This window comes from Pseudomonas sp. No.117, assembly GCF_054558395.1.
Genome location: NZ_BAAJNP010000008.1, coordinates 170,184 through 397,250, shown reverse-complemented (window position 1 = coordinate 397,250; position 227,067 = coordinate 170,184). Strand labels below are relative to the sequence as shown.

Sequence of the window (227,067 nt, the reverse complement as noted above, 5' to 3'; positions counted from 1 at the left end):
ATAGGAGACCAGCAACGAGGTATTGGCCACGCGTGGCAAAAGTTGGGTCTCGGCCCGGGTCGCCTGGGCGGCCGCCAGTGCGAAATCGGCCAGCACCGGTCGTTCGAAGAGTGCTCTCAGCGGCAACTCCAGGCCCAAGCCCGAGCGCACGCGAGCGATCACCTGGGTGACCAGTAAGGAGTGTCCGCCCAGCTCGAAGAAGTTGTCGTTCCGACCAATCCGCTCCACGTCCAGTACCTCGACCCAGACATCAGCCAGGGCCTGTTCCAGTGCAGAGTCCGGCGCTTCGTAGGCTCTGCGCGCCTGGTTGAAGTCCAATCGCGGCAAGGCCTTGCGATCCACTTTGCCATTGGCATTCAGGGGCAAGGCGTCCAATGACAGCCAGGCGCTCGGCACCATGTACTCCGGCAACTGCTGATGCAGCAGTACGCGGCATTGGTCGTGCAGGGCTGGAGCCTCGCGTTCCGAGTCGGCAGGTACCACGTAGGCGACCAGATGACTACCACCCACATTCTCCTGCACCGCCACCACCGCCGCGGCGACCGCCTCTATCTCGCGCAGGCGTGCCTCGATTTCGCCCAGTTCGATCCGAAATCCGCGGATCTTTACCTGTTGATCGATACGGCCGACGTATTCCAGGATGCCATCGGCCCGGTAACGGGCCAGATCGCCGCTGCGATAGCAGCGCTCGCCCGGCACCAGGGCGAAAGGGTCCGGTAGATAGGCCTGGGCCGTGCGTTTGGGATCGCCCAGATAGCCACGCCCCACCCCGGTACCGGCGATGTAGAGTTCGCCGATGGCGCCGGGCGGGACAGGCAACAGGTCATCGTCCAGGGCCAGGACGCCGTTGTTGTCGGTGGCGCGGCCGATGGGCAGACAGGCGCCCCGCGTCGCCGCCTCGTCCACCTGGCACAGCGCGACGTCATCCGAGCACTCTGCCGGTCCATAGGCGTTGACCAGAGCGATCTGTGGATAGCGCTGGAGCCAGCGCCGCGCTAGTTCCGGGGGCATGGCTTCGCCGGTGGGCAACAGCCAGCGCAGTCGCCCAAGATCGGCGAGGTCTTCGGCGACCAGGCCCTGGATCAGCGAAGGCACGCTTTCCAGCACCGTCACCCCCCGGGCCGCGACGGCTTGGAGCAGTGCCCGAGGATCGTGGGCGATGACGTTGGGCAGGATTTCGGTGCAGCCACCGAATAGGGGGGCGGCCAGAAATTGCCAGACGGAGATGTCGAAGCTTTGGGAAGCGGTCTGGGCGATGGCGTCATCCGTGCCCAGGTTCAGGTAGGGCACCTTGCTCAACTGGTTGTTGAGCATACCGGCCTGCTCGACCATCACCCCCTTGGGCGTCCCGGTGGAACCGGAGGTGTAGATCACGTAGGCCAGGTGGTGCGGCCCGCTGGCGACGACGGGTCGGACATTGCCGTCATCGCGGGAAGCCAAGGTCGTCCAGTCCAGCAGCTGCGGACGGTGATCGCTCGGCAGCGCTGCCAGCAGTTGGCGAGCCCGCTCACGACAATCGTCGGTGCAGATCAGCACGGGGACCCGTGCCAGTCGCAGCAGATCGGTCAACCGCGCCTCCGGCAGGTGTGGATCCAACGGCACGTAGCCGGCGCCGGCCTTGAAGGTGCCAATCATCAGGGCGAGCAGTTCGAGATCGCGCTCAGCGAGCAAGGCGACGCCAGTGTCAGGTGTGACGTCCACCGCCAACAAGCCATGGGCCACCCGATTGGCCTGAACATCCAGTTCTCGATAGCTCCAGGCCCGCGTGCCACAGCGCGCGGCAAGGCGCTCGCCCATGACGTCTACCTGCGCCTCGAACAGCGCTGCGTAGCCCTGATTCAACGGATAGTCGCGCAGGCTGTCGCGGCGCTCCGCCTGCAACTGCCGCAGGTATTCAGGCGCTGCCAGGGGCAGGTCGGCGACATCGCCGTAGAAGCCCTCGCCCAGCGCCACCAGCAACCGGGCGAAATCGGCCAGCAGCCGCTCGACGGTGGTCGCCTCCAGGAAGCGACGGTCATAGGACAGGTGCAGACCCAAGGCATCGCCTGGATAGACCACCACGGTCAGCGGGTAGTTGGTATGGGTGCGGGCGGTATCGGCGCGGGCACTGAGCGCCTGGGCTCCCTGGGTGACCGTACGCTCCAAAGGGGCGTTTTCGTAAACGAACAGGCTGTCGAACAGCGGCTGACCGCGCTCCAGTTCGCTGCAGGCCTGGATATCGACCAGTGCCAGGTGCTCGTGCTCACGTAACGCGAGGTTCTGGGCGAGCAAGGCGCGCAGCCAGTCACTGACCGACATGGCGTGACCGGCGACCGGGAGGCGGACCCGCAGCGGAATGCTGTTGATGAACAGTCCTACCGTATCCTGCATCTCCGGACGGCTCACCGGACGACCGGCCACGGTGACGCCGAACAGCACGTCATGGCGACCGCTGTAGCAGCGCAGTACCAGCGCCCAGGCCGCCTGAGCGAGCGTATTGACCGTAAGGCCATGGCGTTGCGCGAGTTGCTGCAGGGCCCGCCCCTGCGCGGGCGTCAGATCGCGGTAGCGGTCGTCGATGTCGGACAAGCCACCCTGGCGAGTGATAGGGCGGTCGAAGGGCAAGGGCGTTGGCTCCTCGAAGCCCTGCAGCTCCGCTGTCCAGGCTGAGATGGCGGCCGTCTTGCCCTGCTCCTGCAGCCAGACGAGGAAATCCCGGTAGCGCGCTGCCGGCGGCAGCGCCTCAGTACCACGGTAGAGCTGGAAGAAATCCTGCAGCAGCAGGGAGCGACACCAAGCATCGATGAGGATGTGGTGATTGCTAAGGATGAACCAGTATTGCGCCGGCCCACGGCGGATCAGGCGCAAGGCGAAGGGTGGACGTTGTAGCAGGTCGAAGCCCTGCTGCCGGTCGGTAGCCAGCAAGACCTGCAAGTCTTTTTCATGATGCTCCGCCGGTCGCTCACTCCAGTCGTGATAGCTGAGTCGGACTGGCGCCTGGCGGTGGATTATCTGGTAGGCGCTACCCTGATCGTCCAATGCGAAGGACGCTCGCAAGGCATCGTGGCGCTGGATCACCGCGTTCCAGGCCGCCTCGAAGCGGTCGACCTCGACGTCGCTATCGATGACATAGCGGTCCTGCATGAAGTAAATCCCCGAATGAGGCTCCATGAGGGTATGGACCAGCAGGCCCTCCTGCATGGGCGACAACGGGTAGAGATCCTCGATCTCACGGAACGGCAAGGGCAAGGCGTCCAGCTGTGCCTGGCGCAACGTCAGCAAAGGAAAGTCTGAAGGCGTCACCCCGCCTTGGCGCGGATCGCTGCAATGCTCGATCACCGCCTCCAGCTCCATACGGAAAGCCTCCACCAAGTCCTGGATGTCCGCCTCGGCGAACATGGCGCGGCTGAAGCCCCACTGCAGGCTGAGCTGCCCGCCATAGACCTGGCCTTCCACGGTCAGCCAGTTAGCCAGGGGGGCGCCAGGATCCTGGGCCGCACCGGTGCCTTCCGTGGCGGGTACCAACAGGGCGTCTTCGCCGAATTGGCCATCAAAGCGGCCCAGATAGTTGAAGGTGATGCGTGGCTGCGGCAGCGCGCCCAGGCGGTCGGCGACCTCGGCGCCGGCGAGATGGCGCAACTGGCCGTAGCCGATGCCCTTGTCCGGTACCGCACGCAGCTGTTCCTTGATCGCCTTGATCGAGGCGCCCAGCTCCTCGGCTGCCGTCAGGCGCACCGGATACAGGCTGGTGAACCAGCCTACGGTACGGCTGAGGTCGAGACCGCCGGTTTCCTCGCGACCATGGCCTTCAAGTTCCACCAGCAGGCTGTCCGTGCCGCCCCAGCGGCAGGCCGCCCGGGTCAGGGCGGTAAGCAGCAGGTCGTTGACCTGGGTGCGATAGGCCGCGGGGGCTTCCTGCAGCAGGCGGCGGGTGCGCTCGGCGTCGAGGGTCAGCTCCAGCTTGATTTGTTGCCGGTATTCCAGAGTGCCCTGGGGATCGGCGCCCGGCAGCGTGGTCGCCGCCCCTTCCAGCTGGGACTGCCAGTAAGGTAGCTCCTCCAGGCGCTGTATCGCCTGGGCGTGCTGTGCGGCGGTCCAGGCCTGGTAGGCGCTGGTGCGCGGCCCCAGGTCGACAGTGGCATCGACGTAGAGGCGCTGCAGGTCTTCCAGCAGGATGCGCCAGGAGACGCCATCCACGACCAGGTGGTGGATGGCCAGCAGCAGCCGTTGACTTCCATCGGCCAGCTCCACCAGCAGGGCGCGAAGCAGCGGCCCTTGGGTCAGGTCGAGACTGCGCTGGGCCTCTTCGCACAGGGCTAGTAGAGCTTCGGGCGAATCCACGCGACGCTGCCAGAGCACCTCGCCTGCCGCCTCGGCATAGGCCTGGCGCCACTGGCCATCCGCTTCGTGGAATCTCAGGCGCAAGGCATCGTGATGGCCCAGCAGCCGCGCCAAGGCCGCGGTCAGCCGTGAGGCATCCAGAGGCTCGCGCGCTTGCAACAGCAGGGACTGGTTCCAGTGCGTGCGATTCGGAATAGATCGCGCGAAGAAGGCCGCCTGTACCGGGGCCAAAGCCACTTTGCCCCGCGCCGGGCCCTGTGCCGACTCACTAACCAGAGGTTTGGCCACCTGGGCAAGGGCACGCAAGGTTTGGTATTGGAAGAGATCGCGGGGGCTCAACTGCAGGCCCAGGCGGCGTGCCCGGCTGACCACCTGGATGGCGACGATGGAATCGCCACCCAGGGCGAAGAAATTATCGTCCAGCCCTACTTGAATCACCCCCAACAGGTCTTGCCAGATAGCGGCGAGGGTTATCTCGGCGGGCGTCGCGGGTGCCTGGTAGGTCAGCTTCGGCGTGGCGTCCGGTCGGGGTAAGGCCCGGCGTTCCAGCTTCCCGTTGGGGCTCAACGGCATCTGCTCCAGCGCCAGCCACAGCGTCGGTACCATGAACTCCGGCAAGCTCTGCGCCAGGTGTGTCGCCAGAGCCTGCTGCCAACTCTCAGTTTCTCGGTGCAGCACCACGTAGCCCACCAGTTGGCGACCGTCCAGCGCCAGCACCGCCGCCTCGCGCACCGTTTCATGCTCCAGCAGACGTGCCTCGATCTCGCCCAGCTCGATGCGCAGGCCACGCAGCTTGACCTGATGGTCGACCCGCCCGGCGTACTCGATCACGCCATCCGGCCGCTGCCGCGCCAAGTCGCCCGTGCGGTACAGCCGTTCATCCGTACCAAAGGGATTGGCCACGAAACGCTCAGCGGTCAACCCCGCGCAACGCTGGTAGCCACGCCCCAGGCCGACGCCACTCAGGTACAGCTCGCCCAGAGCGCCGACCGGTACCGGTTCCAGGTTGGTATTCAGGACCAGGCAACCCAGGTTGGCGATGGGACGCCCGATGGGCACGGTATCGCGCCCTTCCGCCACACAGGTCCAGTGAGTGACGTCGATAGCCGCCTCGGTCGGACCGTAGAGGTTGTAGAGACGGGTCATGGGCAACTTAGCGAATACCTGCTGCTGGGTGTCCACTGGCAAGGCTTCGCCGCTGCAGACCAGACGCGCAAGGCTGGTGCAGGCGCTGACGCCCGGGTCCTGCAGGAAAGCCTGTAGCATCGAGGGAACGAAGTGCAGCGTCGTGATGCCCTCGCGACCGATCAGCTCGATCAGCCGGGCGGGGTCGCGGTGGTCGCCGGGGGCGGCCACCACCAGCCGGGCGCCGGTCATCAGCGGCCAGAAGAACTCCCAGACCGAGACATCGAAGCTGAAGGGGGTCTTCTGCAGCACGGCATCCTCCGCGCCCAACTCATAGGCCTCCTGCATCCAGCACAGACGATTGGTCAGGGCGCGATGGCGATTGCCGGCGCCCTTGGGCTGGCCGGTGGAGCCAGAGGTGTAGAGCACATAGGCCAGGTTGTCGCCATCCAGCGCAACCTCGGGATCCGTCTCGGGCTGGTGCTCCAACCAGTCGCCATCCTGATCCAGATCCAGGCGCTGCACGCCCTCGATCGCGGGCAACTCCAGGTGAGACTGGGCCAGCAGCAGCCTTATCCCGCTATCCGCCAACAGAAAATCCAGGCGCCGCCGCGGGTAGTCCGGGTCCAGCGGCACATAGGCACCACCGGCCTTGAGCACCGCCAACAGGCCTACTACCAGCTCCACCGAGCGCTCCAGGGCGACGCCCACCAGCACCTCGGGACCAACGCCGCGCTCGATCAGGGCATGGGCCAGGCGATTGGCTCGGCGATTCAGCTCGGCATAGCTCAGCCGTTGCGCCCCAAAGACCAGCGCAGGCGCCTCGGGCACATGGCGGACCTGGGCTTCGAACAGCCGGTGTACCGGCTGCTCCAGCGGATAGTCACGCTGGGTGGCGTTCCAGTCGTGCAGCTGCTGGGTCCGCTCGATGGGCGTCAGCAGCGGCAAGGCATCGAGCATCTGCCGCGGATCGGCGGCCATGGCTGCCAGGAGCGTTAGCCAATGGCGAGCCATACGCTCAATGCGTGAACGCTCGAAGAGATCGCTGGCGTAAGTCAGGGCCGCACGTAGCTGGCCGCCTTGTTCGTAGGTATCCAGCGCCAGGTCGAACTGGGTGGTGCGGCCCTGCCCCTCCAGGGGCGCGAAGCTGAGGCCATCGACGCTGGGCAGCGTCCGCAGATCCGCCACCTGGGGCTGGTGGTTGTAGAGCGCCTGGAACAGCGGGCCGTGGCTGAGCGAGCGCTCCACTCCCAAGGCCTCCACCAACTGCTCGAACGGCAGGTCCTGATGGTCCTGGGCGCCTAGTACGGTCTGGCGCACCTCGACTAGAAAGTCGGCCACGCTGAGCCCGGCACGGGGCCGCCCGCAAAGCACCTGGGTGTTGACGAACAGGCCGATCAGCCCTTCCACCTCCTGACGGTTGCGGTTGGCGACCGGCGAGCCGACGCGGATCTCGGCCGCGCCGCTGTAGCGGTACAGCAGGATCTGGAAACTGGCCAGCAGCCACATGAACAGACTCTGCTCGCCCTCCTGCGCCCGGGCGCGCAAGGCGGCGGCAAGCTCCACAGGAACGTCCAGCTCCAGACGCTCGCCTCGATAGCTGGGCAGCGGCGGCCGTGGCCGGTCGCTGGGCAGTGCCAGTACCGGATGGCTGTCGCCGAGTTGCGCGCGCCAATAGTCCAGCTGGCGTTCGCCCTCCCCCGCCTCCAGCCAGCGGCGCTGCCAGAGGGCGTAGTCCACATAGGCCACCGGCAGGACAGCGAGGTCCGGCTGCCGGCCGTGATGCAGGGCCGCGTAGGCGTGCAGCAGTTCGTCTATGAGCAGGTTCATCGACCAGCCATCGGCGACGATGTGGTGCAGGGTCAGCAATAGCACATGGCGTTCGGCCTCCAGGCGCAACAGGCGCCAACGCAGCAACGGCCCGACTTCCAGGTCGAAGGGTGCCCGCGCCTCGGCAGCGGCGCGGGCACGCACCTCGCCTTCACGCTCGGCAGCCGGCACCTCTTCCAGGCTCTCCTGTTGCAATTCGGGCAGGCTGTCGCTGATGACCTGACGGGGTTCGCCGTCGGCCTCGCAGATGAATAGGGTACGCAAGGTCGGATGGCGCTCCACCAGCAGGGTGCAGGCAGCCTCGAGGGATTGGTGATCCAAGGGGCCATTCAGACGCACCGCTCCAGGCAGGTTGTAGGCAGCGCTCTCCGGTTCCAATTGCCAGAGCAGCCACATGCGCCGCTGGGCATAGGAGAGGACGTCTCGATCTGCCGTCTCAACCCCTGCCGGGATAGGGAAGAGGCGAAAGTCCACGCCCTCCTCGTGCAGGGAGGCGAGGAACAGACGGCGTTTCTCCAAAGGGAGCTGGATGAAGCGGCGGGCCAGGGCGAGGGAGTGTTCGGCGTTCATCTATCTCTGTTTCCGTGCGCGTGGGCAGCGGGCACCTGGGTGCCCGGTCGTCTCAAGAGAACGGATGGGTGGAGATGAAAATTAATTGCATCGGCGTATCGATAACACCGGGGCGGAAATACCCTTAGGCGAATGCGTCCTGGGCTTGCAACTGGCTAAGCACATCCGCCAGACGCGCCAACACCGCAGCCTGTTCGCTATGGATGAAGAAATGCCCGCCAGCGAACCAGTCCAGCTGGAAAAGGCCACGGGTCTGCTTGGCCCAGGCCTGCAACTGTGCGGGAGTGGCCTGGTCCTCGCGTCCACCCCAGACCCACAAGGGACAGTCCAGCACCGGTCGAGATCGCGGGCGATGACTGCCGCAGAGCAGAAAGTCCGCGCGCAGGACCGGTAGCGTCAGCGCCATGAGTTCGGGATTGGCCAGCACTTCCTCCGGCGTGCCGCCACGGTGACGCAGGTCGGCGATCAACTCCTCATCGCTCTTGGGCCGACTCAGGTCACGGTCGTAGTCGTCACGGTCGGTGGGCGCCGCAGTGCCCGAGGCGATCAGCCCGCAAGGTGGAGCCCCCCGCTCGGTCAACAGCTGCGCAACTTCGTTGGCCAGCAAAGAGCCCAGACTATGGCCGAGCAATACATAGGGCTGCCGAGCCCGCGGCAGGAGTTCCTGAGCCAGTTGGGTGGTCAGGCGCGCGAAATCGGTCTGCAGGGGCTCACCCAGGCGGCTGCCGCGTCCGGGCAGTTCCACGGGGCAGAGCTCCAGCTCGGGCGGCAGCTGCCGGCGCCAGCGCAGATAGGCCAAGGCGCTGGCACCGGAGTACGGCAGGCAGAATAGCCGCACCTAGGAGGCCTGTTTGTCCATGTGCTGGCGCAGGCTCAGCGGACGCATGTCGGTCCAGACTTCTTCGATGTAGGCCAGGCACTCAGCCTTGAAGCCACGCTTGCCGGCGTCACGCCAACCATTGGGAATGGTCTTGTAGCTCGGCCAGATGGAGTATTGCTCTTCGTGGTTCACCACCACGGTGAATTCGATGTCGTCGCGGTCGAAGACGGAGGTCATGACGGTTTCCTTGGTTGGAGAGTGAAGTTAGTGCGCAGCCCGCACCGCGGCGGCGAAACGCTCGGCCACGGTGTCGATTTGCGCAGGGGTGATGATGAGCGGCGGCAGGAAGCGCACTACGGCACCGTGGCGGCCGCCGAGTTCGAGGATCAGCCCACGGCGCAGGCATTCGCGCTGGATGCGCGCAGCCCGAGCGCCATCGGCCGGCGGATGCCCTTGGGCGTCAGGAGTGCCGGTCGGATCGACGATCTCCACACCGAGCATCAAGCCGCGGCCACGAATATCGCCCAGCTGCGGCTGATCGCGCTGCAAGGCGGTCAGGTGACCGGCCAGGCGTTCACCCATCGCCGCGACGTGGTTGGGGATGTCATGGTCCTGCAGGTAGCGGATCACTGCGGAGCCAGCCGCCATGGCCATCTGGTTGCCGCGGAAGGTGCCGGCATGGGCGCCGGGCTTCCAGGTGTCCAGCGCCTCACGGTAGACCATCACCGCCAGCGGCAGGCTGCCACCGATGGCCTTGGACAGCACCACCACATCCGGGGTGATACCGGCGTGCTCGAAGGCGAACATCCGTCCGGTACGGGCGAAGCCGCTCTGGATCTCGTCGACGATCAAGGCGACCCCGGCCGCGGCGGTGATGCGGCGCAGGCCGCGCAGCCAGTCGAGATCGGCGGGAATCACCCCGCCCTCGCCCTGCACCACCTCGACGATCACCGCCGCCGGACGCTGCACGCCGGCCTCGGGATCGTTCAGCAGGTTCTCCAGGTAGTGCAGATGGGTGCGCACGGCGGCGCTGCCGCCCTGACCGAAGGGGCAGCGATAGTCGTAGGGATAGGGCAGGAACTGCACCCCCTGGCTGACCAGGCTGCCCAGCGGCTGCTTGGGCGCCAGGCTGCCCATGAGGCTCAGGGCGCCCTGGCTCATGCCGTGGTAGCCACCCTGGAAGGCCAGCACCGTGCTGCGCCCGCTGGCGGTGCGCACCAGCTTGAGCGCTGCTTCCACGGCGTCGGTGCCGGTGGGGCCACAGAATTGAATACGCGCATCCCGGGCGAAGTCGGCCGGTAGCAGCGCGAAGAGATCCTGGACGAAGCGATCCTTGACCGGAGTGGTCAGGTCGAGGGTGTGCAAGGGCAACTCGTCATCAAGCACCGTTCGGATGGCGTCGATCACTACCGGATGGTTGTGGCCCAGCGCCAGGGTGCCGGCCCCGGCCAGGCAATCGATGAACAGTCGCCCCTCGACGTCCTCCACCTCGATCCCGCGGGCGCGCTTGAGCGCCAGGGGCAATCGCCGTGGATAGCTGCGCGCGTTGGATTCCTGAGCGCTTTGCCGCGCCAGCAAGGGATGATCGGCGAAGCTGTACAGCGCCTCGGCAGCGGAAGCGACGATGGGATCGGCAGCGGACATCGGGATGGCCCTCGAAGATAAGGTTATAGAGCAAACGGTTGGCGGGCCGGCGGATTTAGCGATGAGCCGGCCTAGCCTTCACAGCAATTCCAGGCGCGACATCAGGTCGCCGAGCCGCTCGGCCTGCTCGGCGCCCAGCGCCGCCTGACCCTCGCGCTCCAGGTATTCGGCCAGGGCGCGCACCGTGCTGCACTCGAACATCGCCCGCAGCGGCAGCGTGCGCCTGAGGCTCTGCTGCACCCGCGAGGCGATTTGCGTCGCCAGCAGCGAGTGACCGCCCAACTCGAAGAAGTTGTCCGTCACCCCTACCCGTTCGAGCTTGAGCACCTCGGCCCAGATGGCGGCCAGATCACGCTCCAGCTCAGTGGCGGGCTCGACCTGGACACGCCGGGCGGCGCCTGCTGCACTGGGCGTGGGCAATGCCCGCCGGTCGAGCTTGCCGTTGGCATTGCGTGGCAGCCGCTCCAGAAGCAGCCACTGCATCGGGACCATGTAGTCGGGTAATACCCGGCGCAACGCGTCGCGCAACTGGCCAAACCAGTCTTGCCCGCTGTACCCGGGCTCAGCCGCCACCAGATAGCCCTGGAGATAGGGGCCATAGGGTCCCTGGCAGACCGCCACGGCCGCCTCGCGCACCGAAGGCTGGCTATGCAACTGGGCCTCGATCTCCCCCAGCTCGATACGCAAGCCACGCAACTTGACCTGATGATCGCGGCGGCCCACGTACTCCAGTAGGCCATCGGCCCGCCGCCGTGCCAGGTCACCGGTGCGATAAAGCCGCTCGCCTGGCGTACCCCAGGGGTGCGGTACGAAGGTCAAGGCCGTGCGCTGTGGGTCGCCCAGGTAACCCCGCCCTACCCCGATGCCCGCCACGCACAATTCACCGGTGGCACCCAGAGGCACCAGACCCTGGGCGCCGAGCAGGTACAGCCGGTTGTTATCGGTGGGTGCGCCGATGGGCAGGTAACTACCGGTGGTATCGGCAGCTTTCACCTGGTGGAAGGCGACATCATCGGCGCACTCGGCCGGACCGTAGGCATTCACCAAGCCGCATTGCGGATAGCGCTCCAGCCACTGTCGTGCCAGCACCGGCGGCATGGCTTCACCGGTGGGCAACAACCAGCGCAGGCCGCTGGGCAGCGGTCTTCCGGTCTCCAACAGGCCCTGAATCAGCGCCGGGACGCTTTCCAGCACGGTGATGCCCTGCATCGCCACCTGGTCCAGCAGCGCGGCGGGATCATGGGCCTGGGCGTTGGGCACGATCACCGTACGCCCGCCGAACAGCGGTGCGGCGAGGAATTGCCAGACCGAGATGTCGAAGCTCTGGGAAGCGGTCTGGGCGATGGCGTCCCGCGCATCCAGACCCAGATAGGGCACCTTGCTCAGCTGGTTGTTGAGCATGCCCGCCTGCTCCACCATCACCCCCTTGGGCGTGCCGGTGGAGCCTGAGGTGTAGATGATGTAGGCCAGGTGTTGCGGACCGCTGTAGATCCCCAGATCGTCGACCGGACCGTTCGCGGCCTGGATCTCCTCCCACACCAGCAGCCGCGGCCGCCCGACGCAGGCCAGTTGCTCAAGCAGGCCCTCGGCCTGGTCGCGACAGCCAGCGCTGCAAACCAATACCCTGGCCCGACTGAGCGCCAGGATATGAGCGAGCCGCTCATTGGGATGCGCCGGGTCCAGGGGCAGATAGCCGGCGCCGGCCTTGAAGCTGCCGATCAGCATGCCCAGCAGGGGCAGGTCACGCTCGGCCAGTAGCGCCACGGAGTCGTCGAACCCGACACCTAGTACCCGCAGCCGGTGGCCGAGGCGATTGGCCTGGAGGTTCAGCTCGGCATAGCTCAGGGCATGCGGCCCGCATTGGGCGGCGATGCGCTGCGGATGGGCCGCGACCTGCGCCTCGAACAGCCGGACATAACCCTGGTCGAGGGGATAGTCGCGGGCACTGGCATTACAGTGCTCCAAGAGGAAAGCGTGCTCGGCAGGATCTTCGAGCGCCAGCTCGGCGAAGCGCCCTTCGATACCCGCCGCCACAGCCAGCAGCAGCCGGCGGAAGTCGGCCAGCAGGCGCTCGATAGTCCGGGCATCGAAGTAGCGCCGGTCGTAGGACAGGTGCAGACCCAGGTCATCGCCGGGATAGCAGACCACCGTCAACGGGAAGTTGGTGTGGGTACGCCCGGAGTCCGAAGTGGCCCTGAGCCCCTGGGCGCGGTCCAGCACCGCGGCGTCCACAGGGGCATTCTCGAAGACGAAGAGACTGTCGAACAGCGGTTGCCCCTTGGGCACCTCGCTCGCCTCCTGGATCTCCACCAATGGCAGGTACTCATGCTCGCGCAGCGCCAGGTTGGCTTCCAGCAAGGCGCGCAGCCAGGCCAGTACCGAGGTATCGGGCGCGACGCCCGGCAACCGTACCCGCAGCGGTACGCTGTTGATGAACAGACCAACGGTACGCTGCATCTCCGGCTGGTCCAGGGGGCGACCGGCGACGGTCACGCCGAACAGCAGGTCGTCGTCGCCACTGTAACGATGCAGGACCAGGGCCCAGGCGGCCTGGGCCAGGGTATTGACGGTGAGACCATGGCGTTGCGCCAACTCACGCAGGCGCGCGCCCTCGGTCGGCGCCAGGCGTAGTTGACGATCCCCTACCTGCATACCGCCATCCGCTCCGGCGTGCTCGCGCAGCGGCGGCCGGTCGCAGGGCAGCTCGGTGGGTCGCTCCAAGCCCGCCAGGTTGGCACGCCACCACGCGCGGGAGCGCTCGTGATCCTGGCGTTGCAGCCAGGCGATGTAATCGCGGTAACGCGGCGCAGGTGCCAGCGCTGGTGCCCGTCCCTCGCCCAGGGCAGTGTAGATGTCCAGGAAGTCACTCATCAGCAGGCCGCGGCACCAGGCATCGATGAGGATGTGATGGTTGCTCATGATGAACCAGTAACGTGCCTCGGCTATGCGGATCAGCCGGAGGTGGAACGGCGGTCGTTCGAGCAGGGCAAAACCGGCCAGCCGTTCCCGCTCCAGCAACTCGTGCAGACTCAGCTCCTGGGTCTCTGCGTTACGTCCGCGCCAGTCGAGTACCTCCACGTCCAAGGCTTCAGGTCGCTGGATGACCTGCAGCATGGTCTCCCCCGAATTCCAGACGAAGGACGCCCGCAGCGCTTCATGGCGCGCCACCACTGCCGACCAGGCCTGAGCGAAACGCTCGTGGTCCAGGGCGCTGTCGATGCGGTAGCGGTCCTGCATGAAATAGAGCCCCTGGCCAGGCTCGAGCAGGGTGTGCAGCAGCAGCCCTTCCTGCATGGGCGTCAGCGGATAGATATCCTCGATGCGCCGGGCCGGTACGGCCAGGGCATCCAGCTGCGCCTGGCTGAGACGCGCCAGTGGGAAGTCGGTCGGGCTGCAGCCGCCCGAGCGACCGTCCAGGCAGTGCTCCACCAGCAACGCCAGCTCGGCATTAAAGGCGTCGGCCAAGGCCGCCACGCTGTCTTGGTCGAACTGCTCGCGACTGTAGGTCCAGCGTATGCCCAGGCGCCCTTCCTGCACCTGGCAATCGATGGCGAGAGGGGTGGGCAGAGGCGCGTCGGGATCATGCAAGGCGCCCAGGGGACCGGCCGCTGGGGTGAACAGGCTGTCTTCGGTAAAGCTCTGGTCGAACTGGCCCAGGTAGTTGAAGGAGATGGCCGCTTCGGGCAACGCCGCACAGGCCGCCCGCAGGCCAGGCTCCGCCAGGTAGCGCAGGACGCCATAGCCGAGACCCTTGTGGGGTACCGCACGCAGTTGGGTCTTGATCGCCTGGATGGTCGCGCCGAGGCCCTCCGCCGGCATCAGCCGTACTGGATAGGCTGCGGTGAACCAGCCGACGCTACGCGTCAGATCCAGGTCATCGAACAAGGCCTCACGGCCATGGCCCTCCAGCTGTACCGGCACGGTCGGCGCCTCCAGCCACCGGCACAGCACTCGCGCCAGGGCACTGAGCAATAGATCGTTGACCTGAGTGCGATAGGCCGCCGGCGCTTCCTGCAGCAATTGCCGGGTCAAGTCAGTGTCCAGCGTCTGGCTGACCTGGGCGGCATCCGCTGCTCGGGCACTACCCGTAGGCCGGTCGTACTTGAGCGATGGCGTGGTCGTACCCAGTTGCTCGCGCCACAGCGCCAGCTCCTCGCGCAGGGACTCACTCTGGGCATAGTCGTGGAGCCGCGCCGCCCAGTCGCTCGGCGGGCTGGTGCGCGCCGGCAGCGTCTGGCCGCGGTAGGCCCGCTGCAGATCCTCCAGCAGGATGCGCCAGGACACACCATCCACCACCAGGTGATGACAGGCCAGCAAAAGGCGTTGGCGGGTGCCGGGACCCTCCACCAACACCGCCCGCAGCAGCGGTCCCGCAGCCAGATCGAGGCTCCTCTGGGCGCTTTCACACAGTGCCAGGCACTCTTCCTCGCTGGCGACTTGGCGCTGCCAGAGCAACTCATCGCTTACCGAGGCCGCGTAGGCGGCGTGCCAAACAGCTCCTTCCCGCACATATCTCAGGCGCAGGGCGTCATGATGCGCCGCCAGCGTCTGCAGGGCTTCAGCCAGGCGCGCAGCATCCAGCACCTCACGAGGGATGAGCAGCACCGCCTGGTTCCAGTGGTCCGGCTTGGTTAGGGATTGCTCCAGGAACCACTGCTGGATCGGCGTCGGCAGGCTCGTCCCTTGTGCAGGCCCGCTGACAGCTACCGTCTTGGGCTGCTGGCGGGTGACGGCGGCGAGACGCCGCACCGTCTGGTGTTGGAAGACATCGCGGGGGGTGAAATGCAGATCGCGCTCGCGTGCCCGGCTGACCAGTTGAATGGACAGGATCGAATCGCCGCCACGCTCGAAGAAGTTGTCCTCTACGCCCACTGAAGGCACCTGCAGCACCTGGGCCCATACCTCGGCCAGGGTCGCCTCCAGAACCGAGGCTGGCGAGACCTCGGCCGTCTGCGCGACCGGCGCTGGCAGCGACTGGCGATCCAGCTTGCCATTGGCGGTCAGCGGCAAGGCCGGCAAGACTACCCACAGCGCTGGGATCATATAGTCGGGTAGCGACTCGGCAAGGCGACTGCGCAGGCGGGCGACCCAGTCCGACTCGGCACCGGCAGTCGCTGCCGAGCTCCCAAGATAGGCCACCAGTTGCTTGCCCGCCGGCCCATCCAGCGCCAGTACCACGGCCTCGTCGACCCCGGGTTGCTCACGCAAGCGCGCCTCGATCTCGCCCAGCTCGATGCGGAAGCCTCGTATCTTTACCTGATGATCCAGGCGCCCGACGTATTCCAGCTGCCCATCGGCGAGCAGGCGTACCCGGTCGCCGCTGCGGTACAGTCGGCCACCATCGGCAGCGAAGGGATCGGGCACGAAGCGCTCGGCGGTGAGACCGGGGCGCTGGTGATAGCCCTGCGCCAGGCAGGCTCCGCCCAGATAGAGCTCACCCAGGGCACCTTCCGGCAGCAGCGCTAGGTGGGCATCCAGCACCGCCGCACGGCGAGCGCCTAGCAAACGGCCGATGGGTACGCTGGCAACGTCGGTCGGCAAGGCGTCCGGTGCCACGGCGGCCAGTGGCATGACCACGGTTTCCGTCGGCCCATAGGCATTGAAGAAGACTGCTGGCACGAAGCCGCGACGGATGCGCTGCAGGTGCTCGCCGGTCAGGGCCTCACCGCCGGTGATGCACAGCCGCACCGGCAGGTGCCGCCCTTGCCCCGCCAGCCACTGGCCGAGTCCGGCGCCATAGCTGGGGGTGAAGCCCAGGATGGTCACCTGCTCCTCTTCGATCAGCGCGCAGATACTTTCCGGGTCCCACTGCCCCTGAACCCGCAGCACCACCCGGGCGCCACAGAACAAGGGGGTGAGCAGCCGCTCGCTGGCGGCGTCGAAGTTGATCGAGTAGAAGTGCAGCTCGCAATCGTCCTCGCGCAAGCCGAAGCGCGCGATCACCGCCTGGCAGTGATCGGCGATCTCGCCATGAGCCACCACCACGCCCTTGGGCTGGCCGGTGGAGCCGGAGGTGTAGATCACATAGGCGGGCAGCGCTGGATGACTGAGGCCCACGACCGGGGTCGCCACGAAGTTATCCAACTCGACGGAGGCAGGATCCAGCCAGCCCTCGATCAGGCTGGCGGGTAAGGGCTCCAGGCGTTCGCGCAAGGCTGCGTTGCCCAGTACCAGCCGCACGCCGCTGTCCGCCAGTAGATAGCTCAGGCGCTCCACCGGATACTCCGGGTCCAGCGGGACATAGGCGGCGCCGGCCTTGAGAATGGCCAGTAGGCCGTACACCAGGTCCAGCGAGCGCGGCAGACCCAAGCCAATGCGCATCCCAGGTCGCACGCCCCGGTCGATCAGGGCCCGGGCCAGACGATTGGCTCGGGCATCCAGCTCGGCATAGGTCAGGGTCTCGCCAGCGAAGGTCAAGGCCGCCGCCTCTGGCGTGGCGACCACCTGGCGAGCGAACAGCGCATCCAGGGTAGTGGCCGGACGAGACACTTCGCCGGACAGCTGGGCCAACTGGGCTGCACGCTCCTGGGCGCTGAGCAATGGCAGATCGCATAGGCGCTGCTGAGGATCGCCCTGCAGGGCTTCCAGCAATGCCTGCCAATGGTCGGCCATCGCCGAGATTCGCGGCTCGTCGAAGAGATCCTGGCTGTAGGTCAGGCAGCAGCCCAGGCGCTCGTCGAAGTCGGTCACCTCCAGGTTGAGATCGAATTTGGTCGCGCGGGCATCGTTGAGCCGGTATTCCACAGTCAGCCCACCCAGGGTGCGGGTCTGCTGGAACGCCCAGCGCTGGACGTTGCACATCACCTGGAACAGCGGGTTGTAGGCCGGGCTGCGCAGCGGCTGCAGGGCCTCCACCAACTGATCGAACGGCAGGTCTTGATGGGCCTGGGCCTCGATCACGGTCTCGCGCACCTGGCTCAGCAACTCGCGGACGGTCATCTGGCCATCGAGGCGGCAACGGAGCACCTGGGTGTTGAGGAAGGCGCCGATCAGCCCCTCGCTTTCCGGGCGGATCCGGTTAGCCACCGGCATGCCGATACGCAGATCGGTCTGACCGCTATAGCGATGCAGCAGCGCGGCCAAGGCAGCGGTGCAGGTCATGAACAGCGTCAGTCCCTGGCGGGCGTTGAAGGCCCTTACCCGTTGCGCGACCTCGGGCGGCAGGCTGAAGCGATGGAGTGCGCCACGATGGCTCTGCACCGGTGGCCGCGGCCGGTCGCTGGGCAGCTCCAGCAGCGGATGCTCGTAGCCCAGTTGCTCGCGCCAGTAATCGAGCTGGCGCACCCGCTCGCCGCCGTCGAGCCACTGGCGCTGCCATTCGCTGTAGTCCAGATACTGCACTGGTAGCGGCACCAAGGGTGACTCACGCTCGTCGAGAAAGGCCTCATACAGCTCGCCCAGCTCCCGGGCGAAGATGTCCATGGCCCAGCCCTCGGTGACGATGTGATGCAGTGTCAGCACCAGGTGATGCTCGCGCTCGGCCTGTTTCACCAATAGCGCGCGCAGCAACGGCCCTCGCTCCAGATCGAAGGGTCGGTGGGCCTCTTCATCGGCCAGCCGCAGCAGCGCTGCCTCGGACTCAGCGGCGGGCAGCCGCGAGTGATCGTGCCACTCCAGAGGCACCAGCAATTCGGCCTGCACCTGCTGGATTGGGGTACCGTCAGGGCTCGGGAACAGGGTTCTCAGAGCCTCGTGGCGTTGGATCAGCGCCTGGAGCGCCGCCTCGAAGCGGGCGATGTCCAGCACCCCGACCAGTCGAGCCATGCCGCCGACGTTGTAGGCCGGGCTACTGGGATCCAGTTGCCAGAGGAACCACATGCGCTGCTGCGAGGGCGACAGCGCCACCGGTCTACGGCGATCGACGGGCAGGATGGGGCCCAGTCGGTCCAGGGCCCCGTTCGCCCGCAGCCTTTCCACCTCGGCGGCGAAACCCGCCAGGGTCGGCTGGGCGAACAGGGTGCGCAGGGACAGATCGACATCGCAGGCCAGCCGGACCCGGGACACGATCTGAGTCGCCAGCAGCGAATGCCCGCCGAGAGCGAAGAAATCGTCTTCAAGGCCGATGGCAGCGATACCCAGCACCTCGCTCCAGATCGCCGCGATCTGCCGTTGCAGGTGCGTCTGAGGTGGAGTGGTCGTGGCGGTCGCGCGGTCCGGCAGCGGCAGCGCCTGGGTATCGAGCTTACCGTTGGGTGTCAGCGGCATGGCATCCAGCACCAGCACCTGGGCCGGTACCAGGTAGTCGGGTAGCTCGGTAGCCAGCGCCTGGCGCAGCTGAGTCGGTTCGAGCGGAGCAACGCCGGCCTGGCAGGTGACGTAGCCGAGCAGCTGCGGGCCACCAGCGGTCTCGCGCAGCGCCACCGCGGCCTGGGCGACGCCCGGCCTAGCCAGCAGGCGTTGGCGAATCTCCCCGGGTTCGATCCGGAAGCCGCGCAGCTTGAGCTGGTCATCGAGACGGCCCAGATAATCCAGGCGACCCTCGGCGTCCCAGCATACTCGGTCGCCGGTGCGGTACAGGCGACCGCCTTCGCCGAACGGATCGGGTACGAAGCGCTCGGCAGTCAGCGCGGGGCGCCCCAGGTAGCCCCGCGCCAGCCCGGCGCCGGCGACGCACAGCTCGCCGGCCACGCGGATCGGCAACAGGTTCAGGTCGCCGTCCAGTACCCGGCAGCGCACGTTGCCCAGCGGCGTGCCGATGGGCACGCGCGGACCGTCATCCACCCGGCAACGCCAATGAGTGGCGTTGATGGTGGTTTCCGTCGGTCCGTAGCGATTGTGCAGGGCCACTGCCGGCAGACGCTTCAGGACCCGGTCGCGCAAAGCCGCCGGCAGAGCTTCTCCGCCGCTGAACAGGCGGCGAAGCGAGGTGCATTCAGCGACGCCTGGCTGGTCGAGGAAGAGTTGCAACAGTGGCGGCACGAAATGCAGCGTGGTGACACCGTGGGCCCGCACCCGTTGCAGCAAGGCCGCCGGGTCGCGTTGCTCACCCGGCGCCGCCAGGACCAGACGAGCACCCGCCAGCAGCGGCCAGAAGGTTTCCCATACCGAGACGTCGAAACCCAGCGGCGCCTTCTGCAAGAGCACGTCGCTGGCATCGAGGGCGTAGGTCGCCTGCATCCAGGTCAGGCGCTGCGCCAGAGCGCCGTGGCTGATGCCGACGCCCTTGGGTCGGCCGGTGGACCCTGAGGTGTAGAGAATATAGGCGAGATGCTCGGGATGCAGGGCCGGTGGCGGCAGAGCGACGTCGTCGCCGGCCACCAGGGCGTCATCCAGGCGCAAGACCTGCACGCCGGTGGGCAGCGTCAGGTGCTGCGCTGGATCGCCCTGGCACAGCAGCAGGGGGGCCGCGCTATCGGTCAGCATGAAGTCCAGCCGATCACGGGGATAGTCGGGATCGAGCGGCACGTAGGCGCTGCCCACCAGGACGATGGCCAGCAACCCTACGACCCGTTCCGGCGAACGCTCCGCGCAGATCGCCACCGGTACGTCGGGACCGGCACCTGCTGCCAACAGCCGCGTCGCCAGGCGTCGCGCGGCGGCGTGCAGGTGCCGATGATCGAGCTGTCCGCCATCCCACTCCAGCGCCTGCCTGTCAGGATGGGCCTGCAAGGCTCGCTCCAGGCCAGCGGGCAAGAGTTCCTCCGGCATCGCGCAGGGCGCTTCGCCCCACAGCAGCACACGCTGACCTTCCGCCTCGGACAACGACGGCAGTTCGCCCACCGGCCGCTCGGGCTCGGCTACCGTCGCCGCCAGGAGCTGCAGATAGGCGTCTGCCAGGCGCTCTATGGCGTCTCTGTCCCAGGCATCGCGGGCGAAATCGAAGTGCAGGCTCAATCGCCCGCGCTCGTCTTCCTCCGTTTGCAGCTGCAATTCGAACTTGGCCTGGCGACTGTGCCATGCAAGGGGTTCAGCCAGCAGCCCGGGCAGGCGCCGCAGGGCGCCGAGTTCGCGCTGCTGATGGTTGAACAGCACCCGGAACAGCTCACGCCCGCCATAGCTTGCGGCCAGGTCGTCATAGGGCAGTGCCTGGTGCGCCTGGGCGTCGAGGGTGAAGTCGCGCACGCGCGCAAGCTGGGCTACGAAGGACTCAGCGGGCTCCAGGCGCAGCGGGAACACCAGGGTATTGATGAAGCAGCCCACCTGGCCGAAGGTGTCGGCCTGGAGCCGATTGGCACTAGGCACGCCCAGGCAGCCAAGGCGCGCGCCTCCATGCCGGTGCAGCAGCAAGCCAAAGGTCGCCAGCAGCCACATGAAGGGGCTGGCACCGCGCGCCTGGGCCGCCTGCCGCAGGCGCTCGGCCAGCTCGACCTCTACTCTTCGGCTCAGACGCTCCGCTGGTGAGACCCGCCGCGCATCCCAGTTGCCGTCGCTCGGCAAACCCAGGGATTCGGGCATCTCCCCTAGCGCCTGGCGCCACCAGGCCAGGTGGCTAGCCTGCCATTCGGCCTGGCGGCTCTCCTGGTCGAGCACGGCCTGTACCGACCGGCACGGCAAGGAGGCCAGCTGCGCGGGTTGGCCGCCACAGGCCTCCGCATACAGCCGGGCGAACTCGTCCATTAACAGATTGAGCGACCACCCGTCAGCCACGATATGGTGCACCGTCAGCCATAACTGCCAGGCATCGTCATCCAGGCGGACCAGGCTGACGCGCAGCAGCGGCCCTTGAACCAGATCGAAGGGCTCGCGGGCCTCGGCATCGCGCCGCTGGCCTAAAGCCCGCTCACGGCCTGCCTCGGGTAGGCTGCGCAAGTCCAGTACCTGCCAGCCATAGGTCGCGCCCGCGTCGATACGCTGCCAGGCTTGGCCGTCCGCCTCGAAAAAGCGGCTACGCAGACTGTCGTGCCGTGCTACCAGGCGGTCCAGAGTGATCTGCAGCGCCTGGGCATCCACTTCCCCACGCAGGCTCAGCCCACCCGGGATGCTATAGGCCGCACCGGCCGGATCGAGCTGCCAGGCCAGCCACAGCCGCCGCTGCGCCGCCGACAGCGGCAAGTGCTCACCGCTCGCGAGCTCTGTAGCGCGCTCGCGGCGCTGCGGACTCGCCGCCACCTGTGCGGCGAAATCGGTGAGCCGGGGCGCCTCGAACAGGGTGCGCAATTCCACGGCCCGTCCCAGGCGACGCTGGGTCTCACCGATCACCTGAGTGGCACTGATGGAGTTGCCGCCCAGCAGGAAGAAGTCCGCCTCCGGCCCCACTGCGACCCCGCCTAGGCAGCTCCGCCAGATATCGGCCAGGACAGTGGTCAATTCCCCTACCTCTCCCGTTGCCGACCTGGCAGCCGTCTCGCCATTCGGGAAGCACGCATAGGGCTGCAGGTCCCCTGACCGCAACTGCGGCCAGCACGCCGAGCGTTGCAGCTTGCCACTGGAGGTCTTGGGCAGGCCGCCCGGCTCCAGCAAGGCGACGAACGCCGGAGCCTGTTGGCAGACCCCGGCAACGGCGCAGCGGATGGCCTCGATCAGTCCCTCGGCCGCCAGGCGTTTGCGCGTGCCGCGACCGATCTCGCAGGCGATGCCGATTCCCTCCTCGTCACCGTCCGGTACCGCGAAGGCGGCGACCCGACCCTCCCGTATCCCTTCCACCGCTGCCTCGATCACCTGTTCCAGATCCTGGGGGTAGAGATTCTGGCCGCGCACGATCAACAGATCCTTGAGTCGACCGGTGACATAGAGCTCATCGCCCTGCAGGGCACCGAGATCCCCCGTGCGCAACCAGCGGATGCCGTCACGCTCGACGAAGGTCGTTGCACTGGCCTCGAGATTACGCCAGTAGCCGACCGCGATGCTCGGCCCACAGGCCCAGATCTCGCCTACCGTACCTCCGGGCAACTCCTCCAGGGTCAAGGGCGCGACGATGCGAACGCCATGGCCCGGCTGAGCCCGGCCACAGCTGATCGCCAGGGCATCGTCACCGGCGGCCAGCGTCCCGGTACTCAACGCGGAGGCCGCGACGGGCAGTACGCCTATGCCTTCCCCACGGCGCCCCCCGGTGACGAACAGCGTCGCCTCGGCCAAGCCGTAGCAGGCAAAGAAGCTGCCAGGTGCGAAGCCGGTGGCGGCGACATGGCCAGCAAAACCCTCGAGGCTGGCCTGGCGAATCGGCTCCGACCCGGAATAGGCCACCCGCCAGCGGGACAGGTCGAGCCCGGCGAGGGCCGAGGAGCTGATCCGTTCGCGACATAGGCGATAGGCGAAGTCCGGGCCGCCGCTGATGGTCCCGCCGTAGGTGCTGATGGCCTCCAACCAGCGCACCGGCCGCTCAAGGAAATAGCGAGGCGACATCAACACGCAGGGAATGCCGCTGTAGATGGGTTGCAGCAGGCCGCCGATCAGGCCCATGTCGTGATACAGCGGCAGCCAGCTGACGATGACGTCGTCAGGACCTATCCCGAAGCCGGCGCGGATCAGCGCTTCGTTGGCCACCAGATTGGCGTGGCTGACCATCACCCCCTTGGGCAGGGACGTGGAGCCCGAGGTGTATTGCAGGAAGGCGATGTCGGTCGCCTCGGGCAAGCTGGCAGTCCAGGCCTCTTCCGCCGAAGGTCCTAGGGTGTCTACCGCCAGCCACGGCACTCCGGCCGGCAGTTCGGCGAGCAGCGCGGTACTGGTCAGCAGCAGTCCCGGCTCGGAATCCTCGATGATGGACAGCAGGCGTCGCTGGTGCTGGGCGTTACCCGAGGTGGGTGGATAGGCCGGCACAGCGATGACTCCGGCGTAGAGACAGCCGAAGAAGGCTGCGACGTAGTCCGGACCACTGTGGAAGACCAGCACGGCACGTTCGCCCGGCACCAGTCGTTCCCTCAGGGCAACGGCAATGGCACGTGCACGGGAATCGAGTTCGCCGTAACTCAGCGTCGTCCCGCCATCGGCCTCCAGAAACCGCAGGGCAAGACCCTCGGCATTGTGTACGGCGCGCTGGCGCAGCGCATGGGACAGGGTGGGAAAGATTTCGGGAGACGGGGACATGCGGAAATCCTGCAGGGTTCGCTACCGGGCTTAGCCACGGTCGGTACAGAACAAACGCATTGCCCTTAGAAAAATTAAGTGGCGCTCGACAAAGCGCGACAAACAGGCCGGCTAGAGCCAAAAGGCATTTGACAATCATTTTCATTTGGAAATAATTTGCACCATCAAAAGGGCACCCGCTGCCAGGCCCACAAGGAACGCGCATGTCAGAGCCTCAGGTTTCCCTCCCTTGCAATACGCCGCTGCTGAAGACCTTCGTCTCCCAGCGCCCGGTACTGGTGAAAGCGGCGACCCGGATCGTCGGCTGTCCGTCCCGCGCCGAGGACGTCGTGCAGGACGCCTATTTCCGCCTCGAGACGGCGCCGCAGATCACCTCCTCGCTCAAGGCCCAGATCGGCTATCTGTTCCAGGTCGTCCGTAATCTGGCCATCGACCACTATCGCAAGAGATCCGTCGAGTCCAAGTACACCAGCCCGCAGGACGATCACGAAGAGGTCGCCACAGTGGCATCCCCTGGTCCGGAAAATACCTACATCGGCCAGCGCACCCTGAATCATCTGGACGCGGCACTCGCCGAGCTACCACAGCGCACTCGGTACGCCTTCGAGATGTATCGCATCCATGGCGTCGCGCAAAAGGACATCGCCAAGGAACTGGGCGTCTCCCCCACCCTGGTCAATTTCATGATTCGCGATGCCCTGGCGCATTGCCACCAGTCGCTGAAGGAGTTTGCATGAGCACTTCGGATCGTCTGCTGATACTTCCGATCTCCTAACTAGATTCGCTTATCGAATGCCATGTTCGATCTCAAAGGCGTCACCTTCGCCATAGCCGAGCGCGTCCTCCTGCATCCCCTTGACCTACGTCTGGAGCCAGGCCGACTTATTGGCCTTATTGGACCGAACGGTTCGGGCAAGTCCACGCTGATCAAATTGTTGGCACGCCAGTACCGACCTACAAGTGGCCAGGTGAGCTTCGATGGCCGCCCGCTCCCGAGGTGGAACACGCGTGAATTCGCACGCAACGTTGCCTACTTGCCCCAAGATCCACCTGCCACAGACGACCTCAGCGTACGTGAGCTGGTCGCCTTCGGACGTTACCCCTGGCACAGAACGCTAAGCCGTTTTAATCGTGAAGATGCTCGCCAAGTTGATCGCGCACTCGACCTAACCGGTACCGAACGCTTCGCCACGCAGCCTTTGGCAACCCTTTCAGGTGGGGAGCGCCAACGCGTGTGGCTGGCCATGCTACTAGCCCAGAACACTCGTTTCCTCCTGCTAGACGAGCCCACTTCCGCCTTGGATATAGCACACCAAATTGAGATGTTGGCTCTGGTTCGGGAGCTTTGCGTGACGCTGCGGTTGGGCGTAGTGGTGGTGTTGCACGAGATCAACATGGCTGCCCGTTATTGCCAGGACCTTATTGCCCTGCGCAACGGTCGGCTTTTGACCCGTGGCACTCCTGAACAACTAATAAAGCCGAAATCGCTAAGCGCCATATATGGCATTGACATGGGCGTTTTGCCGCACCCAGTGGACGGTAGTCCGCTGAGCTACTCACTTTGATGAAACGCCCCTTCGCTACGTGATTGCCCTTTCCCATCTAAGGAAGTCGTCGATGTCACCGCCAGCTCTTGGCTCACGAGAAGTCGCGTTACCGCTGACCAGAAGGCTCCGCCTGGCTATGGCGATTTCCACCACCCAAATCCTTCTTATTAATGTTGGCTTCGCAGCCAAAACCGACAACGACTATCTTCAGCTATTTACCACTAGCTTTGCAGAGCATCCCCTTCCCGAAGATCCGAGACAGCGAGCATTCGGTCATAAAGCGCACCCGCAGGATAATAGTTACTCCACAAGCGACCTACTACCCTCCCTGGCACTCCTACAGGCCTGGACCGAGGGCCACCCCGTGCTGGTATTCGACGAGTGGGCCGCCGACCAGGATCCGACCTTCCGCCGGATCTTTTACGCCGAGCTGCTGCCGAGTCTCAAGGCGCTGGGCAAGACGATCATCGTGATCTCTCACGATGATCGCTATTTCGACTGCGCGGACCAACTGGTACGCCTGAGCGCCGGCCAACGGGTCATGGAACAGCAGCCGGCATGACGCTGTTGAGCCGCCGCGAATGCCTGCTTGGGCTGGCCTGCGCCTGGGCGCTGCCTGCCCTGGCCGCCAGCGCGCCCCTGCAACGGCTGGTAGCCCTGGACTGGGGCCTGGTGCAGACCCTGCTGGCACTGGGAATGGTGCCAGTGGCCAGTGCCGAGAACGGACTGTACCGCAGCAGCGTTCGTGAACCGGCGTTGCCGCCACAGGTACTCGAACTGGGCCTGCGCTCGGAACCCAATCTGGAACTGTTGGCACAACTGCGCCCACAGCTGATCCTGCTCGGCGGCGACCAACGCCCCCTGCAAGCGCGTCTGGCCGGGCTCGCGCCCTGCGAGGTGTACGAAACCAGCGACCAGGGCAGCCCCTGTGAGCAGGCGGCGGCGCTGACCCTGGCGATAGGCCAGCGCCTCGGCTGCGATGCCCGCGCCGAAGCCTACGTCGCCCGTGCCTGGGCGACGCTGGCGCAGGCTCGCACGCGGCTCGCCGAGCAGGACCGCGAGACGCTGCAGGTGATCAGCGTCATCGACGAACGCCGGGCCATGGTCTTTGGCCATGGCAGCCTGTTCGACGACGTCCTGACGCGCCTTGGCCAACACAATGCCTGGTCGGGTGCCACCAATGGCTGGGGCTATGCCACCGTCGGCTTCGAGCAGTTGGCGAGCGCACCCCAGGCGCGCCTGGTGTACTTCAATGCGACACCTGGGCTGGAGCAACGCTTGGCCGGCAATGCGCTGTGGCGCAACCTGCCCAGCGTGCGCCAGGGCCGGGCCATCCTGCTGCCGGAAGTGCTGTTCTACGGCACCCTCCCCTCGGCGGTGACCTTCGCTGAATTGCTCAGCAGGCGCCTGGGCGGGGAGCAGACCCATGGCTGATCAGAGCACGGGCGAACTGGCCACCCTCCTGTCACCCTCCCGACGGCTACCGCCGGTGGCCTGGGTGACCGCGCTGCTGGCCCTGCTGGCCCTGGGGCTGAGCGTGCAGGCGGTACAGCAACAGCTGGCCGGTGCGCCCTTCTGGGCCACGCTGATCGCTCCCGATACCCAGGATATGCGCCAGCTCATCGTGCATTACAGCCAGCTACCGCGGCTGGTGGTAGCCGTGCTGTGTGGTATCGCCCTGAGTCTGGTGGGCTGCGTACTGCAACAGGTGTTGCGCAATCCGCTGGCCGAGCCGACCACGCTGGGAATCAGCGCCGGCGCGCAGCTCGCCGTAATAGCAGCTACCCTGTTCGCCCCCGCTCTGCTGGTACACGGCCCCCTATGGCCGGCACTGGGCGGTGCACTGGTCGCCGCCGGCCTGGTGTTCGGCCTGGCCGCGGGACGCGGCTTCTCGCCTTTGGCGCTGATTCTCGCCGGCCTGGTCGTGAGCCTGACCTGCGACGCCTTCGCCAGCGTGATGATCCTCTTCGATCACAGCTTCCTGCGCGGAATGTTCATGTGGAGCAGCGGCAATCTGGGCCAGAACGACTGGTCGGCCGTCTACCTGCTGCTGCCAGCACTGTTGCTGTTCATAACTGCGCTCACGCCGCTGTTGCGCCCCCTGTCCCTGTTCAGCCTGGATGATCGCAGCGTCCGCGCGGTGGGAGAGTCCCCGAGCCGCCTGCGCCTGTTCATGCTGATTCTCTGCGTGATGCTGGCGGCGCTCACCGTCGCCTGCGTCGGGGTCATCGGCTTCATCGGCCTCGCCGCCCCCAATCTCGCCCGGCTGCTGGGTGCGCGACAGTTCTTGGCGCGCTTGGGCTGGTCCGGACTGCTCGGCGGCGCTCTGCTCTGGCTCGCCGATGCCCTGGTGGTGCGCATCCCGGCGGGCTACCACGAGATCCCTACCGGCACCGCTACCGCCCTGCTGGGGGTACCGCTGCTTGTCTGGCTGCTGCCGCGCCTGCGACCAGGCCTGGCCAGCAGCGCACCAACCCAACGCCAGCCGGTGCTGGGGCCACTGCAGAGCCAGCGTCTACTGGTCTGCACCCTGATGCTGCTACTCCCGATGTTGGCTGTCGCCGTGACGCTGGGTCAGGGCCCCCAGGGCTGGCAGTGGCTGCTCGATCACGAGCTCTGGACGCTGCGCGCGCCGCGGGTCGGTGCGGCCCTGGCCGCGGGCGCCATGCTGGCTGCGGCCGGTTGCCTGGTGCAGCGGTTGACACACAATCCCATGGCCAGCCCGGAGCTCATTGGGGTCAGTTCGGGTGCGGCCTTCGGTGTCCTGCTGCTGGCCTTCAGCGCAAGCGATGTCAGCCGTGGCGGCCAATTGCTGGCCGGCAGTCTGGGTGCCATCGCCGTGCTTGGCGGTCTGTTGGCGCTGGAGCGACGCTCGACCTCGCCCGAACGACTGGTCCTGGCCGGCATCGCCCTGACCACCCTGTTCGGCGTACTGGTGGCGGTCTTGCTCGCCGTGGGCGATCCGCGCATGGGTGCGCTGTTGGTCTGGCTAGCCGGCTCCACCTACCTGGTCAGTAGCGATGAAGCCTGGTTCGCCCTGGCGACCGCCACGCTGCTGCTCGCTACCCTGCCCCTGTCGATGCGCGCCCTGGCACTCCTGCAATTAGGTGCCCACCAAGCGCGGGCGCTCGGGCTGAACGTGCCCCGCGCGCGCGCCACCCTGCTGCTGCTGGTCGCCCTACTCAGCGCGGCCGCCACCCTGGTGGTTGGGCCTTTGAGTTTCGTTGGCCTGATGGCGCCCCATATAGCCCGTCTGCTCGGTTTCAGCCAGCCTGGCAGGCATCTCGCGGCGGCGGCAGTGCTGGGCGCTCTGCTGATGGTGCTGGCCGACTGGCTGGGGCGCAACGTGATCTATCCCTTCCAGATTCCGGCCGGCCTGGTCGCCACCGCCATTGGCTGCCCTTACTTCATGTGGCTGCTACGCAAGGCGCCGCTGTGAAGGAATTGCTCGCCGAACTCGACCAGCGCTTCGCAACACTTGGCATGGGTCATCTCCAGACATTCACCGATGATCCAGGCCTGGCGCCGCTGGAAGGCGAAGCCCTCTGGAGCGCCGCCACCCTTGAGCGCATCGTGACGCTGTACCGGTATGAGTATCCTGGCGCTGACCGGCGGGCGCTGCTGTCGCACTGGTCCAAGAGTTATCTGGAAGCGCTGCTTCCCAGTGCCCTGGTCGCCGCCCTGGTGCTCTATCGCCCGCTACCGCTGACGTTGGAGCGACTCGGTGTGGTGCTGGATGCCGAAGGCAGCGTTGCGCAGCTGGTCGTCCACGGCGAAGCCTTATCGCGACCCCACAACACTCCCCTTTACGACGGCTATCAGGCACTACTGCACGACAATCTGACGCCTTTCGTTGAACATCTTGCGCAGCACGCACGGCTGTCTTCTCGCGCGCTGTGGGGCAACGTGGCGGGCTATCTGGCGTGGGCTTTGCGGTTGTTGGCGGAGCACGGATTGCTACCTCCCGAGCATCTGCAGGAGGCACTGCGGCTGTTCAGCGAGCCGTACTTTCCCGATGGACAACGCAACCCGATTCAACGTGCCTATCTCTTTCCCGAGCAGCTCACCGGCCTGGGTTGGCGCCGCGTGTGCTGCCTTCGCTACTGCCTGCCACCACTGCCCTACTGCGCGGGCTGCCCGCTGTTGAAGCGCGAAGCACCGAATAAAGCGACAGGCTCCTAAATTTTCGCGGTCACGTTCGTCTACTTAGCGATATAACCCAAACGCTACTGATAATTAGTATTATTACATCTAAAGGATCAGCTTGTCATGGTAGATTCGCTAAGATCTTCGGGCCCAACCCTCCTCGGCCGCCGCTTCTCACAGCATTTGCCTCTTGCAGGGATGAGTTTGGCACTCGCTGCATCGCCAGCGCTGGCATTGGCCGACGGTAAAAACGACAGCGTGCAGCTCGCGCCCACCCTTATTAACGCCACCCAGCCTGAGACGGGCGATGGTCCGGCACCAGGCTACGTAGCCAAGCGCACCCTTACAGGCTCGAAGACCGACACTCCGATAAACGAGATTCCTCAGGCCATCTCCGTCGTGACCCGCGATGAAATGGACCAGCGGGGCGTGCAAGACTTCAACGCAGCAGTAGCTTACACACCCGGCATTCGTGCCCTTGACTACGCGGGAGGTCAGGGTGCACCGGACATCTTCATGCGTGGTTTTCGTTCCTTCAACCTGTTCGGTATCTACCAAGACGGACTTCGCACTGGTTTCAATCAATACGACACCAGCTTCGAAACCTTCGGCCTGGAGCGCGTCGACGTAGTGAAGGGTCCCGCCTCCGTGCTTTATGGCCAGATGGCACCAGGCGGCATTGTCAACATGACCAGTAAGCGCCCGCAAGACGAAGCAATCCGCCATATCGAGTACCAGACTGGCAGCTATGACCGACAGCAGTTCGGAATCGACCTGAACAGTCGCCTGACCGGTGACGGTAGCCTGTTGGGGCGGATCGTCATGCTGCAGCGTGACAGCGGGACCCAGGTAGACCACTCCCCCAATGATCGTACCTACGTTGCGCCTTCGCTGACTTGGCGACCTACAGATGAGGACACCTTCACGCTGCTGGCGGCCTACGACAAGAGTAAGACCGGCGGTTCCGAGCAGAGCTACCCTTATATCGGTACCGTGAAATCAAGCCCCTTCGGTCATATCTCTTCGCGCACCAACCTTGGCTGGCTGGGCAGCTACTACCGCTCGGAAACCACCTCTCTCGGCTACCTGTACGAGCATGACTTCGCCAATGGGTGGAAATTCTCCCAGAGCGCTCGATTTATGCATTCCAACGTGGGCTACCTCTCTAGCGGACCGGATGTAGTGCTCAATGACGATCTGCAGACGCAGGACATCGGCCTACAGTATCGGCCCAAGAGCAGCAATACTCTGCTGACCGACCAGAATCTCCAGGGGACCTTTAGTACTGGTTCGGTTCAGCACACCCTGCTGACTGGTGTGGACTACTCCCACTACAGCGGCAAGGAGAGCCGTCTGAACGGTGACCCGGAAGACGCCTTCAACAACATCGACCTCTACGATCCGATCTATGGCGGAGAGGCGGTCTGGTTCGATAGCCTGCAGCGCGACACCCGCTCGCGAATGCAGCAGGTAGGTGTCTATGTGCAGGATCAGATGCGTCTGGATCGCTGGGCTTTGACCATCGGCGGGCGCAAGGACTACGCAAGGGACTACGAGTCCGACAAGATCAGTCCCTACCGCTATACCCAAAAGGACGACAAGTTCACCGGGCGTATCGGCCTCGCCTACCTGTTCGACAACGGCGTCACGCCCTATGCGAGCTACAGCACCTCCTTCCAGCCCAATCCCAATACCGACGTAGACGGCAACCTGTTCAAACCAACTACCGGCAAGCAGGCTGAGATCGGCGTGAAGTACGAGCCCAAGGGCTACAACGCCTCGCTTACCCTGGCCGCCTACGACCTGACCCAACGCAATGTGACGACCGCCGATCCAAACAACCCCGGCTTTTCGATCCAGACCGGCGAAGTACGCTCCCGTGGCCTGGAAGTGGAAGGCAAGGCAGGGCTCACCGAGAACGTCAATCTAATTGCCTCCTACGCCTACACCGACGCGGAGATTACTAAGGACACCCTATACCAGGGCAACACGCCTCGTGCCATTCCGCGCCATACAGCCGCCATGTGGGTCGACTACACCCTACGTGGAGGCCTGCTCGATGGGCTCGGGATCGGGATCGGCGAGCGCTATGTGGGCTCTTCGGACAACATCCAGAACACCCGGAAGACGCCACAATACTTCCTCACCGACATGACGGTGCGCTACGACTTGGCAAGGGTCGGCCTCAAGGGCGCCAAATTCTCGGTGACCGCGCAGAATCTGTTCGATAAGCACTACTTCGAACCCGGTTTCTACGAGGACTCGGTTCTCTACGGCAATCGCCGCAACGTGATCGCGACGCTGGGTTACGACTTCTAACAATTGAGCTCAGGGCGCCAGCGCGGGAATTTCCTAAGCCTGGCCCCGTTTAGCGTGGCGGGCTAAATCGACTGGCAGCACAAGGCCCAGGTCACGTGAATAGACTTAAGTCAAGGACCTATCACAGGGTATTAGGCTTTCGACAAGCACAAAAAAAGCCGCCCTAAGGCAGCTTCTCTTGTCTCGTCCGGGCAGTTCAGAGGACCCAGGACCTATGTATGGCGCGGCGGACGGGACTCGAACCCGCGACCCCCGGCGTGACAGGCCGGTATTCTAACCGACTGAACTACCGCCGCGCATTGCGTGTACCTTGCGGAACACTCCCCGAAGAGTTTGGTGGCTGATGACGGGATCGAACCGCCGACCCCCTGCGTGTGATGCAGGTGCTCTCCCAGCTGAGCTAATCAGCCATCCCCTTCGGGTGACGCGCATTCTCCTCGTAGCCCCTTGATCCGTCAAGGATTTTTCCAATTTTATTTTCTTCGAGCGCTATTCCAGGTAGATCATCTTGCGGGTCATGCCACCGTCCAGGGTGATGGCTTCCCCGGAAATGAAACCGGCGTTGCCACCCAGCAGCCAGGCCACGCAGGCCGCCACGTCTTCCACCGTCCCTACCCGGCCGACCGGATGCTGCTCGTGGTCGGCGGCGGACAGCGGTTCGGCCTCGCGGACATGGGGATCTCGTGCATCGATCCAGCCAGGACAGAGGGCATTCACCCGTACTTCCGGGCCCAGGCTGATGGCCAGGGCGTGGGTCAGGGCGAGCAATCCGCCCTTGCTCGCGGCATAGGCTTCGCTGTGCGGCTCGGATTGCTGGGCGCGGGTCGAAGCAATGTTGACGATGGCGCCCCGCTGCTCGCGCAGATAGGGCGCGCAGTGCTTGGCCATGAGCATGGGACCTTCGAGATTCACCCCGAGCACTCGTCGCCACTCACTCAGCGCCAAGCTTTCCAAGGGCTGCCCCTGGGCACTGGCCAAGCCGGCGTTATTGACCAGAGCGTCCAGACGGCCGAACTGGCCGACGACCTGGGCCACCGCGGACTCGACCTGGGTCTCGTCCGCCACGTCGAGGGCCACGAACCATGCTCGTTCACCCAAGGCGGCGGCAACCTTGGCACCGCGCTCGTGTTCGATGTCAGCCACCACCACGCGCCACCCCTCGGCGATCAGCCAGGCGGCGATACCGAGGCCAAGGCCACGGGCCGCGCCGGTGACCAGGGCGACCCGCGGTTCTACAGGTGCGAACGTCAGGCTCATAGCGCCGCCAGTCCACGGGCCAGATCCTGCTGGAGGTCACCCAAGTCTTCGAGGCCCACGGCCACCCGGATCAGGCTGTCGCGGATACCGGCATTGGCCCGCTCCGCCGGTGACAAACGACCATGCGAGGTGGTCGCCGGGTGGGCGATGGTGGTCTTGGTATCGCCCAGGTTGGTGGTGATGGAGATCATCCGGGTGGCATCGATGAAGCGCCAGGCGGCGTCGCGTCCGCCCGCCACCTCGAAGCTCACCACGGCGCCAAAGGCCGACTGCTGGCGGCGGGCCAGGTCGTGCTGAGGATGGCTTTCCAGCCCAGCGTAGTGGACCCTCTCGATACCGGGCTGCGCTTCCAGCCAGCGGGCCAGCTCCAGCGCGGTCTGGCTGTGCGCCTGCATGCGGATCTTCAGCGTCTCCAGGCCCTTGAGGAACAGCCAGGCATTGAAGGGACTGAGGGTCGGCCCTGCGGTACGCAGGAAGCCCACGACTTCCTTCATCTGCTCGGCACGACCCGCGACCACGCCGCCCATGCCACGGCCCTGGCCATCGATGTACTTTGTGGCCGAATGGATGACGATGTCGGCGCCCAGCGCCAGCGGCTTTTGCAGCGCCGGGGTGCAGAAGCAGTTATCGACCGCCAGCAGCGCGCCCTGGGCATGGGCGATCTCGGCCAGGGCGGCGATGTCTACCAGCTCGGCCAGGGGATTGGACGGCGACTCGACGAAGAACAGCCGGGTATTGGGCTTGCAGGCGGCCCGCCAGGCGTCCAGATCGGCCAGCGGCGGATAGTCCACCTCGATGCCGAAGCGCTTGAAGTACTTTTCGAACAGGCTGATGGTGGAGCCGAACACACTGCGCGAGACCAGCACGTGGTCACCGGCGCTGCACAGGCTCATCACCATGGCCAGGATGGCCGACATGCCCGAGGCAGTGGCCACCGCCTGCTCCGCCCCTTCCAGCGCCGCGATACGGGTCTCGAAGGTACGCACCGTGGGGTTGGTGTAGCGCGAATAGACGTTGCCCGGCACCTCGCCGGCGAAGCGCGCCGCGGCATCCGCAGCGGTCCGGAACACGTAGCTGCTGGTCAGGAACAGGGCTTCGCCATGCTCGCCTTCCGGCGAGCGCTGCTGCCCTGCCCGCACCGCCAAGGTCTCGAAGGCCGCGCCTTCGAGATCACTATCCAGGCGTCCGGCATCCCAGTCTTGGCTCATGTGCAGCTCCTTAATCGTTGTAGAGGTCGATGATGGCGCTGACGGCCTGGTGCTTGACCTTGGCCGCGTCGTTGCGCGCTTGCTCGATCCGATTCAGATAGGCGGCATCGACGTCGCCGGTGATGTACTCGCCATCGAACACCGCGCAGTCGAACTGCTCGACCTTGGGCGCCTTGCGCGTGCGCACGGCTTCCTTGAGATCCTGCAGGTCCTGGTAGATCAGCCAGTCGGCGCCGATCAGCTCGCCGACCTCCTCGGTGGTACGACCGTGGGCGATGAGCTCGTGCACGCTGGGCATGTCGATGCCGTAGACGTTGGGGAAGCGCACCGCCGGCGCCGCCGAGCAGAAATAGACCTTCTTGGCACCGGCCTCGCGAGCCATCTGGATGATCTGCTTGCAGGTGGTACCACGGACGATGGAGTCGTCCACCAGCATCACGTTCTTGCCACGGAATTCCAGCTCGATGGCGTTGAGCTTCTGGCGCACCGACTTCTTGCGCGCGGCCTGGCCGGGCATGATGAAGGTACGACCGATGTAGCGGTTCTTGACGAAGCCTTCGCGGAACTTCACACCCAGATGGTTGGCCAGCTCCAACGCCGCGGTACGGCTGGTATCCGGAATCGGGATGACTACGTCGATGTCATGCTCGGGACGCTCACGCTGGATCTTCTCGGCGAGCTTCTCGCCCATGCGCAGGCGGGCCTTGTAGACCGAGATGCCATCGATGATGGAATCCGGACGGGCCAGGTAGACATGTTCGAAGATGCAGGGTGCGTACTGCGGATTCTGTGCGCACTGGCGGGTGTAGAGGCGGCCGTCTTCGGTGATGTACACCGCTTCGCCCGGTTCCAGGTCGCGAATCAGGGTGAAGCCGAGCACGTCGAGGGCGACGCTCTCGGAGGCGATCATGTATTCGACGCCGTATTCGGTATGACGCTGGCCAAAGACGATGGGACGAATGGCGTTTGGATCGCGGAAGCCGACGATGCCATAGCCGGTGATCATGGCCACCACGGCGTAGCCACCGCGGCAACGCTCGTGCACTTCGGAAACCGCAGCGAAGACGTCATCCTCGGTCGGTTGCAGCTTGTTGCGCACCGCCAGCTCGTGGGCGAAGACGTTGAGCAGCACCTCGGAGTCGGAGGTGGTGTTCACGTGGCGCAGGTCGGACTCGTAGATCTCGCGCGAGAGCTGCTCGACGTTGGTCAGGTTGCCGTTGTGCGCCAGGGTGATGCCATAGGGCGAATTCACATAGAACGGCTGGGCCTCGGCGGAGCTCGAACTGCCAGCCGTGGGATAGCGCACGTGAGCGATGCCCATGTGGCCGATCAGGTGCTGCATGTGCCGTTGCTGGAAGACGTCGCGCACCAGACCGTTGTCCTTGCGCAGGTAGAGTTTACCGTCCCGGCTGGTGACGATACCGGCGGCATCCTGACCGCGATGTTGAAGGACGGTGAGCGCGTCGTACAACGACTGGTTGACGTTAGTCTTGCCCACGATACCTACGATGCCACACATGTGACGCGACCCCACTGTTTCAAGTGATGCGACGGCGAACCATCGCAGGATGACCCCGGCGGAGCGGAGCCTGGAAAAAACGTCAGGGAGCCTTCGGCCCCCACTGCGGCAACAATTGCAGACTCGGCATAGGGGTAGCCCCCAGCCATTGGCCCGCAAAGCCCAGCAGCAGATTCTTCGACCAATCGGCCACCAAGAGAAAATGCGGCACCAGTACCGACTGCTGCCACCAGCCGTCCTGCTGGACCGGCCCGAGACTCAGGAGCCCTACCGCCACGGTCACCAACAGAGCGCCACGGGCCGCCCCGAAGGCCATGCCCAGAAAACGATCGGTGCCCGACAAGCCGGTGACGCGGATCAATTCGCCAAGCAAGAAACTCACCAGAGCACCAACCAGCAAGGTCAGTACGAAGAGAATGACACAGGCGGCGATCACACGCCCGGAAGGCACCTGGATGTAATCCACCAGATAGGTAGAGAGCGCCCCGCCGAATACCCAGGCCACGCCGCCGGCAACGATCCAGGTGGCCAGTGACAACGCTTCCTTGACGAAGCCGCGCCTGAGGCTGATCAGGCTGGAAACGATGACAATGGCGACGATCGCCCAGTCCACCCAGGTGAAGCCCACGGCAAGGTCCACTAACAAAAAGGCCCTGCATTCTAGCAGAGCCTTGTGACCGGGTTAACCGCGCTCGGGCTGAAAGCGTACGACGAAGCCCTTGACGCCGTTCTGCTTATTGAGCTGGTCGCGCAGGCGATCTGCCTCGGCACGCTCTATGACGGGCCCGACGAACACCCGATTCATGCCATCGGCACTGCGTACGTAGGCATTGTAGCCCTGGCTACGCAGCTTGGCTTGCAGCGCATCGGCGCTCGGCCGGGACGACAGGCTGGCCAGCTGGACCGACCAGCTGTTCGGCAGGTTGGCGGCGCCGAGTCGCGAATCGGGCTTGGCAGCGGGCGTCGCAGGCGTGGCCGGGGCCGGCGCTGCTACCGGCGCGCTGGCCGGCGGCGCCTTGGCGACCGGCGCGGCCTGGGGCTGGGGCGCCTGAGCCACGGCCGGTGCATTCTGTACGGGCGCCTGGCCCGAGGTACCGGCGATAGGGGTCTGCGGCTTGCCCAGCGGTTTGCCTGGATCGTCGGGAACCACGACCACCGGCGGCGCCTCGGGCGTCTGTACCGGCTGCACCTCGGTGCTGGGCACGGCAGGTGCGGCCGGCTGCGGCGGTGCTTCGACCACGACCTTGCGGGCATCGTCCTGGCGATTGAAGAGCATGGGCACGAAAATGATGATCAGCGCCAGCAGCACCAGCGCTCCGATGACTCTTTGCTTGAGCATGGGTTATGCCTCCGCGGATTCGGATGGAGAAGAGAGCTGCGCGAGGACCTCGGCGACGCTGTAGAAGGAGCCGAACACGACTACCTCGTCGTCAGCCGCACTGGCGGCCAGTTGCGCCTCGAAAGCATCCAGCAGGGAGGCATGGGCCTCGGCCTGGGCACCACGCGCGGCCAGGTGGGCGACCACCTCGGCACCGTCGCGACTGCGCGGGGTGGGCAGGGTCGCTACCGCCCAGCTGGCGAACTGGCTGGCGAGCGGGGCCAGAATGCCGTCCAGGTCCTTGTCCGCCAACACGCCGAACACCGCGCGACGCACCCCAGAGACGGGCTTCATGGCCAACCGCCGCGCCAGGTACTCGGCGGCATGGGGATTGTGGGCCACGTCCAGCAGGACGTGGCGCGTCTCCCCTGCCCAGGCGACCTGACGGCGGTCCAATCGACCTGTCATGCGGGTCGCCAGCAGGGCAGCAGCGATCTGCTCGGGCAACCACGGCTGGTCCAGCAAGGCGTAGGCCTGCAGCGCCAGGGCCGCATTTTCCATGGGCAGGTCCAGCAGCGGCAGGCCGGCCAGCGTCAACTCGGCGCCGTGGGCGTCTCGACCGCGCCAGAACCAGCTGGCGGTCTCGATTCGCAGATCGAAGGCCTCACCCCGCTGCAGGAAGGGGGCGCCTAGCCGTTCCGCTGCCTGGGCGAGTTCGGCGGGCGGCTGCAGGTCTCCGCACAGCGCCGGCTTACCGGCGCGAAAGATGCCCGCCTTCTCCACCGCTACGCTTTCGCGGGTGTCACCCAGCCATTCAGCGTGATCCAGGCCAATGCTGGTCACCACCGCCAGGTCGGCATCGATCAGATTGACCGCATCCAGGCGGCCACCAAGACCGACTTCGAGGACGGCCACATCCAGGTGGGCACGCTCGAACAGCCAGAAGGCCGCCAAGGTACCCATCTCGAAATAGGTCAGACTGATCTCGCCCCGCGCGGCCTCTACGGCGGTGAAGGCCGAACAGAGGTCGTCATCGCTGGCCAACGTACCTTCGACGTCGACACGCTCGTTGTAACGCACCAGGTGAGGCGAGGCGTAGACCCCTACTCGCTGCCCGCTGGCGCGCAGCAGGCTGGCGAGAAAGGCACAGGTCGAGCCCTTGCCATTGGTCCCGGTCACGGTCACCACGTGGGGCGCGGGACGCGTCAGTCCAAGTCGCTGCGCGACCTCGCGCACCCGGTCCAGGCCCATGTCGATCGCCGACGGATGCAGCTGCTCAAGATAGGCCAGCCACTGCGCGAGGCTGCGCGAAGCCATCAGGCTGCCGGAGCCGGCTGGTGCTGGAAGGTCGCCAGCAGACGCGCCAGACGGTCACGCAGTTCCTTGCGCGGCACGATGATGTCGACGGCACCGTGGTCCAGCAGGAACTCGCTGCGCTGGAAACCTTCCGGCAGCTTCTCGCGGACGGTCTGTTCGATGACGCGCGGACCGGCGAAGCCGATCAGGGCCTTCGGCTCGGCGACGATGACGTCGCCCAGCATCGCCAGGCTGGCGGAGACCCCACCATAGACCGGGTCGGTCAAGACGGAGATGAAGGGGATGCCCTCTTCGCGCAAGCGGGCCAGCACGGCGGAGGTCTTGGCCATCTGCATGAGGGAAATCAGGGCTTCCTGCATCCGGGCACCGCCCGAGGCGGAGAAGCAGATCAGCGGGCAGCGCTCTTCCAGCGCCACGTTCGCGGCGCGCACGAAACGCTCACCGACCACGGCACCCATGGAACCGCCCATGAAGGAGAATTCGAAGGCGCAGACCGCTATCGGCATGCCCTTGAGGGTGCCGCGCATGGAGATCAGGGCGTCTTTTTCGCCGGTTTCCTTTTGCGCCGCGGTGAAACGGTCCTTGTACTTCTTGCTATCGCGGAACTTCAGCCGGTCCACCGGCTCCAGCTCGGTCCCCAGCTCTTCACGACCTTCTGCGTCGAGAAAGATGTCCAGGCGACGACGCGCGTTGATGCGCATGTGGTGACCACACTTCAGGCACACGTCCAGGTTCTTTTCCAGCTCCGGACGGTAGAGGACCGCTTCGCAGGCCGGACACTTGTGCCAAAGACCTTCCGGCACCGAACTGCGCTTCACCTCGGACCGCATGATGGAAGGAATCAGTTTGTCGACCAGCCAATTGCTCATGCATCTCTCTCCACTTGCATGGGCTCCCAGCGCGGCCTGAGCCACGCCTTCCTTGAGCATCTGTAATGAATTCGGCAACGCCCGCTGTTTCCCGGGCCGCTACCCTGTTGTCTCATGCCGGCTCACCGGAAGCCGGACGGCAGGCCCGCCAGGGCAGGCCTGCTTGAATACGTCGCAGGAGTGGACGGCAACCACGTGGCGAGGGTCACATCAGGCGACCGGCGCACCTCGCACCGCCGCCACGAAACGCGCGATCTCGGCGGCATCCTTGATGCCCTTGGCCTGCTCTACGCCGCCGCTCACGTCCACCCCGTAGGGTCGGGACGCAGCGATAGCAGTGGCGACGTTATCCGCCGCCAATCCGCCCGCCACGATCAGTGGCAACGACAGGTCCCGGGGCACCCGCGTCCAGTCGAAGGCCTGACCGGTCCCACCGGGTACGCCGGCGACATAGGTGTCGAGCAGCAACCCGCGGGCGCCGGCATAGTCGCGGGCGATGGCGGCAAGGTCGATGTCTTCACGCATGCGCAGCGCCTTGATATAGGGCCGGCGATAACGGGCGCACTGCGCTGGCGACTCGTCGCCATGGAATTGCAGGAGATCCAGCGGCACGGCGTCCAGCGTCTCCTCGATCTCGCAGGGCGCGGCATCGACGAACAGCCCGACGCTGGTGACGAAGGGCGGCAGCGCGGCCACGATCTGGCGCGCCTGGGCGGCGCTCACCGCCCGCGGGCTGCGCGCATAGAACACCAGGCCGATGGCATCGGCGCCAGCCGCCGCAGCCGCCAAGGCATCCTCGACCCGGGTGACCCCGCAGATCTTCACTCGAACGTTAGCCAAACCGGAATGACCTCGGTCCAAATCGATGGATGTTAGCAGACCACCCGCGCAGCGTCAGCCTTGCAGGTCATCCAGCTCGGGGATATGCCCCAGGAACAGCGGTCCCAGCGGCCGCTTGGGCACGGGCGTGCTCTCGGGATATTCGGCGTCCACCAGGTAGAGGCCGTAGGGATGGGCGGTCACGCCTCCCAGCCGCCGCTCGCGCGCCGCCAATACCTCGGCAACCCATTCCGCGGGCCGGTCGCCAGAACCCACCGCCATCAGCACCCCGGCGATGTTGCGCACCATGTGATGCAGGAAGGCATTGGCGCGGATGTCCAGGACGATCAGCCGCCCGCTCTGCCAGAGGCGCAGGTGGTGGATGGTCTTGATGGCCGATTTGGCCTGGCAGGCCTTGGCCCGGAAGGAGGTGAAATCATGGGTACCGAGCAGCACCTGGGCTGCCTCGCGCATGGGCTCGATGCGCAGCGGACGGTGATTCCAGGTGACCTCCTCCGCCAGGTGCGCAGGCCGGATCGGATCGTTGTAGATCACATAGCGGTAGCGCCGCGCCATGGCGCTGAAACGGGCATGGAATTCGTTGCTGACCGGCTTGACCCAGGTGACGCTGATGTCGGACGGCAGATTGGCGTTGGTGCCCATCACCCAGGCCTTGAGCGGCCGCGCCACCGGCGACTCGAAGTGCACCACCTGGCCGGTGGCGTGCACGCCACAGTCGGTACGGCCTGCGCAGTGCAGCGCGATGGGTGCCGCTGCGACCTCGGACAGGGCGTCTTCCAGGGTCTCCTGAACGGAGCGCACCCCGGGTTGCTGGCGCTGCCAGCCGCGATAGCGGGCGCCCTTGTACTCGACGCCGAGCGCGATACGCTGCGGCGGGACGATGATGGTGGGGTCTAGGAAATCCAAGGCGACGGCCAGGCGAAAAAAAGGGGAGGCAGCTTATAGCGCCTCCCCTCCTCTGCCAAGTCCGGCCAGCCTTAGCTGAGCTGGGCGATGATCTCGCGCGCTTCCTGTTGTTGCCCTGCATTACCCTCCGCGAGTACCTCATCGAGGATGTCCCGGGCACCTTCCGGATCGCCCATGTCGATGTAGGCGCGGGCCAGGTCGAGCTTGGTGGCGGTCTCGTCTTCGCCGGACAGGAAGTCGAAGTCGTCCAGGCCGTCGCCACCGGTGGCGCCGCTGGTGGTCTCCGCATCGAACTGGCGGGAGGCCTCCTGCAGGCGGGCGGCGAATTCCTCGTCGCTTTCACGCTTGGGCGCCGGCTGTTCGTCGTCGAAGTCGGACAGATCGAAGCTCGCGGGCAATTCGGTATCGGCTGTCGGCGTCGCGGGCGGATCCAGCGGGTCGTCGAAGGCCGAGCCCTTATCGGAACCGGCCAGCGGTTCATCGTGCGCCAGGTCACCCTGCCGCTCGAACTCGCTGAAGTCCAGGGCGAAGTCATCGTCCTTGGCTGCCGGGGTCGCTGCCGGAACGGCAGCGGGCTCGGCATCGAAGTTGAGGTCGAAATCGAAATCGTCACGGGAATCGGCGCTGTTGGCCTTGGCATCGGCAAAGGCCTCGCCGAACAACGGTTCTTCCGCCGGGCCTGCCGGCTGCTTGTCATGGAGGTCGTCGCTGCCGAAGTCATCCAGCGACAGGTCGAAGTCCTGACTGTCCTCGGTGGCCGAGAAGCCCTGGTTGCGCGACTCTTCCTGGCTGAGTTCGTGCGCGGCTGCCAGCGCAGCCGCCCCAATCGCCGCGGAAGCCACGGCCACCGTAGCCATGGCGGGATAACGCGACTTCAGGTGATCGACGGCAGGCTGGGCACCGCCAATTTCCTTCAGCTCGCGCTCTTCGCGCTGGAAGCCATCCTTGTCGCCCATTTCGGCATAGACCTCCATGAGCTTCAAACGCACATCGGCGCGATGCGGCTCCTGGTCGCTCGCCTTCTTGAGCACTTCGGCTGCCTGACTGAAGCGGCCGTACGCCATGTAGATGTCCGCCTGGCCCAGCGCGTCGTCCTGGGCATCGGCATCGCGCGCTGCGTCAGGCGAGCCCTGACCCAGCTCGAGCCCGGCAAGACCGTGATGATCACCGAGTTCCGGGTCCGTATCGAAAACGCTATCGGTTCGTGCGGCTTCGGCCTCGCGCTCACGCTCGGCTTCCTTCACCGCATTGCGCCGCGAATTGATCATCAGCAGTACCAGCAGCGCCAGCAGCGCGCTGCCGCCAATGATCCCCAGCCACAATGGGTTGCTGAGAATTTCGTCGAGGAAGCTGTTGGTTGCCTCGGTCGGTTCGGTTGCCGGACTGCTCGGGGTAACCGGAATCACCTTGGGTTCGCTGGGACTGGCCGCAGGCGGCGCGGCACCGGTACCGCCTTCGCTGGCGGGCGGTGTGGCCGCAGGAGCCTGGTTGGCCTCTGCCGGAGGCACAGCCGGGGCGGTCGTTGCGGGATCCTGGGAGGCTGGCGCCGTACCATTACCAGCTGGCTGCGCTGGCACCGTAGCCTCCGGCGCGGCCGGCGCCTGAACGGGCTGGCCGGCTGCCTGCGGATTGGCCATGTTGGCTTGCATGCGAGCCAGCTGGGCATCCTTCAGCTGCATGATCTTCTGCAGCTTGTCGAGTTGCGACTGGAGATCGCCCAGCCGACTCTTGAGTTCTTCATTCTCGCGACGCGTGGTATCCAGGCTTTCCTGGGTCACCGCGAGACGATCGGCGAGTGACTGATCACTTCCTTTGCCGCCGCTCGCTTCGCCCGTGCGACCGGCTGGTTGACCAGACAGCAGCTTAAGGTTGTCCTTGGGTGCCGGCGTGGCAGGCGCCTCGTTGGCGCTCGGTTGCGCGGAGGCGTCTACCTGGCGCCGTGGGGTGCCGGCAGGCGCACTGTCGCCACCCTGTTTCCAGCTCCGGGTCTGCCGCGCGATTTCCGCCACCGCCTCACGCTGGGAGCGGGTACGGGCCTGGGTCTGGTCGGGCAGGCGTAGCACCTGCCCGCTCTTCATGAGATTGATATTGCGATCGATGAAGGCATCCGGATTCAGGTCCTGGATCGCCAGCATGGTCTGGTCGACGCTGACGCCCGAGGTGGGACGATTGCGCGCCGCGACCTCCCACAGCGTGTCGCGCGGCTCGGTGGTGTAGGTCCCCGGCGCCTGAGCCGCAGCGGGCTCCTGGGCAACGGGCGCGGCGGCCGGCCGGGGTGCTGCCGGCGCCGTGGTCCGAGCGCGCGGAGTCGCCGGCACCTGAGGCGCAAAAGGCGCCGCCGCGGCCTGCGGGGTATACAGCGGCGGATCCAGCAGTACCGTGTACTCACGCAGGATGCGGCCACTGGGCCAGTTCACTTCGAGCAGAAAATTGAGATAGGGCTCGCGCACCGGGCGCGCGGACGTCACGCGGATGACCGTGCGCCCATTGCGCACCTCGGGGGTGAACTTGAGGTCGTTCAGAAAGAACGCGCGGTCGACGCCCGCCTTGCCGAACTCCTCGGCGGACGCCAAATTGGGTCTCAGCTCGGCGGTGCCGAGGTCGCGCAGGTCCGATAGATCGATGGTGGCATCGAAAGGCTGGTTGAGGGCGGAGTTGAGATGGATCTCGCCTAGGCTGAGCGCCTGGGCGGCGCCAGACATCAAGGCGCTAGCCGCTGCAATTGCCCGCACCAGTTTCTGAACTCGAACCATGACCGTCCCTTTTTAGAAGCTGTCGACCGCGGCACCGAAGTGGCACCTGCGTCCATCGCTACGTGCTACATCCCCTGCCCCCTGGGTCAGCCAAAGGGCGAAGCGTTTCACGAAGTATCTTTTAGGCCGACTGTTTAAGCAACAATTCGGCCAGCTGAACGGCCGTGAGCGCCGACAACCTGATGTTGTCCGCCACCAGCCAACATTCCAATCGCCGAGCATCCCGCGGATGCCGACGCACTCGCCCAACCAATACCTCTTCGCGGCCCAACGCATCACCGACCGCAGAGGGGCAATCCACGTCGTCGTCCAAGGACAGCCCAGGCTCATCACCTAGGGCTTCCCGTACCTGCTCGAGCCCCCAAGGCTCCTTGCCCCGGACACTCAGCGAAAGGCTATCGCCGAAGAACACCGGCGCCTGCAGCGCGGTGACATCCAGCACCGGCAGCGTCTCACCCAGCACCTGCTGACATTCGTCCAGCAGCCGATGTTCCTGGGGAGTATAGCCATCCGCGGCCGGGGCACCGGTCCGACCGAGCAGATTGAAGGCGAGCTGCCCCTCGAACAGCCGGGATTCGACAGGACGACCGTTGAGCAATTCGGTCGCTTGGCGCGCCAGTTCCTCGACACCACCACGACCGGCACCGGAAGCCGCCAGGCAGGCGGCCAGGGACGCATCGCCGAGAGTATTCAGGCGCGCCAGCACGGCCGCGACGCTGGCGGCGGCCTGGGTAGCTGCCAGGGGTACCCCGAGCCAGGGGGCAGCGGAGAGATGGTCCAGGCATTGGCCATTGATACGCGGCAGTACGGAAACCGGGGCGGAGGCACCACTGAGATCCAGCACGGCGCAGCCGGCAGCGGCCAGTTGCGACCTGAGGCTTTCCACCACGGCAGCCGGTACGGCGAGGATGGCGATGCCGACCTGGGCGAAATCGAAGCCGTCGAGGCTGCTGACCCGCAGGTTGCTGCCTCGGAAGGGCAGATTCTGACCCGCCGACTCACCGCTGGCGAGCAGGTGCAGCCGCCCGAGGGGCACGTCGCGCTCGTCGAGGAGTTCACGAATGGCTTCGCCGTAGGCACTGGTGGCGCCGACGAGGGCGATATCTCTGGCAGTCATGATGGGACGTCCGCAACGAAAGAGGGCCGCACTTTACTGGCGGCCCTCCTCTATAGGCAAACGTTTAGCTACGGCTTCACTGCTCCAGCAGGATCCGCAGCATGCGCCGCAGCGGCTCCGCGGCGCCCCATAGGAGTTGGTCGCCGACGGTGAAGGCGCCCAGGTACTGGGAACCCATGTTCAGTTTGCGCAGGCGTCCGACGGGTACGCTCAGGGTACCGGTGACGGCGGCCGGGGTCAGTTCACGCATGCTGACGTCGCGGTTGTTCGGCACCAGCTTGACCCAGGGATTGTGCTGGCTGATCAGGCCGTGGATGTCGGACAGCGGCACATCCTTGTTCAGCTTGATGGTCAGCGCCTGGCTGTGGCAACGCATGGCGCCGATGCGTACGCAGATGCCATCCACCGGGATGGGATTCTTGAAGCGGCCGAGAATCTTGTTGGTTTCGGCCTGGGCCTTCCACTCTTCGCGGCTCTGGCCGTTGGGCAGTTCCTTGTCGATCCAGGGGATCAGGCTGCCGGCCAGGGGAACGCCGAACTGCTCGGTGGGGAAGGCTTCGCTGCGCAGGGTCTCGGCGACCTGGCGATCGATGTCGAGGATGGCGCTGGCCGGATCGACCAGGCTGTCGGCGACGGCGGCGTGGGTCGCGCCCATCTGGCGGATCAGCTCGCGCATGTTCTGGGCACCGGCGCCGGAGGCGGCCTGGTAGGTCATGGCGCTCATCCAGTCCACCAGACCCGCTTCGAACAGCCCGCCGAGGGCCATCAGCATCAGGCTGACGGTGCAGTTGCCGCCGATGAAGTCCTTGCGGCCATCGGCCAGGGCCTGATCGATGACACGGCGGTTGACCGGGTCCAGCACGATGACGGCGTCATCCTGCATGCGCAGGCTGGAAGCCGCGTCGATCCAGTAGCCTTTCCAACCAGCCTGGCGCAGCTTGGGGAACACCTCACTGGTGTAGTCGCCACCCTGGCAGGTGAGGATGACGTCGAGGGTCTTGAGCTCGTCGATGCTGTAGGCATCCTTGAGCGGCGCCACGCCCTTGCCAATGGCCGGGCCTTCGCCGCCGACGTTGGAGGTGGTGAAGAACACGGGCTCGATCAAGTCGAAATCCCGCTCTTCGAGCATGCGCTGCATGAGCACGGAGCCCACCATGCCACGCCAACCGATCAGACCTACACGTTTCATCGCTACTGCACCTTTGTTGTCTTGAGGACGGCCGCCTCCCCTGGCGGCCGATCAGATTAACGCCTAACGAGCGCCGCTACTACTGCTTCGCCCATCGCGCGGGTACCGACCCGCTGCTTGCCTTCCGACCAGATGTCGCCGGTCCGCAGGCCCTGGTCCAGCACCTGGCCCACCGCCGCCTCGATGGCCTCGGCCGCCGCCGCGGCGCCAAAGGTGTATCTGAGCATCATGGCGACCGAGAGGATGGTCGCCAGCGGATTGGCCACGCCCTGGCCGGCGATGTCCGGCGCCGAGCCGTGGCAGGGTTCGTACATGCCCTTGTTGTGGGCATCCAGGGAGGCCGAGGGCAGCATGCCGATGGAGCCGGTGAGCATCGAGGCTTCGTCGGAAAGGATGTCGCCGAACATGTTGTCGGTGACGATGACGTCGAACTGCTTGGGTGCGCGGACCAGCTGCATGGCGGCGTTGTCGACGTACATGTGGCTGAGTTCGACGTCCGGGTAGTCCTTGGCCACCTCCTCCACGACTTCGCGCCACAGGCGGCTGGATTCGAGCACGTTGGCCTTGTCCACCGAGCAGAGCTTCTTGCCACGCAGGCGGGCCATGTCGAAGCCGACGCGGGCGATGCGACGGATCTCGCCTTCGCTGTACGGCAGGGTATCGAAGGCCTGGCGTTCGCCATTCTCCAACACCCGGGTCTCGCGCGGCGAGCCGAAGTAGATGCCACCGGTCAGCTCACGGACGATGAGGATGTCCAGACCCGACACCACCTCGGGCTTCAGGGTGGAGGCCTCGGCCAGTTGCGGATAGAGGATGGCCGGGCGCAGGTTGCCGAACAGGCCCAGGGCGGAGCGGATCTTCAGCAGGCCGCGCTCGGGACGGATGTCACGCTCGAGCTTGTCCCACTTGGGGCCGCCGACGGCGCCCAGCAGTACGGCATCGGCAGTACGGGCACGGGCCAGGGTCTCGTCGGCCAGGGGCACGCCGTAGCGGTCGATGGCGGCGCCGCCCAGGTCGTCGTGGACCAGCTCGAAGCCCAGGTCGTAGTCATGATTGACCTTCTCCAGCACCTTGACCGCTTCGGCCATGATTTCCGGACCGATGCCGTCGCCCGGCAGGATGAGGATCTGCTTGCTCATTGTGTTTTCCTGTTCCAAATCAGATGGGCTGGGCCCAGAGAACCATGACGTCGACGGTGAAGGAGCCGTCGTGGTCGATTTCGAAATACTGGCGGACTTCCTGGCCGATCTTCTTCTGCAAGCTGCGAATGGCCTGGCACTGAGGCTCGGGCGTGCGCATGCGTTCGGTCCAGCTGGCGAAGTCGAGACGCAGGCGCTGCCGGCGGCAATGGGTCACCCCCAGGCGCGCCATGTCCAGCAAGCGGTGCCATTCGGCAAGGGAGTAGTTTCGCACGTGGCTGATATCCCGCAGGATTTCCACCGTCTGCAGATAGGTATCCAGCCGCGGATTGGCTGGCGACACGACGTCGATGATGGCCATCTCGCCACCGTGACGCAGCACCCGGCGCACTTCCCGCAGGGCCGCGCCGACATCGCGCCAGTGGTGGGCCGAATAGCGGCTGAGCACGAAGTCGAAGCTGGCATCGCCGAAGGGTAGGTGCTCGGCCATACCGGGCTGGACACTGATGTTCTCCAGACCCTGCTCGGCGGCGTTGCGCTTGACCACCGAAAGCATCTCTTCGGCCAGGTCCAGGGCCACCACCTGCCCGGCCACGGGCGCCACGTTGTAGCTGACGTGCCCGCCGCCGCAGCCGAGATCCAGGACCTTGGCGTTCTCGCGCCGGGCGACGGCTTCGCGCAGCTCGACCAGTTCGGCCCCCTGGGCATGGACGGCACTGGTCAGATAGGCCTCGGCCGTGGCGCCGAATTGCTGCTGTACGTGTTGCTCGTGTTCACCGCTCATGGAGCCTCCGGGAAGGACGCCGGTCCGAGAGAACCGGCGGCTGGGTTCAGGCGTTGGGGAACATCCAGGGACTGCTCTGGCGATAGCGGCCTTCGAAGCTGGCGATGGCATCGGCATCCTGCAGGGTCAGGCCGATGTCGTCCAGGCCGTTGAGCAGGCAGTGCTTGCGGAAGGCATCGATCTCGAAGGGCAGCGCCACGCCGTCGGGACGGCGCACGGTCTGGCTTTCGAGGTCGACCACCAGTTGGTAGCCCTCGTTGGCTTCGACCTGGCGGAACAGCTCGTCAACGTCCGCATCGCTGAGGATGATCGGCAGCAGGCCATTCTTGAAGCTGTTGTTGAAGAAGATATCCGCGAAGCTGGGCGCGATCACCGAGCGGAACCCGTAGCCATCCAGCGCCCAGGGCGCATGCTCACGACTGGAACCGCAGCCGAAATTCTCGCGGGCCAGCAGGATGCTGGCGCCGGCATAGCGCGGCTGGTTGAGCACGAAATCAGGGTTGAGCGGACGCTTGCTGTTGTCCTGGCCGGGCTGGCCGACATCCAGGTAGCGCCACTCGTCGAACAGGTTGGGACCGAAACCGGTCCGCTTGATCGACTTGAGGAATTGCTTGGGAATGATCTGATCGGTATCGACGTTGGCACGATCCAGAGGCGCGACCAAACCGGTGTGCTGGGTAAAGGCTTGCATGGTCAGGCTCCTCAGGCGTTAGCGAAGTCACGGACGTCGACGAAACGACCGGCGATGGCAGCGGCGGCGGCCATCGCCGGACTCACCAGGTGGGTACGGCCACCGGCGCCCTGACGGCCTTCGAAGTTGCGGTTGGAGGTGGAGGCGCAATGCTCGCCACTCTCCAGGCGGTCGGCGTTCATCGCCAGGCACATGGAGCAGCCCGGTTCGCGCCATTCGAAGCCGGCTTCGATGAAGACCTTGTCCAGGCCCTCACGCTCGGCCTGGGCCTTGACCAGGCCGGAACCCGGTACCACGAGGGCCTGCTTGAGGGTCGCAGCGACCTTGCGGCCCTTGGCCACGGCGGCAGCGGCGCGCAGGTCTTCGATACGGGAGTTGGTGCAGGAGCCGATGAAGACGCGGTCGAGCACGATGTCGGTGATCGGCTGGTTGGCCTTGAGGCCCATGTACTTGAGGGCGCGCTCGATGGAGCCACGCTTGACCGGATCGGCTTCGCGGGTCGGATCCGGCACCTGCTGGTCGACGGCCAGGACCATCTCGGGCGAGGTGCCCCAGCTGACCTGCGGCTTGATCAGGGCAGCGTCCAGTTCGACGACGGTATCGAAGTGGGCGTCGGCGTCGGACACCAGGCCACGCCATTCGGCCACCGCGGCTTCCCAGACGGCACCGGTGGGCGCGAAGGGACGACCCTCGACATAGTCGATGGTGGTCTGGTCGACCGCGACCATGCCGACCCGGGCACCGGCCTCGATGGACATGTTGCAGATGGTCATACGGCCTTCCATGGACAGGGCACGGATGGCGCTGCCGGCGAATTCGATGGCATGGCCATTACCGCCGGCGGTGCCGATCTTGCCGATGATGGCGAGGACGATGTCCTTGGCGGTGACGCCGAAGGGCAATTCGCCCTCGACCTTCACCAGCATGTTCTTCATCTTCTTGGCCACCAGGCACTGGGTGGCGAGCACGTGCTCGACCTCGGAGGTGCCGATGCCATGGGCCAGGGCGGCGAAGGCACCATTGGTGGAGGTGTGGGAGTCGCCACAGACCACGGTCATGCCGGGCAGCACGGCGCCCTGCTCCGGGCCGATCACGTGGACGATGCCCTGGCGCACGTCGTTCATCTTGAACTGGGTGATGCCGAAGTCATCGCAGTTCTCGTCCAGGGTGCGGACCTGAATACGCGAGGTCTCGTCCTTGATGGAGTCAAGGCCTTCCTTGCGGTCCGGCGTGGTGGGCACGTTGTGGTCGAGGGTCGCGAGGTTGGCGTCCAGGCGCCAGGGCTTGCGGCCGGCCAGACGCAGGCCTTCGAAGGCCTGGGGCGAGGTCACTTCGTGGATGATGTGGCGGTCGATGTAGAGCAGTGCGGAACCATCGTCGCGCTGCTTGACCAGGTGCATATCCCAGAGTTTGTCGTAGAGCGTCTTGCCAGCCATGGATCGATTCCTCATCAGGCGTGGAGCGGCACGGGCCTTTGGCATGCCCTTGGTGCTTGTGGGGTCAAAGATACCGCGCTAGGCTCGCATGAAACAAATTCATCTTTTTCATGAAGCTCATAACCAACAGGAATTCGAAGGCTTGGACCTTGCCAACCTGAACGCCTTTGTCGCCGTGGCCGAAACGGGCGGCTTTTCCGATGCAGGGGAGCGCCTGCATCTCACCCAGCCTGCGGTCAGCAAACGCATTGCGGCTTTGGAACAGCAACTGGGGCTGCGCCTGTTCGACCGCATAGGCCGCGAAGTCAGCCTTACCGAGGCCGGACGTGCCCTGCTTCCCCGCGCCTACCAGATTCTAGGCGTGATAGATGACACTCGGCGCGCGCTCACCAATCTCAATGGTGCCATCGGCGGGCGGCTGACACTGGCGACCAGTCATCATATCGGCCTGCATCGGCTACCACCGATCCTGCGGCGCTTTACCCGCGAATATCCGGACGTCGCGCTGGACATTCGCTTTCTCGATTCGGAAGCCGCCTACGATGAAATCCTGCATGGGCGCGTGGAGCTCGCCATCATTACCCTCGCCCCGCAGACCACTGCGCCCATCCGCGCAGTGCCGATATGGCGCGACCCGCTGGATTTCGTGGCAGCACCGGAACATGCGCTGGCGACCCAGGAGAGCGTCAGCCTGGCTGATGTAGCACGACACCCGGCCGTGTTTCCCGGTGGTAATACCTTCACGCGACTCATCGTCCATGGCCTGTTCGATGCCCAGGGACTGACCCCGAACATAGCCATGAGCACCAACTACCTGGAGACCATCAAGATGCTGGTGTCCATCGGCCTCGCCTGGAGCGTGCTGCCGCGGACGCTGCTCGACGACCAGGTGTGCCGGTTACCCTTGCCCGGTATCCAGTTGGAAAGGCGGCTGGGGTACATCCTGCATACCGAGCGTACCCATTCGAATGCGGCCCAAGCGTTCATGGGGTTGTTGGACGAGGTGGAGCGGGAGTAGCGAAGCGTGCTGATCGCCTGGCCAGGGGTGGGATGCCCGTATCGTAGAGTCGTGATCGCGGCCATGGGCCGCTCCTACAGGAGCTGCATGCCTCATAGGAGCGGCCCATGGCCGCGATGAAATCAGTGCTATAGCGTGGAAAATGACGCGGCCGTTGCACCGGGGCGTTAAGTGGCGGGGGTGCCCTCACCCCAACCCTCTCCCGCGGGGAGAGGGGGCTATCCGAGCCAGCGCTCGAACCCACAGACGTAGGTTGGGTTGAGACGGCTTTATCGTCGAAGCCCAACAGTGGGGAGCTGGCTCTCCACCGGGGCGTTTGATGGCGAGGGGCGCCCTTACCCCAACCCTCTCCCCCGGGGAGAGGGGGCTATCCGTGCCAGCGCTCGAACCCACAGGCATAGGTTGGGTTGAAACGGCTTTATCGTCGAAGCCCAACAGCACGGGGCGCGGCCTGGGCAACGTTGGGCTTCGCTGCGCTCAGCCCAACCTACGGTGCTGACAGGAAGGCATCAGCCCTTCTTGAGCTTCTTCAGGCGCTTCTTCGACTTGTCGATGACTTCCTTGCGCGCCTTGTCTTTCATCTCCTTCCATCCCTTGATCTCTGAGCGTTTGCGGCCACATCCCTGGCAGACTTCGTCTTTGATCTTGCATTGGCTGATACAGGGACTTTCGACCTTACCCACGGCAACCTCGAAAATGAAAAAGGCCCTGCAGTATAACGACTGCAGGGCCTTGGCCAGCGCCATCCGGCCGGATGGCGGGCTATGAAGGCGATTTAGAAAACCGCTTGAACCTTCAGGCCGCCGACCACGGCATTGTCGACCTCACGCACACCACCCGGGCTCTTGATGTACTGGATGTTGGGGCGAACGGTCAGCCAGTTGGTCACGTGCACACCGTAATAGAGTTCGGCGTCGTACTCGTTGTGCTGCAGCGGCGTGTAGGCCGGATCGTCATAGTCGGTGGCACCGGCAGCCTGGTTGAGGGCGCGCTGGTTATCGCGGAAGTCGCTGTTGGTGCTGATGCGCGCGACACCGAAGCCGATGTCATCCTTGGGACGACCGTCGAAGGGGCCCTTATACACCAGGCCGGCCTGGACGTAGTTGCTGACCTTGTTGACGTCCTTGGCGTGGGCGGTGAAGTTGGCGAAGACCGACAGGCCGCGGCTCGGGTCATCGTTGTGCGCGGTGATCTGCTGACGCGCCACGACCCAGTAGCCGTGCTTGCTGGAGTGCTCCTTGTAATCCAGCCCGGTGAGGGCGGCGGAGTTGCCGTTGACGTCCTCGTAGACATCGTTGGCATCGGCGGTGCTGTAGTAGTAGCCGACGCGGTATTCGCCCGGCAGGCCATTGACCTTGGGCGACCAGACCATCTCGACCGGCAGGACCGCACCCTTGGTGCCACTGCCGTTGAGCTTGAAGCCATTGCCGGTTTCCAGCAGCGACGGGTTCTGCTCATAGGCGCCGACCTGGACGAACAGCTCGGGGGTCAGGCTGTACTTGACGCGCAGGGCCCACTGGCTGACCGGCCAGTTGTACCAGACACCTTCCCAGTTGCCGACCTGGGAGCCGCAGAAGGCCAGGTTCTGGAAGTCGCACTCGAAGGAGTTGAAGTCCTCGCCCTCGCCGAAACGACCGGCCTTGATGTCCAGACGGCCATCGAAGAAGCCCTTGGACAGCCACAGCTGGGTCAGACGCCAGGTCTGGCCGCGGCCATAGACTTCCTGCACGGAGGAGTAGCCGCCGACACGGGGATCAGTGATGCGGTCATCGGTCAGGTTGCGGCCATCACGGGAGGTGATGGCGAGCTTGAATACCGAATTCTCCCAACCCGCGATCTTGTTCATGTCGCCCCAGAGACCGAACATGTACTGGGAGCTCCAACGACCGGTGCGATCATCGTCATAGCCGCCGCGCAGGTTGGTGGCGCCCTCCCCCACGTACTCCAGCTTGATGTCCCAACCCTTGTCGCGCAGGTCCTTGCGCACGCCGCCCCAGTCACCGGTCATGGTGTTGCCCAGGGGCTCGAAGGCGGCTTCGGTGTTGTTCACCCCGCTGAAATTGCCACCCGGGTTGGCCTGAGGTGCCGCCTGGGCGCCTGCGGCTACCGCCAGGGCGAGCAGCGATACCAGGGGCAGTGCGTTACCCCGACGATTCTTGTGATTCTGACTGTTCATTACTGAGATCCCTTTTTATAGAAGTGATGACACCCAGGGCCCGAAACCCGCGTCTCTAATACTTACGGCAGGACGTTGAGGACTTCGTAACAGGCACCCATGGTGTGGTAGTCGACCTTGCCGGCCGGACTCTTGTCGTCGGAGTACTTGTGGTTCCGACGGTCGAGCAGGCGCCACCACGCGCCGTGCTCGTGATCGATGAAATGCTCCCAGCTGTAGCGCCAGAGCGCTTCATAGTGTTGCCAGTAACGGTCGTCGCCACTGCGGTCGGCCAGCAGCGCCGCGGCGGCCAGGGCCTCCGCCTGGACCCAGAAATACTTGTCCGGATCGCAGGGCGAGCCGTCCGGCGCGAAGCCGTAGTAGAGCCCGCCGTGTTCGCCATCCCAGCTCAGCCGCCAGGAGGCATCGAACAGCGCCTGGGCCCTTGGCAGCAGCCAGGGCTGGGGACGGTGGCGCTCGAGGATGAGCAGCAGCTTGGCCCATTCGATCTGGTGCCCGGGCTGGAATCCCCAGGGGCGGAACAGGTTGGCCGGATCGTCGCGGTTGTAGTCCCAGTCGATCGACCAGTCGCTGTGGTAGTGCTCCCAGATCAGGCCACCGGGGACCTGGTCGGCCGCGGCACCATGCCCCCTGGTCAGCGCTGCCTGGCGCTGGGTCATGTTGCGCGCCAGGGTCTCGGCGCGATCCAGGTAGCGCACCTCGCCACTGGCTTCGTAGGCGGCCAGCAGGGCTTCGCAGGCGTGCATGTTGGCGTTCTGGCCGCGGTACGGCGAGACGGCTTGCCAGTCGGCACTGATCTCGTCGACATAGAGGCCATCGGCTTCACGCCAGAAATGGGTTTCCAGGGATTCCCAGGCTTCGCTCAGCCAGCCGCGCGCCTCTTCGATACCCGCCTGCAGACCGTGGGCATAGGCCAACACCACGAAGGCCAGGCCGTAGCAGTGATTGGTGCCATCCACCACGGTGTCGCCATCGAGCAGCCAGGCATAGCCGCCGTTAGCCTGGCGATGCCGCTCGCGCAGGTATCTCAGGCCGTGGCGGGTCGCTTCCAGAAACGCCGGATCGCCAAAATGCCGGTAGGCCATGGCGAAATCGAAGACGAAGCGGGTACTGGAGACCAGATGACGGGTCTGGCGGTCGTAGATCGTCCCGTCATCCTTGAAGAAGTGATAGAAGCCGCCCTGCGGGTCCAGGCATCTTGGATGGTAGAACGCCAGGGTCTGGCGCACATGCTCCAACAGGGTCTCGCGACGACGAAAATCGGGGAAGTCCATCGGGTTTCCTTGGCGGCTATTGTTGTTGTGGGAAAGCGTTCTAGTGGGGACTCACCTGCAGCAGGGCCTCCACGTCGGCCCGGGTCGGTGCGTAGGCGCCGGCGTGCCGGCAGGACACGGAGGCGCTGGCGGCGGCAAATCTCAGGCGCTGCTGGGGATCGGTCAGGCCCAAGAGGCCCGAAGCCAGCCAGCCGGCCATGCAGGCGTCGCCAGCGCCCACGGTATCGGCGACGTCCACGGCGATGGCGGCTTGCTGCCACTCGCCTCGCGGGGTGTAGAGCACCAGGCCGTGCTCGCCGCGGGTGAAGAGGATGCGGGCCTGGGGATTGAGGGCGCGCAGCTCGTCCAGCGCGGCGCGCTCGTCCAGGCCCGGATAGATCTGGCGGATGTCCTCGTCGGACAGCTTGATGTCGTCGGCCAGGCGCACCAGCTCGGGAAAGGTCTGCTGGCGATAGCGGTCGTCCATCAGGTTGCGCCAGTTAGGATCGTAGCTCAGCCGCTTGCCGGCGGCCTTCGCCTGACGCGCCAGGTCCAGCAGGGTATCGGCCAGTGGATAGCGGGCCAGACTGATGCAGCTGAAATGGCAGACTTCGGCGGCGTCCAGCCAGCCTTGGGGCAGCAGCGCCGGATCGAATTTCAGGTCGGCTTCACCGGCGAAGAAATAGCGCGGCGGACGACTCGACGGGACGATGGCCACCAGCGGATCGGCGGATACGCGCTGCAGGAAGCGGGTATCCAGGCCAGCGGTTTCCGATTGCCAGGCGATCTCGTCGCCCAGACCGTCCTGGCTGATGGCGCCACCGAAGGCGCTCTCCACACCGAGCCGGGCCAGGCCACGGGCCACGTTCCAGGGGGCACCGCCCGGGTAACCGCGCCATTCGCCAGGATTACCCTGGACGATGTCGGTAAGGGCTTCGCCAAAGACCACGACGCGGGGTAGTGCCATTCTTGTTCTCCTGTCTGTCACGGCGACCAAGGCTACCCCTGGTCTCTGGTAGGGCCGCGACCCGACGTCAGGCGCGGCGGCGGGCGGACCTTACCATTGCTGTAACGTTTCAGCCATGAGCTCCGTTCAAGAAAGTCGGCGACCGCTCGCCGGATCGAACAATACCGCCCGTCGCGCATCGATACGCCACAGCACCTGGTCACCGGGACGCGGGGCTTCTCCCGGTGCCACGCGGCAGCATACCTTGGTGCCATTCCACTCGGCGTAAAGCAAGGTGTCCGGCCCGGTCGGCTCGACCACCTGCACTCGGGTCAGGATACCGGGGACCGCGCTGTCGGCCGGATGCGCGGACTGAATCTGCTCCGGCCGCACACCCAGGATAGCCTCTCTGCCAGCCAACGCCGGGTCGAGTTCCGGCAATTCCACCAGGCTGTCACCGGTGTCGCCGGTCACCCGGGCGACCACCCTGCCCTCGCGCGCGTCCAGGCGGACGGGTACGAAGTTCATCGGCGGCGAGCCGATGAAGCTGGCGACGAAGAGATTGGCGGGATCGTTGTAGATCTCCTCGGGAGTGCCGAATTGCTGTACCTCGCCGTCCTTCATCACCGCCACCCGGTCGCCCAGGGTCATGGCTTCGATCTGATCGTGGGTGACGTAGACGGTGGTGGTTTGCAACCGCTGGTGCATCAGCTTGATCTCGGTGCGCATCTCCACCCGCAGCTTGGCGTCGAGGTTGGAGAGCGGCTCGTCGAACAGATAGAGCTTGGGCCGCCGGGCCAGGGCGCGGCCCATGGCGACGCGCTGCTGCTGGCCGCCGGAGAGCTGCGCCGGCTTGCGCTCGAGCAGGTGCTCGATCTGCAGGAGCTTGGCGACGCGAGCCACTTCGGCGTCGATCTGCTCCTTGGGCGTCTTGCGGATCTTCAGGCCGAAGGCGATGTTGTCGCGCACGGTCATGGTCGGGTAGAGGGCGTAGGACTGGAACACCATGGCGATGTCCCGATCCTTGGGCTCGACCTGGGTGACGTCCTCGCCATCCAGGCAAATGGCGCCGCTGCTGATGTCTTCCAGCCCGGCGATGGCGTTCATGAGGGTGGACTTGCCGCAGCCGGAGGGCCCGACCAGGATGAGGAACTGGCCGGCGTCGATGCGGATGTCGATGCCCTTGAGGGCTTCCTGGGCGGCGTTGCCGTAGGTCTTGCGTACGCTTTTGAGTTCGAGAGCTGCCATGGTGACCGTCCTTATCCTTTGACCACGCCCGAGGTCAGGCCCCGGACGAAATATTTACCCGCGAAGATGTAGACCAGCAGGGTCGGCAGTGCGGCGATCATGGCGGCGGCCATGTCGACGTTGTATTCCTTGGCACCGGTGCTGGTGTTGACCAGGTTGTTGAGGGCCACGGTGATGGGCTGCGACGAACCGCTGGCGAACACCACACCGAACAGGAAGTCGTTCCACACCTGGGTGAACTGCCAGATCAGGCTGACCATGACGATGGGCGTGGACAGCGGCAGCAGGATCTTGAAGAAGATGGTGAAGAAACCCGCGCCGTCCAGCCGCGCCGCCTTGATCAGGGCATCGGGGATACCGACGTAGTAGTTGCGGAAGAACAGTGTGGTGAAGGCCAGGCCGTAGATCACGTGCACCAGTACCAGGCCGGCGGTGGTGTTGGCCAGGCCCAGTTGGCCAAGGGTGAAGGACATCGGCAGCAGGATCACCTGGAAGGGAATGAAGCAGCCGAACAGCAACAGGCTGAACAGCAGATTCGAGCCGCGGAACTGCCACTTCGACAGGGCGTAGCCGTTGAGCGCGCCGATAAAAGTGGAGATCAGCACCGCCGGGACGGTGATCAGGAAGGAGTTCCAGAAGTAGCTGTGCACCACGTCCCAGGCCTTGAGCCAACCGATCACCGTCCAGTCCAGCGGCAGGCTGAGCAGGTTGCCGGTACGGACATCGTCCGGGGTCTTGAAGCTGGTCAGCAGCATCACCACCAGGGGCACCAGATAGACCGCGCAGGCGACGATCAGGGTGGCGTGGATGGCCACGCGATTGACGTTCAGAGCCTTAGCCATGGCGTTTGCTCCGCAATTCCGAGTAGAGGTAGGGCACCAGCACCGCCAGTACCGCGCCGAGCATCAGCACGGCGCTGGCCGAGCCCAGGCCCATCTGGCCACGGGTGAAGGTGTGCTGGTACATGAACACCGCCGGCAGGTCCGAGGCGTAGCCGGGACCGCCCGCGGTCATGGCCATGACCAGGTCGAAGCTCTTGATGGCGATGTGGGCGAGGATCATCACCGCACTGAAGAACACCGGGCGCAGGCTGGGCAGGACGATGCGCAGGTAGATGGTCGGCAGCCCTGCCCCGTCGACCTGGGCGGCACGCAGGATCGAGGAGTCCACCCCGCGCAGTCCGGCGAGGAACATGGCCATGACGAAGCCCGACGCCTGCCAGAGGGCGGCGATCAGCAGGCAGTAGATGACCCGGTCGGGGTCCACCAGCCAGTCGAAACGGAAGCCCTCCCAACCCCAGTCGCGCAGCAGCTTGTCCAGGCCCAGGCCGGGGTTGAGGAGCCACTTCCAGGCGGTGCCAGTGACGATCATCGACAGCGCCATGGGGTACAGGTAGATGGTGCGGATGAAGCCTTCCCGACGAATCCGCTGGTCCAGCAGGATGGCGAAGAAGACGCCGATGGCCAGACTCAGCAGGATGAACAGCCCGCCGAAGATCGCCAGGTTCTTGCAGGCCACCAGCCAGCGATCGTTCTCCAGCAGCCGGGCGTACTGAGCGAAGCCGGCGAAGTTGTAGCTGGGCAGGAAGCGCGAGTTGGTGAAGGAGATCACCGCCGTCCACAGCATGTAGCCATAGAGGCAAACGACCATGGCGATGGCCGTGGGCGCCAGCACCAGCTTGGGCAGCAGGCGCTGCAGCCGGTCCGGGCGTCGACTGACAGTCGCGACGGGAAGGGTTTCGGTAAGAGCCATGGGGCGCTCCCAGGGGTGGTATTATTTTAAGTGCAGGTATCTTGTAGATCGCGGCGATGGCGGGCCGTCGTAGGTTGGGTTGAGCGCAGCGAAGCCCAACATCGCCTCGGGCCGGCAAGGTTGGGCGTCGACGATGGAGCCGTCTCAACCCACCCTAGGATCTAGCCGCGAACGGTCCTACTTCGCAGCCTGAATGGCGGCTACCAGTTGCTCAGTGGCCTTCTTCGGGTCGGCGTTGGCGTCGTTGAAGAAGTTGGTCACCACATCGAAGATCGCGCCCTGCACGTAGCTGGTGTTGGCCATGCTGTGGGCCATGCTCGGCTCGGCCTTGCCGTCGGCGTTGGCCGCCTGGAAGTCCTTGGCCGATTGCTGGGCGCAGCTGTCGAACTTGCTCAGGTCGATGTCGTTACGCACCGGAATGGAGCCCTTGTTGAGGTTGAATACCTCCTGGAAGGGCTTGTCGATGACGGTGCGTACCAGGTCGTCCTGGGCCTTCTGGTTGTCCTTATTCTTGATCTTGAACATGGCCAGGGAGTCGATGTTGTAGATGAAGTCGCCCTGGGTACCCGGCATCACCACGCATTCGTAGTCGACGCCCGGCTTCTTGCCGGCAGCGGCGAACTCGGCCTTGGCCCAGTCGCCCATGATCTGCATGCCCGCCTTGCCCTCGATGACCATGGCGGTGGCCAGGTTCCAGTCACGCCCCGCGGCGTTGGGATCGACGTAGCCCTTGATGCGCTTGAAGGTCTTGAACACCTCGACCATCTTGTCGCTGCGGATGGTGTCGGCATCGGTCTGCACGAAGACCTTGTCGTAGCCTTCCGGGCCCATGATGGCCATGACCAGGGATTCGAAGATGGTGCCGTCCTGCCAGTTCTGGCCGCCATGGGCCAGGGGCACGACGCCGGCAGCCTTGAGCTTGTCGGCGGCTTCGAAGAATTCATCCAGGGTGGTGGGGACCTTGGCGCCAGCCTTCTTGAAGACGGCAGGGTTGATCCAAAGCCAGTTGATGCGGTGGATGCCGGCCGGTACGGCGACGTACTCGCCGTCGTGCTGCATGGTCTGGGCGACGCGCTTGGGCAGGATGCCGTCCCAGTTGCCCTGCTTGGCGATGTCGCTGATATTGGCCAGGAAGCCCATGTTGGCCCATTCCTGGATATCGGGACCCTTGAGTTGCGCAGCAGACGGCGGATTGCCCGATACCGCACGGGTCTTGAGTACCGTCATGGCGGCTTCACCGGCGCCACCGGCCACGGCGAAGTCCTTCCAGGTGTCGCCTTGCTTCTGCATCAGCTGCTTGAGCACATCGACGGCGCGAGCCTCGCCACCGGAGGTCCACCAGTGCAGCACCTCGACCTCACCGGCATGGGCGGTCAGGGGGGCAGCAATCGCGGCGCAGGAAAGGGAAACGGCGAGAGCGAGACGATTCAACGCATTCATGGGGTCGTTCCTTGTTGTTTTTATCGGAGCGGTTTTACAGGAGCTGCGCCGAGTCTAGTGAGACGATTGCGGCCGTGGGTAACGAAGGGAAAGAGATTTGTCACCGCTTGGTGACATGACGTCTTACCAGTGCTCAGGCGCGCGGCAGGGTCAGGGTGACCCTCAAACCCCCTTCCCGTCGGTTGCGCAGCTCCACCTCACCGCCGTGGGCATGGGCCAGGTTACGGGCGATGCCCAGGCCCAGCCCGTACCCATGGCGGTCGGTAGCGAGGCGGACATGGGGCTGGAAGACCTGCTCCAGCTCCTGTTCCGGCACCCCCGGGCCTTCGTCGTCGACATGCAGGACGAAGGTATGGCCGTCGTCTTCCACCTGCAGGTGGGCGCGATAGCCATACTTGAGGGCGTTATCCAGCAGGTTGCCGATGCAGCGCTTGAGCGCCAGCGGCTTGCCCAGCAGGCTGCTTCGAGCCTCTCCGGTAAGACGCACGCGCGGTGGCTGCTCCTGGGTGAAGGGCTCCACCAGTTGCAGGAGCAGCGTCTGCAAGTCGACCGGCTCCAGGTTCTCGTGGATATCGGTGTCCTTGACGCACTGCAGGGCGCCCTTCACCAACAGGTCGAGTTCGTCCAGATCGCGCACCAGCTTGGCCTGCATCACCTCGTCGTCCACCAGTTCGGCACGCAGGCGCAACCGGGTAATGGGGGTACGCAGGTCGTGGGAAATGGCGCTGAACAGCTGGGCCCGCTCGTCCAGGTAGCGGGCGATGCGCTCGCGCATGGAATTGAAGGCGCGGGTGACCTCACGGATTTCCCGGGCGCCCTCCTCCCGTACGGGTGGGGTATGCACTTCCAGCGACAGCTCCCGTGCGGCCCGCGACAGACGCTTGAGCGGCCGGCTCTGCCAGCGGATCAGCAGCCCGATGAAGAGCAGCAGGAAGGCGCTGCTGAAGATCATGAACAGCAGCTGCTGCAGCGGCAGCCAGGATTCATCCAGGCTGTAGTAAGGCGCCGGCATGAGCGTCGCCAGGTAGACCCACTCCCCTTCGCCGATGCGAATCTGGGTCACCAGTACCGGCGGCTCCAGGGGTTCCAGACTCAGGGCGTAGTGCGCCCAGGAACGCGGCAACTCGTCGAGCGCCACGGCGCCATTGAACAGCCGCAGCTGCTGCGGCGCTACGAACTCGACGTACATGGGCATGGCCGCACCCAGCCGCTCGCGCAGCACCGCCTCTACCCCCTGCAGCACCGCGCGGCGTCCCGGGGTGTCCGGTAGCGACTGCATGGTCAGGGGCTTTTCGTTGAGCGACACGAAGAAACGCGTGCCGCCCATGTTGCGCAGCTGCTCCAGCACCAGCGGCCGATAGGCCGGTGGCAACAGGCTGAAGTAGCGCACGCTGGCGGCGATGGAATAGCCCAGGCTGCGTGCAGCGGTCTGCAGACCCTGGTCACGATCGCTACGCATGGATGCCGACCAGAACAGCGCCGAGGCGCCCTGGGCCAGGAGTACCGCCAGCAGGGTCAGCAGGAGCATCCGGGCAAGCAGCGAACGCGGCACCAGGCGTCCGAGCAGACCGCTACACCGCATCGGCGACCAGGCCGCTGACCTCGGCGGCGAGCAGATAGCCGGAACCGCGCACGGTACGGATCAGCCGCGGAGACTTGCCGGTGTCTCTCAGGCGCTGGCGCAGGCGACTGACCGCCATGTCGACGATGCGCTCCAGCGGCAGGACCTCGCGCCCGCGGGTGGCGTTGGCGATGGTGTCGCGATCGAGGATCTGCTGCGGGTGATCCAGAAACAGCTTCAGCAAGGTGAAGTCGGCACCGGAGAGGATCACCTCCTCCCCATCGCGATGGAACAGCCGGTGACTGACTGGATCCAGGCGCCAGTCGTCGAAGGTCAGCAGGCCCGCAACGGCCGGGCGCGCCTCGCCGAAGCCGGCGCGGCGCAGCAATGCCTTGATGCGCGCCAGGAGCTCCCGCGGACTGAACGGCTTGCCGAGATAGTCGTCAGCACCGAGCTCGAGACCTATGACGCGATCGGCCTCGTCGGAGCTGGCGGTGAGCATGATGATGGGCACCTGGCGGCAGCTCGACTGCTCGCGCATCCAGCGGCAGAGGGCGAAGCCATCTTCACCCGGCAGCATGACATCGAGGATCAGCAGGTCGGGCACGAAATCGCCGAGCGCCCGGCGCAGCTCGCGGCCGTCACCGACGGCGCGCACCAGGTAGCCGGCACGGGTGAGATAGGTGTCGAGAAGCTCACGGATTTCCCCATCGTCATCGACGATGAGAAGGGATTTGCCCAGGGTGGACATGGCGATGTTCGCTCTTGTTGTTCTGGCCAGGCGCCAGCTACCGGTAGTGCCGGCAGCATACCGGGGCTGGGCGACCTTGAGTAGTCGCCTGCCCCGGACCGATCAGCCCTTGCGTGCTTCGGCGATGGTCTGGTCCAGCGCGACCCCGGCGCCGAACAGGCCCGGGTACTCGGCCGTCACCAGCCAGGCCGGAATGTCCTTCAGGTAGGCGCTGCTGGTCTTGCCCTTGTCGGCGAAGGCATGGGCGAAGGCCCCGCTCTGGAAGCGCTCGACGAAGCGCGGCAGGATACCGCCCGCGATGTAGACGCCACCGAGGGCGCCCAGCGTCAGGGCGGCGTTGCCGGCGACCCGGGCCAGCCAGATGAAGAACTGCTCCAGCACGGCATCGGCATAGGCATCGCCCTTGAGTGCCAGCTCGCAGATGTCTGCGGCGCTGTGCAGGGCAGCGGTCCGGCCATCCAACTCGCAGCTCGCGTGATAGAGGTTGACCAGGCCACTGCCGGACACCACGCGCTCAGCGGACACGTGATTGCCGAACTGGCGCTTGAGGATCTTCCAGATATCGAATTCCCGCTGGGTATTGATCGGCAGGTCGACGTGGCCTCCTTCGCTCGGCAGCACGATCCAGCGATCCTTGCCGCTCGGCACCAGACTGGCGAGACCCAGGCCGGTACCGGGACCTATCACCAAGCGGGGACGGGTCGGCAAGGCGATACCGTCGCGCACCTGAACGCAGTCCGCCGGATCCAGACGGGCGATGGCCCACGCCATGGAGGTGAAGTCGTTGATCAGCAGCAGATGGGTCAGGCCCAGCTCGCGGCAGAACTGCTCGCGCTTGATCACCCAGTGATTGTTGGTGAAGCGGAAGTCATCCTCGCCCACCGGGCCCGCACAGGCCAGGCACACGGCGGTGATATCGTCCAGCGCCACGCCGGTCTGCCCCAGATACTTGCGTACGGCGTCTTCCGGACAGGCGTAATCCGCACAGGCGAAGACCTCGATGGCCTCCAGGCGACCGTCGCGCCACAGGGCGAAGCGGGCATTCGTGCCGCCGATGTCGCCAACCAAAGCCAAACTCATTTCAGCGCCTCCAGGCTGGAAGTAAATGCACTGGCACCGGATTCAGCCGTGCTCATGGCGCCGCGCATGAAGGCGAACAACTCACGACCACAGCCCACCCCGGTGCCCTGGGGCGCTTCGACCGCCTGACGGGCCATCCATTCGTCCGCCGGCACCAGAATCTTCAGGTCACCGGTACGGCCATCGACGCGGATGAGATCGCCGTCACAGACCTTAGCCAGCGGACCACCGTCGATGGCTTCCGGACAGACGTGAATCGCCGCCGGCACCTTGCCCGACGCGCCGGACATGCGGCCGTCGGTGACCAGCGCCACCTTGAAGCCCCGGTCCTGCAGCACGCCAAGATAGGGGGTGAGCTTGTGCAGCTCGGGCATGCCCAGAGCCTTGGGCCCCTGGAAGCGTACCACCGCAACGAAATCGCGCTCCAGCTCCCCGGCCTTGAAGGCAGCGGCCAATTCGCTCTGGTCATGGAAGACCCGCGCCGGCGCCTCCACCACCTGGTGCTTGGGCGCCACGGCCGACACCTTCATCACGCCACGGCCGAGGTTGCCCTGCATGACGCGCAGACCGCCCTCTTCGTTGAACGGCCGGCTGGCCGGACGCAGGATGTCCTCGTCCAGGCTCTCCGCACGTCCGGTGCGCCACTCCAGCTTGCCGTCGACCAGGAAGGGCTCCTGCAGATAGCGCGACAGGCCACGCCCCATGATGGTGTTGACGTCTTCGTGCAGCAGCCCGGCCTCGAGCAGGGTGTGCACCATGAAGTTGACGCCACCGGCGGCGTGGAAGTGGTTCACGTCGGCCTTGCCGTTGGGATAGACCTGGGCCAGGGTCGGGGTGACCGCCGAGATCTCGGCCATGTCGTCCCAGGTCAGCTGGATGCCGGCGGCCTGGGCGATGGCGGGGATGTGCAGGGTGTGGTTGGTCGAACCACCGGTGGCGCTCAGGGCGACTACGGAGTTGACGATGGCCTTCTCGTCGACGATCTCGCCCAGCGGCATGAAGTTGCCGCCCTGGTGGGTGATGCGGGTCACCTGGCGCGCCGCCTCGCGGGTGAGTTCGTCACGCAGCGGGGTGTAGGGGTTGACGAAGGAGGAGCCCGGCAGGTGCAGGCCCATCACTTCCATCACCACCTGGTTGGTGTTGGCGGTGCCATAGAAGGTGCAGGTGCCGGGGCTGTGATAGGACTTCATCTCCGATTCCAGCAACTCTTCGCGGGTCGCCTTGCCTTCGGCGAAGGCCTGGCGCACCCGCGCCTTCTCCTTGTTGGAGATGCCGGAGGGCATGGGGCCGCCGGGGACGAAGATCATCGGCAGATGGCCAAAGCGCAGCGCGCCGATCATCAGGCCAGGAATGATCTTGTCGCAGATGCCGAGCAGCAGGGCCGCGTCGAACATGTTGTGCGACAGGGCCACCGCCGTGGACATGGCGATGACTTCGCGACTCGCCAGGCTCAGCTCCATGCCGGCCTCGCCCTGGGTCACGCCGTCACACATGGCGGGCACGCCACCGGCGAACTGACCGACGGAGCCGATCTCGCGCAGCGCCTGCTTGATGATCTCGGGATAGTGCTCGTAGGGCTGGTGAGCCGACAACATGTCGTTGTAGCTGGAAACGATGGCGACGTTGGCCTGGTCCATCAAACGGAGGCGCTGCTTATCCGTCGAGGAACCACACCCGGCGACGCCATGGGCGAAATTGGCGCATTGCAGCTTGCCGCGCTGGGGGCCGTCGCTGGCGGCGGCCCGGATCATGGCGAGGTAACGCTCACGGGTCGGACGGCTGCGTTCCACCAACCGCTGTGTGACTTCGAGGACGCGAGGATGCATGGTTTCGATTCTCCACCGGGCTAAATTTGTTGTTATTTAAAACATTCACAGCCAAATTGGCGCTATTATTCCGCTTAGCACGCGTCATGTGTAATGTTTTTTACAACAAAACCCAGCTATCGCGAGGTTTCTCTCAATGAGTATTCGTATTGCCATCAATGGTTTTGGACGCATCGGCCGCAACGTGCTGCGGGCGCTGTACACCGAGGGCTATCGCCAGGACCTGGAGGTCGTCGCGATCAACGACCTGGGCGACGCCGCCATCAATGCGCATCTCCTACAGTATGACAGCGTTCATGACCGCTTCCCTGCCGAGGTGTCCGTCGAGGGCGACAAGCTGGTGGTCAATGGCGACCGCATCGCCGTGACGGCCATCCGCAACCCGGCCGAACTGCCGTGGAAGGAGATGAAGGTCGACGTGGTGTTCGAGTGCACCGGCCTCTTCACCAACCGCGACAAGGCCGCTGCCCATCTGGAAGCGGGCGCCTCCAAGGTGATCATCTCGGCACCGGGCAAGGACGTGGACGCCACCATCGTCTACGGCGTCAACGACAACATCCTGCGCCAGTCGCACCAGATCATTTCCAACGCTTCCTGCACCACCAACTGCCTGGCGCCCGTCGCCCAGGTGCTGCAGCGCGAGCTGGGCATCGAGAACGGTCTGATGACCACCATCCATGCCTACACCAACGACCAGAACCTGTCGGACGTCTATCACTCCGACCCCTTCCGGGCGCGCTCGGCCACCCAGTCGATGATCCCGACCAAGACCGGTGCCGCCGAGGCCGTCGGCCTGGTTCTGCCGGAGCTGCAGGGCAAGTTTAGCGGCATGGCGGTGCGGGTGCCGACCATCAACGTGTCACTGGTCGATCTGACCATCCTGACCGCCAAGGAAACCGACGCCAAGACCATCAACGCCTTCATGAAGGCCGCGGCCGAGGCCTCGCCGGTACTGGGCTACAACGACAAGCCGCTGGTGTCCATCGACTTCAACCACAACCGCCTGTCGTCGATCTTCGACGCCAACCACACCAAGGTGAGCGGCAAGCTGGTAAAGATCATGGCCTGGTACGACAACGAGTGGGGTTTCTCCAATCGCATGCTCGATACCTGCAAGGCGCTGGTCAACGCCCCGGCCTGAGGTCTGTAGGTCGTGCAGAAAAAGCGCCTTCGGGCGCTTTTTTCGTTCTGGGCGGGAATGTTGGGCTTCGCTGCGCTCAGCGCCAACCTACGCGATACGCATCAGAAACGTAAAAACACCGTAGCGTGGAAAACGGCCCAGCCTTCTCCACTCGGCATTCATCGTGAAGCGTGCCCTCACCCCAGCCCTCTCCCACAGGAGAGGGGTTATTCGAGCGAGGGATCGTCTCCCGACGTCAGAGGTCGCCATGGCTGCGAGGGGAGCTGTAGGTTGGGTTGAGCAGCAAACCGTAGCGTGGAAAACGGCGCACCCTCTTCCACTTGGGCATTCATCGTGAAGCGCGCCCTCACCCCCGCCCTCTCCCCGAGGGAGAGGGGGCTTTTCGAGCGAGGGCGGTATTTCGGCGGGAAAGGGGCGGTTCAGCGTGTAGGTTGGGTTGAGCAGCGCGAAGCCCAACGGGCCCGGCTCAACCCTCGTCTTCTTCGTCCACCGCCTGGCGCAGATCATCGAAATCGGTCTTGAGGCCGGTCTCCATGGCGTCCAGCTCGGTGAGCAGGGTGCGGAAGCTGGTGCGCTCGGGAATGACCAGCGTGCCCTCCTCCTCGACGTCACCCACCGCCAAGGCCGCCAGACTCAGCTCGGGATCCTCCAGCACCGAGGCCGGCTCGGGCTCCAGCTGACGAACCTCCGCAAGCGGCGGCAGCTGATCGAGACTGCGCAGGTCGAAGTAGTCGAGAAAGGTCTTGGTGGTGGCGAACATGGCCGGACGTCCTGGAACGTCGCGATAGCCCACCACACGGATCCAGTCACGCTCCAACAGCGTCTTGACGATCTGGCTGTTGACGGCGACGCCGCGCACCTCCTCGATTTCGCCCCGAGTAATGGGTTGGCGATAGGCGATCAACGCCAGCGTTTCCAGCATGGCGCGAGAATACCGTGGCGGGCGCTCCTCCCACAGGCGGCCCACCCAGGGGGCGAACTTCTCCCGCACCTGCAGGCGATAGCCGGAGGCCACTTCCTTGAGTTCGAAGCCACGCTTGCGACAGGATCCGCCGAGGAGGGCCAGGCCGGCGCGCAGATGGGCAGGCTCCGGACGTTCGTACTCCTCGAAGAGTTCGGCCAGCCGTTCGAGGGTCAGCGGGCGACCGGCGGCCAACAGGATGGCTTCCAGCAAGGGAGCAAGTTGCTTCGGGTCGGTGTAGTTCATGGACGGCGATGATACGGCCAGACGCGGGACACGCCAAATTCAAGCTGCGGTGAAATGGCCGGATCCGTGGGATGTTTGACCTTGTGGCCACCGTGCTGCGCGGGCATGCTCGCCGCAAAGCGACGGAGAGCCCGCATGGCCCTGATCACCAGCCTCCTCTATCCCGACGTCATGAGCCTGGACGTCACCGGCCCGCTGCAGGTGTTCGCCTCCGCGAACCTGGAGCGTGAACGCCAGGGCCTGCCTGCCCATTACCAGCTGCGCCTGCTGGCCGCCAACGAAGGTTTGGTCCGGACATCCGCTGGCATCGGCATCTACGCCGAGCAGGGCTGGTACGATCTCGACGTGGCCGAGGTGGACACCCTGCTGATTCCCGGCGGCCTGGGCATCGGCGCCCTGCGCGATGACCTCCGCCTGCAGACCTGGCTACGCGAGCTGGAGCCGCGGGTACGGCGGCTGGGTTCGGTGTGTTCCGGCGCCCTGCTCCTCGCCAGTGCCGGTCTGCTGGATGGTCGGCGTGCCACCACCCACTGGGCCTATGTCGACGAGCTCGACGCCTTTCCCGCCATCGAGGTGCAGGGTGACCGCCTGCATACCTACGACCCCCTGGGTCGCGATGGCGATCCCCATGTCTTCACTTCGGCCGGCGTCACCGCCGGCATCGACCTGGCCCTCGCGCTGGTGGAAGCGGATCTGGGCCGGCCGCTGGCGCTGGCGGTAGCGCGTCGCTTGGTGATGTTCCTGCGCCGGCCAGGGGGCCAGGCGCAGTTCAGCGCCTGCCTCGCACCCGACCCCGGCCGCACGCCGCGGTTGGCCGCCCTGCTCGACTGGATTCCTGGCCATCTGGGCGAAGACCTCGGCCTCGAGCGTCTGGCCGAGCGCGCCCATATGGCGCCGCGCACCCTGTCGCGGCTGTTCAGTCGCGAGGTGGGCATGGGGCCGGGTCGCTATGTCGAACAGGTTCGCCTGGAGACCGCGAGGGTATTGTTGCAGGACGGCCAGGCCTCGATTGCCACGGTCTCTCGTCTGTGCGGCTTCGGCCATCCGGAGAATCTGCGGCGCACCTTCCACAAACACCTGGCGGTGAGCCCTCAGGACTATGCGGCGCGCTTCGGCGCTTGATTCGGGAGGTGATAACCATGCTGGAGATGCGTACGTCCTGTGAGCACTGCACCTCTGCCTTACCCCTTGGAGAGCGCGGACGCGCTGATCTGTTCCTATGAGTGCACCTTTTGCAGGGACTGCGCCCAGGGGCCTCTGCAAGGGAATTGTCCGAATTGCCGGGGCGAGTTGGTAAGACGGCCGCGGCGGGAGCGAAAAGACAAGGCGGATTGAATCGCGGCCATGGCGATCCACCGATACGCCCCCCATAGCCTCACCCGCCTCTGCGGGCGTCGCGATAGCCGTAACGTGGAAAACGGCGCAGCCTTTTCCACTGGGCGTCCGCTGTGAGGCCTACCCTCACCCCAACCCTCTCCCACGGGGAGAGGGGGCTATCCGAGCAGGTGCTCGGCCGGATCTCCCGGGCAGTTCCTGATCGATCATCACGACCCCATCTTGGGCCAACTGAAGCGTCAAGAGCCGCGCCGATCTGGTTCCGCTTTTATCTCAACAACCCCGCCTCCGCCTTGATCGGCTCCGGCGTCGGTTCGCCCAGCAGGTCCAGCACGGCGATCTCCAGGCCACGGCTCAGGGCATCCAGCGGCAGGTGGTTGGGCTGGGTACCAAAGGGATCGGCGATCTGATCACCCAGGGCATCCAGGCCGAAGAAGGTATAGGCCAGCACCAGCACCGCCAGCGGGGTGAACCAGCCGAGGCTATCCACCAGGCAGAACGGCAGCAGGAAGCAATAGACGTGCACCACCCGGTGCAGCATCAGCAGATAGGGATAGGGAATGGGCGTCTGGCGTATACGTTCGCAACCACTGAGCACGGCGGTCAGCCGGTCCAGCTGGTTATCGACGTTGGCGATCAAGGGATCGCCCAGACCTTCCTGCCGTGCCCGAGCCACCAGTCGGGTGCCGAGCCGACGGATCAGCGCGCTCGGGCGATGGGGGGCCGTGAGCAACGCCTCTTCGCCATGCAGGAGCCGTTGCAGGTCGGCGGACGGCGCCTCGCGACGCAAGTGATCCCGCAGGGCATAGCCGAACGCCAGCAGCGGCACCAGCAGCTGACGACGTTCGGCCGAGCTCAGGGCGGGCAGCAGGGTCTCGACCTGGCGTGCCAGATTGCGCCCGGCGATCAGCAACTCACCCCACAGACCCCGCGCTTCCCAGAAGCGTTGGTAGGCGGTGGTATTGCGAAAGCCGAGGAAGATCGCGAGGGTCAAGCCCCACAGCGTCAGCGGGGTGGTGGTCAGACCGAAGTCGAAGTTCAGGACGATACCATGGCTCAGCGTCACCGCCAGGCTCAGCAGCACGACGTAGAGCAGCTTGCGCCAGATGGCCGGGACGATGGAGCCACGTACCGTGAACAGGAGCTCCGTTAACGATGGATTCTGGGGGCGGGTGATCATGGCGGGCCTGACGCAGAGGTTGGGTCGTCATGCTGCCCGCCGGGTCGGGCTCCCTGCAAGGCTGGCCGTCAGCCGCAGGCGGCAGGTCGCCTCGGCGCCCCGTCATCCGTCCTTGTCAAGCACCCGACCTCTCGCCTAACCTGCTCCCGCGCGTGCGCCCCTGGATCAGCAGACAGGGCCTAACTGAGCTGGCTTCCCCTTCATCCACCGAGAGGAGCCGCCATGTCGCGCCTGTGGATCCAGAACCCCCTTGCCGTTTTCACCGCCAATGACCAGGACGCCCGCGGCGGTCTGGTCATCGATCAGGGCCTCATCACCGAGCTCGTGCCGGCCGGCGGTCAGCCTCGTCAGCCGGTGGTGGACACCTTCGATGCGGGCGAACTCGTGCTGCTGCCCGGGTTGATCAACACCCACCACCACTTCTATCAAACCCTCACCCGCGCCTGGGCGCCGGTCGTCAATCAGCCGCTGTTTCCCTGGCTGCAGCGGCTTTATCCCATCTGGGCGCGGCTGACCGCCGACCAGCTCCACCTGGCCACCCAGGTGGCGCTGGCGGAGCTGCTGCTATCGGGGTGTACCACCGCGGCGGATCATCACTATCTCTTTCCCGATGGCCTGGAGCAGGCCATCGACATCCAGGTCGCAGCGGCGGCCGAACTCGGGCTGCGGGTCCATTTGACCCGTGGCTCCATGAGCCTGGGTGAGGCCGACGGTGGCTTGCCACCCCAGTCGACGGTGCAACGGCCGGAACTCATCCTCGCCGACAGCGAGCGCCTGGTGGCGCGTTATCACCAGCGTGGCGCCGGAGCCCGGGTACAGATCGCCCTGGCGCCTTGTTCGCCCTTCTCCGTCACGCCGGCGATCATGCGCGAGAGCGCCGAGCTGGCCGCGCGCCTGGACGTGCGCCTGCATACCCATCTGGCCGAGACCCTGGACGAGGAAGCCTTCTGCCAACAGCGCTTCGGGATGCGCACGGTCGATTACCTGGAAAGCGTCGGCTGGCTCGGCCCCCGCACCTGGCTGGCCCACGGCATCCACTTCGATGCGACGGAGATTGCTCGCCTGGGCGCTGCAGGTACCGGGATCTGCCATTGCCCCCATTCGAACATGCGTCTGGCCTCCGGCATCTGCCCGACCCTCGACCTTGAAGCGGCAGGTGTCGCCATTGGCTTGGGTGTGGATGGCTCGGCCTCGGGCGATGCCTCCAATCTGCTGCTCGAAGCCCGCCAGGCGCTCTATCTGCAACGCCTGCGCTATGGCGCCGAGCGCATCACGCCGGCTCTCGCCTTGAACTGGGCCACCCGTGGCTCGGCCCGATTGCTCGGACGCGATGACCTGGGCGAGTTGGCCGTTGGCAAGCAGGCCGATCTGGCGCTGTTCCGGCTGGACGACCTGCGCTTCTCGGGTAGCCACGATCCGCTGGCCGCGCTGCTACTCTGTGGCGCCGATCGGGCGGACCGGGTCATGATCGGCGGCCGCTGGCGGGTCATCGATGGCGGCATCGTCGACCTGGAGCTGCCCAGCCTGATCGCGCGCCATCGAGCAGCGGCCCGCCGACTCCTCGCCTAGCCGAACAGGACTCCGACCAGGGCACCACCCGCCAGCAGCCAGAGCGGATGCCAGCGGGTGAAGAGCGAGGCCAAGGAAACCACCGCCAGTACACCCACCCAGAGCGGCGCAGTGGCCACGCTGCCACCCAGGAGCCAGGCACTCGCGGATACCAAGCCGACCGTCACGGGCACCAGTCCGGCTTGCAGATGGCGACGCCAGGGCCGGTCGGCAAAGCGCTGCCAGAGGTGCAATACGCCCAGCGTCAGGAGCGAAGACGGTACGAACTTGGCGAAGGAGGTCACCAGCAGTCCCGGCCAGCCGGCGACGTGGTAACCGATCAGCGGCACGATCATCAGGTTCGGCCCGGGCGCGGCCTGGGCCAGGGCGAACAAGGCGGCGAAGTCGGCGGCGCTCATCCAACCGTGCACCATGACGACCTGGCGCTGCATCTCCGGCAGCACCGAGTTGCCACCCCCAAAGGCCAGCAGCGAGAGCTGGGTGAAGATCAGCGCCAGCGCCAGCAACGTCGTGCTCATAGACCCTGCCGATAGCTGAGCAGCACGCTGAAGGGGGTCAGCACCAACATGGTCCAGAGCAACGGGAGCTGGAACAGTGCCAAGGCGGCGAAGGCCAGGCTGGCGACGCCGAGCGCCAGCCAGCGGCCACGCAGGGGCTGCAGGAGCTTGATGGCCATGGCGACCAACAGGCCGGCGGCGGCGGCTGCCAGGCCGGCGAAGGCGCGACCGACCAGGGGATCGTCGTGGTAACGGTCGTAGAGCACGCCCAGGCCGACCACGACCAGCGTCGGCCCGATCAGCAAACCGGCTGCCGCCGCCAGGGCACCACTCCAGCCGGCGAATCTCATGCCCACCGCCACCGACAGATTGATGATATTGCCGCCCGGCAGGAACTGACACAGGCCGAGCAGTTCGGTGAATTCCTCGGCCGATAGCCAGCGCCGCTTCTCCACCAGATACCGCCGCGCCAGGGGTAGTACCCCGCCGAAGGCGGTGATGCCCAGGCCGAAGAAGCCCAGGAACAGATCGCGGCGCCGCGGTCGGCTTGAAGGAGAGACGGTATCCATGGGTGGGCCTGCGTTATAGCCAGAGCGACAACAATAGCGTACCCGCGAGGCCAGTGACGGAAACCAACGTCTGGAGTATCGACCAGACCCATAGGGTCTGCTTGAGCTCCAGCGCGAACTACTCGAGCACCATCCAGAAGCCTGCGTCGTTGACGTGGCAGAAGAACACCGAGTCCGCGCCAATGGCCAGCGCGATCAAGGCTGCCTGGGGGCCGGCCAGACCTGTCACGACCAGCGCCAGGATACCCGCGGTGGTGGTGGTCGCGACCGTTGCCGAACCGGTCGCCTGGCGCAGGGCCACAGCGATCAGCCACGCCAGCAGGATGTAGGGCAGGTGAGCGCCCTCCGCCAATTTCGCCACGGTGTGGCTCACACTGGCATCCAACAGCGTCTGCTTGAGTCCGCCCCCGGCACCGATGGTGAGCAGCAGGGCAGCGATGGGGGCCAGACGCTTACGCAGCACCCCGCCGACCCGCTCGCGCTGCATGGCGCTGCCCCAGCCGAGCAGCACGGTCGCGGCGAGCACCGCGAGCCCAAGGGCGATCAGCGGCTCGCCAAGAAACTTCAGGCCCTCCGCCAGACCGCTATGGGGATTCAGCGCGACCTTGGCGAAGGTGCTGCCCAGCATCAGCAGCACGGGCAACAGGATCACCTGCAGGGACAGGCCGAAACCCGGCTGGCGAGCACCCCGGTCACGGGCGCCGAACAGCTCGCCCAGTTCGGCCGGCGGCTCGATCGCCATGCGCCGCGACAGCCAGCCAGCCACCATATAGGGGGCCGGCGAGGATGACCGCCGGTACGGCGATGGCAAAGCCCAGCACCCTGGTGAGGCCGAGGTCGGCATGCAGGGCCCCCCACCGCGATCAGGGGGCCGGGGTGAGGTGGCAGCAGCGCGTGCAAGGTCGTCATACCCGCCAGTGCCGGGATGGCGATGCGCAGCAGCGGCTAGCCGGAACGCTGGGCCATCACGAAGATGATGGGCACCATCAGCACCAGCCCGATCTCGAAGAACAAGGGCAGGCCGATCACCATGGCCACCAACGCCATCACCCAGGGCAGGCTACGTCCCTTGCCCAGCCCCAGGAGGGTGCTGGCGATGCGGTCGGCAGCGCCCGATTCGGCCATCAAGGTCCCCAGCATCGAACCCAGGGCAATGATGATCCCAGCCTCACCGAGGATGCTGCCCGCGCCTTTGCTGAAGGCCTTGGCCACCGCCTCGGCAGGCAGTCCGGCGCCCAGCCCGGCGATGCAGGTGCCGATGAGAATGGCCAGGAACGGCGGCAGCCGGGTGATACCGATCAGGACGACGATGGCCAGGATGGCGGCCAGACAGCAAAGGATGACTCGGGTGTCATGGGCGACCCAGGCGAGCGCAGCGCGATCCACGGCTGACTCCTTGTAACTTATTGTTTCAGGATCACCATCACTGAAACGCCGCTCCCAGTACGACGCAAATCGAAATGATCCGGCGACAACCCCTGTCCCTTATTGCACTTAGCCAGCGAACCTCAGCCGTTTCGTACGATCCTAATAGCGGTCGGTCGTGACCGATCCCCTTCCCTCTTTGCTTGCAGGCGGTTGGCATGAACGAAACCTCTACCCTTTGGCAGCAGACCCTCGCTCAGTTCCGCGATGGCACCGGCTCCACCCTGCCGACTCCTGGCAGTGGCGCCGCAGCTACCGTGGCGGCTGCGCTGGGCGTCGCGCTGATCCTCAAGGGTCTCAAGCTCAGCCAGCAGCGCCAGCCGGTGACGCGACATGCCGAGCTGATCGCCGTAGGTGAACGCCTGCAGGAAGCCTTGAGCACCTGTGCCGACGCCGATGTGCAAGCCTTCGCCAACTACCTGGAGGCGGACCGCCAGGCCAGCGGCGCCACCCAGGAAGGGGAGCGCCGCCAGCAGGCGCTCAACCTGGCCGCCGCCAACGCGGTGCAGATTCCGATCGCCACCGCGCAGCTGTGCCTGGAAGCGCTCGACCTGGCGGTCACCGCCACGCCCCTGACCATCGAGCCGCTGCGCAGCGATACCCTGGCCGGCGGTCGCCTGGTGCATGGCGCCCTCGGCGCCGTGCTCACCACCGTCGATGCCGATCGCAACGGGCTGAAGTCCGGAGACGCCCGCGAAGCCGCCCGGCAGATGCGCGACAAGCTCCAACAGCAGGCCGACCAGCGCCTGGCCCAGCTGCGTGCCACCCCCGTCCCTCCCGCCATGGGCTAAGGGAGCATGCTGGGACGCCTAGGCTGGATCCTGCGCGGCTGTCAGCGGCGGCTGTGGTTTCGCGCCACCCTGTTCTCGCTCGCCGGGGTAGCGACCGCGCTGCTCGCCCTGCTGTTGCGCGACCATATCCCGGCCACGCTGCCGGCCAAGGTCGGTGCCGACGCCGTCGACAAGATCCTCACCATCATCGCCAGCAGCATGCTGGCGGTGACCACCTTTTCCCTCAGCACCATGGTGACGGCCTATAACGCCGCCGCCAGCAGCGTGACGCCCCGCGCCTACCCGCTGCTGCTGGAGGACAGCACCACCCAGAACGCCCTGGCCACCTTCCTGGGCTCCTTTCTCTTCAGCCTGGTCGGCATCATCGCCCTGAGCACTGGTCTTTACGGAGACAATGGCCGCGTGGTGCTGTTTGCCGTCACCCTGGTGGTGATCCTGCTGATCGTCTTCACCTTGCTGCGCTGGATCGATCATCTGTCGCGCCTCGGTCAGTTGGACGCCACCAGCGACAGCATCGAGGCGGCCGCCCAGCGCAGCCTGGAGCGCTGGCTGTCCATCCCGCACCTGGGTGGCGTGGCCGCACCGCGCGACCAGGCACCCGCCGGCCGGCCGGTACTGGCCGACCGTACCGGCTACCTGCAACGGGTCGACATGCCCTTGCTCGCCGACCTCTGCGGCGAGCAAGGTCGTCTGCGCCTGGCCGTGCTGCCGGGCGCCTTCGTCGACCCAGCGCAGCCACTGCTCTGGGTCGAAGGCCTGGCACCGGAACGCGACGAGCGATTGCGCGCAGCCTTCATCCTGGATGCCCGCCGGCTTCACGACCAGGATCCGCGCTTCGGCCTCACCGTTCTGGGTGAAATCGCCACCGGGGCGCTGGTGCCATCCCGCAGCGACTCGGGTACCGCCATCGCTATTCTCGGCCGGGCGCAACGACTGCTGACCTCGCTCACCGAGGTACGCGAGCCAGTCGAGCCCCACTACCCGCGGATCGAGGTCCCGGAGTTGTCGCTGGATGATCTGTTCGACGACTTCTTCCTGCCGGTGGGCCGCGACGCCGCACCCCTGGTGGAAGTGGGCATGCGCCTGCAGAAATCCCTGGCGCGCCTGGCGGTACAGGGCGACGTGCGGATGAAGCGTGAATGCCTGAGGCACTCGCGCCTGGCCCTGGCCCGCGCCGAAGCGGCCCTTGGCCAGGCCGAGGACCGGGCCATCCTCCAGCAACTCGCCGCGGACGTCGAACGCCTCTGCGTGCCGGAGACGGCCGGCACGGTCTAGTCGGGCGCAACCGTCGCACGCGCATCCGGCGCGCTCGTGCCTGGCCGCCCGAGCCAGCTATCATGACGCGCTAGAGAAATTCCGAAACGGCGACAGATCATGATCGAAGTAACCGAACGCTCCATCGCCGAGCTGCGTCTCGCACTCGAAACCGGCCAGACCACCGCGGTGCAACTGGTCTCCGCCTACCTTGCGCGTATCGACGCCTATGACGCGCCCGGCACGCCGACGGCGCTCAACGCGGTGGTCGTCCGCAACCCCGACGCCCTGGCCGAAGCCGCCGAATCCGATCGCCGGCGCGCCCGCGGCGAGACACTGGGCCCGCTGGATGGCATCCCCTACACCGCCAAGGACAGCTATCTGGTCAAGGGTCTCACGGCCGCCTCCGGCAGCCCGGCATTCAAGGACCTGGTCGCGCAGCGCGACGCCTTTACCGTCGAGCGCCTGCGCGCCGCCGGCGCCATCTGCCTGGGCAAGACCAACATGCCGCCCATGGCCAACGGCGGCATGCAGCGCGGCGTGTACGGGCGTGCCGAAAGCCCCTATAACGCCCGCTATCTCACCGCGCCCTTCGCTTCCGGGTCGTCCAACGGGGCCGGCACCGCGACGGCAGCCAGCTTCGCTGCCTTCGGCCTGGCCGAGGAAACCTGGTCGAGCGGGCGTGGCCCGGCCTCCAACAACGGACTCTGCGCCTATACCCCCTCGCGCGGAGTCATCTCGGTGCGGGGTAACTGGCCGCTGACCCCGACCATGGACGTGGTGGTGCCCTATGCCCGCACCATGGCCGACCTGCTGGAGGTGCTGGACGTCGTGGTGGCCGATGATCCCGATCCCTCGGGCGACCTCTGGCGGCTACAGCCCTGGGTGCCGCTACCCCAGGCCTCGGCGGTGCGCCCGCCGCGCTACCAGGCCTTGGCCGCCGGCCCCGACGCCTTGGCCGGCAAGCGCCTCGGCGTACCGCGCATGTTCATCAACCAGGACCCGGACGCCGGCACCAGCCAAAGCCCCGGCATCGGCGGCCCCACCGGCCAGCGCATCCACACCCGGGAGTCGGTCATCGCCCTCTGGGAAGAGGCCCGCGCCGCCCTGGAAGCCGCCGGCGCTACCGTGGTCGAGGTGGACTTCCCGCTGGTGTCGAACTGCGAAGGCGATCGCCCCGGCGCGCCCACGGTATTCAACCGCGGCCTGGTCTCCAAGAAATTCCTCCACGACGAACTCTGGGACCTGTCCGCCTGGGGCTTCGATACCTTCCTGCGCGACAACGGTGATCCCGCGCTCAATCGCCTGGCCGACGTGCAAGGCGACCTGATCTTTCCCCACGAGCCGGGCACCCTGCCCAACCGCGAAGGCGACCTGGCCGCCGGTATGGCCGAATACGTGCGCATGGCCGAGCGCGGCCTGAGGTCCTGGCAGGAGATCGCCACGCTGCCCGACGGCCTGCGCGGCCTCGAGCACACCCGCAAGATCGATCTGGAGGACTGGCTGCACGCCCAGGGCCTGGACGCGGTGATTTTCCCGACGGTGGCCGACGTGGCACCCGCCGACGCCGAGATCAATCCCGCCTCTGCGGACATCGCCTGGAGCAACGGCGTCTGGGTCGCTAACGGTAACCTCGCGATTCGCCACCTGGGCGTGCCGACCGTCACCGTGCCCATGGGCGTGATGGCCGACATCGGCATGCCCGTTGGCCTGACTTTCGCCGGACGGGCCTATGACGATTCGAACCTGCTCAGGCTCGCCGCCGCCTATGAGGCTACCGGGTCGAAGCGCAGGGTGCCGCCGCGTACCCCACCGCTCGGCATGCGCTGAAAAGCGTCGCCGCGGTCCCCTGGCCGAAGACCGCGGCGATGCTCGACGGCGAGCCGTCACCCGCTAGAGTGCGGTTAGTCGTTCAGCGGTCCACCTACTCGGAAAACCAGCCTAGGACGCTTTGCGCGAGGCAGCGAAGCGCTGGCAGGCGTCTCTGAAGGCGTCCAGAAGCCGCAGGGATTCGGGGGTATCGCGGAAATTCCACTCCGGGTGCCACTGCACACCTATGACGAACCCGGGCGCGTTGCGCAACGACACCCCTTCGACCAACCCATCCGGCGCCAGCGCTTCGATACGCAGTCCACTGGCCAGACGGTCGATGCCCTGACTGTGCAGGGAATTCACCTCGAACGTCGGCGGCAAGCCAAGCTGCTCGAACACCCCGCCCGGCGGTACCTGCACCGGATGCCTGGGCGCGTACTGCTCGCCCAGCACCTCGCTCTGGGGCTCGCGATGGTCACCGTAGCCGGGCAGCTCCTGGACGCGTTGGTGCAGGCTGCCACCGAGGGCCACGTTGAGCTCCTGGAAGCCGCGACAGATGCAGAACACCGGGACGCCCCGGTCGATCGCCAGGCGCAACAGCGGCAGCGTGTAGGCATCGCGCTGGGCATCGTGATGGGTGCCGGCCAGGCTGTCCGGCCCCTGGTAGTGACGAGGCTCGACGTTGGACGGCGAGCCGGTGAACAGCAGTCCGTCCAGCCGGTCCAGCAGCGCCAGCGGATCGCTCGGCACGCTGCGCGCCGGCAGCAGCACCGGCAATCCGGCATGGCCAGCCGCCTCGACGTACTTGTCGCCAACGGTATGGGAATCGTATTTGCCAAGCGTCTGCCGGCAGGCCGTCACGCCGATCAGGGGCATAGGTGACATGGCTATCCTCCAGAGAGGCCCGCCCTTGCAGCGCGGGCGGACGAATTCAAATGCCCAGGCGATCGCGCAACTGGTAGTAGGTCGCACCGAGGGCGGTGAAGGGCACCCGGAGCAGCTGGCCACCCGGAAACGGATAATGCGGCAGGCCGGCGAAGGCATCGAAGCGCTCCGCCTGGCCGCGCAAGGCTTCGGCCAGCACATTGCCCGCCAGATGGGTATAGGTGACGCCGTGGCCGCTGCAGCCCTGGGAGTAATAGACGTTGTCGCCGAGCCGGCCAACCTGGGGCAGCCGCGACAGCGTCAGCAGAAAATTACCGGTCCAGGTGAAGTCGATCTTCACGTTCTTGAGCTGCGGAAAGGTCTGCAGCATCTTCGGCCGGATGATGGCCGCGATGTCCGCCGGGTCGCGCGCCCCATAGACCACGCCACCCCCGTAGATCAGCCGGCGATCGGCGCTGAGCCGGAAGTAATCGAGCAGGTAGTTGCAGTCTTCCACGCAGTAGTCCTGCGGCAGCAGACTGCGTGCTAGTTCCTCCGACAGGGGTTCAGTGGTGAGCACCTGGGTCCCGCAGGGCATGGACTTGGCCGCCAGCTCCGGCACCAGTCCGCCCAGGTAGGCGTTGCCGGCCACCACGACGAAGCGCGCCCTCACCTGCCCCTTCGCCGTGTGCACCACGGGGTTCGCACCGCGGTCGATGCGGATCGCGGCGCTTTGTTCATAGAGCCTGCCGCCCAGCGAGGCCACGGCCGCCGCCTCGCCCAAGGCCAGATTGAGCGGATGGATATGGCCACCGCTGCGGTCCAACATGCCACCGAGATAACGCTCGGTACCGACGACGTCCCGAATGCCCCGCTCGTCGAGCAATTCCAACTGGGTATGGCCGTAGCGCTCCCAGAGTTTCTTTTGCGCCTGCAGATGGCCCAGCTGCTTGCTGGTCAGGGCGGCGAAGACGCCGCCGTCTTTCAGGTCGCACTGGATGTTGTAGCGCGCGATCCGCTCACGAATGATGCGCCCGCCCTCGAAGGCCATCTCGCCGAGCAGCTGCGCCTGCCTGGCCGGTAGCTGTCGCTCGATGACATCGATGTCGCGGCTGTAGCTGTTGACGATCTGCCCGCCATTGCGCCCGGAAGCGCCGAAGCCGACGCGAGCCGCTTCCAGCACCGTCACACTGAAACCGTGCTCCAGCAGGAACAGCGCGGTGGACAGCCCCGTGTAGCCGGCACCGATGATGCACACGTCGCTCTCGACGTTGTCTGCGAGCTGCGGATACTCCGTGTGCAGATTGCGGGAGGCCGCATAGTAACTGCCGACATGGTGTTGCATGGTGTGATTCCTCTGCCTACGGATCCGACGCCGAGGTCGGGATCGCCGCGCCTGTCCAGCCTCGGCTGCAGGTCGCCTTGAGTTCGCGGTATGGGAGCGCGCAGGACGTCTTGCGCGCTCCGGTGAGCAAATTAACTGAAGTCGTCGAAGGACACTGAGATGCCGATAGCGGCGGACGGTCTGCTGCGACCACCGTCGGCGGACGCGCCGTCCTGTCGCCCTGCCCGGTTATCGCCGCTCCCGCTGTGCCAACCGCTCCATGATGACGCTCCTTACACGGTATGCAGATACCAGTTGTATTCGAGATCGGAGATGGTGGTTTCGAACTCCTCCAACTCGGCCTCCTTGCAGGCCACGAAGATGTCGATGTACTCCGGGCTGATGTACTGGTTCATCACCGCGCTGTCATCCAGCCGCCGCAGCGCATCGCGCAGATTGTTCGGCAGACTCTGCTCGAGCTGCTCATAGGAGTTGCCACTGACCGGGGCGCAGGGCTCCAGTCGCTGGGTCAGGCCGTGGTGGATGCCGGCAAGGATGGACGCCATCATGAGATAGGGATTGGCATCGGCGCCAGCCACCCGGTGTTCGATACGAATCGCGTCGCTGCTCCCGGTCGGCACCCGTACCGCCACGGTCCGGTTGTCGAGCCCCCAGCTCGGTGCGTTCGGCACATAGAACTGGGCACCGAAACGGCGGTAGGAATTGACGTTCGGGCAGAGGAAGGCCATCGACGCCGGCAGGGTTTCGAGGATGCCCGCGATGGCCTGGCGCAGCGGCGTGTGGTGCTCCGGATCGTCGGTCGCGAAGATGTTCTGCCCGGTCTGCTTATCCAGCAGCGAGATGTGTACGTGCAAGCCATTGCCCGCCTGGCCGGGATAGGGCTTGGCCATGAAGGTGGAATCCATCTCATGGTCGTAGGCGATGTTCTTGATCAGCCGCATGAGGAGCACCGCGTAGTCGCAGGCCTTGATGGCGTCTTCGACATGATGGAGGTTGACCTCGAACTGCGCCGGCGCACTCTCCTTGACGATGGCGTCGGCGGGAATTCCCTGCTCCTTGGCGCCTTCGAGCATGTCCTGCAGGCAATCCACGTACTCGTCCAGGTCGTCGATCAGATAGACCTGGGTGGAGACTGGCCGCTTGCCGGAGATCGGCGAGCGCGGCGGCTGCGGCCGGCCGTTCACGTTCTCTTGGTCGATGAGATAGAACTCCAGCTCGAAGGCCGCGCAGATGGTCAGGCCGAGGTCGTCGAACTGCTTGACCACCCGGCGCAGCACCTCGCGCGGATCGGCGAAGAACGGCGCGCCGTCCAGCTCGTGCATGGTCATCAGCAGCTGAGCGGTTGGCCGCTTCTGCCAGGGCTCGTAGCTCAGGGTACCGGGAATGGGGAAACAGGTGCGGTCGGCGTCGCCGATATGGAGCCCCAGTCCGGTGCTCTCCACGGTTGAGCCGTTTATGTCCAGGGCGAACAGCGAGGCCGGCAGGCTGATACCGCGCTCATACACCTTGGACAGGCTGGCCCGCTCGACCCGCTTGCCCCGGATGACGCCGTTCATGTCGGTGATCAACAGATCGACATACTGGATCTCGGGATGGTCGCGGAGAAAGCCGTTGGCTTCCGTCAACTGGACGACGCGGGGGGCTATCGAATTCATGGAAAGGCATCCTTGGCTGGCCCGCTTCGTAGTGGTCGCTCGTGTCGATCTGGCAGCGCGGCTGTGAGGGGCGAGTCCCAGCGGGCAGCGACGTCCCAGGCGGAATCCGTCTTTTCAGCGGATTGCCCTGGACGGGCATGACCAGTATAAATTGGCACTAGCGCAACCCACATTGGCGAATTGGCAAAGGAAGAATGCACGGATGCAATATCAGATCAGTCATGCCGACCTGAAGCTCGTGCTGGCGCTGGTTCGCGGCCGTACGCTGGCGCGCGCGGCCGAGCAGTTGCAGGTCGACGTCTCCACGGTCTTCCGGGCCATTCGTAAGCTCGAGGCCAATCTGCACCTGGCCCTGTTCGACAAGACCCGCCGTGGCTATACCCCTACCCAGAGTGCCAAGGCGCTGGCCGAACAGGCCGAGCGTGCCGAGCAGGCCCTCGACGCGGCCCGGATCGCCCTCACCCAGGGTGAGAACGTGATCAGTGGCACGGTGCGCCTGACCTGCACCGACGCGGTCTTGCGCAGCCTACTCCTGCCCGGCCTCGCCGAGCTGATGCCGCGTTATCCCGCCGTCGCCCTGGAAGTGGCCACCTCGAACACCTTTGCCAGCCTGAGCCGGCGGGATGCCGATATCGCCATCCGCCTGTCGAACGCCCCACCCGAGCACCTGGTCGGCCGCTGTCTTGGGCGCAGTTCCTATTTCGTCTGTGGGCATGCCCGCTATCGTGAAGGCTACGGGCAGGCCGCTACCGAACTGCCCTGGATCGCGCCCGACGACTCCCTGGCGGAACATGTTTCGGTCACCTGGCTGCGCCAGGCCTATCCCAGCCTCACCGCCCGCTATCGCTGCAGCAGCATGTCCGCGGTCGGGGGCCTGGTGGGTGCTGGCCTCGGCGTGGCTGCCCTGCCCGACTTCATGATCGGCAGCCTCGATGGTGTCGAGCGCCTCAGCCCGGCACTGGACGGCTGCGACACCGACCTCTGGCTGCTGACGCGCCCGGACAACCTATCGTTGCGCTCGGTACAGATCCTCTTCGATCAGTTGGCCGAGTTGGTCAGGGTGCGGCTAGCGACTGTCTGCAGGACCTGAGCTGAACGCCGGACCTCCGGCCTTCCAACGCGCTACCTGCTCGGAGGCTTCTGACCCGCCCTGGTGACGAAGGAGAATCAACCTGGCCTTTGGCGTTGTGGCAGCCTCGGCCGCTGGCCGCTGTCTCCCGTCAGCCGGGGCCAGCTGATCGACAGGCATGCTGGGCAAACAAGATCAGCAGCCCCGCGGCCAGGATCATCAGCATCCCACCCCAGGTGAAGAGGTTCGGAACCTCCTGGAACAACAGGTAGCCCCACAGGCAGGCGAAAGGCAGATAGGCGTAGTCGAAGGTGCCGACCAGCGCCGCGGGAGCGACCTGATAAGCCTTGGCGGTCGCGGTGTTGATGAAGACCAAGGCGACGGCGTACAGCGCGATGAAGGCCAGCGCTGCCCAATCGAGCGGCTGCCAGGCCGCCAGCAGGAAACCCGCACGGGCGGCTAGGCGGGTATCGATCAGCAGCGACGCCACGCCGCCGACACAGGCAGCGATCAGAAAGGCGACGTTCAAGCCCAATGCCAGGACCAGGGGATGTTCGTTCCGACAATGGCGGCGGGTCACCACCATGGCGAGCGCATAGAAGACGGCGCCCACGACGGGCAACAGGGCGGCAAAGGAGAACGTATCCGCGCCAGGCCGCAACACCAGCACCACCCCGGCAAAGCCTATCCCTACCGCCCACCAACCGATGCCCGATAGGGATTCCCCACCATAGCGGGTCGAAAAGAGGGCAATGAACAGAGGAGTCGTATAGATGGCGACGGCAGCGACCGATAACGGGATGAAGGGCAAGGCGGCGTAGTAGCTCACCCACATCAGTAGGAGCAGGAGGCTTCGCAGCGCCACCCAGCGCACGGCGGCGATACGCAGACGGCCGAGGCGAATACGACGGACTGCCCAGCTCCCGAGCGCCGGAACGGAGAGGCAGGAAACCACGAGGAACAGCTGCCATAGCGGCAGGCGTGAACTGAAGTATTTAACCGCGGCATCGGCCAGGGAGAGGATAAAGACCGCTAGTACGATCAGGCTGATGCCCTTGCCAAGGCTATCCCTACGACCCTCTTCCCGGCTCATGGGCAAGGCCTCCTCTGCCGCTCGGATCCGACATTGCTTCTGGACCTCACACCGCCCTCCCGGCTCACGCACAAGACCGCAGTCATGATCAACGCCTCGGACCATCAGGCCAAGGTTTGCCTTTTGAGGGTACTCCCTGCACGTTAGCTCGCTCAGTCCAAAACGATAGGCAGACAGTGACGCGGACTCTTCACATAGCCGCAGCGATTCTGTTGAACGAACGTCAGCAGATGCTGCTCGTGCGCAAGCGGGGCACCACGGCGTACATGCAACCCGGCGGCAAGGTGGACAGCGGCGAGCAACCCCTCGAAGCCCTGATACGGGAGCTGGAAGAAGAACTTGGCCTGGTCGTCGCGCCCGCCGATGCCACCTTCCTTGGCCAGTACCAAGCGCCGGCGGCCAATGAGCCTGGCTTCACCGTCGACTGCGCGCTCTATCAGGTAGCCTTACCAGCGACCGGCCAGGCCACTGCCGCCGCCGAGATCGAAGAAGCCCTTTGGGTCTCGGTGTTGGAGCCCAGCGACCTGGAGCTGGCCCCGCTCACTCGCGATCTGATCTTTCCCTTGCTAGCGCAGCGGATCTGCCCCAGTAGCGCCCCTCGCTAGGCAGACGACCGGCGACCTCCAACCGCTCGTCGGTCGACGCACCGGGGCGGCATTCGCCTGCGTCGACCCAAGATACTCAACCACCCAGCACCGCAAGGGTGCCCTCCTCCCCTGCGCCCGCTACAATGCGCGCCTTGCCGTGCCACGCCTGATCGAGAAGAATCGCTATGTCCCTGCCCAAGCATCATCTGGAATTGCTCAGCCCTGCCCGCGACGTGGGTATCGCGCGCGAAGCCATCCTGCACGGGGCCGACGCCGTCTACATCGGTGGGCCGAGCTTCGGGGCACGGCATAACGCCTGTAACGAGGTGAGCGAGATCGCCGGGTTGGTGGAATTCGCCCGGCGTTATCATGCGCGGGTGTTCACCACCATCAACACCATCCTGCATGACGATGAGCTGGAGCCCGCGCGTAAGCTGATCCACCAGCTGTACGATGCCGGTGTCGATGCGCTGATCGTGCAGGACCTGGGCGTACTGGAACTGGACATCCCGCCGATCGAGCTGCACGCCAGTACCCAGACCGACATCCGCACCCTGGGGCGGGCCAAGTTTCTCGACCAGGCCGGCTTTTCCCAGCTGGTGCTGGCCCGTGAGCTGAACCTCAAGGAAATCGCGGCCATCGCCGCCGAGACCGAGGCGGCCATCGAGTTCTTCATCCATGGCGCCCTGTGCGTGGCCTTCTCCGGCCAGTGCAACATCTCCCATGCCCAGACCGGCCGCAGCGCCAACCGCGGCGACTGCTCCCAGGCCTGTCGGCTGCCCTACACCCTCAAGGACGAAAAAGGCGGCGTGATCGCCTACGAGAAACACCTGTTGTCGATGAAGGACAACAACCAGAGCGCCAACCTGCGCGCCCTGGTCGAGGCGGGCGTGCGTTCCTTCAAGATCGAAGGACGCTACAAGGACGTGGGCTACGTGAAGAACATCACCGCCTACTACCGCCAGTTGCTCGACGACATCCTCGAAGACCGCAGCGACCTCGCCCGCGCCTCCAGCGGTCGCACCGCGCACTTCTTCGTGCCCGATCCGGACAAGACCTTCCACCGCGGCAGCACCGACTACTTCGTCACCGACCGCAAGATCGATATCGGCGCCTTCGATTCGCCGACCTTCACCGGTCTGCCGGTCGGCCAGGTGGAAAAGGTCAACAAGCGCGACTTCATTGCCGTCACCCAGGAGCCGCTGTCCAATGGCGATGGGCTCAACGTGCTGGTCAAACGCGAGGTGGTGGGCTTTCGCGCCAACGTCGCGGAGCTCAAAGCCGAGTTCGAAGAAGACGGCGCGAAGCGCTACCGCTATCGCGTCGAGCCCAATGAAATGCCCGAGGGGCTGTTCCGGCTGCGGCCGAATCACCCGCTCTCGCGCAACCTGGACCACAATTGGCAGCAGGCACTGCTCAAGACCAGCGCCGAGCGGCGCATCGGCGTGCGCTGGCAGGCCGAGTTGCGTGAGGAACGCCTGACGCTGACCGCCACCAGCGAGGAAGGCGTGAGCGTCACCGTCACTCTGGACGGCCCCTTCGGCGCAGCGAACAAGCCGGCACAGGCGCTGGACGGCCTCCGCGATCTCCTGACCCAGCTCGGCACCACCGAGTACCATGCCCTGGACGTGGCCCTGGATGCGCCCCAGGCCTTCTTCGTGCCCAATTCGCAACTCAAGGCGCTGCGTCGCGAGGCCATCGAACGGCTGACCGCCGCCCGCGTCGCCGTCCACCCGCGCGGCCGCCGCAAGGCCGAGACCAATCCGCCGCCGGTGTACCCCGAGTCGCACCTGTCGTTCCTCTACAACGTCTACAACCAAAAGGCCCGCGATTTCTACCATCGCCATGGGGTGCAACTGATCGACGCCGCCTACGAGGCCCACGAAGAGCCCGGTGAGGTGCCGGTGATGATTACCAAGCACTGCCTGCGCTTCTCCTTCAACCTCTGCCCCAAGCAGGCCAAGGGCGTCACCGGCGTGCGTACCAAGGTCGCGCCCATGCAGCTGGTCCACGGCGACGAGGTCCTGACCCTGAAGTTCGACTGCAAGCCCTGCGAGATGCACGTGGTGGGCAAGATGAAGGGCCATATCCTCGACCTGCCGCTGCCCGGCAGCCAGGCCGCCGCCAAGGCGCTGGCCAGCATCAGCCCGGAGGATCTGCTCAAGACCATCCGCAACAAGCCGACCGGGTATAGCCACTGAGGTAGGGGCAGCAACTGCGAACCTCTGAGCGGATACCCAGGCGCTAGACGGCCAGCCTTGATTTGAAGGCTGGCCCTGCCAACGCTCCCGGAACCCTAGGGCGCCTGGTGCAGGCGGATACGGACTCAGCTATTCGCCGCGGCGCTTTCCAGGCCCTGACTGTCGCCCCCCAGGGCAGCAGTGGCACGGGCGGCAGCCTGCAGGAGCAGCTTGCTCGCGCTGGCGACCTGGGATTCACCGAGACGATCGGCTGGACCCGACAGGGTCAAGGCGCCCTGCAGCAGCTGTCCTGGACCGAAAACGGGAGCCGATACGGAGGCGATTTCCGGATCGCGCTCACCTGCCGAAGATGCCCAGTAGCGAGCGGCGACGTCCGGTAGACGGCTATCTGCCATACGGCCGAAGACCCGGAGCACCTTGCCGGAAGCGCCTACCGCCAGGGGGAAGCGATCGCCCTCATGGACGGATACCTTGATGGTACGCCGGGGCTCGACGCGGAACAGTACCACCCTGGTGTCACCCTCCTCCACGTAGAAAGACGAGGTCTCTCCCGTTTCGTCCGAGAGCTCCTGCAACAAGGGATAGAGAACGTCCCGCAGCCGAAAGGACGTCTGGTAGATGGTGGCCAGGCGGGAAGGCTCGTGGCCGATGGTGAACTGGCCATCGGCCAGGCGGCGGATGAATCCCGCTTTTTCGATGGAGCTGATCAGCCGCAGGATGGTGCTCTTGTACAGCCCAGTGCGCCGGGCGATCTCGGCCAGGGTCAGCACGCTATGGTCGGCGTCGAAGGCCCGGAGTATCGCAAAGGCGCGATCGACGGCGGCGACGCCGTCGGTGCTGCTACGGGTATTGGGCGAATCGAGGCGTGTGGGATCGGCTGAGGTCATGGCGTCCATCTGAGGCTATCGGCGCGAAGCCAGGCTCCGCGTTCGCGCCAGTGTAGCCGTTGACAGGACGCACCAGCCAGAACGATGTTCTAACCCCGCTGCTCCTTGAGGAAGAAGCGCAGCGACCCACTTAGCAGAGCAGCGGCGAAGAGAATACAGCCCATGACCATCAGGCCTGCGGTGAAGGACTGGGTCTGTTCCTTCAGGTAGCCCATGAGCGAGGGCCCCACGAAACCGCCAAAGGCGCCGATCGAGTTGATCAGGGCGATGCCGCCTGCGGCCGCCTGTCCCTTGAGGAACTTGGCGGGCAAGGTATAGAAGATGGTCTTGGCCGAGATGGTGCCGACCATCGCCAGGGTGATGCCGATGAGCGCCGGGACGAGGGCGCTCATGTTCAACGCGAAGATCAACGCCAGGCCGCCCAACACCAGTGCCAGGACCAGGTTCAGGATGCCCTTGCCGGTACGATCGACGTGCTTGGCCCAGATCAGCAGCCCCAGCGTCGAGAAGAAGTACGGGATGGCGGCGATCCAGCCGATCATTCCGAATTCGACACCTTGGGCCTTGAGCATCTGCGGCAGCCAGATACCGATGCCATAGGTACCCAGGGTAAAGCTGAAGGTGATCAGGCTGAGGATCCAGACCCGGGGATCTTTCAGCGCATCGCGAAAGCCGTGGCTCTCCTGGGTACCGACACGCTCCTGCGCGATCATCTCCCTGATGGCCAGACGCTCCTCCCCGGAAAGCCACTTGGCTTCCTCAGGTCGATTGGCGAGCACGCGTAGGGTCACCAGTCCCAGGATGCAGGCTGGCATGCCTTCGATGAGGAACATCCACTGCCACCCCTCCAGGCCCCAGATGCCGTGCATTTGCAGCAACCAGATGGATAGCGGACCACCCACGAGGAAGGAAAGGGGCGTGGCCACCGTGAACCAGGCGAGGACCCGGGTGCGATAGCGGGCGGGAAACCACAGGGTAAGGAAGAAGATCACCCCGGGAAAGAAGCCTGCCTCGGCGATGCCCAGCAGCAAGCGCACTGCATAGAAGCTGTAGGGGCCGATCACGAAGGCGGTGGCCGCAGCGGCTATCCCCCAGGTGATCATGATCCGCGCCATCCAGAGCCGGGCGCCGAAGCGATACATCGCCAGATTGCTGGGTACCTCGCACAGGCAGTAGCCTACGAACATGATCCCGGCACCCAAGCCGAACTGTGCGGCGGTCAGACCCAGCGAGCCGGTCATCTGCAGCGCGGCGTAACCGACGCTGGTGCGATCCAGATAGTTGAAGAAATAGGCGAGCGCGAGCAGCGGGACAAGCCGCCAGGCTGCCTTGCGCAGGGCCCGCTGTTGCAATTCAGAAGACGTTTCTTTCGGGATAGCTGGAGCCAGTTGGGCCGGAGCGGTAGTGTTCGCCATGACGACGCCTCCTTGTTGTTTTTATGTGGGTCTGCGACGAGTTCGGCGAGACAGCGTCGATGGATCCCGATGCTCGCCAGCGGCCTCGTTCAGCTGCTACGGATGGTGCCGTTCCCGGCCAGCTCCTCGATATCGGCGGAGGTATAGCCCAGCTCCTCCAGCAGGCTGCGAGAATGGCTGCCGAGCGCAGGGACGTCCAGGCGGGTACCGAAGCGTTCCCCGTTCATTTCGATAGGGAGCATGGGCACCTTCACGGCCTCGCCCGAGGGCAGCGACACCTCGGCCATGCCTCCGGAGGCCAGCAGATGAGGGTCTTCGACCAGATCCTGTGGGCGCTGGATCGGCGAGAATGGCAGACCGGCCTGTTCGCACAACGCCATCACCGTCTGCTGATCCAGGCGGGCGATCCGCTCGCGGATCACGGGTAACAACAGCTCGCGTGCCTGGACGCGCTGATTGTTACGCGCGAACGCCGGATCTTGCGCCCACTCGGGGAAATCGAAGGCCGTACAGAAGGCCAGCCATTGGCTGTCGCTCACCACCCCGAGGAACACCTGTTCATCCGCTTCACGGGTATCGAAGACGTCGTAGACCGCCCAGGCAGAGATCCGATTGGGCATCGGCGCCGCAGCCCGGCCGGTTACCGCGTGTTGCATCATGTGCTGCGCGACCAGGAACGCCGAGTTCTCGAAAAGCCCGGTCTGGACGAATTGGCCTCGACCCGTGGAGCCTCGCTGCAGCAACGCGGCCAGGATGGAGATGGCACTGAACATCCCCCCCATTACATCGTTGACGGAGGCACCGGCGCGTAGTGGCCGCCCGACTGGGCCGGTCATATAGGCCAGGCCGGTCATCATCTGCACCACCTCGTCGAGTGCCGTACGATTCTCATAGGGACCGGGTAGGAAACCCTTCATGGAGCTGTAGATGATGTCCGGCTTGATCGCCTTTATCTGCTCGTAGCCGAGTCCCAGCTTGTCCATGGCGCCGGCACGGAAGTTCTCGGTCACGACGTCAGCCGTGGCGATGAGCCTCTTTACCGCTGCGAGCCCTTCCGGCGATTTCATATCGACCGCGAAGCTCTTCTTGTTGCGGTTGTAGGTCATCCAGTAGCCCGCGCCCGATCCCATCAATCGCCGGGTGTTATCGCCCTCGGGCACAGGCTCGACCTTGATGACCTCGGCCCCGAGGTCCGCCAGCACCAGACCACAGGTGGGGCCCATTACCATATGGACGAACTCGATGACGCGGATGCCGGCTAGTGGCAGCTTGTCTTCCGCCGTGACGTTCATACCGCCTCCCGTGCATAGGTGAAGTTCTTGCCGACTCCGGCATCGGGGATGAAACCGTAGAGAGTTTCACCAGGCAGGCCCTGCTGGAGCCATTCCCGGGCCACTACCAGGCGTTCTAGGTCCACGCCCGTGCGTAGCCCCATCGCTTCGAGCAGGTACACCAGGTCTTCGGTCACGATGTTGCCCGAGGCGCCCGGCGCGTAGGGGCAGCCGCCGAGGCCACCCTGGGAACCATCGAAGGTGGTCACGCCCGCCTCCAAGGCGGCCACGACATTGGCCAGCCCCTGACCGCGGGTGTTGTGAAAATGCGCGCTGCCAGCCCGTTGACCGATCTCCGCCTTGAGCCGCGTGAATAGCCGACGCACCTGAACCGGTGTCGCGTAGCCCACGGTATCCGACAGGCCGACCTCATCGACGCCGAGCTCGGCCATCCGCTGGGCCATGCGCAGGCATTCGTCGTCGGTCACCACGCCCTGGAGGGTGCAGCCGAAGGCGGTGGACAGGCCGGCTTCGATGTCGATGGCCGGATAACGCTCGTTGCGTAACGCGACCACGGCACGCACCTCCTCGGCTACCTGAGCATGAGTCTTGCGGATGTTCGACAGCGAGTGCGGCTCACTCACGGAAATCGGCAGCGTGACCTTGTGGACGCCGGCTTCGAAGGCGGCTTGCGCGCCTTTGAGATTCGGCACCAACGCCGTGACATGCAGCCCCGGCAGCGTCAGGGCATGGGCCACGACTTCGGCGCAATCCGCCATCTGCGGCAGGAGCTTCGGAGAGACGAAAGAGCCTACTTCGATCTCGCGCAGGCCGGAGGCGGCCAGGGCGCTTATCCAGGCACATTTGAGCGCGGTCGGCATGGTCGCCTTCACGCTCTGCAGGCCGTCACGCGGCCCTACCTCGCTTACGAGGACATCGATGTCTGGCTGATTGCTCATGGTGATTCTCTCTGCGGATGGAGAGCCCTTTGGAACGCTCACGCCAACAGGGCGTACCAGGATCAGCGTAACCGTTCTGTCAGGCAGAATTATGTTCTGTTTTTAGTATTCGCCGCTGAAGTTCGATCTGTCAATCCGCATTGGTCGCGGAACTGGACCAGCCTTTTCGCCCAATTTGGGAGGGCTTGACAGTCGAAAGGATTGCGGCAAGATTGTTCTGCCAGAGAAAATATCATTCTGCTGGATAGAACAACGATAACAAAAGAGCGTATCGGCCTGATCGAGGCCTTGCCCTGGCCGCTGGCTAGGCCTCACGCACCGCCGACGTGGAGAATCGCCATGAGTCTGTTCGCCCCACCTCAGGAACGCCCAACCCACCTCTTCACTCGGCTGCCCGAAGAATTCTGGCGTGAGGGTGATTCCGACTGGGTCCGGGCCAATAAGCCGGGTCAGCGGGTGAAGAGCTTTCTGGAGGGGCCTTCGTTCGATCGCGACGGCAACCTCTATGTGACCGACATTCCCTATGGGCGGATCTTCCGGATCTCGCCCCAGGGTGAGTGGACGCTGATCGTCGAGTACGACGGTTGGCCGAATGGGCTGAAGGTCCACCGCGATGGCCGCCTGTTCGTGGCGGATTACCGTAAGGGAATCCTGATCATCGATCCGGTGAGCGGGCGAATCGAATCCTTCCTCACCCACCGGCGTAGCGAAAGCTTCAAGGGTGTCAATGACCTCTGCTTCGATGCCGAGGGCCGCCTCTACTTCACCGATCAAGGGCAGACCGGCATGCACGATCAGACTGGCCGGGTGTTTCGCCACGACCCCAGCAGCGGACGTCTGGATTGCCTGCTGGATAACGGGCCCAGCCCCAACGGCCTAGTACTGGATCTGGAGGAAAAAGCTCTGTTGGTGGCCATGACCCGTGGCAATGCCATCTGGCGCCTGCCGCTGCCGCCGGACGGCCCGACCTCGAAGGTAGGCATCTTCGCCGCCATGGCTGGTGGTGTCAGCGGTGCGGATGGTCTGGCACTGGATGCCGCGGGCGGCGTCTACGCCTGCGATGCCGGCCATGGCTGCGTCTGGAGCTTCGATCGCTTCGGCGTACCGCAGTACCGGTACCTGAGCTGTACCGAAGGTCGCACCCTGACGAATCTGGCCTTTGGTGGGCCTGACAACCGGGACCTCTACATCACGGACTCATCGACCGGCAGCCTACTCAGGGCTGCGACAGAGCAACCGGGCAAGGCCCTGTTCTCCGATCTTCCGCGCTAAGGGATTACGCACCCTCTCCCACCGTTCCGACCGCACGCAGATCGCTGCGTGTCACCCCGCCTATAAGAATCGACAAGAAGAGGGATACATGCTGACCATTCTCAGCTACACGATGATTGCTTGCTTCATGTACCTGATCATGAGCAAGCGCCTCTCGCCACTGGTCGCGCTCATCCTGGTACCCATCGCCTTCGCCTGCCTCGGTGGTTTCGCAAGCGGCCTTGGCCCCATGATGCTCAACGGTGTGAAGATGCTGGCGCCCACCGGCATCATGCTCACCTTCGCCATCCTGTATTTCTGCATGATGACCGAGGCGGGATTGTTCAATCCGCTCATCAAGCTGATCCTGAAGATCGTCAAGGGCGATCCCCAACGCATCGTGCTCGGTACGGCGGTGCTGGGTACCTGCGTCGGTCTCGATGGCGACGGCGCCACCACCTACATCATCACCACCGCCGCCTTGCTCCCGCTGTATCGTCGCACCGGTATCAGCCTGCAGGTGATGGCGACGGTTCTGCTGCTCACCATCGGCGTGATGAACATCTTGCCGTGGGCCGGCCCCTTCTCCCGGGCGGCAAGCGCCATGCACGTCGACATCACGGACCTCTTCATCGAGATGCTCCCCATCATGGTGGCCGGGCTTGCTTGGGTATGGTTTGCCGCCTTTTCGCTGGGCCGAGCCGAGCGCCGTCGGCTAGGTATCGTCACGCTCAAGGACGGTGAAGGTCTGGAAGGCTTTACCGAGCAGCGCCTGGGCGATTGGCGTTTCCTGTTCAATGCCGTGCTGACCATCGCGCTGATCATCCTGATGATGCTCAACCTGATGCCCCTGCCGATCCTGTTCATGGTCGCCTTCGCCCTGGGACTGGTGGTCAATTTTCCCAGCATGAAGGCTCAAAAAGAGGTCATCAGTACCCATGCGGCCAATGTCATGGCTGTGACACTGCTGATCTTCGCCGCGGGGATCTTCGTTGGCATCATGTCGGGTACCGGCATGATCCAGGCCATTTCCGACAGTTTGGTCGCGGTGATACCCGAAGCGGCAGGTCGCTACATGTCGACGTTCACCGCCTTCATCAGCATGCCCTTCACCTATGTGCTGACCAACGACGCCTTCTACTTCGGGATCCTGCCCATCCTGGCGGAAACAGCCAATCACTATGGCCTGACTCATCAAGAAATGGCGATAGCATCGCTCGTCGGCCAGCCGGTGCACCTGCTCAGTCCCCTGGTGGCCTCGACCTACCTGCTATGTGGGCTCCTCAACATCGACTACGGTGACAACCAGCGGGCCACCCTCGGTTGGAGCGTGGGTACCTGCCTGGTCATGTTCGTCGCGGCGGTCGCGTTGGGGAAGATCAGCCTGATTTACTGAGCATGGCCGACCGGCGAAAGCGCGGCTGCTCGGGCCTCGCCACAGACTGCGTCCCAGAGGCTTGTCCTGCTGACCGAAGAACGACGGCGGGATCAATGGGGAGCCGATCGTCGGTAGTTGCCCCCTGGGCGCCCCATCAGTCGAGGGCTCTGCTCAACCTGCCCGGATGGGCTGGCGCACTGAGACTACCGCTCAGCCGCCGCTGGTGCCTGGCGCGCCACTCCGCCGTAGGCATTGAGCATCCGCTCGCACCAGACCGCGATGGGATCTTCCTTATCCACCAGCGGTTGCGTGCTGACCACCCGAGCCCATTGAAAGGCGCCGAAGACGATGTGATCGGCATAGGCCGGGGCTTCACCGGCGAGGTAGTCCTGCACTGCTAGGGTGCTGCGCAGCGGCTTCAGGACTTCGCGAAGTGCCTGCAGCGAGGTGTCGCGCTGCGCCGCCAGGTCAGCCAGGGATACGCCGAACGCCGCCTCTCGGGTCCGCTTGAAATAGTCCTTGTCGACGTCATCCAGCACGGCATGGACCTCGGGCAGGATCAACCGCGCCAGCGCCGGATGGACGCTGTCCACGACCCACTGATTGATAAAGCGCGTCATTGCCGTTAGCGACGCATCGCCCAGCAACGAGGGCCGCTCGGGGTATTGGCGATCCAGATACTCGGCAATGACCCAGCTGTCGCTCACCCACTGCTCGCCCGCCACCAGCACCGGCACCTTGCCCTGTCCGGAACGGGCGATGGCTTCCTTCTCGTGGAAACGCCAGGCGACGGTTTCGACCGGCAGCCCCTTGTGGGCGAGCGCCAGCCGAACGCGCCAGCAATAGGGGCTGAAGCGGCAGCTGTCATCGGCACCGGTCAATTCGTACAGGCGTAGCGGAGTGGTCATCGAGGTTTCTTCTCTTGATTAACAAACGAAGGATCTTGGGTAATTCCCAGCTGAGGCGCTTTCGCCTACCGGGTCTTCTAGGACAGCTACAAAGCGCTATAAGTATCACGTCGCCGGCGCATTGCTTCTCTGACGGACTATCCGCGCGGCGCGCAGATGGGGTTGGCACTTCGACGGATACAGAAGCGTGTTCTGAATCCTGACCAGCTTCTCCCCTATCGGCTACAGTTCAGCATGCCTCCTTACCCGTCGAGTACGACGAGCATTGGTATGCAGGAGAGGCGCGCAGACACGTCAAGCCAGGAGCCGCGCATGGCGCAGGACCATTCAAAGCAGGACTACATCACCACGACCCAGGCATTGGAAAGCCTCTATGGCCAGGTCGCCCCACCGTCGCTGCTGAAGGAGGTCGATCACCTCCACCCCGCCTACCAGCCGTTCATCGAGGCAGCGTCCTTCGTGATCCTGGCGTCTTCAGGATCCCGGGGACTGGATGCCTCTCCGCGTGGCGATGCGCCGGGATTCGTCCAGGTCCACGACGCCAAGACGCTCTATCTGCCGGACCGCCGTGGTAACAATCGCCTGGATACCCTACGCAACGTCCTCGAGGATCCCCAGGTAGCCCTGTTGTTCCTGATTCCCGGCATTGGCGAGACCCTGCGCGTCAATGGCACCGCCCGGATAACCGTCGATCCGGCGCTGTTGGCGCGCTTCGAGGTCAATGGCCAGCGCCCGCGCACGGTGCTGGAAGTCACCGTCACCAGCGTCTATTTCCAGTGCAGCCGCGCGGTGATCAGGGCCGGGCTCTGGGATGCCTCCAAGCACCTGGCGCGCAGTGCGCTACCCTCCCCCGGCGCGATCTTCAAGCAGCTCTGTCCGACGCAGGTGGATGGCGAGGCTTACGACCAGGCCTTGCCGCAACGCATCGCCAGCACACTCTACTAGAGCGCCACGGGGGCTAGCCCACCCGACAATCGCCAGCTCCAGCGGCCGAGCACAGCGCACACTCCTTCGACCCCATGCAGGACCTACCATGACCCTCACGGATATCCTCGTCCCTACCTACACGAACCTGCTGGGAGCCCTATCGGCCTGGCTCGCCAAGGCCGAGAGCCAGCGCCCCGAAGGCGCGGCCGAGGCGCTGCTGGTGGCAAGACTGGCGCCCGATATGTTTCCTCTCGCCACCCAGATCCGCTTTGCCTGTGTCCAGGCCCAGGAAGGGGTGTTCCGCCTGTATGGCCAGACCTTTCCCCCTGCCTTGACCACGCTGCTCAACGAGGGCCGCCACGCTGCCGAGCAGCCCGGCACCATCGCCCAGGCTCAGGCCAGGATCAGCGAAACGCTCGAAGTGGTACGAACCGTGACGGCCGCCGGGTCGCCGCTGGCCGAGTCGGCCCACCTTGCCCATGAATTACCGCAGGGCATGGTGTTCGATTTCTCGGTGGAGCAGTACGTGCGCGACTGGGCGCTGGCGCAATTCTATTTCCACGTAATGACCGCCTACGCCATCCTGCGTGCCGAGGGCATCGAGTTGGGCAAGGCCGATTACGTCGCCCATGTGCTGCCCTACCTGCGCCCGGGCACCGCGCCGGTCTGAGTGTTTCCAAGGCAGGTGTTACCACCTGACCTGGTTAAGACCAGCTGGACCAAGACAGCCTTTCCGGCAAGGCGGCATGCCCAATACGGTCGCGGTTCAATAAGAGTGACTGGCGCTCGGCTATCAGGCTGCGGCAGCGCGAGGCAACAACTTCAACGCCGCATACTGCAGCAGCATGATCGTCTTGCCGTCGCGAATCATCCCGGCGTCGATCATATCGAGCGCTTCCTCGAGCCTGACCTCGAGCACGGCGATGTCCTCTCCTTCCGCGACGTTGCCACCACCAGCGGACTTTCGATCTCCGGGTGTGTACTCGCCAACGAAGAAATGCAGCCGCTCCGTTACCGAACCAGGACTCATGAAGGCTTCGAATATCTGTCGCACCTCGCGCACCCGAAAGCCGGTTTCCTCCTCGACTTCGGCGCGAATGCGCACCTCGGGCGCCGCCGCATCCAGTAGTCCTGCAGGCGCCTCGATGAGCAGATCGTCATGACCATTCACGAAGGCTGGATAGCGTAGTTGGCGGGTAAGGACCACCGTGCGTCGTTCAGAATCGTAGAGGAGGATGGTGGCGCCGTTACCGCGATCATAGGTCTCCCGGGACTGCCGCTGCCACGTGCCGTCACTGCGCAAGAAGGAAAACGTGGTCTTCTTCAAAACGAACCAGTCATCGGACAGTAGCGTGACGTCTTCTACGCGGATGCGTGGAGCTAGGCTCATGATCAATCCTTGTTAATGAAGGGAGCTGTTTACCAGCCGGTTGGCTCACGCTAGAATTCGTGCGATTTCGTGCAACGTCAAGTAATTTCGTGCAAAGAGGATCGGCATGCTCACCCGTGAACGCAAGGCGCTCATTCAGCAGGTGCTGCGCCAGGAGGGACGGCTCGTCGCCAAGACGTTCAGCCAGCGCCTCGGCGTGTCCGAGGACACCATTCGCCGCGACCTCCGAGAGTTAGCCGCCGAAGGTTTACTGCAGCGCGTGCATGGCGGGGCGTTGCCCGCCTCTGCGGCGGTAGCGGATTACGCCGCGCGCGAGGAAGCTTTCGCGACCAGCAAGGTGACGCTCGGCCGTGTGGGAGCTCGGCTGATCCAGTCTGGACAAATCGTCTTTCTCGATGGCGGAACGACCAACGTCCAGCTCGCTCGACACCTGCCACAGGATCTCGAAGCCACGATCGTCACCCACAGCCCCAGCATCGTGATGGAGCTGGTGCGGCATCCACTGATAGAGGTCGAACTCATCGGTGGTCGACTGTTCAAGCATTCCATCGTCACCCTGGGAGCGACCTGTGCAGAGACCATTTCGAGAATAAGCGTCGATAGCTACTTCATGGGCGTAACCGGCCTACACCTTGATACGGGTGCGACCACCGGAAACGCCGAAGAAGCTGCGATAAAACGGATGATCAGCCGCCGAGCTGCAGACACTGTCGTCTTGGCTACCCGGGAGAAAATCGGCGCCGCCTCTCCCTACGGAATCATTCCGCTGTCCGACATAGGCACCCTGGTCACCGATGCCGATGCCAGCGACGAGGCGCTGCACCCGCTGCGTTCAATCGTCTCCGTGGTCCATGCCTAGTACCGGCTTATCTCGGCAGCCCGAAGCCGTGCGCACCTGGCTGGAAAGCTTGCCTGTCTCAGCCCCTGCCGTATGCCAGACAGCGGCAGCTTCATTGACGGCGCCCAGCTTGGAATGGACTGGCCGATTACCGAAGAGTCTTGCCTATGAAACGCTCAACTCGATTAGGGTATGCCCTGTTCGCCGCGCTTGGCCTGCTCGGCTCGGTGCGTCTCGCCAGTGCCGAATCGCTGCCTAGCGTGGCGGTGGCCGTCTATCGCGGGCCGGCCGGTTGTGATGACTGCTCCGAGACCGTGCGTACGGCGCTTGAACACCTGGACCCTCGCTACCGGGTGGACTTCATCGGCCCGCAGGAGAGCGTCGACATCACCCCCGCCACCCTGCGTCGCTATGCCCTCTATGTGCAGCCAGGCGGCGGCCAGGATATCCCCGCCGCGCTGGAGAGCCTCGGGGAGACACGGGTCGCCGCGCTGCGTGGCTATGTCGCCGCGGGCGGTCGCTACCTGGGACTCTGCATGGGCGCCTACCTGGCCGATGCCAACAACCTGGCGTTGATTCCCGAAGAGCTGGACTCCGAGGTGGGGCGCCCCGGTTTTCCCATCACCACCATCGACGACGCCGCGGTCGCCGTGCGCTGGGCGGGCCGCGAGGATAACGTCTTCTACCAGGACGGGCCCTATCTACCACCCAGCCACGCGCGCGGCTTCGCGACGCTTGCGACCTACGCCAATGGCGATATCGCCGCCGCACGCTACGCCTTCGGTCAGGGAGTGGTCGCCCTCAGCGGACCCCATCCCGAAGCCGACGCCAGCTGGTTCGACCAGGCGGAAATCCCACTGGAAAAGCGGCCCCGGAGGCCCCTGCTCCGCAACCTCGTCGACGCTACCCTGCGCTGAGACCGGTCACGCAGCGGCGCTCGGCTAACACAGGGGCGAATGCTTATCCGCCAGGGCGATCATGGAGTTCGCCCGGTCGATCTGCTCGGGAGCTCCCTTGGGTGGCCATAGGCCTGCCGCATAGTGCTTCGCCCGCAGGTCGAAGCGCTGCTGGATGGATTCGAATCCCCAGAGGTGCAGGATACGCGGAGGGCCATCGAGCGCGACCATGTTGATCACCAGGTGCTCGGTGTATTCCTGCGCCGGCGCCAGTGCCGCCCGCCAGGCGGCGAGCGTGGGCGGTAGCCCTCCCGGTTTCAGCCAGTAGGTACGAAACTCGTAGAGACCGCCATAGGCGCGCGGCTCGATGTCCGGCAGGAAATCGAAGGCCTGGTAACTTTCCTGCTGCACGGACCGCACGAGGCCGGCACCCATGAAGGGATCGGTGCTTTGGTGATGGCGCTGGCGCTCCGCCGCCAGCTCCTCATGGGAGGCGAAGCGGCGCAGGATCAGCACTGCACCCAGCTCACCGATTTCGGAATGCCAATGGCCAAGGATGCGCCCGGCCTGCGCGCCCGTCATCCAGGTCAGGGCGTTGGCGGAGATGGTCGCCCGCTTCAGTAGCGGGCCGGAAAGCGTGGTGAGCTCATAGAGCATGATTAGGCTCTCCTGGTAAGGGTCTGGCAGTGGGTCAAGGAAGGACTTTCGTCGCACCTGAGCAGCGCGAGATCCCTGCTCAGGTGCCACGAGAGGTACTACGCCGGACTATGCCGGGCCGCCTGCGCGATCACGCTGGCGTCCGGCAACTGTTCGACCTTCCAGCAGGTGTCGATGAGCGCCCGCGTCTGCTGGGCGGACAGGATGCCCTCGGCCAGGTCGCTGAACTTCGCCTCGAGCTGCGCATCGGTCATGGGTACTTCCACGCTGCCAATCGCGTGCTGGATGTACTTGTGTAGCTCACGGCCGTCAGTGAGCACGATCGTCATGTCCACCTGCTGGGGCTTGATCGCCGGATCGACGGTGGCCACCACCTTGGCTCTCAGGGCAACCACCGCAGGATCCCGGACCGCCTGATCGCTGTACTGACGCTCACCCGCAGCACCCTGGAGCAAGGCGATGGCGACGGAGTGGTAGATACTGAACTTGCCTTCCAGACCCGTCTTTGGCGTCTTCTTGCCGGTGAGCTCCAGCACGAGCGGATGAACCCGCAGCCGTACTTCGGCAATCTGGTCCGGCTTCAGCTGGTACTCGTTGCGCAGCTGGATCGCCGCATCGAGCGCCGGATGGATGACGATCCCGCAGGCGAACGGCTTATAGGTGTTCAGCGCCGCTTCATAGCGGGTACCCAGCCCCTCGGTGATCTCGGCGAAGTCCTGCTTGGTGCTGATGGTATGGGCCCACCCGCGTTTCGCCTCGATCATGCCGTCCGAACTGGTGAAATCCTGGGCGGCCAGCAGCGCGGCAAAGAGCCCGTTGCTGGCCGCCCTGCCGGGATTGAAGCTTTTGTTCATGGAGCCGAAGGATTCCCGTAGGCCGACCGGCTGCGACGCAGCCAGGCCCAGCGCCCAGACCATCTGCTGCTCATTCAGCCCGAGCAACTTGCCGGTCGCGGCGGCTGCGCCGAACACGCCCGCCGTGCCCGTGATATGCCAACCCACATCGTAATGGTTGGGGTACACGGCATTGCCGATGCGGCATTCGGTTTCCACCCCCAGCACCAGGGCGTTGAGAAAGTCCTGCCCCGTTACCGGCCGATACTCCGCGAGCGCCAGGATCGCCGATACCACGGGTCCTGCAGGATGGATGATGGTTTTCAGGTGGGTGTCGTCGTAGTCGAAAATATGGCTGGCCACCCCGTTCAGAAAGGCGGCATTCATGATATCGAGTCGCTCGGATCGCCCCAACAGACTCGCCTGCTCGGGACCCGCGAAGGGTTTCAGGGCGCGCAAGGCACGCTCGACCGTTTCGTGCCGAGAGCCGCCGACGGCGACACCCACCCAGTTGAGCAAGGTGCGGACACCTTCCTTGCGCACGCTCGGCGGCAGGTCCGCATACCGCGCCCTGACCAGGTAGGCGGCCAATAAGCGCGTGGTGTCTTTTCCGTCGGCGGGGGCCACCCCACCCGGTACTTCCTTGGTGGCAGAATCGGCAGCCACGGCAAAACGCGGCGCGGCGGCCGCGGCCGAAGCAACGGCACTGATCTTGAGCAAACTGCGGCGGTTCAGGGGAATCATGCGAGGCTCCAATTAGCGTTCTTGGCAGGAGAAAGGCGCGCAGGGTCAGCATGGAGCACAATGCATCCCAACTTAACTGCATTTATCCGATGGGCCCATGCATGAAGAACATGAATGTGGAAATGGGTGATCTGCGTGCCTTCGTCGCGGTGGCAGATCTTGGCAGCTTCGCCGCAGCCGCTCGGGAGTTGCATCTGTCTCAGCCCGCGCTGTCGCGGCGCATCATCAAGCTGGAGACGAGCCTGGGCGTCCGCCTCCTCAATCGGACGACCAGGCGCATAGAACTCAGTGCGCCCGGTCGTGCCTTTCTGGGGCGGGCACGCCAGGTGCTGAACGACTTCGACGAGTCCCTGCTGGAGGTGACCGACGCCGCGAATCGATTGACGGGAGAGGTCACCATCGCCTGCGTACCCACCGTGATCAATCAGCTCATGCCCCAGGTACTCGAGGAGTACCAGCGCCGTTACCCGGGCATTCTGGTGCGCCTGCTGGACGAAGGTGCCAGCGACGTGCTGACCCGGGTCACCCGAGGCGAGGCGGACTTCGGGATCAACTACCTGGGTGCGCAGGAAGGGAATCTGGTCTTCGAGCCCCTGCATGAAGACGACTTCGTACTGGTCTGCCCCACCCGTCACCCGCTCGCTTCGCGTGCCTCGGTGCGCTGGGCTGAACTGGGCGGCCATCGCTACATCGCGGTCAACAAGGCCAGCGGTAATCGCATGCTGCTGGACCTGGCGTTGGCCAGGATTCCCGATCTGCCCAGACCGGTGCTGGAAGCTCGGCACGTGCGAACGGTCATCGACCTGGTCGCAGCCGGCCTGGGCGTGGCCACGGTGCCGCGCCTGGCTATTCCGGTCGGTGCGCTCGATACCTACCTGGCGGCCGTTCCCCTGGCGGAGCCCGCCATCACGCGCACGCTTGGCCTGGTGACCCGTCACGGCCAACTACTCAGCCCCGCGGCGCAGCGGCTGTTCGATCTGCTGAAGCAACACGGCTTGGAAAACGGAAGGCGCTCTGCCGGCTGATACCGCGTGCCGCTGGCTCACCAAATTACAGCGAGAGTGACGGGTGCTGCTTCAAAAACTCGGCCTTACCCACACTGCGACATTTAACGCCATTTCAACCATCAAGCGGAACATCTTACTCACCCTGATAGCGAGAGCTTGGCAAGTTATAACTGCAGCCAAGAGCACGAACTTCTGTGAAGTCTGCCATGACCACGCCAAGGCGCTCTGGCATCGCGACGCTCATGCCGAGCAGCAAGGTCTTCCTACTTCTCCTGGACGCAACGGCAGGCATAAGTAACTCCCATACCACTGCATCAATACCATGAATAAGGGACAACTTGGGGCATTCTCAGTAATTAGCGAGAAAAATGAGCCAGCGAATTCCACCTCGAATACCGCCTAAGCCAATAGCGCTGTGCTTATTTTGCCAAAACGGCAAATAAGCCACTCCAACTCCAGCCCACTGCGACCTAGGGGCAGCCCTGGGCATTGCCGGCGCATCCCAAGTGCCTGCACCCTTCCTATCATCGCAAAAACATTTATTGAAATAACGCAAAGCAACTTCGATAACCATCTGCCATTCATCCTTATGGCGTAAGGCCACTATCAACTAAGCAGAGTCCAATCCGAAAGACTGAGCATTGACGTCACTATTCCGTCGTCGGTCTTGGTGGGTGTTTGTCACCTACCGCTCTTCAGCAGGAGCTTCACATGTTCAAGAATTTCAGGATTGGTACGCGCCTTATCGTGTCCTTCATCGCTGTCGCCGCTATCAGCCTGGTCGTCGGGATGGTAGGACTGAACAACAGCAGCCAGATAAACGATTTGGCAACCCAGCTCTATCAACGCGAATTGCTCGGGCTGTCCTACATCAAGGAAGCCAACCTGAACCTGATCTTCATCGGTCGCGCCCGCAGCAACTACCTGCTGGCAACCACCGAAGAGGACCGCGGTCGTGCCCAGGCGGAGGTCAAGCAGGGGCTGGCCAACATGAAAGACAACCTGGCCAAGGCTCGCCCGTTGTTCAACAGTGAAGCCTCGGCGAACAACTTCCGACAAATCGACGACCTGCTCAACAGCTATAGCACCCAGCTGAACCAGGCCATGGCCATAGCCCACGACCGGGCACTCAGAGACGCCGATCCCGCGTTGGATAGCCAACTCGCCAGTGTCCGTCACTACGGTGACCAGGTCGGAACGCTGATGAACGAGCTGTCGCAGCGCAAGGAGCAGAATGCTAGCGACGCCAACGATCTGACCGACCAGCTTTATGAGCGGAGCCGCGTGATGTTGATTGGCATCATCGCCGTGGGCGTGGCCTTCGGCATCCTGCTTGGCTTCCTGATGAGTCGTAGCATCACCCGCCCGTTGCGCGCCGCCGTCGAGATCGCCGATCGGCTGGCCGCGGGCGATCTCACCCAGCGTATCGAAGCCGAAGGGCGGGACGAAACGGCCGCGCTGCTGCGCGCCATGGACGGCATGAATCAGCGCCTGTCGCAGATCATCAGCGATGTCCGTAGCGCTTCCGATGGTCTGGCCAGCGCCTCGGAGGAGATCTCGGCCACCGCGCAGAGCATCAGCCAGGCGAGCACCGAGCAGGCCGCCTCGGTGGAGGAAACCAGCGCCAGTATCGAACAGATGTCGGCGTCCATCGCCCAGAATACCGAGAACGCCAAGGTTACCGACGGCATGGCCGGCAAGGCCGCCCGTGAGGCCAATGAAGGGGGCCAGGCGGTCAGCGAGACCCTGATCGCCATGAAGACCATCGCCGACAAGATCGGCATCATCGACGACATCGCCTACCAGACCAATTTGCTGGCGCTCAACGCTGCCATCGAGGCCGCCCGTGCCGGCGAACACGGCAAGGGCTTCGCCGTGGTGGCTGCCGAGGTGCGCAAGCTGGCCGAACGCAGCCAGGTAGCCGCTCAGGAGATCAGTACCGTAGCCCAGGGTAGCGTCGCCCTCGCCGAGCGCGCCGGGTCCCTGCTCGATGAGATGGTGCCCTCGATCAACAAGACCTCCGATCTGGTGCAGGAGATTACCGCCGCTTCCGAAGAACAGAGTGCGGGGGTCGAGCAGATCAACAGTGCCATGCTGCAACTCAGCCAGGTCACCCAGCAGAACGCCTCTTCGTCCGAGGAGCTCGCCGCGACCGCGGAAGAAATGAGCAGCCAGGCCGAACAGCTACAGCAGCTGATGGAGTACTTCACCCTGAGTGGAACACCCACCGCGCCACAGCTGACGCGTTCCGCTCCGGGTCGTGCAGGCCCCGGTCTGGCCAAGCGGGCCTCCTCGCTGGTCCTTCCCGCGCATGGCGGATCCCAGGGCGCCATACCGGCGGGCTTTGCCCGGTTCGAGGAGCAGGCGTGATGCTCTCCCGCCAGTTCCTCACCTTCCAGCTCGGTGGTGATCGCTATGGGGTGAACACCGGCTGCGTGCGAGAGATCATCGAGTACGGCGCCGTCACGACGGTGCCTTTGATGCCGCCCGCCGTCCGCGGCGTCATCAACCTGCGCGGTGCCGCCGTGCCGGTGATGGACCTTGGCGTACGCTTTCGCAACCAGGCGACCCAGACGGCACGGCGCAGCTGCATCGTGGTACTGGAGCTACCGGTCGAGGGTAGCGCCCAGGTCTTCGGTGTGGTGGTGGACGCCGTGTGCGAAGTCCTGGAAATCGCCGCCGATGGCGTCGAACCGGCGCCCCGCTTCGGCACCTCGATCCGTACCGACTTCATCAGCGGCATGGCCAAGCAGAATGAGGGCTTCGTCATCCTGCTCGACATGGAGCGGGTGCTGGGCGAGGACGACCTCGCCCAGCTTGCGGCCGTGACGGCTGCCTGAGCATCGGCGCTTTCTTTGGAAAACCATTGGCCCCAGCGCCCGGCCTGCCGCCAGCCTGAGCGAGCAGGCCGGAGGATGTCATTGCTGGCAGAATACGCAAGCCTCTATCTGACTATATGGATGACTCAATAACCGCAGGCAGAATTCCACTGCCACGTCGAAGCTTCGGATACTCATAAAGTATCGGATAGCGACATTTCATATATTTTTAATCTTCCGGCAAAGCCTTTAAGGTTCCTTGCGTGAGCCCGTGCCGGCTCAACACGAACGCGCCCAATAACAATTACGCGTCAAGGAATTCACCATGCGCCTGTCACCGCTCGCTGCCGGGGTTGGTACCGCCACCCTCGCCTCCTTCTGTCCCGTGGATGCCTTCGCCGAACTGTTCGCCGACAGCAAGGCCGAACTGGAACTACGCAACTTCTACTTCAACGGCGACTACCGCGAATCCGGCGCGCGGCAATCCAAGCGTGAGGAATGGGCCCAGGGCTTCATACTCGACTACGAGTCGGGCTTCACCGACGGGCCGATCGGCTTCGGGGTCGATGCCCTCGGCATGCTGGGCTTGAAACTGGACTCGGGTCCAGACCGCCAGAACACCGGCCTGCTCCCGGTCGGCGATGACCGCGCGCCCGACGAATACAGCAAGCTCGGCCTGACCGGAAAGGTCCGGGTATCCCAGACCACGCTCGAGGTGGGCACCCTGCTACCCAGGATGCAGACGGTCCGCAGCAGCAATTCGCGCCTGCTGCCGCAAACCTTCCAAGGCGCCCACCTGCTGTCCAAGGAATTCGAGGGACTGACCTTCAACGCCGGGCGCCTCACCCAGAACCGGGTCCGCAACGACAGCGCGAACGAAGACATGACCGTCACCGGCAGCGGGATCACCGGCGGCCGGACCAGCGATAGATTCGACTTCGCTGGCGTGAGCTATCGCTGGAGCAAGGCACTCACCACGCTCTACGACTATGGCCGCCTCGACCAGAACTACGAACAGCATATGTTCAACGTCCTGCACGTCCTGCCGGTCGGCAAGGACCAGTCGCTGGAAACGGATCTGCGCTACGCGCGCTCGCGCAAGGCCGGCAGCACCAATGTCGACAACGATGCCTACGGCATCAAACTAACCTACAACCTCGGTCATCACGCCTTTGGCGCCGCCTACCAGCGGATGGACGGCGAGACCGGCTTTCCCCACCTCAACGGAACCGATTCGTACCTGGTCAACTACGTGATGCTGTCGCCGGATTTCGCCAACCCCGGCGAGCGCTCCTGGCAGGTGCGCTACGACTACGACTTCGCCGCCTGGGGTATCCCGGGGCTCGCCTTCATGACGCGCTACCTCAGGGGTGACCATTTCGACGGGCCTGGTGGCGTCGCCGGCCAGGAGTGGGAGCGCGATACCGAGCTGGAATACAGCTTCCAGACCGGCGCCCTGAAGAACTTCAAGGTGCGCTGGCGCAACGGCACCTATCGCAGTCACAACGACACCGAGATCGACCAGAACCGGCTGATCCTCAGCTACACCCTGCCCCTGCTCTGATGCCCACCGCGGGCGCGTTGCGCAGCCTGGCGCCCGCGCTCTTTCCTAGCTGAGAGGATCACCTGCCATGCTCGCCATCCCGCGTCTACTGCCCCTTGCCCTACTGATCAACTTGGCCAGCGGCAACCTGGCCCTGGCGGCCAATACCGCCGATACCTCTTGCAAAACCACCGCCGAGTGCCAGGCGCAAGTAGCCCGAATCGGCGGCACCGTCGAGCACAGCGGCGCGCGTGCGGGCGGCGTCGAAGACCAGTTCGACTGGTTGAACCGTATCAACAAGGCGTCCATCGTGATGCTGACCGAGGAAGGCATTGTCGCCCCGGAGATGGGACGCAAGATCGCCGGCGGCGTCGAGTACGCCATCGATCAAGGCGGCCAGCCGGATGGCAAACGTCCCAGTGACATCCTCCAGCTGGAACGCATCATGACCGACAAGATCGGCCCGGAGGCATCGCTGATCCATTCAGGGCGTAGTCGGCAGGATATCTACGCGACCTATCGCCTGGCCTCCCTGCGCGGACAGGTACTGGCCTACAGCGACGCCATGAACGCGACCCGCCAGCGGCTGCTCACCATCGCGGCGGCGAACGTCGATACGCTGGTGCCGGCCTATACCAACGGCGTCCAGGCAATGCCGATCTCCTATGCCCACTACCTACTCGCCTACGCCGACTCCTTCGCTCGCGACGCCCAACGCATCGCGCAGCTCTACGAGCGCCTCAATCTTAGCCCCATGGGTACCGCGGTACTGGCCAACTCCGCCTATCCCCTAAATCGTGAACGGCTAGCCTCGCTGCTCGGCTTCGACGGCGTTCGCCAGAACTCGCTGGATTCCAGTCAGGTCTCCACCTACGACATTCCCATCGAAGCGGCCGACATCGCCGCCTCCTCGGCGATCCGTCTCGGCGCGATGATTGGCGACATTCACACCCAGTACCACCAGATCCGCCCCTGGCTACTGCTGGACGAAGGCTCCACCTACACCAGCAGCGCCATGCCGCAGAAGCGTAACCCCGGACTGTTGATGCGCACCCGCGAAGCGGCCTCGGACACCATAGGCCTGGCACAAACCATCACCTTGCGCGCGCACAACGTGACCACGGGCATGACGGACTACAAGTTCGCCTTCGACGACCTGAATTTCTACGATTCCGCCATAGGTATGTTCATCAGCATGGACCGCGTGCTGGACGCCCTCACCGTCAACCCCCAGCGCGCCCTGGAGGAGCTCGAGAACGAATGGACCACGTCGATGGAGCTGGCCGACACCCTGGAACGCGGACATCAGGTGCCCTTCCGCATTGGCCACAGCTTCGCCTCGTTGATCGTCACCGAGGCTCGCAACGAAGGCTTCACACCCAAGACCTTCCCCTTCGCCAAGGCCCAGGAGCTCTATACCCAGGCTGCCGCGAAGTACCAGTGGAAGGACACCAAGCTGCCCCTCAAGGAAGACGAGTTCCGCGCAGCGCTTTCCCCCGTCGCCATGGTCAGGACGAGGGTCGGTACGGGTGGTCCGCAGCCCGCCGAAGTGCAGCGCATGCTGAGTGAGGCGAAGAAGACCCTGCAGGCCGATGTCGACTGGACCAAAGGTCGCCGGCAACGTCTGGCCGAAGCCGATACCAACCTCGACCAGGCCTTTGCCAAGCTGCTGAAGAACTGATGCCTCCGGCGTTTCAGGACGCCAGAGCAGCTCCCAGCCGCTGGTCATCGAGCGTTCCCTGCCAGCGCGCCAGCGCCAGGCAGGCGACGCAGTTGCCCAACACGTTGGTGATCGACCGGCACTTCATCAGCCGCTCGACCCCCAACAGCATGCCAGCCCCTTCCAAGGGGATGAGCTGCAGAATCGCCAGCGTCGCCGCCAGCGTCAGGAAGGCCGAGCCCGCTACGCTCGTCGAGCCTAGGGTAGTGATGAGTCCAACAACCACGAAGATGGCCAACTGCGCTATCGATAGCTCGACGCCGACGAACTGGGTGAGGAATAGCAGAGCGACCGCAATATAGAGGTTCGAGCCAGCCAGGTTGAAGGTATAGCCCGTGGTGAGTGACAGGCGCACCAGCCCTGGCGGGCAACCTGCCTGTTCGAGACGTCCGATCAGCGCCGGTAAGGCGGCGACCGAAGAGCCGGTGACCACGACGAGCAGTAATTCGCGCCTCAGCCAGAGCACCAAGCGCAATAGGGCAAAGCCGCTCAGCCGGGCAACCAGACCCAACACGCCGAAAACGAAGACCAGGGAAGCCAGATAGACAGCAAGCAGGAACTTCAGGAGCGGCCAGAGCGAGGCTCCGCCATAGTGCGCCACGGTATAGGCCATCGCCCCAAAGGCAGCGATAGGCGCCAGCCGGACGAAAAGCCGCAGCAACCGCAAGAACAGCGCCGCGGCCCGCTCGAGACCGACCAGCCAGGGCAATCCCCAGTCGCCCAGATAGCGCCAGGTGAGGCCCAGCACAACGGCGAGTGACAGCAGCGGCAACATGATGCCGTGAGTGAACGCCCCTACCAGCATTCCTGGAAGAGTATTGCTGACAGAGGAAAGTGGAGCGACTGGCGCGGAAAGTAGGGTGTCGGCCTGCTCGGCGCCATCCCACCCACCCGGTACGAGGTCGAGGTCTACCGAAGCGCCCGGAAGGATCAACCAGCCGACGAGCAGTCCCACCACCAGGGACAGCAAGGACATTAGTTGGAAATACAGCACCATCCGCGTGGCCAGGACTCCAGCACCCCGGTCCAGCCGGGCGATCGCCGACACGATCAGGGTGAACATCACCAGGGGTATGAGCGAGCCGAGGGTAGACAGAAACAGATCACTCAAGGGCTTCATGGCGACCGCCCACGCGGGCTGCCAAAGTCCCAGTAAAACACCACCGATAACCGCCACGGCAATCTGCACAGTACCGTTGCGAGCGAGCCTCGCGCCCATTCGAACTCCGAAGTTGTTGTTATTGTAGAAGGTGGTAGCGACCACCTCGCGCCACCATCCTAATCGATCGGCCGGGTACGCCGGCGCTTAAGAGATCAGGCGAACCCATGGAACTGCGGCATCTACGTTACTTCGTCATGGTTGCCGAAGAGCAGCACTTCACCCGGGCGGCCGCGCGCTTGAACATGCAACAGCCCCCGCTCAGCCAGCAGATCCGGGCGCTGGAGGCCGAACTCGGCTTCGCGCTGTTCCTTCGCCATCCCCGGGGCGTAGCACTCACTGCCGGAGGCGCCGCCTTTCTCGAGGACGCGCGCGACATCCTGGCCCGCGTCGACCAGGGAGCTCATCGGGCAGCACGCGTCGCCCAGGGCGTAGACGGCACGTTGGCCCTCGGATTCACCAGTTCGGCGGCCGCTCATGCGCTGATCCCCCGCATCATTCGTGGCTACCGGGAGCGTTACCCGGACGTCGACATCGTGATCGCCGAGGACAACGCCCAAGGACTCACCCACGGTGTCGCGGAGGGGCGCCTAGACATCGGTATCCTGCGCGCACCGGTCGACGCGCCCGAGGAGGTGGCCTTTCACCGCTTGCTCAACGAGGCGATGCTCCTGGCCCTACCTGCCCGTCATCACCTCTTGGAAGGGCTCACACCCGCAGCCCTGGAACGGGTAAGGCAACAGGGACTGCCCCTGCCGGCCCTCGCGGACGAGGCATTCATCCTGGTCCGCAAGCCCGGCGCCCCGGGTATGTACGCCAATCTGCTGAATGCCTGTCGTCACGCCGGGTTCGAGCCGAAAATCGCCTTCGAGGTGGACCGCATGCTGACCAATCTTAGCCTCGTCGCGGCCGGAGCAGGTATTTCAGCAGTCCCTGCGTCCATGGCCGAGGTGCATAGAGACAGCATCTTCTACTGCGCCATTTGTGAGGCCCGGCCCAGGCTGGTGGCACCTATTACCCTCGCCTGCCGCGCCTTCAATCCATCACCTGCCTCGTGCAACTTCATTGCCCTGGCCAGGCAATTGGCGGGACGTCCGCTGCGCCCCTTCCGGCCCTAGGCGCATACCAGCGTCACGGCCCCATTGCTAGCCAAGCCGTGGCCGTAAGCAACTGCACTGCCAGAGGTCGCCACGTCAAACCTCCGGCAATGCCCTGACCAAAGCGCCCTCTACATCATCTCGGGCCGCCGGATTTTCGAGCCGTCACTGAAGCGCGACAGGCGATAGGGTGCGGGATCGACGAAGGGCTTCTCGTTCAGCACCAGCTCCTTGACCAGGCGCCCCGCCCCGGGTCCGATACCGAAGCCGTGACCACTGAAACCTGAAGCTATGACCAAGCCGGGGAGCGTCGCCACCGAGGAAATCACCGGCACTATGTCCGGGGTCGTATCGATCAATCCGGCCCAGGCATGGGCTACCTTGATCCCGGCCAGCAACGGAAACTCGCGGGTAAGGCGCTCGATCGCCATGTACAGGAATTCGCGATCGGGCACCGGGTCGAGTATGCGGATCTTCTCGAAAGGCGACACCTGGTCCAGGGTCCAGCTGCCCAATGCCTCGGGGCCCGCGAAGAAGCTGCGACCGATCCGGATCTTCAACTTCTTCGCCAGCTTGGCTCGGTACATCTCATGGAATTTAGCCGCATAGCGGATGCCCTGGGGAGCCAGCTCCATCCGCCCGAAGCCGGGGATGGCCACGGTATAGGCGCCGTCGAGCCGCCGCCTGAGCGCGAAATCCGGCGTACTCAGGCAGCCGGCGAACACCTCGGGGGCGACCGTAGTCCGTAACGCCGTACCGACGATATTGGCCACCGGCAGCTCGATACCAGACTGGCGTAGCAGGCGAGAACTCCAGGCGCCGCCCGCGCAGACGACGGTGGATGCCTTGATCAAGCCATGTTCGGTCCAGACCCCGGTCACCCGGCGATTGGTGATCTCGAGTCCCCGCGCCGCACACTGCTGGTGAAGGCTCGCGCCAAGTGCCTGGGCGCCCTTGGCTATCGCGGGCGCGGCCTTCGACGGCTCGGCGCGGCCATCGTCCGGCGACCAGAGCCCACCTACCCAGCCGGAGATCGCGCTGCCCAGGCGCCGCTTGGTTTCCTCGGCGGAGAGCAGGTGGCTGACGAAACCGAGCTCCTTGGCGCCCTGCCCCCAACGCTCCCAGCGGGCGACATCGGCCTCCTGCCGGGTGCCGTAGAGAATGCCCTCGCGCCGGAAGCCTAAGTCCATGCCGATTTCAGCGCCCAGCTCGCCCCAACGCCGCAAGCTGTACATCGCCAGGGGCAGCTCGAACAGGTCGCGATTCTGCTGGCGCACCCACCCCCAGTTGCGCCCGGATTGCTCGCACCCTACCCGCCCCTTTTCCACCAACGCCACGGAAACGCCGGCACGGGCGAGCTCGTAGGCGGTGCAGGCTCCCACGATCCCCCCGCCGATGACCACGACGTCTGCCTCCTTGGGAAAGGCGGGGCTGTCTGGAATAGCGTCGACGTCGATGGGCATGGCGAACTCTGATGGAAATCCGAGGGATAACGAAGGGCGTTGGCGCATCGAGGACGATCGCCTTGGGTGCCATCTAACGACCAGACGGTAGCTCCCCGCCGTCGCTGGCTGTCTGACGGCCAAACGGGATCCGCCTCTACCTACTGCTCAAGGCCAACGTGGGAACGCAAGTCCACCGCGGGTTTTCTAGAGGGGATCTTGCCAAGGACATGCACCCGCTCTTGCCTGAGGTCTTCAAGGATTTTGCCATCGGATAGGCGTAGGCGGGAATGATGAGTAATGAAAAGACATGATGGATGTGTCGCCCTAGACGGCAGGGGGGCATCAACGGTGAAATATCAGGGCTAGCCAAAAACGGCTGCCTCGCGGGGACGCCAAGCGCTCGCGGTCACCGGTCAGCCCAGCAGTCGCAAGACACCTTTCATCTGCTGATTGGCCTGCGCGATCATGGCAATCGACGCCTGCTGAAGGATCTGATCCCGCGAGAGCCGCCCCGCTTCGGCGGCATAGTCGGTATCCCTGATTACGCTTCGGCCCGCCATCACGTTGCCCCGGATGTTCTGCAGATTCGAGACCGCGCTGTCGAATCTGTTCTGGGTAGCCCCCAGCCTCGCCCGCAGATCGTCGATCTGCTTCAGGGCACCATCCGCTATGTAGATCGCAGCCTGTGCACCTCGGGCCGTACTGATGTCGATGTCGGCAACCCGGCTATTGGTCACCTTCTGCATGGCATTGGTGATCCCTGGTCCCGAGTTCGCGATCTCTGCACCGAAGATCGCGATACCGTCGAGACCGCCTTGCGCGGGAACGCTGAGCTTCACGGTCTGCAAGGATGACCCGCCGTACCGCCCTGCGCCGGACACGTAGCTGATCGAGTTATCGCTGTTGAGGTAGCTACCAACACCGAGACTGGCGCCGTTGATCGCTTCGGTGATCTTGCGCGCCACTATCTTCTGGTCTTCGTTCTCGGCCACGTTTATCGAGACGGTTTTCTCACCCTGATCGAAGCCTAGCGTGATATCGACACGTCCCGCCTGGAAAGGCACTTGACGCAACTGCCCCCCAGCACTTTCAACGATGACCGCGAGCTCCACCTTGTTGCTTCGCCCTTCATAGAGGCTACCGGTGAGTGCCGCCGCATTCGTTTGGGCAAGACCGAGGTTGATGAGTTGATTCGCCCCTGCACCAACCTGAAAACCCACCGTACCGAAGGATCCATCGAGCAGCTTACGACCGCCAAACGTCGTGGTGTCGCTGATCCGGTCGAGTTCGCTCTTGAGTTGCCCGACTTCAGCATTCAGGGCAGTACGGTCCGCATCGCTGTTCGAGCCGTTAGCGGACTTCAACGCAAGTTCGCGAATGCGCTGCAGCATTCTGGTCGACTCTTGAAGCGCGCCCTCTGCCGTCTGGGCAATGGAGTTGCCGTCATTGGCATTCCGGATAGCGACACCAAGGCCATTGATTTGGCTCGTCAACCGGTTGGAAATCTGCAGACCGGCGGCGTTGTCCCGGGCATTGTTGAGGCGAGTGCCAGAGGAAAGCCGCTCCAAGGACTGGGCGACGGATCTGTTGGTCGCTGCGAGCTGTCGCTGGAAGCCCAGTGAGGCCGCGGTGGAGATGGCATTGAATTTCACTGTGCTTGCTCCGCCAGTGCCCTTTCATCCTTGAATAGATGCCCAGTGGAGTGCGCCTCCTGCCATCGACTTGCCTAGAGTCACCCTTGCACAGGACCACCAAGCCGCTCGCCGAAGGTGCATGACAGCAGTCATTGCCCCTGAGCTCGTGCCGCCCGTGGCTACACGAACTGACCAACCATAATGGCCAGTAGCTATCAGGTAAAGGTAGGACTAATTAGACTGAGTAATGAATCAGAGCTTCATACCAATGCCTTTTGCACAGGAGCTAATAAACAAAGGTAGGACTTATCTGGTCATACCCAAGTTAGCCGCAAGCGACATACACGCAGATCTGCTGAGATGGTTGCACTAGAGCCGTTTTACCTGAGATTGCCAACAGCGCTTAATTCGGCAGCCGTCAAAAAGCGGAGAGCACCGCCAATATGTGCCTGGAAACCGCCTCCCGACTGTTATCGCACAGGCAATTATCACCGCAACATCCAGCAATGATTGGATGCCGGAGTCCCTGCCAGGAAGGACGGAGACAGTAGTGTCGCCGGGGGCCTGATCTCGTCACGGCTGATCTACCTACTAGGCGCTCGCAGGGCCTCGGACGCCGCCAGACCCTCCTGGCCAATCCTGGCACGGCCCCAGACCAGGCGGCTAAGCGCTAGCTGCTGCATAGCGCAACCTCTGGTAAGACGGGCTAACCATGTCGTCCAGCAGGCGACCCGTTATCCATCTAGGCGGGTATCGCTAAGGTGTGTTCTACCGATGGCACAGGCGATCGGAACGAACCCTTTCAATGCGGCCATCACCCTGGGCTGGCTGCGGGAGTGTACAGTCATGAACCTTTCGCAACGTTTGACCATGAGCGGGCTACTGGCTTGCGCCGTACTCTTTGGTGGCCTGAGCAACGCGCAAAGCCGGTCCACGCCGGAGCATAACCGCGCACTCATCGAGCAGGCCTTCAAGGATTGGCAGGCGGGCCGCGGCAGCTTTTTCGAAGTCATCCTCTCGCCCGAGGTGGTCTGGACGATTCAAGGCAGCGGGCCGGCGGCGGGTGTCTATCGAGGACGCGAGGATTTTCTCCAACGCGCCGTTCGGCCTTTCGCGCAGCGCCTGGCCGAGCCCATCGTGCCTAATGTGCAAGCCATCTGGGCCCAGGGCGACACGGTGGTGGTGCGGTGGGACGGTACGGGTACCGCGGTGGATGGTGAGCCCTACAGAAACGATTACGTCTGGATCTTCGAGCTACGGGATGGCCGAGCAACTAGAGTCGAGGCGTTTCTCGACCTGGCGGCGTATCAAGCTGTCATCGACCGCATCTCCCTGGCGGACAGCCGTTAAAAGCGGGTGTTGCCATGACACCGGCAGGCTTGGCCGAGAACGGCTAGCCGCTAGCTGATGTTGACCTTCGTGGCCCTGGAAAGGCGTCCCGCCGGGATCGGACCCGAATCCTCTGCCGTCTTGATTCGCTATACCTAGAGCCAGGAATGATAGCCACGGGGGCAGACCTTGTTCCCCGGTGCAGACGTCCAGGCGCCACGACAAACCGCCATCAGCCGTGAGGCGCTGCGCTTTTCCCCGCGAGGGAATTGAGGTCCCACAGCCGCATCGCCTGACCGACGGCCCCCTCGATCACCGTCAGTGGCACGCCGTCGCGCGCCATCGGCGAGAGGCCCAACATGAAGCCTTCGAACAGGCCAGCCAAGGCGTCGGCATCGGTACCTTCCGCGAGGTCGCCGCGGGCGATTCCCCGCCTGACGCACGACAGCAAGCCAGCCCGCGTGCGGGCGCGTGCCTGGCGCAGCGGCAGGGCCACGCTGCTCTCTTCGTCGGCATAGGACCCCAGGATGCCGAGCGCAACCAGACAGCCCTTGGGCAGACGTTCATCGCATTGCATCCGTGCCGACCGCAGCAAGGCCGTTTCGATAGCCACACGGGGTGCCAGCGCTTCATCGAACAGGGGGTCGTTCACCCGTCCATGGGTCGCCATGTAGCGGGCGACCACCTCCTTGAACAGTTCCTCTTTCGAGCCGAAGGCCGCATAGAAACTGGGCGCCGTGATGCCCCCGCCAATCGCACCCTTCAGCCGCGCCAAAGAGGTCGCTTCGTAGCCGTATCGCCAGAACAGCAGCATTGCCGCGTCGATCGCCTCGGTGCGATCGAACGACCGTGGACGCCCCAATTGAGCCATGACAGATCTCCCGCTTCACCAGACTTAAATACTAATCGATACAGAAATCGTTGACCATGAGAGACGCGACTGCTTATATATGTATCGATCGATACATATATAAGGACGTACCTACCGTGAATTCAGACGCTAATCCCGAGCGGCTTCCCGTAGCCGCGCTGCTGGCCCTCGCCATGACCGGCTTCATCTGCATCATGACCGAGACCCTCCCGGCAGGCTTACTCCCCGAGATCGCCGAGGGGCTGGACGTCTCGAACGCCCTGGCGGGCCAGACAGTGACCGCCTATGCCGTCGGGTCACTCGTCGCCGCGATCCCGCTGACGATCGCCACGGCAGGCTGGCGGCGACGCCGCGTGCTCCTCGCTACCCTCCTGGGATTCCTGCTGTTCAATACCCTGACCGCCCTGTCCTCCAGCTACACCCTGACCTTGATCGCGCGGCTAGCCGCCGGGGCGGCTGCCGGACTCGCCTGGAGCCTGCTGGCCGGCTATGCCCGGCGGATGGTGGTGCCGCGCCTCCAGGGGCGGGCGATGGCCGTCGCGATGATCGGCACCCCGGTGGCCTTGTCACTGGGCGTACCGCTGGGGACCTGGCTGGGGGGCCTGCTGGGATGGCGCCTCGCGTTCGCGGCGATGTCCGCCCTCACCCTGGGCTTGATCGTCTGGGTGATGGCCAAGGTACCGGACTATCCTGGCCAGACCGCGGGCCAGCGGCTGCCGCTGCGCCAGGTGCTGCAGACCCCGGGCATCCGCGCCATCCTGGCGGTGGTCTTCATCTGGATGCTGGCGCACAACGTCCTGTACACCTACATCGCCCCCTTCGTCGCCCAGGCCGGGCTGCGCGAGCACGTCGATCTGGTCCTGCTGACCTTCGGCGCGGCCTCGCTGCTGGGCATCTGGATAACCGGTCGTATCGTCGACCACAGTCTGCGGCGGGCGGTACTGGTCAGCCTGGCGACCTTCGCCGCGGTAGCGCTGCTGCTAGGGCTCAAGAGCAATTCCAGCCTGGTGCAGTACCTGGGCGTATTCGTCTGGGGGATGACCTTCGGCGGCGCCGCTACCCTGCTGCAGACCGCCCTGGCCGACACGGCAGGTTCGGGCGCCGACGCGGCCCTGGCGATGAATGTCGTGACCTGGAATAGCGCCATCGCCGGGGGCGGCATTCTCGGTGGGGTACTGTTGGAAACCTTTGGCGCTCAATCCCTGATCTGGGTCGTGCTGGCGCTGGCCTTGAGCGCTCTGGCGATCGCCTGCTCGGCTCGTCGCCATGGCTTTCCCGCTGGCACCCGGGCGATGGGCTCACCGGTCCTGAGCCACTGAGTGCCCACCTCCAACTGCCAGACCGCCGTTTCGCTGATTGACCGGCGACGGCTGAGAGTCAGCGCACTCGCCAGCGAGGCTCGCTCAACCCTTGAAGCCCTTGCCCACCAGATAGACCTCGCGCGACCGCGGCCGCGAGGCCTCGGGCTTGCGGATCGACACCTTCTCGAAGGAGGTGCGTACGTCTTTCAGGAAAACATCGGAGCCTTCGCCCTGGAACACCTTGACCACATAGTTGCCGCCGGGCTTGAGCACCTGGCGCACCATGTCCAGGGTCAGCTCCACCAGGTACATGGCGGCGGCCTGGTCGGCGGCTGCGACCCCGCTGATGTTGGGCGCGATGTCGGAGACGATCAGATCGGGCTGGCGGCCATCGAGCACGCCGAGGATCTTCTGGAAGACGGCATCGTCGGTGAAGTCGCCCTGGACGAAGTCGACGTTGTCGAGGGCTCCCATGGGCAGGATGTCGGTGGCCACCACGCGGCCCTTGTCGCCGACGATGCCACCGGCCACCTGCGACCAGCCGCCGGGCGCGGAGCCCAGGTCCATGACCAGCATGCCGGGACGGATCAGCTTGTCCTTCTCGTTGAGCTCGATCAGCTTGTAGCTGGAGCGCGAGCGCAGGCCGTCTTTCTGAGCGCGTTTGACGTAGGGATCGTTGACGTGTTCATCCAGCCAGCGACGGCTGCTTTTGGATCTTTTCATGTTGGAGCTACCACGGGAAAGCGGGTGAGGAGCGGACGCGCGCCAGGTCTGGCCGGCCGCAAAGTGGCGGCGATTATAAGCCGATAACGCTCGGGGACGAATCGGCGATCGCCGGAGCGACCGCCAGGCCGCCCAGTGGAGCGCCCATCGTCCCGGCCTGACAGCGCCGGGGCCGCCGGGTACAATCGCCGCCCTACCCCTCCTCGTCCCTTCCTTTGCCGGAGTCACCGGCCAGGATAATTGTCATGATTCGCATCAACGAACTGTCTCTGCCGCTTGACCACACCCCCGCCGAACTGCGCCAGGCCATCCTGGAGCGTCTGAAGCTGCGCGACGCCGACCTCCTCGATTTCACCGTGTTCAAGCGCAGCTACGATGCGCGCAAGAAGAACAGCGTCATCCTGTTCATCTACATCATCGACCTCCAAGTACGGGACGAAGCAGCGGTGCTGGCCCGCTTTGCCAATGACCTGCACGTGCGTCCTGCACCGGATACCGGCTACTACCCCGTCGGCCAGGCCCCGGCCCAGCTAACCGAGCGCCCGCTGGTGGTGGGGTTCGGCCCTTGCGGCCTGTTCGCCGCCCTGCTGCTGGCTCAAATGGGCTTCAAGCCCATCGTGCTGGAGCGCGGCAAGGATGTACGGAGCCGCACCAAGGACACCTGGGCGCTGTGGCGCAAGAAGGTGCTGACCCCCGAATCCAACGTGCAGTTCGGCGAAGGCGGTGCCGGCCTGTTTTCCGACGGCAAGCTCTATAGCCAGATCAAGGACCCGAAGTTCTACGCGCGCAAGGTGATGCACGAATTCGTCCGCGCTGGCGCGCCGGAAGAGATCCTCTACGTCAGCAAGCCGCACATCGGTACCTTCCGCCTCACCGGCGTGGTCGCGGCCATGCGCGAGGAAATCATCGCCCTCGGCGGGGAGGTCCGCTTCGAGAGCAAGGTGACCAACCTGCTGATCGATGACGGCCAGCTCGAAGGCGTGGTGCTGGCCAGCGGCGAGACCCTGCGTAGCCGCCATGTGGTGCTCGCCCTGGGCCACAGCTCCCGCGACACCTTCCGCATGCTGCACCGCCAGGGCGTGTATATCGAAGCCAAGCCCTTCGCCGTCGGTTTCCGCATCGAGCACCCCCAGGGCATGATCGACGAGGCTCGCCTGGGCAAGTACGCCGGCCACCCGGAGCTAGGTGCCGCCGACTACAAGCTGGTCCATCACGCCAAGAATGGCCGCGCCGTCTACAGCTTCTGCATGTGCCCGGGCGGCACCGTGGTGGCCGCCACCTCCGAGCCGGGTCGCGTGGTGACCAATGGCATGAGCCAATACTCGCGTAACGAGCGCAACGCCAACTCCGGCATCGTGGTCGGCATCAATCCCGAACAGGACTTCCCCGGCGATCCGCTGGCCGGCGTCGAGTTGCAGGAACGCCTGGAATCGCGCGCCTATGAGCTGGGCGGCAGCGACTACTCGGCGCCCGGCCAACTGGTCGGCGACTTCATTCGCGGCGTACCCTCCACTGCCTTCGGCGAAGTGGAGCCTTCCTACAAGCCCGGCGTACGCCTGGGCGACTTGGCGCCGTCGCTGCCTGCCTACGCCATCGAGGCTATCCGCGAAGCCCTGCCCGCCTTCGGCAAGCAGATCCGCGGCTTTGATCGCCATGACGCCATCCTGACCGGTATCGAGACCCGCACCTCCTCGCCGGTGCGCATCACCCGTGACAACGAGACGCTGCAGAGCCTGAATCTGCGCGGCCTCTATCCCGCGGGTGAAGGCGCCGGTTACGCCGGCGGCATCCTCTCCGCGGGGGTTGACGGCATCAAGGTCGCCGAGGCCCTGGCCAAGGCGATGCTGTCGGAAGGTAGCGAGCAGGACGCCCCGCTGGCGCGGGTCGCTGGCTGATGAAGCTCGACGACATCAAGAAGCTCCACCAGAAGAAGTACCGCGCCGAATTCGGTCATTTTCTGGTGGAGGGCGAGCACCTGGCGCTGGAGCTGCAAAAGGCCGCCCTGCAGCATCCCGAGCTGCAGCGTGCCGAGCTCTATGTGACCGGCGCCTACGAGCAGTGGCAGAGTCCGTTCCGGACCCATCCGATCAGCGACCGGCAGATGGCACAGCTCGCCGACACCAAGACCCCGCAAGGCATCCTGGCTGTGGTGCCCATGCCTGCGCCTTCGTCGACTCCGCCGGTGTCCATCGAAGGCGAGCGCGCCGTCTACCTGCATGAGATCCAGGACCCGGGCAACCTGGGCACCATCCTGCGCACCCTGGCCTGGTTCGGCGGTTTTCGCTGCCTGCTCAGCCCCGGCAGCGTCGACCCCTACAATCCCAAGGTCGTCCGCGCCAGCATGGGCGCCATCTTCCACACCCCGCTGGAGCTGGACGTCGAACTGGATGGCCTGCGGGAGCGCTTCCCTCGCCTGGCCTGCCTGGACATGCAAGGCACGCCCGTGCAGGCGGCCGAATTCAAGACCTTCGATTGCTACCTGTTCGGCAACGAAGCCCGCGGCGTTCCCCGCGAGCAGCTCACGGCCCTTGGCGCCCAGCCCTTCACCATTGGCGGTTCGGGCGCCATCGAGTCCCTCAACCTGGCGGCGACGGTGAACATGTGCGCCTATGAGGTGAGCCGGTAGCGTCTTTGAAACTTGCAGCCGTTATTGCTCGGTCGAAATAACCAGCCGGGTGCTAAGGGTTCAAGGCCAAGGGCGCTGACCTAGGCCAGACCTAGGCCCTTTCCCTTGTGGGTTGGCGCCAAGGCCCGCTTGGCTGGGACGTTGTTGCGTAGGTGGCGATACTCGGGCAGGCCGAGCAGGACGATGTCGGCACAATCCAGTGTTAGCCAATTGCTGGTCCGTACGCGCCGGCCCCGGCGCAATCCGTGATGCTGTGCGGGTCACTGGCTAATCTAAAGGTCTTACCAAGCTAAAGCATACGCGCCACATTACTTCATGGGTGAATCGGCAACGCGCCAGCTGCACGGCTTCCCCTAATGCATAATGAACTTGCCGAAGTCACACGTCTTTTGAGCGATCTCCCTGATCCCACCAAGGAACGGATCGGTCTCTACCGCACGGTAGATCACCTGGTACTGCAGCGGCGGCAAAGCTGGAGTCACCTGCAAGACTACCAACTGCCCGCGGTCGATCATTCGTTTCAGTGAGCGCCACGGCAGGTAGGAGGTAGCGAGACCGCTGACCGCCAGACCTATTTGCGCCAACAGGTTGTTGCAGAAGATCGCCCGGCTTACGTCCAGACCCTGTTCGCGAAACCAATGCCCATAGGCCCTCCCCATGCCCGACTGCCCGCTTTGCAGCGCCAGGGTACGCTCCGCCAGTGCTGTCGCAGCCAAATGAAGGTTGTCACCCGCTTGCCCTGGCGCGCACAGCCAGGCGTTCTCAACGGCATCCAACGGCTCGCTGGTAAAACGATGGTTGGGGAAGATATCCGGGACGATGATCAGGTCGATGGAGTTGCTCTCAAGGCGCGAGTACAGCACCGTGCTGACGTCAACTTCCGGCAGGATTTCAACTCTCGGGTAGCGCTCGCGGATGCCGTGCACGAGATCTGGCAGCCAAGTGAGCGCGGTCAGCTCTGTCACTCCAAGGCGCAGCTTGCGTTGCAGCGTTGCAGGACTCTCCAGGGTCTGTACCAGCACGTCGCGCTGAGCGAGCAGCGGCTCGGCCAGACGTGAAATCTGCTCGCCCAGCGGCGTGAGGAGTGCCCGCCTGCCGCTGCGGTCGAACAGCGCCTGTCCATAGCGGCCTTCTAAATCCTGGATGCGTTTGGAAACAGCCGACTGGGTGGTGTTGAGGTGATCCGCAGCTGCGTCGAAGCTACCGAGACGAGCGACCCAATACACGGCTTCAACTTGCTTGATGGTGATCACGGGCTTTTCCTGTCATGCATAAAAGCGATGAATTCCGCAGATAAAATATCGTTATTTATTCGAGGCCTCCATCGGTAACGTCGGTGACATCCTTCCCCGTCCCGCTAAGGCCCTTCCATGACGTATCCCTTGTCCATCCGCCTCGACCGTTTCAGCCCATCGGCCAGCGTGGCGGCCAAGGAGCGTGTGACCGAGCTGCAAGCGCAGGGCGTGAAGGTACTGGATTTCACGGCAGGCGAGCCCGACCTGGACAGCCCTGCCCTGGTTGTAGAAGCTGCTCATAGCGCTGCCTTGGCTGGGCACACACGCTATACCGCAACGTCCGGCACTCCCGGGCTCAAGCGGGCCGTTCAACGTAAATTCCTTCGAGAAAATGGCCTGGACTTCGCGCTGAACGAACTCATCGTCGGCGCTGGAGCCAAGCAGCTGATCTACACCGCCTTCAGTTGCACGGTGGACGAAGGCGATGAGGTGATCATCCCTTCGCCTTACTGGGTGTCCTATCCGGACGTAGTGAAACTCAACGGCGGCGTGCCCGTAATCGTGGCCTGTCCGGACGAACAGGGTTTCAAGATCACCGGCGCGCAACTGGAGGCGGCCATCACCCCACGGACCAAGTGGTTGGTGCTCAACACCCCGAACAATCCGAGTGGCGCCATCTACAGTCAGGTGGAGCTGCAGGCCCTGTGCGAGGTACTGCTGCGGCATCCGCAGGTGTGGCTGATGACCGATGAGATCTACGAGCACTTCAATTACCAGGGCCAGGCCCTGGCCGCGCCTGCGTTACTGGCACCGGCCTTGAAGGCGCGGACGCTGGTGGTCAACGGTGTCTCCAAGGCCTATGCCATGACCGGTTGGCGCATCGGCTTCGCCGGCGGCCCGGCAGCCCTGGTGAAGGCCATGGACAAGTTGATGTCGCAAAGCGTAGGCGGCGCCTCAGGAGTCAACCAGGCAGCGGCCGTCGCAGCGCTCGATGATGGCGCCGCCTTCGTCGAGCAGGCCGCCACGCTGTTCGCCGGGCGCCGGGCGCTGATCATGGAGCGCCTGAACGCGGTGCCCGGCCTTCATTGCCGACCGATCGAAGGCGCTTTCTATGCCTATCCCAACTGCGCTGGCCTGCTGGGCAAGCGCACCCCGGATGGCAAGGTATTGAACACCGACCTGGACGTGCGCACCTATCTGCTCGAAGCAGCCCAGGTGGCCGTGTTGCACGGCGCGGCCTATGGTCTGTCACCTTACCTGCGGCTGTCGTTCGCCACCTCCACCGAGGTGATCGAGGAAGGTTGCCAACGCATCAAGGCGGCCTGCGAAGCTTTGGTTTGATGCATTACCGACTAGAACAACAACGACTGCGCGTCACCCTTCTGCCCTAACCATGTAACAGAGAACTGACTATGAAACGGGCAATTTTCGCTGTACTAAGCCTACTGGCCTGTTCCTCGGCCATGGCCGACGCGCTGCAAGACATCAAGGAGCGGGGAACCCTTCGCTGCGCCACTCTCACGGACAGCGTACCGCTCGGTTACCAGGACCCTACGACGCGGGAGATCGTCGGTCTGGACGTGGACGTGTGCAAGGCGCTGGCCCAACACCTGGGCGTCAAGCCCGAGCTACAGGGCATTGCGGTAAGCGCACGCATCCCGACGCTGGTATCCGGCCGCGCCGACGTGGTCGCCGCCGCCCTGGGCTACACGAAAGACCGCGCCGGGCAGATCAACTTTTCTGCAGCCTACTACCAGACGCCCATCAAGATTCTAGTGAAGGATCCGAACCTGAAGACCTTTGACGACCTCAAGGGCAAGCGCATCAGCGCGATCAAAAGCTCCACTCCCGAGCTGTATGCGCGTCAGCAACTGCAAGGCTCCACAGTCGTTGCCTTCGAAGACGCACCTTCGGCCTTCTTGGCCCTGCAGCAAGGCAAGACCCAGGGCATGGCCATGACCGAGCCCGCCGCGATTCGCTTCCACGCTCGCGCGCAGAATATGCATTTCCTCGACCAGGCGCTGCATTTCGAGCCCAACTGCCTGGGCATCAAGAAAGGTGAAGAAGCCTTGACGCAGGCCGTGGACAAGGCACTGCAAGACATGGAAACCACCGGCGAACTGCAAGCGCTCTGGGACAAGTGGTACGGCCCGGGGACCGAATTCCAGTTGGCCCGTGAGAAGAAGCTGACCCCGCTCTCCGACTTCCAGTGACAGATTCAGGGTCGCCGACAGGCGACCCTATTGGAGGTTTCCGTGCACCTTTTCGATGGCTTCGCGTCCCTGTTGCAGGGTAACTACCTGCATCTTTTTCTCGGCGGCATCGCCGTCACCTTGCAGCTGTTCCTGACCTGCGCGGTGCTGGGCTTCGGTCTGGCCTGTGTGCTGATGGGCATCCGCCTGCTGCCAATTCGGGCCGCCGGCTGGCTGGTGGACGCCTTCGTTGAATACCACCGCAATGTACCTAGCCTGGTGCAGCTTTTCGTGTGGTACTTCGGCGTACCCCAGTTGCTGCCCGTCGCCGCCCAGGACTGGGTCAATGCCCAGGGGGGTGAGATGGTGTTCGCCGTTATCGCCCTCACGCTCAATGCGGCCGCCTACACCAGTGAAGACCTGCGCAGCGGGTTCCGCGCGCTACCCGCTGGCCAGCGTGAGGCCGCTACCGCGTTGGGCATGAACTACCTGCAAACTCTGCGCAAGGTACTGATCCCGCAGGCAGTACGCGCTGCGGCGCCGTCACTCGTGAACCAGGCTCTGGCCCTGTTCAAGTCCACCGCGCTGGCCATGGCCATCGGTACCGGCGAGATGATGTATGTCACTCGCCAGATCGAGGGCGAAACCTACATGACCTTCCAGACTTTCGCGGTAGCCAGCCTCTTCTACCTGCTCGGCTCCTGGACCCTGATGCTGTTGGGTGGATGGTGGCAACGCCGTATCACCCTGCGCATGGCGAGGTAACTCATGCTCGATATCCTTCACGACTACGGGGTGATGCTACTGGTCGGCCAATACCCTCACGGGCCGTTGGGTGGGCTGGCGCTTACCCTGGTACTGGCGCTCACCAGCCTGGTGCTGGCCTTCCCCATCGCGGTAGGGATCGGCCTGGCTCGCACCTCCAATCTGGCCTTCGTGCGTAACCTCGCCACGGGCTACACCTTCGTGGTGCGCTCGATCCCGCTGCTGCTGCTGATCTTCTGGGCCTACTTCGTGATTCCGCTCATCACGGGAGTGAACATCTCCGGCACCGTGACCATGGTCGTAGCCTTGGTGGTGTACGAAGGTGCGTTTCTGGGCGAGGTGGTTCGCGCCGGCATCGACGCCGTACCGCGAGGCCAGATGGAAGCCGCTCGCGCCATTGGCATGAGCTACGGCCAGGCAATGCGCAAGGTGGTACTACCCCAGGCGCTGTTCAACATGCTGCCGAGCATAGTCAACCAGTTCATTCTGATCACCAAGAACACCTCCCTCGCCTACCTCATAGGCACCCAGGAGCTGACCTTCGCCGCCTACCAGGTGAACAACCAGCTGCTGACCCAGCCGTTCCAGGTGTACCTGTTGCTGGCTGGTTTCTACTTTGTGCTGTGCTTCTCGCTCAGTCGCCTGGCCAAGTGGCTGGAAGTAGCCATCGGGCGCCAGCGTGCCGGTATCCGTTCCACCGCCACCGGCACTGCCGCGGGCAACACCTTATTGCTGGGGCAAAGCAAATGATCGCATTCAAGGGCGTTAACAAATGGTATGGCACCTATCAGGCGCTGCACGAAGTCAACGAAACCGTTGCCGCTGGTGAAGTGGTCGTGGTGTGCGGGCCTTCTGGATCGGGCAAGTCCACGCTCATCCGTACCGTCAACCGCCTGGAGGAGATCCAAGCTGGACAGATCGAGGTGAACGGCCATGACCTGCATGGCAAGGGCAACGATCTCAACGCGCTGCGCAGCCGAATCGGCTTCGTTTTCCAGAGCTTCAACCTGTTCCCGCACCTGTCAGTGCTCGACAACGTGATGATCGGCCCACTCACGGTGCTCAAGCGTGACAAGAGCCAGACTGCACAGAAGGCCCAGGAACTGCTCATGAAGGTCGGCCTGGCCCACAAGGCGGACGCCATGCCGGCGCAACTCTCGGGTGGCCAGCAACAGCGGGTGGCCATTGCCAGAGCATTGGCGATGGAGCCGCCGGTGATGCTGTTCGACGAACCCACCAGCGCCTTGGATCCAGAGATGGTGGGTGAGGTGTTGCAGGTGATGAAGGCCCTGGCAGCTGACGGCATGACCATGATTTGCGTGACCCATGAGATGGGCTTCGCCCGGGACGTGGCCGATCGCATCTGGTTCATGGATGCCGGGCGGGTGCTCGAACGAGCCGCACCCGAGACGTTCTTCAGTGCCCCCGAACACCCGCGCGCGGCGAAATTCATCGCCGACATCCGGGCCCACTGATGAACGCCACGCGCCCTGCCTCGCCCCACATAGCGCCGCGCCCCGACTGGCTGGCCCAGGTGAAGGAGCCTGCGCTGGATCCGACGCTGGCGATCATCGATGCGCACCATCACCTGTGGGACCGTAGCGGCCAGCGTTACCTGTCCGACGAGTATCAGGCGGACATCGATCACGCCGGGCACAAGGTGGTCGCCACCGTTTACGTGCAGTGCCGCTCGATGTTCGACATGGCCCGTCCCGTGGCTTTTCAGAGCGTTGGGGAAGTACAGTTCGCCACTACCATCGCGGAACGCAGCGCCAGCGGGCGGTACGGCGCCACTCGCATGAATGCTGCCATTATCGCCGGTGCCGACCTAGGTCTCGGAGACGCGGTGCGGCCGGTATTGGAAGAAATGCTCGAACGATCCGGCGACCGTCTGCGTGGCATCCGCAACACGACAGCCTGGCACCCCGATCCGCGCCTGGTGACCAATCCGGTTCCGCCACCGGCCGGCGCGCTCGTCGAGCCAGCCTATCTTCGCGGTGCCAGTTGCCTGGAACGATACGGCCTCGTGCTGGATGTCTGGGCTTACCACACCCAACTCGACGAAGTGATCGCTCTGGCGGAGCACCTGCCCAATCAAGGGATCGTGCTGGACCACGTGGGCGGGCCACTGGGCGCAGGCCCTTATCAAGGGCGGCGCGACGAGGTCTACGCGCACTGGACGGCGGCGATGACTCGCCTGGCGCGCTGCCCGAACGTCAGCGTCAAGCTGGGTGGCCTGGGCATGGGCGTATCGGGTTTCGACCTGCATCAGCGATCTCTGCCGCCAACCTCCCTGCAGCTCGCCGAACTGTGGCGACCCTACATCCTGCACTGCATCGAGCACTTCGGTGTGCAGCGCTGCCTGTTCGAAAGCAACTTCCCAGTCGACAAGGGTATGTATGGCTACGGCGTGCTGTGGAACGCCTTCAAGCGTTTGACCGAGGACTTCAGCGCCGCGGAACGCGCGAGCCTGTTCAGCCAGACTGCCGCCACGCTCTACCGCATTGCGCCCCACTGAACGAGAAAACCGACCATGACTGTAGGCTTCAGAGTATTGCCACGTACCCGCCAGGCGAGCGCCGATCATATCGCTCGCTTTCGTACCCTGCCGGTGGCCAATATCAGCGACTCGATGAGCCGTATGACCGCTGCCGGTGCCACCCTGCGCCCCATGCACCGCGGTGGCGTGTTGGCCGGACCGGCACTCACGGTCAAATGTCGCCCAGGAGATAACCTGATGCTGCACCATGCCCTCGACCTCGCCCAACCGGGCGACGTCCTCGTCGTGGATGCCGGCGGTGACCTCACTAATGCGCTGATCGGTGAGCTGATGACCTGCTATGCAGAGCAGAAGGGCCTGGGCGGCTTCGTGATAAACGGAGCGATCCGTGACTCACGCGCGATTGCCGAGCGTGACCTGCCGGTGTACGCCGCTGGCATCACACACCGCGGTCCCTATAAGGACGGACCTGGGGAAATCAACGTCCCGGTGGCGATCGCCGGCATGGTGATCGAGCCGGGCGACTTGATCATTGGCGACGAGGACGGCCTGCTCTGCGTGCCTTTCACCGAGCTTGACAAGGTCTATGCCAAGGCCAAGGCGAAATCCGAGGCCGAACATGCCCAGCTGCAGGCCATCGCGGAAGGCCGTAGCGACAGGCGCTGGGTGCTCGAAGCCCTGCAGGCACGTCAATGCGCCTTCCCTGATGCGTGAGATAGGCCCAGGAACGCGCAGCGAACGCACCGCCATTGGCTACCGGGTGCTTGAGTCGCTTGCGCCGGCCGCCGGGGCAACTGCACTACCTCTGAAATCGATGCTTTGTCCCGACTAGCTCCTATCGAGCAGCAACGGAATTTGTTCAACACTCCGCCTGGGTAACACCGGACCGTCAGAGCTGCGTCGCAACGCCGATCTGCCCCGCCGCAACTGACGTACTAACGCGGGGCGAACATGCGTGTCCGTACCGACTGCAGATGACTGCGCATGCTCTGCTCGGCAAGTAGCGGATCGTGAGCGGCGATGGCGTCGACGATAGCCTGATGCTCCACCTTCACCTCCGCCCGGGGCGCACCGGCCTGGCCGAATACCCACTCGATCCTGGCGTCTAGACCTAACTGGGCCTGGGCTCTCAGGCTTTCGTAGAGCATCAGCAGCAGCGCATTATGGGTCGCCTGAGCGATCGCCCGATGCAGGGCTTCGTCCTGCCCTAGGCGGCCCTCACTCACCGCGGAAACCCTGCTGACGCTGAAAGGAGCGTGCCCACTCGAGCAGGGCGTTCTCCTCGTCGGTGCGATCATCCACACCACACTCTTCGAGTGCCAGGATGATGTTGCTCATGAAGCCGCGGTCAGCACGCGCGCGATCCATGATCTTGGTCGCGCTCATCCCTTCGGCCAGCTTCAGTCGCTTGTCCAGCTCTTCATCATTGATGCTCATGGCACCCGTACTCCAGTCGCGCCGCCGACCCAAAGATAGCGTAACGCCATCATCGGCGACGTCTTTTATCGTCGCATCCGTTATCGTATGAGATGTCGATATCATTACCCGAGCGGTGCAGAGCACAGCGCGTCGCAGGCTGGATAAGCGCAAGGCGCCAGAGGCTATCGCCAGCCTTCCTATCCCTCCTGCTTCTAGCGCCGTTGCGCAACTGCAGACGGGCGCAGCTCATTCCAGGACCTACACAGGGCGCACCTCGAGTCGCCTGCCTTGCTATAGCTCCTCCCCCTGCCCTTCCTCCCCCCTGGAAGCATCGTAAGCCCGCTGGGCCTCTTCCATTGCGGGGCCGTTTACCAAAGACCAGCCGTAGAGGGCCGCAAAGGGCTCGCGGAGCGAGCAACCCAGCGCGGTGATGCTGTACTCGACGCCGATCGGCTGCGTCGGCAGAACCTTGCGAATGATCAGGCCGTTACGCTCCAGCCGCTTCAAGGCATCGGACAGCGATTTGTGAGTGATGCCATCGAGGCGGCGTTTGAGGTCATTGAACCGCGCCGGCTGCGTGCACAGAACGCTCAGGATCAGGACCGTCCACTTGTTGGCGATATGTTCAAGGATAGGCCTGGTCGCGGTGACATCGAGCGGCAGTTCGAGCACGTCTTTGCCCATGGGTATCCACCTGTATATCTAGGCACCAGTAAGTGCGTTCTTGTGATTAGATATAGGAATGATACCGTCGCTCCTAGTCAACCACATCACTCTTGTGAGGACTTATGAGCACTCTTCTAGGAAAAATCGCGGTTGTCGTCGGCGGAAATGGTGGCATTGGCGGCGCCATCGCCCAACGCTTCGCCATGGAAGGCGCTACCGTCTATGCGACCAGTCGGCGTGCCCAGGCGAGCGACGTTGCGGTTGGCGCCGGTGGGCTCCGGGAGCGATGCGTCGATGCAGCCGATGTAGCAGCCCTCACCGCTTTCTTCGAGACGGTGCACCAAGAAGTAGGACGAGTAGACATCCTCGCCCTCAACGCCGGCATCTCGGAATTCGCGACGCTCGACTCGATCAGTGAAGATCACTTCGATCGCACCTTCGACCTCAACGTACGCGCCCTGCTGTTCGCCGCCAAAGCCGCAACCGCGATCATGCCGGATGGGGGCGCCATCGTATTGGTGGGCTCGATCGCCGCGGCGATCGGCACCCAAGGCTATGGCGTCTATGGCGCGACCAAGGCCGCCGTACGCTCTTTCGCGCGAACCTGGGCCAATGAACTGGCCCCACGAAACATCCGCGTCAACGTCGTCGCGCCCGGGCCCACAGACACGGCCATGATGGCAGCGGCCTCCGCTGACATCCGAGCGACGCTGACGAAGCTGATCCCACTCGGCCGGATGGCTCGCACCGATGAAGTGGCCTCGGCCGCGCTATTCCTGGTGAGCGACCAGAGCAGCTTCATTACCGGCGCCGAACTGCCGGTCGACGGTGGTATGGCGCAGGTATGAGTAGCCCTGGCTGCTTGCCGATATGCCCCTCGAGGTAGGCACTCGCAATGGTAGATCGTATGGGCCGAGCGCTGGATGCCGTTCCAGACGGCGCTCAACACCTAACCACCACCTTGGGCGGTCGACCTAGCCTGAACGCAGCGGAGTTACCTGGCCCTCACTACGATCCTGATAGGCCTCGCAGAAGGATGCCTGCCCGGCATCCGCTCCTTGCAGGTATCCTCCCCCGCCTTGACGCGAGGCCCGGCCTCCACATTTCGGACGAGCATTCGCCTCCTCTTCTACCGACTGAGAGAGAGATGCATATCCCTGACCTCACTGACACTCTCCAGGAGGGTCGCAACCTGCAGAACCGTGGCTTCGTCGTACCAGGCACCGACCACCGCTGGGTAGCAGGATCTGCGCAGGTGGCCAGTCTCCCTGCCGAGGCGGCGGTACCTATTTCTGCCTTCTTGCCCTGAATCAGCGACACAAGGAGCGTCCGAGCCGTTGGTCGTTGTCCTGACAACAGAAGGGTTCGTCGCTAGCACCCGATTCGTCTGACGACTATCGTTGCGCTAGCTCCATAGGCGGACGGACCGCTCCGACCCACTCGATGAAGGGATAACTCGATGGACACTCCTACCCCGTACTGGCTGGCCTCCGGCCTGCTGGCCATCGTCGCCGCTACCATGACGCCTGCCGCCCAGGCCGCACTCGCCCTGCTGGAACCCCAAGCCTATCGCGCCGATGGACAAACTCTGGACGTCGGCGGCGACGCCGCCCATGGTTATATCGAAGTAACCAAGAAACTCGCTGCCGGGGAGCCCTTCTACCTGTTCGCCCGCGGGACCGCCACCAGCGATACGACGGGTAATCTGATGCTTGGGCTGAGGATCGCCTGTGGCGATGAGTATCTGTGGAGCACGCGCAACCATGAAGGCAATGACGCCTACAGCAACCCCAGGGGTCAACTTCAGGAGGACGTGAGATACCTCTTCGTTCCGGCAAGCGCAGGCACCTACACCTGTAAGCTCCAGGGTCGCAACCTGAAAGGTGATGGCGCTCTGAGCAGCAACTCCTGGACGCTACTCAGCGGCGATTCGAACACCTACCTGAGCTGGGCCAGTGGTCTCCAGGGTGCTGCCTGGGGAACGGAGAACGACGAGAGCGACTTTGCGCTCGCGCAGAAGGCTGGACGCCTGGGTGACGCCGGCAGCCAATGCAGGAACCGCGCGGGCGACGACGTGGATGATGACCAAAACACCACTACCTGCTGCAGAAAGTCCGTGCACCTCAGTCTGAAGCTGCCTGCGGGTTCGAACGAGTATGCGCTGCGCTCCGCCCGCTGGACGCCCGCCCCCGGCGTGACGTCGATTAAGGCCATAGGCGACATAGAAATGACCGTCTGCTACGACGGCACCGGCTCCTGTCCGGAATATGCCTATGGGACACCCGACCAGAAAGGCCTTGGGAGCGTGGTCAACAGCCGCCTGGTCGTCTATCAGATGTCTACCGGCTCCTCTGTACCCTGCGCTACGTCCTATTACCCAAGCAGCGGGTTTCAGCGCACGGCGATCACTACTGACGCCCATCATCAAAAGATCTATCACACCCTCGATAACGTACCGGTATCGAGCAGCTGCGGTGCGGACAGCTACTTCCTCAGCAAGGTTGAGGTGAATCTGGTCAGCGGCAACCCGATCCGGATCGAAGGGTCGCGGTACTCTCAAAACATGCTTTTGAACAACTAGCTGTCTTGGGTTCATCCGAGCTTTCATCGAGCGGTGATAGCGCGCATCGCTGCTGGATCCCTGGACTCTTCGCCCCTAGCGCTATTACCGCGGAAATGCTGCTGGCGGCCGCTAGGGCAACTCGTTTCGCGGTAGGCGGCCAACTCATCCCAACTCATGCATTCGCTCGACTCGAGCCACCGTTAACCCAGGGATCGCGGCGCGCACCCTGAATGGCTCGCGCTCGATATCGCCTGTCTGTTCTACTTCTTAGATGAAACGTTTGCACCGCTTTCGATAGGTCTGACGCTAGGCGCGTTGCGGACCAGTCATGACGTATCGTGCCGAGCTTCCTGCCCCCCGAGCTACGCCACGCGCTCCGCCTGCGCATAGGTTGTCACGCCTAGTTACAAGCGCCAAGAAAGCTGACCAGGTAGCACCTAGAGAAAGCGAATTTTCATAGTTTGAGACAAGCGCAACTCGGCGCCAAAGGCCGAGGTTATCTCGGCGGCTAACGACGGTCTTTCCGGAAAACCAAGAAACAGTTTCAGCGAGGGGCTGGTGTTGAGGATGGGGGTAGGAGGGCACTCTTCACGTACCCCATGGGCGACGGCGGAGGCTGAAATGAAAGACAAGCTGATAGCAGTAACAAGGATTGCCGCAACTTCCGACTGCAATGGTGAATTGTTTGCCAACCTTGCAAGACTAGTAAAAGCCGTGAGCAAAAAACCGGGCTGCATTTCATCGCAAATCTTCGCCACCACAACTAATGAAAACGAGTGGATCGTGATCGAGGAATGGCGAAATGAAGAGTTTCTGACTCTTCATAAAACGAGCCCAGAACAATCCGAATTTGATAACGCGACGAGAAACAAGGCGAGCGTCAGCTGCGTAGTCGCAGCGACCATCGAGCCCACAACTGACCAGCGAGATGTGTACGATCCACATTTCTGGATTGGTGACAGGCTTCCATAGCAACCTCGACAATGACTGTCGAGCCTAAGCAGAAATACTTAGGCTCGACCCAAGTCGACGCGTTATATAGCCATTTACTTCAGGTTGATTCGATAGACCCTTATAGGCCGTTCCACCTTGGAAACTCCGCCATTGAACAACCCTACCCGATCGACCTGGGCCGCAGGGAGATACAAGGATCCTTTACTATCGATGGCGGGTGCATCCACCCAGTGAAGTCTGCGATCCTTCACAATCAACTCGGTTTTTCCAGCTGCGGTTATTCGTTTTACACTGTTCTCCGCGAGGTCACTATAATAAAAGTTACCGTGCTTATCCATGACAGTGCCGCCGACCGGAGGAAGGTCACGCCAAAACTCGACACCGCGCTCAACATCAGCATCGGTTCGAGTGGGGTCATCAAGCAACTCCGTCCGAATTCGGTACCAGGGCCCCTCCAACGAGGCGAAATAGAGCCACAGGCCATCGGCAGAAACCTCCAGAGGATCTGCATGAACCTTGAGTGGCTGACCATTCGGCGCGCGGAGGATTTTTTCGTCCACGATGATGGTTCTATCGGCCGGTGCTCGAACAGCAGGGCTATTATCGAGCACCCTACGCGCAGCACCCGTGTTGAGGTCCAAGACGACAACGCCAGGATTACCCGCATCGGTCAAGTAGGCGTGACCCTGGTTCAGGCGAATGTCATCGATATAGCTGCCGTCCTTTGCAATGTCCTCACGGAGGGTATAAACCCTGACGATGGCGCTCGTTCGCGGATCTATCACCACGACCTTTGCACCCCCCGGCACTACGGATCCACCAAACCCTGTAACACCCGCATCCACTACCCACAGATTCCCATCAGCGCCGAAGCGCATAGCGTTCACGTTGATGAACCTCTCCGCAGGAGGCACCTCACCGGACCTACTATTCCACCGGGCACTGGGGAACGGCGTCGCCTTACCGGCGGCGTCCAGCTTGGATACCGACGGCCCCGTCACCCCCATCCAGGTAGGGCCCGACACATAGAGTTCGCCGTTGGCATCCACGGCGACCGCATTCCACACATCCGTATTCGACCGCGCGACGGTCTGCAGGGTTGGCGAAGCGGTCTCAGCCAGGACCGGAGTCATGACACCAAAGGACGCGAACAACGCAAACAGGCTGACTCTCTTGATCTTACGCACTGCATATTCCTCAATTGACCTGAATAGGCAATGGTTGTCTTTCGAGACAGACTAAAAAACCCTTCCAGCCGCTAAAGAATTTCCACAAAATGAATAAAATCGTCCGCGTCGATGATCTTCAAGTCTTTGTCACGAGCGCGTCAGCAGGCAGTTTTTCCGCTGCGGCTCGTATACTCAACATTTCACCTGCACTGGCAAGCGGAGCCATACAGCGTCTGGAAAGCATCTTGGACGTCAGGCTGTTCATACGTTCAACGCGAAGCCTGCGAATGAGTGACGATGGTGAACGCTACCTCCCCCATGCGATAGACGTTCTGGGTGCACTGGAAAATGGGGAACAAGCCCTGGCAACCGATCAAGCCGAGATTGCCGGAACCCTCAAGCTATCCATGCCTTCGGATATTGGTCGTAACGTCATTCTGCCCTGGCTAGACGAGTTTCAAGCGCTCTACCCTAAAATTCGTTTTCAACTTCGAATAAGCGATCAGGTTGCCGATCTCTATAGCGAACACCTGGACGCCACCCTAAGATATGGCCAACTGGCTGATTCCAGCCTGGTATCACTATCCTTGGCACCGCTCAATCGTCGAACGCTGTGCGCCGCCCCTGGTTTTTTAAGAGAACATGGTTATCCGTCCTGTCCTGAGGAACTAGTCAGGTTCAATTGCTTGCGCTACGTGATGGGCGAGCATACCTATGATCGCTGGGTGTTCGAGGAGAATGGGGAAACGAAAAGCATACACGTCAACGGTGACAGGACCAGTAACGATGCCGATGTAGTAAGGCGATGGGCGGTCGCTGGTCGAGGAATCATCTACAAATCGAGGATAGACGTATTGGAAGATATCAAGGGCGGCAGATTGATCGAATTACTGCCTAATGTGCTGGGGCAGCTGGCACCGCTGCAACTCGTGTGCGCGCATAGAAAGTCTCTTACCCTGCCCATACAAAGGCTCAAGCAATTCCTCGAAGAAAAGTTCAGCGCCTATGAAGGTTAGCCGTCCATAGGTCGGCAGCCTGCACCTAACAACCAGACACCACTCAAACTGCCGACAGCTTCTTCACAATCAAGAAGAATTTACCCGGTTTTCTTGAAAATCGTCTAGGAGTCGCGCTGCTAGTCTAGGACTACCAACCACTCTGAAAGGCGATAGTCGATGAAAGCCATTGTGTTCCGGCAAGCAGGTCTTCCGCTCGAGGATCCACAAGCCCTTTATGAAGAAAACCTTGAAAAGCCAGTTCCGAACGATAGAGACCTGCTAGTAGAAATCGCTGCCATTTCGGTAAATCCGGTTGATACGAAAGTCAGACAGGGCGGTGCTACCAACGGTCCTCGTGTCCTGGGCTGGGACGCCGTCGGCATCGTCCGAGCGATCGGCCAGAATGTCTCCTTGTTTAACGTGGGTGACGAGGTCTTCTATGCGGGCGCCATCGATCGGCCTGGGTGCTATAGCGAATTCCATCTGGTCGACGAGCGAATGGCTGGACTGAAACCTCGGACGATAGATAACGCCCACGCGGCGGCCCTGCCGCTTACGTCGATCACTGCCTGGGAGCTACTGTTTGACCGACTGTCCATAAAGGAAGGTGACGGAGAGGGTCAATACTTACTTATCATTGGTGCCGCGGGCGGAGTCGGATCGATACTAACTCAGCTGGCTCGAAAACTAACCAAGCTGACGATCGTGGGGACGGCATCACGCCCAGAAACGACGGCGTGGGTAAAGGAACTGGGAGCACACCATGTCATCAACCACAACCTGCCGTTCGCCGATCAGCTGACGCTACCCGATGGCCACCTTTTCAACTACGCAGTAAGCCTCACGCATACCGACAAGTACCTTGGTCAAATCGTAGACCTGCTTACTCCCCAGGGCAAACTTGCACTGATCGACGACCCCGAGCAACTCGACATTTCGTTATTGAAGAGAAAATCTCTTTCTCTACACTGGGAGCTCATGTTCACCCGCGGCCTTTATCAAACACCCGACCTGATAAAACAGCATGAACTACTCAACAATGTCGCCGCACTGGTCGACCAAGGCATCATAAAAACGACTGCCACCGCGCATTTCGGTAGGATCAACGCAAAGAACCTCAAGCGAGCCCACGCGCTCATCGAAAGCGGAAGATCTCGGGGAAAGATCGTTCTCGAAGGTTTTTAGCTCGCCCTAAATCCTTTGCAACAGCGGAATCAATCATGACCCAGATCATTCGATTAGGCTGCATAGATCTCAGCTTTCATACCGTGAGCGCCGCTCTCGTTCAGGTCTTATTCGAGCGGTACGGCTTCCAAGTGGAGATCGACAAAGCTCCACATGAGGAAACTTTTCAACGATTCGATGCCGCTCGCGTCGACCTTCTCGTTTCGGCCTGGTTACCCGCCAGTCATGGCGCCTATCTGGCAGCGCTGGAGCGACCGAATAGCAAGGTTACCGTCCTTTATGAGCCCTATTGCATCTGGGGCGTCCCTGACTACATACCCGAGCACGCAATCAAGAGCATAACGGACCTGACGAAGCCGGAAATAATGAAAGCAACGAGCCGTTGCATCCAGGGCATCAACGCCGGGGCGGGAATTAGCCGTTTTTCCAAGGCGATCATCCAGCAGTACGGTCTCGACAGTGAAGGGTATTTCTTTGCCGAGGGCGCGGGCACGACCTGCTTCGACAGATACGAGCGCTCGTATGCAGCCAAGGAATGGTTCGTCGTGCCGCTATGGCATCCCCAGTTCCTTCATCATCGCTATGCTATCCGCGCACTCGAGGATCCTCTTGGCCTCTTGGGTGGACAAGACGAAGCGACACTGATTGTCGCCAACGATCTACTGGGGAAACTACCCGCCCCCCTGATCGAAGACCTGCGGCAGCTGCGACCGGGCAACGCGGTGATCAGTCAGCTTGACCATGGGTGCCGTTACGAAGACCTCTCTGCAAAAGCGGCCGCGGAGCGATGGATGCGGCAGCATCAGTAAATTCTTTGAGCCCGAGGTGTTACCAGGCAGCAGCAGCTGGCGGAGGAGCGCAAACAAGGGGTGTAAATGGACGGACAGGCGCGCGTGGCAACCGAAAGTGTCTAGACACGCTTGGGGATCAGCTGCTCGGCATCCCTCCTATCGGCAATGGGCTGATTGCCCTGATCCTGCTATCAACCGCACCAGAAGGAAGCGGTGAAGGTCGACCGCCGCGAAGTGACCGAGGCGGTCGCCGCTGTCACGTTAGCCGATGGAACACGGTCAATCCACCCGCGGCCCCTCCAGGCTCGTCCAGCGCTATGGCACTGCCAACCCTGTTCAGCCGGGATCTGGCGCGCTCCTCCGGCCGGGTGCTGCCACTCCCGGGCTTTCGGTTTCGCCCGGCAGGACAGCGCCCATGACGCTTTTGTCATCCGCTGGTCAGCCTGCAGTCCCCCCTGCCCTCCTAGAGTGACCTGGTCAGCAACACGCTGCCCACTCAAGAGGACTTACCATGAAAGCGCTCATTTTCGGGATCTTCGGCCTAATCGTTAGCGGCTCGGCAATGGCAGATACCACCAGTGCCACCCCCATCCACGACAAGCCGAGCTTTTTCGTCCACCTCGACATCGACAAGGTCATCAGCCAGACCGACCTGGCTTCGCGCTGCGGTATCGTCCCGGCTCACCTCGATTACCTGGATCACGCCGGCCAGGAGCACGTGATGGACTATCTCGTGTATGGCACTGGCTGCTACAACGAGAACTGATGCCTTACCCATGCCAGGTGCCGTCGGGGACAACATTAGTAAGAAGGCCGTAGCGTTACAGGTGCCGCCCCGTCGCAAGGTTCTTTGGCAAAAACGCTCGCACCTCGTGATAGGAAAGCCAGAGACTGGAGCATTGCATAATGCTTCTAGCGGGAAAGCAGGCCGTCATCCAACGCTAGGACTAGGAATACCCCGTGACAGACCTGGGCTCGCATTATTCATCTACGAGGTGACAACCCGTGTAGGTCCCGAGACGGTCATTCGATTCGCCAACCGGCATCACCTACGACACCGGATTCATTGCTGACCGCGGCCTGGACTGGCCCGCTCACCTCACAAGACCAGAAAGCCTTGCTCGTGACTACCTGATCGAAAGCCTTTCCTACGCGAACCGGTACACTTCGTCCCGGCCAAGGATCTGTAACTGCACACTCGTCGGGCAGACTCGATCGACAGGACCAGTTTCCTGCCGACCGAGCGCTGGTTGGACTATCGCGCGCTCCGTCTCAGAACGCCTTGCTTACCGTGACCCACCCTCTCACCGGTGACTGGTCTGCCACCAGGGAAGGCTCGCTACCGATCCGGTTGGCGACGGAGATTGATCCTTGCCACTGATCCGGCCCTCGCCAATTGAGGCCGACGCCGGCACCGGACAGGCTGCCACTGTTCTCGGCGTTGCCGGTTGGATGACGATTGACCTTCACGTACGCACTGTCCACAAAGGCTATCGCTTGCCAGTAGCCCATCGGACCTGAACCCAGGTCATGGCGTAGTTCGACAGTACCCGCGTAGCCCGTATCACCCGAGAGCGCGCCTATGTCATACGCCCGTACGCTGTACGGGCCACCAATCGTCATCTTCTCCGCAGAATCCAGGTTCACATCACTCCACTGCGCCGCCACGTTCACATAGAGCGCATTGGTTGGCGTGAGTCCCTGTAGCCGGGAAAGATTGAGGTTGAACTTGGAGAAGCTACCTTGCGCCTGCGCCGCCGTGTTGACCTCGTCGAACACGACCCGCCCACTCGTGATGCCCACGCTCCAGAGGTTGATGGCGCCCGCGAGAACGTCGTCGCGGAGATCGCCATTGAGCCCCAGCACCCAGTTGTTCAGATGCCTATCGGTCCGCAAGTCGGTCGCATCGATACGATCGTCCAGCTGCTTCCGGTCGAATTGCGCCTGGACGTAGACGTTAGCAGTGCGACTCCGCATCAGCGGATGCCGCACCCAGGCGCTCCCCACCATGGCGGTGCCATTGGCGTCCAGGTCCGAGATATTGTCGCCCAATCGATAGCGAAGATAGGAATAGGACGCGCCAGCGCGGGTCCCCTGCCCATTCATCAACGCCTCATAGGAGAAACGCCCATAGTTCATCCCGCTCCCGGTCGTCAGCAGCGTAGCGCTGAGCACATCCCCCAGGTGAAGCGGATTGAGTACATTGAAGTTGGCCGACAGGCGGCCACGATCGGTGTACTTGTTGCCGTAGTTATCTAGCGATACGTTGGCAAAGGCGCTGGGATTTTGCTTGGTCGCAACAGTCAGGTCGGACGTCGCGACATCGCTACCGGGCTTCAGGGTCGCCGCGACCCCCACACCTGGAATGTCGGACAGCAACAGCAGACTGCGATTGAGCGAGCCGTCATCGATCACCGATCCACTCTGCAGCGGTGCAATCGTAGCCTGCAGAAGGCTATCGCGTACCTCACTCTGGTTATCGAGTTGCACCTTGCCATAGTGAGCCTCGATCACCTGGATGGTAACCACCCCGTCCCGGATGGTCTGCGCAGGAATGATCGCCCGCGTCAGCTGATAGCCACGATTCTGATAGTAGGCAGTGATCCGACCGGCAAGGTCGCCTACTTGCCGCAAGGTCAATGACTTCCCTTCCTCGTCAGAGACGAGGTCGTGAAGGGCCTCGGTAGGAAAGACGGTATTGCCCGTTAGCTGTAGCTGCCTGACGAAGAAAGGAGCCGACTCCGGCAACGTTGCATTGGTCTTCGGCTGCGTCTGCAACGAAGGCGCAGCCGAAGGCGGTGAAGACGGTAAGGTGGGCTGCAACTGCTGCAGGATGGTCCCGGCGTCCGGGGGCACCTGGGCGTAGACCGACGCTGCCAGACCATTCAGGAAGACAGCGGCAACCAGAGGTTTATAGGCCAGTGCGAAAACGTTTCTATTGTTCATGAAGACCTACTGGGAGACGCTGACAGCGACAGGAGGCAGTTGAACGCCACCATTCTGGATACTGAGCCTTGGTGCCTGGGTACCGAAGCCGATGGAGGTGTTCAGGAAAGCCGTATTGCCGTTGCCTCCGTTGCGCTCGTCACTGGCAACGTTGTCCTGCTGCAAGTCACGCACCTCCAAGGTAGACGACAGGCTCAACGCGCGCGGCTGGGCAGTGGCCTGGACTGGCAGGATTGCCGACTGCACCTGAGCGACCGCGTTCTGCGTTGTCTGGAGCGAGCCCGTGGTAGCGAGCGTCGCTGCAGGTATAGTTGCAGCCGGGCCGGCAGGGATGGCGGTAATGCTGGCCAGCGTCGTGGTTTGGCCAGTCAGGGTGTAGTTACCACTATCGCTACCGCTCAAACCATTGCTCAAGGTGACGAGCTTTCCATTACCGACGGCGGCGTCCGCGAAGGCACCACTCGAAACCAAGTTAACGGCATCCCCACCCAGGAGCCCGGTCAATACCGCATTGCCGGTATTGATGTTGGCCCTTTGCGTACCATCAAACACCTTGTCGCTGGCGGTGATGCCGGACAGAGTGAGAGAGGCAGGCGTTATGTTCGCCGTAAAGCTCGATGGCAGGACAAGACGGTAGTTGTCAGCATCGGCGCCACCGAGGGCGTAGCCGCCAACCGTAACGGCCTTACCATTACCGACATTCTTATCCGCGAAACTAGCGCTGCCGCTACCAGTGACGGATACCGCGTCACTACCGAACGCACTGACCGAACCGGTGCCCGTGAAGGTCGCTGCGGTGGTGCCATCGTAGACCTTGTTGCTGATACCCAAGCCCGACAGCAGCAGATCCGCCTTGCTGATGGTGGCAGTCAGGCCGGACGGTTGGACCAGGTTGTAGTTGCCAGCATCGGCACCCGTCAGGCTGTAACCACTAACGTTCACCGCCTTGTTGGCGCCCGCGTTCTTGTCTGCGAAGCTGGCGCTGCCGCTACCCGTTACCGAGACCACGTCACTACCGAAAGCGTTGACCGAGCCGGTACCGGAAAGCGTCGCAGCAGTGGTGCCATCGTAGACCTTGTCGCTGACGCCCAGTCCTGCCAATACCAGGGAGGCCTTGCCAATGGTGGCGCTCAGTCCGGTGGGCTGAATCAGGTTGTAGTTGCCTGCATCGGCGCCGCTCAGTGTGTAGCCACTGACCGTGACGGCCTTGCCAGCGCCGGCGTTCTTATCGCCAAAGCTGCCGCTACCGCTGCCCGAGACGGCAACCGCGTCGCTGCCGAAGGCACTAACAGTTGCCGTCCCTACTACGTTTGCGGCGGTGGTGCCGTCGTAGGTTTTATTCGCCGCGGCGACCCCTGTCACGCTGAGATTGGCTTTTGCGATGTCGGCGCTCAGGCCGGACGGTTGGATCAAATTATAGTTGCCAGCATCGGCGCCGGTCAGGGTGTAGCCGCTGACGGTAGCGGCCTTACCGCTTCCCGCATTCTTGTCGGCAAAATTGGCGATGCCACTGCCCGCGAGCGAGACCACATCACTCCCGAAGGCACTGACCGAACCAGTACCTGTGAGGGTCGCTGCGGTGGTGCCATCGTAGACCTTGTTGCTGATACCCAAGCCCGACAGCAGCAGATCCGCCTTGCTGATGGTGGCAGTCAGGCCGGACGGTTGGACCAGGTTGTAGTTGCCAGCATCGGCGCCGCTCAGGCTGTAGCCGCTGACGTTCACCGCCTTGTTGGCACCTGCATTCTTGTCGGCAAAGACGGCGCTGCCGCTACCCTGCACTGACACCACATCGCTACCCAAGGCGCTGACCGAACCGGTACCCGACAGGGTCGCCACCGTAGTGCCATCGTAGACCTTGTCGCTGACACCCAGCCCTGCCAATACCAGGGAGGCCTTGCCAATGGTGGCGGTCAGGCCAGACGGTTGGATCAGGTTGTAGTTACCCGCATCGGCGCCACTCAGGGTGTAGCCACTGACGGTGACGGCCTTGCCGCTGCCGGCATTCTTGTCAGCGAAGCTGGCACTACCGCTACCCGAGACGGCGACCGCATCACTGCCGAAAGCGCTGACGGCGGCCGTCCCTACTACGTACGCCGCGGTGGTGCCGTCGTAGGTTTTGTTGGCCGCGGCGACTCCCGTCACGCTAAGGCTGGCTTTGGTGATATCCGCCGTCAAGCCGGTAGGCTGAACCAGGTTGTAGTTGCCCGCGTCAGCGCCTGTGAGGGTGTAGCCGCTGACCGTGACCGCCTTGCCCGTGCCGGCGTTCTTGTCAGCAAAGCTACTACCTGCGCCACTCCCCGACACACTGACCGCATCACTACCGAGTGCTGATACCACGGCGCTGCCAGAGATCGTGGCGATCGTCGTGCCGTCGTAAGTTTTGTTGTTAGCTGAAATGCCGGAAAGGCTCAGGTCGAGCTTACTGATAGTGGCGGTGCTGCTATCCAGACCATTAAGCGCGTACTTGCCTGCGCCGGAACCGCTCAGTGTGATACCGGAAACCGTTACCGCTTTGCCGGTGCCCGTGTTCTTGTCGGCGAATGTCGCAGTGGCGCCGCTGGTGTCGACAGTCACGTCCGAGGGGACACCACCGCGTACGGTAGCCGAGCTGATCGAAGCGGCCGTGCTGCCGTCGTAGGTCTTGTTGCCGATGACTGCTGCCAGGTTCACGTACATGTAGGTACTGAGCTTGCTGGCATCCGGCATTCTGATCAGCGGATCACCGTTGACATCGGTAAGACCCGCGTAATTGGTCGGCGAGGTATAGCTGCTCGGGTTGTAGTAGATCTGAACCGTGCCGGTGCTATTCCCGAAGATATTTGATTCGTTGCTAAGAAGGACGGTGCCGGTGCCCGTACCCGTGTTATCCGACCGCAGGATCATGTTGCCGGTGGCTGAGCCAGAATCAAGATTTGCGGTACCCTGCAGCTCGATGTTTCGGTAGGCGCTTAAGGTAAGCGTGGTGCCACTGGTCCAGTTCGACCCGCCGATCAGCGCGCCATTAGCCAAGATGATATCGCCGTTGCCGCTGTGGCCCGTGCAGGTTAGGCCGCCAGTACAGGTCGTCGTCGCGCCAGTCTTGATGGTCACGTTGGACGACTGCAGGGCGGCCGTCACATCGGTATCCTTCATATCGCCGGTACTATTGCCGTCGGAGTAAATGGTGAAGTCGTCTGGGTCGAGTAACCAATCTCCGGTCTGGCCATTAGGCGCCAGCGTGGCGACAGAGGCATTCGAACCGATCGTCAGGTGCTTACCGGATGTCTCGACGCTGCCACCGTTACCGCTCGCCCTACCGCCACGGGCACTGATGTAACCATCGAAGCGAGTCGCGCCGTCCGACCAGACGGCAACCTGACCACCCTTTCCACTGCCGCGCGCATCCGCTTCGATCCGACTGCCCGCGGCGACCGTGGTGTTCTTCGCTCTTTGCTCAGACCCGAGGCCTTTGAAATTGCCCCCGATCAGCGCTGAGCCACCGCCCGTATCGCCGGATGCATCAATTCGGCTGTTGGCGGTCAGGTTGACCGTCCCGCCCAGGACCTTGGCACTACCACCGTGCTGGCCAGTGGCTGCGCCTGCAACGTCCAGCGTTCCGTCATTGGTCGTGGTACCTGCACTGCCGGCTTCCAGGACGATGGTGCCGTTGACGTTCTGTACGCTGCGCGCCTGCACGATGCCGGTGTTGTTCACCACACTGGCGAGGACCGTGTCGCGTGCGCCCGCGGACATCCACACCGCCCCGCCGTCGGCTTGCACCAGGCCGCCGTTTTCCGCCAGGGTATCGACAGTGCTCTTGTTGATCTGCAGATTCACCAGCTTGTCGCCAGTGAAGGATAGGGTCACATCGCTGCCGGCAGCCAAGGCCGCCGCGCCCCCGGGTGCCGTGATCGTGCCCTGGTTCTGGACTTGCTTGCCGACGAACGCGACATAGCCACCGTTCGCCGTGTTGATGGTGCCCTTGTTGACAACACTGCCGGCGCCTGTACCGCTGAAGGTCCGCGCATTGCCCGACGCGGCGCTGTCGTTGATATCCAGCGTGGAGGCCACCAGGCCGCCGACGTTTACCTGAGCACCGGAGCCGAAGACGATGCCATTGGGGTTGATCAGATAGACCTGGCCATTGGCGTTGAGCTTGCCCAGAAACTGGGTGGGGTTTTGATCGCCGATGCGGTTGACGGCGATTGCGGACGTCGAAGGCTGCGAGAAGTTGACCGTCTCTGAGGCGCTGGTGTTGAACGACTGCCAGTTCAACGAGAGGTTTTGACTGCCCTGGTTAATCGTGGTGGTCGAGCCAGACTGATTGATCGTGCCGCTGCCGGCAGTGATCTGTCCCCCCGTCGGTCCTGCATGAGCGAGGGGTGCCACCATACTGGCGGTCACGACTACTGCCGCGCTGAGCTTACGGGTAACTTTCTTTCCTTGACCCCGGGTGAGCTCGGAGACCGCAACCCACGTTTGGTGCAGATCGCTCCATACCAAACGGTAGATGTGGTTCAGGGTTGCGTATTGCATCTTCTTTTCCTTGGCTACAGCCGGCGCGCGAGCCGCCTTACAGCGGCGCGTCTTGGGTTTCGTTGAATTTTTTGAGGTGGGCCGCTACACGCTGATCCAGGTCAGGCTTCCACTGTGGCGGCATCACCTTCAGGGTGAGGGCTTCGATACGCTCTATCTCGGCCAGTGGCGCCAGGCCTTGAATGATCGCTATAGCAAAACTATTCCGCCGATAGATCTCCGTCGAATCCATGGAACTCAAGGCGTCAAAGCTGGATTCACGAAGCTGGGCGCTTTCGCTCCATGCTGAACCTGCACAGTGGTCTTACCTAACACCGTTAATAGCGCCGTCACTGGTAAGACAATTTTCGCCTGCCCTGGATAATTCACCCGCATCGTCTGCGACGCCAGTCTCACCCCGATCTGCGGCTGCCTGGCACCACTGAACGGCAATAGCGTGCCCCACGCTACGCTCCAGCCGCCCCTACAACAAAAGCTATACAATTCGGCGCCCTTTCCGAGCTGTTGAGATTCATGCGCCTTTTGCTTTCGCTGTTCCTGACCTCCCTGCTGGCCACCTCCGCTCAGGCGGCAGCGCCCGATACCTTCGGTGAAGCCAAGGTAATCGCCAGACAAAAAGTCTATTTCGACCAGAATACGAGTACCCAGGGCGACCTGTACTGCGGCTGCCAATGGCAGTGGGTCGGCAAGTCTGGAGGACGGGTCGATGCCGCCTCCTGTGGCTTTCAGGCCCGCAAGCAGGAGTCTCGCGGCGAACGTACGGAGTGGGAGCACATAGTACCGGCCTGGACCTTTGGCCATCAGCGCCAGTGCTGGCAGAACGGCGGGCGTGAGCATTGCGTGGCCGATGATCCGGTCTTCCGCGCGATGGAAGCCGATCTGTTCAACCTCTACCCTGCCGTCGGCGAAGTGAACGGCGACCGTGCAAACTTCAACTATGGGATGGCTCAGGGTGTGCAACGGCAGTACGGTCAGTGCGCGACCAGGATAGACTTCCAGGACCGCGCCGCCGAGCCACGCGACGACGTCAAAGGACTGGTCGCCCGCGTCACCTTCTACATGTTCGATAGATACGCCTTGAACATGTCGCGCCAGCAACAGCAACTGCTCATGGCGTGGGATCAACAGCACCCGGTGACCGCCTGGGAACGCGAACGTGATCAGCGAATCGCGTCGATCATGGGCCACGGCAATCCCTTCGTTTCCGGTGCGCGCCATTGGACGGTGGGTTACCAACCGGTTGGCGATGGCGTCATAAGTCTTCTGCCCACCAAAGCACCGGCGCCCCGTGAACCAGCGAGGTCGGATAGCTCCGCGCAGGCAACCCAGGACGCGGTCATCGGCAACCGGAACAGCCATGTCTATCATCTGCCTGAGGGCTGCCCGAGCTACCACCAGGTATCACCCAAGAACCAGGTTGCCTTCGCCTCGGAAGGTGAAGCTAAGGCTGCAGGATTCACCAAGGCAGGCAATTGCTCGCGCTAAGGTCGCTGCTCCCTTCGTAAGCTTCAGCCTGGTCGCCAAGCGCCGCCAACGCGTCCAGCGAGGTAGCAGAGCTGACGTTCAGAACCGGGCAATCAGGACGACACCGGCAATCATGAATACCGCACCCAGCAGCCGCCATCCATTCATCGCGTGCTGCTCCATGGCGAACAGGCCGAAATGATCGATCACCAGGCTGGCGATCAGGTTCGCAGTGATGGTGACTCCATTCACCGGCGCCGCGCCGAGACGCTGGATGAAGATCAGCCCTGCGAACACCGCGACGGCACCGGCGATACCGCCGAGCGGCGCCCACCAGGGCATGTCACCAATCTGGCTGACCGACGGCAGGGGCTTGGGCATGCAGATCAGCAAACCAACAGCTACGAAGGTAACCATTACGAAGGATACGGAGGTAGCCAGCCAGGGATTGACCAGCGCCTTGTTGAGAGAGCCGTTCATGGCCGCTCCTGCGGCCTGCAAGAACCCAGCAACGACGATGAGAATGTAAGCCCAGTTCGCGGTATTCATAGGAGTCGTCTCGGAGCGGATCGTGGGGGAAGGCGCAGGGCCGCGTCACCGACCAAGCGAAGCCAGAGTTACGACTGGAGGCTGGCTCCATAAGTGCCACGGAGACGTCACGAAAGGCTCTGGTCCGGGACCTGTGCGCTGGCACGAGACGCCTGAACCGTCCAATCTCCCTGCTAAAACTGACCAAGGCCGCTCGTCGCAACAAGCCAAGGCGCCACGGTCTGGCGCGAGGATAGTGGCGGTAACGAAGTCTGCGCCCGAGTTTCGAGCAAAACGGCCAGAGGAATCAGCCTCGGGGCCTGGGTCAGGCTCGATCATACTGTCGGGTAAACCTGCCGACCGTCGAAGCCATGATCAGCGGGCTCAGCCATCACATGATGACTCCGCGCCGAGGCGCCACCCTGCCGTGCACGGCGCCGGCATCACCGTTGCGATCATGCCTGGTGTGGATCTGCAAACTACCGAGGCAGTGGCCGGGCGGAGCCGCTAGCGCTGTTGCTGCCCCTGCGGACGGCTACGGGCTTGGTCGTCCATCGAAATCTCGCAGATGATTTCCCTACTTCCCCGCTCGCGTAAGGACGGCGCCGGCAGGTCCACACCCCTGAGCAGTTTCATCTTCTAACCCTCGGACGCCGCCGGTGGCCGCTCGAACCGGCGCCGCGCCTCGGACAGCCTCGAGAGGCTGAGCTTGCGGACCTCGATCTTGCTCTGCTCGATATGGGCCCTCAGCATCAGCAGGGTGTCATCGCGCTTGCGCAGGCGCAGTGCCTTGAGGATGCTCACGTGCTCGTTGTAAGTCTCTTCGATGCGGGCGCGCTGGGAGAAGTCCAGACGCCGGACGATGCGGATGTGCTCCGTCACCTCGCGGTGCACCCGCAGCATCTCCCGGTTCCCCGTCGCGGCCACCAGCCCGCTGTGAAAGGCTTCGTCCAGTTCGGCGACCGTTTGCATGTCGGTGTGGCGCTGGTCCTGCGGCACGATCCAGACCTGGCACAGGGCTTCCAGCATTTCCGGCAGGTCGACCAGCCCGCACAGCCGATCCACGGCGGCGGATTCGAGCACGATGCGCAGGTCGTAGAGTTCGTCGATCCGGGCGAAGTCGAGCGGCTTGACCATCCAGCCACGGCGGAACTCCACCTCCAGATAGCCTTCACGCTGCAGGCGGTACAGGGCGTCGCGTACCGGCGTTCGGGACACCTGGTAGCGCTCGGCGATCTGCGTCTCGGTGAAGCGGTCATGGGGCAGCAGATAGAAATCGAAGATTTCCTGCTTGATTCTCAGGTAGATCTGCTCGCCCAGGGCGTTGGTCTGGAACTGGGTCATGGGTTATCCCCGGGCGTCCAAGGTGTCCAGGTCGATACTGACGTGGGCGGCGACGACCTTCCATTCCCCTTCCAGACACAGCCAGGTCTGCATCTGGCGTCCGACCCGTGCGGTAACGCCATCGCTGAATTCGGTGCTGACGGTGGCGCAGTCCTCGCCGAAGGTGGTGATCACCGTGTGGTGCAGACGTCTGCCCGCCCCGACCGGTTGGCAGAGCCGTCGATACGCGGCGATGGCCTCGCTGCCATAGAGATTTTCCGCCACCCCGAAGCGCACCGTGTGGGGCGACGACCAGAAGTACCCGTCGAGCGTTTCCAGCTCGTTGGCGATCAGCGCCCGCTCGTAATCGCGAAAGGCCGCCGTTACCGCGGCCACTACCTCAGGAAGATTGATTGCGGAAACCGATGTCATGGCAGGTCCTCGTGCAGAGCGGCTTCCAGGGCCGCCAAAGAGGCCGTCCGGCCGACGATGCCGCCCTGGGCGACGATCATGTCCAGTGTCGCGCGTTTGAACGCCGGGAAATAGCTTTCCGTGGCCTCCTCGATCAGCAGACAACGATAGCCGCGGTCATTGGCTTCTCGCATGCTGGTCTGCACGCAGACCTCGGTGGTGACGCCGGCGAACACCAGGTGACTGACGCCCTCGGCTTGCAGTCGCTCGTGCAGACCGGTCGCATGGAACATGCCCTTGCCCGGTTTGTCGATCACCCACTCGCCCTCTATCGGGGCGACCTCGGCGACGAGCTGGTTGCCGGGTTCGCCACGAACCAGGATGCGCCCCATCGGCCCGGGGTCGCCGATACGCAGTCCGGGCAGTCCGTGGGCGTGTTTGGCAGGGGGGCAATCGGACAGGTCGGGAAGGTGGGATTCGCGGGTATGGACCACCAGCACCCGGTGCTGACGGGCCAACGCCAGCAGCCGCTGCACGGCCGGGATGATGGCTTTCAGCGGCGTCACATCGTTGCCCAGCGCCGCGCCGAAGCCGCCCGGTTCGATGAAATCCCGCTGCATGTCGATCACCACGAGCGCCGTACTGGCCGGCTCGAAGGCGAAGGTGTCGGGACGGGCGCTCACCTGGATCATACGGCCTCCGCCTGCGTCGCACCGCCCGCCATATGGTGACCCAGCACGGCCCGGTCGGCTTGGGCGATGGCGGTCTCGAAGCCGATATGGCCGTCATGCATCACCAGGATGCGGTCGGCCAGTTCCAGCAGTTCATCCAGGTCTTCGCTCAACAGCAGCACCGCCGCACCGGCATTCCTGGCCGCGACGATCCGTTGGTGAATGAGCGCCGCCGACGCGAAGTCCAGTCCGAACACCGGATTGGAGACGATCAGTACCGCGACCCCCTCGGTCAACTCCCGCGCCAGGACGGCACGCTGGACGTTCCCCCCCGATAGGGTACCGATGGGCCGCTCCGGATCGGCCGGCGTCACCTGGAAGCGCGCGATGAGGTCGCGCGCCTGAGTACGGATGGCTCGGCGATCAAGGCGCCAGCCCTGGCGGCACAGCGGTGCCTGGTCGAAATTGCGCAAGGCCAGGTTCTCCGCCACGCTCAGGCTGGCGATGCAGGCATTGCGCAGCGGCTCCTCCGGCAGGCTGTAGAGGCGCAGGTCCTGCATCTCGCGGCGGGTGGCGTGATAGCGCTGGCCATTCACCCGGATCTCGCCGGCACTGGCCTTGCGCTGCCCCAGCAGGGCCTCGGTGAGCTCACGCTGGCCGTTACCGGAAATCCCGGCGATACCCACTATCTCGCCGGGGCGTACGGCCAGCGACAGTTCGCTGACCGCCAGCGTCCCCTTGTCGCCCGGCACATCCAGCTTAACCACCTCCAGGCGAGGTGCCGCCTCGATCACGCCGGACCGCTCGAGCTTGGCCGCGGCGGCGCCCGCCTCGCCCATCATCCAGCTGGCCAGGAATTCGGGCGAGGTGTCCGCAACGGCCGTGCTACCGACCAGCCGGCCCTTGCGCAGGACCGTGACGTCATCGGCGAAGGCGGTCACTTCACGAAACTTATGGGTGATCATCAGTACCGAGATATCTCCTCGATGGGCCATCTGCTGCATCAACCCCAAGACTTCATCGGCCTCCTGGGGCGTCAGGACCGAGGTCGGCTCATCGAGGATGATGAGGTGCCTTTCCAGGTACAGCTGCTTGAGGATCTCGAGCTTCTGTTTTTCACCCGCCGCCAGGCTGTTCACGGGACGCTCCAGGTCCAGGCGGAACGGCATGCCCGCCATGAAAGCGACCAGCCGCTCGCGCTCTCGCGACCAGTCGATACGCCAGCCCAGGTCGCCACGTGACAGCACCAGGTTTTCCGCGACGCTGAGCCCCGGTGCCACGGTGAAGTGCTGATAGACCATGCCGATTCCGAGGGCGTGGGCGTCCCTCGGCGTGCGGATCTGTCGCTCGCGATCGTTCACCAGGATCGCGCCTTCGTCGAGCGGGCCATAGCCGACGATGCCCTTGACCAGGGTGCTCTTGCCCGCCCCGTTTTCGCCCAGTAGAGCGTGCACGGTCCCGGCCCTGACCTTCAGGGAGACCTCAGCCAGGGCACGAAAGCTACCGAAGGTCTTGCCGGCACCGATGATCTCCAGGTCCAGGGCGCGCATGGCTCAGTCCCCTGCCAGCACGGCGAGCAGCATGGACGAGTCGCCCACCGCACCAAAGACCCCACCCTGCATCTTGACCATGTTGAGCGCGGCCAGGTGGTTGCCGTGGTCCGTGGCGCCGCAGCAGTCTTCGAGCAGGATGCATTCGAAGCCGCGGTCGTTGCCCTCGCGCATGGTGGTATGGACACAGACATCCGTGGTGATCCCGGTGAGGATCAGGTTGGCGATGCCGCGAGTGCGCAGGATGAGCTCAAGATCCGTGGCGTAGAACGACCCCTTGCCAGGCTTGTCGATGACGATCTCACCCGGTAGCGGCGCCAGCTCCGGAATGATCTCCCACCCCGGCTCACCCCGGATCAGGATGCGACCGCAGGGACCGTCATCGCCAATGCCGGCGCCGATGTTCCGCGAGCGCCAGCGCTTGTTGGCCGGCAAATCGGACAGGTCGGGACGATGGCCTTCGCGGGTGTGGATGATGGGAAAGCCCTGGGCCCGCATGACTTCGAGCACCGACTTTATGGGCTCGATGGGCGCACGGGTCAGCGACAGGTCGTAGCCCATGGCATCGACATAGCCGCCGACGCCACAGAAGTCGGTCTGCATGTCGATGATCACCAGGGCGGTGTTGGCCGGATCGAGCCGACCGTCATAGGGCCAGGGGTAAGGCGCAGAGGCGAGCTGACGTGGACTCATGGGTCAATCCTGAGCTGAGGGCGTGAACAGGCGCTCCGGCGCGGGCATTCCGCAGGAGGTGCCATCGGTGTGGACCACCTGGTCCTCCCAGGGCAGACGATAGCGACCCGCCGCCAGGTCATGCATGTAGGTATAGGGGCAATCCTGGGCGCCGCCCTTGACCGCGGAATAGCCACGATGGCCGAACTGATAGATGTTGTTCTCCACGCCCCAGTGCAGGCGCGCTTCACGCACCAGGTCCGGACGCATCTCGCAGCAGACGATCTCGTCGGCACGACCACCGCCCTGGTTCATCAGGCTACCGTCGAAATCGACGAACATGGCTTCGCCCATCGAGTCGAAGGTGCCATCGGACCCACACATGCAGACGCTCGCGGTCTGCATCAGATTGCAGAAGGCATTGGCCTGGTTGGTGATCTGCCAGGCCTGGCGGATCGGGGCGGTGTAACCCGCCGTGCGGATCATGATCTCGGCGCCCTTGTAGGCACACTCGCGCGCCATTTCCGGGAACATGCCGTCGTGGCAGATGATCAGTGCCAGTTTGCTGCCGCGCGGACCGTCACAGACCGGAATGCCCTGGTCGCCCGGCTCCCAGGGCTCGACCGGCACCCAGGGATGCATCTTGCGGTAGTACAGGCGGATCTCGCCGGTGTCGTCGACGATGAGGCCACTGTTGAAAGGGTTGCCCTCTGGATTGGCCTCCATGATGGAGAAGCAACCCCAGATGCGGTTATCGACGCAGGCCTGGCGGAGCGCCGTCACTTCCGGCCCTTCCAGGGAGCAGAGGATCTCCGGTGAGGTATCCATGGACAGCCCGTGCAGCGAGTACTCCGGGAAGACGATCAGGTCCAGGCTGGGCATGCCCCGCCGGGCCTTGCCGACCATCTCCACCACCCGCTGGGTCTGTGCCCACAGGGCCTCCCGGGTATGGGGATCCGGCAGCGACAGCTGCGCCAGACCGATCACGACGCCATTGGGCGACTTGTTCAAACCACCAAGACCACTGGACATGAGCTTATACCTCTATCGGGTGAGACTGAGCTCGCCGGGAGCACCAGTCAGGGTTCGATTCGGCCGACAGGTGACGAACATCACCAGCAGCGTCAGGGCATAGGGCGCGGCGGCGAACAGGTAGTAACCCGTACTGATACCCACCGCCTGCAGGGCGGGGCCAATGGCACCGGCCGCGCCGAACAACAAGGAGGCCCACAGGCAATTCAGCGGTTGCCAGCGCGCGAAGATCACCAGGGCCACGGCCATCAACCCCTGGCCACTGGAAAGCCCCTCGTTCCAGCTGCCGGGGTAATACAGCGAGAGATAGGCGCCGCCGACGCCGGCGAGAAAGCCGCCGACCGACGTCGCCCAGATGCGTACCCTGATCGGGTGATAGCCCAGGGCCTGGGCCGATTCGGCATGATCACCGACCAGGCGCAGCATCAGGCCCCAGCGGGTGCTGCGCAGCCCCCAGTGCAGCAGGATGGCCAGGGCGACACCGAAGAAGAACAGCACATTGATGTTCAGTGCCGAGCGCACCCGCTCATCCGCGGACCAGTGCCCCAGCGAAAACGACGGCAGCATGGGTGCCTGCGGTTGGATGAAGGCCTTGCCGAGAAAGAAGGCCAGGCCCGTTCCCAGCAGGATCAGGGCGATACCGAAGGCGATGTCGTTGACCTTGGGTAGCGAGCAGACGATGCCATGCAGCAACCCCAGGACCAGGCCGGTACTGCCTGCCGCGAGCACGCCCAGCCAGGGTGAGCCGGACAGGTAGGACGCGGCGTAGCCGGTCATGGCTCCCGCGACCAGGATGCCCTCCAGGCCCAGGTTGATGCGCCCGCCTTTCTCGGTGAGGCACTCGCCCAGGCTGACGAACAGAAAAGGCGTGCCCACCCGTACCGCGCCGGCCAGCAGCGCCAGGAAGAAGGTCAGCCAATCGAGGTTAGCCATGCTCGGGAACGCCTCCGACCGGGGTTGCCGCCTTCGCCAACAGCCGCAGACGCCAGGCCGTGATACGCGGACTCAGGGCTTCCCAGGCCAGCAGATTGGTGAACAGGATGCCCTCGAGGATCAGCGTCGTCGCATCGGGCAGATCCAGGCGTCGCTGCAACAGGCTGCCGCTGGCCTCTACCCCGCCCAGCAGCGTGGCGCAGAGGATGATGGCCAGGGGGTTATGCCGGGCGGCGAAGGCCACCAGAATGCCGCTGGTGCCATAGCCGGCGATCAGCGCCGCGTTCGCACTGCCCTGCACCGCTGCGACCTCGAACATCCCGGCGAGCCCCGCCGCCGCCCCGCCGAGCAGGCAGGTCATCAGTACCAGGCGATTGACGGAAAGTCCCAGCATCCGCGCGGTTCGCACGTTGCCGCCGACGATGCCCAGGGCGAAGCCGCTGACACTATGGCGCAACAGGACATAGGCCAGCAGGCAGGCGATGACGCCCGCCACCAATCCCCAGTGCACGGCAAAGGCGTCGCTCACGGTACCGATGAGATAGGTATCCTCGAGCGGTACGGTCGAGGGCTTGTTCAGACTCGCCGGATCGCGCAGCGGGCCTTCGACCAATTGCCGAAACAGCGCGATGCCGATGTAGGAGAGCAGCAGGCTGCCGATCGTCTCGTTGAGGCCGCGGCTCTGCCGCATCCAGCCCGACAGCCCGATCCACAGGCCGCCGACCAGCATCGCCGCCAGGCCCATCAGTACCAGCATCAAAGGCCCGGGAAACTCGGGTAGCCACAGGGGCAGCACCGCGGCGGCCAGACCGCCCAGGACCAGGGCCCCTTCCCCGCCGATGATGATCAGCCCGGCCCGGGCTGGCAGCGCGACGCACAGGGCGGTCAGCATCAGGGGCGCGGCGCGCTGGAGGGTATTTTCCCAGGCGAAGGAAGAGCTGAAGGCGCCTTCGAAGACCAAGGCGCCCGCCGCCAGCGCCGGCTTGTTCTGCACGGCGAGGAAGAGCAGAAACAGCGCGCCCGAGGACAGCACGGCGAGCAGCGTGGGCAGGCCGGGCAGCGCCCTGGCCGCCAGCCGTTGCAGCTTGTGTTCGAGGCTATTCATGCCACCCTCAGATCTGGCCCTGGACGCCTTCGACCAGGTAGTTCATCCGCTCCAGCACGACGTCGGTCTGCGGCTGGCTGGTACCGTCCGCGATGACGACAGTGCCCTTGTTGTCCTTGATCGGGCCCTTGAAGATGACGAAGCTGCCCGCGAGCATCTGGGCCTTGATGGCGTCGGCCTGCTGCTTGGCCGCGTCGCTCACCTTCGGGCCGTAGGCCGAGGTCTTCACGAAGCCGTCCTTGAGCCCGCCACGCATGAAGTTGATCATCGGCTTACCGGCCCGGGCGGCCTCGACATGGGCGCGATAGGGGGTTTCCCAATTCCACTCGGCACCGGTGAGATAGCCCTTGGGCGCCAGGGCGGCCTGGCTGGCGTGGTAGCCGCAGGTCATGACGCCGCGCTTCTCGGCGGTCTCGACGATCACCTTGGGTCCATCCACGTGACAGGTCAGGACGTCGCAGCCGCGGTCGATCAGGCTGTTGGCCGCCTCGGCTTCCTTGACCGGCAGCGACCAGTCACCGGTGAAGATCACCGTCACGGTGATGCTCGGGTCCACCGAACGGGCACCGAGCGCGAAGGCATTGAGGTTGCGCAGCACCTGGGGCACCGGCTTCGCCGCGATGAAGCCGAGCTTCTTCGACTGGCTCATATGGCCCGCCACCACGCCGTTGAGGTACTGGCCCTCATCGATGTAGCCGAAGAAACTGCCCGCATTCAGCGGATCCTTGCCTTCCTGCCAGAGGCCACCGCAGTGGGCGAAGCGGACATCCGGGTACTTCTTCGCCATCTTGAGCACATGGGGGTCGAAGTAGCCAAAGGAGGTGGGGAAGATCAGGGTGGCGCCATCCTGGCGGATCATCGCCTCCATGGACTTCTGCACCGCCACGGTTTCCGGGACGTTCTCCTCTTCGATCACCTTGACGTTGGGCAGGGTCTTGATGATCGCGGCAGCCTGCGCATGGGCCTGGTTGTAGCCGAAATCGTCGCGGGCGCCGACATAGATGAAGCCGACGACAAGGGGCTTGTCGGCAGCCCGGGCCAGGCTGAACGGCAGCGCGGCACTGGCGCCGATCAGCCCTGCCAGCTTGATGAAATTGCGACGGTCGATAGGATTCATGTCAAGGTCCTCGGTGGGTGTCGGGATCAGAGCGAAGCGCGATAGGCGCGCCAGCCTCCAAAGCGGGTGATGTCTTGGGCGCCATCGAGGCCGGCAGGCTCGCAGATGAAGCCCTTGACCCAGCGTCCATCGGCCAACTCGACCGAGCCGATGCCAAGGGGCGCGGGAATCGCGGCGACGAAGGCGCCGAAGAGGCGCAGTGGCATGGTCCAGACCTCGAGGTCGATCGCCGCGCCCTGCTCCGCCACCCTGACCAGGCCTGGCTTGGCCGGCTGGGTATTGGCCAGGGCATAGAGGCGGTAGTGGTCACTGGTGGTGGTGCTGAGCAGGCGGCGGGCACCGCTTTCGAGCAGTTGCCAGTTCAGCGGCTGGCCCCAGAGATGTGCACCGACGACGGCCACTTCCACCTGGGGTTCACCCGCGTCCAGCGGCGCGAGGGCGATGGCGTCGCCTTGGTCTTCGCCCTCGAACAGCGACTGCCAGCGGGCGGCCGTCTCGGCCAGGTAATGGTCCGAACCAGCCCGGCCGATCAGGGTGATACCTGCCGGCAGACCATCGGCCCGGGGTACCCCTGGCAAAGCGAAGGCCGCCATGTTCATCAGATTGACGAAATTGGTGTAGTGACCCAGGCGCGCATTGCTCTGGATGGGATCGGCCATGACCTCGGTGATGGTGGGCATGCACGGCGCCGTGGGCACCACCAGCAGGTCGAAGCCCGCCAGCAGTCGCTCGGCTTCCCGGGTCAGGGCTTGCAGCCGGTAGTGCGCCTCAAAGGTATCGACCGCGCTGAAACGGTCCGCGCCAGCCAGGATGCCCTTGACCACGGGATGGATGGCAGCCGGTCGCTGCTCATAGAACTGCCCTACGGCCGCCCGTCTTTCGGCCACCCAGGGCCCTTGATAAAGCAGTGCGGCTGCTTCGGCCAGGACGGCATAGGGTATTTCGTCGATCGTGATGCTCGGATCCTGGCGTAACCGCGCCAGGCTCTGCGCGTAGGCTTGCGCGGCCTGGCCGTCGCCGAAGAATTCCGGCTGCGCCGGTACCGCCACCCTACACTGCCGGCGCTGCACAGGCCGGGTCAGGGGTTGGCGCGCATAGGCGTCCTCGGCATCGTAGTGGGCCGCCACCTGCATGACCTGCCAGGCACTGGCGGCATCCGCGGCGAAGATGGACAGCGTATCGACGCTCCGGCAGGCCGGCACGACGCCGCGGCTGCTCAGCAATCCCAGGCTCGGCTTGAGCCCGACGATCCCATTGAATCCGGCGGGCACCCGCCCGGAGCCGGCCGTATCCGTCCCCAGGGCGAAGGCGACATAGCCCAGGGCGACGGCCACCGCCGAGCCGGAGCTGGAGCCACCGGACACGTAGCGCTCATCGACCGCGTTGCGCACGGCGCCATAGGGCGAGCGGACGCCCACCAGGCCGGTGGCGAACTGATCGAGGTTGGTCTTGCCCACCAGGATGGCGCCGGCATCCAGCAGACGCTGGACGACGTAGGCGTTTTCCCGGGCCACGTAGGCGAACTCTGGACAGGCCACCGTGGTGGGGAGTCCTGCCACATCGATGTTGTCCTTGACCGCGAAGGGAATGCCATAGAGCGGAAACCGCTCCTGCAGCGCGCCGCCGAACTCGTTGGCCTGCTGCTCCAACTCCCGGGCCCGCGCCTGCAGGGCCGCCTGCGGCAGACGGTGAATCCATACCTCCGGTCGATCACTGAGCTCCAGCATCTCGAGCAAGGTCTGTACGGTCTGGCTGGGCGTCAGATCACCTGCGGCATAGCGCTGGGTCAGGGTACTGATGGGGTACGGATTCATGAGCATTCATTCTTGTATACAAGTGTGAATTCAAGATTTGCATGCTCTGTGCCAAGTTTTGCTTGGTGTCCAAGGGCGGCTTCTATTCCCCGTCCTTGAGCCTTCAGACACCAGCTAAAAGAACGGAGGTGACGGCCCGGTGTGCGCCCCGTGCACCGGTAGCGTGCAGTCGGCGGATGCACGCACCGCTTTGGTTGGCGCCGCTTGGGCGGTTACGCCAGCCGCCAGTCGAGCACCTTCCATCCTGCGGCCTGGGCCTGAGCCAGCAGTACCTCATCGGGGTTGACCGCCACCGGGTGCTCGACCTTGCTCAACAGGGGCAGGTCGTTACGGGAGTCTGAGTAGAAACTGGCGCCCGCCAGGGACTCGTGCTGCTCCTGAAGCCACTGCTCGAGACGGATCACCTTGCCCTCACGGTAGGTGAGCACGCCCGAGGTACGCCCCGTATACCGACCTGCGACGACCTCCACGTCTATCGCCAGCACCTCGTCGATACCGAGGCAGGCCGCGATGGGTTGGACCAGGAAGGCCGCCGAGGCCGAAATCACCAGCAGACGGTCGCCCGCCTGGCGGTGGGCCTCCACGGTGCTGCGGGCGGCGGGATAGAAGCGCGGTGCGATGACAGTATCGAGGTAACCGTGCACCACCTCGGCCACCTCCGCGGGCGTCCGGCCAACCAGCGGTTCGAGGCTGAACGCCATGTAGTCTTCCATGGCCAGTTGCCCCTGGCCGTACAGGGCCATGAGCGCCTGGTCGCGGCGTGGGAAGTCCTCGGCGTCCACCCAGCCGATGCGTGCCATCCAGGCACTCCAGAGGCTGGCGCAATCGCCGTGAATGAGGGTTTCGTCGAGGTCGAACAAAGCAAGAGCCATGGGAAGTTTCCAGCGTGTTGAAGAGACGCGGCCGCCAACAGCGCGCTGGCGGCCGGGAGGGACGGCTCAGCCCATTGCCGGCGCTACCGCACCTTTGGCGGCCGGCCGCGGGGCCACGCCGAGCTCGAACAGATCGGCGACCCGCCGGCTTTCCGCCTCACTGGGCTTGATGGCCAGGGCGCAACCCACGAACACCAGGGCATTGAAGATCACGCCGACGATGCCGCTGGTGAGCGAACCCAGCGCCGCGATGTCGTCCGGGTAGAGCACCGTCAGGACGATGGCGATGAGAATGCCGGTGAGCATCCCCAGGATGGCACCCTGCTTGTTGCCCCAGCGGGTGAAGATGCCGAAGAACAGCGGCACGGCCAGCTGGATGATCCCCTGGTAGGAAATCTGGGCCAGCAGCTGCAGGCGCGAGTAGTTGAACGTCAGGTAGGCCACCACGGCGGCGGCGGCGATGAAGACGATCATTCCGCCTTTGGCCAGCGCGGTGAGCTGGCGGTCGGTCCGGGGCGTGGTCCAGGTCGCGAGATCATTGGCGAACTGCACACCGCAGACCTGCACGCAGCCGTCGACGTGACCGATGCTCGCGGCCAGGACTATGGCGATGGCCAGCGCCAGCAGCCACGGCCCGCCGATATCGAACAGCGACAGGAACCAGCCTTGCTGCGGGTGTGCCGCCACGTTCGGGTCCTGGCTGACCGCGGCGGCGAACAGCATGAGGATGCCGTAGAAGCCGCCCACCAGCAGGATGGTGTAGACCGTGCCCTTCTTTACCGAGCGGACGCCGCTGGCGGTGTAGATGCGCTGGAAGCTCATGGGCCAGCACATGGAACCGATCACCCCGGTGAAGATCAGGCTGAACATGTACCAGGCGCCATAGCCGGTGCCGGTGTCGCCGGGAATCAGCAGCATCTTGGCCGGCAATTCGGCCAAGTTGGCGAAGGAGGCGTTTTCACTGCCGCCCAGCAGGAAGACACAGAGCGCCGCGGCCAGGACGTAGGCGATCAGGCCCTGGTACATGTCGGTCATGATCAGGCCGCGCATGCCCATACTCACCGTCCAGTATTGGCGGATCAGCACCACCAGCACGCCGGCGGTCAGGCAGGCGGTGATGCCCCAGCTGCCGAAGCTGGCGAACTGGAACAGCATGGCCAGTGCCTGGATGCCCATGACCACCCAGGGGAATACCGAGATGATGCCGATGATGGAGGCCAGTCGCTTGACCGCCGGGCTGTCGAATCTCATGCCCAGCAGGTCGGGCTGGGTGGTGAGGTTGAATCTCTGGCCCCAGGTCCAGGCGCGATTGGCCATGAGGTACATGGCGGTCACGCCGAGGGTCGAATAGACCATGCCGTAGAAGCCGAGGGCCCCGCCCACCGACAACGAGAAGAATGCCGTGAAGGTCGCGCCCGGCCACCAGGAGTTGGTGTAGCACATGGCGATGTACCAGGGCCCGTAGGAACGACCGCCGACCGCGTAGTCGGCGAAGTCATGGCTCTGCTTGTTGGTGAGATAGAGCACGGCGATCATCCCGGCCAGGAACAGGCCGATGACGCCGAAGCTGATGAGCATGTCGAAGGAGCTACCGGCAGGGATCATGGCTGAGTCTCCTCGGGGATGTCGCCACTGGCGGATTCGACGAGATAGAGCGCCGCTACGCCGACGCCGAGCAGTACGGCGATGAGAATCCAGTAGAAGATCGGCAAGGGAATGCCCAGTACCACTTGAGTGCTGCCGCTCACGCTGAGATAGAACGGCGGGAACACCGCCATCAGCAGCAGGGCGCAGAAGTACAGACCGAAACCACAGGTCTTGAGCGAAAAAGGACGGGAGGACGTCATGACGACACCCCCTTCCGGACGACGCAGCAAAGCGCTGCGGACGGTACACGAGGGGAAATGAGACTGTTCACGAGGGCTGGCTCCTGTGGCAGGCCGACGGTTGATCGAAAGAGGCTTCGCGAGGCAGTCGAAGGGCGCGCCTGCGCGATGAACAGGTCATCTGCAGGGGGACGCCGGTGTTTCCTATCGTTGTCGGCCACCTTCTGCGAAGTGGCTCGGGGATCCGTCAGACCTGCCTGAGCCAGGTCTCCCAGCGGGAATCGTGGATGACGCTGCGGGCGCGGCTGTGCTTGAGCGCGCCATATTTGTAGAAGTCGAAATCGATCTGCGAGACGGCGTGCTGCACCATGGCCCAGGTGGACCACTTGAGGTCGGCCAGCGCCTTGTTGACGTACACCCGCGCCAGCGTCTGAGGGGTCACGGCGCCGAAGTAGTCTTCGAGCAAGGCCAGTTCCATGTCCGGGGCGAAGAACATCTCGCCGAACCAGAGCGCGAGTTCATAGTGGCGATCATTGTTGGAGGCATATTCGAAGTCCACCAGCCGCACCTCGGCCGCGGCATTGAGCATGAAATTACCGGCCAGGGTGTCGTTCATGCAGGGCGCCAGATCGACACCCGACGCCTCCAGTGCCTGGCGGGCGCGGCGATACTGGCGGTCGAGCCAGGCATGGTCATCGGGCCATTGCCCGCCCAGCTCATGCACCTGGCGCTGGTGCTCGTCGATCATGTCGAAGGCCGTCTTGGTCTGGATCAGCAACGGTTGGTCGTTGAAGGCCTTGAGTGCATGCAGCGCCCGGTGGCGGACGTCGCGATCGAGGAAGTCACGATTGGACGAGGCGCGCCAGCCCTCCATGAACTCGAAGACCTCCACGCCGTGTGCCTCGAGAAAGGCCACCACCGGGGCGCCATAACCGGTGGCCGCGGCCTTGAGGCTGGCATCGTGGGCGGTACGCCGGTCGATGAAGAGCTCGGTGCCCTGCCCCGGTACCTTGAGGAAGAACGCCGTTGGCGCTCCCTCGATCTGCACCCGCCAGTTGGTGTTGGAAATGCCGCCACTGACCGGGGCATAGTGGGCCGTGCAGCCGGCCCAGGGCTCATGAGCGAGAATCGCCTGCTCGAGCTGCCGCTCCGCCTGGGTACTCGCTTCGCCTAGTCGCTTCATCTCGCTCATCCTCGTACCTGACGGAGCCAGCTTTCGAAGCGCGACTCCTGAATCGTCATGCGGCAGCGCAACAGGGTCCACTGGCCGACCTTGGAGAACTCCAGCGGCCGCGCCGAGGCGACGCCGGCCCAGAGGCCCCACAGCGTCCAGTACCAGTCATCGAGCAGACCGTAGAGGCGGCAGCGGGCGTAGTCCGCGTCGCGCGCCGTCGCACTCCAGCGGGCGATGCCGGCGCGCCATTGCGGCTCGAAGGGATAGAGCTCGTTGAGCGTGATGGCGACGTCGTACCAGGGATCGAAGCAGCCGCCCCGATCGAAATCCAGCAGCCGGAATTCGCCTGCAGCATTGACCATCACATTGCCGGCGAGGCCATCGCCATGCAGGGGGCGCACCTCGCCGGGTTGCTGGCGCAGGGCGTGCCACGCCTGCTCGACGCAGTCATCGATCCAGGCGTGGTCAGCGGGCAAGGCCACCGCCTGCTGGCGACAGAGCGTGCGAAGCCTTTCGAGATCGACCCAGGGCGATCGCTCGAAGGCCGGTGCCGGCCCCTCCTGCACCGCTCGCTTGAGCCGCCAGAGAACCTCCAGGCTGAGCTCCGGCTGCAGTCGGTCGAGGCGCGCCCAATGCCAGTCCTCTGGCGCCAGGCGCTCGAGGAGCATGACACCCTGGTCGGCATCCGCGAGCCACACCGCCGGCGTGACCCCGGCCGCGGCCGCGCAGCGGGTCGCCTCGACGCTCTGGGCGAAATCGATGAGCGGCCGCATGTCGTCGTACAGCACCTTGGCATAGAAGGCACCCTGGTCACTGTGCACGTGGAAACCCGCCCACTCACAAGCCAAACGGGTTGGCGAGGCCACGCCCGGGGTGCCCGGTGTGATCTGCAGGGCGGTCACACCTGCTGCGGCCAGCGCATGTTGCAAACGATCGAATTCGAGGGTGGACGTCATGGCGCAGGACCTCAGAGGTACAGCTCAGGTTGGCAACAGGTGCGATACAGCAAGGCCGTGAGGACGCGTAATCCCTGGTGCAGATCGGAGGTAGCCGAGAATTCCGCTTCGTTGTGCGACAGTCCGCCCTGGCTGGGTACGAACAACAGCGCCGCGGGATAGCGACGCCCTAGACTGATGGCGTCGTGTCCGGCGACGGTGGCGCTATCGCCAGCGGGCACCCCCAGCGCCGCGCAGGTCAGTCGCGCCAGGTCAGCCAGTCCTTCGTGCAGGTGGCTGGGTTGGCGCAGTTGCTCGCTTTCCAGCGTGAAGGTGGTGCCGGTACGGGCGGCGATCGAATCGAGGCTGGCACGAAAGCGCTCTTCGGCCTCTACCAGCAGCGCCATGGACGGCGAACGAAACTCCACCCACAGCCGCGTCAATGCCGGCACCACGTTGGGGGAGTTGGGCTCGAGTTCCAGGCGGCCTACCGAGGTGTGCATGTCCAGGCCATGCCGCTCGGCTTCGGCCCTGACCGCCACGATCGCCTCGGCCGCCGCCAGGAGGGCATCGCGACGCACTGCCATGGGCGCCGGACCGGTATGGTTCTGCTCCCCGTCGAAACGAACTCGCCATTTCAAGGCGGCCCAGGTGTGCCGTACCACACCAATGGCAAGACCCTGGCTTTCCAGCTGAACGCCCTGCTCGACATGCATTTCCAGGTAGGCGGCGACGGGCAGGTCCAGCATCGCCTCACCGCGATAGCCGATCTGCGCGAGGGCTTCCCCCAGCGTCACCCCGGCGCCGTCGCGGCTGGCCCAGGCCTCGTCGACCGAGAGACTGCCGATGAAGGCGCTGCTGCCGATGAGACTGGGCTGAAAGCGCGCGCCCTCCTCGTTCGTCCAGTTCACCACGGCGAGATTGAAGACCGGCGTTTCACCGCGCGCCTCGAGCTGGCGCGCCACGCTGGCGATGGCGACCGCACCGGCGAGCACGCCATAGACACCATCGAAACGACCGGCCTTGGGTTGGGTATCCAAATGGGAGCCGCAGAGCACATAGGGCGCTGCAGGGTCGAAGGTCATCAGGCCAAACTGGTTACCAACGGCGTCGACCTGCACCGTGAAACCATGGGCGCGTAGCCAGGTGCTGAAGACATCGCGCATGGCGCCATCCTCTGCGGACGCGGCCAGGCGCTGCAGGCCACCCTTGGCGGTGGCACCGATGGCCGAACTCTGCGCGAACAACGCATCGAAGGCATCGAGGTCCGCCGCGTCGGCAACGGGAAGGTCACGGATAAACGAGCTCGACATCGGCTGACTCCAGACAGCGCACGAACTCGGCGGATGGCGGCCGGTTGCTGACCAGCGTATCCACCGCCGAGAACGGCAGGGTGTTGATGAAGGTGCGGTGACCGAATTTGGCGTCGTCCGCCAGGATGACGCTGCGGCGACAGTTCACCGTCAGCGTGCGACGCAGATGCGCCTCAGGCTCCTCGTAGTCCATGAGCCCCAGCTCGGCATCCACCGCGCCGATGCCCATGAAGGCGATGTCGTAGTGAAAGCCTGCGGCGAACGCCAGGGTATGCGGGCCGATCAGGGCGTTATCGTTGCGGCGGATGTCCCCAGGGGTCATCAGCACCTGGTTGGCGCTGTGCTGCGTGAGCAGCAGGCCAATATCCAGGGAGTTGGTCACCACCCGCAGGGCTTTGAAGCGGGTGAGCTGCTGCGCGAGGGCGAGGGTCGTCGTACCGGTGTCCAGGAACAGCGCCATGCCGTCCTGAACCAGCTCCGCCGCACAGGCCGCCAGACGGGTCTTGGCGCGCGTCTGGATGCGGCTACGCACCTGCAGGGGTTGCTCTTCGTTGGGCTTGGGCAGCACCGCACCGCCATGGATCCGACGCAGCTTGCCGGCCTCCTCGAGGTGCTTGAGATCACGCCGGATCGTCTCTTCCGATACTTGCATGGCCTGCGCCAGGTCTGCGGCCTTGACGCGTTGCTGCAGGTTGATGAGACGCAAGATTTCGTCAAGGCGAGGCTGGTTCAGCATGGCAGGGGTCGTCCACAACAGAGAGAAGCGCTCAGTGTAACGGGCTGCTCCGGCTGATTTCGCGCGGCTTGCGTGCAGCCTCGCCGCGACCTTGGGCGGCGAGAACAGGCGAGGCGATAGCGGGACGGGTGAAGCCATGGAACGTTCCTTTCACGGATGGAGCGGTGAAAGGCAGGTTGGAAAGGTGGTGCAACGGGCCAGCCTCTTTAGCGGGCGAGCGCCGTGTTGATCAGGTCAACGCAGCAGGGGCGGTACTCTATGAGCCCAAGGCAGCAGTGCCTCGACGGCGGCGCAGAACTGCAGGACCGCGGCATCCGCATGCCGGGGCCCCACCACCTGCAGGCCGATGGGCAACTCGTCGGCACTCCAGGCACAGGGCAGGCTCGCCGCAGGATTTCCCGACAGGTTGAAGGGATAGGTGAAGGGGGTCCAGCGCGCCCAAGGGGTGCCGCTGCCGGCTGCCTCGAAGCCCTCCTCCGGCCCGGTCAGGTGGGCGGGAAAAGGCAAAATCGGCAAGGTCGGCAGCAGCAATAGATCGTAGGACTCGAACAAGGCGTGGACCTGGTTGGCAAACATCGCGCGCTGCTGGGAAGCTGCAAGATAGTCGGCGAGATCGTACTCACGCGCCTTCTCGATCAAGGTGGCGAAGCCGGGATCGAGCTCGCCCAGTCGGCCGCCCAGGGTCTTGCCATAGGCGATGCCGCGCCCTGCTACCCAGAGCGTCTCGAAGGTCGCCAGCGGATCGCGCCAGTCCAGGGTCAGACGCTCGACCTCGAGCGGTAGTTGGCGTGCCAGGGTGTCCACTGCCGCTTCCACGCCAGCGGCCACCTCTGGATGGACGGGGGTCTCGAACAGCGTCGGACAATAGGCTACGCGCAGCGGAGATAATGGCTGGTCACAGCGCGCCAGGTAGGACTCCGTCGGCGCCGGAAGCGCCTGGTGATCGAGCGCATCCGGCCCGGACAACACATCGAACAGCAAGGCGCTGTCGCGCACGGTACGGGTGATGGGCCCCGCGTGGCTAAGAGTTTCCGTCGCCGACCACGGCCAGGTAGGAATGCGGCCGAGAGAGCCTTTCAGGGCGAAGGTGCCGCAAAAGGCGCTGGGGATCCGGACCGAACCACCCCCATCCGAGCCCAGGGCCGCCGGCACCATGAACGCCGCCGTGGCGATGGCGGAGCCGGAACTCGAACCACCGCTGGTCAAACTCGTATTCCACGGCGTGCGGCCGTCGCCAAATACCCGCGAGGTGCTGGCACCGGTCCAGCCGAACTCGGTGGTCGCCGTCTTGCCCAGCACTATCCCACCCGCCGCCTTGAGGCGCTGGATGATAGGAGCATCCTGGGTCGGTACATAGTCGAGCGCTGTGAGCGACCCCCGGGTCGTCCGCAGGCCAGCGGTGTGGAACAGGTCCTTGATGCCGAAAGGCACGCCATGCAGCGGACCGCGGAAACGTCCTTCGCCCGCTTCGGCATCCAGCACCCGCGCCTCGGCCAACGCCCGCTCGGCGTAGACGTCACCGAACGCGCTGAGCGTGTGATTAGTGGCTTTTATGGAATCCAGGCACGCTTGCACGAGGGCAACCGAAGTCAGTTGCCCGTCGCGAATGCGCCGAGCAGAACTGATCACATCAGGTACAGCTACGTCTAGCATGGGCGTTTTCATTGGCTTCCAGACCATTCTCACCGCTGAGGTGTCTGGACGGCATTGAATAGCGAAGGACCGCCGGGGTCAAGCGGAAAAAATTTGGATTTGTGGATTATGTGGGATTTATACTTCCGGCAATGATCGCCGGGTTCAGTGTTAGAACAACCTCCTGGGAGCCACCCCGCTGCTCGGAGTGGAGCGTGACGAGGGAGCGAACCTGGAAGGACGTGCGCAGGCATGGGTAGACAGCGACGACCATCACAACTACCGGTCGATCCATTCGCCCGCTTCGCTTCCACCCTCGCTATACTGGCCCCGCGAGGCCTATGACTGACACCGCTGGCGTCCTGCTCCAGCGCGGTCGGCCTGTCGCTTGCCACCTTCCTACTGCCCTGCCTAGGCACGGTTCGAGCGAGCCAATGAGCGTCCCGATTTCGCCTGAAGTGCCTGCCTACACCCTGGACGACGATGTCGATCTCGTCGGTGAGATCGCCGCGGTGCCGAAGATCCTGGAGGTGGTCTGCCGGATGACCGGCATGGGCTTCGCCGCCGTTGCCCGGGTCACCGATGACCGCTGGATCGCCTGCCGTACGCTGGATCATATCGGCTTCGGCCTGGCGCCCGGCGGGGAGCTGGCGGTGGAATCGACCCTCTGCGACGAGATCCGCGACCATCGCCGGCCGGTGGTGATCGACGACGTGGCCCAGGACGAGCGCTATCGCGACCATCACACCCCCAGGCAATACGGCCTGCGCAGCTACATCTCCGTCCCCATCGTGCTGGACGACGGCAGCTTCTTCGGCACCCTCTGCGCGATAGATCCCCAGCCCGCACGCCCGAGCAGCCCCGAAATCCTTCCCGCCTTCGAACTGTTCGCCGGGATGATCGCTCTGGAAATCGGTGCGCGGCGTCGCTTCAACGCCGCCCGCAACATCCTGCACAGCGAAGCCTTTTCCCGCAGCCTGCTTAAGGCCAGCCTGGACTGCGTGAAGGTCCTTTCGGCCGCGGGCGACATCGAATTCATGAATGCTCAGGGCCTCGTGCTTAACGAGCTGCAGTGCCTGGAACAGGTCATGGGACGCGAATACGCCGCGCTGTGGCCTGCAGAAGAAGCTGGCAAAATCAGGCGCGCCGTCGCCCTGGCTGCTGCAGGCCAGACCACACGCGTAGAGGGTTACTGCCCTACCGCCCAAGGTGAGCCTCGCTGGTGGGAGGTCTCCTGCTCGCCCGTCGAGGTCGCCGGTACCGAGCGACTCAAAATCGTCTGCATCACGCGGGATATCACCGCCCGCGTTCTCGCTGAACGGGCGCAGCTGGCCAAGTCCGTCGCCATCTCGATCCGCAACGATGACCTCGAGCGCCAGGTTTTCGCGCGCACCGCCGAGCGGGATCAGATCTGGAATTGCTCCAACGATCCACTGTGCGTGGCGAACGCCGACGGCTTCTTCATCAACCTCAATCCGGCCTGGGTCAAGACGCTGGGCTGGACGCTGGAAGAACTCCAGGCCCAGCCGTTCATCAACTTCGTCCACCCGACCGATCTGGCCGCGACGCGGCAGGCGTTCCTGGCGCTCAAGCAGGGGACGCCGGTGATCGGCTTTGAAAATCGCTACCGGCACCGCGATGGCTCCTATCGTTGGCTGTCTTGGAATGCCGTATGTAACGCCGAGCTCATCTACGCCACGGTGCGGGATGTCTCCCAGCAACGGCAACAGGCGCTGGATCTCGCCACCGCCGAGGATGCATTGCGCCAGGCCCAGAAGATGGAGGCCATCGGCCAACTAACCGGCGGGGTCGCCCATGACTTCAACAACCTGCTGACGGTCATCAAGTCATCCTGCGATCTGCTGAAGCGGCCGAACCTGAGCGAAGAGCGCCGCGAGCGCTACGTCGGCGCGATTTCCACCACCGTCGATCGCGCGGCCAAGCTCACCGGGCAACTGCTGGCCTTCGCCCGCCGCCAGGCACTCACGCCCGACACCTTTTCCGCCACGGCCAATGTCCGGGCGCTGCACGACATGCTCGGAACGCTGCTGGGCTCGCGCATCGACGTTACCCTGGAACTGTCCGAGCACACCTGCCTGGTCTATGCCGACCCGGGCCAATTCGATACCGCCCTGGTCAACATGGTGGTCAACGCGCGGGACGCCATGGACGGCAATGGCCACCTGACCCTCAGCGTCCGCCCCATTGCCGACATGCCGGCCAGTACGCCGCCGCGTATAGGGCCCATGCCAGCCGTGGTCATCGCCATCACGGACACCGGCAGTGGTATCGCCCGGGAACATCTTGAACAGATCTTCGAACCCTTCTTCACCACCAAGCGCGTGGGCAAGGGCACGGGGCTCGGCCTGAGCCAGGTGTTCGGCTTCATCAAGCAATCCGGCGGGGAGATCCACGTTTCTAGCGAGGTCGGCCAGGGCACGACCTTCGAACTCTATCTGCCGCGGGCGACGGGCGAGGTCCAGCGCCCAGTCGACGATTCCGCTCCGGCGGTCGCCGATGGCCGCGGGGCCGCGGTGCTGGTGGTCGAGGACAATACCGAGGTGGGCAACTTCGCGGTCGACTCCCTGCGCGATCTCGGCTATCGCCCAGTGCTGGCCACCACGGCCGACCACGCCCTGGCCCTGCTCGCCGATCAGCCGGGCCACTATGACGTGGTGTTTTCCGATGTCGTGATGCCAGGCATGAGCGGTCTCGAACTCGCCATCGAAGTCCGGCGGCTGTATCGCAGCCTGCCCGTCCTGCTGACCTCCGGCTACAGCCATATCCTCGCGACCAATGGCGCCCAGGGCTTCGAACTGCTGCACAAGCCCTATTCGATCGAAGAGCTGTCTCGACGCCTGCAGGCGATCCTGGAAGAAGCCGCCACGCACCTGGTCAGCTAGCCCGCCGTAGCGACCTCGGCGCCGCCGTCCACGGATAGCGGACCGGCGGCGCGATGCCGGCCCCCCACCCGGCCCGACCGATCGGGTAACATGCGCCGCCGCAGGCCAATGGCCAGATGTCAGTAGGCAAGGAGTTCAGCGTGTTCGATACCCAGGTCGTCATCATCGGTGCCGGCGCCGCAGGTTTGATGTGTGCGCTCAGCGCGGCTGCGCGCGGGCGCCGGGTGCTGGTGCTCGACCATGCCAACAAGGCCGGCAAGAAAATCCTCATGTCCGGTGGCGGCCGCTGCAACTTCACCAACCTGTACTGCGAGCCTGGCAACTTCCTCTCGCACAATCCGCACTTCTGCAAGTCGGCCCTGGCCCGCTTCACCCAATGGGACTTCATCGCCCTGGTGGCCAAGCACGGGGTGCCCTATCACGAGAAGAAGCTCGGCCAGCTGTTTTGCGACAACAAGGCCAGCGACATCCTCGCCCTGCTGCTGGACGAGTGCGAGCGTGGCGGCGTCGAACTGCGCCTGAACACCTCCGTGACCGAGATCGCCCGCCTCGATCGGGGCTATCAGTTGCACACCAGCCTGGGGCCGGTGCGCGGTGAGTCCCTGGTGATCGCCACCGGCGGCCTGTCGATCCCGACCCTGGGCGCCACGGGCTTCGGCTACCAGGTCGCACGTCAGTTCGGCCACGAACTGCTACCGACCCGCGCGGGCCTGGTGCCCTTCACCGTCACCGATCCGCAGCTGAAGGACTTCTGCAGCACCCTGTCCGGTACCGCCGTGGAAGACGTCCGCATCAGTTGCAACGGGCAGAGCTTCGTCGAGAATCTGCTGTTCACCCACCGCGGCCTCAGCGGCCCGGCGATCCTGCAGATCTCCTCGTATTGGCAACCCGGCGACGCCCTGAGCATCGACCTGCTGCCCCACCTCGACCTGCCGCTCTGGCTCGCCGAGCAGCGCCAGGCGCGGCCCAACAGCGAACTCAAGACGCTGCTCGGGGAAGTGTTCACCAAGAAGATGGCCACCCTGCTCGCAGACAGCTGGTTCCAGTCCAAGCCAATGAAGCAATACGGCCCCGACGAACTCAAGGCCATCGCCGCACGCCTGAACGACTGGCGGCTGGTACCGGCGGGCACCGAGGGCTATCGCACCGCCGAGGTGACCCTGGGCGGCGTCGACACCCGCGAGGTGTCCTCCAAGACCCTGGAGTCCCTCAAGTCGCCCGGCCTGTACTTCATCGGCGAGGTCCTGGACGTCACCGGCCACCTGGGTGGGTTCAATTTCCAGTGGGCCTGGGCCTCGGGCTACGCGGCGGCGCAGTACGTCTAGGACCGCTACCGCGGCCCAGGCCAGCGCGGATGCCCGTTTCTTGGGCCTACGCGGGTTCAGGCCAGGCGACGCCTGCAGCGCGGCAGTTCCTGGATGCCGATCCGGACCGTTAGCGGCCTGCGGGTAACGGATCATCCGTTGCTGGACCCGCCAGATCGCTCGCGAAGACGTAGCAATTCTTGCCGCGGCGCTTGGCCTCGTACATGGCCGCATCCGCCTGGCGCAGGACGCTGTCGCCGTCGTCGGCTGGCAGGCTGTCGCTGACCACTACGCCGATGCTAGCGTGGACCTGCGCCGTGCCGCCTTCCAGGGCGAGCGGCTCGCGCACCGCGCGTAACAGGCGCTCCAATACCCGTTCGCTTACCTCGCGTCCGGGCAGGCCCTCCATGATCAGCACGAATTCGTCGCCACCGAGCCGGGCCAGGGTGTCCGAACTGCGGATCTCCTTCAGCAGGCGCTCGGCGGTCACCACCAGGACCTGGTCGCCCTGGGCGTGGCCGAAGCTGTCGTTGACGGCCTTGAAGCCATCGAGGTCCAGGAGCGCCACGGTGAAGACCGTGCCCTGCCGATGGGCCTGCTCGCGGGCCTGTGTCAGCCGCTCCACCATCAGTCGCCGATTGGCCAGCCCGGTGAGCGGATCGAACAAGGCCTGGCGCACCAGTTCGGCACGCCGCTCGCGGCGGCTGAGCAGGGCGTGGACCAGCCAGGCCAGCCAGGCACTGCCGAGCACGACCAGGCCGAAATCGACATAGTGCCGCGCCTGGTTCTGCCAACGCGGCAGCGGCGCGACGCACAGCGTCCAGGCCGTGGCCTCGATCTGCACGTCCCGACAGAGCCCCTCGACCACCGCTGCAGCGGAACGCTGCAGCACTCGCAACTCCCCCGTCTCCGCATCGATTCCCGTCAGCTGGTAGGCATAGCCCTGGGCCTCGATGGCGCCGAGGTTGGCGTCTTCCAGGGCTTCGGGGAGTGTCAGGGTCACCACGGTGTAACCCCAGAAACGTGTCTGTCCCTTTGCATCGGGCAGGAACACCGGAAGCATGCCGATCGCCCCTATGGGCCCCTGGATCAGCTTGAAGGGCCCCATGAACTGGATGCGCGAATCCTTGCTCTCGAGTGTTCTCAGCAGCTGGCTGCGATCCTGGTGCTCCCAGAGGTCGTGGTCGCGTACCAGCAGGTTTCGGTCCAACGGCTCGATCTGGCGGATGACGGCATCGGGCGCCAGCGACAGGGCATAGGCACCCTTGTACAGCGGCAGCAGGAAGCGCGCGAGCGCGGCGAAATCCGGCACCTGGCCTTTGCCCTGGTAGACCAGGACCGCCAGGGTTCGGGTGGCGGAGAGTGAGCTTGTGAGCACCTTCTCCACCGACAGGGCGAAGGTCATCGCGACCTCGCCGGTGCGCACCCTGTCCATCCGGCGGGTTTCGTCATCGAACCGTGCGATGAGGGTCCAGCCGAGGAGGACGAAACAGGCGAATGCCAGCAGTGGCACTCCCTGGCGCACCCATCGGCTGTTCCCTACCCTGCTCATCTCTGGCTTGAAGCCCGCCACTCGAAATCGTCCCACTCACTACCCAACCAAAAAGCGTGATGAAGATCACGTCTTGGCGAGTATAGCGAGGCGGTGACCGGCCACGCGACCGTCTGGCACGGCGTTTCGACCCTAGGCCACCTTGGCCGGGCGATTATCGAAACGAGGGAAGATGCCGTCACAGCTCCTGCTTTGCGAGCGGAAGCCGGTAGCGCCGCCCCACTGCCACGGTGAAGCGACGAAAGACTGTCCTACCCGGAGCCCGCGATCAGGGCGTCGCCGAGGGCCAGTTAAGACTGGCGATGCGCAGGAAGTTGCCACCCAGGATGGCCTCGACATCGGCGTCGGTATAACCACGGGAGGTCAGTTGCTGCCTGAGCTCGGGCAGCGCCTCCGGCTGCAGCTGGGTATGGCCGTTTGGCTGGCCGTAGTAGCGTGCCGGCCACCAGTCCTCGGCATCGACTCCGGCGGGGACATCCAGGTGGGCAGGACACAATTCGGTATCCAGGCCGATGCCGATATGGCGGGTACCGACCCGCTCCGCCAGGTAGTCGATCTGGCGGACGAAGCTGGCTACCGTCGCCTGCGGATCTCCCAGAAAGATGCTCAAGCCCGTCAGGCCGATCACCCCGTCCTGTTCGGCACAGGTGTCGATCTGCCGATCGCTGAGGGTTCGGGGGTGATCGTAGAGTGCCTTGATATTGGTGTGGGAGAAGATCACCGGTTGTGTCGAGGCCTCCATGATCTCGAAGCTGGCCTGCTCGCTGGCATGGGCGCAATCGAGGGTGATGCCCGCGGCATTGCCGGCCGCGACCACGGCGCGGCCCAGCGCCGTCAGGCCGCCGCCCGCGCCATGGCAACCGCCGGCGCAGCTGTTGTCACGGTTGTAGGCGAGCAGCATCTGGCGCACCCCGAGGGATGCGAAGAGCCCCACCATCGTCGGATCGTCGAGCAGCATGGTCGAGCCTTCGAGATCGAAGGAAACGGCCAGCCTCCCCTGCTCGCGCGCCTGCTGGAGGTCGGACAGGCTACCGACCAAGGAAAAATGCTCGGTGTGCCGAGCCAGCCAGGCGCGGAAGCCGGCCAGGGTCTGCAGCACGGTCGCGAAGGGCGTCATGTCCATGCCGACGTTGAGCGACACATGATGGAAGCCTGCCTCGCGGTATCGATGCAACCCGGACATGTCCTGCCCCGGCACGAGGGGCAGACAGGCATGGGCCTCCCAGCGGATCGGCCTGAGTCCCGCGGGTATCGCTGTAACGGTCTGCATCTGCGTTCCCTTGCGCACGTCTCGAGGGCTCAACATAGCATGCGGACGGGGCCGGGATCCGCCCAGCCCGCCTTGACGCTAGCCGACGTTCACGGTCCGCAGCAGCGCCGGATCCACGATCCTTGCCTGATAGCGCACCGACGCCTGGCCATAGGCCTGGGGATCGAGCAACTGGTCCCAGCGTGCCGGCGCCTGCGCTTGCACCGCGACGACCTCGGACTGGGCTGCCTTGGGCTGCAGCGCGGCCTGGGCGCGTCTTTCGTTGATCTCGGCGGCCATGGCGGTGTAGCTGGCGGTGCTGAGCAGGGCGAGTGCGGCCATCTTGTTGAAGACATTCATGGTGGATCCTCCGGTCTTGAACAGGGGGCTGGCGTCACCGCGGGAGCGGTCCGGCGTCAGTCACGGCTCTACCTTGCGCCCGGGCGTCTTAACGCTGTCTTAACCCCTCTGAACCCGACCTGAACGGCGGTAAGCCTCCGGTGCCGGGTCAGGGCCCCAGATGCGTGAAGATCAGCAGGGCGGTCATGACGGTGATGGCACCGCCGATGCGCGTCGATATCTGGGCGAACGGCATCAACTCCATTCGCCCTGCTGCCGTGAGGATTGCGACATCCCCCGTACCGCCGAGGCCGCTATGGCAGCCGTTGACGATGGCCGTTTCCACTGGGTGCAAGCCCAGACGACGGGCCATGGCGAAGCCGACCAGCACGAGCACCAGCACCGTGGTGAAGATCGCCAGCAGGTTCGCCCAGTGGAAGGCCGCCATGAGTTCGCTCCAGTGGGTGACTGCAATGGAATTGGCGAACAGCAAGGGATAGGTCACACAGGAGGTGAAGAACCTGAACAGGGTGGCGGATCCCTCCTCGAGCACCTTGGGTACCAGCTTGCAGAGCTTCAGCAATACGGCGAAGAACAGCATGCAGACGGGTCCTGGCAGGCCGAATAGCGCATGCATGAGCACCCCACTCAGGTAGAGGGTTACCGCGGTCATACCGGCGGCTATGACCCAGTCGACGTCGATGTTGCCAGCCTTTGCCTGGCCATCGCCAACCGGCGCGCCAAGGGTATCGCCGGCTGCCAGCTTGCCGTTGCCGGTCAGGTGCGGATAGCGGCTGCCGATCGCACTCATCACCCCGCACAGGACGATGGCGCAGAGATTGCCCAACAGGATGACCGGGAGCAGTCGGGCCAACAGCTTGCCCGGATCGGCGCCAAGAATTTCCGCGTAGCCGACCGACAAGGGGATAGCGCCCTCACCCAGGCCACCACCCATGACCGGCACGCTGACGAAGAACAGGACCTGCTTGAGTTCCAGTCCGGCCGCCATGCCGACCAATCCGCCGGCGACGAAGGCCAGGATGGACCCGACCACCAGGGGAAGGAAGATGCGCGCGAAACCCTTGAGAATGATGTCGCGGTCCATGGTGAAGATGCTGCCCACGACCACCGCCGAGACGAATAGATAGATGAAGTTGCTGGTCTTGGTGAAGGTCGTGACCCCGGTGATGACCTGCTCCGGTATCCAATGGATGCTGACCAGATAGGAGGGCAGGAAGGCCGCGATGATCGCCGACCCGCCAATACGATTCAGGTAGGGGATACGCTTGCCGATCTCGGCGCAGGTCGCGCCGCCGAGCCCGATGATGGCGACCATCGTGGGCAGGTCGACACCGACCTTCCTGACGGCAACGAGCCCGGCGACGAGCGCGCAAAGGGCTAGATATACAGGCAGGGGAATGAAACTGATGCGAATCTGGAAAAGGGCAAGCAAGCGGCTGCTGGACGACGACTGACTGACCGGTAGAGGGGTTGCAGTGAGCTCCGGGGGCGTGGACATGGAATAGCCTCATTATTGTTGTAAAGGTACAAGTGGGCGCCGCTCATGCTGGGTGTGATCGGCCGCGGGTGGGAGGTCGGAACGTCAGGCCGCCGGGCTAATCCAGTAACCCTGCGGATTGCGCCTGTTCGAGGAGTTGCCGGGCGCGTGCCACAAAGGGTCCATCGACCATCCGGCCCTCGACCTGGTAGGCGCCCTGCCCTTCGCGCTCGGCCTGCTGGGCGGCAGCGACGATAAGGCGGGATCTCGCGACCTCTTCCCGCGAGGGCAGGAAGGCCGCATTGGCCAGGGCGATCTGCGAAGGATGGATGCAGGATTTGCCAGCGAAGCCGAGAGCGTGGGCATGGCGCGCCTCCTCGCTATAGCCCTCGGGATCCGCGATCGCCGGAAAGGCAGCGTCGTAGATCGGGACCTGCGCCTCGCCTGCGGCCAGACGGACACTCAGCTGCAACTGCTGGACGATCTGGGGTTGGTATCTATCCATGCCCAGGGGCTCTAGAAGATCGGCGAAACCCAGCTGTAGGCCTGCGACTCGCGGGTGGGCCGCGGCGATATCGCCGGCTCGACGCACCCCACGCGGGGATTCGATGGTAGCCAGGATCAGCACCGGGGTCTTAAGCCCTATCTGTCTTTCGAGGCGCTCAAGCTGGTCGGCCAAGTGCCTTACCTGGCCCGGTTCTTCCACCTTTGGCAGATTGATGATGTCCACCCGACTGCTCACCACCGCCGCCAGATCTGCCTCATAGTGCGCCGTGTCCTGGGCATTGATGCGCACGACGATGTGCTTCGGGCTATCACCGAGCCTTTCCAGGTAGGCTGCCAGCTGCTGCCGGGCCCACTCCTTGGCAGCTGGCGCCACGGCGTCTTCGAGATCGAAGCTGATTCCATCGGCTGCGGACGCCATCGCCTTGTCGAACAGTTCGGGGCGAGAACCAGGGACGAACAACTTGCTACGCATGGGAGAGCCTCATTCGTGGATCCTTGAGCACCGATCAATCAGAGCTGTCGCCCGTGAGGCCCGTGACCAGCGGCAGGCGGGATGACTAGCGATCTTCAGCACCGACGGAACCCATAGTGCGGAAAGGCAAAACCCAGCTAAAGTGCTTTTTACTACCTTTAGAATCCAGAATTTGTTGACTATGGATACCCGCTATCTCGACAGCTTCCTGCAGGTCGCCTTCCTGGGATCCACCGCCGCCGCCGCCCGTAAGCTGAACCTGACCCCAACCGCCGTGGCGCAGCGCGTTAAGGCACTGGAGCAGGAAATCGGTCAGCCGCTACTCAGTCGCGTGGGCCGCAACATGCAGCTGACGCCAGCGGGATCGGCGCTGATCGAACCGGCACGAGATCTGCTTCGCCGTAGCCAGGAGCTGCGTGCGATCGCCGCACTGGATACGGTGGCCGGCGACCTGCGTATCGGTTGCATCACCACCGCGCTCGGCTATCTGGTACCTGGCGTACTGGCCGACCTCATCACTGATTACGAACATCTGCGTCCGCATGTCGAGCCCGGCTTCTCCGCTGAGCTGTACCGCAAGGTCATCGCCGAGGACATCGATATCGCCCTCATCGTCAAACCGCACTTCGAACTGGCCAAGGAATTCCAGTGGCAACCCCTGTCCGACGAGCCCTTCGTGGTGCTCGCGGCGCGAGGCATGGCTGGCGAGGACGCCCATACCCTGCTCGCGAGCCAGCCGTTCATTCGCTATCACCGACGCTCCTGGGGCGGCATGCTGGCCGACCGCTACCTGCTCCAGGTCGGAATTCAGCCCTGGGAGCGCTTCGAAATCGATGCCTTGGACGCGATCGCCGCGATGGTTGCCGGCGACCTCGGGGTCTCCCTGGTGCCACGCTGGCGTGCGCTGCATGCGCGGCTCGACGAGCTGTTGCAGGTGCCATTGCCCGGGCAGGGCCTGACGCGCCCGGTGGGCCTGCTATGGAAACGCAATTCGGCGAAAAAGACCTTGATCGAGGTGTTCCGCGCCGTACTGACCGCCAGAATGGCCACCCAGTAAATCCACTTTTTATGGATTCTAAAGCCAAAAAAATAAGCTTTTGCTTGGCGTTTCAGCTTCGCAGAATGAGGTCATTCAAGGCACCGGTCATATGCCGCCAGGTGCCCACCTCAGCCTGACTGGACCAGCAGATGCCCAATACCGTTTATTCCCCTGGCAAGGGTCCTCTTGCCGGGATCACCGTCCTCGATCTGAGTGCCTACATCGCCGGCCCCTACGGCTGTACCCTGCTCGCCGACCAGGGCGCTCGAGTCGTCAAGATCGAGCCCCCCAGCGGTGACAACCTGCGTCACTACCCCTCTACGCTGGAGGCGGAAAGTCGCGCCTTTCTCGGCGTCAACCGCAGCAAGCAGGGTGTTGTCCTCGACCTCAAGCAACCCGAAGCATTGGCGGCCCTGCATACCCTGATCGGTCAGGCCGATGTGCTGGTGCATAACTTTCGTCCTTCGGTACCCGAGCGCTTGGGGATCGGCTATGACCAGGTGCGCGCCGTCAATCCGCGGCTGATCTATTGCTCGGTCACCGGTTATGGCAGCCGCGGTCCACTGCGCAACAAGGCGGGCTATGACCAGGTGCTGCAGACGATGACCGGCATGTGCGCGGCCCAGGCGAAACCCGGCGGCCCCCCCGAAATCCTCTACGGCTCGGTGGTCGACTTCTATGCCGCCTCGCTGGTCGCAGGCGCGGTGTCTTCGGCACTGTACGAGCGCGAGCGTTCCGGCCTTGGCCAGGCCCTCGAAGTATCCTTGCTGAGCAGCGCCCTGGCGATGCAGTCGACACGTCTGGTATGGGCAGCGAACGAACCCCGTGTACTGGATCGCGACATGCGCTCGGGCGGTATCACGGGCATCCACCCCACACGGTCCGGCCATCTCTACCTGTCGGCCAATACCCCCCACTTCTGGCAGGCGCTCTGCGAGCGAACCGGCCTGCTCCATCTGGCGACGGACCCGCGTTTCGACACGGTGCGCAAGCGGGCAGAGCATCAGGACGTGATCGTACCCCAATTGCACGAAGCCCTGACCCGCCACAGCGCCCGCGAATGGGAAGAGATTTTCGGTGACGCCGTGCCTTGCGCCGCTGCGCGCCGCGTTGACGAGATGTTCGACGACCCCCAATGCGCCGCCGAACATCTGATCGCCGAATTCGAGCACCCTGTGGTTGGCCGTTACCAGGGCTTCACGCGCACGACCCGCTTCACCCGTACACCCGGCCCGATGCCCTTCGCCGCGCCGGCACTCGGCGCTGATTCACACCGCGTGTTACGCGATGCGGGCCTCAGCGATGACCAGATCGCCCAATTGCGAGCGAAGGGAGCCCTGTCCTGAAGGACACCGCGGCAGCGTAACCTCCCCATTCTGCAGACAGGGTAGCCGCAGGTGTTCTTGCCTGACTGTCCGGCAAGGTGCCTGAAATAGGGCCTACGCCGCGCACGACACCGGCATTCTCCCGACGATGGCTGGGGCATCGGCACCTTGCCACCTTGACGTGGCGTCAGCCTCGCCGTCCGCCTGCCCCACTGCGACAACCTGCCCCAGGTGCTGGCCACTGGCCAATTGACCTGGATCAGCTTTGCCCAGGGCCAGCAGGCGCATCCTGCATGCAGCCGCCACTCCGTCCTGGAGGGGCGCCACGGCTCGCGAGGTCGCCATGAACGGACGCCTGGTCAAGGAACTGCTGGTCATTCTGCTGATCAAGCTGGCGCTGCTGATGGTGATCAAGAGCCTCTGGTTCAGCGCCCCCACGGTCCCGCCCGACGCCGCCCAGGCGGTCAGCGCCCACCTGCTGGACTAGCCCCCTTCCTTCTAGTTGAGGAGATTGCCGGGATGATCTCGGAATCCGTCGTGGACCTGTCACGCCTGCAATTCGGCATGACCGCGCTGTATCACTTCATCTTCGTGCCCCTGACCCTGGGGCTGGTGGTGATCCTGGGGATCATGGAGTCGGTCTACGTGATGACCGGCAAACAGGTCTACAAGGACATGACCCAGTTCTGGGGCAAGCTGTTCGGCATCAACTTCGCCCTGGGGGTCACCACCGGCCTGACCATGGAGTTCCAGTTCGGCACCAACTGGGCCTACTACTCCCACTATGTCGGCGATATCTTCGGCGCACCCCTGGCCATCGAGGGCCTGATGGCCTTCTTCCTGGAATCGACGCTGATCGGCCTGTTCTTCTTTGGCTGGGAGCGGCTGTCGAAAGGACAGCACCTGCTGGTGACCTGGCTGGTGGCCCTGGGCTCGAACCTCTCCGCGCTGTGGATCCTGGTGGCCAATGGCTGGATGCAGCATCCGGTCGGCGCCGAGTTCAACTACGTGACCATGCGCATGGAGCTGGTCGACTTCGGCGCCCTGCTGCTCAACCCCGTGGCCCAGGTGAAGTTCGTCCACACCGTGGCCTCGGGTTACGTCACCGGCGCCATCTTCGTCCTGGCGATTTCCAGCTACTACCTGCTCAAGGGCCGCGACATCGGCTTTGCCCGGCGCTCCTTCGCCGTGGCCGCCGCCTTCGGCATGGCTGCGGTGCTTTCGGTGATCGTACTGGGGGACGAATCCGGCTATCGCGTGGGCGAGGTGCAGAAGGTCAAGCTGGCCGCCATCGAAGCCGAGTGGAACACCGAGGCAGCCCCTGCCTCCTTCACTCTGTTCGGCATCCCCAACCAGCAGGAAATGCGCACCGACTATGCGGTGAAGATCCCCTATGTGATGGGCCTGATCGCCACCCGCTCCACCACCGAGCAGGTCACCGGCATCAAGGATCTGGTCAAGCACTACGAGGCGCGCATCCGCAATGGCGCCCAGGCCTATGCGCTGCTGGAAAAACTGCGTGCCGGCGACGACTCCGCCGCCACCCGTGCCGCCTTCGACGCCCGCAAGCATGACCTCGGCTATGGCCTGCTGCTCAAGAAGTACACCAACGACCTGCCCGCCGCCTCCGACGAGCAGGTGCGCAAGGCCGCCCTGGACACCATCCCCAACGTGGCCAGCGTGTTCTGGACCTTCCGCCTCATGGTCGCCTGCGGCGTGCTGATGCTGGCGCTGTTCATCTGTGCCTTCTGGGCCTCGACCCGGCGCAACGAGCTCAAGAAGCCCTGGCTGCTCAAGTGGGCGCTATTCAGCCTGCCGTTGCCCTGGATCGCCACCCAGACCGGCTGGTGGGTCGCCGAGCACGGTCGCCAGCCCTGGACCATCAGCGAGGTGCTACCCACGCATCTGTCGGCCTCGACCCTGGCCCCCGCTGACCTCTGGGGCTCCATCGGCGCCCTGGTGACCTTCTACACCCTGCTGCTGATCGTGGAACTGTACCTGATGATCCGCTTCGCCCGCCTTGGCCCGAGCAGCCTGCACAGTGGCCGCTACTACCACGAACGCGCCGCCCAGGTCGGCGACGCCCTGCGCCAGGCCGCCGTGGCCAAGCCCGCTGCCCCGGCCAACGTCTGAGGAGACCGCCATGTTCGACTACGAAGTGCTCAAGCTGACCTGGTGGGTGCTGATCGGCGTGCTACTGATCGGCTTCGCCCTCACCGACGGCTTCGATATGGGCGCCATGATCCTGATGCCCCTGATCGGCAAGACCGACAAGGAGCGCCGCGCCGCCATCAACAGCATCGCCCCGCACTGGGACGGCAACCAGGTGTGGTTCATCACCGCCGGTGGTGCCCTCTTCGCCGCCTGGCCGCTGGTCTACGCCACCGCCTTCTCCGGCCTCTACTGGGCCCTGCTGCTGGTGCTCTTCGCCCTGTTCCTGCGCCCGGTGGGCTTCGACTACCGCAGCAAGCTGGACAACACCCACTGGCGCACCACCTGGGACTGGGGCCTGTTCGCCGGCAGCCTGGTCCCGGCGCTGGTGTTCGGGGTGGCCTTCGGCAACCTCTTCCAAGGCGTGCCCTTCCAGCTCGACGACAGCCTCAGATCCAGCTACCACGGCAGCTTCTTCGCCCTGCTCAATCCCTTCGCCCTGCTCTGCGGGCTGGTCAGCCTGGCCATGCTCTGCGCCCATGGCGGTGCCTGGCTGATGCTGCGTACCCACCAGGCGCTGGGCGAGCGCGCCCGGCGCGCCACCGGCCTGTGCGCCCTGCTGCACCTGGCCGCCTTCGGCCTGGCCGGGGTCTGGCTGGCCCATGGCTTCGAGGGCTACCTGCTGGTCAGCCAGGGCGATCCGGGCAGTGCCCTGAATCCGCTGCACAAGGTGGTGACCGCCGGCAACCCGGGTTGGCTCGCCAACTATCACGCCCACCCGCTGACTCTGCTCGCCCCGCTGCTGGCGGCACTCGGCAGCATCCTGGCGTTGCTCGGCAGCAGCTGGCGCCAGGCGGCGCTGGCCTTCACCGGCACCGCCCTGGCCATCGTCGGCACCCTGGCCACCGCCGGCTGCGCGCTGTTCCCCTTCGTGCTGCCGTCGAGCCTGGACCCGGCATCCAGCCTCACCGTCTGGGACGCCGTCTCCAGCCAGCGCACCCTGGGCATCATGTTCGTCGCCGCGGCGATCTTCGTGCCCATCATCCTGGCCTACACCCTGTGGAGCTACCTGCGGATGTGGGGCAAGGTCGACGACCGCTTCATCGATGCCAATCCCCACGGCCTCTACTGATCACCCTGGACGCAAGGAGAAACGCTATGTGGTACTTCACCTGGATTCTCGGTGTCCTGCTCGCCGCGAGCTTCGGCATCATCAACGCCCTCTGGCTGGAAAGCACCCGGGAGCTGGACGTCCATGACGATACCGAATGCTGATCCCCTGCCCCGCGTCCACCCGCTTGGGCGGACGCTGTCCCTGCTGCTGGCCGCACCCCTGGCGCTGCTGCTGTTGATCCACCCCGGACTGATGCTCGACGCCAGCGGTCATTACAGCCATCCGCTGCTGATGGCGGTGATGCTCGGTATCTCTGCCGGGCTGGTCCATGGCGTCGGCTTCGTGCCGCGGCTGTGGCTGTGGCGGCTGCTGTTCGGGCCGGTGGTGGGCTGGCCGCTGCTGGTGCTGGGGTACGCGCTGCTCGCCAGGGCGCAGTTGGGCTGAGCCGATTCTCGTGGCGGGTCTTCTCAGCCGGGAATAGGCGATCGCCAGAAGACCGAGCCGTCGTGCAAGACCGCCGGCAATGGCAGGCTGGGCCTGAGCCACCCCGGCCTGCCGGCCATCTCCCAAGGCTGCATCGTCCAGGTCCTGGCGAGGTACAGAACGACGCTCAAGCCCTGGCCGCGCTATCTGGGCGGCGCTCCGGCTTTCTTCGTTGTGAACCTTGGCCCTCTTGCCTTTAGCCGGCCGACGGCGATGGGCTTTGGGATCACCGCCCTCCCTGACGCCACCAGTGCCGTCGCTTACCTCGAACTCGACGTCCGCGGGTAACCGACCCTTGGAATCTGGCTGCGCAAACGGATGAAAAGGCACCACGTTCGGGGCACCTGATGGACGTCTGGTCAGCATACAGGTGCAGGGCTGGACCTTCGCGAGCAGACTGGTCCTCGTCGTCCGCTCGCCTGGCCGAGCGATCCCCGCTCGACCGGGAGCGCCCTGGCACGGGGTAACAGGACCGGTGCCGGCCTAACTGCCCGTACTGGTCCAGGCACTACCCCGGCGCCCTCGCCTGGACCTGCGTGGAGCTAATTGTCGCTACCTGAGGCGCGAACGCCGAATTAAGCACACAATAGACCTCTGCGTATCCCGCGTGCGGGTATGCGCCCATCAACCGTAACAGGCTTGGTCCCAGCATTACGATGCCAACTACAAATCGAGCGGGCGTGGCGTGGTTCGTCGACGGCGCCTATGCCCTGAGCGCCTGGAATGGCTCTATCTCCGGTGCCAAATTCGACTATTTGAAACTGCGTCTTTTCATCGAGCAGGATGCCGGCGAACCCATAGGCGACGCCTACTATTTCAACTGCGATAGCGATCCGCCCACCATCGCCCAGACCGGCTTCAACAAGTTTCTCAGCTCGGCACCGCCGAAGGGCGCGGGGCTGCGCGTCAAGCTCTACTGGCTGCAGAGCAAGGCCCACGAATGGCCGGCGTCCGTGGGTGGCGGCCCCATCCTGCATCCGGAGACGGGCGAGCAGTACACGACGAAAAGTCAGAAGGGCGTGGACGTGGGGCTCGCCTTCAACCTGATGCGCTCCTATGCGAAGCGCGGCTGGAAGAAGCTCTACCTGGTCGCCGGCGACGGCGACTTCCATGAGGTCGTCCAGTACCTGGTGGAAAACGAGGGCGTCGAGGTCACCGTGATCGGCGCCCACTTTTCCATCAGCGGGGAGATCGCCCCCTACGTCCGGGTCGTGGAATTCAAGGACATCGAGGCGGCGATCGCCCGCTAGAGATTCCTCCACCGTTCGCTTTGGTACCCAAGCGCTCACCTCCCTCCAGAGGTGAGCGCCTTCCCAGAAACCGCTGCCGTCACTTTCGCCGGCGGGGGTCGAGCAATCGTTCGGGGTCACCGCCGCGGTGTCCCGAGTGACGTCTGGATCAGGTGTTAGCTGTCGTCATCCGTCAGTCGGATAGCTCCCTCCGGAGGTAGACCCCTCAAGTAATCCTGCCCTTTGCCGTTGTGCTTAGCACCTTCCCTCTCGGTAAATGGACATGACCTTCCGCTCCCTCAGCATCGCTACCCGCAGTCTGCTGTGCTTCAGCCTGCTGGCCATCCTGGTCGCCAGCGTAGGTATCTTCGGCATCGTGAAGTTGTCGGAAACCCGCGACCAAAGCCTGGTCATCCAGACCAACAATGTGCCCAGCATCGTCGAGGCCGACAGCCTGGCCTTGCTGCTCGCGCGCACCCGCATCGAGGTGCTGCGCCTGCTGGCCATTCCCGATCCCGTCACCGTGGCCAACACGCGCAAGAAGATCGACTCCCAGAGCAACGAGGTCGCGGCGGCCTTTGCCCGCTACGACAAACTGGTCAATTCGGACCAGGAGCGGCAGGCGCTGGAGAACCTGCGTCAGGTACACAAGGAATACCTGAACGACATCAACCGGTTGGCTGACTTGGTCGCCGCCGGCAAGGTGGAGGAAGCGCGCGCCATGGTTCAAGCGGGCATGGCGCAACTCGGCGGAAAGATGAACGAAAACACCGAGGACCTGCGCAAAGTCAACGAGCAGGAAATCAAAGAGGCCATGGCCGCTTCGAGCGAAACCTATGGCCAGGCCAAGGCGGTCACCTGGATCGCCATCGGCCTGGCGCTGGGTCTGACCCTGCTGCTGGCCTGGCGCCTGACGATAAGCATGACCCGGCCGATCGCCGATGCCGTCGCTGCCGCCAAGACCATCGCCAGCGGCGACCTGACCCAGGCTCTGGACACCCGGGGTCACGATGAAGCCGCCCAGCTCATGCAAGCCATGCAGCAGATGCAGACCAACCTGCGCGACACCCTGGGGCACCTGGGCCATTCCGCCACCCAACTGGCTTCCGCCGCCGAGGAAATGACCGCGGTGATGCAGGAAAGCGCCCACGGCCTGCAGCAGCAGAACAGCGAGATCGAGATGGCGGCCACCGCCGTCACCGAGATGAGCCAGGCGGTGGACGAGGTGGCCGGCAACGCCACCTCCACCTCGGCCGAATCGCGCCAGGCCGCCGATACCGCCCGCCAGGGCCAGCGTCAGCTGGGCGATACCCTGGGTGCCATCGAGGTGCTCACCGAGAACGTACTGGGCGCCAGCGAACAGGCGCGCCAGCTGGCCGAGCAGACCCGCAACATCAGCCAGGTGCTGGACGTCATCCGTTCGGTCGCCGAGCAGACCAACCTGCTGGCGCTCAACGCCGCCATCGAAGCCGCCCGCGCCGGCGATGCCGGTCGTGGCTTCGCGGTGGTCGCCGATGAAGTCCGCGCCCTCGCACACCGCACCGGCGAATCCACCCGCGAGATCGAAGGCATGATCGGCAGCATCCAGCAGGGCACCGGCCAGACCGTCGATGCCTTGCTGACCAGCGCCGACCAGGCGCGCCAGACCCGCGAGCAGGCGCAGTCGGCCAACGCCGCCCTGGCCGCCATCGCCCAGTCGGTGTCGGGCATCGACGAGCGCAACCTGGTGATCGCCAGCGCTGCCGAGGAGCAGGCCCAGGTGGCCCGCGAGGTGGATCGCAACCTGGTACGCATCCGCGACCTGTCGGTGCAGACCGCCGCGGGCGCCGAGCAGACCCGTGCCGCCAGCCAGCAGCTCTCCGAGCTGGCCGTGGAACTGAACGGGCAGATCCGCCGCTTCCGCGTGTGACCCGGGGCAGGACATCGCGTCGCTCGGCCGAAGGGTCGAGCGACGGTCCTCCTCATGAGATGCTTTACGCTGGCGCCAGCGGTATCGGGCGTAGCGCTGCTCAACTGGCCCTCGTCGGCACCTGGGCAGTGGGGTCTGCCCGGATGTCGAGCAACGCAGATCGCCGTGGCTCCCGGGGCTGCTGATCCTGCCACCGGCTGCCTGGCACACGCGAACACTAGCCGCATTGGGCCCCCACCCGTGACGACCAAAGCCGGCGACTAGCCCTCCGGCGCAACCAACTGGTGGCGACTGAAGAAGCGCTCCAGCTCCCGCACTTCCGGCTCCAGGCCGGTGAAGATCTTCAGATACTCGGGAATGAAGGTGAGCCGGCGTTCCAGGGGCTCGACGGTCTTCATGCTGATGTAGCCGATCTGGGTCAGGTAGAGGGAACGCGCCCGGGTCTCGGCGGCGCGGTCCTCGAAGCCGAAGCGATCGAACATCCGCTTGAGCGCGGCGATGCGCAGGGCATCCGCCTCGGCGATGTCCTGCGCCACCTCGGCGGACTGCAACGCCCAGCTACGCATGGCGAATTCGTACTGGGAATCGAACAGCCGCGCGTCCAGCCAGCAGTCGAACACGTTCAGGATGGCTTCGGTGATGGACTCGGCGTAGGCCTCGGTGCGGGCCACCAGATTGCCGGTGTTCTTGTTCTTCCACTGCTCGATGAGCGCGCGGAGCAAGGCTTCACGATCCTCGAAGAACCAGTAGAAGCTGGTACGCGACAGCTTGAGCTTCTTGGCCAGTGGCTGGATGCGCACGGCATCCACCCCGGCATCCTTGAGGCTTTCAAAGGCGGCCGATAGCCAGCTCTCCAGGGAGCCGCGCACGGGTTCGACAGCGGTGGGGACGGGTGCATTCATGGCCCGATAGTACAGCCCGGCCACAGTCCCAACAAGCGACAATGTTCACTCATGTCGTTTTAGTTGACACCTATGTACATAGGGTTTTAAGTTCTTTCCACCTGATGAGCGCTGGTGGACCCGGACATGAAGAACGATCCTCTGCTGCAGCCGTATCAACTCAAGCACCTGACATTGCGTAACCGCGTCATCATCACGTCCCACGAGCCCGCCTATCCTGAAGAGGGCATGCCCAAGCAGCTCTATCGCGCCTATCACGTGGAGCGGGCCAAGGCGGGCGTGGCCATGACCATGACGGCCGGGTCAGCCGCCATCTCGCGGGACAGTCCTCCGGTGTTCAACAACGTGCTGGCCTACAAGGACGAGGTGGTCGGCTGGCTCAAGGACCTCACCGATGAATGCCACGAACACGGCGCGGCGGTGATGATCCAGCTGACCCACCTGGGGCGGCGCACCCGCTGGGACAAGGGCGACTGGCTGCCGGTGGTGTCCTCCTCCCACAGCCGCGAACCCGCCCACCGGGCCTTCCCTAAGCGCCTGGAAACCTGGGACATCGAGCGCATCATCAAGGACTACGCCGATGCTGCCGAGCGCATGCTGGCCGCCGGCATGGACGGCATCGAACTGCAGGCCTACGGCCACCTGATGGACCAGTTCTGGTCGCCGCTGACCAACGACCTGGACGAACCCTACGGCGGTTCGCTGCGCAATCGCCTGAATTTCACCTTCGAGGTGCTCAAGGCCATTCGTGCCCGGGTCGGCGAGCGTTTCATCGTCGGCATCCGCTACACCGCCGACGAGGTGGTCAAGGGCGGCCTGACTAAGGAGGAAGGCCTGACCATCACCCAGCTGCTCAAGGACAGCGGCATGATCGACTTCCTCAACGTCATCCGTGGCCACATCGCCACCGACGCCGCCCTTACCGACATCATCCCGGTGCAGGGCATGCGCAACGCACCGCACCTGGATTTCGCCGGCGAGATCCGCTCGCGCACCGGCTTCCCCACCTTCCACGCGGCGAAGATTCCCGACGTCGCCACCGCCCGCCACGCCATCGCCGCGGGGCTGGTGGACATGGTCGGCATGACCCGCGCGCACATGACCGATCCGCACCTGGTACGCAAGCTGACCGAGGGTCGCGAAGACGACATCCGCCCTTGCGTGGGGGCCAACTACTGTCTGGACCGCATCTACAACGCTGGCGCGGCCTATTGCATCCACAACGCCGCCACCGGGCGCGAGACCAGCATGCCCCACACCATCGTCAAGGCAGCGACCCGCCGCAAGGTGGTGGTAGTCGGCGCCGGTCCCGGTGGGCTGGAGGCGGCCCGGGTGGCCGCCGAACGGGGTCACCAGGTGGTGGTGCTGGAGCTCGCCGAGCAGGCCGGCGGCCAGGTACGCCTCACCGCCCAGTCGGAGCGGCGCAAGGAGATGCAGAGCATCATCGACTGGCGCCTGGCGCAGTGCGATCGCCTCGGCGTGCAATTTCACTTCAACACCTGGGCGGACGCCGCGCGGGTGCTGGCGGAAGACCCGGACGTGGTGATCATCGCCACCGGCGGCCTGCCCCATACCGAGGTGCTCGAACGCGGCAACGAGCTGGTGGTGTCCAGCTGGGACATCATCGCCGGCGACGTCAAGCCGGGGCGCAATGTGCTGGTCTACGACGATGCGGGCGACCATGCCGGGCTGCAGGCCGCCGAGTTCATCGCCCGCAGCGGCGCCCGCACCGAAATCATGACCCCGGATCGCAGCTTCGCCCCCGAGGTGATGGGTATGAACCTGGTGCCCTACATGAGATCCCTGCAAGGGCTCGACACCCACTTCACCGTGACCTACCGCTTGAAAGCCGTGGAGCGCGACGGCGACCAGCTCAAGGCCATCGTAGGCACCGACTACAGCGATCTGGAACGGGTGTTCCACTACGACCAGGTGGTGGTCAACCACGGCACCCTGCCACTGGACGAGCTCTACTTCGAACTCAAGCCGCTGGCCAGCAACGAGGGCGTGGTGGAATATCAGGACCTGATCGTCGGGCAGCCACAACGGCTGGCCACCAATCCCGCCGGCCGCTTCCAGCTGTTCCGCATCGGCGATGCGGTGTCATCGCGCAATACCCACGCCGCCATCTACGACGCGCTGCGCCTGATGAAAGACCTCTAAGAAGGTCGGTGCACCCGCTGTACCCTTTTCCCACTGCCTCTTCGACGTCTCACAAGAACATGCCAGCCCCGGCTGGCCAGACGAGGTCCCCATGCATCATCCAGAGTCCCTTGCCGGCTTCGATCCGGTGGCCGACGCCCGCCTGAGCTTTCGCCAGGACAGCCGCGTCAGCGAGCATCAACTCGCTCCGCTGGACGAAGACCTGCTGCGCGCCCACGCGTCCATTGACCGCCGTGCCCTGCGCCGCTATCGCCTGGAGCGCATCCGGGCGCAATTGGTGGAACACGACTACGCCGGCGTGCTACTGGCCGATCCGATCAACATCCGCTACGCCACCGACACCAACAGCCTGGGACTGTGGGTCATGCACTCCCCCAGCCGCTACGTGCTGGTAACCACCATCGGTCCAGTGATCCTCTTCGATTTCACCAGCAGCAAACACAACAGCGCCCACATCGAGACCATCGACGAGATCCGTCCGGCCACACCCTGGCTGTATTTCCTGGCCGGTCCGCGGGTCGAGGAAAAGGCGACATCCTGGGCTCAGGAGGTCGCCGAACTGCTGCTGCACCACGGCGGCGGCAACCGGCGCCTGGCGGTGGACCGCTGCGATCCATGGGGCGCCACCAAGCTGGCAGACCTAGGCGTAAGCCTGCACGACGCCCAGCCGCTGATGGAGCAGGCACGGCTGATCAAGTCGGCCGAGGAACTGGCCAGCCACCGGGTCTCCATGGGCGTCTGCGACCTGGCCATCGCGCGGATGCGCACCAGCCTGCGGCCCGGCATCACCGAGAATCAGCTGTGGAGCATCCTGCACGGCACCAACGTCGCCCACGGCGGCGAGTGGGCCGAGAGCCGCCTGCTCAGCTCCGGCCAACGGACCAACCCCTGGTTCCAGGACGCCACCGACAAGCCCATCCAGGCCGGGGAAATGGTCTGCTTCGATACCGACATGGTCGGTCCGGGTGGCTACCTGTCGGACATCTCGCGCAGTTTCGTCTGCCCAGGCCAATCAGCCACTGCGCGCCAGCGCGACCTACTGCAGACCGCGGCCGAGCAGCTGACGCAGAACATCAACCTGCTGCGTCCCGGGCTGGGTTTTCGCGAATTCGCCGAGCGCTGCTGGCCGGTGCCGGAACGGTACCGGCACAACCGCTACATGATGATGCTGCACGGCGTCGGCCTGGTGGACGAGTACCCCAGCGTGGCCTACGCCACCGACTTCGCCGACTGGGGCTACGACGGCACCTTTGCCGAGAACATGGTGGTCTCGGTCGAGAGCTTCATCGGCGAACAGGGCGGCCCCGAAGGCGTGAAGCTGGAGGAACAGGTGGTGATCACGGCGGCGGGGGCGGTGAAGCTGTCGCGTACGCCGTTGCTGGATCCCGACCTGCACTGATGGCCCCGCCTCCCCTATGGAGGCCCCTGCGAGGAGAGCGAGATGAGCGCCATGAGTATCGTCAGAACCCCCGCGTCGTCGGTGCCGGAGCAGCCCGAGGAGCGTCCGGCGTTCCTGCGCCTGGAAGGCATCGGCAAGCATTTCGGGCCCTATGAGGTCTTGCATGACGTATCCCTGGACATGGCCAAGGGCGAGGTGCTGGCCATTATCGGCCCCAGCGGCTCGGGCAAGAGCACCCTGCTGCGCTGCATCAACCAGTTGGAGCCGCCCACCCGCGGCAGTGTGACCCTGGAAGGCCTGAGCCTGCACGCCGGCAAGGTTTCCCGCCAGGAGCTGGTGGCCCTGCGGCGGCGCATCGGCATGGTCTTCCAATCGTTCAACCTCTTCCCGCACCTGACCGTGCTGCAGAACGTCAGCCTGGCCCAGGTGCGCAGCCTGGGGCGCAGTCGCCAGGAAGCGGATCGCCGTTCGCTGCAGTTGCTGGAGCGGGTAGGCCTGACGGCCAAGGCCAAGGCCTATCCCAGCCAGTGCTCCGGCGGCCAGCAGCAGCGTGTGGCCATTGCCCGCGCCCTGGCCCTGGACCCTGAGCTGATGCTGTTCGACGAGCCCACCTCGGCGCTGGACCCGGAGCTGGGCATGGAGGTGCTCAAGGTGATGCAGGAGCTGGCCCAGGAAGGCATGTCGATGATCATGGTCACCCACGAGATGCACTTCGCCGAGACCGTATCCGACCGCGTGGTGGTCATGGCCGACGGCCGCATCATCGAGCAGGGGCCTAGCGCCCAGGTGATGCGCCATCCGCAACACGAGCGGGTCAAACGCTTCCTGGCCACGGTGAGGAATCGCTGATGAGCGCCATTCTGCTTGCCTTGCTGCAGGGCATTCCCTGGACCCTGGCAGTGACCGGGACGGCCTTCGTCATCGGCCTGGTGCTGGGTTTCCCGCTGTGTGGCCTGCGGGTGTGCCGGATCAAGGCGGTACGCCTGCTGGCCTTCGCAGTGATCCTCACCGTGCGCGCCATCCCGCCCATCGTCTGGCTATTCTTCATCTTCTTCGGCCTGGGCGGCGGCTGGCTGACCCTGTCGCCCTTCGCCGCCGCCACCCTCGGCCTGGGGCTGATCACGGCGGCGCATATGGCCGAGGTCTACCGCGGCGCCCTCACCGGCATCCCCGCCGGCCAGTACGAGGCGGCGCTGGTGCTCAACCTCAGCGCCCGGCAGCGCTTCTTCGACGTTATCCTGCCGCAACTGGTGCGCATCGCCATCCCGGCCGCCGCCACCTATGCCATCGGGCTGCTCAAGGATTCGGCCATCGCCTCGACGCTGGGCGTCACCGACATCAGCGCCGCCGCCTACCAGCAAACCCAACAAACCTTCCAGGGCCTGCCGGTGTACAGCCTGGCCGCCCTGCTCTACATCGCCCTGAGCGTGCCGGTGGCGCTACTCGCCCGGCGCCTGGGCGACCACCTGAGCCGGAGGGTCCAGCGATGACAGAACTCCTCGCCAACTGGGTCGAATGGTTTCCCGATCTCTGGCACGGCTTGCTGCTCTCGCTCCAGGTGACCGCCCTGGCCCTGCTGGTCGGCATCCCGCTAGGCCTGGTGTTCGCCCTGGGCGTGTCCAGCCGGGTACTGCCGCTGCGCCGGCTGACCGTCGTGCTGGTGGAACTGGGCCGCGGGGCCCCAGCGCTCATCCTGCTGCAGTACTTCTATTTCGGCCTGCCCTCGGCGCACATCACCCTCAGCGCCTACAGCGCCGCCGCCCTGGCCCTGGCCTACTGCACCGGCGCCTACACCAGCGAGATCCTCAGGGGCGGGCTGAACGCCGTCGCCCAAGGCCAGCGCGAGGCGGCTGACGTGATCGGCCTCACGCCACTCGACGCCCTGCGCTTCGTCATCCTGCCGCAGGCCCTGCGCATCGCCATCCCGGCACTGCTGGGCTTCTCCATCATGGTTTTCCAGGCCTCGTCGCTGTGCTTCACCATCGCCCTGCCGGAATTGGTGAGCCGCGCCTCGATGATCGGCTCCAGCATCTTCCAATACATGCCCGTGCTGCTCCTGGCGGGTGTGATGTACGCGGCCCTGTGCATTCCCGCCGCCCTGCTGGTGGGAAGCCTGGAACGCCGCCTGGCCCCGGAACGGGCCTGACCTCCGCCCTGCCGATCATCACCCCAAGGACTACCGCCATGACCGATGCAGCTACCTTCTTCCAGCGCCTCACCCTCATCAGCCTGCTGCTCTGCGGCAGCGCCACCGCCCTGGCCGACTGCAAGCCCGCCCATACCTTCGACACCCTGGAAAAGGGCGTGCTCAAGGTGGCGACCTATGTCTTCCCGCCCTATGCCATTCCCGGGCCTGACGCCAGCATTGGCGGCGTGGAAGGCGACATCCTCACCGGCTTCGCTGCCAAGGAGTGCCTGACCGTCCGCGCCACCACCGTGGACACCGCCGCCGTGGTGCAATCGGTGATTACCCGGCGCGCCGACGTCGGCATCGGCGACTGGTATCGCACCGCCGAGCGGGCCAAGGTGCTGGGCCTCTCCGCCCCCACCTTCCTCGACGTCATGGGGATCATCTCCAAGGACAACCTGAGCCGCATCGACCAGCTCGAAGGCAAGCGCGTCGGCACCGTCCAAGGCTATCTGTGGGTGGCCGACCTGAAGAAGGTGCTGGGCGACAACCTGGTGCTCTACCCGAACCCCGTGGCCATGGCCCAGGACCTGGCCTCGGGTCGTCTCGACGTCGCCACCGACAGCTTCGCCGTGGCCAAGACCGCGCAGCAGAAAGGTGCCTATCCGGGTGCCAGCATCAACGTCGCCGCCGGCGATCCGCGGGTCAAGGCGTCGCAGCAGCCAGGCCAGGCGGCTATCCTCTTCGCCAAGCAGAACGACGCCCTGGGCCAGGCTCTGTCCGCCTATATCGAGCAGTTGCACCGGGACGGCGGCCTGCGCAAGATCGTCGCCGGCTACGGCCTCGAGGAGAAGATCACCGAGGTCGGTGCTCCGCGGTTGATCGAATGAGCCGGGAAGCCGATGGGGCACCCATCAGGCTGACTCAGCCTGAAGCCGAAGCTCTGGTGCTGGGCTGCTGCCTGCGCCAGGGCGCCAGCCCAGCGGTCGCCGCTGCCCTGACCGCCGCGACCCTGGCCGCCGAGTACCGCGGCCTGCCCACCCTCGGCTTCGCCCACCTGCTGGATTATCTCGATGGCTTCCAGCAGGGACGCATAGATCCTCGCGCCGACCCCGTGCTCAGCCGACCGGCGCCGGCGCTGATCCACAGCGATGCACGCCACGGCATCGCGCAACTGGGCTTCGATCAGGCCTTTGGAGATATACGGGATACCGCCAGGAATTTCGGCCTGGCGCTGTTCGCCCAACGCCAGGCCTTCACCTGCGGCGAGCTGGGCTACTACGTGCGCCGCCTCGCCGAACACGGCCTGGTCGCCATGGCCTTCACCAACGGTCCGCCGCTGCTGGCGCCTCCCGGTGCCCGGCGACCGCTCTACTCCACCAATCCACTGGCGTTCGCCGCCCGCGCCGACGATGGCAGGCTGCTGCTGATCGACCAGGCCTGCAGCGCCACGGCCTTCGTCAACCTGCTGCGCGCCGCGGCGGTGGACCAGGCGATTCCCTTGGGTTGGGCCCTGGATGAGCGCGGCGAGCCCACCCAGAACGCCAGCGCTGCGGTGCATGGCACCCTGCTGGCCTTTGGCGGCGCACGGGGCGCCAACATCGCCTTGATGGTGGAGATACTGGCGGCGGGCCTCACCGGGGCGAACTGGTCGCTGGACGCCGGCGACTTCCGTCAGGGTGCGCACAGTCCCGGCGCCGGCCTGACGGTGCTGGCCATAGCGCCCCGGCTACTGGACGACCGCTTTCCCATCCGCCTCGGCGAGCAGCTGACGCGCCTGGCGGCACGGGGTGTCCATTTGCCGGGGATCGCCCGCGCCGAGCGCCGGGTGCCGCACCGCGCCACCCCGCTGGAGATACCGGCCGACCTCCATGCCCGGCTAGTGCAGCTGAGCTGAGGCGTCCGTGGCGGACCCGGCCGGCCAGTGTGCTGCCGTCGCGGGCTCGGTTCCCCCCTCGTGCGCCAGGGCCTGCTGGCGCAAGGCGGCGAAACGCGCCTGGGACAACGGCCGTTGCAGGTGAAAACCCTGGGCCTGGTCGCACTTGAGATCGGCGATGCGGGCGAGTTGACCCGCGGTCTCGATCCCCTCGGCGACCACGGTCAGCGACAGCGCCCGGCCCATGCTGACGATGGCCTCGACGATGGCCGCGTTGCTTTCGCTCACCTCGATGTTGGAGACGAAGCTACGGTCGATCTTGAGACAGTCGAAGGGATAGGTGCGCAGATAGCTCAGCGAGGAATAGCCGGTGCCGAAATCGTCCATCGACAGCCGCACACCCAGGGCCTTGAGCCGCTTCATCAATTCGAGGGCCCCGGTCGCATCGTCCAGCAGCACGTTTTCGGTCAGCTCCAGCTCGACCCGCCCCGGCGCTATGCCGGTACGCTCGAGCGCCTGGCGAATCCGCGCGACCAGGTCGTCGCGCTGAAACTCCAGCGGCGACAGATTGATGGATACGATGAGTTCCGGCGCCCAGGCCACTGCCTGACTGCAGGCCTCCTGCAGCACCCAGTCGCTCAAGCCCAGGATCAGCCCGGTTTCCTCCGCCACCCCGATGAACTCGGCTGGCGCCAGGCGCCCGCGGACGGGATGATTCCAGCGGACCAGGGCTTCCGCGCCCAGCAGCCGCTGGCTGCTGGCATCGAAGCGCGGCTGGAAGTCCAGCTCGAACTCCGTGCGCTGCAGGCCCAGCCGCAATTCGGTTTCCAGCTGCCGCCGCGCGAGGATGCGCTGGTTCATGGTGGGCTCGTAGAACCTGAGGGTATTGCGCCCTGCCGCCTTGGCCTCGTACAGGGCGATGTCCGCATAGCGCAGCAGGTCTTCGGCGCTGTTGCCGTCCTGGGGCGCCTGGGCGATCCCGATGCTCGCGCCAATGCTGATGTCGTGCTCGCCGATGCGGATGCTGCGCCCGATGCCCTCCAGCATCCGGCTACAGAGAGCGCTGACCTGCTCGACGCTCAGGTCGCCGTTGATCGCGATGACGAATTCATCGCCGCCGATCCGCGCCACCAGGTCTCCCTCGCGCACATTGGCGCGCAGCTCGAGGGCGACCTGGCATAGCACCTGGTCGCCCGCGCCATGGCCGAGGGCGTCGTTGACCGGCTTGAATCTGTCCAGATCGAGGGCCAGCAGGTGCAGCGGCTGGCTGGTGCTGACGCCTTGCGCGAAGCGCTGCGCCAGGTAACGCTGCAACTGGTGACGGTTGGCCAGGCCGGTCAGGGCATCGTGCTGGCTGATGTGCTCGATACGCGCCTTGGCCTCGATCTCCTCGGTAACGTCGCACACGGTGCCGCGAAAGCCCGCCAGCAGCCCTCCACGGACGATCGCCTGGGCGGCGAGCTGGCAGTACCTCAGCTTCGCCTGGGCATCGCGCATCTCGCAGTTCAGCGGGCGGCGGGCACGGCCGGCGGCGGGGGTCCTGGCCACCTCCTCCACCTGGCTCGGCGCGTAGCCGAGCAACTCGTGCAGGGGGCGGCCGATCCAGTCTTCCTGGGCAAAGCCGGTCACCGCGACGAAGCGCTCCGAGAGATACACCAGGCATTGCTCGGCATCGGTCTCCCAGATCCAGTCGGACGAAGCCTCGGACACGGTGCGAAAGCGCTGCTCGCTATGCCGTAGGGCGTCCTCGGTCAGCGCCGTCTGGCGCGCCGCCAGGGCGATCCGCCGCCGCAGGTACCAGACCAGCAGCAACGCCAGGCCGCACATCGTCGCGAGCAGCGGCAGGAATTGCGCCATCAGCCGGTGGCCCATGCCGTGGACGTCCCAATGGAAGGTCACCGCGATGCCCGGGGTGGACTTCACCACCAAGGTCGGCCCAGGCGCGGCCGGCCATTCGCCCGGTTGCGCGGTCAGGCCGGGCAGCTCGAAACGCTGGCCGAGCTCGGCCAGTTTGTCCGGCGTCAGGACGTCGACGAAGACCATGTAGGAAAGTCGCTTGAAGTCCTGGTAGGTGGCGTCCGGCCGGATGACTGCCGCCATCACGTTGGCCGGCTTGCCCTCGACGAGAAAGTAGCCTTGCGCATAGCCATCCTTGGGCGACAGCTCCCGCGCCCTGGCCAACAGCGCCGCCAGGTCACCACCCAACCAGCCGTCCAGCGGCGTCTTGCTGCGGCCACCGCCGACCACGGCATAGCGCGTGGTGCCATTGGGTGCCAGGATGAAGGCGCCGTTCACCCCGTAGCTGCTGAAGAGTGATGGCCCGACATTGTCTTCCTCGTAGGCCCAGTTCACGTCGACCTTCCTGTTGGTCCGCGTGTAGGCCTCGAGCCAGAAGGCATAGTCGGTCAACACCCGGCCGAGCTTGTCCTGCCGGGTTTCCAGTGCCCGCTGGGCATCCGCTTCGCTGTGCTGGCGTTGCTGCCCGTCGATGCGCGTGCAAAGGTCGTACAGCATTCCGCCCGCCAGGGCGAAGATGAGCGCGACCAGGGCGAAGAAGCCAAGGGATGCCTGATGGGCGACACGATTGAGTGGAGTGGACACGGCAGCGACCTGTTGCAACGGTTGGCCTAGGGGACGGACGCCTCGCGGCAGCACCGCAAATCGTCTGCCTTTATATCGGCAACTGCACTAACGGCTTGACCCCGTTGCATAAGTATTCCGCGAAGGCGCGGTTCAGACGGCCTTTTTTGCACCGCTAACGGGCAGCGCCGGCCAGGATGCGCCAGGACGGCGCACCGTCCAGCGCGGCGCTTGCCCAAAAACGACAAAGGCCGTCCGCCGGCCCGGCAATTCTTGACCTATCGGTCAGCTTTACCCACCATCAAGACATCAAAACCCAGGTGGAGAGCGGCCGTGATCAGGTTTCTGCTGGACCAGGAGCTGCGCAATGAAGAGCAGCTCGATCCCAATCTCACGGTGCTTCAGTATCTGCGCGAGCGCTGCGGCAAGACCGGTACCAAGGAAGGCTGCGCCTCCGGCGACTGCGGGGCCTGCACTGTGGTCCTCGCCGAGCCGGACGGCGACCGCTTGCGCTATCGCACCGTCAACAGCTGCCTGACCTTCGTCGCGGCGCTGGACGGCCGGCAACTGATCAGCGTGGAAGACCTCAAGCACCAGGGCCGCCTGCATGGCGTGCAGCAAGCCATGGTCGACTGCCATGGCTCCCAGTGCGGCTACTGCACCCCGGGCTTCGTCATGTCGCTGTTCGCCCTGCAGAAGAACGTCGCCGCGCCGGACGACGCCGCCACCCACGAGGCCCTGGCCGGCAATCTCTGCCGCTGCACCGGCTACCGGCCAATCCTGGCCGCCGCCGAGCAGGCCTGCACCAGCCGTCAGCCGGACCACTTCGATGCCCGCGAGCAGCAGACGCTGGATCGCCTCAAAGCCCTCGCACCCCAACCCGAAACCCGCCTCGAAGGCGCCGGCAGCCGCAGCCATAGCCCCAGTACCCTGGCCGAGCTGGCCGCTCTCTACCTGGCACACCCCGAGGCCCGGCTGTTGGCTGGCGGCACCGACCTGGCCCTGGAAGTCACCCAGAATCATCGCCGCCTGGAGACCCTGATCTACCTGGGCAACCTGCCTGAGTTGCGTTACGTGACGGTCAGTGAGGACCACCTCGAGATCGGCGCCGCCACGCCACTTGCCGACTGCGCCGCCGCCCTGGCGGCCGACTATCCCGACTTCGGCGGCCTGCTGCAGCGCTTCGCCTCCCTGCAGATCCGCAACCAGGGCACCCTGGGTGGCAACATCGGCAATGCCTCGCCCATCGGCGACAGCCCGCCGTTGCTGCTGGCGCTCGGCGCCACCGTCTTGCTGCGACAAGGCGAGCGCTTGCGCGAATTGCCACTGGACGACTTCTTCCTCGACTACCGCAAGACCGCCCTGGCGCCCGGCGAATTCATCCAGGCGGTCCGGGTGCCGCGGGCGCGTGAGGGCCAGGTCTTCCGCGCCTTCAAGGTATCCAAGCGACTGGACGACGATATCTCCGCGGTCTGCGCTGCCTTCGCCCTGGAACTCGACGAGGGCCGGGTCGCGGCCGTGCGCATCGCCTATGGCGGCATGGCGGCCACGCCCAAGCGGGCCGCTCACTGCGAGCAGGCGCTGCTGGGTCAGCCCTGGAATGCCGCCGCCATCGAGCGCGCGGCCCAGGCCCTGGCCAACGACTTCGCCCCGCTGTCGGATTTTCGCGCCAGTCGCGAATACCGCCTGCTGACGGCGCAGAACCTGCTGCGCAAATGTCATCTGGAGACTACCCAGCCCACGCTCGCCACGAGGGTCACCGCCCATGTCTAGCAGCCTCCCCGTCCGTACCCCCGAGGAAATGGCCGCCGCCTTCGCCGCCGGCCTGGCCACCGGTGTCGGCAAGCCGCTCAAGCACGAGAGCGCCGACAAGCATGTGAGCGGCGAAGCCCTCTACATCGACGACCGCCTGGAATTCCCCAACCAGTTGCACGTCTATGCGCGGATGAGCGAGCACGCCCATGCCCGCATCCTGCGCATCGATCTCTCGCCCTGCTACGAGATACCCGGCGTGGCCCTGGCCATCACTGCCGCCGACGTGCCTGGCCAGTTGGACATCGGCGCCGTGCTGCCCGGCGATCCGCTGCTGGCCGACGGCCAGGTGCAGTACCTCGGCCAGCCGGTGCTGGCGGTCGCCGCCAGCAGCCTGGACGCCGCCCGCCGCGCAGCCCAGGCCGCCATCGTCGAGTACGAGCCGCTGGAAGCCATCATCGACGTCAAGGAGGCGCTCAGACGCGAGCACTTCATCTCCCCGAGCCATAGCCACCACATCGGCGACGCGGCCGCCGCCCTAGCCGCCGCGCCCCACCGCCTGCAGGGCGAGCTGGCCATCGGCGGCCAGGAGCACTTCTACCTGGAAACCCAGGTGGCCTCGGTCATGCCCACCGAAGACGGCGGCATGCTGGTCTATTCCTCCACCCAGAATCCTACCGAGGTGCAGAAGCAGGTGGCCGAGGTGCTGGGGGTGTCGATGAACAAGGTCACCGTCGACATGAGGCGCATGGGCGGCGGCTTCGGCGGCAAGGAGAGCCAGGCCGGCATGCCGGCGGCGCTCTGCGCGGTGTTCGCCAGCCTCACCGGGCGCCCGGTGAAGATGCGCCTGCCGCGCTGCGAAGACATGCACATGACCGGCAAGCGCCATCCCTTCCATGTCGAATACGACGTCGGCTTCGACGATGACGGTCGCCTACTGGGCATCCGCTTCGAGCTGGCGGGCAACTGCGGCTATTCGCCGGACCTGTCCAACGCCATCATCGACCGCGCCATGTTCCATGCCGACAACGCCTACTTCCTCGGCAACGCCCAGGTCACCGGTCATAGATGCAAGACCCATCTGGCCTCCAACACCGCCTATCGCGGTTTCGGCGGGCCCCAGGGCATGCTGGCCATCGAGAACGTCATGGACGCCATCGCTCGCCATCGCGGCCTCGATCCGCTGGAGGTGCGGCGGCGCAACTACTATGGCAAGGAGACGCGTAACGTCACCCACTACCACCAGGTGGTGGAAGACAACCTGCTCGACGAGATGACCGCGGACCTGGCGGCCAGCAGCGACTACCAGGCGCGCCGCGCGGCCATCCGCGCCTTCAACCAGAGCAGCCCGGTGCTGAAGAAGGGCCTGGCGCTGACCCCGGTGAAATTCGGCATCTCCTTCACCTCTTCCTTTCTCAACCAAGGCGGCGCCCTGGTCAACGTCTACACCGACGGCAGCATCCACCTGAACCACGGCGGCACCGAGATGGGCCAGGGGCTGAACACCAAGGTCGCGCAGGTGGTGGCCGAGGTCTTCCAGGTCGACATCGGCCGCATCCAGATCACCGCCACCAACACCGACAAGGTGCCCAACACCTCGCCCACCGCCGCCTCCAGCGGCACCGACCTCAATGGCAAGGCCGCGCAGAACGCCGCCCAGACCATCAAGGATCGCCTGATCGACTTCGCCAGCCGGCACTTCCACGTCGGGGCCGAGGAGGTCGACTTCCGCAATGGCCACGTCAGGGTGCGCGATCGCTTGCTCACCTTCGAGGAGCTGATCCAGCTGGCCTACGTCGGCCAGGTGTCGCTCTCCAGCACCGGCTACTACCGCACGCCGAAGATCCACTACGACCGCGACCAGGCGCGCGGCCGGCCCTTCTACTACTACGCCTTCGGCGCCGCCTGCTCCGAGGTGCTGATCGACACCCTCACCGGCGAATACCGGCTGCTGCGCACCGACATCCTGCACGACGTCGGCGCCTCCCTGAATCCGGCCATCGACATCGGTCAGGTCGAGGGCGGCTTCGTCCAGGGCCTGGGCTGGCTGACCATGGAAGAACTGGTGTGGAACGACGCCGGCAAGCTGCTCACCGCCGGCCCCTCCACCTACAAGATCCCGGCGGTGAGCGACGTACCGCCGGACCTGCGGGTACGCCTGGTGGAGAATCGCAAGAATCCCGAGGCCACGGTGTTCCACTCCAAGGCCGTGGGCGAGCCGCCCTTCATGCTCGGCATCTCGGTGTGGTGCGCCCTGCAGGACGCCGTGGCCAGTGTGGCCGACTACCGCTTCCACCCGGCGCTCGACGCCCCGGCCACCCCCGAGCGGGTGCTCTGGGGCGTGGAGCGCATGCGCCGCCTGGCCGCCGAGGCCCAGGCCCTACCCGTGACCGCCACGGAGGAACCGGCATGACCCCGAAACGTGGCTGGCTGGCGTTGCTGGCCGATTTCGAGGCGCGCGGCGAGCCCTGCGTGCTGGTCACCGTGGCCAATGAACAGGGCTCCACCCCCCGCGACGCCGGCACCAAGATGCTGGTGGGTCGGACCGAACAGCACCTGACCATCGGCGGCGGTCACCTGGAATACCGCGCCGTGGAAATCGCCCGGGAACTGCTCGCCGCCGGCACCCGCCAGCCGCGCCTGGAGCGCTTTTCCCTGGCGGCCAGCCTCGGCCAGTGCTGCGGTGGCGTCACCACCCTGCTGTTCGAGCCGCTGCTGGCCCAGGAGGTACCGGTGGTGGTGTTCGGCGCCGGCCATGTCGCCCGCGCCCTGGTGCCGCTGTTGGCCGGACTGCCCTGCGCGGTACGCTGGGTAGACTCGCGGCCCCAGGAGTTTCCCGATCCGCTACCCGCTGGCGTCGAGAAGATCGTCACCGACGAGCCGGTCGACGAGATCGCTCGGATGCCGGCCGGTGCCTACTACATCGTCATGACCCATAATCATCCCCTGGATCTGGAGCTGACCGATGCCATCCTCGCCCGCGGCGACCATGGCTACTTCGGGTTGATCGGCTCCAAGACCAAGTGGGCCAAGTTTCGCCACCGCCTCACGGCCCGCGGCCACGGCGCCGAGCGCCTCGCCTCGGTACGCTGCCCGCTGGGCCTGCCCGAGGTGCAGGGCAAGCTGCCGCTGGAAATCGCCATCGCCGTGGCCGGCGAAGTCATCGCCCACTATGGCCGCCAGGCCCAGCAGGCGGACACGCCGCTGCGCCTGGTCAATGCCGTCGCGCCCAATTGATCCTTTTATTCTGCCGCTTCGCCTATCCGAGATCGTTATGACCGCCATCGCCCATCGCGCCGCCCTGCTCCACAGCCTCGCCGACCCGGCCGAGGTGGGGCTGGACGCCTCCTACGAATACCACGCCGACGGCCTGCTGCTGGTCGAGGACGGCCGCATCCAGGCCATGGGCCCGGCCGCCGAGCTGCTGCCCACCTTGCCCGCCGGTACCCAGGTGATCGAGCATCGCGATGCCCTCATTACCCCCGGCTTCATCGACACCCATATCCACTACCCCCAGACCGGCATGATCGCCAGCTACGCCGAGCAACTGCTGGACTGGCTGGACACCTACACCTTCCCCACCGAGCGCGCCTTCGCCGATCCGGCCAAGGCCGCCGAGGTGGCCGAGGTCTTCGTCGGCGAACTGCTGCGCAACGGCACCACCACCGCCCTGGTGTTCGGCAGCGTCCACCCGCAGTCGGTAGAGGCCTTCTTCGAGGTCGCCGAGCGGCTCGACCTGCGCATGATCGCCGGCAAGGTGCTGATGGACCGCAACGCCCCGGACTATCTGCAGGACACGGCCGAATCCGCCTATGCCGACAGCAAGACGCTGATCCAACGCTGGCACGGCAAGGGCCGGCTGCACTATGCCGTGACCCCGCGCTTTGCCCCCACCAGCACGCCGGAGCAACTGGCAGCCGCCGGGCGCCTGCTGGCCGAGTTCCCGGACGTCTACCTGCACACCCACCTCTCCGAAAACCTCAAGGAAATCGACTGGGTGAAGGCGCTGTTCCCGGAGCGAAGCCATTACCTGGACGTCTACGACCACTTCCAGTTGCTCGGCCCGCGCTCGGTGTTCGCCCACGGCATCCATCTCTGTGACGCCGAGTGCCAGCGCCTGCACGACACCGGTTCAGCAGTCGCCCATTGCCCCACCTCCAACCTCTTCCTCGGCAGCGGCCTGTTCGACCTCCAGCGCATGGAGGCCTTCAAGGTCAACGTCGGCCTGGGCACCGACGTCGGCGCCGGCACCAGCTTCTCGTTGCTGCAGACCCTCGGCGAGGCCTACAAGGTCCAGCAGCTGCGCGGCAACCGCCTGCACCCCTTCAAGTCGCTGTACCTCGCCACCCTTGGCGGCGCCCGCGCCCTGCGCCTGGACGACCGCATCGGCAGCCTGGCCCCTGGCCACGACGCCGACTTCGTGGTCCTCGACCTCAAGGCCACCCCGCTGCTGGACTACCGCCTGCAGCAATCCAAGAGCCTGGAGGAAACCCTGTTCGTCCTTACCACCCTGGCCGACGACCGCGTAGTCCGCGAAACCCACGCCGCCGGTCGCCGGGTGCATAGCCGCGACGCCTGATGCCGTCACCCCGTAGCGTGGAAAACCGCGCAGCGTTTTCCAATGGTGGAGCAACTTCGCACTGTTGGGCTTCGGCGATTGAGCCACCTCAACCCAACCTACCAACCCGCGCAACTCGTGGGTTGGGTTGAGCGTAGCGAAGCCCAACAGACCCCGCTCACACCCATCCAATACGCATAAAAAAACCGCCCCAAGGGGCGGTTTTCATTTTCAGTCAGCGTAGGTTGGGGCGAGCGCCAGCGAAGCCCAACACCAAACTCATCCCCATTCGACGCCCATAGAAAAGCCGCCCCAAGGGGCGGCTTTCGCGTTTCAGCCTAGGCCGACTCAGCTGCTGCGATAGCGCTCCAGCCAGTGGGCATAGGGCGCCGGCAGCACCCAGGACGGCTTGTCGACGCCCAGGGCCTTGGCCGCGTAGTAGGGCCAGTGCGGATCGGCCAGGTGGGCGCGGCCCACCATCACCAGGTCCAGCTGCTCGTCGGCCACCACCTGGTTGGCCAGGGCCGGGGTATCGATGTTCCAGGCCGAGGCGACCTTCAGACCGGTCGCCTTGCGCACCTGCTCGGTAATGGGCGCCAGCAGGCCCGAACCCCAGGGAATGTTGGCCGTCGGGGTGGAGAAGCCGATGCTGACGCTGAGCAGGTCGAGGCCTTCGCGCTTGAAGCCCTGGGCCAGCTCGATGGATTCGGTCAGGGTCTCTTCGTCACGGCCGTCGTATTCGATCACGCCGAAACGGGCGGTCAGCGGCAGGTGCTCCGGCCAGACCTTGCGTACCTCGGCCAGGGTCTCCAGCAGGAAGCGGCTGCGGCCGGCGAGGTCGCCGCCGTACTGGTCGTCACGCTGGTTGGAGTGCACCGAGAAGAAGCTCTGTGCCAGGTAGCCGTGGGCGAAGTGCAGCTCCAGCCACTCGAAGCCGGCCTCGTAGGCGCGCTTGGCGGCATCGACGAAGTCCTGGCGGACCCGGGCGATGTCCTCGAGGGTCATGGCCTTGGGCACCTTCGGCAGATTGGCGCCAAAGGCGACGGCGGACGGGGCGATGGTGTCCCAGCCGCGGGCGTCATCGGCGGCGATGTGGTCGTCGCCTTCCCAGGGACGGTTGGCGCTGGCCTTGCGGCCGGCGTGGGCAATCTGGATACCCGGCACGGAACCGGCGGCCTTGATCGCCTGGACCACGGGTACGAAGGCCTGGGCATGGGCGTCCGACCAGATGCCGGCACAGCCGGGGGTGATCCGGCCTTCCGGCGAGACGGCCGTGGCCTCGACGATGACCACGCCGGCACCGCCGCGCGCCAGGCCCGCGTAATGCACCTGGTGCCAGTCGTTGATCACGCCGTCGACAGCGCTGTACTGGCACATGGGCGGAATGGCGATGCGGTTACGCAGCGTCACGTCCTTGAGGGTAAAGGGTTGGAACAATGCGGACATCTGAGCGGTCTCCCATACGGTGACGGTTGGTTCGTTATTTCGATACTAATCGAACATAGCATAAACGCCAACCCCCGGTGTATGATTGCTTCATGCGCCCTTTCAAGCACCCCAGTCCTGACGAATTTTCCCTCGAGCGTCTGTTCCATGCGCTCAGCGATCCGGTGCGCCTCGATATCGTCCGCTACCTCGCCCGGGTGGCCGAGGCCACCTGTGGCGAGCTGGACGGCGGCCGTCCCAAGTCCAGCATGTCCCACCACTTCCGCGTGCTGCGTGATGCCGGCCTGGTGCACACGCGCAACGCCGGCACTACGCACATGAACCAGCTGCGCCGCGAGGATCTGGACCTGCGCTTTCCCGGGCTGATGGCGGCCATCCTGGCGCAATCCTCCGAGCCGATTATCAAGGCGGACTGACCGCCCCCACCCGCTCGGTGAGCCGCGGTCCGCGGTTGCCTGGCGAAGCCTGTTGGGTGACCCGACTGCCTATCATCGGCTGGCAACCCGTCTATCCCAAGGCCATGGAACTCGCGGTGGTTTTTTCCGCTCTTCCCGGTATGAAGGTTGCACAAGACATTGGCAGCACAGACGCTGAACGCTGCCGGGAGGTGGGTGATGGGCAAGCATTGGGGAATGGCGACCGCGCTCGCAGGGGTCGCCGCGCTGCTCGCCCTCGTACCCAGCCCTGAACCCGTCGCCGAGGCACGGGGCATCCAGCGGGTCATCGCCTTCGGCGACAGCCTGATGGACTGTGGCACCTTCGGCCATATCTACGCCACCAACCCCGGACGCACCTATCCCCAGGAAATCGCCGACGCCTATGGCATCGAGCTAGGCCCCAACCGCCAGGTCGAGGGCTACGGGCACGACGGCCCGGCCGATCCCGATGGCCTCTGCTACGCCGAAGGGGGCGCGGTGACGGGGAGCTTCACCGAACCGGGCTTCGATCACAGCGAGGCGCCGCTGGCCTTCTCCCAGCAGATCCGCAATTTCGAGATGCAGCACGGTCGCTTTCGCCAGCAGGATCTGGTCCTGGTCCAGATCGGCGGTAATGACATCATCGGTCCCTTCTATGACAAGAAGGTGAAGGCCGCGCTGATGGCCGACGCCCCGCTCCCCCAGGACGTCCGCGAGCACGTCGAAGCCCGCATCCGCCATACGGCGATGAACGAGGTCAAGCTGCTGCGTTATCTGCTCAGCCTGGGCGCCCAGCGCCTGGTGGTGCTCAACAACACCGATTACGGCAAGGCGCCCTACCTGGAGCCCTGGACCCCGGTCCTCGCCGAACGCAACCATGACCTGGTCCGGCTCTACAACGATACCTTGCAAGCCAATCTGCCGGGCAGCGACCGCCTGCTCCTGATCGACGCCTATCGGGTGCTGGAAGAGGTCTATGCGCACTACGGCAACTACGGCTTCAGCCACGCCGAAGGCGATGCCTGCCTGCCCGGACGGGAGTTCTGCGAGCCCGACAGCTACGTCGAGCCCGGTGCCGACCAGGCCTATATCTTCGGCGCCCGCGGCCATTTCGCCAGTCGCACCCACAGCATGCTGGCCCAGGTGGTGCTGGAACGCATCGCCCAGACCTGGCCGGGCAGCGCCGTGCCGGACCGGCCGCTACTGGCCACGGCCAGGGTCGCGAGTGAAACCACCGTCCACTAGTCCGTTGCCCTACCCTGGTGCCGAGCCGCCGGCATACGCACCGCGGCGGAGCAACCCAGGCTAGCTACCGCGATAGGTCGAGTAGCTATAGGGCGATACCAGTAGCGGTACATGGTAGTGCGCGGCCTCATCGGCCAGGCCGAAGCGCAGCACCACGGTGTCGAGAAACGCCGGCTCATCCAAGGTCACGCCGCGCTGCCGATAGTAGTCGCCCACCTCGAATTCCAGCTCGTAGCTGCCCCGCTGGAACCCCTCGTCCCGCAGCAAGGGAGCGTCGGTGCGACCGTCGGCATTGGTCCGTACCTCGCCCAGGGCCTTCCGCGAACCCGCGTCCAGGCGATACAGCCGGACGGTGATACCCGCGCCAGGGCAGCCGCCACTGGTGTCCAGTACATGGGTGGTCAGGTAGCCGGTGGAGGACGGGGCGGACATGGGTGACTCCTTAGCGGGAAAGCCGCCAGCCTAGCAGTTTTTCGCCGCTCGATTGTATACAGCCGACCTCAGGGCCCTCGTTGACCGGGCCGTCCGCTCTCTAACTTAGCAAAGCGCTCAGACCGGTCTGACCAGTTAGGCAGGATTCTTGCTGGTATTCGGCTTGGGTCTTCAAATATTGTATACAAAACCTCTCGACTGCCAGGATGCTCCTCCCATGACCTATCCCCGCGATCTCATCGGCTACGGCGCCCAGCCCCCTCACCCCCGCTGGCCAGGCGATGCCCGCATCGCCCTGTCCTTCGTCCTCAACTACGAGGAGGGTGGCGAACGCAACATCCTGCACGGCGACAAGGAGTCCGAAGCCTTCCTCTCCGAGATGGTGGCGGCCCAACCCCTGCAGGGCGTGCGTAACATGTCCATGGAGTCGCTCTACGAATATGGCAGCCGCGCCGGCGTCTGGCGGATCCTCGAGTTGTTCGCCAAGCACCAGGTACCCCTGACCATCTTCGCCGTGGCCATGGCCGCCGAGCGCCATCCCGACGTCATCCGCGCCATGGTCCAGGCCGGTCACGAAATCTGTAGCCACGGCTATCGCTGGATCGACTACCAGTACCTGGACGAAGCCGAGGAGCGTGCCCATCTGCAGCGCGCCATCGAGATCCTCACCGAGCTGACCGGTGAGCGCCCCCTGGGCTGGTACACCGGCCGCACCGGCCCCAACACCCGGCGCCTGGTGATGGAGGAAGGTGGCTTCCTCTACGACAGCGACACCTACGACGACGACCTGCCCTACTGGGAGCCCGACACCCCGACCGGCAAGCCGCATCTGGTGATCCCCTACACCCTGGACACCAACGACATGAGATTCACCCAGGTCCAGGGTTTCCACACCGCCGAGCAATTCTTCCAGTACCTCAAGGACGCCTTCGACACCCTCTACGAAGAAGGCGCCACCGCGCCCAAGATGCTCTCCATCGGCCTGCACTGCCGGCTGATCGGTCGCCCCGGCCGCCTGGTAGGCCTCAAGCGCTTCCTGGAGTATGCCCAGAGCCACGAGCGCGTCTGGTTCGCCCGCCGGGTGGATATCGCCCGCCACTGGCACAAGGAGCATCCACCGGCATGAGCACCTTCCAGACCGTCACGCCCAGCCAGCTGGACCGCGCCGCCTTCGTCGCGGCCTTCGGCGGCATCTACGAGCACTCCGCCTGGGTCGCCGAGCGCGCCTTCGACCAGGGCCAGCCCTTGCCAGATGCCATCGAGGCCCTGCACCAGCGGCTGTCCGCCCAGGTCGCCCGGGCCAGCCAGGCCGAGCAACTGGCACTGATCCAGGCCCACCCGGATCTCGCCGGCCGCGCCGCCCTGGCCGGCGAGCTGACCGCCGCCAGCACCAGCGAGCAGGCCGGCGCCGGCCTCGACCAGTGCACGCCGGACGAACTGGCCCGCTTCACCGGCTACAACGACGCCTACCGCGAAAAATTCGGCTTCCCCTTCATCATGGCGGTGAAGGGCAGCAACCGACACCTGATCCTCGCGGCCTTCGAGGAGCGCCTGCCCAACACCCCGGAGCAGGAATTCCAGCGCGCCCTCGCCGAGATCGACCGCATCGCCCTCTTCCGTCTCCAGACCCTCTGACCTCAGTCCGCACACGAGCCCCTCATGAAACGCACCTACGCCGCCCCCTTCGAGAAATACCTCAACCTCGCCGACGCCCGCCTCGGCACCCGCGTCATCAGCGTCTCCGACGACTGGTTCGCCGCCGCCGATCGCATGCTCCAGCCCCACGAGCCGGAGTGGAAGGAAGGCGTCTACGACGACAACGGCAAGTGGATGGATGGCTGGGAATCGCGCCGCAAGAGGTTCGAAGGCTATGACCATGCGGTGATCCGCCTGGGCGTGCCCGGCTCGATCAAGGGCGTCGACATCGACACCCGCTGGTTCACCGGCAACTACCCGCCGTCCGCCTCCCTGGAAGCCTGCTTCTGCCCCGAGGGTGATCCGGCCGCCGATACCGCCTGGACCGAGGTCCTGCCGGCCATCGAGATGCAGGGCAACAGCCATCACTACCATGCCATCAGCGACGATCGCCCCTGGACCCACCTGCGCCTGAACATCTATCCCGATGGCGGCGTGGCGCGCCTGCGGGTCTACGGCATTCCCCATCGCGACTGGTCGGCGCAGGCCGAGGACGAGGTGCTGGACCTGGCCGCGGCCCTCAACGGCGGTCGCGCCCTGGCCTGCAACGATGAGCACTATGGGCGCATGAGCAACATCCTTAACCCGGGCCGCGCCGCCAGCATGGCCGATGGCTGGGAAACCGCTCGCCGCCGTACCCCCGGCAACGACTGGGTAATCATCGCCCTGGGCCATGCCGGCATCGTCGAGGAAATCCTGGTCGACACCCTGCACTTCAAGGGCAACTACCCGGACAGCTGCCAGATCCAGGGCGCCTATGTGCGCGGCGGCACCGACGGCCAGATCGAGACCCAGAGCCTGTTCTGGAAGGAACTGCTGCCGCCGCAGAAGCTGCAGATGCACCAGGAACACAGCTTCCGCGAGCAGGTGCGCGACCTCGGCCCCATCACCCATGTGCGCCTGAACATCTTCCCCGACGGGGGTGTCAGCCGCCTGCGGCTGTTCGGCAAGGTCGCGCGGGGCCAGGCATGACCTGGCAACTCACCATCGAGCCGCTGACCGCCGAGGGCTTCGCGCCCTTCGGCGACGTCATCGAGACCGAAGGCCGCGACTGGTTTCCGATCAACAATGGCTCGACCCAGAGATTCCATGCCCTGGCTCGGGTTGAGACCGGTCCGGCCGATGGCGCGGCGATCATCAGTATCTTCCGCGCCCGCCGGCTGGAATACCCGCTGACCATCACCATGCTCGAACGCCATCCCCATGGCAGCCAGGCCTTCGTGCCGCTACGCGGCGAGCCCTTCTTGGTGGTGGTGGCGCCACCCGGGCCGCAACCGGACGCCCGGTCGATCCGGGTGTTTCGTACCGACGGGCAACAGGGCATCAACTACCGCGCGGGGGTCTGGCACCATCCGGTGCTGGCCCTGCGCGACGAGGACGAATTCCTCATCGTCGACCGCGCCGGTACCCTGCCCAATTGCGACGAGCACTTTTTCGCCGCGGACGAGACCCCGACCCTGGCGCTCTAGGGATTGGCCGGTGCGCGCCGCAGCTGCTTGCGCAGTAGGCGTGCACTGTCCAGGCAGACCCAGGCCACCGCCAGCCAGATCGGCCCATAGGTCCAGATCGCTCCCGCCGGCAGTTGTTCACCGAGGACGTAGAGGGCCACGAACACCAGCAGTGCCGGCTCGACGTAGCTGAGGATGCCGAACAGGCTCAGTGGCAACATCCGGCTGGACGCCAGCATGGCGGCGAAGGCGATGGCACTGAGCAACCCCAGCCCGGGCAACAGCGCCCAGAGCCAGGGCGCCTGCTGCAAGGCCTGGCTCGGCGAGAACCACTGCAGGGCGAGCAACGCGAACGGCAGCAGGCAGCACATCTCCAGCACGAAGCCGGACAAGGCATCCACCGCCATCCACCGGCGCAGCACGAAGTACGGCGGATAGCCCACCACCGGCAGCAGGCTGACCCAGGACAGCGCCCCGGTCACCCAGACCTCGTTGATCACCCCCAGCAGGGCACAGGCCACTGCCAGCCGCTGCAGCGGCCGCAGACGCTCGCCATAGACCAGCCGCCCGGTCAGGACGATGGCCAGCGGCAGCAAGAAGTAACCCAGCGACATGGCCATGGCCTCGCCATTCATGGTCGCCCAGACGAACACCCACCACTGGATGCCCATCAGCAGCGCCGCCGCCGGGATCGCCAGGCACAACCGGGGTTCGCGTACCAGTCGCTGAAGCGTGGCCCACAACGCCTTGCCCTCGCGCAGCAGTACCACCAGCAGCAACACCATGGGCAGCGACCAGACCACCCGCAGGGCCACCACCTGCAGGCCGTCCAGCGGCGCCAGCCAGGCGAAGTACACCGGCATCAGGGCGAACAGCACCGACGACAGCACGGAAAGGCCCAGTCCCCTGCCCGACAGCACACTCATGCTCGGCGCCCCTGACGATTGATGACCAACGACAGCAGGATGATGCCGCCACCCAGCAACAGCCTAGGCAGATCGGCCGGGTGCTGCCAGATCAGCAGGCTGACCAGCAGTCCGGCCGGCACATGGGCCTCGTTCATGATCGCCAGGGTCCCGCCGTTGACGCGCAGCGAACCGAGGGTCCACCAGTAGAGGCCGAGGGCCGTGGCGAACACGCCCATCCACAGCAGCACGCCCCACTGCAGGCCAGTGCTGGGCAGCCGCGCCGGATTGCCGAACAGCAGGAAGGACAGCGCCGCCACCAGCAGGGCGCCGAGAAAGAACAGGCCGAAATAGCGGTGCAGCGCACCCTGGCCGGCGTAGGCATGGCCCAGGTGCTTGCACAGCACCTGGCCGGCGGCGAACGTCAGGTTGGCCACCTGCAGCAACAAGAAGCCCAGCAGGTAGTCACCGGTCAGCGGCTGGAAGCGGATCAGCGCGGCGCCGCCTACCGCCACCACGGCCGCCAGCAGCGACCAGAGGCGCAAGCGGCGCTGCCAGGCGTCGTCGAGCAGCGTCACATAGATGGGCGTGAGCACCGTGAACAGCAGCACCTCCGGTACCGTCAACACGGCGAAGCTGCGGTACAGGCAGAGGTAGGTGATGCCGAATTGCAGGGCCCCCGCCGCCATCAGGCCCAGTGCGAAGCGTCCCGGCACGCCGCGCCAGCGGGTGAAGGGCAGGAACAGCACGAAGGCGATGGCCACGCGGACCAGGACGGCGAAGTCGCTGTCCACCCGACCGGCGAGATATTCGCCGATCAGGCTGAAGGAAAACGCCCAGATGAGGGTGACGAGCAAGAGATAGGGCATGGCGGCGGCGCACGAAAAAGGTGCGCGACCTTAACGTGCCCGCCGCCCGAGGAAAAGCCCTGCCGCCGCCCGACTCAGCGGGTGGCGTTCATCCCGGACGGATCACCGCCGGTGAGCGCGGCCACCGACTGGTTGGCCTGCAGGACATTGTCCGCGCCCGAGACCAGGGTCTTGGGCTCGGCGACGCCGGCCGCCCGCGACCAGTAGACCTGCTGGTTGGAGCCACCGACCGCGATGTCGGCCTGGCTGAGCAGGGTCAGGCGGGCCTTGGCGCCGTAGCCATAGGCATCGACCTTGGCCAGGCCTTCACCACCGCGCACATTGGCCTGCACCTGCTGGTAGCCACCACCGATGCTGAGGTTCTCGACCGCACCCTTGACCGTGGTGACGCTACCCAGGCCGTGGATGCTCAGGGTCCGGGCGCTGTCGACCACCAGCCGGTGGTGACTGCCGTAGACCGATACCTCACCGCACTGACCTTTCAGGGTCAGGGTATTGCCCTCGCCGGACAGGGACACGTCCTGGCCATGGCAGTCGACGGTTCGAGTGATGTTCATGCCCTCGATCTCGAGGGGCTCGCCGGCCGCCGACGCCTGCTCCTCGGCATGGACCAACAGGGGAGCGACGAGCAGACAGCAACCCAGCAACGCCTTGAATGACGACATGGAGACTCCTTGTCTTGCCTAGAGTGGGAAAACTCATCGGCAGGCTTTGAGCGGCGCGCCCGCCGGATATTTGGCCCGCCGGAGGACATTTTTTAAGGCCGTGATGGACACCGCGTTTTGCCATTGGGCGCTCAGGCTCTAACATGCGCCCTTTCGCGGTCATAGAGCGCTCGATGAAGACTCCTCGCGTTTCCCTCGATCAGTGGCGAACCCTGCAGGCGGTCGTGGACCACGGCGGCTATGCCCAGGCCGCCGAGGTCCTGCACCGCTCCCAGTCCTCGGTCAGCTATACCGTCGCCCGCATGCAGGAACAGCTCGGGGTCCCGCTGCTGCGCCTGGAAGGTAGGCGCGCCGTCCTGACCGACGCCGGCGCGGTACTCCTGCGCCGCTCGCGGCGCCTGGTGCAGCAGGCGAGCCAGCTCGAGGAACTCGCCTACCACATGGAACAGGGGTGGGAATCCGAGGTACGCCTGGTGGTCGACGCCGCCTACCCGACCCGGCCGCTGCTGCTCTGCCTGCGCGAATTCATGCCCCAGAGCCGAGGCTGCCGGATACGTCTGCGCGAAGAGGTGCTGTCCGGCGTGGAAGAAGCCCTGCTGGACGGCTCGGCGGACCTGGCGATCACCGGCCTGGTGATCGCCGAACACCTCGGCGCTTCCCTGGGCACGGTGGAATTCGTTGCCGTCGCCCATCCCGAGCATCCCCTGCACCTGTTGCGGCGCACCCTGGTGACCGCCGATCTGGAAGAACAACTGCAGATCGTCATCCGCGACAGCGGCCGCGCCCAACCGCGGGACACCGGCTGGCTGGCCGCGGAACAGCGCTGGACGGTGGGCAGCATCAGCACCGCGGCCACCTTCCTGCGCGACGGCCTGGGCTTCGCCTGGCTGCCGCGAGACGCCATCCAGACCGATCTCGACGCCGGCCTGCTCAAGCCGCTGCCGCTGGAACAGGGGGCGCACCGCTTCCATCCCTTCCAGCTGTACAAGACCCGCCAGCACGAACTCGGCCCGGCGTCGCAGATCCTCATGAGCCTTTTGCGCAAGCACGCCCTGCCGCGCTGACCGTGGCGGGGCGTCGGCCGGATTGCTATCGTTCGCCAGTCGTCTCTGCCCACTGAAGGATCCACCATGTTCAAAGCCCTGCTTGCCGCCTGCGCCCTCCTCGTCGCCTCCACCACCTGGGCCGCGGACAATCCGCACGTGCTCATCAGCACCAACAAGGGGGATATCGAGGTCGAGCTGGATGCGACCAAGGCACCGGTCAGCACCCAGAACTTCCTGGGCTACGTCGACAGCGGCTTCTACAAGGGCACCCTGTTCCACCGGGTCATCCCCGGCTTCATGATCCAGGGTGGCGGCTACACCCGCGACATGCAGGAAAAGCGCACCAAGGCACCGATCAAGAACGAGGCCGACAACGGCCTGAAGAACCTGCGCGGCACCCTGGCCATGGCCCGCACCTCGGACGTCAACTCCGCCACCAGCCAGTTCTTCATCAACGTCGAGAACAATGCCTTCCTCGACCATGGCTCGCGGGATTTCGGCTACGCCGTGTTCGGCAAGGTGGTACGCGGCATGGAGGTCGTTGACCAGATCGCCGGCGTTCAGACCACCCGCCAGGGGATGCTGCGCGACATTCCCCGTGAACCGGTCATGATTCTCGCTGCCAAACGCCTGTAAGAGACTGTTCATGGGCGCGCGGGCTGGCGCCGAACCAGACGAAAATGCCCGAAGGAGCTAATCGGACTCGCGCTCGAGGTCGCCCAGGGTAACTGGGCGTCCCGCCGGGCGCTGAGCTTCCCGGGCATTTCAATCCTGGCTTGGCTGACGCGCCGCGGATCCTGGACAGGCTCTGAATCGACCCGTCCCACTGGGCCATCCCCCAGCGGTCGTCCAGTCCAAGTGGCGCGGTCCCTCCTCTCGGCGACGCGAGACCCTGTCTCCCCTCTACAAGGACCCCGCATGATCTTTCGCCGCTTCGAACGCATCATCGATGCGTTTCGGGAAGCTCCCGACGAAATGCCGCCCACCGGCGTCGGTGCCTTCTATCTGCATTTCCTCAAGCAGGCCTGGCCGGCCTTCGCCCTGCTGCTGGTAGTAGGCCTGATCGGCGCCCTGGTCGAGGTCGCCCTATTCAATTTCATCGGCCAGATCGTCGACCTGGCCGGCAGCGCGCCCAACAGCACGGTGTTCTTCCAGGAGCACGGTGGCATCCTGATCTGGATGGCCGTCGTCACCCTGGTCATCCGCCCGCTGTTCATTAGCCTGCACGACCTGCTGGTGCACCAGACCATCACCCCCAGCCTGACCACCCTGATCCGCTGGCAGAACCATCGCTACGTGCTCAAGCAGAGCCTGGGCTTCTTCCACAGCGACTTCGCCGGGCGCATCTCGAACCGCATCATGCAGACCGGCGTCTCGCTGCGCGATTCGGCGGTGCAGGCGGTGGATGCCATCTGGCACGTGCTGATCTTCGCCGTCACCTCGCTGATCCTATTCGCCCAGGCCGACGTCTGGCTGATGGTGCCGCTGATCCTCTGGATCATCGGCTACGTGATCGCGCTCTGGTACTTCGTGCCCCAGACCAAGGAGCGCTCGGCCATTGCCTCGGAAGCCCGTTCGCAACTGTCCGGACGGATCGTCGACGGCTACACCAACATCTCCACGCTCAAGCTGTTCTCCCATTCGGCGCAGGAAGAGCAGTACGCCCGCCAGGCCATGGAAGAGCAGACGGAAAAAGCCGAGAGCGCGGCCCGCCTGATCACCGCCATGGGGGTGACCATCAGCATCCTCAGCGGCTTCCTCATCGCCGGTACCACGGGCCTGGCGCTGTGGCTCTGGCACCAGGGCATCATCAGCGTCGGCGCCATCGCCCTGGCCACCGGCCTGGTGATTCGGATCAACAGCATGTCCGGCTGGATCATGTGGGTGGTCAACGGCATCTTCGAGAACATCGGCATGGTGCAGGACGGCATGAGCACCATCGCCAAGCCGCGCCAGGTCGGCGACGCCCCGGATGCCAAGCCGCTGCAGGTGAGCCGTGGCGCCGTGCTGTTCGAGGACATCCACTTCCACTACGGCAAGGGCGCCGGCATCATCGAAGGCCTCACCCTCGACGTGGCCCCCGGCGAGAAGATCGGTCTGGTCGGCCCCTCGGGCGCCGGCAAGTCGACGCTGATCAACGTGCTCCTGCGCCTCTACGACCTGGAGGGCGGCCGCATCCTGGTCGACGGCCAGGACATCGCGCAGGTCACCCAGGAAAGCCTGAGATGCCAGATCGGCGTGGTCACCCAGGACACCTCGCTGCTGCACCGCTCGATCCGCGAGAACCTGCTCTACGGCCGCCCCGAAGCCACCGATGAAGAACTGCACGCCGCCCTGCGCAAGGCCAAGGCCGACGACTTCATCGCCCGCATCACCGACGCCCATGGCCGTACCGGCCTGGACGCCCAGGTGGGTGAGCGCGGCGTCAAGCTCTCCGGCGGCCAGCGCCAGCGCATCGCCATCGCCCGCACCCTGCTCAAGGATGCGCCCATCCTGCTCTTGGACGAAGCCACCTCGGCCCTCGACTCCGAGGTGGAAGCGGCTATCCAGGAAAGCCTAGAAACCCTGATGGAAGGCAAGACGGTGATCGCCATCGCCCACCGGCTGTCGACCATCTCGCGCATGGACCGCCTGGTAGTCATGGAGCGTGGCCAGATCGTCGAGATGGGCTCCCATGACGAACTGCTCGCCTACAACGGCCTCTATGCCCGCCTATGGCGCCACCAGACCGGCGGTTTCGTCGGTCATGGCGTACCGGGCAGGCAGCGGGTGCGCAGCAGCTCCAGTTGACGCTCCTGGTCCAGGCCCGGATAGAAGCCCTGGATCTTCTGCAGGCCACCCAGCCAGCTGCGCCGCTCCACCACGCACTCGAACACCGGGCAGGCCGCCTGCCCGGCCTTGCCGCAGTCGCGGTAATACGTCAGCCGCTGGCTCTTCTGCGCCGAGCCCTGGAAGGAACCGGGGCGATCCTGCAGCACATAGAAGTCGATGTCGGCGGCGCCGCGATGGTTTTCCCACTGGAACGCCAGGGTGCTGGGGTAGAACAGCACCAGCAGCAGCGCCAGCAGCAGCCAGACGATGGCCGCCGTCACCGGTAGCGGCAGCCGGGCGCGAAAGCGCTGGCCACCCCGGATGATCAAGGCGGTGACCACCGTGACCAGCGCCAGGGCGATGCACAGCGACGGCAACCCGGTGATGACCTGGCCAGCCACGCCGATGTCCAGCCCACTGGGCGAAGGCACCGTCCGATAGCCGATCTCCAGCCGCTCCCAGCCCACGCGATTACCGATCAGGCCAGCGAGGCCGAAGGCGACGGCCAGGCCCACCAGGGCCCAGAAGGTACGAGGATTCGAGGTGCGCATGGGCAGACGTCCGGACAAAGACCGGGAGACTGCCTAAGCCGGCCGGCGAAGGCAAATCAGAATTTTCTCCCTTGGCCGGCCTCTATTGCAGGTCACGTCCCCAGGAGGTCCCCATGCCGATCGAGCTCGCCCACGCCGTCCACATCGTCGAACAGGCCTTTCTGCCGCTGCGCGGCGAGGTCCGCGAGGATCCCAGCGATGCCAGCTTTTCCTTGGCGGTGACCGATGGCAGCCAGGTCCTGGCCTCGGTCGCCCACGTCGCCCGCAGCCAGTACAGCCACGCCGGCCATCTCGCCGCCCTGATCGAGCAGACGCGCCTGGAGTTGGCGCGTGACGGCCACCGTCTGGCGCCCTGGTCGATGCCCGGCTAGCGACCCGGACCGCCGACTCCGCGGCAAGGTTCGGCAAGGCGGTGTCGAGCTGGTAGACTGCCGCCCCGCAGCCGCCACACACCGTGGCCCAACGCGAGTGGTTATCGTGGAAATTTTCAAAGAATTCATTTTCGAAGCCGCACACTTCCTGCCCAATGTCCCGGCGGGTCACAAGTGTGGACGCCTCCATGGGCATTCCTTCAAGGTAGGCCTGCACATCGAAGGCGCGGTCGATCCCCATACCGGCTGGGTACGGGACTTCGCCGACATCAAGGCCGCCTTCAAACCCCTCTACGAGCGTCTCGACCATCACTACCTGAACGACATCCCGGGGCTCGAGAACCCCACCAGCGAAGTGCTCGCCCGCTGGATCTGGCAGCAACTCAAGCCCCAGCTGCCCGAGCTCAGCCAGGTTCGCGTGCATGAGACCTGCACCTGTGGCTGCATCTACCGCGGCGACTAAATCGCCCCTCCCATTCAAGGCGGCGATGGCGGCAGTCATTTTTCTGCCATAATTCGCGCCTGCCAACTGTCGACGTATCCCCATGTTCGAACTTTTCAGCGGACTCCACGCCTGGGTCGCCATCAGCCTCGTCCTGGCCCTGGCCTTCGTGCTGGCCTTTGAATTCATCAATGGCTTCCACGACACCGCCAATGCCGTCGCCACGGTGATCTACACCAAGGCAATGCCGCCGCATCTCGCGGTGCTCTTCTCCGGCATCTTCAACTTCCTCGGGGTGCTGCTCGGCGGCGTCGGCGTGGCCTATGCCATCGTCCACCTGCTGCCGGTGGAGCTGCTGATCAACGTCAACACCGGCCACGGCCTGGCCATGGTGTTCTCTCTGCTCGCCGCGGCCATCACCTGGAACCTGGGTACCTGGTACTTCGGGATCCCGGCGTCCAGCTCCCATACGCTGATCGGCTCCATCCTCGGCGTGGGCGTGACCAACGCGCTGCTGACCGGCATCCCGATGAGCGAAGGCGTCAACTGGCAGAAGGCGATCGACATCGGCCTGTCGCTGATCTTCTCGCCGCTGGCGGGCTTCGCCGTCGCCGGCCTGCTGCTCATCGCCCTCAAGCGCTGGCGACCGCTGTCGAAGATGCACAAGACGCCCGAGCAGCGCCGCGAGCTGGATGCCAAGAAGCACCCGCCCTTCTGGAACCGGCTGATGCTGGTCCTCTCGGCGATGGGCATGAGCTTCGTGCACGGCTCCAACGATGGCCAGAAAGGCATCGGCCTGATCATGCTGGTGCTGATCGGCATCGTCCCGGCCAAGTTCGTGCTCGACCTGGACAGCACGACCTACCAGATCGAGCGCACCCGCGACGCTGCCATCCACCTGGGGCAGTTCTATGACCGCCAGGGTGACAACCTCAAGGAGTTCCTTGCCGAGGTACCGGGCAATCGCGACCTGCCGCAGGAATTCCGCTGCGCCCCGCACATGACCGTGCCGACGCTTAAGGCGCTGCTGGCCGACCTGGACGGCATCACCGACTACCGCGCCATGAGCGACGACCATCGCCAGCAGGTGCGGCGCTACCTGCTGTGCCTGGACGACACCGCCAAGAAGGTCAGCAAGCTGCCGGTGCTGACGGCCCGGGACCGCGACGACCTCAGTCGGCTGCGCAAGGACCTCACCAGCACCACCGAATACGCCCCCTTCTGGGTCATCATCGCCGTCGCCCTGGCACTGGGCATCGGCACCATGGTCGGCTGGCGCCGCGTAGTACTGACGGTGGGCGAGAAGATCGGCCGCCAGGGCATGACCTACGCCCAGGGCGTCAGCGCCCAGGTGACGGCGGTGGCCGCCATCGGCATGGCCAACGTCTTCGCCCTCCCCGTCTCCACCACCCACGTCCTGTCGTCAGGGGTGGCCGGTACCATGGTCGCCAATCGCAGCGGTCTGCAAGGCAGCACGGTGCGCAACATCCTCATGGCCTGGGTGCTGACCCTGCCCGCCTCCATGGCGCTGTCCGCCGGCCTGTTCTGGCTGGCCCACCTGTTCCTCTGATCCAGCCTGGCCGGGCGATGCAGCCGCATCGCCCGGCTACACCCCTCGTCGGGAACGCCCGAACAGCTCCGCTATTGACGTGTCTAGAGAAGTGTGTCCAGCAGCGACACCTTTTCCGAGACAGCCGTACGGTGAACGTCAATGACTCCTGCGACCTACATCCTTCTTCTCGTGCTTGGCTGGCTGGCCCTGTCGCTGGCCATACTCTGGGCCATGCTGCGCCTGGCCCGTCGGTCCCGCCCGCTCACGGATACCTCCCGGGCGATGCCGAGGCAACTGCCGTCCGCACCTGTCACCACGCGCAAGCACCTGGCCTGCTGACGAGGTCGAACACCAGGCGTGACGAAGCGCCCTCGACGCCGTGGCAGCGCGCGGGGAAAAAGGGTGGATTCTTGTCGTTATTCGAAGGGAATTGATTCGGGCGAATCAGGTGAGCAGGGTATTTTCCTGAGCGCTGCGGCTCATTTGCTCGAGGATCTGGTCTTGCTGCTGCGGGGTCAGGGTGTCCCAGCAGTGGTGCTTGATGAACAGGCCAACGCCAAAGGCGATGTACAGCGACAGGGCGACGATGACGAGCGTTTCCAGCCCGACGATGGCCCAGGAACGACTCTTGGACGCATTGTCCTTGGTTTTCATAACGACCTCATGAGATTTAGAGGGACAATAGTTTAGTCCCTTAAGCAACTTCCGTGCAGCGCCAGACGACGATTGGTCAAGCCTCTTGACCTGCCTTGGCCGTCTGCGAAAGTCAGGTCGGCGCCAACCTCCTGCCACTCCCGCCCTCCCGCCGCGGCATGAATGCACGCCAGGCGTCGCGCTGATATACTCCCGCGACTGACGGGTCGCTGCAGGCCCTGCCGGTTCCGCTGGCTATATCGGCCGACCGCGCAATTTCCGCAGCGACGCTTTGTCGCATGACCCGTCCATCGCCGCCGCGCCTGATGCGCGGCCCGATAACGCCTTCTTGGGGCGTCTATCGACTCAAGGGTCGATCCTCGCTCGCCCGGCTTCGCGCCACAGCTGTGATAAAGAGGAGTTAAAGCAAGACATGTCCACCACGTCGAAGATCATCTACACCCTGACCGACGAAGCGCCCGCCCTGGCGACCTATTCGCTGCTGCCCATCGTCGAGGCCATCACCGCCTCGTCCGGCGTCGCCCTCGAAACCCGTGACATCTCCCTTGCCGGCCGCATCATCGCCCTCTTCCCCGAGTACCTGAAGGAAGAGCAGCGCATCTCCGACCACCTCGCCGAACTCGGCGAACTGGCCACCACTCCCGAAGCCAACATCATCAAGTTGCCCAACATCAGCGCCTCGGTGCCGCAGCTCAAGGCCGCGATCAAGGAACTGCAGGGCCAGGGCTATGCCCTGCCGGACTACCCGGACGAACCCAAGGACGATAAGGAAAAGGACGTCAAGGCGCGCTATGACAAGGTCAAGGGCAGTGCCGTGAACCCGGTCCTGCGCGAAGGCAACTCCGACCGCCGCGCGCCCCTGTCGGTCAAGAACTACGCCCGCAAGCATCCCCATCGCATGGGTGCCTGGAGCGCCGATTCCAAGTCCCACGTCGCCCACATGGACGCCCATGACTTCTATGGCAGCGAGCGCTCGGCCACCATCGAGAACGCTGGCAGCCTGAAGATCGAACTGATCGGCAAGGACGGCAGCAGCAAGGTCCTGAAAGAGAAGACCGCGGTCAAGGCCGGCGAGATCGTCGACGCCTCGACCATGAGCCGCAAGGCTCTGCAGAGCTTCATCGCCGCCCAGATCGAAGACGCCAAGGCCCAGGGCGTGCTGTTCTCCGTGCACCTGAAGGCCACCATGATGAAGGTCTCCGACCCCATCATGTTCGGCGTCATCGTCGGCGAGTTCTACAAGGACGTGCTGGCCAAGCACGAGACCGCCCTGAAGGAAGCTGGCTTCGACCGCAACAACGGCATCGGCGATCTCTACGCCCGTCTGTCCAGCCTGCCGGAAGCCACCCAGGCCGCCATCAAGGCCGATTTCGACGCCCAGTACGCCCAGCGCCCGGCCTTGGCCATGGTCAACTCCGACAAGGGCATCACCAACCTGCACGTGCCGAGCGACGTCATCGTCGACGCCTCCATGCCGGCCATGATCCGTGACTCCGGCAAGATGTGGAACGCCGAAGGCAACCTGCAGGACACCAAGGCCATCATCCCCGACCGCTGCTATGCCGGCGTCTACCAGGTGGTGATCGAGGACTGCAAGCAGCACGGCGCCTTCAACCCCAGCACCATGGGCAGCGTGCCGAACGTCGGTCTGATGGCGCAGAAGGCCGAGGAATACGGTTCCCACGACAAGACCTTCCAGATCCCCGCCGACGGCACCGTGCGCGTGACCGACGACCAGGGCAAGGTGGTCTTCGAGCATCCGGTGGAAGCCGGTGACATCTGGCGCATGTGCCAGACCAAGGACGCGCCGATCCAGGACTGGGTCAAGCTCGCCGTCAACCGTGCCCGTGCCAGCGGCACCCCGGCGATCTTCTGGCTGGACCAGAACCGTGCCCACGACGCCCAGGTCATCGCCAAGGTCGAGCGCTACCTCAAGGACCACGACACCAACGGCCTGGACATCCGCGTCCTGGCGCCCGAGGAAGCCACTCGCGTCTCCCTGGAGCGCATCCGCAAGGGCGAGGACACCATCTCGGTGACCGGCAACGTCCTGCGTGACTACCTGACCGACCTCTTCCCCATCATGGAACTGGGCACCAGCGCCAAGATGCTGTCCATCGTCCCGCTGATGAACGGCGGCGGCCTGTTCGAGACCGGTGCCGGCGGTTCCGCGCCCAAGCACGTCCAGCAGTTCGTGCAGGAAAACCACCTGCGCTGGGATTCCCTGGGCGAGTTCCTGGCCCTGGCCGAATCCCTCAATCACCTGGGCGAGACCACCGGTAACGCCAAGGCCAAGGTACTGGCCAAGACCCTGGACCAGGCCAACGGCCAGTTCCTCGACAGCAACAAGTCGCCGTCGCGCAAGGCGGGCGAACTGGACAACCGCGGTAGCCATTTCTACCTGGCACTGTACTGGGTCCAGGCCCTCGCCGAGCAGAACGACGACGCCGAACTGAAGGCCCAGTTCGCGCCAGTGGCCCAGTCGCTGACCGCCGACGAAGCCAAGGTGGTCGCCGAGCTGAATGGCGTCCAGGGCCAGCCGGTGGACATCGGTGGCTACTACCATCCCGACCAGGCGAAGGCCAGCCAGGCCATGCGTCCGAGCGCCACGCTCAACGCCGCCCTGGCCCAGCTCAAGGGCTGAGCCAGAGGGCTGCGTCTGCAGCCTGAATGGGTGATCACAGCGAACCCCGGCCCCGGCCGGGGTTCGCTGCATTTGGGGCACGCAAAGCTTAAGGCGTATACTGCGCTATTACCGATAGCGGAGTCCGAGATGGATTGGCACGCCCACGTCACCGTGGCCACCGTGGTGGAAGACGCCGGTCGCTTCCTGCTGGTGGAAGAAGAGAAGCAGGGTCGCCTGGTGCTTAACCAGCCGGCCGGGCACTTGGAGCCGGGCGAGAGCCTGATCGAGGCGGCGCGGCGCGAAACCCTGGAAGAAACCGCCTGGCAGGTGGAGATCCTGGGCGTGATCGGCATCGGCCTCTATGTCGCCCCGGCCAATGGCGTCACCTACTATCGCACGGCCTTCCATGCCCGCCCCCTGGCCCACCAGCCGGAGCGCGCCCTGGACGCCGACATCACCCGTGCGGTGTGGCTGACCCTCGACGAGATCCGCGCCGAGCAGGCCCGGCTGCGCAGCCCCCTGGTCTTGGACGCCATCGAGAAGTATCTGGTCGGGCACCGCTATCCCCTGTCGATGATCGTAGATATGAGAGGTTTTTGAAGTGAACGGCACCCGCGTCATCGTCGGCATGTCCGGCGGAGTGGATTCCTCGGTCTCGGCCCTCTTGCTCAAGGAGCAGGGCTATCAGGTCGAGGGCCTGTTCATGAAGAACTGGGACGAGGACGACGGCACCGAGTACTGCACGGCCAAGGAAGACCTGGCCGACGCCCAGGCGGTCTGCGACCGCATCGGCATCAAGCTGCACACGGCCAACTTCGCCGCCGAGTACTGGGATCACGTCTTCGAGCACTTCCTCGCCGAATACAAGGCCGGCCGGACGCCGAATCCGGACATCCTCTGCAACCGCGAGATCAAGTTCAAGGCCTTCCTCGACTACGCCCTGGCCCTGGGCGCCGACCTGATCGCCACCGGCCACTATGTGCGCCGTCGCGACGTCGACGGCCAGACCCTGCTGCTCAAGGGCCTGGACGCCAACAAGGACCAGAGCTATTTCCTCCACGCCGTGGGTGGCGAGCAGCTGGCGCGCACCCTCTTCCCAGTGGGCGAACTGGAAAAGCCCGAGGTCCGCGCCATCGCCGAGCTGCACGGCCTGGCCACCGCGCGCAAGAAGGACTCCACCGGCATCTGCTTCATCGGCGAGCGTCGCTTCAGCGACTTCCTCAAGCAGTACCTGCCGGCGCAGCCAGGCGCCATAGAGACCACCACCGGTGAGGTCATCGGCCAGCACCATGGCCTGATGTACCACACCATCGGCCAGCGCCAGGGCCTGGGCATCGGCGGCATGAAGGACGCCGGTGACGAGCCGTGGTACGTGCTGAGCAAGGACCTGACCCGCAACGTGTTGGTCGTCGGCCAGGGCAATGCCCATCCCTGGCTGTTCGCCGAAGCCCTGACCGTCGGCGAGATGTTCTGGGTCAACGACCTGGACCTCGCCCAACCGCGGCGCCTCACCGCCAAGGTGCGCTACCGCCAGCAGGACCAGCCCTGCCAGATCGAGCGCCAGGGCGCCGGCTACCGGGTGGTCTTCGACGAACCCCAGCGCGCCGTGACCCCCGGCCAGTCGGTGGTCTTCTACGACGGCGACGTCTGCCTGGGCGGCGGCGTGATCGAACACTATCAACCCGCCTGCGCCGAGGCGCCCGCCGCATGAATCGCACCCAGGAACAACTTATCGCCCTGGGCGGCGTCTTCCAGGCCGCCGTGCTGGTCGACCAGCTGGCACGCACCGGCCAGGTCGCGGAAGAACCCCTCGCCTGTCTGCTCGGCAGCCTGCTGGTGCGCGATCCGGGCAGCACCCTGGAGGTCTACGGCGGCCATGTCGCGCCCTTGCGCGAGGGCCTCGGCGCGCTTTCCAGCACCCTGGAGCGCAATCCCAACAGCCTGCAGCGCGAGCCCCTGCGCTATGCCCTGGCGATGACTGCCCTGGAACGCAAGCTGGAGAAGCGCGGCGACCTGCTCGACCTCATCGGCCGGCGCCTCACCCAGATCCAGTCCCAGGTCGAGCACTTCGGTGTCGCCCACGAGAACGTCATCGCTGCCTGCGGGGGTCTCTACGAGGACACCCTGAGCACCTTCAAGCAGCGCATCCAGGTGCACGGCGAAATGCGCTATCTGCAGCAATCCGCCACCGCCTCGCGGGTGCGTGCCCTGCTGCTGGCCGGCATTCGCTCGGCCCGCCTGTGGCGCCAGCTCGGCGGCCATCGCTGGCAGCTGGTGCTCAATCGCCGCAAGTTGCTCGACAACCTCTACCCGCTGCGCAACGCCTGATCCCGGACCGGCCGGTGGCGGTACTAAAGCCCTGGCCTTTGCGTGTAGAATTCCGCCCCTTTCTCCCCCGCTACCAAGAGAATGCCCATGCAGCTCTCCTCGCTCACCGCCGTATCGCCCATCGACGGCCGTTACGCCGGCAAGACCGCCGCCCTGCGCCCCATCTTCAGCGAATTCGGCCTGATCCGTTTCCGCGCCCAGGTCGAGGTCCGCTGGCTGCAGCGCCTGGCCGCCCACGCGGGCATTCCCGAGGTCGCACCCTTCTCCGCCGAGGCCAATGCCCTGCTGGACAAGCTGGCCACCGAGTTCAGCGTCGAGCAGGCGCAGCGGGTCAAGGACATCGAGCGCACCACCAACCACGACGTCAAGGCTATCGAGTACCTGCTAAAGGAAGAAGTCGCCAATCTGCCCGAGCTGGCCGCGGTGAGCGAATTCATCCACTTCGCCTGCACCTCCGAGGACATCAACAACCTGTCCCATGCGCTGATGCTGCGTGAAGGCCGCGACCAGGTGCTGCTGCCGCTGATGCGCCAGATCGCCGGCGAGATCCGCGTGCTGGCCCACCGCTTCGCCGACGTGCCCATGCTCTCGCGCACCCATGGCCAGCCCGCCTCCCCCACCAGCCTGGGCAAGGAACTGGCCAACGTGGTTTATCGTCTGGAGCGCCAGATCGAGCAGATCGCCGCCATCCGCCCGCTGGGCAAGATCAATGGCGCGGTGGGCAACTACAACGCCCACCTGTCCGCCTATCCGGACGTCGACTGGGAGGCCAATGCGCGCACCTTCATCGAAGACGACCTCGGCCTGACCCTGAACCCCTACACCACCCAGATCGAACCGCACGACTACATCGCCGAGCTGTTCGACGCCATCGCCCGCTTCAACACCATCCTGATCGACTTCGACCGGGACGTCTGGGGCTACATCTCCCTCGGCTACTTCAAGCAGAAGACCGTCGCGGGCGAGATCGGCTCCTCGACCATGCCGCACAAGGTCAACCCCATCGACTTCGAGAACTCCGAAGGCAACCTGGGCATCGCCAACGCCATCCTCCAGCACCTGGCCAGCAAGCTGCCGATCTCCCGCTGGCAGCGTGACCTGACCGACTCCACCGTGCTGCGCAACCTGGGCACCGGCCTGGCCCACGGCGTGATCGCCTACGAAGCCACCCTCAAGGGCATCGGCAAGCTGGAACTGAACGCCGCGCGCATCGCCGAAGACCTGGATGCCTGCTGGGAAGTCCTCGCCGAGCCGGTGCAGACCGTGATGCGTCGCTACGGCGTGGCCAACCCCTACGAGAAGCTCAAGGAGCTGACCCGTGGCAAGGGCATCAGCGCCAGCGCCCTGCAGGACTTCATCGATGGCCTGGAAATCCCCGAGGCGGCCAAGGCCGAACTGCGCCAGCTGACCCCGGCCGGCTATATCGGTAATGCTGCCGAGCAGGCCCGTCGGGTCTGAGAACCTGCCCACGATCTGCTGCGCGTCGGCCAAACGGCGTTGAAAATGCCTTCGGAATGCTCATTTACCACTCGTAAACTCCGCTTCCTCAGGCCTTTTCGCCTTGTTTGGCTCTAGCTCGCGAGATCATGAACAGGTTCTGAGGCTGCTTTCTTTCTCACGCCCGGCACCGCCGGGCGTTTTTCATTGCGCGAGGTGTGCATGAACCCGGATCAACCCCTGCAACTGCTCGGCGGCCTGACCGCCGGTGAATTCCTGCGCGACTACTGGCAGCAGAAACCCCTGCTGATCCGCCAGGCCATCCCGGACTTCCAGAGTCCCCTGGAGCCCGACGAGCTGGCCGGCCTGTCGCTGGAAGAGGAAATCGAATCCCGCCTGATCATCGGCCAGGACCGCACCTGGGAACTGCGCCGCGGCCCGCTGCCGGAAGATACCTTCGCCAGCCTGCCCGAACGCGACTGGACCCTGCTGGTGCAATCGGTCGACCAGTTCGTCCCCGAAGTCGCCGAGGTGCTGGAGGCCTTCCGCTTTCTGCCCAGCTGGCGCGTCGACGACATCATGATCAGCTATGCCGCTCCCGGCGGTGGCGTCGGCCCGCATTACGATCACTACGACGTCTTCCTGCTGCAGGGCCATGGCCGCCGCCGCTGGCGCATCGGCCAGCCGTGCACGGCCGACAGCCCGCTGATCGAGGGCCTAGAACTGAAGATCCTCGCCGACTTCCAGCAAACCGACGAATGGGTGCTGGAACCGGGTGACATGCTCTATCTGCCGCCGGGCCTGGCCCACGACGGCATCGCCGAAGACGAGTGCATGACCTACTCCATCGGCTTCCGCGCACCCAGCGCCGGCGAGGTACTCACCCACTTCACCGACTTCCTCAACCAGTTCATTCCCGAGGACGAGCGCTACAGCGACGCCGGCTGCGCTCCGGCCAGCGAGCATCCCGCCGAGATCCCCCCCGAGGCCATCGAGCGCCTGCGCGGCCTGATGGAGCGCCACCTGAGCGACGATCGCCTGCTGCTTGCCTGGTTCGGCCAGCACATGACCGAGCCGCGCTATCCGGAGCGCGTCGCTGGGGAAAATCTCAGCGCCAAGCAATTGCTCAAGGAGCTCGGCGAAGGCGCCCTGCTGATGCGCAACCCCAGTGGCCGCCTGGCCTGGAGCCGCCTGGAGGACGAGGTGATGGTCTTCGCCAGCGGCCAGAGTCGCCTGCTGCCCATGCGACTGCAACCGCTGCTCGACCTGCTATGCTCGGCGGAGGTGCTGCACGAAGCCAACCTGGCACCCTGGCTGCAGGACGACGACGCCCTGCGCCTGATCCGCGAGCTGCTCCAGCAGGGCAGCCTGATCTTCGCGGGAGAAGACGACGAAGACTGACAGGAGCTGCGATGGACGAGTCCCTTGCCGATCTGACCCTGGACGGCTTGCCCGAACCCCGGCTCGGTGAGGACCTCGCCTTGCGCCTGGAGGGCCTGGCGGCCCTGCGCGAACACAGCCTGCGCCTGATCACTCAGGGCCGGCGCCAGCTGTGCATCCAGACGCCCGATCTCGAAGGACCTGTGTACGATCACGCCGAGATCGAGGCCGCCATCAAGCGCCTGCTGCTCGGCCATCCCCGGCACCAGGTGCGCATCCTGGTCAACGACAGCGCCAGCGCCGTGCGCCAGGGGCATCGCCTCGTCGCCCTGGCACAGCGCCTGACCAGCAACCTGCTGATCCGGCGGCCACCAGCCGACCAGCAACCGGAAGGCGCCTGCCTCATCATCGACGACCAGGCACTGCTGCGGCGTACCAGCAGTGCCCCCACGGGTTTCGTCCGCTACGGCGATCGTGCGGCGGTGAAGGTCCAGCAACAGCTCTTCGACCGCCTCTGGGCGATCAGCCAGCCCGATCAGGAATTACGGAGGATGCTGCTGTGAGACGTCTGCTCGCGCTAGGCATGCTGCTGGCCAGCACCGCCTGGGCCACCCCGAGAACCGAGGTCATGCCACTGCAGTACCGCACGGCCGACGAGCTGCTGCCCACCCTGCAGTCCGTGCTCGGTGCCGAAGGCAAGGTCAACGTCTATGGCAACCAGCTGATCGTCAACGCCGAGCCGGCCCGGCTCGCCGAGATCAGGAATCTGCTGGCGCAACTGGATACCCAGCCGCGCCGCCTGCTCATCACCCTCGCCACCCGCGCCGGTAGCTCGGGCACCGGCCAGGATTACCGCGTAGCGGGCAACCTGCAGGCACCCCAGGTGCGCATCATCGAGGACAGCACCGACCAGCGGGAGGATGGCGCCCAGCGGGTCCAGGTCACCGAGGGTTATCCGGCCTTCATCCGCTTCGGCGAAGACGTCCCCGTGACCACCTACCAGACCTCGCCCTACGGCCAGACCTCCGCCCAGACCGACTATCGCCGACTCGAACGCGGCTTTCAGGTCACCGCTCGTCTGAGCGGGAATCTGGTGCATCTGGACATCAGCAGCGTCGATGACCACGCTGCCACCCGGCAACCCGGCGCCATCCAGACCCAGAGCGCCACCACCCGCCTCAGCGGTCCGCTCGGCCAGTGGCTGGATCTCGGCGGCTTTCGCCAGCAGGCGGCGGACGACCGCGCCGGCCTGACCCGGTACTACTCCACCGAAGGCCGCCACGACCGCCAGCTGAGCATCCGCGCTGACCTGCTCGACTGAGGCAGCGAACTCTCGCGCCGCTCTGCAATCTAGTTTCCAGGACCAACAGACAAATAGTTGAGAATAATTCTTATATTCATTCT

Annotated in this window: 184 protein-coding genes, 2 tRNA genes and 4 pseudogenes; 92 read left to right on the top strand and 98 right to left on the bottom strand. The window is 64.8% G+C overall.

Annotated elements, in window-relative coordinates:
• The 5 genes from ACYJP6_RS20965 to ACYJP6_RS20945 form a co-directional block, all read right to left on the bottom strand.
• The coding region (locus ACYJP6_RS20965) for an amino acid adenylation domain-containing protein (protein ID WP_459477501.1) at positions 1 to 7,845 on the bottom strand (7,845 nt) is incomplete at its 3' end.
• A gap of 124 nt (positions 7,846 to 7,969) precedes the next feature.
• Positions 7,970 to 8,683, bottom strand: coding sequence for a thioesterase II family protein (locus tag ACYJP6_RS20960; RefSeq protein ID WP_459477499.1), 714 nt, complete (start codon positions 8,681 to 8,683; stop codon positions 7,970 to 7,972).
• The gene (locus tag ACYJP6_RS20955; RefSeq protein WP_145003797.1) at positions 8,684 to 8,902 is read right to left on the bottom strand and encodes an MbtH family protein; all 219 of its coding nucleotides are present in this window, start codon (positions 8,900 to 8,902) and stop codon (positions 8,684 to 8,686) included.
• Positions 8,903 to 8,929: 27 nt separating this feature from the next.
• Positions 8,930 to 10,309, bottom strand: a complete 1,380-nt coding sequence (locus tag ACYJP6_RS20950; protein ID WP_459477496.1) for a diaminobutyrate--2-oxoglutarate transaminase — start codon at positions 10,307 to 10,309, stop codon at positions 8,930 to 8,932.
• 78 nt (positions 10,310 to 10,387) lie between these two features.
• The gene (locus tag ACYJP6_RS20945) at positions 10,388 to 23,275 is read right to left on the bottom strand and encodes a non-ribosomal peptide synthase/polyketide synthase (protein ID WP_459477494.1); all 12,888 of its coding nucleotides are present in this window, start codon (positions 23,273 to 23,275) and stop codon (positions 10,388 to 10,390) included.
• 203 nt (positions 23,276 to 23,478) lie between these two features.
• Between ACYJP6_RS20945 and ACYJP6_RS20940 the strand changes: the two genes are divergently transcribed.
• The 7 genes and pseudogenes from ACYJP6_RS20940 (at position 23,479) to ACYJP6_RS20910 (ending at position 31,287) form a co-directional block, all read left to right on the top strand.
• On the top strand, positions 23,479 to 24,012 hold the full coding sequence (locus ACYJP6_RS20940; RefSeq protein WP_459477492.1) for an RNA polymerase factor sigma-70: 534 nt from the start codon (positions 23,479 to 23,481) through the stop codon (positions 24,010 to 24,012).
• A gap of 60 nt (positions 24,013 to 24,072) precedes the next feature.
• Positions 24,073 to 24,840, top strand: a complete 768-nt coding sequence (locus ACYJP6_RS20935; protein WP_459477490.1) for an ABC transporter ATP-binding protein — start codon at positions 24,073 to 24,075, stop codon at positions 24,838 to 24,840.
• 136 nt (positions 24,841 to 24,976) lie between these two features.
• Positions 24,977 to 25,384 (top strand): annotated as a pseudogene (locus ACYJP6_RS20930) (cyclic peptide transporter); the annotation flags it as partial.
• Complete coding sequence (locus ACYJP6_RS20925; RefSeq protein WP_459477488.1) at positions 25,381 to 26,256, top strand: ABC transporter substrate-binding protein; 876 nt, start codon at positions 25,381 to 25,383, stop codon at positions 26,254 to 26,256. The pseudogene ACYJP6_RS20930 and the gene ACYJP6_RS20925, both read left to right, overlap by 4 nt.
• A complete protein-coding gene (fhuB, locus tag ACYJP6_RS20920) occupies positions 26,249 to 28,261 on the top strand; it encodes a Fe(3+)-hydroxamate ABC transporter permease FhuB (protein ID WP_459477486.1) in 2,013 nt (670 codons plus the stop codon). The genes ACYJP6_RS20925 and fhuB overlap by 8 nt, the downstream gene beginning before the upstream one ends.
• Positions 28,258 to 29,004, top strand: coding sequence for a siderophore-iron reductase FhuF (gene fhuF / locus ACYJP6_RS20915; protein WP_459477484.1), 747 nt, complete (start codon positions 28,258 to 28,260; stop codon positions 29,002 to 29,004). Before fhuB ends, fhuF begins: the two co-directional genes overlap by 4 nt.
• An 87-nt stretch (positions 29,005 to 29,091) precedes the next feature.
• Positions 29,092 to 31,287, top strand: coding sequence for a TonB-dependent siderophore receptor (locus ACYJP6_RS20910; protein ID WP_459477482.1), 2,196 nt, complete (start codon positions 29,092 to 29,094; stop codon positions 31,285 to 31,287).
• Between the two features lie 219 nt (positions 31,288 to 31,506).
• On the opposite strand, the gene ACYJP6_RS20905 is transcribed toward ACYJP6_RS20910, so the two are convergent.
• The 18 genes from ACYJP6_RS20905 to leuC all read right to left on the bottom strand — a co-directional run bounded on the left by ACYJP6_RS20905 (position 31,507) and on the right by leuC (position 49,630).
• Positions 31,507 to 31,583: transfer RNA gene (locus tag ACYJP6_RS20905), tRNA-Asp, on the bottom strand.
• Between the two features lie 38 nt (positions 31,584 to 31,621).
• Positions 31,622 to 31,697 (bottom strand) — tRNA-Val (locus ACYJP6_RS20900).
• A gap of 79 nt (positions 31,698 to 31,776) precedes the next feature.
• Positions 31,777 to 32,544, bottom strand: a complete 768-nt coding sequence (locus ACYJP6_RS20895; protein ID WP_459477480.1) for an SDR family oxidoreductase — start codon at positions 32,542 to 32,544, stop codon at positions 31,777 to 31,779.
• Complete coding sequence (locus tag ACYJP6_RS20890; protein ID WP_459477478.1) at positions 32,541 to 33,752, bottom strand: O-succinylhomoserine sulfhydrylase; 1,212 nt, start codon at positions 33,750 to 33,752, stop codon at positions 32,541 to 32,543. The genes ACYJP6_RS20895 and ACYJP6_RS20890 overlap by 4 nt, the downstream gene beginning before the upstream one ends.
• A gap of 10 nt (positions 33,753 to 33,762) precedes the next feature.
• The gene (gene purF, locus ACYJP6_RS20885; protein ID WP_459477476.1) at positions 33,763 to 35,271 is read right to left on the bottom strand and encodes an amidophosphoribosyltransferase; all 1,509 of its coding nucleotides are present in this window, start codon (positions 35,269 to 35,271) and stop codon (positions 33,763 to 33,765) included.
• 82 nt (positions 35,272 to 35,353) lie between these two features.
• Positions 35,354 to 35,899, bottom strand: coding sequence for a CvpA family protein (locus ACYJP6_RS20880; protein WP_459477474.1), 546 nt, complete (start codon positions 35,897 to 35,899; stop codon positions 35,354 to 35,356).
• A gap of 54 nt (positions 35,900 to 35,953) precedes the next feature.
• On the bottom strand, positions 35,954 to 36,610 hold the full coding sequence (locus ACYJP6_RS20875) for an SPOR domain-containing protein (RefSeq protein WP_459477472.1): 657 nt from the start codon (positions 36,608 to 36,610) through the stop codon (positions 35,954 to 35,956).
• 3 nt (positions 36,611 to 36,613) lie between these two features.
• Positions 36,614 to 37,906, bottom strand: a complete 1,293-nt coding sequence (gene folC / locus ACYJP6_RS20870; protein WP_459477470.1) for a bifunctional tetrahydrofolate synthase/dihydrofolate synthase — start codon at positions 37,904 to 37,906, stop codon at positions 36,614 to 36,616.
• A complete protein-coding gene (accD, locus tag ACYJP6_RS20865; protein WP_459477468.1) occupies positions 37,906 to 38,775 on the bottom strand; it encodes an acetyl-CoA carboxylase, carboxyltransferase subunit beta in 870 nt (289 codons plus the stop codon). The genes folC and accD overlap by 1 nt, the downstream gene beginning before the upstream one ends.
• Before the next feature lie 210 nt (positions 38,776 to 38,985).
• Entirely contained in the window at positions 38,986 to 39,615 is a 630-nt protein-coding gene (locus tag ACYJP6_RS20860) for a phosphoribosylanthranilate isomerase (protein WP_459477466.1), read from the bottom strand.
• Between the two features lie 54 nt (positions 39,616 to 39,669).
• Positions 39,670 to 40,521: a tRNA pseudouridine(38-40) synthase TruA gene (gene truA, locus ACYJP6_RS20855; protein ID WP_459477464.1), complete on the bottom strand. Its 852-nt coding sequence runs from the start codon at positions 40,519 to 40,521 to the stop codon at positions 39,670 to 39,672.
• 71 nt (positions 40,522 to 40,592) lie between these two features.
• On the bottom strand, positions 40,593 to 43,274 hold the full coding sequence (locus tag ACYJP6_RS20850) for a FimV/HubP family polar landmark protein (protein WP_459477462.1): 2,682 nt from the start codon (positions 43,272 to 43,274) through the stop codon (positions 40,593 to 40,595).
• Between the two features lie 121 nt (positions 43,275 to 43,395).
• Positions 43,396 to 44,391: an aspartate-semialdehyde dehydrogenase gene (locus tag ACYJP6_RS20845; RefSeq protein WP_459477460.1), complete on the bottom strand. Its 996-nt coding sequence runs from the start codon at positions 44,389 to 44,391 to the stop codon at positions 43,396 to 43,398.
• 76 nt (positions 44,392 to 44,467) lie between these two features.
• Complete coding sequence (gene asd / locus ACYJP6_RS20840; protein WP_459477458.1) at positions 44,468 to 45,580, bottom strand: aspartate-semialdehyde dehydrogenase; 1,113 nt, start codon at positions 45,578 to 45,580, stop codon at positions 44,468 to 44,470.
• A gap of 56 nt (positions 45,581 to 45,636) precedes the next feature.
• Positions 45,637 to 46,719 (bottom strand): 3-isopropylmalate dehydrogenase, encoded by a 1,083-nt coding sequence (leuB, locus tag ACYJP6_RS20835; RefSeq protein ID WP_459477456.1) that lies wholly within the window; start codon positions 46,717 to 46,719, stop codon positions 45,637 to 45,639.
• A 19-nt stretch (positions 46,720 to 46,738) separates the two neighbouring features.
• Positions 46,739 to 47,503, bottom strand: a complete 765-nt coding sequence (locus tag ACYJP6_RS20830; protein WP_459477454.1) for a class I SAM-dependent methyltransferase — start codon at positions 47,501 to 47,503, stop codon at positions 46,739 to 46,741.
• Between the two features lie 46 nt (positions 47,504 to 47,549).
• A complete protein-coding gene (gene leuD / locus ACYJP6_RS20825) occupies positions 47,550 to 48,194 on the bottom strand; it encodes a 3-isopropylmalate dehydratase small subunit (protein WP_459477452.1) in 645 nt (214 codons plus the stop codon).
• Positions 48,195 to 48,205: 11 nt separating this feature from the next.
• Complete coding sequence (leuC, locus tag ACYJP6_RS20820) at positions 48,206 to 49,630, bottom strand: 3-isopropylmalate dehydratase large subunit (protein ID WP_459477450.1); 1,425 nt, start codon at positions 49,628 to 49,630, stop codon at positions 48,206 to 48,208.
• Between the two features lie 142 nt (positions 49,631 to 49,772).
• Between leuC and ACYJP6_RS20815 the strand changes: the two genes are divergently transcribed.
• The gene (locus tag ACYJP6_RS20815) at positions 49,773 to 50,648 is read left to right on the top strand and encodes a LysR family transcriptional regulator (protein WP_459477523.1); all 876 of its coding nucleotides are present in this window, start codon (positions 49,773 to 49,775) and stop codon (positions 50,646 to 50,648) included.
• A gap of 509 nt (positions 50,649 to 51,157) precedes the next feature.
• On the opposite strand, the gene ACYJP6_RS20810 is transcribed toward ACYJP6_RS20815, so the two are convergent.
• The 12 genes from ACYJP6_RS20810 to edd form a co-directional block, all read right to left on the bottom strand.
• Positions 51,158 to 51,394: a DUF1289 domain-containing protein gene (locus ACYJP6_RS20810; protein WP_459477448.1), complete on the bottom strand. Its 237-nt coding sequence runs from the start codon at positions 51,392 to 51,394 to the stop codon at positions 51,158 to 51,160.
• 29 nt (positions 51,395 to 51,423) lie between these two features.
• Complete coding sequence (locus ACYJP6_RS20805) at positions 51,424 to 52,824, bottom strand: carbohydrate porin (RefSeq protein ID WP_145003860.1); 1,401 nt, start codon at positions 52,822 to 52,824, stop codon at positions 51,424 to 51,426.
• A 62-nt stretch (positions 52,825 to 52,886) separates the two neighbouring features.
• Positions 52,887 to 54,098: an AGE family epimerase/isomerase gene (locus tag ACYJP6_RS20800; RefSeq protein ID WP_459477446.1), complete on the bottom strand. Its 1,212-nt coding sequence runs from the start codon at positions 54,096 to 54,098 to the stop codon at positions 52,887 to 52,889.
• Positions 54,099 to 54,138: 40 nt separating this feature from the next.
• Positions 54,139 to 55,044 carry a carbohydrate kinase family protein gene (locus ACYJP6_RS20795; protein WP_459477444.1) on the bottom strand — a complete coding sequence of 302 codons (906 nt, stop codon included), beginning with the start codon at positions 55,042 to 55,044 and terminating at the stop codon, positions 54,139 to 54,141.
• A gap of 126 nt (positions 55,045 to 55,170) precedes the next feature.
• Positions 55,171 to 56,271 (bottom strand): ABC transporter ATP-binding protein, encoded by a 1,101-nt coding sequence (locus tag ACYJP6_RS20790; protein ID WP_459477442.1) that lies wholly within the window; start codon positions 56,269 to 56,271, stop codon positions 55,171 to 55,173.
• A gap of 11 nt (positions 56,272 to 56,282) precedes the next feature.
• On the bottom strand, positions 56,283 to 57,113 hold the full coding sequence (locus ACYJP6_RS20785; protein ID WP_145003872.1) for a carbohydrate ABC transporter permease: 831 nt from the start codon (positions 57,111 to 57,113) through the stop codon (positions 56,283 to 56,285).
• Complete coding sequence (locus ACYJP6_RS20780; RefSeq protein ID WP_459477440.1) at positions 57,106 to 58,023, bottom strand: carbohydrate ABC transporter permease; 918 nt, start codon at positions 58,021 to 58,023, stop codon at positions 57,106 to 57,108. The genes ACYJP6_RS20785 and ACYJP6_RS20780 overlap by 8 nt, the downstream gene beginning before the upstream one ends.
• 177 nt (positions 58,024 to 58,200) lie before the next feature.
• Positions 58,201 to 59,463, bottom strand: coding sequence for an ABC transporter substrate-binding protein (locus ACYJP6_RS20775; RefSeq protein ID WP_459477438.1), 1,263 nt, complete (start codon positions 59,461 to 59,463; stop codon positions 58,201 to 58,203).
• A gap of 133 nt (positions 59,464 to 59,596) precedes the next feature.
• On the bottom strand, positions 59,597 to 61,045 hold the full coding sequence (locus ACYJP6_RS20770) for an ATP-binding protein (protein WP_459477436.1): 1,449 nt from the start codon (positions 61,043 to 61,045) through the stop codon (positions 59,597 to 59,599).
• Positions 61,035 to 61,775, bottom strand: a complete 741-nt coding sequence (locus ACYJP6_RS20765; RefSeq protein ID WP_459477434.1) for a response regulator — start codon at positions 61,773 to 61,775, stop codon at positions 61,035 to 61,037. Before ACYJP6_RS20765 ends, ACYJP6_RS20770 begins: the two co-directional genes overlap by 11 nt.
• 102 nt (positions 61,776 to 61,877) lie before the next feature.
• Complete coding sequence (locus ACYJP6_RS20760) at positions 61,878 to 62,855, bottom strand: glucokinase (protein ID WP_459477432.1); 978 nt, start codon at positions 62,853 to 62,855, stop codon at positions 61,878 to 61,880.
• Positions 62,852 to 64,681, bottom strand: a complete 1,830-nt coding sequence (edd, locus tag ACYJP6_RS20755) for a phosphogluconate dehydratase (protein WP_459477430.1) — start codon at positions 64,679 to 64,681, stop codon at positions 62,852 to 62,854. The genes ACYJP6_RS20760 and edd overlap by 4 nt, the downstream gene beginning before the upstream one ends.
• Positions 64,682 to 64,817: 136 nt before the next feature.
• Here edd and gap point away from each other — a divergent pair, with 136 nt between their 5' ends.
• Complete coding sequence (gene gap / locus ACYJP6_RS20750; RefSeq protein ID WP_007158681.1) at positions 64,818 to 65,822, top strand: type I glyceraldehyde-3-phosphate dehydrogenase; 1,005 nt, start codon at positions 64,818 to 64,820, stop codon at positions 65,820 to 65,822.
• 466 nt (positions 65,823 to 66,288) lie between these two features.
• On the opposite strand, the gene scpB is transcribed toward gap, so the two are convergent.
• On the bottom strand, positions 66,289 to 67,029 hold the full coding sequence (gene scpB, locus ACYJP6_RS20745; RefSeq protein ID WP_459477427.1) for an SMC-Scp complex subunit ScpB: 741 nt from the start codon (positions 67,027 to 67,029) through the stop codon (positions 66,289 to 66,291).
• 135 nt (positions 67,030 to 67,164) lie between these two features.
• On the opposite strand from scpB, the gene ACYJP6_RS20740 reads away from it, so the two are divergent.
• Positions 67,165 to 68,151 carry a GlxA family transcriptional regulator gene (locus ACYJP6_RS20740; protein WP_459477425.1) on the top strand — a complete coding sequence of 329 codons (987 nt, stop codon included), beginning with the start codon at positions 67,165 to 67,167 and terminating at the stop codon, positions 68,149 to 68,151.
• Between the two features lie 17 nt (positions 68,152 to 68,168).
• A pseudogene (locus ACYJP6_RS20735) lies at positions 68,169 to 68,364 on the top strand (DUF1272 domain-containing protein).
• 268 nt (positions 68,365 to 68,632) lie between these two features.
• Here the strand turns inward: ACYJP6_RS20735 and ACYJP6_RS20730 are convergent.
• The gene (locus ACYJP6_RS20730; RefSeq protein ID WP_459477423.1) at positions 68,633 to 69,544 is read right to left on the bottom strand and encodes a bestrophin family protein; all 912 of its coding nucleotides are present in this window, start codon (positions 69,542 to 69,544) and stop codon (positions 68,633 to 68,635) included.
• 222 nt (positions 69,545 to 69,766) lie between these two features.
• Between ACYJP6_RS20730 and ACYJP6_RS20725 the strand changes: the two genes are divergently transcribed.
• Positions 69,767 to 71,113, top strand: coding sequence for an 8-oxoguanine deaminase (locus ACYJP6_RS20725; protein ID WP_459477421.1), 1,347 nt, complete (start codon positions 69,767 to 69,769; stop codon positions 71,111 to 71,113).
• Here ACYJP6_RS20725 and ACYJP6_RS20720 read toward each other — a convergent pair.
• From ACYJP6_RS20720 to ACYJP6_RS20710, 3 genes and pseudogenes are all read right to left on the bottom strand, one after another.
• Positions 71,110 to 71,631 (bottom strand): chromate transporter, encoded by a 522-nt coding sequence (locus ACYJP6_RS20720; RefSeq protein WP_459477419.1) that lies wholly within the window; start codon positions 71,629 to 71,631, stop codon positions 71,110 to 71,112. The two genes, ACYJP6_RS20725 and ACYJP6_RS20720, sit on opposite strands and share 4 nt — an antisense overlap.
• A complete protein-coding gene (locus tag ACYJP6_RS20715; RefSeq protein ID WP_459477417.1) occupies positions 71,628 to 72,179 on the bottom strand; it encodes a chromate transporter in 552 nt (183 codons plus the stop codon). Before ACYJP6_RS20715 ends, ACYJP6_RS20720 begins: the two co-directional genes overlap by 4 nt.
• Before the next feature lie 13 nt (positions 72,180 to 72,192).
• Positions 72,193 to 73,565 (bottom strand): annotated as a pseudogene (locus ACYJP6_RS20710) (GntT/GntP/DsdX family permease).
• Between the two features lie 197 nt (positions 73,566 to 73,762).
• Here ACYJP6_RS20710 and ACYJP6_RS20705 point away from each other — a divergent pair.
• The 3 genes from ACYJP6_RS20705 to ACYJP6_RS20695 all read left to right on the top strand — a co-directional run bounded on the left by ACYJP6_RS20705 (position 73,763) and on the right by ACYJP6_RS20695 (position 77,479).
• Complete coding sequence (locus ACYJP6_RS20705; RefSeq protein WP_459477415.1) at positions 73,763 to 74,395, top strand: cyclodeaminase/cyclohydrolase family protein; 633 nt, start codon at positions 73,763 to 73,765, stop codon at positions 74,393 to 74,395.
• 6 nt (positions 74,396 to 74,401) lie between these two features.
• Positions 74,402 to 75,670, top strand: coding sequence for a DUF2254 domain-containing protein (locus ACYJP6_RS20700; protein ID WP_459477413.1), 1,269 nt, complete (start codon positions 74,402 to 74,404; stop codon positions 75,668 to 75,670).
• Between the two features lie 99 nt (positions 75,671 to 75,769).
• Positions 75,770 to 77,479, top strand: a complete 1,710-nt coding sequence (locus ACYJP6_RS20695; RefSeq protein ID WP_459477411.1) for an amidase — start codon at positions 75,770 to 75,772, stop codon at positions 77,477 to 77,479.
• Positions 77,480 to 77,590: 111 nt separating this feature from the next.
• Here the strand turns inward: ACYJP6_RS20695 and ACYJP6_RS20690 are convergent, their stop codons facing one another.
• From ACYJP6_RS20690 to ACYJP6_RS20680, 3 genes are all read right to left on the bottom strand, one after another.
• The gene (locus ACYJP6_RS20690) at positions 77,591 to 78,346 is read right to left on the bottom strand and encodes a gamma-glutamyl-gamma-aminobutyrate hydrolase family protein (protein WP_459477409.1); all 756 of its coding nucleotides are present in this window, start codon (positions 78,344 to 78,346) and stop codon (positions 77,591 to 77,593) included.
• Between the two features lie 46 nt (positions 78,347 to 78,392).
• A complete protein-coding gene (locus ACYJP6_RS20685) occupies positions 78,393 to 79,670 on the bottom strand; it encodes an NAD(P)/FAD-dependent oxidoreductase (protein ID WP_459477407.1) in 1,278 nt (425 codons plus the stop codon).
• Between the two features lie 272 nt (positions 79,671 to 79,942).
• Positions 79,943 to 81,325, bottom strand: a complete 1,383-nt coding sequence (locus ACYJP6_RS20680; protein WP_459477405.1) for a glutamine synthetase family protein — start codon at positions 81,323 to 81,325, stop codon at positions 79,943 to 79,945.
• A 202-nt stretch (positions 81,326 to 81,527) separates the two neighbouring features.
• Between ACYJP6_RS20680 and ACYJP6_RS20675 the strand changes: the two genes are divergently transcribed.
• A complete protein-coding gene (locus ACYJP6_RS20675; RefSeq protein ID WP_459477403.1) occupies positions 81,528 to 82,415 on the top strand; it encodes a LysR family transcriptional regulator in 888 nt (295 codons plus the stop codon).
• Positions 82,416 to 82,545: 130 nt separating this feature from the next.
• Here ACYJP6_RS20675 and ACYJP6_RS20670 read toward each other — a convergent pair whose 3' ends face one another.
• Positions 82,546 to 83,487 (bottom strand): DMT family transporter, encoded by a 942-nt coding sequence (locus tag ACYJP6_RS20670; protein ID WP_459477401.1) that lies wholly within the window; start codon positions 83,485 to 83,487, stop codon positions 82,546 to 82,548.
• A gap of 176 nt (positions 83,488 to 83,663) precedes the next feature.
• On the opposite strand from ACYJP6_RS20670, the gene ACYJP6_RS20665 reads away from it, so the two are divergent.
• Entirely contained in the window at positions 83,664 to 84,092 is a 429-nt protein-coding gene (locus ACYJP6_RS20665) for an NUDIX hydrolase (RefSeq protein WP_459477399.1), read from the top strand.
• Positions 84,093 to 84,259: 167 nt separating this feature from the next.
• Positions 84,260 to 86,275 carry a peptidase U32 family protein gene (locus ACYJP6_RS20660; protein ID WP_459477397.1) on the top strand — a complete coding sequence of 672 codons (2,016 nt, stop codon included), beginning with the start codon at positions 84,260 to 84,262 and terminating at the stop codon, positions 86,273 to 86,275.
• 125 nt (positions 86,276 to 86,400) lie between these two features.
• On the opposite strand, the gene ACYJP6_RS20655 is transcribed toward ACYJP6_RS20660, so the two are convergent.
• The 4 genes from ACYJP6_RS20655 to ACYJP6_RS20640 form a co-directional block, all read right to left on the bottom strand.
• Positions 86,401 to 87,162, bottom strand: a complete 762-nt coding sequence (locus ACYJP6_RS20655; RefSeq protein ID WP_459477395.1) for an IclR family transcriptional regulator — start codon at positions 87,160 to 87,162, stop codon at positions 86,401 to 86,403.
• A gap of 89 nt (positions 87,163 to 87,251) precedes the next feature.
• Positions 87,252 to 88,577, bottom strand: a complete 1,326-nt coding sequence (locus tag ACYJP6_RS20650) for an MFS transporter (protein ID WP_459477393.1) — start codon at positions 88,575 to 88,577, stop codon at positions 87,252 to 87,254.
• A gap of 89 nt (positions 88,578 to 88,666) precedes the next feature.
• Positions 88,667 to 89,869: a CaiB/BaiF CoA transferase family protein gene (locus ACYJP6_RS20645; protein WP_459477391.1), complete on the bottom strand. Its 1,203-nt coding sequence runs from the start codon at positions 89,867 to 89,869 to the stop codon at positions 88,667 to 88,669.
• The gene (locus ACYJP6_RS20640) at positions 89,866 to 90,807 is read right to left on the bottom strand and encodes a hydroxymethylglutaryl-CoA lyase (protein WP_459477389.1); all 942 of its coding nucleotides are present in this window, start codon (positions 90,805 to 90,807) and stop codon (positions 89,866 to 89,868) included. The genes ACYJP6_RS20645 and ACYJP6_RS20640 overlap by 4 nt, the downstream gene beginning before the upstream one ends.
• 339 nt (positions 90,808 to 91,146) lie before the next feature.
• On the opposite strand from ACYJP6_RS20640, the gene ACYJP6_RS20635 reads away from it, so the two are divergent.
• Both ACYJP6_RS20635 and ACYJP6_RS20630 read left to right on the top strand, forming a co-directional pair.
• Positions 91,147 to 92,079 (top strand): SMP-30/gluconolactonase/LRE family protein, encoded by a 933-nt coding sequence (locus ACYJP6_RS20635; RefSeq protein WP_459477387.1) that lies wholly within the window; start codon positions 91,147 to 91,149, stop codon positions 92,077 to 92,079.
• 88 nt (positions 92,080 to 92,167) lie between these two features.
• On the top strand, positions 92,168 to 93,454 hold the full coding sequence (locus ACYJP6_RS20630) for a CitMHS family transporter (protein WP_459477385.1): 1,287 nt from the start codon (positions 92,168 to 92,170) through the stop codon (positions 93,452 to 93,454).
• A gap of 185 nt (positions 93,455 to 93,639) precedes the next feature.
• Here ACYJP6_RS20630 and ACYJP6_RS20625 read toward each other — a convergent pair whose 3' ends face one another.
• The gene (locus ACYJP6_RS20625; RefSeq protein ID WP_459477383.1) at positions 93,640 to 94,344 is read right to left on the bottom strand and encodes a glutathione S-transferase family protein; all 705 of its coding nucleotides are present in this window, start codon (positions 94,342 to 94,344) and stop codon (positions 93,640 to 93,642) included.
• 312 nt (positions 94,345 to 94,656) lie between these two features.
• Between ACYJP6_RS20625 and ACYJP6_RS20620 the strand changes: the two genes are divergently transcribed.
• Positions 94,657 to 95,289: a pyridoxamine 5'-phosphate oxidase family protein gene (locus ACYJP6_RS20620; protein ID WP_459477381.1), complete on the top strand. Its 633-nt coding sequence runs from the start codon at positions 94,657 to 94,659 to the stop codon at positions 95,287 to 95,289.
• Positions 95,290 to 95,377: 88 nt separating this feature from the next.
• The gene (locus tag ACYJP6_RS20615) at positions 95,378 to 95,941 is read left to right on the top strand and encodes a DUF1993 domain-containing protein (RefSeq protein WP_459477379.1); all 564 of its coding nucleotides are present in this window, start codon (positions 95,378 to 95,380) and stop codon (positions 95,939 to 95,941) included.
• A gap of 123 nt (positions 95,942 to 96,064) precedes the next feature.
• Here ACYJP6_RS20615 and ACYJP6_RS20610 read toward each other — a convergent pair whose 3' ends face one another.
• On the bottom strand, positions 96,065 to 96,661 hold the full coding sequence (locus ACYJP6_RS20610) for an NUDIX domain-containing protein (RefSeq protein WP_459477377.1): 597 nt from the start codon (positions 96,659 to 96,661) through the stop codon (positions 96,065 to 96,067).
• A gap of 106 nt (positions 96,662 to 96,767) precedes the next feature.
• On the opposite strand from ACYJP6_RS20610, the gene ACYJP6_RS20605 reads away from it, so the two are divergent.
• Together ACYJP6_RS20605 and ACYJP6_RS20600 are read left to right on the top strand one after the other, a co-directional pair.
• Entirely contained in the window at positions 96,768 to 97,520 is a 753-nt protein-coding gene (locus ACYJP6_RS20605) for a DeoR/GlpR family DNA-binding transcription regulator (RefSeq protein ID WP_459477375.1), read from the top strand.
• A gap of 146 nt (positions 97,521 to 97,666) precedes the next feature.
• Positions 97,667 to 98,416 carry a BPL-N domain-containing protein gene (locus ACYJP6_RS20600; protein WP_459477373.1) on the top strand — a complete coding sequence of 250 codons (750 nt, stop codon included), beginning with the start codon at positions 97,667 to 97,669 and terminating at the stop codon, positions 98,414 to 98,416.
• A gap of 24 nt (positions 98,417 to 98,440) precedes the next feature.
• Here ACYJP6_RS20600 and ACYJP6_RS20595 read toward each other — a convergent pair whose 3' ends face one another.
• Together ACYJP6_RS20595 and ACYJP6_RS20590 are read right to left on the bottom strand one after the other, a co-directional pair.
• Positions 98,441 to 99,052 carry an NIPSNAP family protein gene (locus ACYJP6_RS20595; protein WP_459477371.1) on the bottom strand — a complete coding sequence of 204 codons (612 nt, stop codon included), beginning with the start codon at positions 99,050 to 99,052 and terminating at the stop codon, positions 98,441 to 98,443.
• 98 nt (positions 99,053 to 99,150) lie between these two features.
• Positions 99,151 to 100,629, bottom strand: coding sequence for an MmgE/PrpD family protein (locus ACYJP6_RS20590; RefSeq protein ID WP_459477369.1), 1,479 nt, complete (start codon positions 100,627 to 100,629; stop codon positions 99,151 to 99,153).
• Positions 100,630 to 100,739: 110 nt separating this feature from the next.
• On the opposite strand from ACYJP6_RS20590, the gene ACYJP6_RS20585 reads away from it, so the two are divergent.
• The 5 genes from ACYJP6_RS20585 (at position 100,740) to ACYJP6_RS20565 (ending at position 107,679) form a co-directional block, all read left to right on the top strand.
• On the top strand, positions 100,740 to 101,654 hold the full coding sequence (locus ACYJP6_RS20585) for a LysR family transcriptional regulator (RefSeq protein ID WP_459477521.1): 915 nt from the start codon (positions 100,740 to 100,742) through the stop codon (positions 101,652 to 101,654).
• 693 nt (positions 101,655 to 102,347) lie between these two features.
• The gene (locus tag ACYJP6_RS20580) at positions 102,348 to 104,006 is read left to right on the top strand and encodes a methyl-accepting chemotaxis protein (RefSeq protein ID WP_459477367.1); all 1,659 of its coding nucleotides are present in this window, start codon (positions 102,348 to 102,350) and stop codon (positions 104,004 to 104,006) included.
• Positions 104,006 to 104,476 carry a chemotaxis protein CheW gene (locus ACYJP6_RS20575; RefSeq protein WP_459477519.1) on the top strand — a complete coding sequence of 157 codons (471 nt, stop codon included), beginning with the start codon at positions 104,006 to 104,008 and terminating at the stop codon, positions 104,474 to 104,476. The genes ACYJP6_RS20580 and ACYJP6_RS20575 overlap by 1 nt, the downstream gene beginning before the upstream one ends.
• A 304-nt stretch (positions 104,477 to 104,780) precedes the next feature.
• Positions 104,781 to 106,019, top strand: a complete 1,239-nt coding sequence (locus tag ACYJP6_RS20570) for an OprD family porin (protein ID WP_459477365.1) — start codon at positions 104,781 to 104,783, stop codon at positions 106,017 to 106,019.
• A 67-nt stretch (positions 106,020 to 106,086) separates the two neighbouring features.
• Complete coding sequence (locus ACYJP6_RS20565; RefSeq protein ID WP_459477363.1) at positions 106,087 to 107,679, top strand: argininosuccinate lyase; 1,593 nt, start codon at positions 106,087 to 106,089, stop codon at positions 107,677 to 107,679.
• Between the two features lie 13 nt (positions 107,680 to 107,692).
• Here the strand turns inward: ACYJP6_RS20565 and ACYJP6_RS20560 are convergent, their stop codons facing one another.
• A complete protein-coding gene (locus tag ACYJP6_RS20560) occupies positions 107,693 to 108,982 on the bottom strand; it encodes a cation:dicarboxylate symporter family transporter (protein WP_459477361.1) in 1,290 nt (429 codons plus the stop codon).
• Between the two features lie 62 nt (positions 108,983 to 109,044).
• Here ACYJP6_RS20560 and ACYJP6_RS20555 point away from each other — a divergent pair, with 62 nt between their 5' ends.
• Complete coding sequence (locus ACYJP6_RS20555) at positions 109,045 to 109,995, top strand: LysR family transcriptional regulator (protein WP_459477359.1); 951 nt, start codon at positions 109,045 to 109,047, stop codon at positions 109,993 to 109,995.
• Positions 109,996 to 110,105: 110 nt separating this feature from the next.
• On the opposite strand, the gene ACYJP6_RS20550 is transcribed toward ACYJP6_RS20555, so the two are convergent.
• Together ACYJP6_RS20550 and ACYJP6_RS20545 are read right to left on the bottom strand one after the other, a co-directional pair.
• Positions 110,106 to 111,437: an NAD(P)/FAD-dependent oxidoreductase gene (locus ACYJP6_RS20550; RefSeq protein WP_459477357.1), complete on the bottom strand. Its 1,332-nt coding sequence runs from the start codon at positions 111,435 to 111,437 to the stop codon at positions 110,106 to 110,108.
• Positions 111,438 to 111,832: 395 nt separating this feature from the next.
• Positions 111,833 to 113,071 (bottom strand): flagellin N-terminal helical domain-containing protein, encoded by a 1,239-nt coding sequence (locus ACYJP6_RS20545; protein ID WP_459477355.1) that lies wholly within the window; start codon positions 113,069 to 113,071, stop codon positions 111,833 to 111,835.
• A gap of 756 nt (positions 113,072 to 113,827) precedes the next feature.
• Here ACYJP6_RS20545 and ACYJP6_RS20540 point away from each other — a divergent pair.
• The gene (locus ACYJP6_RS20540; RefSeq protein WP_459477353.1) at positions 113,828 to 114,403 is read left to right on the top strand and encodes a nuclear transport factor 2 family protein; all 576 of its coding nucleotides are present in this window, start codon (positions 113,828 to 113,830) and stop codon (positions 114,401 to 114,403) included.
• Positions 114,404 to 114,614: 211 nt separating this feature from the next.
• Here the strand turns inward: ACYJP6_RS20540 and ACYJP6_RS20535 are convergent, their stop codons facing one another.
• Positions 114,615 to 115,253, bottom strand: a complete 639-nt coding sequence (locus ACYJP6_RS20535) for a TetR/AcrR family transcriptional regulator (RefSeq protein WP_459477351.1) — start codon at positions 115,251 to 115,253, stop codon at positions 114,615 to 114,617.
• A gap of 173 nt (positions 115,254 to 115,426) precedes the next feature.
• Here ACYJP6_RS20535 and ACYJP6_RS20530 point away from each other — a divergent pair, with 173 nt between their 5' ends.
• Positions 115,427 to 116,572, top strand: a complete 1,146-nt coding sequence (locus ACYJP6_RS20530) for an MFS transporter (protein ID WP_459477517.1) — start codon at positions 115,427 to 115,429, stop codon at positions 116,570 to 116,572.
• Positions 116,573 to 116,656: 84 nt separating this feature from the next.
• Here the strand turns inward: ACYJP6_RS20530 and rlmE are convergent, their stop codons facing one another.
• Complete coding sequence (rlmE, locus tag ACYJP6_RS20525; protein WP_007158737.1) at positions 116,657 to 117,277, bottom strand: 23S rRNA (uridine(2552)-2'-O)-methyltransferase RlmE; 621 nt, start codon at positions 117,275 to 117,277, stop codon at positions 116,657 to 116,659.
• Between the two features lie 245 nt (positions 117,278 to 117,522).
• Between rlmE and ACYJP6_RS20520 the strand changes: the two genes are divergently transcribed.
• Complete coding sequence (locus ACYJP6_RS20520; RefSeq protein WP_459477349.1) at positions 117,523 to 119,172, top strand: NAD(P)/FAD-dependent oxidoreductase; 1,650 nt, start codon at positions 117,523 to 117,525, stop codon at positions 119,170 to 119,172.
• On the top strand, positions 119,172 to 119,903 hold the full coding sequence (locus tag ACYJP6_RS20515; protein ID WP_459477347.1) for a TrmH family RNA methyltransferase: 732 nt from the start codon (positions 119,172 to 119,174) through the stop codon (positions 119,901 to 119,903). Before ACYJP6_RS20520 ends, ACYJP6_RS20515 begins: the two co-directional genes overlap by 1 nt.
• 353 nt (positions 119,904 to 120,256) lie before the next feature.
• Here the strand turns inward: ACYJP6_RS20515 and ACYJP6_RS20510 are convergent, their stop codons facing one another.
• Positions 120,257 to 121,156: a LysR family transcriptional regulator gene (locus tag ACYJP6_RS20510; RefSeq protein WP_459477345.1), complete on the bottom strand. Its 900-nt coding sequence runs from the start codon at positions 121,154 to 121,156 to the stop codon at positions 120,257 to 120,259.
• Positions 121,157 to 121,273: 117 nt separating this feature from the next.
• Between ACYJP6_RS20510 and ACYJP6_RS20505 the strand changes: the two genes are divergently transcribed.
• The 7 genes from ACYJP6_RS20505 to ACYJP6_RS20475 all read left to right on the top strand — a co-directional run bounded on the left by ACYJP6_RS20505 (position 121,274) and on the right by ACYJP6_RS20475 (position 127,309).
• Positions 121,274 to 122,479 (top strand): aminotransferase class I/II-fold pyridoxal phosphate-dependent enzyme, encoded by a 1,206-nt coding sequence (locus ACYJP6_RS20505; RefSeq protein ID WP_459477343.1) that lies wholly within the window; start codon positions 121,274 to 121,276, stop codon positions 122,477 to 122,479.
• 122 nt (positions 122,480 to 122,601) lie between these two features.
• Complete coding sequence (locus ACYJP6_RS20500) at positions 122,602 to 123,351, top strand: transporter substrate-binding domain-containing protein (protein WP_459477341.1); 750 nt, start codon at positions 122,602 to 122,604, stop codon at positions 123,349 to 123,351.
• A 42-nt stretch (positions 123,352 to 123,393) separates the two neighbouring features.
• Complete coding sequence (locus tag ACYJP6_RS20495) at positions 123,394 to 124,095, top strand: amino acid ABC transporter permease (protein WP_459477340.1); 702 nt, start codon at positions 123,394 to 123,396, stop codon at positions 124,093 to 124,095.
• Positions 124,096 to 124,098: 3 nt separating this feature from the next.
• On the top strand, positions 124,099 to 124,845 hold the full coding sequence (locus tag ACYJP6_RS20490; protein ID WP_459477338.1) for an amino acid ABC transporter permease: 747 nt from the start codon (positions 124,099 to 124,101) through the stop codon (positions 124,843 to 124,845).
• Complete coding sequence (locus ACYJP6_RS20485; protein ID WP_459477336.1) at positions 124,842 to 125,570, top strand: amino acid ABC transporter ATP-binding protein; 729 nt, start codon at positions 124,842 to 124,844, stop codon at positions 125,568 to 125,570. Before ACYJP6_RS20490 ends, ACYJP6_RS20485 begins: the two co-directional genes overlap by 4 nt.
• Positions 125,570 to 126,613, top strand: a complete 1,044-nt coding sequence (locus ACYJP6_RS20480) for an amidohydrolase family protein (RefSeq protein ID WP_459477334.1) — start codon at positions 125,570 to 125,572, stop codon at positions 126,611 to 126,613. Before ACYJP6_RS20485 ends, ACYJP6_RS20480 begins: the two co-directional genes overlap by 1 nt.
• A gap of 15 nt (positions 126,614 to 126,628) precedes the next feature.
• Positions 126,629 to 127,309 (top strand): RraA family protein, encoded by a 681-nt coding sequence (locus tag ACYJP6_RS20475; protein WP_459477332.1) that lies wholly within the window; start codon positions 126,629 to 126,631, stop codon positions 127,307 to 127,309.
• A gap of 221 nt (positions 127,310 to 127,530) precedes the next feature.
• Here the strand turns inward: ACYJP6_RS20475 and ACYJP6_RS20470 are convergent, their stop codons facing one another.
• From ACYJP6_RS20470 to ACYJP6_RS20460, 3 genes are all read right to left on the bottom strand, one after another.
• Entirely contained in the window at positions 127,531 to 127,821 is a 291-nt protein-coding gene (locus tag ACYJP6_RS20470) for a FadR/GntR family transcriptional regulator (RefSeq protein WP_459477330.1), read from the bottom strand.
• Positions 127,814 to 128,032 carry a hypothetical protein gene (locus ACYJP6_RS20465; protein ID WP_459477328.1) on the bottom strand — a complete coding sequence of 73 codons (219 nt, stop codon included), beginning with the start codon at positions 128,030 to 128,032 and terminating at the stop codon, positions 127,814 to 127,816. Before ACYJP6_RS20465 ends, ACYJP6_RS20470 begins: the two co-directional genes overlap by 8 nt.
• A gap of 273 nt (positions 128,033 to 128,305) precedes the next feature.
• Positions 128,306 to 128,698: a winged helix-turn-helix transcriptional regulator gene (locus ACYJP6_RS20460; protein ID WP_459477326.1), complete on the bottom strand. Its 393-nt coding sequence runs from the start codon at positions 128,696 to 128,698 to the stop codon at positions 128,306 to 128,308.
• A 104-nt stretch (positions 128,699 to 128,802) separates the two neighbouring features.
• On the opposite strand from ACYJP6_RS20460, the gene ACYJP6_RS20455 reads away from it, so the two are divergent.
• From ACYJP6_RS20455 to ACYJP6_RS20445, 3 genes are all read left to right on the top strand, one after another.
• Entirely contained in the window at positions 128,803 to 129,528 is a 726-nt protein-coding gene (locus ACYJP6_RS20455; protein WP_459477324.1) for an SDR family NAD(P)-dependent oxidoreductase, read from the top strand.
• Positions 129,529 to 130,139: 611 nt separating this feature from the next.
• Positions 130,140 to 131,261: a hypothetical protein gene (locus tag ACYJP6_RS20450; RefSeq protein ID WP_459477322.1), complete on the top strand. Its 1,122-nt coding sequence runs from the start codon at positions 130,140 to 130,142 to the stop codon at positions 131,259 to 131,261.
• Positions 131,262 to 131,864: 603 nt separating this feature from the next.
• Positions 131,865 to 132,215 (top strand): antibiotic biosynthesis monooxygenase family protein, encoded by a 351-nt coding sequence (locus ACYJP6_RS20445; RefSeq protein ID WP_459477320.1) that lies wholly within the window; start codon positions 131,865 to 131,867, stop codon positions 132,213 to 132,215.
• A 74-nt stretch (positions 132,216 to 132,289) separates the two neighbouring features.
• Here ACYJP6_RS20445 and ACYJP6_RS20440 read toward each other — a convergent pair whose 3' ends face one another.
• Positions 132,290 to 133,384, bottom strand: coding sequence for an L-dopachrome tautomerase-related protein (locus ACYJP6_RS20440; RefSeq protein ID WP_459477318.1), 1,095 nt, complete (start codon positions 133,382 to 133,384; stop codon positions 132,290 to 132,292).
• Between the two features lie 98 nt (positions 133,385 to 133,482).
• Here ACYJP6_RS20440 and ACYJP6_RS20435 point away from each other — a divergent pair, with 98 nt between their 5' ends.
• From ACYJP6_RS20435 to ACYJP6_RS20420, 4 genes are all read left to right on the top strand, one after another.
• The gene (locus ACYJP6_RS20435; protein ID WP_459477515.1) at positions 133,483 to 134,382 is read left to right on the top strand and encodes a LysR family transcriptional regulator; all 900 of its coding nucleotides are present in this window, start codon (positions 133,483 to 133,485) and stop codon (positions 134,380 to 134,382) included.
• A gap of 159 nt (positions 134,383 to 134,541) precedes the next feature.
• Entirely contained in the window at positions 134,542 to 135,549 is a 1,008-nt protein-coding gene (locus tag ACYJP6_RS20430) for a zinc-binding alcohol dehydrogenase family protein (RefSeq protein ID WP_459477316.1), read from the top strand.
• A 35-nt stretch (positions 135,550 to 135,584) separates the two neighbouring features.
• Positions 135,585 to 136,358: a glycine betaine ABC transporter substrate-binding protein gene (locus ACYJP6_RS20425; protein ID WP_459477315.1), complete on the top strand. Its 774-nt coding sequence runs from the start codon at positions 135,585 to 135,587 to the stop codon at positions 136,356 to 136,358.
• A gap of 493 nt (positions 136,359 to 136,851) precedes the next feature.
• Positions 136,852 to 137,106, top strand: coding sequence for a DUF2790 domain-containing protein (locus tag ACYJP6_RS20420; RefSeq protein WP_459477313.1), 255 nt, complete (start codon positions 136,852 to 136,854; stop codon positions 137,104 to 137,106).
• A 506-nt stretch (positions 137,107 to 137,612) separates the two neighbouring features.
• Here ACYJP6_RS20420 and ACYJP6_RS20415 read toward each other — a convergent pair.
• Genes ACYJP6_RS20415 through ACYJP6_RS20405 form a run of 3 tightly spaced genes read right to left on the bottom strand, consistent with a single transcriptional unit; the run spans position 137,613 to position 144,036 of the window.
• Positions 137,613 to 139,286, bottom strand: coding sequence for a ShlB/FhaC/HecB family hemolysin secretion/activation protein (locus tag ACYJP6_RS20415; protein WP_459477311.1), 1,674 nt, complete (start codon positions 139,284 to 139,286; stop codon positions 137,613 to 137,615).
• A gap of 6 nt (positions 139,287 to 139,292) precedes the next feature.
• Positions 139,293 to 143,804, bottom strand: a complete 4,512-nt coding sequence (locus ACYJP6_RS20410) for a YDG domain-containing protein (RefSeq protein ID WP_459477310.1) — start codon at positions 143,802 to 143,804, stop codon at positions 139,293 to 139,295.
• A gap of 37 nt (positions 143,805 to 143,841) precedes the next feature.
• Entirely contained in the window at positions 143,842 to 144,036 is a 195-nt protein-coding gene (locus tag ACYJP6_RS20405; protein ID WP_459477308.1) for a hypothetical protein, read from the bottom strand.
• A gap of 281 nt (positions 144,037 to 144,317) precedes the next feature.
• On the opposite strand from ACYJP6_RS20405, the gene ACYJP6_RS20400 reads away from it, so the two are divergent.
• On the top strand, positions 144,318 to 145,289 hold the full coding sequence (locus tag ACYJP6_RS20400) for an endonuclease (protein WP_459477306.1): 972 nt from the start codon (positions 144,318 to 144,320) through the stop codon (positions 145,287 to 145,289).
• A gap of 78 nt (positions 145,290 to 145,367) precedes the next feature.
• On the opposite strand, the gene ACYJP6_RS20395 is transcribed toward ACYJP6_RS20400, so the two are convergent.
• From ACYJP6_RS20395 to ACYJP6_RS20305, 19 genes are all read right to left on the bottom strand, one after another.
• Positions 145,368 to 145,817, bottom strand: a complete 450-nt coding sequence (locus ACYJP6_RS20395) for a DMT family transporter (protein WP_459477304.1) — start codon at positions 145,815 to 145,817, stop codon at positions 145,368 to 145,370.
• 618 nt (positions 145,818 to 146,435) lie between these two features.
• Positions 146,436 to 147,140 carry a GntR family transcriptional regulator gene (locus tag ACYJP6_RS20390; protein ID WP_459477302.1) on the bottom strand — a complete coding sequence of 235 codons (705 nt, stop codon included), beginning with the start codon at positions 147,138 to 147,140 and terminating at the stop codon, positions 146,436 to 146,438.
• A 3-nt stretch (positions 147,141 to 147,143) separates the two neighbouring features.
• Positions 147,144 to 147,551 carry an oxalurate catabolism protein HpxZ gene (hpxZ, locus tag ACYJP6_RS20385; protein ID WP_108576163.1) on the bottom strand — a complete coding sequence of 136 codons (408 nt, stop codon included), beginning with the start codon at positions 147,549 to 147,551 and terminating at the stop codon, positions 147,144 to 147,146.
• Positions 147,548 to 148,222 (bottom strand): cysteine hydrolase family protein, encoded by a 675-nt coding sequence (locus tag ACYJP6_RS20380; RefSeq protein ID WP_459477300.1) that lies wholly within the window; start codon positions 148,220 to 148,222, stop codon positions 147,548 to 147,550. The genes hpxZ and ACYJP6_RS20380 overlap by 4 nt, the downstream gene beginning before the upstream one ends.
• Positions 148,219 to 149,751, bottom strand: coding sequence for an ABC transporter ATP-binding protein (locus tag ACYJP6_RS20375; protein ID WP_459477298.1), 1,533 nt, complete (start codon positions 149,749 to 149,751; stop codon positions 148,219 to 148,221). Before ACYJP6_RS20375 ends, ACYJP6_RS20380 begins: the two co-directional genes overlap by 4 nt.
• 3 nt (positions 149,752 to 149,754) lie before the next feature.
• On the bottom strand, positions 149,755 to 150,444 hold the full coding sequence (gene biuH, locus ACYJP6_RS20370) for a biuret amidohydrolase (protein WP_459477296.1): 690 nt from the start codon (positions 150,442 to 150,444) through the stop codon (positions 149,755 to 149,757).
• Positions 150,445 to 150,447: 3 nt separating this feature from the next.
• Positions 150,448 to 151,455, bottom strand: a complete 1,008-nt coding sequence (locus ACYJP6_RS20365) for a formamidase (protein WP_459477294.1) — start codon at positions 151,453 to 151,455, stop codon at positions 150,448 to 150,450.
• A 12-nt stretch (positions 151,456 to 151,467) separates the two neighbouring features.
• Positions 151,468 to 152,388, bottom strand: coding sequence for an ABC transporter permease (locus ACYJP6_RS20360; protein WP_459477291.1), 921 nt, complete (start codon positions 152,386 to 152,388; stop codon positions 151,468 to 151,470).
• Positions 152,381 to 153,493, bottom strand: coding sequence for an ABC transporter permease (locus ACYJP6_RS20355; protein WP_459477289.1), 1,113 nt, complete (start codon positions 153,491 to 153,493; stop codon positions 152,381 to 152,383). The genes ACYJP6_RS20360 and ACYJP6_RS20355 overlap by 8 nt, the downstream gene beginning before the upstream one ends.
• A gap of 7 nt (positions 153,494 to 153,500) precedes the next feature.
• Positions 153,501 to 154,610: a BMP family ABC transporter substrate-binding protein gene (locus tag ACYJP6_RS20350; RefSeq protein WP_459477287.1), complete on the bottom strand. Its 1,110-nt coding sequence runs from the start codon at positions 154,608 to 154,610 to the stop codon at positions 153,501 to 153,503.
• Positions 154,611 to 154,636: 26 nt separating this feature from the next.
• A complete protein-coding gene (gene atzF, locus ACYJP6_RS20345) occupies positions 154,637 to 156,424 on the bottom strand; it encodes an allophanate hydrolase (RefSeq protein WP_459477285.1) in 1,788 nt (595 codons plus the stop codon).
• Between the two features lie 212 nt (positions 156,425 to 156,636).
• Positions 156,637 to 157,296, bottom strand: coding sequence for an HAD family hydrolase (locus ACYJP6_RS20340; protein ID WP_459477283.1), 660 nt, complete (start codon positions 157,294 to 157,296; stop codon positions 156,637 to 156,639).
• 66 nt (positions 157,297 to 157,362) lie between these two features.
• Complete coding sequence (locus ACYJP6_RS20335; protein ID WP_017638721.1) at positions 157,363 to 158,901, bottom strand: sodium:solute symporter family protein; 1,539 nt, start codon at positions 158,899 to 158,901, stop codon at positions 157,363 to 157,365.
• Complete coding sequence (locus ACYJP6_RS20330; RefSeq protein WP_459477280.1) at positions 158,898 to 159,143, bottom strand: hypothetical protein; 246 nt, start codon at positions 159,141 to 159,143, stop codon at positions 158,898 to 158,900. The genes ACYJP6_RS20335 and ACYJP6_RS20330 overlap by 4 nt, the downstream gene beginning before the upstream one ends.
• A gap of 226 nt (positions 159,144 to 159,369) precedes the next feature.
• Positions 159,370 to 160,305, bottom strand: a complete 936-nt coding sequence (locus ACYJP6_RS20325) for a phosphotransferase (RefSeq protein ID WP_459477278.1) — start codon at positions 160,303 to 160,305, stop codon at positions 159,370 to 159,372.
• A 5-nt stretch (positions 160,306 to 160,310) separates the two neighbouring features.
• The gene (locus tag ACYJP6_RS20320; RefSeq protein ID WP_459477276.1) at positions 160,311 to 161,252 is read right to left on the bottom strand and encodes a phosphotransferase family protein; all 942 of its coding nucleotides are present in this window, start codon (positions 161,250 to 161,252) and stop codon (positions 160,311 to 160,313) included.
• Positions 161,253 to 161,263: 11 nt separating this feature from the next.
• The gene (locus tag ACYJP6_RS20315; protein WP_459477274.1) at positions 161,264 to 162,544 is read right to left on the bottom strand and encodes an allantoate amidohydrolase; all 1,281 of its coding nucleotides are present in this window, start codon (positions 162,542 to 162,544) and stop codon (positions 161,264 to 161,266) included.
• Positions 162,522 to 163,280: a DeoR/GlpR family DNA-binding transcription regulator gene (locus ACYJP6_RS20310; protein ID WP_459477513.1), complete on the bottom strand. Its 759-nt coding sequence runs from the start codon at positions 163,278 to 163,280 to the stop codon at positions 162,522 to 162,524. Before ACYJP6_RS20310 ends, ACYJP6_RS20315 begins: the two co-directional genes overlap by 23 nt.
• 234 nt (positions 163,281 to 163,514) lie before the next feature.
• Entirely contained in the window at positions 163,515 to 164,945 is a 1,431-nt protein-coding gene (locus ACYJP6_RS20305) for an amidase (protein ID WP_459477272.1), read from the bottom strand.
• A gap of 401 nt (positions 164,946 to 165,346) precedes the next feature.
• On the opposite strand from ACYJP6_RS20305, the gene ACYJP6_RS20300 reads away from it, so the two are divergent.
• Both ACYJP6_RS20300 and ACYJP6_RS20295 read left to right on the top strand, forming a co-directional pair.
• Positions 165,347 to 167,815, top strand: a complete 2,469-nt coding sequence (locus ACYJP6_RS20300) for a PAS domain-containing protein (protein WP_459477270.1) — start codon at positions 165,347 to 165,349, stop codon at positions 167,813 to 167,815.
• 140 nt (positions 167,816 to 167,955) lie between these two features.
• Entirely contained in the window at positions 167,956 to 169,140 is a 1,185-nt protein-coding gene (locus ACYJP6_RS20295) for a BaiN/RdsA family NAD(P)/FAD-dependent oxidoreductase (RefSeq protein ID WP_459477268.1), read from the top strand.
• Between the two features lie 109 nt (positions 169,141 to 169,249).
• Here ACYJP6_RS20295 and ACYJP6_RS20290 read toward each other — a convergent pair whose 3' ends face one another.
• From ACYJP6_RS20290 to ACYJP6_RS20270, 5 genes are all read right to left on the bottom strand, one after another.
• A complete protein-coding gene (locus tag ACYJP6_RS20290; protein WP_459477266.1) occupies positions 169,250 to 170,554 on the bottom strand; it encodes a diguanylate cyclase domain-containing protein in 1,305 nt (434 codons plus the stop codon).
• 385 nt (positions 170,555 to 170,939) lie between these two features.
• A complete protein-coding gene (locus ACYJP6_RS20285; protein WP_459477264.1) occupies positions 170,940 to 171,941 on the bottom strand; it encodes a dipeptidase in 1,002 nt (333 codons plus the stop codon).
• Positions 171,942 to 172,019: 78 nt separating this feature from the next.
• Positions 172,020 to 172,280 carry a hypothetical protein gene (locus ACYJP6_RS20280; RefSeq protein WP_459477262.1) on the bottom strand — a complete coding sequence of 87 codons (261 nt, stop codon included), beginning with the start codon at positions 172,278 to 172,280 and terminating at the stop codon, positions 172,020 to 172,022.
• A gap of 148 nt (positions 172,281 to 172,428) precedes the next feature.
• Positions 172,429 to 173,778 carry a 2-hydroxycarboxylate transporter family protein gene (locus tag ACYJP6_RS20275; protein WP_459477260.1) on the bottom strand — a complete coding sequence of 450 codons (1,350 nt, stop codon included), beginning with the start codon at positions 173,776 to 173,778 and terminating at the stop codon, positions 172,429 to 172,431.
• Positions 173,779 to 173,875: 97 nt separating this feature from the next.
• Entirely contained in the window at positions 173,876 to 174,736 is an 861-nt protein-coding gene (locus ACYJP6_RS20270; RefSeq protein ID WP_459477259.1) for an HpcH/HpaI aldolase/citrate lyase family protein, read from the bottom strand.
• A 181-nt stretch (positions 174,737 to 174,917) separates the two neighbouring features.
• Here ACYJP6_RS20270 and ACYJP6_RS20265 point away from each other — a divergent pair, with 181 nt between their 5' ends.
• The 10 genes and pseudogenes from ACYJP6_RS20265 to ACYJP6_RS20220 all read left to right on the top strand — a co-directional run bounded on the left by ACYJP6_RS20265 (position 174,918) and on the right by ACYJP6_RS20220 (position 183,986).
• Complete coding sequence (locus ACYJP6_RS20265; RefSeq protein ID WP_459477257.1) at positions 174,918 to 175,793, top strand: LysR family transcriptional regulator; 876 nt, start codon at positions 174,918 to 174,920, stop codon at positions 175,791 to 175,793.
• 131 nt (positions 175,794 to 175,924) lie between these two features.
• Positions 175,925 to 177,121: a CaiB/BaiF CoA transferase family protein gene (locus ACYJP6_RS20260; RefSeq protein WP_459477255.1), complete on the top strand. Its 1,197-nt coding sequence runs from the start codon at positions 175,925 to 175,927 to the stop codon at positions 177,119 to 177,121.
• Between the two features lie 322 nt (positions 177,122 to 177,443).
• Positions 177,444 to 177,587, top strand: a complete 144-nt coding sequence (cydP, locus tag ACYJP6_RS20255; RefSeq protein WP_313333655.1) for a cytochrome oxidase putative small subunit CydP — start codon at positions 177,444 to 177,446, stop codon at positions 177,585 to 177,587.
• A gap of 32 nt (positions 177,588 to 177,619) precedes the next feature.
• The gene (locus ACYJP6_RS20250; RefSeq protein ID WP_459477253.1) at positions 177,620 to 179,233 is read left to right on the top strand and encodes a cytochrome ubiquinol oxidase subunit I; all 1,614 of its coding nucleotides are present in this window, start codon (positions 177,620 to 177,622) and stop codon (positions 179,231 to 179,233) included.
• 10 nt (positions 179,234 to 179,243) lie between these two features.
• On the top strand, positions 179,244 to 180,383 hold the full coding sequence (gene cydB, locus ACYJP6_RS20245; RefSeq protein ID WP_459477251.1) for a cytochrome d ubiquinol oxidase subunit II: 1,140 nt from the start codon (positions 179,244 to 179,246) through the stop codon (positions 180,381 to 180,383).
• Between the two features lie 26 nt (positions 180,384 to 180,409).
• Positions 180,410 to 180,526: a cytochrome bd-I oxidase subunit CydX gene (cydX, locus tag ACYJP6_RS20240; RefSeq protein WP_459477249.1), complete on the top strand. Its 117-nt coding sequence runs from the start codon at positions 180,410 to 180,412 to the stop codon at positions 180,524 to 180,526.
• Positions 180,507 to 180,809 (top strand): cyd operon YbgE family protein, encoded by a 303-nt coding sequence (locus tag ACYJP6_RS20235; protein WP_459477247.1) that lies wholly within the window; start codon positions 180,507 to 180,509, stop codon positions 180,807 to 180,809. Before cydX ends, ACYJP6_RS20235 begins: the two co-directional genes overlap by 20 nt.
• A gap of 719 nt (positions 180,810 to 181,528) precedes the next feature.
• A complete protein-coding gene (locus tag ACYJP6_RS20230; protein WP_459477245.1) occupies positions 181,529 to 182,098 on the top strand; it encodes an NYN domain-containing protein in 570 nt (189 codons plus the stop codon).
• A gap of 256 nt (positions 182,099 to 182,354) precedes the next feature.
• Positions 182,355 to 183,131: pseudogene (locus tag ACYJP6_RS20225) on the top strand (MCP four helix bundle domain-containing protein); the annotation flags it as partial.
• Positions 183,105 to 183,986, top strand: a complete 882-nt coding sequence (locus ACYJP6_RS20220) for a methyl-accepting chemotaxis protein (RefSeq protein ID WP_459477511.1) — start codon at positions 183,105 to 183,107, stop codon at positions 183,984 to 183,986. The pseudogene ACYJP6_RS20225 and the gene ACYJP6_RS20220, both read left to right, overlap by 27 nt.
• A gap of 260 nt (positions 183,987 to 184,246) precedes the next feature.
• On the opposite strand, the gene ACYJP6_RS20215 is transcribed toward ACYJP6_RS20220, so the two are convergent.
• The gene (locus ACYJP6_RS20215; RefSeq protein ID WP_459477243.1) at positions 184,247 to 184,888 is read right to left on the bottom strand and encodes a TetR/AcrR family transcriptional regulator; all 642 of its coding nucleotides are present in this window, start codon (positions 184,886 to 184,888) and stop codon (positions 184,247 to 184,249) included.
• A 126-nt stretch (positions 184,889 to 185,014) separates the two neighbouring features.
• On the opposite strand from ACYJP6_RS20215, the gene ACYJP6_RS20210 reads away from it, so the two are divergent.
• The 7 genes from ACYJP6_RS20210 (at position 185,015) to ACYJP6_RS20180 (ending at position 192,475) form a co-directional block, all read left to right on the top strand.
• Positions 185,015 to 187,051: an oxidoreductase gene (locus ACYJP6_RS20210; RefSeq protein ID WP_459477241.1), complete on the top strand. Its 2,037-nt coding sequence runs from the start codon at positions 185,015 to 185,017 to the stop codon at positions 187,049 to 187,051.
• 91 nt (positions 187,052 to 187,142) lie between these two features.
• Positions 187,143 to 188,450 (top strand): M24 family metallopeptidase, encoded by a 1,308-nt coding sequence (locus tag ACYJP6_RS20205; RefSeq protein WP_459477239.1) that lies wholly within the window; start codon positions 187,143 to 187,145, stop codon positions 188,448 to 188,450.
• 51 nt (positions 188,451 to 188,501) lie between these two features.
• Positions 188,502 to 189,299 carry an amino acid ABC transporter ATP-binding protein gene (locus tag ACYJP6_RS20200; protein ID WP_459477509.1) on the top strand — a complete coding sequence of 266 codons (798 nt, stop codon included), beginning with the start codon at positions 188,502 to 188,504 and terminating at the stop codon, positions 189,297 to 189,299.
• Positions 189,299 to 189,940: an amino acid ABC transporter permease gene (locus ACYJP6_RS20195; RefSeq protein WP_459477237.1), complete on the top strand. Its 642-nt coding sequence runs from the start codon at positions 189,299 to 189,301 to the stop codon at positions 189,938 to 189,940. Before ACYJP6_RS20200 ends, ACYJP6_RS20195 begins: the two co-directional genes overlap by 1 nt.
• On the top strand, positions 189,937 to 190,596 hold the full coding sequence (locus ACYJP6_RS20190; protein WP_459477235.1) for an amino acid ABC transporter permease: 660 nt from the start codon (positions 189,937 to 189,939) through the stop codon (positions 190,594 to 190,596). The genes ACYJP6_RS20195 and ACYJP6_RS20190 overlap by 4 nt, the downstream gene beginning before the upstream one ends.
• A 38-nt stretch (positions 190,597 to 190,634) precedes the next feature.
• The gene (locus ACYJP6_RS20185; RefSeq protein WP_459477233.1) at positions 190,635 to 191,468 is read left to right on the top strand and encodes a substrate-binding periplasmic protein; all 834 of its coding nucleotides are present in this window, start codon (positions 190,635 to 190,637) and stop codon (positions 191,466 to 191,468) included.
• A complete protein-coding gene (locus tag ACYJP6_RS20180) occupies positions 191,465 to 192,475 on the top strand; it encodes an Ldh family oxidoreductase (protein WP_459477231.1) in 1,011 nt (336 codons plus the stop codon). The genes ACYJP6_RS20185 and ACYJP6_RS20180 overlap by 4 nt, the downstream gene beginning before the upstream one ends.
• Here the strand turns inward: ACYJP6_RS20180 and ACYJP6_RS20175 are convergent.
• Complete coding sequence (locus ACYJP6_RS20175) at positions 192,458 to 195,055, bottom strand: bifunctional diguanylate cyclase/phosphodiesterase (protein ID WP_459477230.1); 2,598 nt, start codon at positions 195,053 to 195,055, stop codon at positions 192,458 to 192,460. The genes ACYJP6_RS20180 and ACYJP6_RS20175 overlap by 18 nt on opposite strands.
• Positions 195,056 to 195,367: 312 nt before the next feature.
• Here ACYJP6_RS20175 and xdhA point away from each other — a divergent pair, with 312 nt between their 5' ends.
• Genes xdhA through guaD form a run of 4 tightly spaced genes read left to right on the top strand, consistent with a single transcriptional unit; the run spans position 195,368 to position 201,365 of the window.
• Positions 195,368 to 196,807, top strand: a complete 1,440-nt coding sequence (xdhA, locus tag ACYJP6_RS20170; protein ID WP_459477228.1) for a xanthine dehydrogenase small subunit — start codon at positions 195,368 to 195,370, stop codon at positions 196,805 to 196,807.
• On the top strand, positions 196,800 to 199,199 hold the full coding sequence (gene xdhB, locus ACYJP6_RS20165) for a xanthine dehydrogenase molybdopterin binding subunit (protein ID WP_459477226.1): 2,400 nt from the start codon (positions 196,800 to 196,802) through the stop codon (positions 199,197 to 199,199). The genes xdhA and xdhB overlap by 8 nt, the downstream gene beginning before the upstream one ends.
• The gene (xdhC, locus tag ACYJP6_RS20160) at positions 199,196 to 200,023 is read left to right on the top strand and encodes a xanthine dehydrogenase accessory protein XdhC (RefSeq protein ID WP_459477224.1); all 828 of its coding nucleotides are present in this window, start codon (positions 199,196 to 199,198) and stop codon (positions 200,021 to 200,023) included. The genes xdhB and xdhC overlap by 4 nt, the downstream gene beginning before the upstream one ends.
• A gap of 37 nt (positions 200,024 to 200,060) precedes the next feature.
• Positions 200,061 to 201,365 (top strand): guanine deaminase, encoded by a 1,305-nt coding sequence (gene guaD / locus ACYJP6_RS20155; RefSeq protein WP_459477222.1) that lies wholly within the window; start codon positions 200,061 to 200,063, stop codon positions 201,363 to 201,365.
• 327 nt (positions 201,366 to 201,692) lie between these two features.
• Here the strand turns inward: guaD and ACYJP6_RS20150 are convergent, their stop codons facing one another.
• A complete protein-coding gene (locus tag ACYJP6_RS20150; RefSeq protein ID WP_459477220.1) occupies positions 201,693 to 202,790 on the bottom strand; it encodes an NADH:flavin oxidoreductase/NADH oxidase in 1,098 nt (365 codons plus the stop codon).
• Positions 202,791 to 202,882: 92 nt separating this feature from the next.
• On the opposite strand from ACYJP6_RS20150, the gene ACYJP6_RS20145 reads away from it, so the two are divergent.
• A complete protein-coding gene (locus ACYJP6_RS20145) occupies positions 202,883 to 203,206 on the top strand; it encodes an ArsR/SmtB family transcription factor (protein WP_459477218.1) in 324 nt (107 codons plus the stop codon).
• 216 nt (positions 203,207 to 203,422) lie between these two features.
• Complete coding sequence (locus ACYJP6_RS20140) at positions 203,423 to 204,451, top strand: SGNH/GDSL hydrolase family protein (RefSeq protein ID WP_459477216.1); 1,029 nt, start codon at positions 203,423 to 203,425, stop codon at positions 204,449 to 204,451.
• A gap of 60 nt (positions 204,452 to 204,511) precedes the next feature.
• Here the strand turns inward: ACYJP6_RS20140 and uraH are convergent, their stop codons facing one another.
• Positions 204,512 to 204,883 (bottom strand): hydroxyisourate hydrolase, encoded by a 372-nt coding sequence (uraH, locus tag ACYJP6_RS20135; protein ID WP_459477214.1) that lies wholly within the window; start codon positions 204,881 to 204,883, stop codon positions 204,512 to 204,514.
• Positions 204,884 to 205,100: 217 nt separating this feature from the next.
• On the opposite strand from uraH, the gene puuE reads away from it, so the two are divergent.
• Genes puuE through ACYJP6_RS20115 form a run of 4 tightly spaced genes read left to right on the top strand, consistent with a single transcriptional unit; the run spans position 205,101 to position 208,047 of the window.
• On the top strand, positions 205,101 to 206,009 hold the full coding sequence (gene puuE, locus ACYJP6_RS20130) for an allantoinase PuuE (protein ID WP_459477213.1): 909 nt from the start codon (positions 205,101 to 205,103) through the stop codon (positions 206,007 to 206,009).
• Complete coding sequence (uraD, locus tag ACYJP6_RS20125; protein ID WP_459477211.1) at positions 206,006 to 206,518, top strand: 2-oxo-4-hydroxy-4-carboxy-5-ureidoimidazoline decarboxylase; 513 nt, start codon at positions 206,006 to 206,008, stop codon at positions 206,516 to 206,518. The genes puuE and uraD overlap by 4 nt, the downstream gene beginning before the upstream one ends.
• 24 nt (positions 206,519 to 206,542) lie before the next feature.
• Positions 206,543 to 207,550: an allantoicase gene (gene alc / locus ACYJP6_RS20120; protein ID WP_459477209.1), complete on the top strand. Its 1,008-nt coding sequence runs from the start codon at positions 206,543 to 206,545 to the stop codon at positions 207,548 to 207,550.
• Complete coding sequence (locus ACYJP6_RS20115; RefSeq protein WP_459477207.1) at positions 207,547 to 208,047, top strand: ureidoglycolate lyase; 501 nt, start codon at positions 207,547 to 207,549, stop codon at positions 208,045 to 208,047. Before alc ends, ACYJP6_RS20115 begins: the two co-directional genes overlap by 4 nt.
• Here ACYJP6_RS20115 and rarD read toward each other — a convergent pair.
• The 3 genes from rarD to ACYJP6_RS20100 form a co-directional block, all read right to left on the bottom strand.
• On the bottom strand, positions 208,044 to 208,952 hold the full coding sequence (rarD, locus tag ACYJP6_RS20110; RefSeq protein WP_459477205.1) for an EamA family transporter RarD: 909 nt from the start codon (positions 208,950 to 208,952) through the stop codon (positions 208,044 to 208,046). The two genes, ACYJP6_RS20115 and rarD, sit on opposite strands and share 4 nt — an antisense overlap.
• On the bottom strand, positions 208,949 to 209,800 hold the full coding sequence (locus ACYJP6_RS20105; protein ID WP_459477203.1) for an EamA family transporter: 852 nt from the start codon (positions 209,798 to 209,800) through the stop codon (positions 208,949 to 208,951). Before ACYJP6_RS20105 ends, rarD begins: the two co-directional genes overlap by 4 nt.
• Positions 209,801 to 209,874: 74 nt before the next feature.
• A complete protein-coding gene (locus ACYJP6_RS20100; protein ID WP_459477201.1) occupies positions 209,875 to 210,465 on the bottom strand; it encodes a DUF3060 domain-containing protein in 591 nt (196 codons plus the stop codon).
• Between the two features lie 173 nt (positions 210,466 to 210,638).
• Between ACYJP6_RS20100 and ACYJP6_RS20095 the strand changes: the two genes are divergently transcribed.
• The 3 genes from ACYJP6_RS20095 (at position 210,639) to ACYJP6_RS20085 (ending at position 214,301) form a co-directional block, all read left to right on the top strand.
• Positions 210,639 to 211,529 carry a LysR family transcriptional regulator gene (locus ACYJP6_RS20095; protein WP_459477199.1) on the top strand — a complete coding sequence of 297 codons (891 nt, stop codon included), beginning with the start codon at positions 210,639 to 210,641 and terminating at the stop codon, positions 211,527 to 211,529.
• 66 nt (positions 211,530 to 211,595) lie between these two features.
• Positions 211,596 to 212,147, top strand: a complete 552-nt coding sequence (locus ACYJP6_RS20090; protein ID WP_145008972.1) for a peptidylprolyl isomerase — start codon at positions 211,596 to 211,598, stop codon at positions 212,145 to 212,147.
• Positions 212,148 to 212,429: 282 nt separating this feature from the next.
• Positions 212,430 to 214,301, top strand: a complete 1,872-nt coding sequence (locus ACYJP6_RS20085) for an ABC transporter ATP-binding protein (RefSeq protein WP_459477196.1) — start codon at positions 212,430 to 212,432, stop codon at positions 214,299 to 214,301.
• Here the strand turns inward: ACYJP6_RS20085 and ACYJP6_RS20080 are convergent.
• On the bottom strand, positions 214,256 to 214,873 hold the full coding sequence (locus ACYJP6_RS20080) for a hypothetical protein (protein ID WP_459477194.1): 618 nt from the start codon (positions 214,871 to 214,873) through the stop codon (positions 214,256 to 214,258). The two genes, ACYJP6_RS20085 and ACYJP6_RS20080, sit on opposite strands and share 46 nt — an antisense overlap.
• A 113-nt stretch (positions 214,874 to 214,986) precedes the next feature.
• On the opposite strand from ACYJP6_RS20080, the gene ACYJP6_RS20075 reads away from it, so the two are divergent.
• The 3 genes from ACYJP6_RS20075 (at position 214,987) to ACYJP6_RS20065 (ending at position 217,256) form a co-directional block, all read left to right on the top strand.
• Entirely contained in the window at positions 214,987 to 215,244 is a 258-nt protein-coding gene (locus ACYJP6_RS20075; protein ID WP_145008975.1) for a DUF1652 domain-containing protein, read from the top strand.
• 106 nt (positions 215,245 to 215,350) lie between these two features.
• Positions 215,351 to 215,707, top strand: coding sequence for a 6-carboxytetrahydropterin synthase QueD (queD, locus tag ACYJP6_RS20070; RefSeq protein ID WP_144959173.1), 357 nt, complete (start codon positions 215,351 to 215,353; stop codon positions 215,705 to 215,707).
• 82 nt (positions 215,708 to 215,789) lie between these two features.
• A complete protein-coding gene (locus ACYJP6_RS20065) occupies positions 215,790 to 217,256 on the top strand; it encodes an inorganic phosphate transporter (RefSeq protein WP_459477193.1) in 1,467 nt (488 codons plus the stop codon).
• A gap of 426 nt (positions 217,257 to 217,682) precedes the next feature.
• On the opposite strand, the gene ACYJP6_RS20060 is transcribed toward ACYJP6_RS20065, so the two are convergent.
• Positions 217,683 to 217,892 (bottom strand): hypothetical protein, encoded by a 210-nt coding sequence (locus tag ACYJP6_RS20060; protein WP_145008979.1) that lies wholly within the window; start codon positions 217,890 to 217,892, stop codon positions 217,683 to 217,685.
• Between the two features lie 412 nt (positions 217,893 to 218,304).
• On the opposite strand from ACYJP6_RS20060, the gene ACYJP6_RS20055 reads away from it, so the two are divergent.
• The 8 genes from ACYJP6_RS20055 (at position 218,305) to ACYJP6_RS20020 (ending at position 226,984) form a co-directional block, all read left to right on the top strand.
• Positions 218,305 to 220,536, top strand: coding sequence for an NADP-dependent isocitrate dehydrogenase (locus tag ACYJP6_RS20055; protein ID WP_459477190.1), 2,232 nt, complete (start codon positions 218,305 to 218,307; stop codon positions 220,534 to 220,536).
• Positions 220,537 to 220,665: 129 nt separating this feature from the next.
• On the top strand, positions 220,666 to 221,118 hold the full coding sequence (locus ACYJP6_RS20050; protein ID WP_459477188.1) for an NUDIX hydrolase: 453 nt from the start codon (positions 220,666 to 220,668) through the stop codon (positions 221,116 to 221,118).
• Position 221,119: 1 nt separating this feature from the next.
• Entirely contained in the window at positions 221,120 to 222,229 is a 1,110-nt protein-coding gene (gene mnmA / locus ACYJP6_RS20045) for a tRNA 2-thiouridine(34) synthase MnmA (RefSeq protein WP_459477186.1), read from the top strand.
• On the top strand, positions 222,226 to 222,846 hold the full coding sequence (hflD, locus tag ACYJP6_RS20040) for a high frequency lysogenization protein HflD (RefSeq protein ID WP_459477184.1): 621 nt from the start codon (positions 222,226 to 222,228) through the stop codon (positions 222,844 to 222,846). Before mnmA ends, hflD begins: the two co-directional genes overlap by 4 nt.
• An 87-nt stretch (positions 222,847 to 222,933) precedes the next feature.
• Positions 222,934 to 224,304: an adenylosuccinate lyase gene (purB, locus tag ACYJP6_RS20035; protein WP_459477182.1), complete on the top strand. Its 1,371-nt coding sequence runs from the start codon at positions 222,934 to 222,936 to the stop codon at positions 224,302 to 224,304.
• A gap of 201 nt (positions 224,305 to 224,505) precedes the next feature.
• A complete protein-coding gene (locus tag ACYJP6_RS20030; protein ID WP_459477181.1) occupies positions 224,506 to 225,684 on the top strand; it encodes a ribosomal protein uL16 3-hydroxylase in 1,179 nt (392 codons plus the stop codon).
• 11 nt (positions 225,685 to 225,695) lie between these two features.
• The gene (locus ACYJP6_RS20025; protein ID WP_459477180.1) at positions 225,696 to 226,226 is read left to right on the top strand and encodes a DUF7931 domain-containing protein; all 531 of its coding nucleotides are present in this window, start codon (positions 225,696 to 225,698) and stop codon (positions 226,224 to 226,226) included.
• Positions 226,223 to 226,984 (top strand): secretin N-terminal domain-containing protein, encoded by a 762-nt coding sequence (locus tag ACYJP6_RS20020; protein WP_459477179.1) that lies wholly within the window; start codon positions 226,223 to 226,225, stop codon positions 226,982 to 226,984. The genes ACYJP6_RS20025 and ACYJP6_RS20020 overlap by 4 nt, the downstream gene beginning before the upstream one ends.
• Positions 226,985 to 227,067: the final 83 nt, after the last annotated feature.

Bases quoted from the DNA above. Each gene is read 5' to 3' on its own strand.
- ACYJP6_RS20100 (WP_459477201.1), bottom strand. From the start codon at position 210,465: ATGTCGTCATTCAAGGCGTTGCTGGGTTGCTGTCTGCTCGTCGCTCCC.
- biuH (WP_459477296.1), bottom strand. From the start codon at position 150,444: ATGAGTCCACGTCAGCTCGCCTCTGCGCCTTACCCCTGGCCCTATGAC.
- ACYJP6_RS20055 (WP_459477190.1), top strand. From the start codon at position 218,305: ATGTCCACCACGTCGAAGATCATCTACACCCTGACCGACGAAGCGCCC.
- ACYJP6_RS20715 (WP_459477417.1), bottom strand. From the start codon at position 72,179: ATGGATACCGTCTCTCCTTCAAGCCGACCGCGGCGCCGCGATCTGTTC.
- ACYJP6_RS20595 (WP_459477371.1), bottom strand. From the start codon at position 99,052: ATGCTCTATGAGCTCACCACGCTTTCCGGCCCGCTACTGAAGCGGGCG.
- ACYJP6_RS20500 (WP_459477341.1), top strand. From the start codon at position 122,602: ATGGCCGACGCGCTGCAAGACATCAAGGAGCGGGGAACCCTTCGCTGC.
- ACYJP6_RS20315 (WP_459477274.1), bottom strand. From the start codon at position 162,544: ATGTCGAGCTCGTTTATCCGTGACCTTCCCGTTGCCGACGCGGCGGAC.
- ACYJP6_RS20845 (WP_459477460.1), bottom strand. From the start codon at position 44,391: ATGACTGCCAGAGATATCGCCCTCGTCGGCGCCACCAGTGCCTACGGC.
- ACYJP6_RS20555 (WP_459477359.1), top strand. From the start codon at position 109,045: ATGGAACTGCGGCATCTACGTTACTTCGTCATGGTTGCCGAAGAGCAG.
- cydX (WP_459477249.1), top strand. From the start codon at position 180,410: ATGTGGTACTTCACCTGGATTCTCGGTGTCCTGCTCGCCGCGAGCTTC.
- ACYJP6_RS20700 (WP_459477413.1), top strand. From the start codon at position 74,402: ATGCTGGGACGCCTAGGCTGGATCCTGCGCGGCTGTCAGCGGCGGCTG.
- ACYJP6_RS20090 (WP_145008972.1), top strand. From the start codon at position 211,596: ATGTTCAAAGCCCTGCTTGCCGCCTGCGCCCTCCTCGTCGCCTCCACC.
- ACYJP6_RS20550 (WP_459477357.1), bottom strand. From the start codon at position 111,437: ATGCCCATCGACGTCGACGCTATTCCAGACAGCCCCGCCTTTCCCAAG.
- edd (WP_459477430.1), bottom strand. From the start codon at position 64,681: ATGCATCCTCGCGTCCTCGAAGTCACACAGCGGTTGGTGGAACGCAGC.
- ACYJP6_RS20675 (WP_459477403.1), top strand. From the start codon at position 81,528: ATGCAATATCAGATCAGTCATGCCGACCTGAAGCTCGTGCTGGCGCTG.
- ACYJP6_RS20335 (WP_017638721.1), bottom strand. From the start codon at position 158,901: ATGATCCCTGCCGGTAGCTCCTTCGACATGCTCATCAGCTTCGGCGTC.
- rarD (WP_459477205.1), bottom strand. From the start codon at position 208,952: ATGAGTGTGCTGTCGGGCAGGGGACTGGGCCTTTCCGTGCTGTCGTCG.
- ACYJP6_RS20405 (WP_459477308.1), bottom strand. From the start codon at position 144,036: ATGGATTCGACGGAGATCTATCGGCGGAATAGTTTTGCTATAGCGATC.
- ACYJP6_RS20415 (WP_459477311.1), bottom strand. From the start codon at position 139,286: ATGAACAATAGAAACGTTTTCGCACTGGCCTATAAACCTCTGGTTGCC.
- ACYJP6_RS20925 (WP_459477488.1), top strand. From the start codon at position 25,381: ATGACGCTGTTGAGCCGCCGCGAATGCCTGCTTGGGCTGGCCTGCGCC.
- ACYJP6_RS20610 (WP_459477377.1), bottom strand. From the start codon at position 96,661: ATGAGCCTAGCTCCACGCATCCGCGTAGAAGACGTCACGCTACTGTCC.
- gap (WP_007158681.1), top strand. From the start codon at position 64,818: ATGAGTATTCGTATTGCCATCAATGGTTTTGGACGCATCGGCCGCAAC.
- ACYJP6_RS20725 (WP_459477421.1), top strand. From the start codon at position 69,767: ATGTCGCGCCTGTGGATCCAGAACCCCCTTGCCGTTTTCACCGCCAAT.
- ACYJP6_RS20360 (WP_459477291.1), bottom strand. From the start codon at position 152,388: ATGGCTAACCTCGATTGGCTGACCTTCTTCCTGGCGCTGCTGGCCGGC.
- ACYJP6_RS20270 (WP_459477259.1), bottom strand. From the start codon at position 174,736: ATGCGTAGCAAGTTGTTCGTCCCTGGTTCTCGCCCCGAACTGTTCGAC.
- ACYJP6_RS20195 (WP_459477237.1), top strand. From the start codon at position 189,299: ATGAGCGCCATTCTGCTTGCCTTGCTGCAGGGCATTCCCTGGACCCTG.
- ACYJP6_RS20140 (WP_459477216.1), top strand. From the start codon at position 203,423: ATGGCGACCGCGCTCGCAGGGGTCGCCGCGCTGCTCGCCCTCGTACCC.
- ACYJP6_RS20465 (WP_459477328.1), bottom strand. From the start codon at position 128,032: ATGAGCATCAATGATGAAGAGCTGGACAAGCGACTGAAGCTGGCCGAA.
- ACYJP6_RS20065 (WP_459477193.1), top strand. From the start codon at position 215,790: ATGTTCGAACTTTTCAGCGGACTCCACGCCTGGGTCGCCATCAGCCTC.
- ACYJP6_RS20300 (WP_459477270.1), top strand. From the start codon at position 165,347: ATGAGCGTCCCGATTTCGCCTGAAGTGCCTGCCTACACCCTGGACGAC.
- ACYJP6_RS20425 (WP_459477315.1), top strand. From the start codon at position 135,585: ATGACCCAGATCATTCGATTAGGCTGCATAGATCTCAGCTTTCATACC.
- ACYJP6_RS20220 (WP_459477511.1), top strand. From the start codon at position 183,105: ATGCAAGCCATGCAGCAGATGCAGACCAACCTGCGCGACACCCTGGGG.
- ACYJP6_RS20025 (WP_459477180.1), top strand. From the start codon at position 225,696: ATGGACGAGTCCCTTGCCGATCTGACCCTGGACGGCTTGCCCGAACCC.
- ACYJP6_RS20355 (WP_459477289.1), bottom strand. From the start codon at position 153,493: ATGAATAGCCTCGAACACAAGCTGCAACGGCTGGCGGCCAGGGCGCTG.
- ACYJP6_RS20810 (WP_459477448.1), bottom strand. From the start codon at position 51,394: ATGGCGCTGGCCAAGGCCCTGCAGTCGTTATACTGCAGGGCCTTTTTC.
- xdhC (WP_459477224.1), top strand. From the start codon at position 199,196: ATGACCCCGAAACGTGGCTGGCTGGCGTTGCTGGCCGATTTCGAGGCG.
- purB (WP_459477182.1), top strand. From the start codon at position 222,934: ATGCAGCTCTCCTCGCTCACCGCCGTATCGCCCATCGACGGCCGTTAC.
- ACYJP6_RS20105 (WP_459477203.1), bottom strand. From the start codon at position 209,800: ATGCCCTATCTCTTGCTCGTCACCCTCATCTGGGCGTTTTCCTTCAGC.
- ACYJP6_RS20535 (WP_459477351.1), bottom strand. From the start codon at position 115,253: ATGGCTCAATTGGGGCGTCCACGGTCGTTCGATCGCACCGAGGCGATC.
- ACYJP6_RS20310 (WP_459477513.1), bottom strand. From the start codon at position 163,280: ATGCTGAACCAGCCTCGCCTTGACGAAATCTTGCGTCTCATCAACCTG.
- ACYJP6_RS20030 (WP_459477181.1), top strand. From the start codon at position 224,506: ATGAACCCGGATCAACCCCTGCAACTGCTCGGCGGCCTGACCGCCGGT.
- ACYJP6_RS20485 (WP_459477336.1), top strand. From the start codon at position 124,842: ATGATCGCATTCAAGGGCGTTAACAAATGGTATGGCACCTATCAGGCG.
- ACYJP6_RS20910 (WP_459477482.1), top strand. From the start codon at position 29,092: ATGGTAGATTCGCTAAGATCTTCGGGCCCAACCCTCCTCGGCCGCCGC.
- ACYJP6_RS20115 (WP_459477207.1), top strand. From the start codon at position 207,547: ATGACCTGGCAACTCACCATCGAGCCGCTGACCGCCGAGGGCTTCGCG.
- cydP (WP_313333655.1), top strand. From the start codon at position 177,444: ATGAACGGACGCCTGGTCAAGGAACTGCTGGTCATTCTGCTGATCAAG.
- ACYJP6_RS20680 (WP_459477405.1), bottom strand. From the start codon at position 81,325: ATGAATTCGATAGCCCCCCGCGTCGTCCAGTTGACGGAAGCCAACGGC.
- ACYJP6_RS20340 (WP_459477283.1), bottom strand. From the start codon at position 157,296: ATGGCTCTTGCTTTGTTCGACCTCGACGAAACCCTCATTCACGGCGAT.
- ACYJP6_RS20145 (WP_459477218.1), top strand. From the start codon at position 202,883: ATGCGCCCTTTCAAGCACCCCAGTCCTGACGAATTTTCCCTCGAGCGT.
- ACYJP6_RS20375 (WP_459477298.1), bottom strand. From the start codon at position 149,751: ATGCGCGCCCTGGACCTGGAGATCATCGGTGCCGGCAAGACCTTCGGT.
- ACYJP6_RS20200 (WP_459477509.1), top strand. From the start codon at position 188,502: ATGAGTATCGTCAGAACCCCCGCGTCGTCGGTGCCGGAGCAGCCCGAG.
- scpB (WP_459477427.1), bottom strand. From the start codon at position 67,029: ATGAACTACACCGACCCGAAGCAACTTGCTCCCTTGCTGGAAGCCATC.
- ACYJP6_RS20945 (WP_459477494.1), bottom strand. From the start codon at position 23,275: ATGTCCCCGTCTCCCGAAATCTTTCCCACCCTGTCCCATGCGCTGCGC.
- ACYJP6_RS20260 (WP_459477255.1), top strand. From the start codon at position 175,925: ATGCCCAATACCGTTTATTCCCCTGGCAAGGGTCCTCTTGCCGGGATC.
- ACYJP6_RS20720 (WP_459477419.1), bottom strand. From the start codon at position 71,631: ATGAGCACGACGTTGCTGGCGCTGGCGCTGATCTTCACCCAGCTCTCG.
- ACYJP6_RS20325 (WP_459477278.1), bottom strand. From the start codon at position 160,305: ATGAAGCGACTAGGCGAAGCGAGTACCCAGGCGGAGCGGCAGCTCGAG.
- ACYJP6_RS20515 (WP_459477347.1), top strand. From the start codon at position 119,172: ATGAAGCTCGACGACATCAAGAAGCTCCACCAGAAGAAGTACCGCGCC.
- ACYJP6_RS20530 (WP_459477517.1), top strand. From the start codon at position 115,427: ATGACCGGCTTCATCTGCATCATGACCGAGACCCTCCCGGCAGGCTTA.
- guaD (WP_459477222.1), top strand. From the start codon at position 200,061: ATGACCGCCATCGCCCATCGCGCCGCCCTGCTCCACAGCCTCGCCGAC.
- ACYJP6_RS20590 (WP_459477369.1), bottom strand. From the start codon at position 100,629: ATGATTCCCCTGAACCGCCGCAGTTTGCTCAAGATCAGTGCCGTTGCT.
- ACYJP6_RS20795 (WP_459477444.1), bottom strand. From the start codon at position 55,044: ATGGCACTACCCCGCGTCGTGGTCTTTGGCGAAGCCCTTACCGACATC.
- ACYJP6_RS20380 (WP_459477300.1), bottom strand. From the start codon at position 148,222: ATGATCCAGGTGAGCGCCCGTCCCGACACCTTCGCCTTCGAGCCGGCC.
- ACYJP6_RS20395 (WP_459477304.1), bottom strand. From the start codon at position 145,817: ATGAATACCGCGAACTGGGCTTACATTCTCATCGTCGTTGCTGGGTTC.
- ACYJP6_RS20780 (WP_459477440.1), bottom strand. From the start codon at position 58,023: ATGGCTCTTACCGAAACCCTTCCCGTCGCGACTGTCAGTCGACGCCCG.
- ACYJP6_RS20575 (WP_459477519.1), top strand. From the start codon at position 104,006: ATGCTCTCCCGCCAGTTCCTCACCTTCCAGCTCGGTGGTGATCGCTAT.
- ACYJP6_RS20520 (WP_459477349.1), top strand. From the start codon at position 117,523: ATGATTCGCATCAACGAACTGTCTCTGCCGCTTGACCACACCCCCGCC.
- ACYJP6_RS20740 (WP_459477425.1), top strand. From the start codon at position 67,165: ATGGCCCTGATCACCAGCCTCCTCTATCCCGACGTCATGAGCCTGGAC.
- uraD (WP_459477211.1), top strand. From the start codon at position 206,006: ATGAGCACCTTCCAGACCGTCACGCCCAGCCAGCTGGACCGCGCCGCC.
- ACYJP6_RS20670 (WP_459477401.1), bottom strand. From the start codon at position 83,487: ATGAGCCGGGAAGAGGGTCGTAGGGATAGCCTTGGCAAGGGCATCAGC.
- ACYJP6_RS20605 (WP_459477375.1), top strand. From the start codon at position 96,768: ATGCTCACCCGTGAACGCAAGGCGCTCATTCAGCAGGTGCTGCGCCAG.
- ACYJP6_RS20775 (WP_459477438.1), bottom strand. From the start codon at position 59,463: ATGAATGCGTTGAATCGTCTCGCTCTCGCCGTTTCCCTTTCCTGCGCC.
- ACYJP6_RS20215 (WP_459477243.1), bottom strand. From the start codon at position 184,888: ATGAATGCACCCGTCCCCACCGCTGTCGAACCCGTGCGCGGCTCCCTG.
- ACYJP6_RS20695 (WP_459477411.1), top strand. From the start codon at position 75,770: ATGATCGAAGTAACCGAACGCTCCATCGCCGAGCTGCGTCTCGCACTC.
- ACYJP6_RS20765 (WP_459477434.1), bottom strand. From the start codon at position 61,775: ATGTCCACCCTGGGCAAATCCCTTCTCATCGTCGATGACGATGGGGAA.
- ACYJP6_RS20800 (WP_459477446.1), bottom strand. From the start codon at position 54,098: ATGGACTTCCCCGATTTTCGTCGTCGCGAGACCCTGTTGGAGCATGTG.
- cydB (WP_459477251.1), top strand. From the start codon at position 179,244: ATGTTCGACTACGAAGTGCTCAAGCTGACCTGGTGGGTGCTGATCGGC.
- ACYJP6_RS20655 (WP_459477395.1), bottom strand. From the start codon at position 87,162: ATGACCTCAGCCGATCCCACACGCCTCGATTCGCCCAATACCCGTAGC.
- ACYJP6_RS20620 (WP_459477381.1), top strand. From the start codon at position 94,657: ATGGCGCAGGACCATTCAAAGCAGGACTACATCACCACGACCCAGGCA.
- ACYJP6_RS20305 (WP_459477272.1), bottom strand. From the start codon at position 164,945: ATGAAAACGCCCATGCTAGACGTAGCTGTACCTGATGTGATCAGTTCT.
- ACYJP6_RS20320 (WP_459477276.1), bottom strand. From the start codon at position 161,252: ATGACGTCCACCCTCGAATTCGATCGTTTGCAACATGCGCTGGCCGCA.
- ACYJP6_RS20955 (WP_145003797.1), bottom strand. From the start codon at position 8,902: ATGACCTCCGTCTTCGACCGCGACGACATCGAATTCACCGTGGTGGTG.
- folC (WP_459477470.1), bottom strand. From the start codon at position 37,906: ATGGCTTCGCGCAGCCTCGCGCAGTGGCTGGCCTATCTTGAGCAGCTG.
- ACYJP6_RS20265 (WP_459477257.1), top strand. From the start codon at position 174,918: ATGGATACCCGCTATCTCGACAGCTTCCTGCAGGTCGCCTTCCTGGGA.
- atzF (WP_459477285.1), bottom strand. From the start codon at position 156,424: ATGAATCCGTACCCCATCAGTACCCTGACCCAGCGCTATGCCGCAGGT.
- ACYJP6_RS20150 (WP_459477220.1), bottom strand. From the start codon at position 202,790: ATGTCCGCATTGTTCCAACCCTTTACCCTCAAGGACGTGACGCTGCGT.
- ACYJP6_RS20080 (WP_459477194.1), bottom strand. From the start codon at position 214,873: ATGCGCACCTCGAATCCTCGTACCTTCTGGGCCCTGGTGGGCCTGGCC.
- ACYJP6_RS20455 (WP_459477324.1), top strand. From the start codon at position 128,803: ATGAGCACTCTTCTAGGAAAAATCGCGGTTGTCGTCGGCGGAAATGGT.
- hpxZ (WP_108576163.1), bottom strand. From the start codon at position 147,551: ATGACATCGGTTTCCGCAATCAATCTTCCTGAGGTAGTGGCCGCGGTA.
- ACYJP6_RS20630 (WP_459477385.1), top strand. From the start codon at position 92,168: ATGCTGACCATTCTCAGCTACACGATGATTGCTTGCTTCATGTACCTG.
- ACYJP6_RS20540 (WP_459477353.1), top strand. From the start codon at position 113,828: ATGGCACAGGCGATCGGAACGAACCCTTTCAATGCGGCCATCACCCTG.
- ACYJP6_RS20235 (WP_459477247.1), top strand. From the start codon at position 180,507: ATGACGATACCGAATGCTGATCCCCTGCCCCGCGTCCACCCGCTTGGG.
- ACYJP6_RS20585 (WP_459477521.1), top strand. From the start codon at position 100,740: ATGAATGTGGAAATGGGTGATCTGCGTGCCTTCGTCGCGGTGGCAGAT.
- ACYJP6_RS20250 (WP_459477253.1), top strand. From the start codon at position 177,620: ATGATCTCGGAATCCGTCGTGGACCTGTCACGCCTGCAATTCGGCATG.
- uraH (WP_459477214.1), bottom strand. From the start codon at position 204,883: ATGTCCGCCCCGTCCTCCACCGGCTACCTGACCACCCATGTACTGGAC.
- ACYJP6_RS20460 (WP_459477326.1), bottom strand. From the start codon at position 128,698: ATGGGCAAAGACGTGCTCGAACTGCCGCTCGATGTCACCGCGACCAGG.
- asd (WP_459477458.1), bottom strand. From the start codon at position 45,580: ATGAAACGTGTAGGTCTGATCGGTTGGCGTGGCATGGTGGGCTCCGTG.
- ACYJP6_RS20785 (WP_145003872.1), bottom strand. From the start codon at position 57,113: ATGGCTAAGGCTCTGAACGTCAATCGCGTGGCCATCCACGCCACCCTG.
- rlmE (WP_007158737.1), bottom strand. From the start codon at position 117,277: ATGAAAAGATCCAAAAGCAGCCGTCGCTGGCTGGATGAACACGTCAAC.
- ACYJP6_RS20895 (WP_459477480.1), bottom strand. From the start codon at position 32,544: ATGAGCCTGACGTTCGCACCTGTAGAACCGCGGGTCGCCCTGGTCACC.
- ACYJP6_RS20850 (WP_459477462.1), bottom strand. From the start codon at position 43,274: ATGGTTCGAGTTCAGAAACTGGTGCGGGCAATTGCAGCGGCTAGCGCC.
- xdhB (WP_459477226.1), top strand. From the start codon at position 196,800: ATGTCTAGCAGCCTCCCCGTCCGTACCCCCGAGGAAATGGCCGCCGCC.
- ACYJP6_RS20450 (WP_459477322.1), top strand. From the start codon at position 130,140: ATGGACACTCCTACCCCGTACTGGCTGGCCTCCGGCCTGCTGGCCATC.
- ACYJP6_RS20615 (WP_459477379.1), top strand. From the start codon at position 95,378: ATGACCCTCACGGATATCCTCGTCCCTACCTACACGAACCTGCTGGGA.
- ACYJP6_RS20445 (WP_459477320.1), top strand. From the start codon at position 131,865: ATGAAAGACAAGCTGATAGCAGTAACAAGGATTGCCGCAACTTCCGAC.
- ACYJP6_RS20480 (WP_459477334.1), top strand. From the start codon at position 125,570: ATGAACGCCACGCGCCCTGCCTCGCCCCACATAGCGCCGCGCCCCGAC.
- ACYJP6_RS20940 (WP_459477492.1), top strand. From the start codon at position 23,479: ATGTCAGAGCCTCAGGTTTCCCTCCCTTGCAATACGCCGCTGCTGAAG.
- ACYJP6_RS20625 (WP_459477383.1), bottom strand. From the start codon at position 94,344: ATGACCACTCCGCTACGCCTGTACGAATTGACCGGTGCCGATGACAGC.
- ACYJP6_RS20280 (WP_459477262.1), bottom strand. From the start codon at position 172,280: ATGAATGTCTTCAACAAGATGGCCGCACTCGCCCTGCTCAGCACCGCC.
- ACYJP6_RS20600 (WP_459477373.1), top strand. From the start codon at position 97,667: ATGAAACGCTCAACTCGATTAGGGTATGCCCTGTTCGCCGCGCTTGGC.
- ACYJP6_RS20185 (WP_459477233.1), top strand. From the start codon at position 190,635: ATGACCGATGCAGCTACCTTCTTCCAGCGCCTCACCCTCATCAGCCTG.
- ACYJP6_RS20190 (WP_459477235.1), top strand. From the start codon at position 189,937: ATGACAGAACTCCTCGCCAACTGGGTCGAATGGTTTCCCGATCTCTGG.
- ACYJP6_RS20690 (WP_459477409.1), bottom strand. From the start codon at position 78,346: ATGTCACCTATGCCCCTGATCGGCGTGACGGCCTGCCGGCAGACGCTT.
- ACYJP6_RS20275 (WP_459477260.1), bottom strand. From the start codon at position 173,778: ATGTCCACGCCCCCGGAGCTCACTGCAACCCCTCTACCGGTCAGTCAG.
- leuD (WP_459477452.1), bottom strand. From the start codon at position 48,194: ATGCAAGCCTTTACCCAGCACACCGGTTTGGTCGCGCCTCTGGATCGT.
- ACYJP6_RS20060 (WP_145008979.1), bottom strand. From the start codon at position 217,892: ATGAAAACCAAGGACAATGCGTCCAAGAGTCGTTCCTGGGCCATCGTC.
- ACYJP6_RS20640 (WP_459477389.1), bottom strand. From the start codon at position 90,807: ATGAGCAATCAGCCAGACATCGATGTCCTCGTAAGCGAGGTAGGGCCG.
- ACYJP6_RS20570 (WP_459477365.1), top strand. From the start codon at position 104,781: ATGCGCCTGTCACCGCTCGCTGCCGGGGTTGGTACCGCCACCCTCGCC.
- alc (WP_459477209.1), top strand. From the start codon at position 206,543: ATGAAACGCACCTACGCCGCCCCCTTCGAGAAATACCTCAACCTCGCC.
- ACYJP6_RS20760 (WP_459477432.1), bottom strand. From the start codon at position 62,855: ATGAGTTTGGCTTTGGTTGGCGACATCGGCGGCACGAATGCCCGCTTC.
- ACYJP6_RS20410 (WP_459477310.1), bottom strand. From the start codon at position 143,804: ATGCAATACGCAACCCTGAACCACATCTACCGTTTGGTATGGAGCGAT.
- ACYJP6_RS20875 (WP_459477472.1), bottom strand. From the start codon at position 36,610: ATGCTCAAGCAAAGAGTCATCGGAGCGCTGGTGCTGCTGGCGCTGATC.
- ACYJP6_RS20730 (WP_459477423.1), bottom strand. From the start codon at position 69,544: ATGATCACCCGCCCCCAGAATCCATCGTTAACGGAGCTCCTGTTCACG.
- ACYJP6_RS20650 (WP_459477393.1), bottom strand. From the start codon at position 88,577: ATGGCGAACACTACCGCTCCGGCCCAACTGGCTCCAGCTATCCCGAAA.
- leuB (WP_459477456.1), bottom strand. From the start codon at position 46,719: ATGAGCAAGCAGATCCTCATCCTGCCGGGCGACGGCATCGGTCCGGAA.
- puuE (WP_459477213.1), top strand. From the start codon at position 205,101: ATGACCTATCCCCGCGATCTCATCGGCTACGGCGCCCAGCCCCCTCAC.
- ACYJP6_RS20390 (WP_459477302.1), bottom strand. From the start codon at position 147,140: ATGACCCAGTTCCAGACCAACGCCCTGGGCGAGCAGATCTACCTGAGA.
- ACYJP6_RS20645 (WP_459477391.1), bottom strand. From the start codon at position 89,869: ATGAACGTCACGGCGGAAGACAAGCTGCCACTAGCCGGCATCCGCGTC.
- ACYJP6_RS20505 (WP_459477343.1), top strand. From the start codon at position 121,274: ATGACGTATCCCTTGTCCATCCGCCTCGACCGTTTCAGCCCATCGGCC.
- ACYJP6_RS20365 (WP_459477294.1), bottom strand. From the start codon at position 151,455: ATGTCCAGTGGTCTTGGTGGTTTGAACAAGTCGCCCAATGGCGTCGTG.
- ACYJP6_RS20705 (WP_459477415.1), top strand. From the start codon at position 73,763: ATGAACGAAACCTCTACCCTTTGGCAGCAGACCCTCGCTCAGTTCCGC.
- ACYJP6_RS20805 (WP_145003860.1), bottom strand. From the start codon at position 52,824: ATGAACAGTCAGAATCACAAGAATCGTCGGGGTAACGCACTGCCCCTG.
- ACYJP6_RS20075 (WP_145008975.1), top strand. From the start codon at position 214,987: ATGCCGATCGAGCTCGCCCACGCCGTCCACATCGTCGAACAGGCCTTT.
- ACYJP6_RS20290 (WP_459477266.1), bottom strand. From the start codon at position 170,554: ATGGACAGGGTGCGCACCGGCGAGGTCGCGATGACCTTCGCCCTGTCG.
- ACYJP6_RS20635 (WP_459477387.1), top strand. From the start codon at position 91,147: ATGAGTCTGTTCGCCCCACCTCAGGAACGCCCAACCCACCTCTTCACT.
- leuC (WP_459477450.1), bottom strand. From the start codon at position 49,630: ATGGCTGGCAAGACGCTCTACGACAAACTCTGGGATATGCACCTGGTC.
- hflD (WP_459477184.1), top strand. From the start codon at position 222,226: ATGAATCGCACCCAGGAACAACTTATCGCCCTGGGCGGCGTCTTCCAG.
- ACYJP6_RS20180 (WP_459477231.1), top strand. From the start codon at position 191,465: ATGAGCCGGGAAGCCGATGGGGCACCCATCAGGCTGACTCAGCCTGAA.
- ACYJP6_RS20475 (WP_459477332.1), top strand. From the start codon at position 126,629: ATGACTGTAGGCTTCAGAGTATTGCCACGTACCCGCCAGGCGAGCGCC.
- ACYJP6_RS20935 (WP_459477490.1), top strand. From the start codon at position 24,073: ATGTTCGATCTCAAAGGCGTCACCTTCGCCATAGCCGAGCGCGTCCTC.
- ACYJP6_RS20420 (WP_459477313.1), top strand. From the start codon at position 136,852: ATGAAAGCGCTCATTTTCGGGATCTTCGGCCTAATCGTTAGCGGCTCG.
- ACYJP6_RS20095 (WP_459477199.1), top strand. From the start codon at position 210,639: ATGAAGACTCCTCGCGTTTCCCTCGATCAGTGGCGAACCCTGCAGGCG.
- ACYJP6_RS20400 (WP_459477306.1), top strand. From the start codon at position 144,318: ATGCGCCTTTTGCTTTCGCTGTTCCTGACCTCCCTGCTGGCCACCTCC.
- ACYJP6_RS20085 (WP_459477196.1), top strand. From the start codon at position 212,430: ATGATCTTTCGCCGCTTCGAACGCATCATCGATGCGTTTCGGGAAGCT.
- ACYJP6_RS20565 (WP_459477363.1), top strand. From the start codon at position 106,087: ATGCTCGCCATCCCGCGTCTACTGCCCCTTGCCCTACTGATCAACTTG.
- ACYJP6_RS20890 (WP_459477478.1), bottom strand. From the start codon at position 33,752: ATGAGCCAAGACTGGGATGCCGGACGCCTGGATAGTGATCTCGAAGGC.
- ACYJP6_RS20950 (WP_459477496.1), bottom strand. From the start codon at position 10,309: ATGTCCGCTGCCGATCCCATCGTCGCTTCCGCTGCCGAGGCGCTGTAC.
- ACYJP6_RS20205 (WP_459477239.1), top strand. From the start codon at position 187,143: ATGCATCATCCAGAGTCCCTTGCCGGCTTCGATCCGGTGGCCGACGCC.
- ACYJP6_RS20580 (WP_459477367.1), top strand. From the start codon at position 102,348: ATGTTCAAGAATTTCAGGATTGGTACGCGCCTTATCGTGTCCTTCATC.
- accD (WP_459477468.1), bottom strand. From the start codon at position 38,775: ATGAGCAATTGGCTGGTCGACAAACTGATTCCTTCCATCATGCGGTCC.
- ACYJP6_RS20050 (WP_459477188.1), top strand. From the start codon at position 220,666: ATGGATTGGCACGCCCACGTCACCGTGGCCACCGTGGTGGAAGACGCC.
- ACYJP6_RS20490 (WP_459477338.1), top strand. From the start codon at position 124,099: ATGCTCGATATCCTTCACGACTACGGGGTGATGCTACTGGTCGGCCAA.
- ACYJP6_RS20350 (WP_459477287.1), bottom strand. From the start codon at position 154,610: ATGAATCCTATCGACCGTCGCAATTTCATCAAGCTGGCAGGGCTGATC.
- ACYJP6_RS20790 (WP_459477442.1), bottom strand. From the start codon at position 56,271: ATGGCAGCTCTCGAACTCAAAAGCGTACGCAAGACCTACGGCAACGCC.
- ACYJP6_RS20660 (WP_459477397.1), top strand. From the start codon at position 84,260: ATGTCCCTGCCCAAGCATCATCTGGAATTGCTCAGCCCTGCCCGCGAC.
- ACYJP6_RS20430 (WP_459477316.1), top strand. From the start codon at position 134,542: ATGAAAGCCATTGTGTTCCGGCAAGCAGGTCTTCCGCTCGAGGATCCA.
- ACYJP6_RS20830 (WP_459477454.1), bottom strand. From the start codon at position 47,503: ATGAGCGGTGAACACGAGCAACACGTACAGCAGCAATTCGGCGCCACG.
- purF (WP_459477476.1), bottom strand. From the start codon at position 35,271: ATGTGTGGCATCGTAGGTATCGTGGGCAAGACTAACGTCAACCAGTCG.
- ACYJP6_RS20210 (WP_459477241.1), top strand. From the start codon at position 185,015: ATGAAGAACGATCCTCTGCTGCAGCCGTATCAACTCAAGCACCTGACA.
- ACYJP6_RS20770 (WP_459477436.1), bottom strand. From the start codon at position 61,045: ATGCGGTGTAGCGGTCTGCTCGGACGCCTGGTGCCGCGTTCGCTGCTT.
- ACYJP6_RS20330 (WP_459477280.1), bottom strand. From the start codon at position 159,143: ATGACGTCCTCCCGTCCTTTTTCGCTCAAGACCTGTGGTTTCGGTCTG.
- ACYJP6_RS20685 (WP_459477407.1), bottom strand. From the start codon at position 79,670: ATGCAACACCATGTCGGCAGTTACTATGCGGCCTCCCGCAATCTGCAC.
- fhuB (WP_459477486.1), top strand. From the start codon at position 26,249: ATGGCTGATCAGAGCACGGGCGAACTGGCCACCCTCCTGTCACCCTCC.
- ACYJP6_RS20285 (WP_459477264.1), bottom strand. From the start codon at position 171,941: ATGCAGACCGTTACAGCGATACCCGCGGGACTCAGGCCGATCCGCTGG.